The following is a 222644-nucleotide window of genomic DNA, read 5'->3' as shown; positions in this document are numbered from 1 at the left end:
GGCCGGTGCCGGACCGGCGTGCCGCCGCTTCGAGGAGCGGTTCGCCCAGGTCACCGGCACGGCACACGCGCTGACGACCGCGAACTGCGGCTCGGCGCTCTTCCTCGGGCTCCAGGTCCTCGGCGTCAAGCCCGGTGACGAGGTCATCGTCGGCGACTACACGTTCCCCGCGACCGGCCACGCCGTCGTCCAGGCGGGCGCGAAGCCGGTGTTCGCCGACATCCGCCCGGACGTCTTCAGCGCGGACCCGGCGCACGTCGAAGCCCTGGTCACGCCGAGGACGGTCGGCATCCTCGCGGTCGACGTCGCCGGCCAGCCCGGTGACTTCGACGAGTACCGGGCGATCGCCGACAAGCACGGCCTCTGGCTCTTCGAAGACGCCGCCTGCGCCGCGGGCGCGACGTACCGGACGCGCCCCGCCGGCAGCCTCGCCGACCTCGCCGCGTTCTCCTTCCACGGCCGCAAGGGCATCACCGCGGGGGAGGGCGGCGCGCTGGTCTCCGACCGCGAAGACCTCATCGCCCGCGCCCGCAAGCTGCACACCTACGGCATCGAGCCGGCCATCAGCCGCGAAGGCTCGGACACGCTGCCCATCCCGGAGTTCCACGAGCTCGGCTACAACTTCCGCCTCTCGGACGTCCAGGCCGCGATCATGAACGTCCAGCTCGACCGCCTCCCGGACCTCCTCGCCGCCCGCCGCTCGGTCGCCAAGCGCTACTACGAGGCCTTCGCGGACGTCGACGCGCTGACCGTGCCGGTCGAGCTGCCCGACCGCGAGCACCCGTGGCAGGCCTACCTGCTCACGGTCGCGCCCGAGGTCAGCCGCGACACGCTCGCCATGCGCGTCCGCGAACAGGGCGTCCAGTGCAACTTCGGCACCTACGCCTCGCACCTGCAGCCGATCTACGGGCCTCAGGCCCCGCTGCCCGTCTCCGCCGACGCCTTCGCGCGTCAGCTCGCCATCCCGATGCACGCCAACCTCACCGACGCCGAAGTCACCCGCGTCGCCGAGGTCGTGCGCGAAGCCGTGCAGTCCCTGTCCTGAAGCCGCCGACCGAGGAGAAATTGGTGTCCGACAAGAAGGTGCTCTTCACCGGGGGTGGCGGGTTCATCGCCGCGCACGTGATCCCGCTGCTGCTCGAAAGCGGCTACACGGTCCGGATCTTCGACAACATGACCCGCGGCGACCGCGCGCGCGTCAACGAGTTCGTCGCCACCGGCAAGGTCGAGCTGGTCGAGAAGGACGTCCGGTACGGCGGCGCGGTGCGCGAGGCGATGCGCGGCTGCACCCACGTCATCCACTTCGCGACGGTGTCGATCAACAAGTCGATCGCCGACCCGCACGAGTCGATCGACATCAACATGATCGGCAACAACAACGTCTTCGCGGCGGCCGCGGACGAGGGTGTCGAGCGGCTGGTGTTCGCCTCGACCGCGTCGGTCTACGGCGACCCGAAGCGGCTGCCGATGCACGAGGACGACGAGCTGCGCCCGCTCACGCCGTACTGCATCTCGAAGCGCGCCGGCGAGGACCTGCTCGGCTTCTACGAGCGCACCAAGGGCCTGTCCTGGAACGCGCTGCGGTTCTTCAACGTGTACGGCCCCGGCCAGAAGATCGAGGCCTACTACACGTCGGTGATCAACCACTTCATCCAGCGCCTGCGCAACGGCCAGCCGCCGATCATCGACGGCCGCGGCGACCAGTCGATGGACTTCGTGCACGTCACCGACCTGGCGCACGCCGTCGTCGCGGCGCTGGAGTCGGAGAAGGCGAACGTGCCGATCAACATCGGCACCGGCATCGACACGTCGATCGCGGCGCTGGCCAAGATCCTCATCGAGGCCGTCGGCGTCGACGTCGAGCCGCTGTTCAACGACCGTGACGTGCTGGTCTCGCGGCGGGCCGCCGACATCAGCCGGGCGCGGGACGTGCTGGGCTGGGAGCCGCGGATCACCGTCGAAGACGGCATGCGGGATTTGGTCAAGGAAACCGAGTGAGCACCTCCGCGGGGCCGGCCCGGGGGCGTGCGATGCGCATCGCGGTGGTGAACAACTTCTTCCCGCCGCGCGTGGGCGGCAGCGCGCACATGGCGGCTTCGCTGGCGGCCCAGTTCGTCGCGGCCGGGCACGAGGTCCTCGCCGTCACGGCCGCGTACGCCGAGGCCCCGGCCGAGGAGGAGCGCGACGGCTACCGCGTCGTGCGCCTCCCGGCGGTGAAGATGCCGCAGGTCGGCCTGTCGATCGACTTCGACATGAGCTTCGCGTCCCTGCGGCCCGGCAACTGGCGGCGGCTGTGGAAGCTGCTGGACGAGTTCAAGCCGGACGCGATCCACCTGCACGGCCAGTTCTTCGACCTGTCGTGGCTGGCCGGCATCTGGGCGCGGCGGCACGGCGTGCCGACGCTGCTGACCATCCACACGCTGCTGATCAGCGACAACAAGCTGTACGGCGGCGTGTTCCGCCTGCTCGACGCGGTGCTCGTGCGGCCCATCCTGGCGTACCTGAAGCCGCGGTACGTCATCCTCGACAAGCTGGGTGTCGACTACTGCGTCGACCGGTACGGCACGAGCGACGCGAACTCGGAGTACTTCCCGATCGCCGTCGACACCGGTCACTTCGCGAAGCCGGTGACGAAGGACGTCCGCGCGAAGCACGGCATCGGCGACGCGCCGCTGATCGTGTCGCTCGGCCACGTCATCCCGCTGCGCAACCGGCTGCCGCTGATCGAGGCGCTGCCGTCCATTTTGGACAAGCACCCCGGGGTGCGGGTGGTCGTCGTCGGCCACGTTTACCACGACGCGTTCCTGAAGCGGGCCGCCGAGCTGGGGGTGTCGGACGCGCTGGTCGTCACGGGCGCGGTCCCGAAGGAGGACGTCCCGGCGTACTTCGCGGCGGCGGACATCGTCACGCACGACCTCAACGGCGGCTGCGGCACGGCGTCCCTGGAGGCGATGCTGTCCGGCACGGCGACGATCGCGTCGGTCACCGAGGACAACTACCCGGGCATCGAGCTGCGCAACGGCGAGAACGTGCTGCTCGTGCGCCCGGACGACGCGGAAGCCGTGGCCCGCACGGTGATCGAGCTGCTGGACGACCCGCAGCGCCGCGCGCTGATCGCGCAGCGCGAGAGCGAGCTGGTGCGGTCGAACTTCGGCCTCGACGTCGTCGCGGAAGAGCACCTCAGGACCTTCGAGAAGCTGGTGTCGGAAGCCGATGTTCTTCGATGACGAGCGCAGCCACCGGCTGCGTCCGCAGATCCTGACCGAGCTCGTCTCGCAGTACATGAACGACGCCGAGCGAGCGGCCTTTTACGGCTTGCCGTCGACGTGCCGCGTACGCGAGCGCGTGAAGATCATCAGCCCCGAGAACCTGAAGATGGGCGACCACTGCTGGATCGGCGAGGGCGCGGCCCTCGACGCGAGCGGCGGCCTGGAGATCGGCGAGCACACCAGCATCGGGCTGAACACGCTGATCTTCACGCATTCGAGCTGGCTGGCGAACATGACGCTGCAGAACCACTCGGGCAGCGACCTGATCGAGCGCAAGCCGGTGAAAATCGGCAAGGGCTGCTTCATCGGCGGCCTGGTGGTGATCATGGCGGGCGTGACGATCGGCGACTTCGCGACGGTCCAGCCGAACTCGGTGGTGGCCAAGGACGTCCCGCCCCGGACCCTGGTGGCGGGCAACCCGGCGCGGGTGTTCCAGAGGTACGACGAGGAGTACATCCAGTCCGAAGTGGACCGGGTCCGCGCGGAGAACGCGCGTCGGCGGGAGATCGCGGAGTCACACGGGCAGGACACTTCGGGCTGGGGAGCCCCATCGGGCGACTACTCAGCGGAGTAGCGATACGGCAAGCTGGCGTGAGATGATGACGTCCAGTAACCGATGGTGGGGAGAAGGCGGATGAGTGTCATGGAGTGGCCTCACGACCTTCTGTCCTTCGACGACTGGATCAACCTGCCGGAAACTCCGGAGTACCAGGTCGAGGTGGTCGAAGGAGTTCTCCACGTGGCGCCGCGTCCGATGCTTTTCCACCAGCGAGTCGTCTACCGACTGACTTCTCTGATGGATGAGCAGCTGCCGGATGACTGGACCGCCCTGAACGAAGTCGAGATGGTCCTCTGCGAAGCACCGCTCACGGTCCGTGTCCCCGACGTGCTGGTGGCCCCCGATTCCCTGGTGGAAGCCAACCCGCCCCGGCTCGACGCCGGTGACGTCCGGTTGGCGGTCGAGGTGCTGTCCGAGGGCACCCGGCGCACCGATCAGGTCACCAAGTTCTCCGAGTACGCCGAGGCCGGCATCGAGCACTACTGGATCGTCGACCTCGACTCGCCGGTCAGCATGATCACCTACCGGCTCGTCGACGGGGACTACGAGAACTTCGGGGAGTTCTCCGGCGTCGCGGAACTCGAGTTCGCCGGTAGCCCGATCACCATCGACCTGAACGCCCTCACCACCCGGCGGGCCCAGCGGCCGGAGTAACTTTCGCCGCGTGACCGGGGAAGAAACGGCACGGCCTGACGACCGCCTGCCATCCGTGCTCCGCTTCGCGACCGAACTCGTGGCCTGGGTGGCCACGCCGTGGGCGCTGGCCGGCCGTTCGTGGCTGCTCGCCGTGCTGTCCGTGGTGGTGCTGATCGGCCTGCCGACCTGCTTCGCCACCCCGGGTGACAAGGCGAAGGTGATCGTCGCGGTGCCGGGCTGGGTGACGATCCTGCTGGTGGTGCTGCAGCTCGTGGCGGCGGTGGTCGGCTCGTGGTTCGCCTGGCCGGCGTGGGCGGCGGTCGTGGTGACGGTGCTGGCGGCCGCCACCGTGGTCACCGAGCGGCGGCGCTGGCGGTGGCTCGCCGGTCGCGGGGGAGTTGGATGACGGCGGCACCGGCGCCGGACGCCGGTACCGCCGTCGTGAAACCGCCCGATCCTCCGGCGGTGAAGTCCTACGCACGGAACCGCACGCAGGACTCTAGTACTTCGTGACCGAGCGCGAGATATCGGTTACGCAACGTTTCTATTAGCCGCAGCGGACGCTCGCAAGATCCGCGAAGCAACCTTCCGGCGCTTCGGCCGTCGCTGGGAACGACGGAACGAGGTGAGGCATGGCGCGGGGCGACGAAGAATTCGCGGAGTTCGTCCGCGCGTCGTCGGCTCGGCTCACCCACGCCGCGTACCTGCTCACCGGCGACCGCCACCAAGCGGAAGACGCCGCCCAGACCGCCTTCACCCGCACCTACGCGGCCTGGGCGCGCGTCCGGCACAAGGACGCCTACGGCTACGCCCGGACCGTCCTGGTGAACCACGTCATCGACGGCTGGCGGCGGCCGATCCGCGAGTACGCCACCGAGGCCCTGCCCGAACGGCCGGACGGCCTCGACGTCGACCGGGCCGTCACCCAGCGCGCCTGGCTCACCGCCGTGCTCAAGACGCTCACCGATCGCGAACGCGCCGTCGTCGTCCTCCGGCACTTCTTCGACCTGCCGGAAGCCGACGTGGCCCGTGAGCTCGGCGTTTCCCTGGGTACCGTGAAGAGCACGAACTCGCGGGCGCTGGCCAAGCTGCGGGTCGAGGCGGACGCGGAGGACACGCTGATCGGAGGGAGCGGGCGGTGAACGAGCTCGACGACTTCCGCGCCGCCCTCCGGCAGCCGCCCGAGGAGCCCTTCGCCGAGCCCGACCTGGCCAGGATCATGGCCGACGGGACGCGCCTCCGCCGTCGCCGCCGTCTGCTGACTGGCACCGCGGGGGTCGCCGCCGCGGCCGCCGTCGTGCTCGTCGTGGTGTTCGCCATTCAGCTGCGGCAGCCCGCGTCCGTGCCGGTCGCGCGGCCGCCGTCCCCGGCGCCGGCCGTGTCCACCACGTCCCCGGCGCCGCCCGCGGAGCAGCCGGTCGGCGACGTCGTCGGCACCGGGATCCGGACCCGCGAGGGTGAGCTCGTCCTCTACGCGCGGGCCGTCGACGCGCCGGAGCTGCCGGGTGTCCGCTTCGGCCTGGTGGCCGGCGTCCGGGTCGGGACCTCGCTGGAGTCACTGCTGGCGACGAACGAGGTCAAGGGCTCCGACCGGTCGTTCGGCTTCCACGCCACCGACGGCGGCGAGGTGATCGGCGACCAGGTCATCCCGGTCTTCGGCTACTTCGCCGGCCCGGCGGCGAGGATCACGACCACGGTGCACGGCCGGACCGTCGAGGCGCACCTGGCCAGGTGGTCCACGGACCCGAACGTGGTCATCTTCTGGTTCCACCCCGACTCCGTTCCCGACTCCGCCGTTTTGACGCCCCTGATCGCCTACGACGCCGACGGCAAGCGGCTCACCAAATAGGCGGTACCCGCCCACCCGATGCGGGCGTAAGACGGGCATCGTGACCTCTCGACGAGCGTTCCTCACCGCCTCGGCCGCGCTCGGCGTGGCGACGGCCGTCGGTACCCCGGCCGGTGCCGCCGGACTCGGCGACCGCGGTCCCGGCGTCCCGGTCCGGCCGCAGCGTCCCGGCGCGGAGCTGCGGGCCCTGCTCCGCCAGGTCGACGAACGGCGGATCGAAGCGACCGTGCGCCGGCTGGCCGCGTTCGGCACCCGGCACACGCTGTCCGCGCAGGACGATCCGGCCCGGGGCATCGGTGCCGCGCGCGACTGGCTCTTCGCGCAGTTCCAGCAGGTCGCGGCGGCGTCCGGGGGACGGCTGAGCGTCGAGCTCCAGTCCTACGTCCAGGCGCCCGCCGACCGGATCCCGGTGCCGACGACGATCACCAACGTCGTCGCGACGCTGCGCGGGTCCACCGATCCCGGCCGCGTGTACGTCGTCTCGGGGCACTACGACTCGCGCCGCAGCGACGTCATGGATTTCACCGGGGACGCGCCGGGCGCCGACGACGACGCTTCGGGCGTCGCGGTCGCCTTGGAGCTCGCGCGGGTGCTCTCGACCCGGCAGCCGGCCGCGACGATCGTCTTCGCCGCCGTCGCGGGCGAAGAGCAGGGCCTGTACGGCTCGCGGTACCTGGCGCAGCAGTTCAAGGCGGCCGGCACCGACGTCCAGGCGATGTTCACCGACGACATCGTCGGCTCGAGCCGCGCCGACGACGGCACGCGCGACCCGTTCACCATCCGCCTCTTCGCCGAAGGCGTTCCGACCGCGGAAACACCGGCCGAAGCGAGCCTGCGCCGCAGCATCGGCGGCGAGAACGACTCTCCGCCGCGGCAGCTGGCCCGGTTCGTGAAGTCCGTGGCGGAGAACGACGCGACCGGCATGACGGTCCGGGTCGTCTACCGCCGCGACCGCTACCTGCGCGGTGGCGACCACATCGGCTTCCTGGAACAGGGCTACCCGGCGGTGCGGTTCACCGAGCCGAACGAGGACTTCGCGCACCAGCACCAGGACGTCCGCGTCGAAGACGGCGTCCAGTACGGCGATCTGCCGGAGTTCTGCGACTTCCCGTTCATCGCGCGGGTCGCCCGGGTGAACGGCGCCGCGCTGTGGTCGCTCGCCACGGCACCGGGCACGCCGAAGGGCGTGAAGATCCGCACGGCGGCGCTGACGAACGACTCGGAACTGCTGTGGACCGCCACGCCGGGCGCGACGAGCTACGAGGTCCTCTGGCGCGAAACGACGGCCCCGGACTGGACGCACGCGATCGACGTCGGCCCGGCGCTGACGGCGAAGATCGACCTGTCCAAGGACAACGTCTTCTTCGGCGTCCGCGCGGTGGGCGCCGGCGGTCGCCGGAGCCCGGCCGCGTTCCCGGCGCCGGTGAGTTAGGCCGCGGCCTGCGTCAGGACCTGCTCGACGACGTGGTGCGACGGCAGGATCAGGTCGCGCTCGGTGCCGGCGTCGATCTTGCCCTCGAGGAGGTCGCAGAACCGGTCCAGCTGGGTCGCCAGCGGCTCCCGGGCCGTGACGAGCTCCGGGATCTCGATGACCGTCTGCTGCCGGTAGCCGAGGCCGTCCGGGGTGACGGAGTCGTGCGAGACGTGCCGGTAGATCGTGACGTCCCGGCGCAGCAGGTCGATCTCGATCAGCCGGTCGAGCTCCGACACCATCAGCGACCGGACCTTCCGCTGCCCCAGCCGCGAGGCCGAAACGGTGGCCAGGCCGGTCGGGAACGACAGCACCGTCTCGATGGTGTCCTCGGCGCCCTCGGCCGACTGCGGGTGGAAGTAGCCCGCGCCGGACGTCACGCGCGACGGCGTCGCGCCGCCGAAGAACTGGATCGCCAGGTCGACGTCGTGCACCAGCAGGTCCCACGCGACGCCGGTCTTGATCCGGGGCGCGTACGGGCCGTGGCGGCGGGCCATCAGGTGGATCGGCTCCTGCACCAGCGCCAGCGCGGTCATCACCGCCGGGTTGTAGCGCTCCAGCAGCCCGCACATCAGCGGGATGTCGTTCTTCGCCGACAGCGCGACGATTTCCTGGGACTTCTCGAAGCTGTTGCAGACCGGCTTCTCGACCAGCATCGGCTTGCCCTGGCGGAAGATCTCCTGCGCCAGGTCGTAGTGCACCTCGGTGGCCGAGGCGAGCACGACGGCGTCCACATCGGACAGTGAGCCGATCTCCGGCGTCCACTGCGTTTCGTACCGCTCGGCGACGGCCTTGCCCGCTTCCTCGCGCGGATCGATCACGCGGACCAGGTCGACGCGCTCGTTCCCGGCGAGCACGCGGGCGTGGAGGGAACCCATGTTCCCGGTACCGACAAGAGCGATCCGATGCGTCATGCGCCCAGTACCTCGCGAACGGTTTCGATGATGGTGTCCAGGTCGGACTCGGTCAGGTGCGGGTGCACCGGCAGCGACAGCGCCTGCTCGGCGACCGACTTCGCCACCGGGAAGTCCTCGACGCGCGCGCCCGGGATCAGGTCGTGACCCGCGTAGCAGTCGTAGTCGAAGACGATCTTGGGGTAGTAGATGCCGTTGCCGATGCCGCGCTCGGTCAGCGCCGCGGCGAGCTCGTCGCGCGAGAGGAACGCGTGCGGCCCGACCAGCACCGTGTACTGGTGCCACACGTGCTCGCGGCCCGGCAGCACCTGCGGGACGTCGAGGCCCGGCGTGCCCGCGAGACCCTCCGACAGGCGCTTCGCGTTCGCCTGGCGGGCGGCGGTCAGCTGGTCGAGCTTCGCCAGCTGCGGGATGCCCACGGCCGCGTGCAGGTCGGTCATCCGGTAGTTGTGGCCCGCGACCTCGTACTGGTAGCGGGCGCGCATGCCCTGGTTGCGCAGCACGCGCAGCTTGTCGGCCAGCGCGTCGTCGTCCGTGGTGATGACGCCGCCCTCGGCGGTGGTGATGTTCTTCGTCGCGTACAGCGAGAAGCAGCCGATGCCGAACGAGCCGGCCGGCTTGCCCTCGAACGACGCGCCGACGGCCTGCGCCGAGTCCTCGATCACCTGAAGGCCGCGCTCGGCGGCCAGGGGCGCGAGCTTGCCCATGTCCGCCGTCTGGCCGTAGAGGTGCACCGGCATGAGCACCTTCGTGCGGTCCGTCACGGCGGCCGCAGTGGTTTCTGGGTCGATCGCGAAGTCGTCTCGCCGGATGTCGGCGAACCGGACGGTCGCGCCGGCCTCGAGGATCGCGTTGAGCGTCGCGACGAAGGTGAACGGCGAGGTGATGACCTCGTCGCCCGGCTTCAGGTCCAGCACCTGCAGGGCCGCGACCAGCGCGGTGGTCCCGTTGTTGACGGCGATCGCGTGCTTCGTCCCGGAGACCGCCGCGAAGGCGTCTTCGAAGCGCTTGACCATCGGTCCCTGTGCGATGGCGCCGGAGCGCAGCACCTCGACGACGAGGTCCTCCGCGTCGCGGACGTCGACCACAGTGATGGGGATCATGGGCAGTCTCTCTCGGCAGGCGATTTCGGCGCGTCCGGTACAGTGAGCCGCCGGTTCTGCGCCCGGCCGCCCTGCAGCAACGCGGGCCACACGTTACCGGGCGCGGTAGCACGCCCAGTACCCAGCCGCCGACGAACGGACGACCACCCGTGGCCAACCGCATCCACCCGACCGCCGTCATCGGCGAAGGCGTCGAGCTCGGCGAGGACAACGTCATCGGCCCGTTCACGGTGATCGCCGGGCCCACGCGGATCGGCGACGGCAACTGGATCGGCCCGCACGTGACGATCGGCACGCCCGGCGAGGACCGTGGCCGCCCCCACCCGGCGGCTTGGGAAGACGCGCCCACCGGTGACCCCGATCACGACGGCCACGGCGTCGTCATCGGCAGCCGCAACCGCATCCGCGAGTACGTGAGTGTCCACCAAGGGACCTGGCGGACAACGACCGTCGGCAGCGACAGCTACTTCCTCCGCAACTCCCACATCGCGCACGACTGCCTGGTCGGCGACGGCGTCACGATCGCCTCGAACGCCGTCACGGGTGGCCACTGCCACATCTGGGACGGCGCGAACCTCGGCATGGGCGCGATCCTGCACCAGAAGGTCGTGATCGGACCCGGCGCGATGATCGGGATGGGCTCGGCGGTGCGGCGCGAGATCGGCGCGTTCACCATCGCCGTCGGCAACCCCGCCCGCGTCACCGGCGTCAACGTGGTGGGCCTGTCCCGCCGCGGTCTCGACGAGGAGACGATCGAGGCCCTCGGGCCGTGGCTGAAGGGCAAGGAAGGTCTCCCGGACGTCACGCTGCCCGGCGACCTCTCTACCTTGGTAAAGGCGTGGGACGCCCGCCCGCGCGAAGAGCACTAGGAGCTGTCAGATGTCGGAAGTCGCCCCCAAGCTGCGTGAGGTCTTCGTCGAGGCGCTGGACCTCGACGGCGGTGTGGACGTCGAGAACCTGAAGTACCGCGACATCGAGGCGTGGGACTCGGTCGGCCACATGGCGCTGGTCGCGGCCATCGAGGACGAGTTCGACGTCGAGTTCGACACCGACCAGGTCATCGACATGTCGAGCTTCAAGGTCGCCGTGGACATGGTCACCGAGCTCCAGTCGAAGAATGACTGATTTGTCCCTGTCCGGTCGCGTCGCGCTCGTCACCGGCGGGACGCGGGGGATCGGCCTGGCCACCGCCCGCGCTCTCGTCGAGGCGGGCGCCACGGTGGTGCTGACCGGCCGCGACGAGGCTCGCGCCAAGGAGGCGGCCGCGTCCGTGGGCGCGTCCGGGCTCGCGTTGGACGTCACCGACGCGAAGGCGGTGTCCTCGCTGGTCAGGGGCGTTGCCAAGGAGCACGGCAAGCTGGACATCGTGGTCGCGAACGCCGGGATCATGGAGGACGCGCTCCTCGGGATGATCAAGGAAGACGTGGTCGACACGACGCTGAGCACGAACGTCGCCGGCACGCTGCACACCGTCCAGGCCGCGGCCCGGGCGATGATGCGGAAGAAGTCCGGCTCGATCGTGGTGCTCGCCTCGATCGTCGGCGAGTACGGAAGTGCTGGTCAGACCGTGTACGCGGCGTCGAAGGCAGCGGTGGCCAACATCGCGAAGTCGGCGGCGAAGGAACTCGGCCGGTCCGGCATCCGCGTCAACGCGGTCGCGCCGGGCGTCATCGAGACCGATCTCACCGCCGGTCTGAGTGAGGACGCGAAGGCGGAGAACGCCGGCAAGACGCCGCTCGGGCGCCTGGGCCGGCCCGAAGAAGTGGCGAACGCGATCCGGTTCCTGGTGAGCGACGAAGCGTCGTTCATCACCGGCCAGGTGCTGGGGATCGACGGAGGCTTGGTGCTGTGACGCTGTTGGGTGCGGGAGCCCGGCTGGTCGATGTGGCCGGGGGCCGCACGCTGGCGGGCGCGGAACTGTCGGCCGAGGTCGGCCGCGCGATGGAGAAGCTGGCGGCGCTGCCCACGGGCGTCGTGTTCGCGCGGATGTCGGTCGACCTGGACAGCGTGCTGACCTACCTGGGCGCGTTCGAATCCGGCCGGGCGATCGCGCTGATCGACCCGGCGCTGGACGCGGACGTGCTGGCCGGGCTGGTCGCGCGGTTCCGGCCGGCGGCCGTGCTGTCGGCGTCCGGCGACGCCCCTGACGGGTACACCGGGCAGGGCGCCGACTGGGTCCGCTCGTCGGCCGACGGCGTCATCCCGCACCCCGACCTCGCCGTCCTGCTGCCGACCAGCGGGTCGACCGGCAACCCGAAGCTCGTGCGGCTCTCGCGCCAGGCGATCCTTTCGAACGCCGACGCCATCGCGCAGGTGCTGCACATCGACGCCGACGAAGTCGCTCCGACCTGCCTGCCGCTGCACTACAGCTACGGCCTGTCGGTGCTGAACTCGCACCTGGTGCGGGACGCGACCATCGTGATCGAGCCGTCCGGCGTGCTCGGCCGGGGCTTCTGGGACGCGGTGAACACCTACGGCGTCACGTCGCTTTCGGGTGTCCCGTACCACTACGAGATGCTGCGGCGGCTCAAGTTCGACCCCGCGAAGTACCCGACGCTGCGGACGTTGACGCAGGCCGGCGGGAAGCTGCGCGACGAGCTGATCGCCGAGTTCAACGACAAGATGCTCGCCGTCGGCGGCCGGATGTACGTCATGTACGGCCAGACCGAGGCGTCGCCGCGGATGACGACGGTGCCCGCCGAAAAGCTGGCCGAAAAGCTCGGTTCCGCCGGGCCGGCGCTGCCCGGGGGCAAGTTCGCGGTCCGCCGCGACGACGGCTCGGAGACCACGCACCCGAAAATTGTCGGTGAGGTCGTCTACCGTGGGCCCAACGTGATGATGGGCTATGCGGACGACGAGTCCGGACTGGCCAAGGGCGACGAATACGGTGGCGTGCTGGCCACCGGTGACCTCGGGTACCTCGACGAAGAGGGCTACCTGTTCATCACCGGCCGGCTCAAGCGCATCGGCAAGGTCTTCGGCAACCGCGTCAGCCTCGACGATCTCGAGCAGGCCGTGCGCACGGCGGCGGTCGGGATCGACGTGGTGGCCGCGGTGGCGGCCGGCGACAAGGTGGTGCTGTTCGCCGAGGGCGCCGACGCCGGCATCTGCAAGGACGCGTCGCGGGCGCTGTCCGAGCGGCTGCACCTGCACGTCAGCGGGTTCGACGTCCGCCCGATCGACACCGTGCCGCTGCTGGCCAGCGGCAAGATCGACTACCGGACCTTGGAGGGGCGGGTATGAGCGTGTTCACGCGGTCGCAGGCCGACCGGGAAGCCTTGCTGCTGCCCGAGCTCGTGTCACTGACGGCTCACCACCGGGCGAACTCCGAGGGCTACGACCGGATCCTGTCGTCGCTGGGGATCGCGCCGGACGCCGCCTTCGGCTCGATCGCCGACCTGCCGTGGCTGCCGGTGCGGATGTTCAAGACGCACGACCTCAAGTCGGTCCCGGACAGCGAGGTGTTCAAGACGCTGACGTCGTCGGGCACCACCGGTGCCGGCGCGTCGCGCATCTACCTGGACAAGGAGGCGGCGGGCGCGCAGACCAAGCAGCTCGGCGCGACTTTGCAGGAGGTCCTCGGCGGCGAGCGGCTGCCGATGCTGATGGTCGACACGATCGGCATCATCAAGAACCGCCGCTCGTTCTCCGCGCGCGGCGCGGGCGTGCTCGGCATGGCGAACTTCGGCCGCAAGCACACGTACGTGCTCGACGAGAACGACCAGCCGGACGTCGAGGCGGTCAAGAAGTTCCTGGCCGAATACGGCGACAAGCCCTTCCTCATCTTCGGCTTCACGTTCATGGTGTGGCTGTACCTGTACGAGGTCGCGCGGGACCACGGGCTCGACCTGTCGAACGGGATCCTGATCCACTCCGGTGGCTGGAAGAAGCTGATCGACCGCGCGGTGGACAACACCGAGTTCCGGCGGCGGTTCAAAGAGGACACCGGCCTGACCCGGATCCACAACTACTACGGGATGATCGAGCAGATCGGCACCGTGTTCCTCGAAGGCCCGTCCGGGAACTCGCTGTACTGCCCGGACTTCGCCGACGTCGTGATCCGCGACCCGGAGACGTGGGAAGAGCAGCCGGTCGGGAAGCCGGGCGTGATCGAGGTCGTCTCGACGCTGCCGCGGTCCTACCCCGGGCACGTGCTGCTCACCGAAGACCTCGGCGTCTACAACGGCGTCGACGACGGCGACTGGCCGGGCAAGCACTTCTCCGTGCTCGGGCGGCTGCCCAAGGCCGAGGCCCGCGGGTGCTCGGACACTTTCTCGGGAGCGGCGGCGTGACTTCCCTGACCCAGCGTTTCCCCGAGTCGGCGCCGGTCGAGGTCGGTGAGCTGGTCTCGCAGCTGCGCGATGAGCCGCCCGGTGGCCGGCTGCGCGTGGGCGACCCGCGGGTCGTCGAGTTCATCACCAAGTTCGCCCGCAAACTGCTGGCCCCCTCCACCGCGCGCCGGTTCCCGGAGCTCGCGTCGCTCGGTTTCTTCCTGCGCAAGGGGGAGATCGCCAAGGCTCTGTCCAGTCTGGACACTTCGGGGAACGCGCTGCGGTTCCCGCGCGGGCTGGTGTTCCACGTACCGCCGGCGAACGTCGACACGATCTTCGTCTACTCGTGGGCGCTGTCGGCGCTGGCGGGCAACCACAACGTCGTGCGGGTCTCCTCGCGTTCGGCCGGGGCGGCCGAGGCGGTGCTGGAGGCGCTGAACGCGGCGCTGTCCGAAGTGGACGCTTCGGTGGCGGAAGCCATCACGGCCACCCAGCGGATGGTGACCTACGACCGCAGCGACGAGGTGAGCGGCGCCCTGTCGCTGGCCGCCGACCTGCGTGTCATCTGGGGTGGCGACGGCTCGGTCGCGGCCCTGCGGAAGTACCCGCTCGCCCCGCACGCGCGGGACCTGACGTTCCCGGACCGCTCGTCCTTCGCCGTCGCGTCGGTGGCGGGGTGGCAGCGCGCGTCCGAAGCCGAGCGCCGCGCGGCCGCCGAGCGCTTCTACAACGACTCGTACTGGTTCGACCAGGCCGCCTGCTCGTCCCCGCGCGCGGTGTTCTGGGTCGGCGACGAAGCCGGCGCGCGCACCGCGGGCACCGAGTTCCGGACGCTGCTGGCGGCGGTGCTTTCGGCGAAAGAGCACGTCACCGAGCCGGCGATGGCGGTCCAGAAGCGCGTCTCGGCGTACGGCGCGGCGGTCGACGGCCTGGTCAAGGAGATCGAGTTCCAGGGCAACGGCCTGGCCACGCTCGAGCTGGCCGACCCGGCGGTGCTGCCGCGCGAGTGGCTCGGCGCCGGCACGTTCGCGAACGCCCGGGTGTCGTCTTTGTCCGACCTGGTGCCGATCGTCCTCCGCAAGGACCAGACGGTCAGCCAGTTCGGCTTCACGGCCGAGGAGCTGACGGCCTTCGCGCACGAGCTCGCGGGCCGCGGCGTCGACCGGATCGTGCCGTTCGGCTCCGCCCTGACCTTCTCGGCGGTGTGGGACGGTTACGATCTGCTCTCCGAGTTCAGCCGCCTGGTCACGGTCCAGGCCTGAGGAGAGCCGTCGATGACGACAGTTGAGGACCTGCCGGCTGCGGGCAAGCAGCCGAAGTCCACCCGGGCGAAGATCCTCGACGTCGTCCGGTGGGTGGCGATCCTGCTGGTCATCGGCTTCGCGGCGAAGCAGCTCGCGGCCAACTGGGGCGAGTTCTGGCACACGCTGCGGGACGTCGCCTGGGAGTCGTCGCTGCTGAGCCTGGTCGCCCTGGTCGCGGCGATCCTCGTGTCGACCTGGGGCTGGCAGATGATGGTCGACGACCTCGGCGAGCCCATCGGCTATGCCCGGGGCGCGCAGATCTGCCTGGTCGGCTCGCTCGGCAAGTACGTGCCGGGCTCGGTCTGGGCGTACCTGCTGCAGATGGAGCTGGGCCGCAAGGCGGGCCTGGCCCGCGCCCGCATCTTCACGGGTTCCCTGATCCAGCTCGGCGTGGGCGTGGTGTCGGCACTGGTGGTGTCGCTGCTGGCGGCGCCGGCGGTGTTCAGCAACAGCCCGCGCGCGTTGTGGCTGTTCGTGCTCATCCCGCTCGGCCTGGCGATGCTGCACCCGAAGATCCTCACCTGGGGCACTTCGCTGGTGCTGCGGATCCTCCGCCGCCCGCCGCTGGCCCACCCGCTGGGCTGGGCGGTGATCGGCAAGGTCTTCGGCGCCTCGACGGCGGCCTGGTGCCTGCAGGGCGTCCACCTGTGGCTGCTGGCCAACTCGGTCGGCACCCCGGGCCTCAGCGGCTTCGTGCTGTGCGTGGGCGCGATGGCCGTGGCGATGACGGTGGGCACGTTCGCGTTCATCCTCCCGAGCGGCGTCGGCGTCCGCGAGGTGGCCCAGGTCGCGGTCCTGACGGCCAGCGGCCTGACAGTCGGCCAGGCCACGGCCTTCGCCGTCGCCTCCCGGGTGATGTTCACGGTCGCCGACCTCCTGACGGCGGGCTTCGCAGCGGTCGCGGCCCGCACCGCCCGCCCCACATCCACCCCCGCCTGACCCAGCCTCCCCCGTGTCGTCCATCCAGGCACGCGTGTCGTCCGTCCGGGTACGCGAGTTGTCCCCCGGTTGTCCACAGGGCTTACGCACATGTGGACAACTCGTCTCTCAGGGCGTCAGCCGGTAGATCACCGCGTCCGGGTTGCGGTAGGCCTCCCTCAAGAACGGCTCACCCGCCAATCCCGTCAACCCCGGCTGATAAGGCCGGCCCGGGTCCGTGGACGGCTTTCCCAAAATGACCCAATGGACGTGCAACCGGCGCACCGCTGCCCGCACCGCCGGATCCGTCGAATAGTTCCGAAAGCGGTTCGCCAGCAACACCGCGTCCGAGGGTGGGGAAGTCTCGTCGAAATGCGCGGCGACCGTTCGAATTCCCGTCAAAGCGTAAGTCCACGCGGTTCCGTCGAACCGGTCGTTCACGGCCCACTCGCCGGGCGCGGCCAGTGAGCCGAGCGCCGCCATCGCCGTCTGCTCGCCGGGCGTCACGCGCAGCGTCGACGGGTCCGCCGCCCGGTAACCCAGGGACACCTGGTCCCCGTTCGACCGGACGTACAGCCCTCCCGAAAGCAGCACGAACGCCGGCAACACCAGCAAGGCGACCGCCGAGGGCCGGGACGGCAGCCGGTCGCGCAGCCAGGCCTGCGTCGAAGCCAAGCCGTGGGCCGCGAGGACCGACAGCGGTGCCGCGGCCATCGAGAAGAACCGGAACGGGTCGTCCCACCAGGGCCGGGACAGCGCCATCACGATCGGCGTGTTCGACGACGCCACCGCCATGTAGGCCAGGCCGGTCACCGCCGCCGTCAGGCCGATCCAGCGCAGGTCGCCCGCCCGCGCGAAGAAGACGATCCCCAGGAACAGTGCCACCGACAGCCACACCTGCGGGTGCGGCTCGAAGTGCTGGAACCCCAGCAACGCGCCCAACGCCGTCGACGCGCGGTACTCACTCGGCCAGCCGTAGTAGGGCAGCGCCAGCCCCAGCGCGCCGAACAGCTGCAGCCACGCCACCAGCAGCGACACTCCCGCGATCGGCAGCAGCGCCAGGACGTCCCGCCCGAGCCGTCGCCGGTTTCCGAGCCAGCGCTGGACCAGCATCGGCCCGGCGAACAGGATGCCGCCGAACAACGTCGACGAGTGGACGCACAGCAACCCCACCGCGGCCAGCACCAGCACCAGCCCGGTGTCCGGCGCGACCCGCTCCAGGTACCGCCGCAGCGCCACCGCGGCCAGCGGCGTCAGCGCCACACCCAGCGCGAACGGCAGCAACGGCCCCCGGCTCATCGACTCGTAGCCGCCCATCACCGGCGCCACCGCCGTCAGCGCCACCGCGCCCGCGAGCACCGCCCGGCCGCGGAACTCCCGCACCAGCGTCACCAGCGACAACGCCAGCAGCCCCGGGAGCAGCACGGTGTTCGCGTCGAGCGTCTCCGGGATCGACGCCCCGCCGAGCCGGTACGTCACCGCCGCCAGCAGGTGGTAGGCGTTGGGGTAGAACACCGGCGCCGCGTCGCCGTACCAGTTGACGTGGCCCGTGCCGAACAGGCTGCCGTCGCCGGTGTCGGCGATGTAGCGGACGGCGTTGCCGTGGTAGACCGCGTCGAAGCCCTGCGGCAGCGCCCCGATGCGGCCCATCCCGAGCAGCGCCGCCGAGAAGCCGGTGGCCGCCGCGAACAGCAGGCACGCCCCCACGGCCAGGTGCCCGCGACGCGCCCACAGCCCCGGCTCCGGCGGCGCGCGGCGCACCGTGCACTTCCGGGCACCGTAAGCGATCCCGGCGAACCCGGCGGTCGCGACGGCGTAGGTCAGCGGGGTGAACGAGAGCCCGGCCGCCGCGGCCCACGGGCCGGTCAGCCCGCCGACGGCGTAGCTCAGCAACGGTGCCATCCCGGCCAGGACCCAGCCGCGCAAACCCACGGCGAGACCGGTCAGGAGACCGGGCCCGGCGATGACGACAATGGCGATGCCTGCGGAGAGCACGGTGGAGACTAAGCCGGGAAAGACCGGACCGTCGCGTCGACGTGATACCCCGATCGGCGATTTCTCCCGACGTCACTTCAGCCGACTGAGGTGACACCCGAACGGGTTATTCTGGGCGGTGAATATTACTGATTGACTGGCGCCGGCGAAGTGATCCACCCCATTCGGGTCCGTGACCGGCCCACGGGAAACGCCTCGCCGCCGGTGATCGATAACCTGGCCGGGCGGGTGCGGTGACGAGGTGGAGGGGGCCGGGTGGTCTACGCGGTCGTGGTGGCGTGGCTGGTCGTCGCCGCGGTCGTGGTGCTGACCTGGCACCGGCTCGACGTCGATCGCGGCTGGCGCGCGTTCGTCCTCACCCTCACGCTCGGCCTGTCCCTGCTGCACCAGCTGCTGTTCGCGACCGTCACCGAGGACGCGCTCGTCACGTTCCGCTACGCGCAGAACATCGCCGACGGCAACGGCCCGGTCTTCAACCCCGGCGAACGCGTCGAGGGGTACACGAACTTCCTCTGGCTGGTGCTGGTCGCCCTCCCGCGCGCCGCGTTCGGGGCCGACATCCGCACCACGGCCGTCGTCTTCGGCGTCCTCGCCGCGCTCGGCTGCGTCCTCCTGGCCTGCTTCCTGGCCAACCGGATCGTCGTCGCGGCCACCCCGGACGGCGCCGGCCCGCGGCCCGCGATCGGGGTGGCCGCCGCGGTGCTCACCGCCGCCGCCGGCGGCCTCGCCGTCTACGGGGCGTCGGGGTCCGAAGTCCCGCTGTTCGTGCTGCTCGTCCTGGCCATCGGCTACGCGCTCGCCGCGCGCCGCCCGGTCGTCGCCGGGGTGCTCGTCGCGTTCGCCGTGATGACCAGCCCGGAAGGCCTGGTGGTCGCCGCGCTGGCCGGCCTGTGGCTCGCCGGCGCCGCGCTCAAGGGAAAGCACAGCTGGTGGGCGCCGGTCGGGTACCTGCTGGGCGCGCTCGTCTTCCTGATCCCGCGGCTGGCCTGGCGTGCGACGTTCTACCGGCACTTCCTCCCCGCGCCGCTGGCCGCGAAGTTCGGCGGGCCGCTCAGCGAGCACCTCGCCACCGGCTGGCCGTACCTGTCCGGGTTCGCCCTGGCGCACCAGGGCTTCCTGCTCCTCGGCCTCGTCGCCGCGGTCGCGCTGGTGCTGCGGCGCACGGACGCCCTCGAGGCCCGGGCGTTGCTCTGGCTGCTGCTGGTGACGGCGGCCGGGCTCGCCGCGGCGGCGGTGCTCATCGGTGGCGACCCCGGGCCGTCGTGGCGGCTGCTGGCCCCGGTGCCGCCGCTGCTCGCCGTCGCCGCCGCCGGAACGTACGGCGTGCTCACCGCGGACGTCGTGGCGAAGCCGTCGCCGCGGCTGGTCCCGGTCATCGCGTGCGGGCTGGCCGGCATCGCGGTCTTCGTCTCGGTGTTCAGCCCGGAGATGCTCGAGCGCGTGCGCAACTGGCACGCGCACGGCACCGAGCTCGCCGAGATCGGCGGCTGGCTCGGCGACTACCTGCCGCCCGGTTCGGTGGTCAGCGCCGCCGCGCCCGGCGCGCTCGCCGCCCACGGCGGGCAGCTGCTCATCATCGACGTCCTCGGCCGCACCGACGACCACATCGCCCGCGAAGGACGCCACGACGGCGGCGTCGCGACCGACTACGACTACGTCGTCAACGGCCGCCGCCCGACCGTCGCCGTGCCCGCCGACGGCGGCTACGACGACCGCCAGCACTGCGCGATCGACCCGGTGTACGCGGGCAAGTACGAGGTCGCGACCTTCCGCCGCGTCGGCACGCCGTACTGGGTGTCGGTGTACCCGCGGGCGGAACAGGCGACGTCACTGGTCGCCGACCTCGACAAGGGACCGGACTTCCGCTACGTACCCTGTCCTTCGTGAAGCTCGAGGCCCCCCACCGGCAGCTGGGCGCGGAGGCGCGGCTCGGGCTCGGGGTGTTCGGCGTGACGCTGGCCCTGTTCGTCGTGCGGTTCCTGGTGCCCCGCCCGATCGCGATGTCCAACAACGGCGACGGCGGCCGCGTGCTGTGCGGGGCCGGGATCACCTGGAACGGCCTGCCCGAGCCGTTCGTCCACCTCGCCTACACACCCGCGCCGGGCACACCGCCGTGCCGGCCGACGTACCTGCTGACGCAGAGCTGGCTCGCGGAACTGGCCGTCCGGATCGGACGGCTGATCGGCCTGCACGGCACGTTGAGCCTGGTCATCCTCGGCCTCCTGAGCAGCGTCATCGCCGCGGCGGCGGTCACGGCGATCGTGCTCGGCCTGCCGCACCCGCGCCGGATCCGGCTGTTCGTGGCGGCCGGGCTCGTGCTGGTCGTCGCGGACTCGGCGTTCTTCGGGTACTTCGCCGCGATCCTCGGCGAAGGCGCGGCCTTCCTCGGCCTGCTGCTCGCCGTCGGCGGCCTGCTCCTGACCGCGCGCGAGGGCCGGTGGAGCTACGCGGGCATGGCCGTGACGTTCGCGGGCGGGGTCCTGGCGGTCAACGCCAAGGTCCAGACGCTGACCATCCTGCCGATCCTCGCGCTGGCCATCCTGCTGGTCCGGCCGGGCGGGCTGCGCGGGGCCAAGCGGTGGGCGTCGGCGGCGCTGGTCATCGGCGCGATCGGCGCTGTCACGCTTTACGCGCAGCAGAGCGTCGAGCCCGCGCGAGCGCCCGACGGCACGTACACCGAGTTCCCCGGCGACGACTCCCGCGAGATCAACGTCTTCAACTCGATCTTCCTCAACATCGTCGACGGGAAGCACGACAGCCGGGCGGACCTGGCCGAGCTCGGGCTGCCGCCGTCGTTCGCGCAGTACGCGGGCAACGGCTGGTGGCACCCGCACCCGGCGACGATGGACCCGCAGTACCCGCGGTACCGCGACCGGATCAGCCGCCGGAACGTCGTGACGTACTTCGCCACCCACCCCGGCCGGACCCTCGAGGTGCTCGACCGCGCCGCCACCGACCAGCTCACGGCGCGGCCGGGCTACCTCGGCAGCTTCGACCAGAGCGCCGGGTTCCCGCCGCACGCGCAGGAGCACCGCGTACCGGTGGTGTCGTGGCTGACCGGCCTGATCGCCCCGCTCGGGCTGTTCGCACTGGGGCCGATCTGGCTGTTCCTGCTGGTCAGGGCCTGGTGCCACCGGCGGACCGCGCTCGGCGTCGCGGTGGCGTTCCTGTTCGCCGTCTCGGTGACGCAGTTCGGCACCGCGGCCCTCGGCGACGGCATCGAGGGCGTCAAGCACCAGTCCGTCGCGCTGTTCACGCTGCTGACCGCCCTCGTACTGTGTTCTTGCCCGCTGAACCGGGGGCAAGAACCTACGGTCCCGTAACCTGGCCGGATGGCTGACTTGGTTTACCCGCCCGTGATCGCGGCGGCCCGGACGATGTTCCGGGTACTCGACAACCGCATCCGGATCGAAGGTGCGGAGCACATCCCGCGCCGCGGCGGCGCGGTCATCGCGTGCAACCACATCAGCTACCTGGACTTCATCTTCTGCGGACTCGGCGCGCGCCCGGCCAAGCGGCTGACGCGGTTCATGGCGAAGAAGGAGATCTTCGACAACCGCATCGCCGGGCCGCTGATGCGCGGGATGCACCACATCTCCGTCGACCGCTCCGCCGGGTTGGCCTCCTACCGCGAGGCGCTCGCGAAGCTGCAGGCCGGCGAGGTCGTCGGGGTCTTCCCGGAGGCCACGATCAGCCGGTCGTTCACCGTCAAGGAGATCAAGTCGGGTGCGGTCCGGATGGCCGCGGCGGCCGGGGTCCCGGTGGTGCCGATGGCGCTGTGGGGCACCCAGCGGCTCTGGACGAAGGGCCGCCCGAAGGACCTGACCCAGCGGCACGTGCCGATTTCGATCCTCATCGGCGAGCCGATGCACCCGGCGAAGGGCGACGACTGGGACGTCGTCACGAAGGAGCTGCGCACCCGGATGAGCGCGCTGCTCGACCGCGCCCAGGCCGAATACCCGGACCAGCCCGCGTCCGACGAGGAACGCTGGTGGCTCCCCGCGCACCTGGGCGGCACGGCGCCGACCCCGGCCGAAGCGGCCGAGCTCGACCGGCACTGACATCCGGGGCGTCGCCCCCCGAGATGGTCAGAACCAGCGCTCGAGGACCTGCGCGACGCCGTCCTCGCCGGCCGGGCCGGTGACCTCGTCGGCCACCGCGAGCAGCTGCGGGTGCCCGTTCTGCATCGCGACGCCGTGGCCGGCCCAGCGCAGCATCTCGACGTCGTTGGGCATGTCGCCGAACGCGATGACCCGCCCCTGGTCGACGTTCAGCCGCTCGGCGACGTCGGCCAGGCCGGTCGCCTTGGTGATGCCGTGCGCGGAGACCTCCACCAGCCCGCCGGATGACGAATACGTCACGTCGACCTCCCGGTCGAACAGCGCGTTCACCGCGTCCGCCATCTCCTGCGACGACATCCCGCGGTGGCTGACCAGCAGCTTGATCGCGGGGTGCCCGAGGACCTCGGCGCGCGGCCCGGTGCGGCCTTCGCCGTCGCCCCACGGGTTGTGGTAGTCCGGCTCGATCACGAAGTTGCGCATGTCGTGGTCGACCGCGCCGATGCTGACGCGCTCGGTCGCCAGCCGGCAGCCGGGCAGCGCCCGGTCGAGCGCGTGCGCGATGTCGTGCAGCAGCGTGGGCTGGAGCAGGCCGTGCACCTCGACGATCTCTTCGCGGGCGCAGTCGTACAGGACGGCGCCGTTCGCGCACACGGCGTACCCGGTGAGCTCGAGCGGCTTCGCGATGGGGGCGATCCACCGCGGCGGCCGGCCGCTGGCCAGCACGAACGGCACACCCGCGTCGATCGCCCGGCGGACGGTGGCGATCGTGCGGGCGGTCAGGGATTCGGAGGGGCCGAGCAGGGTGCCGTCGACGTCGGACGCGATCAACTGGGGTCTCTCCACTCCGCCATTGTCCCTGACTCGTTCGGGTGGAGCCCCGCCCGTCCGTGCGACTGTCGGTGGTTACCGCTAGCGTCCGGCAGTGTGCGAGTAGGCATCGTCATTCTTCCGGAAGATCGTTGGTGGGCCGCCGAGCCGAAGTGGCGCGCCGCCGAGGAGTACGGCTTCGACCACGCGTGGACGTACGACCACCTGGGCTGGCGCAACCTGGTCGACGGGCCGTGGTTCTCCGCCGTCCCGACCCTGACCGCGGCGGCGATGGTGACGTCCCGGATCCGGCTCGGCACGTTCGTGGCGTCGCCGGTCGCCCGGCACCCCGTGCCGTTCATGCGCGAGCTCAACACCCTCGACGACATCTCGGACGGCCGGTTCGTCCTCGGCGTCGGCGCGGGCGTCGACCACCGCCACTACGACGGCATGGTCATCGGCACCCCGGAGCTGACACCCAAGCAGCGCGCGGACCGCTTCACCGAGTTCGTCGAGGCGCTCGACGGGCTGCTCATGACCGACAAGTTCGACTTCGACGGCGAGTACTACCGGGCGCGTGAGGCCCGCAACCTGCCCGGTCCCGTCCAGCGGCCGCGGCTGCCGTTCGTCGTCGCGGCGAACGGCCCGCGCACGATGACCCTCGCCGCGCGCTTCGGCGCGGGCTGGGTGACCACCGGCAAGGGTGGCGAGACCGCCGACGAGTGGTGGCGCGGGATCAAGGAGCTCACGGACCTGTTCGACCAGCGGCTGGACGCGGCGGGCCGCGAGCGGCCGAGCATCCAGCGGCACCTCAGCCTGGACGCGTCGCCGGTGTTTTCGCTGAGCAGCGTGGAGGCGTTCCGCGACGCGGTGGGCCGGGCGCGGGAGCTGGGCTTCACCGACGTCATCTCGCACTGGCCGCGGTCGTCGTCGCCGTACGAGGGCCGGGAAGCCGTGCTGGAGCAGGTGGCGAGCGACGTGCTGCCGGAGCTTCGCTAGTCCGAACGGGTGACTTCGGGGTGATCGGGAAACCGATTGCCGCCCCTGAGGCGTCGATACCTTGCAGACGACGAGATCACCCCGGGGGTGCGGGGGCCCTCGTGGCCGCGGAGGGGCGCCGCGGCCACGAGGGCGTTCTACTTCACGATCCGGTAGATGACCGCGCCCGGGTTCCGGTAGACGACTTCGAGGAAGTCCTGCCCGTCCAGGTGCTGCAGGCCGCGCGCGATGGGCGTGTCCCGGCGGATGGTGCCGCTGCCCACCAGCACGTAGTGGACGTTCAGGCGCTGAACGGCCGCGCGTGCCTCGGGGTCGCGGTCGTAGTCGGCGAAGTGCTGGGCCAGGTAGAGCGCGTCCGGCGGGGCCACGCCGCCGTCGTAGTGGCCGGCCACCGGGTGCACGCCGGTGAGGGCGTACATCCAGGCCGTGCCGTCGAGCCGGTCGTTGAGCACCTTCTGGCCGGCCGGGATGCCGAGCGTGCCGAGGTGCTCCATCGCGTCGATCTCGTCCTGGCTGACCGGCGGGACCACCTCGCCGGGCAGGCCGTTGTAGTAGAGCAGTGACACCGTCTTGGCGTTGGCCGCGCGGTAGAACCCGCCGGTCAGCACGCCCATGGCCACGACCAGCAGCACCGCCGTCGCCAGTCCGACGCGGCCGGTCAGCCACGGCCGCGCGCGCACCCACGCGCGCCCGCTCGCGAGCTTCGCCAGCCACCGCTGCGTCTCGCTCATGCCGTGCGCGGCGAGCAGGCACAGCGGGATCGACGCCAGCGCCATCAGCCGGAACCGGTCGTTCCACCAGGGCCGCGACAGGCTGATCACCCAGTCTTCGCCGCCGAAGCACGCGACGACGACGAACAGCGCGGACAGCCCGAGCGCCGAGAGCACCAGCCAGCGCATCCGCCGCAGCGCCACCAGCGTGCACACGCCGATCGCCAGGAACACCGTCAGCCAGATCTGCGGGACCGGCAGCACCTGCTTGAACGTCGCCAGCATGGCCAGCGCCTTCCACACCGGCATGTGCGAGCCCCAGGCGTGGTACGGGTACGAGCCGGAGGTGAAGCCGATCGCGCCGAGGATCATCGGCGCGCCCAGTAGCCCGGCGAAGACCATCACCGGCAGCATCCGCAGGACGTCGCCGCCGACCACCCGCCAGGCCCGCGTGCCCTCGGGGACGCCGTCGACGCGGCGGCCGCGCACCGCGCGGTACCACCGCTGCACCACCAGCGGGAACGCGAACAGGATCGCCCCGAACAGTGCACTCGAGTGCGCGGCCAGCAGGCCCGTCGCGCTCAGCGCGAGCACCGCGCCGGTGTCCACGCCCGGCCGCGCGAGGAACCGCTGCAGCGCGACCACCGCCAGCGGCGTCAGCACGATGCCGAGCGCGAAGGGCAGCAGCCCGCTCGACACCGACTCGTACGCCCCGGTCGTCGCCCCGCCCGCGACCAGCGCGGCGCTGCCGGCGAACACCGCGCGGCCGCCGAGCTGGCGCACCAGCGCGGCCATGGCCAGCGCGAACAGGCCCGCGATCGGCATCGTGACGGCGTTGAGCGTGACCGGGATCGACGTCCCGGACAGCTCGTAGACCAGGGCGCCGACCAGGTGGTAGGCGTTCGGGTAGAAGGAGCCCTGCGGGTACCAGTTGATGGTCCCCATGCCGGTCAGGGAGCCGTCGCCGGTCTCGGCGATGTAGCGGATGCCGTTCGCGTGGAACACGGTGTCCCAGCGCTGGAACACCGCGGTCGTCCCGCCGCGGCCGGAGACCACCACGGTGATCGACACGGCGACGGCGACCGCGACGCAGGCGCCGACGGCCAGGTGCGCCCGGCGCGTCCACGGCAGCCCCGGCTCCTCGCCGGGGGTGAGCCAGCCGCGCGCCGCCGCCAGGCGGCGCAGGCCGTAGAGCACGGCGGCGAGCAGCAGGGTGCACGCGGCGACGCTGAGCGAGCCGTACGGGACGTGCGCGATGGCCAGCCAGGGCCCGGCCAGGCCGGCGACGGCGTAGCTGAGCAGCGGCGCGAGGCCGGCCAGGGCCCAGCCGCGCAGGCCGGCGGCCCACCCGACGACCCCGCCGGGGACCGCCAGCACGGCCAGGTAGGTGGCCACCGCGCCGAAGTAGCTCCAGAAGTCCTCGGGTGCAGGCACTGCTTTCCAGGTGTGTCGTAGGCCGAAATGTGATAGTCGGGTGCGGGCCGGGTGACCGGCCCCCGTACCCTCGACGCCCGTGAGCGCGCACACGAACCCCGCCAAGATTACTGAAGACGATTTCGCAGGTTACGACCTCATCGTCGTCGGGTCCGGTTTCTTCGGCCTGACCGTCGCCGAACGGGCCGCGGCCGAGCTGGGCAAGAAGGTCCTCGTCCTCGAGCGACGCAGCCACATCGGCGGCAACGCGTACTCGGAGCCCGACCCGGAGACGGGCATCGAGGTGCACAAGTACGGGGCGCACCTGTTCCACACCTCGAACAAGCGCGTCTGGGAGTACGTGAACCGCTTCACCGAGTTCACGAACTACCAGCACCGCGTCTTCGCGCGGGTCAAGGACCAGGTCTACTCGTTCCCGATGAACCTGGCCCTGATCAACCAGTTCTTCGGCAAGTCGCACACGCCGGACGAAGCGCGCGAGCTCATCGCGAAGCAGTCCTCCGAGTTCGAGACCGCCAACGCGCAGAACCTCGAAGAGAAGGCGATCTCGCTGATCGGCCGCCCGCTCTACGAGGCGTTCATCAAGGGCTACACCGCGAAGCAGTGGGAGAACGACCCGAAGAACCTGGGCGAGAACATCATCACGCGCCTGCCGGTCCGCTACAACTTCGACAACCGGTACTTCAACGACACCTACGAGGGCCTGCCCGTCAACGGGTACACCGCGTGGCTCGAGAAGATGGCCGAGCACGAGAACATCGAGATCCGGCTGAACGTCGACTACTTCGACGTGCGCGAGCACATCCCGGCGGGCACCCCGACCGTCTACACCGGGCCGCTGGACCGCTACTTCGGCTACTCGGCCGGCAAGTTCACCTGGCGCACCGTCGACTTCGAGTCCGAGGTCGCGCCGACCGGCGACTTCCAGGGCACCTCGGTCGTCAACTACAACGACCAGGAAGTCCCCTACACCCGCATCATCGAGTTCCGGCACTTCCACCCGGAGCGGGACTACCCCAAGGACAAGACGGTCATCTTCCGCGAGTACTCGCGCTTCGCGGGCGAGGACGACGAGCCGTACTACCCGATCAACACGCCGGAGAACCGCGAGAAGCTCGAGGCCTACCGCGAGCTGGCCAAGGCCGAGGCGCGCGAGAAGAACGTGCTGTTCGGCGGCCGGCTGGGCACGTACAAGTACCTCGACATGCACATGGCCATCGGCTCGGCGCTGTCGGCGTTCGACAACAAGATCGCCCCGCACCTGACCGACGGCGCGCCGCTCGACGGGTCCCTCGATGCTTGAGAAGGGGCAGCCCACCGGAGAGGTGGCGGTCCTGGCCAAGGCGCAGGGCTTTCTGAAGAGTGAAGCTTCGGTGAAGGCTGCGCGCGGCATGTCGCACTTCGGCGAGCACAGTGCCGGGTGGTTCGCGCTTGGTCTGATCGGGGCTGCGGTCGACAAGAAGCGGCGCAAGGACTGGCTGGTCGCGTCGGCCGGTGTCGTGGGTGCGCACGCGGCGTCCATCGCGGTGAAACGCGTGGTCAGGCGGCCGCGACCGGACCACCCGAGCGTCGAGGTCCTGGTCGGCACGCCGAGCAAATTGAGCTTCCCGTCTTCGCACGCGACGTCCACGACGGCGGCGGCGGTGCTCTACTCCGGATTGACCGGGCGTAACCTGGTGCCCGCCCTGGTACCGCCGATGCTGGCCTCGAGGCTCGTGCTCGGCGTTCACTATCCGACAGACGTTCTGGCCGGTGCAGCTCTCGGGGGGCTCGTCGGCGGTCTGATACGACGGAAGCTGAAGAAGAACCCATGAGCGAGACGACCGAGCAGCGCAACAGCGACGAAACTGCCGTGACTCCTGAGGCTCCGGTGACCCCGGCGGCAGCGTCACGTGGCCCGTTGGGCCTGGTCGGCGGCGTCATCAAGACGGCGCGGCCGCGGCAGTGGGTGAAGAACGTCCTGGTCTTCGCGGCCCCGTTCTTCGCGTTCTCGAAGTCGACCGACCGCACCGGTCTCCTGATCGACGCGATCATCGCCTTCGTGGCCTTCTCGCTGGTGGCGAGCTCGGTCTACCTCATCAACGACGCCATCGACGTCGAGGCCGACCGCGCCCACCCGACCAAGCGCAACCGGCCGATCGCGGCCGGGATCGTGCCGGTTCCCGTCGCGTACGGGGCCGCGGTCGTGTTCTTCCTGGCCGGCCTCGGCGTGTCGTTCGCGGCGAGCTGGCAGCTCGCCGTGGTGCTGGGCGTCTACGAAGCCGTCCAGCTCGGCTACTGCTTCGGCCTCAAGCACCAGCCGGTGGTCGACCTGGCCATCGTCGGCTCGGGCTTCCTGATGCGCTCGATCGCCGGCGGTGTCGCGGGCGGCATCGCGCTTTCGCAGTGGTTCCTGCTGGTCACGGCGTTCGGTTCGCTGTTCATGGTGGCCGGCAAGCGCTACGCGGAGATCATGCTCTTCGAGCGCACCGGCGCGAAGATCCGCTCGTCACTGAAGAAGTACTCGGCCAGCTACCTGCGGTTCGTCTGGGCGACGTCGGCGGCGATCCTGATCATGTCGTACTGCCTGTGGGCGTTCGAGATCCGCCAGACCGAGCACAACTCGGTGTGGGCGCTCATCTCGATGGTCCCGTTCCTGGTGGCGGTGCTGCGCTACGCGGTCGACGTCGACGGCGGCATCGCGGGCGAGCCCGAGGAGATCGCGCTCAAGGACCGCATCCTGCAGGTGCTCGGCGCGACCTGGGTGATCACGCTGTTCCTGGCGTTCTACCTGTGACTCATTGCGGATCGACAGCTTCGCTACAGGTCACGCACAGCTGACCGGCGCACCCTGAGGTGGTGGGGGCGGGCACTGCGCCCGTCCCCGTGACCACAGGAGCGAGCATGAACGACCAGCCGCGCGAGGAGCAGACCTCCGCCGAGCCGCCACTTTCACGTGAAAGTGCCGCTTCCGAGCCGCCACTTTCACGTGAAAGTGGCGCGGCCGCGGCGGAGCCGGCTGTCCCCGGTGGCGCCCCGGCGGAACAGACCGCCGTCCACGGCCAGCAGCCGCCGCCTTCCCAGCCTGCCGCGGGGCCGCCCTACGGCAACTGGGGGCCGACCCAGACGGCCCCGCGGCCGGCCGGTGGGTTCCGGCGGTTCGTCGGCCACCGGGCCACCCAGCTGGTCGGCGTCGGCGTGCTCGGCATGCTCGTCGGTGCCGGCATCGTCGGCGGGATCGCCGCCGCGAGCCACCACGGCCCGCGCGACGGCCGTCCCGGCATCCACCGCCAGTACGAGGGCCCCAACCAGGGCTTCAACGGGCGCGGACCCGGTTTCGGCGGCCGCGGCAACGCCGGCCCCGGTACCGGCGACGGGATCTGATCCGCCACTGTGGCCTCGGCCACCCGTACCCCGCTCAGATCACAGAAGCATCACGGGCGGGGTACGGTGGCCCGGATGCGAAGCGCCTCCGCAGAACTTCCCCACGCCGCCCGCGCGCTGCCGGTGGCCGTCCCCGTCCCCCGCTCGTGGGCCCTGCCCGCAGGCGCCGCGGCCGCCTCCGCTCTGGTGTTCGCCCTGGTCAGCAGCCATCTCATCGATGACACCTACATCACGCTGTCCTACGCGAAGAACCTCGCCTTCCACGGCCACTGGGGCCTGATCGAGCAGGGGACGGCGAACACCGCGACGTCCCCGCTGAACGTCCTGGCCCTCGGCGCGGTCACGTTCGTCGTGCGCGACGCCGTGCTGGCCGCCGGCGTCGTGTTCGTCGCCGCGCAGGTGCTGCTCGTGCTGGGCCTGCGCCGCCTCGGCGAGCGCACCGGCCTGCCGGCGGCGTTCGCCCCGCTGACGTTCGCGTTGCTGCTGGTCAACCCGCTGCTGCTGTCCTCGATCGGGCTGGAGGTGGCGCTCGGCGCCACCGGCGTCGTGTGGACGCTGGTCCACGCCGGGGAGCGGCGGCCGGGGTGGCTGGGCGTGGTGATCGGGCTGCTCGCGCTCGTCCGGATCGACCTGCTGCTGATCGCCGCGGTGCTGTTCGCCGCCCGCCGCGAGTTCTGGACCGGGATCTGGCGGACGGCCTTCGCGGCGCTCGCCGTCACGCTGCCCTGGTTCGGGTTCAGCTGGGTGGTGCTCGGCTCGGCCGTGCCGGACACGCTCGTCATCAAGATCAGCCAGCAGTCGTGGGGACCGTTCAGCTTCGCCAACGGCCCGCTGCTGTACTGGCGCAACTTCCCGGCCGCGGCGACGCTGTCGTTCCTGCCGCTGCTGCTGGCGGCCCTGGCCGGCGCGGCCTGGCTCGTCCAGTACCGCCGCGGCTCCGACACGGCTCGCCGGCTGACGCCGTTCGCGGCGCTCGCCGTCGCGGGTGCCCTGCACTACCTCGCGTACAGCCGGCTGGGTGTGCCGCCGTACCACTGGTACTACGCGCCGAGCATCATCGGCGCGACGATCTTCCTCGCGGCCTGCGCGTCGGCGGTCCCGGCCCGGATGCGCCGAGCGACGTGGACACTGGCCGGCGCGGCCCTCGCGGCGAGCGCCGCGGTGTACGCGCTGCCGGGTCTGCCGCGCCAGTTCGCGCCGATCACCAGCAACCACGCCTCGACCATGGAGTACCGCGAGATCGGCCACGAGCTGGCGGCGCTCGCCCACGGCCGCAAAGTCGAGACGGCGGGCGAAGTCGGCGCACTGGCGTACGCGTGCGACTGCGAGCTGGTCGACGAGTTCTCCGACCGCGGCGCGGTCGACCCGGCCATCGCCGAGACGAAGCGCCTCAGCGGCGACCTGGGCCGGGCGTTGCTGGAGGCCAACTTCCACAACTTCGACCACAGCGTGGCCCCGGCCAGCCCGGACCTGGTCCTGGCGACCACCCGCCGCGCCCCGCCCCGGGCGGCGCTGGCGAGCTGGCACATCGACTCACCGTGGGTGGGCGGCCAGAACCTCTACCTGGTGCCGGCCCACGCCGCGGGGTGACGCTGAGCGCTTCAGGCCCGTGACAGCGCGCGTGGCACTTTCGTGGCCGCGAGCGCGTCGCGCAGGAACACGGCCGAGCCGTCCGCGAAGCCGAACCGGATCGACGGGGACGGCGGGAAGCTGGGCCCGCCGGGTACCGCGTCCAGCCGGGCGACCACCCGCGCGTCGAACTCCTCCGCCGTCGTGAACGGCCCGCCGGTGCCGCCGTCCAGGTGGCTCGTCGGGTAGACGACGGCGAGGCGCTGGTTCGTCCAGGTGAGCCGGGCGTGGCCGGCGCCGCCGGCGAAGTGGTCGGCCAGCCGGACGGCGACCTGGGCCGGGTCGTCGGCGGTGGCCCAGTAGCCCAGCGCCGGGTCGTCGGCCCAGTCCTCGTCCGGGACGGCGTTGGTGGGGAGCGGCCAGCGCGGTGGGCCGCCGGTCACCTTCGGCACCTCGCGCGCGGGCACGTACGGCGCGTGCCGGACGCCGCCGAGCCGCAGCCCGACGTGCGCGTGGTGGGGCGCGCACCCCAGCCGCAGCACCTCCCCGGGACGCAGCCAGTGCCCGCGGTACTCGCGCTCGATGATCTCGTCGACCTTCGTCGCCGTCCTGACCGCGAGGTCCGCCCCGGTCCGCTCCTCGAGGAAGTCGAAGGCGGAACCATCCACAAGGGACACCCGCAGCACCGGTTCGCGGCCGCGCTTCGCCCGGTCCACCCGCGCGATCCGCGGGCCGGGGAGCTCGGCCACCGGGGTGAACTCCCGCAGCCCGATCGGTTCGCCCTCGCGGTTCTCCCCGTAGGTCTTCGTGCGATCGGTGAGGATTCCGGCGACGTCCTTGCCGAACTTCGCGACGCCGCGGCCGAAGCCGACCGCCTTGCCCAGCAACGACTTTTCCGGCTCGGGCGCGGGTTCGGGCGGCGGCACCGGCGCGTCGAGCACCAGCAGCCGCGCCGGGGTCAGCACCCAGAGCCGCTGGATCGCGGCGCGCGGCGGGATCCCGCGCAGGAACTCGTGCGCCAGCACACCCGCGCGGTCGCCGAAGGCGATCACCTGCGGAGGCGGTGGCTTGCCGGAGCCACTGTCGTCCCCGCCCGCGATCGCCTCGAGGACGACGTCACCCGCGAATCCGGCCACGCCCGAACCCAGTTTGCGCAGCAGGCTCTTGTCCGGCTGCCCCTCCGGCGTCAGGCCGCGGACGTCGAACGCGAGAACCCGGCCGTACGCCGCCCACCGCGGCGGTTCGCCGGGGCGCAGGTACGGCCGGGCCTGGGTCGCCGCGCCGAGGGGGGCGGAGAGGTTCAGATCGGCAGCTTCCGGAAGATCGGCCGCGGCACGTGCCGCAGCGCCGACATCACCAGGCGGAACTGCGCGGGCGCCCACACCAGGTCCTTGCCCGCGCGGGCCGCGCCGACGGCGGTCTCGGCCACCTGCTCGGCCGTCTGCGCCAGCGGAGCGTCCTTCAGGCCCTCGGTCATCTTCGTCTTGACGTGGCCAGGGCGGACGACCGTCACCTTCACCCCGAACGGCGCGAGCGCCTCGCCGAGGCCCAGGTAGAAGCCGTCGAAACCGGCCTTCGTCGAGCCGTAGACGAAGTTGGACCGGCGGACGCGCTCGCCCGCCACCGACGACAGTGCGATCACCGTGCCGTGGCCCTGGGTCTTGAGCTTCTCCGACAGCGCGACGCCCACCGACACCGCCGCCGTGTAGTTCACGGTGGCCAGCTCGACGGCCTTGGCGTGGTCCTGCCAGACCTCTTCGGGGTCGCCGAGCAGGCCGAACGCCACGACCGCGACGTCGATGTCACCGGCCTCGAACGCCTTGTCCAGCACGCCGGGGTGCGACGCCGTGTCCTTGGCGTCGAAGTCCACGGTGGAGACCTCGGCGCCGCGGTCCTTCAGGCGCTGGGCGGCCGCGTCGAGCCGCGGCGACGGCCGGGCGGCCAGCACGACCCGCAGCGGCTTCTCGGCCAGGTACTTCTCGGCGATCGCCAGCGCGATGTCGGACGTGCCGCCGAGCAGGAGCAGGGACTGGGGGTTGCCCACCGCGTCGATCACAGTTCGAGCCTCCGGCTCATGTCAGAGGCGAAAACGCCTTCGGGGTCGATGGAAGCGCGCACCTTGCGCCATTCTTCGAGCCGCGGGTACATCTTCGCGAACGTCTCGGGCGAGGTGCGCGAGTCCTTCGCGGTGTACAGCCGCCCGCCCAGCGCCAGGACGTCTTCGTCGAGTTCCTGGCAGAACCGGCTCAGGCCGTCCTTGATCGGGAAGTCGACGCAAACCATCCAGCCCGGGTGCGGGAACGACAGCGGCGCCGCGTTGCCCTCGCCCATGCGCTTGAAGACGTTGAGGAAGGACACGTGCCCCGACTCGGCGATCTTCCGGACGATGTTCCGCAGCGGCTCGTGCGCGTTCAGCGGGGTCGAGAACTGGTACTGGAGGAAGCCCTTCGAGCCGTAGGCCCGGTTCCACTCGCCGAACATGTCGAGCGGGTGGTAGAAGGCCGTCAGGTTCTGGATGACGCCGCGGGCCGCCTTCGGCGTCTTGCGGTAGTACAGCTCGCCGATGGCCCCGAAGGTCAGCTTGTTGGCCAGGCCGTTCGGGAAGATGTCCGGCAGCGTCGCCAGCTGCGGGGCGTCGAACTTCAGCGGGTTCGCGCGCAGCTTCGGCGGCAGTTCGTCCAGCTTCGCGAGCGAGCCGCGGCCGAAGGCGGCGCGGCCGAGCTTCGAGCCGGTGGAGATCGTGTCGAACCACGCCGACGAGTACGTGTAGTTGTCGTCGGAGCCGTTGCTGACCAGCTCGAGCGTCTCGTCGAGGTTGTTCGTGCGCTCGTTGTCCGCGATGAAGTACGCGGTCTCGGTCTTCGTCATCCGGATCTTGGCCCGGACGATGATGCCGGTGAGGCCGATGCCGGCCACGGTCGCCCAGAACAGCTCGGCGTCCGGGCCCTCCGGGGTCAGCGTGCGGATCTGCCCGTCGGCGGTGATGAGGTCCATCGACACGACGTGGTTGCCGAAGCTGCCCGCGCTGTGGTGGTTCTTGCCGTGGATGTCGTTGGCGATCGCGCCGCCGATCGTCACCTGGCGCGTGCCGGGCAGCACCGGGACCCACAGGCCGTACGGCAGGGCCTCGCGCATCAGCTGGTCGAGGCTGACACCGGCGTCGAGGTCGACGAGCGCGGTGTCCGGGTCGATCGAGTGGATCCGGTTGAGCGCTGTCATATCGACGACGAGGCCGCCGGCGTTCTGCGCCGGGTCGCCGTAGGACCGGCCGAGGCCGCGGGCGATCACGCCGCGTTCACCGGCCTGGGCCACGGCGCGGGCGATCACCTCCACGTCGGCGGTGGTCAGCACGTCGGCGATGGTCGGTGCGGTCCGCGCCCAGCCCATGAGCGTGCGACGCTGTGTATTGGGTGCTTGGGTCACCCGACCAGGGTAGCCACGCCCAACCACGCCCGAGACGTGACCCTGAAGTGCTCATCTCTACACTTTGCGCATCAAGGCACAAGCGCCCGCGCGGGTGACCATGACTCAGGCAACGAGGTAATGCAGTGGTGGCGACCGATCCGCAAGCCGACATAGCGGCTGCTCAGTCCTCCCCGGGACTGCTGGGCCAGCTCATCCGCTTCGCCCTCATCGGGGGCTTCTGCGCCCTCGTCGACCTGGGCACCTACACGCTGCTGACCCAGGTGGCCGGGATGGCCACCTCACCGTGGGTCGACATCGCCCGCGCTATCTCTTTCATCGTGGGCACGACCACGGCGTTCTTCCTGAACCGGAAGTTCACCTTCGCCGGCGGGCGCCGCGACGGGAAGGCGCAGGTGGGCTCGTTCGTCCTGCTCTACACCGTGACGTTCTTCGTCGCCGTCGGGGTGAACCAGCTCATGCTGAACGTGCTGCCGGAGTCCCCGTGGCAGCACACCCTGTGCTGGGCCGTGTCGCAGGCCACCGCCACCGTGATCAATTTCGTGATGCTCAAGTGGGTCGTCTTCCGCGAGCCGTCGACTGAGGAGAACTGAGGAACCATGCCCGGTAAAACAGCCACCCCGGCGCCGACCACCGAAGCCGGCGCGGCCGCCGAGACGCGGTTCACCGAGCACACTCCGCAGGGCCGCCTGACGGCGCAGCGCGGGCTCTACGCCGGCCCGGCGCCGATCGTGAGCAAGGACCTGTACGCCGAGCTCGAGTGGGGCGCGGCCGTGCGGGAACGGGCGTCGATCTCCCTCGAGCCCGCCTCCAAGGTGTCGGGCAACACGTACTTCGGCCGGTTCCCGGCCAGCTACTGGCAGCGCTGGACGACGGTGACCGAGGTCTCGGTCGAGGCCGTCGTCACCGGCACCGGCCTGCTCTCCATGGGCGCCTCCGACGTCGAGGGCGAGCCCCGCGTGGTGGCCGCCGAGCAGGTCAAGGACGCCAAGCAGGCGAAGGTGTCGCTGACCGGCAAGCTCGACAAGTTCTACGACGGCGGCGCGCTCTGGCTCGACCTCGAGACCGAGGGCGGCCAGACGCTGCGCGTCGAGCAGGTCCGCTGGACGGTCGACGCTCCGGAGAAGATCCGCCCGACCGCGGTGACCATCTGCACCATGAACCGCGCCGACGACTGCCTGAAGAACCTCCAGGCCCTCGCCGCGGACGTCTCCTCGCTGGAGACCCTCGACGCCATCTACGTCGCCGACCAGGGCACCGACCTCGTCGAGTCGCGTGACGGCTTCGAGCAGGTCGCCAAGGACCTCGGCGACAAGCTGCACTACATCAAGCAGCCGAACCTCGGCGGCGCCGGCGGCTTCACCCGCGGCCTCTTCGAGGTCGCCGGGCACACCGCGACCGAGCACGCGAACGTCCTGTTCATGGACGACGACGTCCTGCTCGAGCCGGACCTGGTGATCCGGATGACGGCGTTCTCCAACCGCGCCGCCAACCCGATCATCGTCGGCGGCCAGATGCTCAACCTGTTCCACCCGAACCAGCTGCACGTCGGCGCCGAGTACGCGCGGCTCAACACGCTCGAGCCCGGCCAGCCGGTCGAGCACTCGCTGTCCACCGCCGACCTGCTCGGCGTGGACGAGGAGACCCTGAAGCCGAACCGCCAGGAGCGCCGCCTCGACGCCGGCTACAACGGCTGGTGGTCGTGCCTGATCCCCTACGAGGTCGTCCAGGCCACCGGCTACCCGCTGCCGTTCTTCTTCCAGTGGGACGACGCCGAGTACTCCTACCGGGCCCGCGCGCACGGCTTCCCGACCGTCACCCTGCCGGGCGCGGGCGTGTGGCACGCGGACTTCCACATGAAGGACTGGGACGAGTGGCACCGGTACTTCAACCTGCGCAACTCGATCATCACGGCGGCCCTGCACTCGCCGTTCAACCTGAACCTGCTTTCGCGGGTGCTGATCGCGCAGCTGGTCCGCTACCTGCTCGGCATGCAGTACGGCCTGTCGGCGACGCTGATCAAGGCCGTCGAGGACTTCCTGAAGGGCCCGGAGATCCTGCGTGACGGCGGGGTCGAGGCAATGAAGGAGATCCGCCGCATCCGCGACGACTACCCGGAGACCAAGCGCCACAAGGCGACCGACGTCCCGGGCATCGCGTCCAACGACATCGGCATCATCAACAGCGCGCCGCGGCCCAGCATGCAGCGCCTGGTGCTGATCAAGCGGGTCCTCGACCGGGTGCTCGGCCGCAGCCGCTTCGGGCTCGGCGCGGTGCCGATCGACGAGGCCAACTGGTGGCACATCGCCCTGTTCGACACGGCCGTCGTCACCGACGCCAGCCAGGAAGGCGTGCGCGTCCGCTCCTACGACCGGGTGAAGATGTTCGCGCTGGCCAAGCAGGGCGCGAAGGTCATCCAGCGGCTCCGCAAGGAAGGCGCGGCGGTGCAGGAGCAGTACAAGCGGGCCATGCCCGAGCTCACCTCGCGCGAGAACTGGAAGCGCCTGTACAAGCTCTGAGGTCCTCCGCGAAGGCCGTCTCACGCTCGTCGTGAGGCGGCCTTCGCGCGTCAGGAGTGCATGCCGAACACCGTGCTCTTCCGGGTGAGGTCGTCGATGTAGGCGGCGGCGACGTGCGCGAAGTTGACCGCGACCACCTTGTCGTCCTTGGTGGTCACCGTCTCGACGGCGCCGTCCTTGACGAGCTGGGCGAGCTTGTCCGCCAGCTTCCCGGATTCTTCATTGGTCAGCGCGAACAGCAGCGGTTCGCCGCCGGTGGCGAGGTGCAGGACGAGGGCGGGTTTCGGGTCAGCCATGCGTCCATCGGACCAGCGCCGATCTTCGCCGGGCAAGCGGGTTCGCTGAGGGCGCAGCTGTCCTTCGGGTGGCGGAGCCCCCGGCCCGGGGCAAAGCCCCGGATGTCACAGCTGTCGTTCGGGGGCTCCGGGTGGCGGAGCCCCCGGCCCGGGGCAAAGCCCCGGATGTCACAGCGGTGGACTACCGTTTTCGGCGAAGACCGGAAGCACCCCGGGGGGACGGAAACGATGCCTCACTCGTTCTCGCTGTCGCTGGCAGCGGTGGACATCCTGCTGGAACAGCTCGGTCTCGGCCGCGCGCCGACGCCGTTCGAGGTTCCGCACGTCGGCACCACCGTCGAGCAGCGCGCGATGATCCGCGACGCCGTCGTCCGCGACCTGACCGGCCGCGGGCTGTGGAGCCGCGGCCGCCTGGACCCGGACGCCGAGCTGGCGCTGGTCACGTTCGTCCGCGGCAGCGTGACCATCAGCGCGGCCGCCGAGCTGGGCGACCGCCACCTGTTCGCCCGCGTCGCGACCGACGGCCAGTTCGCGGTGCTCGCCCGCCAGGAGGAGAACCTGATCGTCTTCGAAGAGGTCCGCCCGACGGGCATCGTCCCGGCGATCGTCGACCTGCTCCCGCTGACCCCGGCGGCCCCCGGCCAGTCGGTGACGATCTCCCGGCCGGTCCAGCAGCCCCGCCACCAGCGCCGCGACGAGGCGTACGACCCGTTCGCCGGCGTCAGCGGCCCGCGTTCCCCCAGCGCCGGCGGCGGCCCGCAGGTCCGCATGATCGAGCGCGTGTTCCAGGAGCCGAAGAAGCGCGTCGGCCAGTTCACGGCCCAGACCCGCGGCGGCACGTTTCCCCCGCTGGCCTGGTTCGACACCCCGAACGGCCGCTGGCTGATGTCCTCCCGCGCGGCGGCGGACGGCCAGCGCTGGATCACCTACGCCCCGGCCGACAACGCCCGCTTGGCGCAGCAGCTGTACGCGCAGCTCGAAGGCCAGTTCTGACGGTCTGGAACCGGTAGCGCCCGCGGTGCGTCCGAAGTGAAGATCGGTGAACGGCGGTTGCGCTGGGTGCCCGGCTAGTAGACTTCCGGGTGCACACGCACGGGCGAGGCGATATCGGGGTGAACAGCGATGCAGATGGCTGACGGTGGGGGCGGCGGCTCGTTCACGGACATCCTCAACCCGTTGTCGTCCGGTGCCATGAGCGCCGCGGTGCAGGCTGCGAAGGCGCAGACCGACAAGCTGGTCGCCGCGGCCGCCAGCGGTGGCTTCAAGATCACGCCGGAGGGTGTCAAGCCGCTCCGGGACGCGCTGACCGGGCTGGTCAAGGACCTCGACGGCCTGGGGCACAAGGTGTACGCGCTCGACCAGGCACCCCAGCTCGGGAGTCACCCGTACGGGCAGACCGTCGCCTCGCACGACCAGAAGAGCGCCACCGAAGCCAGTGGATCGGCGCGGGCGGTGCTGAACCAGCTCCGGGAAGTGGCCACGCAGGCCGACCAGGCCCTGGCCAGGGCGGCCGGCCTCTACAGCGGGACCGAAAACGAAGCTTTTTCAGCGTTCAAGACCAAGCAGGCCTGAGGCAATGACGAAACTCCTCGTTCGCGTCGTCCTTCCGCTCGTCGCCGGCGGGGCGCTGCTGACCGGGTGCACCACCACCCAGGGCGGAACGGCCTCACCGGCGCAATCGCCGTCGGCCGGGTCGTCGCAGGCGCCGGAGAGTTCGGCCTCGGGCGGCGGCGGGACCCAGTCGATCACCGATCCCTGTTCCCTCCTCGAAACGAGCGATCTGAAGTCCTACGGGACGTTCGATCCGCCGGAGAACGGCAAGATCGGCACCGCCCGTTCGTGCACCTACCAGAAGCAGATCGCCTCGGCGAGCGACAAGTCGATGGTGATCGGGGCGAACGTCCGCGACGACGCCTCGATCGACCAGGTCAGGGACACCGGTCGCGGGGTGACCGACAAGGACGTCAACGGCCGGAAGGCGAAGGAATCGCCGGACGGGGCCGCACCCGGGTGCACGCTGGCTCTGGCGGTCGGCGATGCGTCCCGGGTGGACGTGGAAGTGACGGCGGTCGGCTCGTCGGACGAGGCCTGCCAGATCGCCGAGACGGTCGCGAAGGCCGCTGTCGAACCGCGGCTGCCGAAGGGATAGGGGAACCCACATGAGCACGCGACGAGGCCCGGCGCCGAAGACCGAGGACAAGACGCCCCAAGAGGTCCAGAACATGGCGCCCGCCGAGCGGGACGCCTACCTCCAGCAGAAGGCCGAAGAGGGCGTCGACCCCAGCAGCTGGCTGTTCGGACCGGTTCAGCAGTGGATCGCCCAGGCGCAGGCGAAGAACCAGTCCCAGCAGATGGGGGACAAGAACGTCAAGGAAGCCACGCAGGGGCGCGATGTCGAGTACGTCTCGGGGCTGCACGCACCGAACGCGGACTACAAGGGCACGGACCACACCCAGCTCGAGGCGTTCCTCCAGAGCAACCTCAACGTCGAGCAGGTTTCCGAGGTCTCGACCGCCTACCACCAGGTCCACCAGGTCTTCGACAAGTTCGCGCAGTCGATGAGCACCGCCGTGAACGCGTCCAAGGGCACCTGGGAAGGCACCGCCGCCGAGAACGCGCAGCAGTACTTCACCAGCCTGAGCAAGTGGTCCGACGCCAACTCCCAGAACGCCAAGCTGGCTTCGGAGACCATCTACGACCAGGGCCAGGCCGCCGCCACGGCGAAGAACTCCATGCCGGCTCCCATTCCCTTCAGCTGGACCGACGAGTTCAAGGGCTGGGCCACCTCGAACCCCTTCAACCTGCCCGACAACGTCGACAAGTCGCTGCAGAAGCAGAAGGACAGCCAGGCCGCGCACGACGAGGCCGCGAGCGTCATGGCGACGTACGACAAGAACCTCTACGAAGCCGCCTCCAAGCAGCCCGCCTTCGCGCCGCCGCCCAGCTTCAGCACCGGGGGCAGCTCCGGTGACCCCGACGGCACCGGGGACAAGAACGGCATCAACAACCCGTCCAGCGTGAACATGCCCGGCGGCAACTCGGGCACCACGCCCGGTGGCACCGCCCAGGGCTTCTCCTCCGGGCCGGTCCCCGGCCTGGGCGGGTCGGCCGCGCACGTCTCCGGGCCCGGTTCGACCACCGGCGCGGGGATCCTGCCCGCGGGCACCACCACGCCGTCCGGTTTCACGCCCGGCTCCGTCCCGGTGGCCTCGACGCAGAACCCGAACCAGCAGTTCGGGGGCATGCCGCCGATGAGCCCGATGCCGATGGGCGGGATGAACTTCGGCGGCGACGAGGCCTACAACTCCAAGATCGGCGGCGGTGGCGGCGGCCGCGGTGGCGGCGGGTTCGGCCCCGGCGGCTCGGGGGCCGGCAACGCGACGGGCGCGGGTGCCGCGTCGGGTGCGGCCCGGCCGGGCGGGATCGGTGCCGCCGAAGCCGCCGCGGGACGCGGGATGGGCGGCCTCGGTGCGGGTGCCGCCGGTCGCGGCGGGGGCATGGGGCCCGGCGGCGGTCTGGGCCGCGGCCAGAAGGGCGAGGGTGACGAGGACACCGAGCACTCGCGGCCGACGTACCTGGTCGAGGGGGACCCCGACGAGGTCTTCGGCACCGACATGCGCACCGCGCCGCCGGTCATCGGCGAATAAGGCGAACGAAGAAGGGGCCCCCGGCGGGGGCCCCTTCTCAGTAGCGGTAGAACTTCTCGGCGCGGCCTTGCCGCACCAGCTTCAGCCACTGCAGGAACGCCTTCGGGTCCCGCTTCACGCCCACGAAGTACAGTCCGAACCGGACGATCTCCAGCGCGCCGATCTTCCGCATCCCGGGCTGCGACAGCAGGTACCCGCGGTTGCGGTAGGTGTAGTACCGCTTGACCTCGTTCTCCGGGTCCTGCGCGTGGAACTTGCCGCCCAGCATGGGCTTGAACTCGTCCGAGCCGTCCGGGTGCAGGTACTTCGTCTTCAGCGACGTGCCGAACGGCAGCCCCGAGCGGACCAGCCGCCGGTGCAGCTCGACCTCGTCGCCGCGGAAGAACAGGCGCAGGTCCGGCACGCCGACGACGTCCAAAGTGGACGCCCGGAACAAGGCGCCGTTCATCAGGGACGCGATGCCGGGCAGGAAGTCCGCGCCCAGCTCCGATTGCGACCGCTTCCACGTCAGGCCGCGGCGCAGCGGGAACGCCAGCTTGTCCGGTGCCTCGATGTTGGACACCACCGGCGAAATCTCCGCCAGACCCCGCTTTTCGGCCTCCGCCAGCAGGATCGCGAGCACGTTCTCGTCGGCCGGGCGCCCGTCGTCGTCGGCCAGCCAGACCCAGTCCGCGCCCAGCGAAAGGGCGTGCAGCATGCCGAGCGCGAACCCGCCGGCGCCGCCGAGGTTCCGGTGCGACGGCAGGTACGTGTACGGCAGCGGATAGCTCTCGACGACTTCGCGCGCGGAGTCGTCCGGCCCGTTGTCCACCACCACCAGGTGGTCGACCGGCCGGGTCTGGGCCGCGATGACCTTCAGCGAGTCCGCGAGCAGCTCGCGCCGGTGCCGCGTGACGACCACGCCGACGACCGCGCCGTCGGGCAGCTGCCGCGTCTCGCCGGCCATCATTCCCCGCCGTTCGTCGTCGCCGCCGGCTCGATGCCGAAGCGCGCCAAAGTGTCCTCGCTCATGTTCTCGAAGGGGTCGCGCCCCTTGTACGACGTGAGGACGTCCCGCAACGAACCGCGTTGCTTGATGTGGCCTTCGTCCATCCACAGGGCGGAGTCGCACAGCTCGAACAGGAACTCGTCCGAGTGGCTGGCGAACACGAGGATGCCGGAGCGCTTGACGAGGTCCTTGAGCCGGTCGCGGGCCTTGTTGAGGAACGCCGCGTCGACCGCGCCGATGCCCTCGTCGAGGATGAGGATCTCGGGGTCGATCGACGTGACGACGCCCAGCGCCAGCCGCACGCGCATACCGGTCGAGTACGTCCGCAGCGGCATCTGCAGGTAGTCGCCGAGCTCGGTGAACTCGGCGATGTCGTCGACCCGCTTCTCCATCTCCTTGGCGGTCATGCCGAGGAAGAGGCCGCGGATGATGATGTTCTCGACGCCCGAGATCTCGGGGTCCATCCCGATGCCGAGGTCGAACACCGGCGCGATCTTGCCGTTGATCCGCGACGAGCCGCGAGTCGGCTCGTAGATCCCGGCGAGCAGACGCAGCAGCGTGGACTTGCCGGCGCCGTTGTGCCCGACCAGGCCGACGCGGTCGCCTTCGCGCAGGTTGAGCGTCACGTCGTGCAGGGCTTCGATGATCGGCACCTTGGTGTCGGTGCCGATCTTGCCGCCGACCTTGCCGAGGACCTTCTTCTTCATCGACCGCGTCTTCGCGTCGAAGATCGGGAAGTCGACGAACGCGTTGTGGACGTCAATGGAAACCATGTGTCACACCCAATAGGAGACGCGGGCACGGTAGTTGCGCATCGCGACCAGCGCGAGGACCCAACCGACGACGGTGATGGAGCCGACCACGATCCAGTTCTCCACCGAGAACTCCTGGCCCAGCAGCGGCGCGCGGACCACCTGCATGAAGTGGTAGAGCGGGTTCGCTTTGACGATCGGCAGGATCCAGGAGACGCCTTCCCGGGCCCCGCCGGTCATGAGCTGGTCGACCGGCCAGACGATCGGGGTGCCGTAGAACAGCAGCTGGATCAGCGAGTTGACGACCTGCGGGATGTCGCGGAAGCGCGTCGAGATGATGCCGAACAGCAGCGTCACCCAGCCGGCGTTCAGCGCCAGCACCAAGAAACCGGGGATCGCCAGCAGGATGGCCCAGTTGAGACCCGGGTGACAGATGTGGTCGGGCATGCACGTCCCGTCGCCCAGCAGCGAGTACTTCTTGCTGAGCGCGCCGAAGAAGATCACCAGGACGACCACGTAGACGATCATGTTGTGGGCCAGCATCAGCGTCTGCCGCCACACCGTGCGCAGCATGTACACGCTCAGCGGCGCCGGGAGCTGCTTGATCAGCCCCTCGTTCGTGATGAACGTCTCCATGCCCTCGGACAGGCAGCCGCTGATGAATCCCCAGATGATGAAGCCGGTGGAGATGTAGGGCAGGAACACCTCGACGGGGAGCTTGAACAGCTGCGAGTACAGCAGTCCGAGCCCGAGCGCGAGGACGGCCTGGCTGATCGTGATCCAGAAGGGCCCGATCACCGAGCGGCGGTAGCGCTGCTTGATGTCCTGCCAGCCGAGGTGACCCCACAGCTCGCGGGCGCGGAAACCGGCCTTGATGTCGGCGAAGGCTCGCGAGAACGTCTTGCTGTCCGACGTCGGTGGAGCCGGCGTCGCGACAGGTGACTCTGCGGCCTGAACCGTGCTGGTGGCATGCACGTGGACGAGGGTACCGATGGGGACCGCGGCGCCCTTGACAGGGCACTGGGGCGGGACGGGCCCGGCGGCCCACGGGATAAGGTCGGGGACGGACCGCAGCCACGCAGCGACCCGGAGGTCTCCATGTTCATGCTCGGCGAGCACCCGGTCGGTGCCGACCACCCCCCTCTCGTGATCGCGGAGATCGGGATCAACCACGAAGGCGATCCCAAGAAGGCGCACAAGATGGTCGACGACGCCGCGGACGCCGGCGTTCAGGTCGTCAAGATCCAGACCCACGTGGTCGACGACGAGATGATCCCGAACGACGTCGTGCCCGGCAACGCCGACGAGCCGATCTGGGACATGATGAACCGCGTCGCGCTCACGGCCGAGGACGAGCGCGAGATCAAGGCGCACGCCGAGGAGCGCGGGCTCGTCTTCCTGTCGACGCCGTTCTCCCGCGCCGCCGCGGACAGGCTGGCCGAGCTCGGCGTCGAGGGCTTCAAGATCGGCTCGGGGGAGTGCAACAACTACCCGCTGATCCGCCACGTCGCTTCGTTCGGCAAGCCGGTCATCCTGTCCACCGGGATGAACGACATCGCGTCCATCACCCCGGCGGTGGAGATCCTGCGGGCGGCCGGTGTCGGATTCGCGCTGCTGCACTGCACGTCGCTGTACCCGACGCCGCCGGAGCAGGTGCGCCTCGGCGCGCTCGCCGAGTTGCACGCCGCGTTCCCGGACGCCGAACTCGGGCTTTCCGACCACACGACCACGATCTACCCGTGCCTGGGCGCGGTCGCGCTCGGCGCTTCGGTGCTCGAACGGCACTTCACGTCCGACATGAGCTGGCCGGGGCCGGACATCCCGGTCTCGTCGACGCCCGCGGAGTTCAAGCAGCTCGTCGAGGGCTCGCGCCTGATCCACGCGGCCCGCGGCGGGTCCAAGCAGATCCTGGCCGAGGAGCAGCCGACGATCGACTTCGCCTACGCCTGCGTCGTCACCACCAAGGACGTCGCCGAGGGCGAGGAGCTGACCACCGACAACATCTGGGTCAAGCGCCCGGGCACCGGCGAGATCAAGGCCAAGGACTACGAGAGCCTGCTCGGCCGGGCCGTCACGCGGGCGCTGCCGGCGAACACGCAGGTGAGCTGGGCGGACCTTGGCTGAGACCGGGCGGCGTGAGGTCCTGTTCCTCACCGGGACCCGCGCCGACTTCGGGAAGCTCCGGGACGTCATGCTCGCCGTGCAGAAGAGCTCGGTGCTGTCCGCCCGCATCGTGGTCACCGGCATGCACATGCTCCGGAGCTACGGCTACACCGTGCGGGAGATCGAGCTGGCCGGGCTGGAACGGCTGCACCTGATCCCGAACCAGATCGAAGACGAGCCGATGGCGCTCGTGCTGGCCAACACCGTCCAGGCGCTGGCCCGGCTGGTGCACGAGGAGCAGCCGGCGGCGATCGTCGTGCACGGCGACCGGGTCGAGGCCCTCGCCGGCGCGATCGTCGGGTCGCTGGCGAACGTGCGGGTCGTGCACATCGAAGGCGGTGAGGTCAGCGGCACGATCGACGACGTGATCCGGCACTCACTGTCGAAGCACGCCCACGTGCACCTGGTCGCCAACGAGACGGCCCGGCGCCGGCTGCTGCAGCTCGGCGAGGAGGAGGACCGGATCTTCGTCGTCGGCAGTCCCGAGGTCGACGTCCTGACGTCGGCGCGGCTGCCCGACCTCGACGAGGTCCGCCGGCACTACGAGATCCCGTTCACCGACTACGGCCTGCTCGCCCTGCACCCGGTGACGACCGAGCGCGACCAGAACCGGCGCAACGCGGCGGCCGTCGTCGACGCCGTGCTCACCGAAGGCAACTGGGTCGTCATCGACCCGAACAACGACGAAGGCTGCCGCGAGATCCGGAGCGAACTCGACCGGCTCGAAGGTCCCCGGTTCGTCCGCCTGCCGTCGATGCGGTTCGAGTACTTCGTCACGTTGATGAAGAACGCGGCCGTCGTGCTGGGCAACTCGAGCGCCGGCGTGCGGGAGGCGCCCGTGCTGGGCACCCCCTCGGTCACCGTCGGCACCCGGCAGCGCAACCGGGCGATGGCGCCCAGCGTGCTGTCGGTCGATCCGACCGCGGAAGCCGTCACGGCCGGGATCGGCAAGGCCCGCGCGATGGGCCGGTGCGAGCCGCACACCGAGTTCGGCGAGCCGGGCGCGCACCGCCGGATCATCGACCTGCTCGAGGGCGAGGAGATCTGGCGGCCTTCGCTGTACAAGGCCTTCGTGGACCGTTAGCCGGCCGCGTGCTGCTCGGCCAGGACGAGGTCCGCGGCGGAGTCGATGTCGATCGCCCGCTCGACCGGCACGAACTGGGGCCGCACCTCGGGGATGAAGAACCGCTCGTGCCGGCGCAGGTCGCCGGCCCGGACGAGGTAGATGCCGCCGGTGGGCCGCAGCACGACGGGCAGCGTCTGCCGGGGCGCTTCGAGGTCGGCCCAGTCCCGGACCGGGGCGATGCCGCCGTCCGGCGTCTCCAGGCACACCTTCAGCGGGTGGTGGTCGGTCGAGCGGCACATCTGCACCACCGAGCCGGTGGGCCGGTCCGCGTGGATGTCGAGGCACTCGGCGATGTCCTCGGCCGTCCGCAGCGGCGAAGTGGGCTGGAGCAGCAGGACGAGCGTCGAATCGGGGACGCCGAGCGTGTCGATCGCGTGCGTGACCGCGGGCAGGGTCCGGCTCGTCGCGTCCGCGAGGTGGGCGGGCCGGGCGACGGTTCGGGCTCCTTCGGCCTCGGCCGCGGCGGCGATGTCGGCGTCGTCGGTGGTGACGACGACGTCGGCGATGCCGGCCGCGACGGCGGTGTACACGGTGTGCGCGACCAGCGGACGGCCCCGGAAGGGCGCTAGGTTCTTGCCCGGCAGCCCGACGGAGCCACCTCTCGCCGGGACGATGGCCAGCGCGGTCACGACAGGACCCCTTCCGGGTAACGACGGTGGTCTGTCGGCTATTGTCCGTCTGCTCGGCTGCCCGCTGACGGCGGCCCCGGACACCGTTGCCATGGGGGAGCGATGAATCGGACTCAGTTCGCGGGCGAAGCGTCCGAGCGGCTCGACGAAGGTGACACCGGCCGTATGCTCCGTGACCTCCTCACCGCCTACGCCCGCGGTCAGCGGGTCGAGACGATCGCGGTGGTCGGGAACGCGCCGATGGCCCCCGACGCCGAGCGCGCCGCGCTGATCGACGGCAGCGACCTCGTCTTCCGCATGACGACCTTCGCGCTGGACGAGCCGGACGCCGAGCCCGCCTACGGCCGCCGCACCGACGTCGTGGTGATCCACCGCGGGGTCATGGTTTCGCCGTACACGTTCGCCGACTACACCTCCCGCCTCTACCTGCTCGCCGAGCCGGGCCGGCTGTTCTGGGAACCCGAGACGCTGCCCGACTGGTGGCCCGCCGACCTGGGGTTCGTGCCGATTTCGAACCGGGAGTACGTGCTGCCGCTGTCGAAGCTCCTGGGGCTTTCGGCGGACGAGCACGTCTGGGCCACGACCGGCACCCTGGTGACGTACCTGTGCCGGCAGCTGTTCCCGGAGGCGCTGGTGCGCCTCACCGGCGTGTCGATCGTCGAACGGCCGGACCAGACCGACTTCGAGCACGCATGGGGCGACAAGGTCGGGGTGACGGCGGAACACCGGCTGCACGCGGAATCGAAGCTGCTGAGCACTTGGCGAGACTCCGGAAGGATCGAGATCATACAGTGAGTGACATTCGCGGAGTGGTGGTTCCCCGGGCGAAGGCGCTCGCCGGCGTGGCCTGGCGACCGGTGATGGCGCGGCTGCGGCCGCGGATCGAGCAGATCGCCACCGACCGGATGCAGCCCGAACTCGACCGGCTGCACGCGGACATCGCCGAGCTGCGCCGGGACGTCGAGCGAGCCACGAAGGAACTCGACGGCCACGTGAAGTGGCTCTACGACGAGCAGCGCCGCCTGGCGCCGCACCTCGCGGCCCTGGAAACGCGCATCGCCGCCTTCGAACGGCCGGGCTCGGCCGCCCCGTCCCCGGGGCGGCTCGAGTACGCGCCGGACGAGGCCGAAGAGGTCCGCGCCGAGCACGCCCGCATCCGCGCGCGGCTGGCCGCGATCTCCAAGTACGAAGAGCGCTTGGCCCGCCTGGAAGAGCACGTCGCGGAAAACCGCGAGGTGGCCGGCTGAGCCTCGTCGACACCGCGAGACCCGCCGTGTTCCGGCGGGTCCGTCCGGGGTGGCTGCTGCTCCTGGCCCCGCTGGCCCTGACGATCGCCTGGACCGGTCTCAACCACGACGTCCGGTTCGTTCTCGGCACGCTCCGCACGGCGGGTCGCGCGGGGTTCTCGCCGTCCGAGGTCTTCGTCCACCGGCCGCTGGCCTACCGGCTGGTGCTGGCGGCCGGCGACGCCGGGAGCACCCTGCCCGTGCCGGTCCGGGAGGCCGTCGTGCGGGTCCTGGCGCTGGTGGTCGTCCTGCTGGTGGCGCTGCTGCTGCGCGCGGGTCTGCGGCGGTACCGCCCGGCCGGCGAGGCGACCGCGGTGGCCGCGGCCACGGGTGTCGCGCTGGCCCTGGCGCCGAACTGGGACTTCCTGCAGCCGGAGTGGCTGGCCGCGGTGTTCGCGGCCGGCGGTGCGGGAGCCGCGTTGCGGATCTCCCGGCTGGTGCCCGCCGCCCTTGCCGGTGGGCTGCTCCTGGCGCTCGCGGTGCTGGTCAAGTACACGACGGCGCCGACCGCCGTGGTCGCGCTGGGTGTGGTCGCCGTCCTCGACCGGCGCCGCGCGGTGCTCACCGGCGTGCTCGGCGTGCTGGTCTGCCTCGGCCTGTTCGGGTTGTCGGTGCTGATCGAGCCGCGGGAGTGGCGGTGGCTCGGCGAGCTGTCCTTCCTCAACGGCGGAAGCCCGCTCAGCCGCGGCTGGGCGCTGAGCGACGCGCAGGCGCTCGCCGGGACCCTGCTGAACGAGGCGCTGGTGGTCCCGGCGGTGGCCCTGCTCCCGGTGAGCGTCGCCGTGCTGGCTCGGCTCGCGGAGGGACGGCGGGCCCGCCTGGCGTGGCTGCTGCTGCCCGCGGCCGCGGTGCTCGTCGTGCTCGCGGCCGTCGTGGTGCAGGGGCAGTGGTTCCAGTACCACCTGGCGGCGCTGGTGCCGTTCGCCGCGGCGCTCGCCGCGCTCGCCGTGGTGCGCTGGTCGGCCGAGCACGGCGGTCCGTCCCGGGCGCTGGTGCTGCCGGCGATCGCCCTCGGCATCGGGATGCCGCTCGTCTCGGCGGCGACAACGGAGTGGCGGCTGGCGCACGGGACGCCCGTCTACGCGGCGCTGGTGGTGCTGGTCGTCGCGAGCGTGCTGCTTGCGCTCAAGGACCGCGGCCGGACGTGGCCGGTGGCGGCGGTGCTCGGCGCGTCGGCGCTGTTGGCGGTGCCGGTGTGGCCGAGCGCGCCCTACTCGTTCGACGCGATCCACCCCGACTACACGAACTCCGAGCGGGTCGCGGCGGCCCACCTCGACGAGCGTCTCATCGCGCCGGTCCGGGACCGGATCGGCGCGGACACGCCCGTGGTGTTCCTGGCGTTCGGCGACATGGCGTACTTCTTCGGCAACCCGGCCGCCTGCCGGTACCCGGCGCCGGTGTTCGTGCAGCGCGGCACGTACCTCCCGGCCGTGCGCGGGCTGGCGAGCTACCGGGAGAACCTGGACTGCCTCGAGCGCACCGACGCCGGGTACCTGGTAGTGCAGCCGTCCTGGCTGGCACTGGACCGCCTGCCGGCCGACGTCGCCGCCGGCGTGCACAGCCGCTTCGACTGCGAACGTGCCCTGACGGCGGGCGAGCTGATCGTCTGTCCTCGGCGCTGAGTTGTCCACAGAGGTTGTCCACAGGCCCCCCGGTCTGTGGACAACCTGGCCGTCAGAGGTACTGGCCCGTCCCCGAAATGCCCGGCCCCGGCTCGTGCCCGTGCCCGGCCACGCCGGACGGGCCCACCGGCAGCCCCCGCCGCATCTGCTCCAGCTGGACGCGGGCCGCCATCTGCTGGGCGAACAGCGCCGTCTGGATTCCGCTGAACAGGCCCTCGAGCCAGCCCACCAGCTGGGCCTGGGCGATCCGCAGCTCGGCGTCCGACGGCGTCGAGTCGTCCGTGAACGGGCGCACCAGCCGCTCCAGCTCGTCCTGGAGCTCCGGGGCCAGCGCCTTCTCCAGCTCGCGGATCGACGTCTGGTGGATCTCGCGCACCCGGGTGCGGGACGCGTCGTCCAGCGGGGCCGCCCGGACCTCCTCCAGGAGCTGCTTGATCATCGTGCCGATGCGCATCACCTTCGCCGGCTCTTCGACGAGGTCGCCCACCGACTCGGGGTGCTCGGCGCCGGCGTCGGCGGAGGGCAGCTTGGTGGCTCCCACCGGCGTGCCGTCCGGTCCGACGACCACCACGTGGGGTGAAGATTCCTGGCCCGGGTCACCCGCTGTGAAGTTCGGCTCGGTCATGTGCTCCATCCTGGCTTGCGTTCGACACGCTCCGCGACACCCACGGGGTGTCCGTCTCCGAGCGTAGCGGCTCCGGGGGTTCCCGGTGGCTCTCCACCCAACCCCGGACGCACGGCGAAACCGCACGTCCGTACGGTGTCCCCATGGCGTTCGACGTCGCTCGTATCCGTGGGCTCTTTCCCGCGCTGGGTGACGGCTGGATTCACTTCGACGGCGCCGCCGGAATGCTGGTCCCGGAACAGGTCGCTTCGGCCGTTTCCACGGCGATGCGCGCCCCGGTGTCCGGGCCGGGCGGAGCGTTTCCGGCCTCACAACGCGCGGAAAGCATCGTGACCGCGGCCCGCCGGGCCGTGGCCGACCTGGTCGGGGCCGACCCGGCTGCCGTCGTGCTCGGGCCGAGCGCGCCGGTCATGCTGCGCCGGCTCGTCGACGCGCTCGCCGAGCGCTGGACCATCGGCGACGAAGTCGTCGTGTCCCGGCTCGACGAACAAGCGAACCTGGCGCCGTGGCAGCGCGCCGCCAAGCGCGTCGGTGCCGTCGTGCGGTGGGGCGAGATCGACATCGAGACCTGCGAGCTGCCCGCGTGGCAGTACGAGCAGCTCGTGTCGGCGCGCACCAAGGCCGTCGCCGTCACGCTCGCGTCCGGGTCCGTCGGCACCCGGCCCGACGTGCCGACCATCATCGAGTTCGCCAAGCGGGTCGGCGCGCTCGTCGTCGTCGACGCCACCTACGCCGCGCCCTTCCTGCCGCTCGACATCAACGCGCTGGGCGCCGACGTCATGGTCGTCTCCGCGCAGGCCTGGGGCGGCCCCTCGGTGGGCGCCCTCGTCTTCCGCGACCCCGAGCTCATCGAGCGGATCCCGTCGGCCTCGCTCGACCCGATGGCCCGCGGCGCCGCCCGCCTGGAGCTCGGCCCGCACGCCTACCCGCTGCTGGCCGGGCTGATCGCGTCGATCGACTACCTCTCGGGCCTCGACGACGCCGCCACCGGATCGCGCCGCGAGCGCCTGGTCACCTCGCTCGGCTCGGCGAAGTCCTACCACGCCGGGCTGCTCCAGCAGCTGTCCACGGAACTGCTGTCGCTGCGGCACATCATGGTCATCGGCAGCGCCATGCGCCGGATTCCCGCGCTCGCCTTCGCCGTGGCCGGCAAGAAGTCGCCCGAGGTCGCCGAGTACCTGGCGAAGCAGGGCTTGTGCGCTTTCGCCGACGACGGCACGAGCGGCGTCTTCGCGTCACTCGGCGTCGGAGAAGTGGGCGGTGCCGTGCGGATCGGGCTCGCCCACTACTCCAACGTCTTCGAGATCAACCAGCTCGTGCGGGTGCTCGAGGAACTGCGTTAAGACTTCGCGGCCAGCAGGACCTTGCCGAACACGCTGCCCTCTTCCAGGACGCGGTGCGCGGCCGGCGCCTCGGCCATCGGCACGACCTGGCCGACGATCGGCTTGACCAGCCCCTCCGCGACCAGCGGCCACAGCCGCTCGCGGACGTCGGCGACGATCTCCGCCTTCTGGTCCAGCGGCCGGAACCGCAGCCCCGCGGCGAACACCGAAGCCCGCTTGCCGAGCAGCGTGCCGACGTTCAGCTCGCCCTTGACCCCGCCCTGCATGCCGATGATCACCAGCCGGCCGTCCTGCCGCAGCGCGTCGACGTTGCGGCCCAGGTAGGACGCGCCCATGTTGTCGAGGATGACGTCCGCGCCGCCGGTCTCCGCGCGGAGCACCTCGACGAAGTCGTCCTGCTTGTAGTTGATCGTGATGTCGGCGCCGAGCTGGCGGCAGCTTTCGAGCCGGTCCGGTGAGCCCGCGGTGACGGCGACGGTGGCGCCCAGCGCCTTGCCGACCTGGATGGCGTGCGTGCCGATGCCGCCGGCCCCGCCGTGCACCAGCAGCACTTCGCCTTCGGTGAGCTTCGCGTGCATCACGACGTTCGCCCACACCGTGCAGGCCACCTCGGGCAGCGCCGCCGCGGTGAGCAGGTCGATCTCGCCCGGCACCGGCAGCAGCTGGCCCGCCGGGACGACGGCCTTCTCCGCGTAACCGCCGCCGGCCAGCAGAGCGCAGACCTCGTCGCCGACGTTCCAGCCCTCCACGCCTTCGCCGAGTTCCGCGATCGTGCCGGAGCATTCGAGACCAAGGGTTTCGCTCGCCCCGGGCGGCGGTGGGTAGTGGCCCTGGCGCTGCAGCAGATCGGCGCGGTTCACCGCGCTCGCCGCCACCTCCAGCAGCACTTCGCCGGGGCCGGGCCGCGGATCCGCGACCTCCGCCCACTCGAGAACGTCCGGGTCACCTGGTTCACGGATGGTGATCGCGTACATGTGTCGACTGTATACCGCGGCCAAAGGTCCCGCCGAAAGGCGCATTGACGGACTTCGCATAGCGAACAAAGGTGAGCAACCATGTCACTCTTCCGATCGAAACTCCTCCCGCCGGTGGCCATCGCCGCCGGCGCGACGCTGGTGCTCGGCTTGACCCCGGCCGCCGCCGCGAACACGGTCCCCGACGGTCCCGCCCTGGCGAAGCAGCTCGTCAAGAAGGTCGACGTCAACGGCGTCAACCGGCACCTGATCGCCCTCCAGCGCATCGCCGACACCAATGACGGCACGCGGGCGGCGAGCACCGAGGGCCACGCGAAGTCCGCCGAGTACATCGCGACGAAGCTCGAAGCGGCCGGTTTCCAGGTGACCCGCCAGCAGTTCCCCTTCACCTACTCGGAAACGCTGGCCGAGAAACTGACCGCGGGCGGCGCCGACGTCCCGATCATCGCCATGGAGTACACGACGTCGACGCCGGTCGGCGGCATCACCGCGCCGCTCGCCGTGGTCGCCGTCGACGACACCAGCGGCTGCGAGGCCACCGACTACACCGCGGACGTCGCGGGCAAGATCGCGCTGATCAAGCGCGGGGGCTGCTCGTTCGCGCAGAAGCAGCAGACGGCCGCCGCGGCGGGCGCGATCGGCGCGATCGTCTACAACAACACCGACGGTCCGGTGAACGGGACGCTGGGCGGCCCGGAGAACGCGAAGATCCCGACCGGGGGCGTGACGGCGGCCGCGGGGGCGCAGCTGGCCGCGCTCGGCGGGCAGAACGTGACGCTGGAGCTGCGCACCTTCCAGGAGGCGCGGACCAGCTACAACGTCATCGCCGAGACCAAGACCGGGCGCAAGGACAACGTCGTGATGCTGGGGGCGCACCTCGACAGCGTCCCGGCGGGCCCGGGCATCAACGACAACGGCACCGGCTCGGCGGCCCTGCTCGAGACGGCGCTGCAGCTGGGGAGCAGCCCGAAGGCCAACAACGCCGTCCGCTTCGGCTTCTGGAGCGCGGAGGAGTTCGGCCTGATCGGCTCCACCTACTACGTCGACCAGCTGAGCTTCGAGCAGCAGCTGGACATCGCGCTGTACCTGAACTTCGACATGATCGGCTCGCCGAACGCCGGCTACTTCGCCTACGACGGCGACAACTCCGACGGCGTCGGCGCGGGCGCGGGCCCGTACGGCTCGGCGCAGATCGAGAAGACCTTCGTCGACTTCATGCAGACCGCGAAGGGCGTGTCGGTCGAGGGCACCGACTTCACCGGCCGTTCGGACTACGGCGAGTTCATCGCCGTCGGCATCCCGGCGGGCGGGCTCGACACCGGCGCCGAGGTGCTGAAGACCCCGGCGCAGGCGGCGAAGTGGGGCGGCACGGCGGGCATCGCGTTCGACCCGTGCTACCACCAGGCGTGCGACAACCTCGGCAACATCGACCGGGTCGCGCTGGAGCGCAACTCCGACGGCGTCGCCTGGGCCCTCGGCGTCTACGCGACGAGCACCGAGAGCGTCAACGGCGTGAAGCCCGGCCAGGCCGCGGCGAAGTCGCTGACCGCGCAGAAGCGTTCCGCACAGCGGTCGTTCACGGCGCACGCCGTGTCCGGTGACCCGCACGCGCTCGCTTCCTGAGCACAGATCGAAGGGGCCGTCCCGCGGGACGGCCCCTTCGTCGTGCGCTTGGGGCTCAGCCCAGGTTGTTCGTGCCGAAGGTGTCGCAGCGGGCGGGCTCGCCGGTCTGGAAACCGGTGGTGAACCACTTCTTGCGCTGCGCCGACGTGCCGTGGGTGAACTTCGAGCGGTCGACCTGGCCGCCGCCGAGGTTCTCCTGGATGTAGTCGTCGCCGATGCGGGACGCGGTGTCCAGCGCGGAGTTGATGTCGTCCTGGGTGACGTCGGTGATCAGCGGCTTGCCGCTCTCGGTCGGTGTCGTCGAGGCGTGGTTGGCCCAGACACCCGCGTAGCAGTCGGCCTGCAGTTCCAGGCGCACCGAACCGGACGTCGGGCCGGTGCCGGTGCCCTTGCGGGACGTGCCGAGCAGGTTCTGGACGTGGTGGCCGTACTCGTGGGCGAGCACGTACGCCTCGGTGAAGAGCCCGCCTTGGGCGCCGAAGCGGGTCTTCAGCTCCTCGAAGAAGGAGAGGTCGATGTAGACCTCGGAGTCGGCCGGGCAGTAGAACGGGCCGGTGTCGGAGGTCGCGCTGCCGCAGCCGGTGCGCACGCCGCCGTTGAAGAAGTTGGTCGGCGCCTTCCGGTAGGTCGAGCCGGACCGCGCGAACTGCTGCGTCCAGTAGTCCTGGACGGAGTTGACGACCGCGACGATGGCGCAGTCGTGGTTCTTGTTGGCGTCCGCGCCGGTCTTGCACTCGCTGGACAACTTCGAGTTGTCGACCGCCTGGCCGGACCCCACGCCGCCGAGCCCGCCGCCCAGGCCGCTGCCGCTCGGGACGCTGACCCCGCCGAGCTGGGACAACACGAAGTAGATGATCAGTCCGACGACACCGAGCCCGCCGCCGCCGAGCGCCACGCGGCCGCCGATCCCGCCGCCGCCTCCACCGCTTCCGCGCAGGTCCTGGACTTCGGAAGCGTCCAAGCCGGCGTTGTCGTCGAATCTCACCGGTAAATCGTAACGAGCCTGGGTGCGTCCGTCGCGCTGACAGGCGCACCCAGGCTGGTACCGAGGTATGTCTTGGTCGAGCGGTTGGCCGCTTCCGGGGCCGGCGTTCAGGCACTGTCGTCACGGCTTCCGAGACCGCGACCGGAGCCAGGCCGGACCGACGCCGTATGCGTGATGCGCATGGAAGCCCGCTCTTGGCTGTTCACAGTCGCGGCCGACCCGGTCCTTGCCCGTTCCGGTCGCGGGGACGCAGCTGGCGGTCAACCGCGAGAATCACCCGCCACACAACCACCTGACCTCTCCTGGCGGAGAGCCGCGCCGTCTACCCTGACCGACCGTCCACCGACAAGCAGAATGCGCCTTTCCCGGCCGAGTCTCAACCTTTTCGTAACCCCACCTTCGGGCGATGTTGCGACGCGGTTTTCACCGGTCGACGGATCGGACTCGGACCGCGCGGTCCCCTGATCAACGTTCTACGCTGCCTTATGACCGAGGAGCGTCCTGTGCGGTGGTTGAACGCAGCCGAGATGGCGGCGTGGCGCTCCTACGTCGTGTCGACCCTCCTGCTGCGGCAGCGGCTCCACCGCGAGCTGACCGAGAGCCACGACGTCTCGCTGATCGACTACGAAGTGCTCGTCTGCCTGCAGCTGCAGGCCGACCGCCGGATGCGGATGTCGGAGCTGGCGTTCCGGATGGGCTCGACGAAGAGCCGGCTTTCGCACCAGGTGGCCAAGCTGGAGGAGGCGGGCCTGGTCCGGCGGGCGCGTGATCCGGAGGACAAGCGCGGCGTCATCACGGAACTGACCGACGAGGGCCTGGCGCTGCTGGAGAAGGCCGCGCCGACGCACGTGGAAGGTGTCCGCGAGCACCTCATCGACCTGCTGACACCCGAGGAGCAGACGACGATCGCCGCGGCGTTCGAGCGCGTGCAGGCCCACCTGCTGGAGGGCGAAAGCTGAGCCCGGGCGCGCGGGGCGCCCGGGCTCTCAGTGCGGTAGCGGTGGGATTCGAACCCACGGAGAGGTTGCCCCCTCGCATGTTTTCAAGACATGTTCCTTCGGCCGCTCGGACACGCTACCTCGCTCCACGAGCGTAGCCGACGGCTCGAGGCAACCCGGGCCGCGGCACCTGGATCCTCGCCGTCCCGGCGGCGGGGCCGCTGACCGGGCTCGCCGCCGGTTCCCCCGCTCAAGACCAGGTCAGCGTGAGCGCCGCGCCTTGCGCGCGGCCCGCTTCCGCGGCCGGTGTGCGCGTGGCCGGGTCGAGCGGGTTCTCGCCGATGGCCGCCCGTGACGCCTCGTCCGGCGTGATCAGCGTGACCTCCGCGCCCGCCGCGCGCAGGTCGTCCAGCACCGCCGGCAACGGCTTCTCCATCGGCAGCGGCGAGTCGACGCCCAGCGGCGCAACGACCGTCACGCGCTGGAAGCCCGTGGCGTAGTCGGCGTTCTCGGCCGAGCGGACGCCGCCGTCGACGTACCGGCGGCCCTCGATGGTCACCGGTGGCCAGACGCCGGGGACCGCGCAGCTCGCCGCCACCGCGTCGACCAGGGAGACACCGGACTCGCGGTCGAACCGCCGTGGATCGCCGGTTTCCGCGTCGACCGCCACGACCACCAGGCGCTGCGCCGGCCACTCGTGCACCGGCAGCCGGGCGGCGATCACCGCGCGACGGTCCGCCTCGGGCTTGGTTTCGGCCGCCAGCGCCAGCTTCCCGACGGCCCGCCGCACCGCGGCCGGGTCGGTCGCGCCGGTGACCGCGCCGCCGAAGTCGGCGGCGAACTTCTCGAAGTCGATCTCGGCCGGGATCTCCGGTGCCTGGCGCGCCGGGTCGGCCTGGCGCGCGTACAGCTCGTCCAGCGAAAGGCCGCTCGTCACCTGCGCGGCCACCACGGACCCCGCCGACGTCCCGACCAGCAGGTCCGCGCCCGTCAGGTCCTGGCCGTGTCCGGCCAAGCCCACCAGCAACCCCGTTGTCCACGCGACCCCGGCGACCCCGCCGCCACCCAGAACCAATGCCTGTCCGCCCATGCGCGCAGCCTAGCGACGGGGTCCGACGGTTTCCGGCCGCCGAGGTCGAAGCCACGCCCGGCCCGTGCGCCGGCTCAGGGCTGCCGCAACGCCTTCGCGGCGATCCGCGCCCGCACCTCGGGACGGCGCAGCGGCGGCACGGTCGCCGGCGGCTGGCGGCGCTCGGGCAGCTGCTCCAGCAGCCGGGCGGTGATTGCGGTGATTTCGGCGACCGCCGCCTCGAAGGGCTCGCGGGTGGCGTCCGACAGCGACTGGACGCCGGTGACCTTGCGGACGTACTGGCGGGCCGCGGCCTCGATCTCCTCGCCCGTCGCGGCCGGCTCGAGCCCTCGCAGGGTGGTGATGTTTCGGCACATGCCGCCCAGGGTACGTCGCTCCGGACCGTTCGATCACACGGTCGGGTAGCCGTCGTTGACGGCGGAACCGGGGCTGGGCAAGGTCGGGGAAGTGCCCCTCAGACCACGCCCGTTCCGCTCCGCCCGCCCCGAACCCGGCATCCTCGAAGAAGAACCCCCGGAAACCCCGATCCCGGAACAGGCCTGGCCCCGCGTGCGGGCCGACGAACTGGTCACCCTCGTCGCCCACGTCTTCGCCGCGCACGGCGTCCCCGAACCGCGCGCCCGCATCGCCGCCGAAGCACTCTGCCACGGCGATCTCACCGGCTCGCCGGAAACCGGGGTCGCCGAGCTGACCCGGGTGCACCTGCCGCTGCTGAAGAACGGGCTCGTCGTGCCGCACGCCGAGCCGCTGATGATCGCCGACCGCGGGGCCGCCGCGCTGATCGACTACCGGCGTGCGCTCGGGCTCTGGGCCGTCGGGGACGCCATGGACCGGGCGGTGGTGCGGGCCGGCCGCTTCGGCGTCGGGCTCGTCTCGCTGCGCGGGATCGGGCCGTTCGGCCGCGCCGGGCACCACGCCGCGCGGGCCCTCCCGCACGCCATGATCGGCCTGGTGCTGGCCGCCGGCGGGGAGCCCGGCCAGCCGGTGAACCCGCTGGGCATGGCGGCGCCCGGCGGTGCGTACCCCGAGTTCGTCTTCGACCTGGACCGCCCCGGCCCGGAAGCGGCCGGGCTGACGCTGCTGGTCGAGGTCCTCGCCGGGGTGCTCTCCGGCGTCGCCGACCACGAGCACGACACCGGGCTGCTGGTGCTGGCCATCGCGCCGACGACGCTGCGCAGCGCCGACGGCTTCTACCGCGCGGCGAGCGCGTTGTTCGGCAGCATGCTCGGCTGGGAAGGCGGCGCGCCGATCCGCTACCCGGGCTGGCGGGAGGCCCAGCACCTCGAGCAGTGCCGGGCACTGGGCGTGCCACTGGCCGGGCCGGTGCGCCGGGAGCTGGACACCCTCGCCCGGTCGCTCGGCCTGCCGCCGCTGAGCAGCGCGGGTTAGCGGACGAGGACGACCTTGCCGCGGTCGGGGCCCACCGCCACGACGTCGCCGTCGGTCAGCTGGCGGCCGCGGCGGGTCTCGACCTCGCCGTTGACCGTGACCTCTTCCGCGTCGATCAGGTCCTTGGCGTGGGAGCCGTCCTCGGCGAGGCCGGCCAGCTTGAGGAACTGGCCGAGGCGGATCGGCTCTCCGGTGATGGGTACGTCGACGGGCTCGCTCATGCCCCGCATCATGCCGCGTCAGGTGCGGGCGGTCGTCTGCCGGTAGAGCGCCAGGACGTCGGTGTCGAAGTAGCTCGAGTACGACGTGTCGGCGTCGTCGCCGCCGAACTCGAAGCCGCCGATGACCCCGATGACCGTGCCGAGCCGGGTTTCCGGGTTCTGCCCGGTGACCCACGGGCCGCCGCTGGTGCCGGTCGGGAAGCCCGCGCAGTCGACCCGCAGCTGGTAGGTGTCCTGCTTGCTGGTGGTGTTCCGGCAGACCGCGGGCGTCTCGGAGTCGTCGGGGTAACCGGTGAGCGTGATGGGCTGCTCGAACGCGGTGCCGGTGGCCAGCAGGTTCGCGCCGACCAGGCTCTCCAGGGACTTCGTGGTGCCCGCCTGGTGCGCGGTGGCGAAGCCGACGTCGAGGTCCGGGTCCGACGAGTCGCTCCAGCCCGGCGCGACGAGCTCGTCCGAGACCGTCCAGTAGCCGAAGGGCGCGATCCCGTCGTGGTAGCCGGGCGCGAAGGTGAGGCCGGTGAGGTAGCCGCCGCCTTCGCCGTTGTGGATGCAGTGGGCCGCGGTCAGCAGCACGTCGCCTCGCTCGCTGTGCACGACGCTGGCCGTGCAGAAGTGGCCCCCTTCGGCGAACAGCGGGCCGACCGCGGGGCTCGACACCGCTGGCAGGGCGGCCGGTGCCGCCTCGGCCGGGGTGGTTTCCGGCGTGGTCGCGTCCGCGAGCTGCGCCGGCCGGGCCGCGACGACCACGACGAAGGCCACGGCGAGCAGCACGATCGCGGCGAGGGTGAGCAGGACGGCCGGCCGCCGCACGATCATCGCCTCCCTCGCCTGGGTGCTCCCGACGAGACCACCTTAGGGCGACGCACCGGCACGATCAGCGCACCCACAGCAAGCTCACAGCCGCTAACATCGCCTACTCGGGAGTAACCACAGGTGTCGGAGGGCCGATGAAGCAGTTCGCGGACAAGGTCGTGGTGGTCACCGGAGCCGGCTCGGGCATCGGCCGCGCGCTCGCGTGCGAGTTCGCCCGGCGCGGGGCGAGGGTCGCGCTTTCCGACGTCGTCACCGCGAACGCCGAGGAGACGGCCGAGCTCGCCGGGGACGGCGCCCGCGCGTACACCTTGGACGTCGCCGACCGCAGTGCCGTCCTCGCGCACGCCGAAGAAGTCGCCGACGAGTTCGGCGCGGTCAACGTCGTCGTGAACAACGCGGGTGTGGCGCTCGGCGCGACCGTCGAGGAAATGACGTTCGAGGACTACGACTGGCTGATGGGCATCAACCTCGGCGGCGTCGTGAACGGCACCAAGGCGTTCCTGCCGCACCTGATCGCCTCCGGCGAGGGGCACGTCGTCAACATCTCCAGCGTCTTCGGCTTCGTCGGCGTGCCGACGCAGAGCGCCTACAACGCGGCGAAGTTCGCGGTTCGCGGATTCACCGAGGCACTGCGCGAAGAAATGCTGATCGCCCGGCACCCGGTCGCGGTGAGCTGCGTGCACCCCGGCGGCATCAAGACCAACATCGTCCGCAACTCCCGCAGCGCCGCCGAGGACCAGGAGAAGGCCGCGCGGGGCTTCGAGCGGATCGCCCGCACCACCCCGGAGAAGGCGGCGCAGACGATCCTGCGGGGGATCGAACGGAAGTCGGCGCGGATTCTCATCGGACCCGACGCCTACGTCATCGACGCCATTCCGCGCGTGCTCGGCTCGGCTTACCAGCGGCCGCTGGCCGCACTCGCGCGGCTCGGGCTGAAGCAGTCGTAAAGCCGACCTTCACTCAATGGAGTTGCGTTTCGGACAGCACCGTCCGAAATGGTCCAGAATTCGTGGGGTCCCCCAGCCCCGTCCCGGAGGTCCCCGATGCTTCGCACCGCACCGCGCAGTGCGACCCGTCCGTCCCGTGACCGCGCCGCGGTGGAACTGCTGGATCGCACCGGCATCGTCGCGGCGAGCCTGCCCCGGCGCCGCCGCACCGACGACGAGGTGGCCCGGGCGGAGGCGCCGATCTACACCCGGCCGCCGGTGTGCGACCAGGACCTGCGCCCGAAGTCGGTGGTGATCCGGCGCCGCGCCCGGATCTGGCTCGGCGGCGGGGCCGCGGTGCTGCTCGTCGCGGCCGGCTGGCTGGGTGGCGGGCTGTTCACCGGCGGCCTGTTCGCCCCGCCGGAACGTGACGTCGCCCAGCTCGACGCGCGCCCGGCGGTCGCCGCGGCCCCCGCGCCGGAGCCGCAGCCGGCCCCGCAGGCGCCGGTCGTCGTCACGCCCGCGCCGAAGACCGTGTACGTGCCGGTGCCCGCGAAGCCGGCCCCCCGGCAGCAGGCGCAGGCTCAGGCGCAGGCGAAACCGCAGCCGAAGAAGCCGGTGCCGGACGAGGAAGCCGAGGCGCGGGCCGACCTGCCGTCCCCGGGCGCGTCGTCGACCCCCAACCCGATCCAGGCCTGGGTCGAGGTCGCCGAGAGCATGGCGCAGCGCTACGGCGGCCGCTGAATCAGGCCCCTGACCAGCGGTACTCGTGTTCGGGACGGCCTGTGGCGCCGTAGCGCAGCCGCATCTGGACCGTCCCGGACTCGGCCAGCGCGGTGAGGTACCGCTGCGCCGTGGCCCGAGCCATGCCCAGCTCGCCCGCGACCTCGGCGGCCGACAACGGCCGCCCGGCACGCCGCAGCTGCTCCGAAACGAGCCGGGAGGTCGCCGTCGACTGGCCCTTCGGCGCGGTCGTGCGGTCCTGGTCGTGCAGCACGCGGTACGCGCGGTCGACGTCGTCCTGGGCCAGGGCCCGGTCTCCGGCGAGCAGGCCGCGGAAGCGCGCGTACGACGTCAGCCGTTCCGCGAGCTGGCGGGTGGTGAACGGCTTGATCAGGTAGTTCAGCGCACCGGCCCGGATCGCCGCGGCCACCGACGCGCTGTCGGTCGCCGCGGAGAGCACGATCGTGTCGGTCTGCAGCTCCGGGAGCACCGCGAGGCCGGACTCGTCGGGCAGGTAGACGTCGAGCAGGACCAGGTCGGGCGAAAGCTCCCGGACGCGGGCGCGGGCCTCGGCGGCGGTGTGCGCGGTGCCCACCACCGCGAAGCCCTCGACCTCCTCGACGAACCCGGCGTGCACCCCGGCGACCCGGAAGTCGTCGTCGACGATGAGCGTGCGGATCATCCGTCCTCCGTCAGCATTCCGGGCAGTTTGGCGACGAACAGGGCCCCGGTCTCGCCTTCGCCGGGGTCGGCCAGCCAGACGTCGCCGCCGCGGGCGCGGGCGGCCTGCCGGGCGAGCGCCAGGCCGAGGCCGTGGCCGGGCGCGATCTTCGTCGAAACGCCTTCGTCGAACAACGTCCGCCGCAGGTCCGCGGGTACGCCCGGCCCACTGTCCACAACGGACACGTGTAGCGTGGTGCCCTCGGCGAGCAGGCCGACCTCGACGGTCGCCGGCCGCCGCGGGCCCATCCGGGCGGCGTGCAGGGCGTTGTCGACGAGGTTGCCGATCACGGTGTTCGCGGCGATCGGGTCGGTCACCGCCGTGGGCACCCAGGTGTCTTCGGCGAGCTTGAGGGCGAGGCCCTTTTCCTGTGCCTGCTCGGTTTTCGCGACGAGCAGCGCCTGCAGGTACGGGTCGGCGACGGCGTCGCCCAGCTCGCTCGGGCGCGCCGACGTCGAGTCCGTCAGCGTCTGCAGGTACTCGACGGCCTCCGTGTGGTGGCCGAGCTGGAGCAGGCCGTACAGCGTGTGCAGCCGGTTGGCGAACTCGTGCCGCTGGGCGCGCAGGCCGTCGGACAGCGCGCGGATGCCGTCGAGCTCGCGGGTGAGCGTGTCGAGGTCGGTGCGGTCGCGGAAGGTGAGCACGGTGCCGATCGGGCGGTCGTCCAGGCGCACGGCCCGCGAGTTGATCACCAGCACGCGGTTCCCGGCGACCGCGAGGAGGTTGTCGACCGGCCGTCCTTCGGCGACGGCCTTGTGCACCCGCGGGCTGAGTTCGAGCTCGGACATCGCCGCGCCGAGCGGGAGTTCGGTGCCGAGCAGGCGTTCGGCCTCGTCGTTGCGGACCGAGACGCGGTTGTGCCCGTCGACGGCCAGCACGCCTTCGCCGATCCCGTGCAGAACCGCTTCGCGCTCGTAGAGCAGCTCGGTCAGTTCGTGCGGCTCGAGGCCGTGCGTGACGCGCCGCAGCCGCCGGTTCAGCAGCGCCGACGCGCCCGCGCCGAGCAGCAGCGCGCCGCCGGCGAACAGGAGCGTGATGGTCAGCAGGCGGTTGAAGTCACCCGTCGGATCGCCGACCTCGAACCCGACGCTGACCTCGCCGACCACGCGTTGTCCCTGCCAGATCGGGGTCTTGCTGCGGACGGACAGCCCGAGCGTGCCGCTCTGCACCGCGCTGACTTCGTCCTGCCCGGCGAGGGCGACCTCGGGGGAGGTGCTCACCTTCTGGCCGATCAGGCTCTCCGTCGGGTGGGCGAGCCGGATGCCCTTGTCGTCGGTGATCACGACGAAGAGGGCCTCGTTGGCCTTCGTCACGGCCAAGACCCGCTCTTCGAGGGGACCGCCCGGGAGCTTCGCGGCCGCGTTGGCGACGACGACCGGGTCCGCGGCGACGGACTTCGCGATGGCCAGCGCCCGGCGGCCGTACTGATCGGTGAGGGTGCGGGACAGCAGCACGCTGACCAGGGCGACCCCGATTCCCACGACCAAGGTGACCACGCCGATCTGCAGCAGCAGCACCTGCCTGCTGAACCGCATCCGCGGGAAGAGCGCCCACTTTGGCATGGCGGGGACCATACCCCCAGGTCACAGCAGTGCGCTAAATGAGCAAAACATTCAGAACGCACAGCTCGCGCGGAGAACGTCGACAAGCTTCACCTCGGCGACTCGCGTCCTTAACGTCCCTTCCCAACGTGAGCCCCACCACGTGACGAAGGAGTCACCTCCACCATGGTTCCCCCACTGATCGAACTCACCGGAGCCACCAAACGGTTCCCGAGCGGGTCCGGTTCCGTGCACACGGCCGTCCGCGATCTGACCATGACCGTCCAGCCCGGCGAGTTCGTCGCCGTCGTCGGCCCCACCGGCTGCGGCAAGTCGACGACGCTCTCGCTGGTCTCCGGCCTGCAGCCGCCGTCGGCCGGCCGGGTGCGGGTGAACGGCGCGGACGTGAAGTCCATTCCGGACGGGGTCGGCTACATGTTCCAGACCGACGCGGTGATGCCGTGGCGCTCGGTGCTGGAGAACGTCGCTTCCGGCCCGCGCTTCCGCGGGGTGCCGAAGGCCGAGGCCCGCGCGCAGGCCGTCGACTGGATCGCCCGCGTCGGGCTCGCCGGGTTCGAGAAGTACTACCCGCACCAGCTCTCCGGCGGCATGCGCAAGCGTGTGGCGCTGGCCCAGACGCTCGTCACCAAGCCGAAGATCCTGCTGATGGACGAGCCGTTCTCCGCGCTCGACGTCCAGACGCGGGCGCTGATGCAGGACGAGCTGCTGCGGCTGTGGTCCGGTTCGGGTGCCGCGGTGATCTTCGTGACGCACGACCTCGACGAAGCCATCGCGCTGGCGGACAAGGTCGTCGTGCTGACGACCGGGCCGGCCACCGTGAAGGACGTCTTCGAGATTCCCCTGGAACGGCCGCGGAAGGTGGAGGAGCTGCGGCTGACCGAGGAGTTCCGCAGGCTCTACGCCGACATCTGGGAATCACTGCGCAGCGAGGTCGACAAGGCCCGTGAGAAGGGAGCGAGCAATGTCGCTTGAGACCCCCGCGGCCCCGGCCGCTCCCTTGCCGGTCCTGGAGACCGAGCAGGACATCCTGGCCCGCGCGAAGCAGGCCACCGCGCGCCGCAAGCGCAACATCTGGCTGCTGCGCCTGGCGATCGTCGTCGTCTGGCTGGGCAGCTGGGAGCTGACCGCGACGTACTGGATCGACCCGTTCTTCTACTCGAAGCCGTCGAAGATCTGGGAACGGCTCGTCGAGTGGTTCAGCACCGGAACCGACTTCGGCTCGATCTGGTACCAGATCCTGGTGACCGTCGAGGAGGCCGCGATCGGCTTCGTCATCGGCGCCATCGCCGGTGTCGTGTTCGGCGTGATCCTCGGCCGCAGCAGCTACCTCGCGCAGGTGCTGGCGCCGTTCATCAAGGCCGCCAACGCCCTGCCGCGCATCGTGCTCGCCGCGCTGTTCGTCATCTGGTTCGGGCTCGGGCTGTCGTCGAAGGTCGCGACCGTCGTCGTACTCGTGTTCTTCGCGGTGTTCTTCAACGCCTTCACCGGCGCCCGCGAGGTGGACCGGAACCTGATCGACAACGCCCGCATCCTCGGCGCGACCCGCGGCCAGGTGCTCAAGTCGATCGTGCTGCCCAGCGCGACGTCGTGGATCCTATCGTCGCTGCACGTGGCGTTCGGCTTCGCGCTGATCGGCGCGGTCGTCGGCGAGTACACCGGCGCGAAGGCCGGCATGGGCTTCCTGATCGCCAACGCCCAGGGCACGTTCGACACCGCCGGGGTGTACGCCGGGATGCTGATCATCACCGTCGTCGCGCTGCTGGCCGAGTGGGGGATCAGCACGCTGGAAGGCAGGCTGCTGCGGTGGCGGCCGCCGTCGGCCTCCGAAGCCGCGATCAAGGCGGTCTGATATGCGTCTCAAGAGGACAGTCGGCGTGGTGGCCGCGCTCGCGGTCGCACTGGCCGGGGTCACCGCCTGCCGCGACTCGCGGGAGATCGCGCTCGGCACCACCGGGAAGCCGCACATCAAGATCATGGTCGGCGGCCTGTCGAAGGTGATCTACCTGCCCGGCCAGCTGGCCCAGCAGATCGGCGCGTACCAGCGGCAGGGCCTCGACGTCGAGCTCTTCGACCAGCCGTCCGGCGCGAACGCCGAGACGTCGCTGCTGGCCGGCGAGGTGCAGGCGGTGGTCGGGTTCTACGACCACACGATCGACCTGCAGGCCAAGGAACAGTGCATCGAAAGCGTGGTGCAGTTCGCGAACGTGCCGGGCGAGGCCGAGATGGTCGCGACGGCGAAGGCGGGCGAGGTCAGGTCCGGCGCGGACTTCAAGGGCCGCAACCTGGGCGTCACGTCGCTGGGTTCCTCGACGGACTTCCTGACGAAGGCCCTGGCCCTGCGCGGCGGCGTCACGTCGAAGGAATACACGCCGGTGAAGGTCGGGGCCGGGCAGACGTTCATCTCGGCGATGAACCAGGGCTCGATCGACGCCGGAATGACGACCGACCCGACGATCGCGCAGCTGACGAACACGGGCCAGGCGAAGGTGCTTTTCGACATGCGCACGGTCGAAGGCACGAAGGCCGCGTTGGGTGGTTTGTACCCGGCGAGCTCGCTGTACATGGGCTGCGAGATCGTCAAACGCTATCCGGACATCGTGCAGAAGCTGGCCAACGCGTACGTCGAGACCCTCAAGTGGATTTCTTCGCACACACCGGAACAGGTCGCCGCGATGATGCCGCCGTCGTTCGCGGGCGGGGACAAGGCGCTGTACGTGAAGTCGCTGCGGGACAGCCTGCCGATGTTCACCAAGGACGGCCGGATGGACCCGGCGGGCGCGCAGAACGTCCTCAAGGTGCTCGGCGAGTCGTCGAGCAACGTGAAGCCCAAGAAAGAAAAGATAGACCTGTCGAAGACGTACACGACCCAGTTCGTGGACGCCGCGCACGCGCAGGCTCAGCAATAGCCCCGCTCACCTGACCGGGCGGTAGGTGAGCGACATGGACCCGTAAAGGCCTCTTCCCCCGCGGAGGCCTTTACGGGTCTTCACCGAGACGGCTATTTGAGGCCGCCGACCGCCCAGGCGACCACCATCAGGGCGAGCACCAGCGAGATGGCCGCCTGCAGCATCATCGTCATCTTCGCCCAGATCCGCAGGGGCATGACGTCGGTGGGGCTGAAGGCGGCCGCGTTGGTGAACGAGAAGTACAGGTAGTCCAGATAGGACGGCTCCCAGTCGCGGTGCGCGAGGTCCGGGTCGGCCATCTGCGGGAACTGCAGGTCGGGGAACTCGGCCCGGCCCGCGGCCCGGCGGCCCGGTCCGCCGCGGTCGAACTCCCAGTACCACAGGGAGAAGACCACGACGTTCGTCCAGTAGACGACGCCGCCGGTGACGAGCACGGCGCCGGCCCGGTCGTCGATCGTGCCGGTGCCGATGCCGTAGACCAGGCTCGCCGCCGACCAGGCGTTCACCACGGTGACCAGGCCGACGATGAGCAGGGAGATGGTCCGCTCGACGGCGCTGACGTGCGTCATCCGTCCCGGGTTGACCAGCAGCAGCGCGACGACGAGCAGCACGGACACGGCGGGCAGCAGCCACCACGGGCGCAGCGCCATGTCGTCGGGCAGGGCGACCTGCAGGACGAGCGTCGCGACGACGACGCCCATCGCGGGCCAGCGGGTCTCCCCGGAAGTCCGCCGCCGCCACGCGGGAAGTGCCTCTTCAGTCACCGGCCCACGCTAACGACCCCGCGGGCACTTTCACGTGAAAGTGCCCCTCCCAGGGCGGCACTTTCACGTGAAAGTGCCGCGGAGGGTCAGCCGGCGGGGGCGGTGGTGACCTCGCCGGGGAGCTTGCGGGCCACGTCCGTGCGTGAGCGGGCACCGAGTTTGCGCAGGACCTTGGCCACGTGCTGTTCCACCGTTCGCGGGGAGAGGAACAGGCCGTCCGCGATCTCGCGGTTCGTGCGTCCCTCCGCGAGCATCCGCGCCACTTCGCGCTCCCGCGGCGACAGCTCACTGCCGTACCCCCGCCGTCCGCGTTGCGAAGGCGCCCAAGCGCCGTGCTCGCGCAGCTGGTGACGGCAGCGTCCGGCGTCGCGGGTCGCGCCGAGCTGCTCGTACGCCTCGGCCGCCGAAGTCAGCTCGTCGACGGCCGACCGGTTGCCCGCCGCCAGGCGGCACATCGACGCGCGTTCGCGCATGGCCGTCGCCGGGTAGGGCATCGGCAGGGCCGCGTAGCCGGACGCCGCTTCGTCGAACAACGTCGCCGCGGCCAGGTGCTTGCCGCGTGCCTCGAGCAGGACCGCGCGGCCGGCCACCAGCGCGGCCGCGGCCACCGGCGCGTCACGGCCCTCGATGCCGCGCGCGAACGCCTCGACCACGTTGTCGGCCTCCGGCCAGCGCCCGGCCCGCGCGTACGCCTGCGCCGCCGCCGGGACCAGCGCGGCCGCCCAGATCCAGACGCCCTTGCGCCCGGCCGCGGCCACCGCCGTGTCGGCCGCCGCGCAGGCGCCGTCGACGTCGTCGGTCGCCAGCAGCACCGAGATCAGCACCCCGGCGGCCGAGAGCACCACCGGGATCGGGCCGCGGTCCGGCGCGTGCACGCTCGCCGCCGTCAGGTGCCGTTGCGCGGCGGCGAACTCCCCGCGCACGGCCGCGAGGCCGCCGAGCACCAGCGAGGACTCCATGACGATCGGGCCGAGCTCCGGGTAGCTGTCCCGCAGCTGCTCGGCGGCTTCGGCGAGGCCGGTCCAGCGCCCGCGCACCCAGTCCAGCCGGACGCGGGTGCCCTGGATCAGGCCGATCGCGTACAGCGCGCCCGCGTCGGTCGCGCGCCGGACGCCCTCGGTCACCAGCCGCTCGGCGCGGTCGAGGTGCCCGGCCCACGACTGCCCGTCGGCCAGGTTGCACCACAGCCGGGCCAGCTGGACGCGCTCGGCGACCGTGCCGACGGTGTCCGACAGCGCTTCGAACTCCGTCCACGCCGAGCCGTCGCCGACGTGCGACGCCGCCGCGATGCGGTCGGCGGTCAGCGCGAGCCGCAGCTCGGGGTCGTCGAGCCGCTCGTAGACCTCGCCCGCGCGAGCCCGCCAGGCTTCGTGCCACGACAACGGCGTCAGCCCGTCGATCGGCTGGGCGAGCAGGGTGATCCCCCGGGCGGCGAGGTCCGGCCGGTCGGTCAGCTCGCCGACCGCGCGCTCGACCTCCAGGCGGCCCCGGCCGAGCCCGCCGATGGTCCGGACCAGCAGCATGCCGACGCTCAGCCGGATCGACCCGCGGACCGACGGCGGCAGCGTCACCTCTTCGAGGACGCGCTGCAGCGTGCCGAGCACCTCGGGGCGGAACCCGCGCAGCGCGACCTGGCTCAGCTTGCCCGCCACACGCCCGGTGTCGGCCTGCGACGGCCCGGGTTCGGCGAGCACCGACTGCAGGAGGTCGATCGCGCGGGACGTCTCGCCGCGGGTGATGGCCTCGTCGGCGGCCGCTTCCGCGTAGTGCCGCCACTGGTCGACGCGGCCGGCGGCGCGCGAGTGCCGGGCCAGCAGGGTGAGCGGCGGGGACGGCTGCGCGGCGAGCACGCGGATCGCCTGCGCGTGCAGCAAAGCGCGTTCGGGTCCGCTCACCGTGTCGTAGACCGCCTTGCGCGCCAGCGGGTGCCGGAAGCCGTACTTGCCGTCGCCGACTTCGCCGAGCACTCCGCCGGAGAGGGCGTCGAGCAACGCCGTGCGGAGAACGTCACCGGAGAGGCCGGCCAGCTCGCCGAGCACGGTGGCGTCGGCGCCGACGCCGAGCACCGCGGCCGCGCCGGCGAGCCGTACGGCGTGCTCGGGCAGCGCGGACAGCCGTTCGGTGACGGCTTCCCGCAGCAGCACCGGGACTTCGAGGTTCTCCAGCAGGCGGTCGGAAAGGACCTCGCCGACCGGGAGCCGTTCGGCCGCTTCCTTCAGCGCCCGCAGCGTTTCCTCGACGACGAACGGGATCCCGGCCGTGCATTCGTGCAGCTTCGCCGCGAAGTCGTCGGTCACCCGGGGCAGGTCGAGCAGGTCGGCGGCCAGCTCGCGCACCGCGGCGACATCGAGCGCGCCGAGCGCGACGCGGGCGGAATGGACCGCCGGGCCGGTCCGGAACGGGGCACCCCGCGTGTCGGTCCCCGACCGGTAGGTGGCGACCACCGCCAGCTCGGGCGGCATCGAGCCGGAGAGGAACCGCATGAGGTCGCGGGTGTCCTCGTCGGCCCACTGGAGGTCGTCGATGAGCAGGAGCGCCGGTCCGCAGGCTTGGAGGAGTTCCCGCACCGCGCGGAACACGCGATGGCGTTCGGCGACCGGGTCGGGGAGGGGTTCGGGCCGCTCGGGAAGCGCTTCCGCGAGTTCCGGCAGCAACGGCCGCAGCACGCCGGCGACCGGGCTGAGCGGGCCGAGCGGGGTGTCGCCCACGGCGCGAAGCGCTTCCAGGATGGGTCCGTAGGGAAAGGGTTCCCGCAACGGCTGGCAGGCGCCGGCGAGCACGCGACCGCCGTCGAACTCCTTGCGCCGTCCGATCTCCGCGAGCAGCCGGGTGCGGCCCATGCCGGCTTCACCCTCGATCAGGACCGCGGCCGGGCGCCTTCGGAGGACGGCGACGATGGCGTCGAGCTCGGTGTCGCGGCCGGTCAGCCGGGCGGGTCCCGACCGGACGGACACCGAGGTGGGGCGGGGGGTGGTCAGCCACATATGACCTCCTCGACGCACACCGGAGAACTGGTGCGCGGAGCCTAAGCAGCGCTGATCCGTCCGTAAACCTTTCACCGAATACGGGGCCGGTGCTGTCGTCACACGTCCGCCTACCGACCGTCACCGATTTGCTGCGGGAACCGGGGGGATCGGGTCACCCAGCGTGCGAATCGCGGGCCGATCGCGCGTTCGAGCGTCGCTTCACGCGTTCGAGTGGTGTGGACAACTACTGAAAGTAGTTCACGGAAACCCTACTTACGGACCTGTCCGACCGGGTGACGGCGGACGCTTGAGTCCGGCTGGAGCAGGGGATACGTCCGCGGTGAATGCGTATACCCATTCGCCGGGCGCCCGGATTGCACCGTAACGCCCCCTGCGGGGACGCTCACCCGGGGAGTACCACTGCGTGGCCGGTGTGGAGCCGCGCGTAACCACCTAGGGAGAAGCATGAAGATCGCGAGACTTCTCGGTGCCGCTGCCACCGCGGTCATGGCGACGGGCGCGCTGGCCGCGACCGCCGTCCCCGCGTCGGGCCAGGACCTGCTGAACCCCGACATGGTGCCCGCCATGCAGCGGGACCTCGGCCTGACCCACGACCAGGCGATCGCGCGGCTGAAGAGCGAGGACGTCGCGACCCGGGTCACCGAATCGCTGACCGCGGCGCTCGGCGACGCGTTCGGTGGCGCCACCTACAACGCCGCCACGGGCAAGGCGCACGTCACCACGACGAACGCCGCGCTGGCCGGCAAGATCCGCGAAGCGGGCGCCGAAGCGGAAGTCGTGCGGTTCAGCGCGCGCCAGCTCAATTCCACTGTGGACACCCTCAACGCGGCCGACAAGGCGGCGCCCGCCGCGATCACCGGCTGGGGCGTCGACGACGCCACCAACCGCGTCACCCTGGACGTGCTGCAGGGCCAGCGCGCCGCCGCGGACGCGTTCCTCGCCAAGTCCGGTGTGGACAAGTCCGTGGTGACGATCCGCGAAACCGCGGTGAAGCCCACCACCTACGCCAACATCCGCGGTGGCGACGCCTACTACATCGGCGGCTCGTCGCGCTGCTCGGTCGGCTTCGCGACCACGACCGGCTTCGTCACCGCCGGCCACTGCGGTGCGCTCACCGGCGGCGGCTCGCTGACCGGGTCGAACGGGGCGGCACTCGGCAGCTGGATCACCTACCGCTTCCCCGGTGTCGACTACGCGGCGGTCCGGACCAACAGCAGCTGGACCCCGGTCGCCCAGATGAACAACGGGACCGCGGTGCGCGGCCAGTCGAACGCCGCGACCGGCACGTCGGTCTGCAAGGCCGGCTCCACCACCGGCTGGACCTGCGGGACCATCGGCGCCAAGAACCAGAGCGTCCGCTACGCCGAGGGCACGGTCAACGGCATGACCGCGACCAACGTCCGCTCGGCCGCGGGTGACTCGGGCGGCGGCTTCATCGCCGGCAACTACGCGCAGGGCGTCCTGTCCGGCGGCAACACGTCCGTGACGTACTTCTACCCGATCGCCGGCGCGCTTTCCGGCACCGGCACCACCCTCAAGACCAGCTGATCCCGGTACGCGGAAGGGCGGGTTCCGGGCGCCTCCAGCGCGCCCGGAACCCGCCCTTCGTCCTCGCCGCGGGAAGGGGAGGTCTGCGGGTCAGACGTTGCTGATCTCCTCGATCAGCCCGTCGACGTCGAAGTGCGCGCTCTCCTCGCCGAGCGGCACCAGTTCGGTGGAGGCGTCCAGGAAGGTCCGGACGTCTTCGACTTCGAGTTCGAACGACGCATAGCCGTCCGGTGACTCGATTTCCAGGGTGAGGAAATCTTCGTCTTCGGAGAGGTCCGGGCGGATCCGGACGTCGCCGAGGCCGGCCGGCTCGTCGAGCCCGGCCACGAGCAGGTCACGCGCGAAGGTCCACTCGATCCACCGGCCGCGCTCGGTCCGGAAGGCCACGGTGACCGCGAAGGGTTCGTGGGCGTGGTAGGACAGGCGGGACAGGACGGGCGTGGTGCTCTCGTTCAGCAGCACGAACTGGCTCTGGTGTACGGCGTCGGTGTGCACGGCCCCTCCTGGAGTCTCGCGGTCGGTTCGCGCGGCGCGAACTCTCTTCGGCAAGGAGATGACCAGGGCCAACGGTCATGACGGAGAAGCTCTCACGTTCACTTGATCGGTTGCATCCGTCCATTGTGGTGTAACACCGGGCACATACCCCTTGCGTTCAGGCAGACACGGGTCGTGACGGTTCGCGCAGCGCGTCCGGCAGCTTGCGCCGGAGCACGAGCAGCGCGGGGACGGCGGACGCGCAGGTCAGGGCGAGGATGGCCCAGGTCAGCGCGTTGCTGACGCTGAGCAGGGTGGCCAGCAGGCCCGGTGCGAGCGCGAGGGGCAGCCCCCAGGACAGCTGGAAGATGGAGCTGGCCCGCCCTTCGGCCCCCGGCGGAGCGGCCGCGGCGGCCGCGGCGGTGGCGGTCGGGCCGAAGAGGGCTTCGGCGATCGAGAAGCCGAGACTGGTGAGCAGGATCAGCACGGTGGCCACCGGCAGCGAAACGGCCTGCAGCGGGATCAGCAGCGCGAAGCAGACCGCGAACAGAACGGCGGCCGCGATCAGCCCGGCGGTCCGGCTCCGCCCGGCGAGCAGGGCGACGATCGGCCGCTGCGCGGTGACGACGACCACGGTCCCGACGGTGATCGCGGTCCCGGCGATCCACTGTGGACCATGCAGCAGGTCCCGCACCACGAGCGGCAGCACGGAGAACTTGCTGGCGCTGGCGAGGGTGAACGCCATGTGGGTGACGCAGAACCCGGTGAACCCGCGATCCCCCACCACCGCCCGCCACCCGCCGGAGGGCACTTTCACGTGAAAGTGCCCCTTCCGGCCGGGGACGGCACTTTCACGTGAAAGTGCCGGGAGGAGGCGGATGAGGAGGGCGGCCACCGCGAAGCTCGCCGCGTTCACGTACGCCAGCAGGTGGAAGGCCCACGGGCTGGTGATCGTCGGCAGCACCGCCATCGCCGCCGCGCCGAGGCCCGCGCCCGCGAAGCGGCCGATCGTCTGGGTGGCGAGCACGCGATCGGTGTCGCTGCCCGAGGTGAGCCGGGCCACCATCGGCGCGTTGCACGTCCAGAACAGCCGGTCGCCGAAGCCGGCCACGGCCGATATCGCGATCACCGGCCAGCTCGTGTGCGCCAGCGGGTACGCCGCGAAGGCCGCGAGCCGGACCAGGTTGCCCGCGATGAGCAGGGCACGGGGGCCGAAGCGGTCCATCGCCGCCCCCGTCGCCGGGGCGGTCACGAGGGCCAGCAGGGCGCCGGTGCTCAGCGACGCGCCCGCGTCGACCAGGCCCATGCCCTGCCCGTGCACCAGGAACAACAGGGCGAACGGGACCCACAGCCCGCTGCCCAGCGCGTCGATCAGCGTCGCGACCAGAAAGATCCGAAGCATGCGTCCCCCCGGCGGGACAGCTTACGGGTCGAGCGGCAAGCTGAGGCCCACCTTCACGCGGTCCATCGCCACGCTCGTCGTGAAGTGCCGGACGTCCGGGTTGTCGAAGAACATCCGCCGGGTGAACGCCTCGAAGCCCGCCATGTCCGGGCACGTCACGATCAGCACGAAATCCGCCGTGCCGGTGACGTAGTAGCACTGCTGGACGGCGTCCTCGGCGAGGACCTGGCGGCGGAACCCCTCGAAGACGGCGAGGTTCTCCCGCTCCATCTCGACCGTCACCACGAACGTCATGCTCAGCCCGAGCGCCGCCGGCGACAGCACCGCCACCTCGCGCTCGATGACGCCGGCCTCGCGCAGCCGCTTGATCCGCCGCTGCACCGCCGCGGCGGAGAGGCCGACTTTCGCGCCGATCGTTTCGGCGATCGTGCGGGCGTCCGCCTGGAGGCAGGCGAGGATGGCGAGGTCCAGCTGGTCGAGGTCGGGTGTCCGCACTCCAGCAGGCTAACCGGCACCCCCGACAGTTCGCCGGGTTTCACCCCTCCGTGACGTCGCTCACTACTCCGTCCGAGGGCAAGATGAAACAACTTTTTCAGTGAGCTGGAACACAACTGGCCGGTCTACCAGGGGGTAGCCCATAGAAGTGGAAGACCAGCCGGTCGCTCCGCCAACCCGCCGGCGTGGGGAGGCTGTCCCGTGTCCGCACCTGCCGCCGTGCTGACCGGTCTCGGTTCCTGGTTGCCGGCGAAAGTCCTGGACAACCACGAAATCGCGACCCGGCTCGACACCTCGGACGAGTGGATCCGGACCCGCACCGGGATTCGCGAGCGCCGCGTCGCGGGCCCGGAAGAGTCCACTGTGGACCTCGCGGTCGGCGCGGGCCGCGAAGCGCTCGGGGGCACGTCCGCCGACGCCGTCGTCCTCGCCACCTCCACCCCGGACCAGCCCTGTCCGGCCAGCGCGCCGCAGGTCGCCGCCCGGCTCGGGCTCGGCACGGCCGCGGCCTTCGACGTCAACGCCGTCTGCAGCGGGTTCGTCTACGCCCTCGCCACCGCGGCCGGCTTCATCGCGGGCGGGCTGGCCGAGCGCGTCCTGGTGATCGGCGCCGACACCTTCACCACGCTCATCGACCCCGCCGACCGCACCACCGTGCCGATCTTCGGCGACGGCGCCGGTGCGGTCCTCCTGCGCGCGGGTGACGCCGGCGAGCCCGGCGCGTTCGGCCCGTTCGACCTGCACAGCGAGGGCGAGCACGCCGAACTGCTGTGGGTCGAGGCCGGCGGCGCCCGGAAACGGCTTTCGGAGCACCCGGCCGACCGCTTCCTCGCCATGCAGGGCACGGCCGTGTTCCGGCACGCCTGCGCGCGGATGGCGGAGTCGTCCCGCACCGTCCTGGACCGCGCGGGCTGGATGGTCGGCGACGTCGACCGCTTCGTCGGGCACCAGGCGAACATCCGGATCCTCCAGGCGACGGCGAAGCAGCTCGGCATGCCCGCCGACGCCGTGGTCGCCAACATCGACCGGGTCGGCAACACCAGCGCCGCGTCCATCCCGCTCGCCATGGCCGACGCCCGCGCCGACGGCACCCTCGTCCCGGGCCACCGCGTGCTGCTCAGCGCGTTCGGGGCCGGCCTGACCTGGGGTTCGACCGTGCTGCGCTGGCCGGATCTGGATCAGTCGTCCTGAGAGCCGGTCGTCCAGGTCGGCGTCGCTTCCTCGCGGCCGCGCAGCTCCAGCTCACCGTGCTTCTCCCAGCACGCGGCTTCGCTCGGCAGGGCCGCTGAGACGACCGCGTCGCTGGCGAGGACCCGCGACGGGACAGCCTTGGCGAGTTCCGTGAGCCGCGCGGCCTCGTTGACCGCGTCGCCGATCACGGTGTACTCGAGCCGGCTGCTGGAGCCGAGCTGCCCGGCGAACACCGGGCCGCTCGAGACGCCGATGCCGAGGTCGAGCTCGCCGGCCTCGCGGACCGCGTCCCGGATCGCCCGCGCCGCCGCCAGCGCGGCCGTCGGGGCGTCCGCGAGCCGCGTCGGCGCGCCGAAGATGCACAGCGCGGCGTCGCCCTGGAACTTGTTGACCAGCCCGCCGCGCGCGTTGACCGCGGAGACGACCGCGGCGAACAGCCGGTTCAGCTTCCCGACCAGTTCCTCCGGCGGGGTGCGGTAGGCCAGCGCGGTCGAGTCGACGACGTCGACGAACAACGCCGTGACCTCGCGGACGTCGCCCGAGAGGGACGCGCCGTACTCCAGCGCGTGCCGGGCGACGTCGGCGCCGACGTGCCTGCCGAACAGGTCCCGCATCCGCGCCTGCTCGCGCAGGCCGGCCGCCAGCTGGTTCACCGACGTCTGGAGGAGGCCGATTTCGCTGGAGTCGTCGACGTCCACGGTGACGTCGGTGTCGCCGCGCGCGATCTCGTCGAGCGCCACCCGCAGCCGGTGCAGCGGCGCCGCGACCGCCCTGGCCAGCAGCGCCGTGCCGAGCGCGCCGACACCGAGGCCGAGCACCGACAGCATGATCAGGCTGGCCGTGTGGTCGCCCGAGCCCGGTTCCGGCGGCACGGCGATCAGCAGCACGCCGACGAACGGGACGCCGCTGGCCAGCGCCCAGGTGACGACCAGCCGGGTCAGCACGGTGACCGGCAGGGAGCCGCGCGGCGGCAGGACGTCCAGTGCGATCGTCATCACCGGCCGCGCCACCCACTCGGCGGCGAGGTAGGTGAGCCCCACGGTGGTGAGCCCGCCGAGCCCGATCACGGTGGCCATGCCGACGGCGTCGCGGGCCGAGCCGAGCACGCCGGCGAGCACGGTGAGGACGATGGTGCCGATCAGCCAGAGCGTGCCGCTGACCACCGCCATGTCGACCGGCAGCCGCAGCGCGCGCCGCGCCTCGCTCTCCGACGGCGGGCGGCCGAGCACGAACCAGATGGCGGTGCGCCGCTGCAGCCACGCCGTCCACAACGTCCCGGCGAGCAGGGCCGCGGCGACGATGCCGGCCGCGGTCAGGCCGAGCACCCAGCCGCGGTCGCCGACGTCCCCCGGCAGGCCCTGCAGCACGAGCAGCAGGGCGACCACGCCGGACCCGGCGACGCTCGAGCCGATGCCCAGCCCGGCGAAGCCCAGGCTGGTGCGCAACACCACCCGGAAGTTCCCTACGGCGATCTTGCGCACGGTGGTGATCGTACGGCCGAAAATGCGTGGCTACCGCCGGTGCCCGCTGGTTACGGTGCGGATCATGGACCCCCTCTCCCCGGACGAGATCCGGGCCTCGTTCGTCAACTGCACCCGCGGCGAGGCCAAGGGCGTGACGCTGCCCGCCCGGCCCGAGGAGATCCCGTGGGAGCGGCGCGAGTTCCTCGGCTGGCGCGACCCGAAGGCGCCCGCGCGTGCCTACCTCGTGCTGCCCCACGGCGGTACGGTCGTCGGGCTCGCCCTGCGTGCGGCCGCGCCGCCGAAGTCACGTCTGCGCAGCAACACCTGCGGCTTCTGCACCACCACGCACGGGCTCGCCGACATCACGCTGTTCTCGGGCAAGCGCGCCGGGAAGTCCGGCCGTGACGGCAACACGCTGGGCATGTACGCCTGCGGCGACCTGGCGTGCAGCCAGTACGTCCGCGGCGAGCGGAAGCCGGATGTCCCCCAGCCGTACGAGACGCTCACCGTCGAGGAGCGCATCGCGCGGCTGGAGGAGAAGCTGCACAAGTTCGTCGCGCGGGTGCTGGAGCCGCGTTAGAAGCGGTACCGGACGATGTGCGCGGTCCGGGCCAGTGCCGGGAAGACCTTCAGCATCCGCAGCTGGAACCGGGTCATCGGGCCCATCTTGGCCAGCACGTCCGGGGTCGCCCAGTGTCCGGCGTCCAATGAGGACTCACACGTGAGGCCGTAGCGCTCGAGCTCCCGCGGGTCGTCGACGCCCCAGTACAGCGTCGCGCCCGCCTTGCGCACCGGCGCGTTGAGCTTCTGGATCTTGATGGCGGTCCGGTTGAACAGGTCGCAGATCAGCTCGCCCGAGCCGAACTTCGCGACCAGCCGGCGGATCAGCTCGGTGCCGGCCTCGGGCTTCAGGTACATCGTGAGGCCCTCGGCGACGATCAGCGCCGGCTGGTCCGACGGCACCCGGTCGAGCCACCCGAAGTCGGTCACCGACGAGCCGATGTGGGTGTGGTTCGGCGCGTGCTCGTAGAGCTTTTCGCGCAGCTCGACGACCTCGGGGTAGTCGACGTCGTACCAGTGGACGGTCTCCGGCGGCGCGAGGCGCTGGAAGCGGGTGTCCATGCCGCAGCCCAGGTGCAGCACGATGGCGTCCGGGTGGTCGCGCAGGTACTCGGCGGCCCAGTCGTCGATCGGCTTCGCCCGCAGGACGACCGAGACCGCCCGGTCGGGGGAGATGCCGATCTTGGTGAAGTCGTAGTCGATCCGGCGGACGGCGTCGTCGGCCGCCTTGTCGCCGAGGATCGGGTGCGCGCTGCGGTAGTCGAGGGCGCGGCCGTACAGGGTGGCGAGGTTGGTGGCTTTTTCTTCGGTGAAGCGGACCTTCTCCATCACGACCCCCAGAAGTTTCACAACCTCGTGAAAAGTCTAGCGCGTTTCGGGGTGGGCGGCGTAGTCGTGCGCGTAGGTCTTGGCGTCCACCAGGTGCTTGAGGGTCAGCTCGCGGGCGGCGGCGGGGTCGGACCGCCGGATGGCGTCGAGGATGGCGCGGTGGTCGGCGACGGCCTTGCGGATCTGCCCGGGCAGCCGCAGCGCCGCCCGCCGCTCCTCGCCGACCAGGGCGAGCACGGACCGCAGCAGCCCGGCGACGTCGTCGTTGCCGGCGTTCTGCGCGATCACCCGGTGGAACTCGGCGTCGGCGGCGATGACGTGCAGCATGTCCCCGGCTTCGGCGGCCCGCGCCATCTCGGCGACGTTGTCCTCGAGCCGGCTCACGGTTTTCGGGGTGGCGTGCCGGGCCAGCCGTTCGGCGAGGGTGGGCTCGACGGTCGCCCGCAGGTCGAACAGCTTCTCGACGAGCTGGTCGTGCTCGGTGAACCAGGTCCGCAAGGGCTGTTCCTGCTGCTCACGGACGTAGGTGCCGGAGCCGGCGCGGATCTGGACGTACCCGATGGAGGCGAGCACGCGCAGGGCCTGCCGCAGCGACCCCCGGCTGATGCCGAGCTCCTCGCACAGGACGCGCTCGGCGGGCAGCCGGGAGCCCGGCGGCAGGTCGCCGGCGTCGATCCGCGCCCGCAGCCGGTCGACGGTCGCGCTCCAGACCTGCTCGCTGTCCACCCGCTCATCCTGTCAGTTCGCGGAATTGTCGGGGGTGGCTGCCATGATCACCGGCATGGACATCCTGGGGGCTTGGGTGCACGGCTGGGCGGTCTCCCGGGCGACCGCGCCCCCGGTGGCCGAGCCCGACGGCTACCGGATCGACGTCGGCCTGCCCGGCCACCGGGTCCGCTACCTGCTGCGGACACCGGCGGCGGTGGCGGCGCGGGCCCGCACGGTGGCGGCGCCGGGAACGTGGCTCAAGACGTGCGGCTCGCGTCCCGAGGTGCTGGCGGGCCTGACTCCGGCGTGGACGCCGGGGGAGACGGAGTACCTGATGGCGTTCGAGGGGGCCATGCCGCCGGTCGCGGTGCCCGCGTCGTACTCGGTGGAGGTGGTGGGCGACGGACCGGTGTGGGAGGTGCGGGTGTCCTCCGGCGACGCTCCGGCGGCCCGGGGCCAGGTGGCGGTCGCTTCGGGGGTCGCGGTGTTCGACCGGATCGAGACCGAGCCGGAGCACCGGAGGCGAGGCCTCGGCCGCGTGGTGATGCACCGGCTGGCCGTCGCGGCCGGGGCGCAGTCGAGCGTGCTGCTGGCGTCGGAAGCCGGGCGTGGGCTGTACAGCGCGCTGGGCTGGCGGGTGGAGTCGGAGGTGGTGCCCGCACACGTGAGCTGAGTGTCTGGCCTGCCACATCTGTCCCGTGTACGTCGCGGGCGGGCGCCACGGTGCTTAGGCTCCGCACGTGATTGCTTCATGACGTGGTGGCACGCGCTGATCGTCGTGGTCGCCGGGGTCTGGGCGGGGACCATCAACGCCGTCGTCGGGTCGGGGACGCTCGTCACGTTCCCCGTGCTCGTGGCGCTGGGCTACCCGCCGGTGACGGCGACGACGTCCAACGCCATCGGTCTCGCGCCCGGCACGCTCAGCGGTGCGTGGGGGTACCGGCACGAGCTCAAGGGCTACTGGCCGCAGACGGCCAAGTTCGCCGTCGCGTCCTTCCTCGGGGCCATCGGTGGCACCATCCTGCTGCTTTCCCTGCCGAAGGACGCCTTCGAGGCCGTCGTGCCCGTGCTCGTCGGCCTGGCCGTGGTCCTCGTGATCATCCAGCCGAAGGTGTCGAAGTGGGTCGCCGAGCGGCGCGAACAGAACGGGACCGAGCACAAGCCCGGGCCGCTGCTGATGTTCTTCATCTTCCTCATCGGCATCTACGGCGGGTACTTCACCGCCGCGCAGGGCGTGATGCTGATGGCCGTGATGGGGATGCTGCTGTCCGAGCCGCTGCAGAAGCTCAACGGCGTCAAGAACGTCCTCGCCGCCGTCGTCAACCTCGTCGCCGGGGTCATCTACGCGTTCGTCGCGCCGATCAGCTGGGCCGTCGTGCTGTGGCTGGCCGTCGGCTCGCTCGCCGGCGGCTTCCTCGGCGCGAAGATCGGCCGGAAGCTGCCGCCGGCGGTGCTGCGCGGCGTCATCGTGGTGATCGGCGTCGCCGCCGTCATCCAGCTGGTGGTCAAGCAGTTCGCGAGCTGAAGTCGCGGGCCGCGGCCAGGAACAGGTCGTTCTCCTCGCGGGTTCCGATCGTCACGCGGACGCCGTCGCCGGCGAACGGGCGCACCACCAGCTTGCGGTCCAGCGCGTGCTCGGCGAACGGGACCGCCTGGTCACCGAGCGGCAGCCAGACGAAGTTCGCCTGCGTGTCCGGCACCCGGTAGCCCGCTTCGAGCAGCGCCTCACGGACCCGGCCGCGTTCGACGACGATGTCCTGGCAGCGGGCCAGGAGCTCGTCGGCCGCGTCGAGCGACGCGAGCGCGGCCACCTGGGCCAGCATGTTCACCGAGAAAGCCACGTACACCTGGCGAAGCGCGTCCGCGATCGGCTCGGGCGCGACCGCGTAACCGACGCGAAGGCCCGCGAGGCCGTACGCCTTCGAGAACGTGCGAAGCACCATGACGTTCGACCGGCTGCGCGTGTACTCGACGCCGTCGGGCACCTCGGGGTCGGTGACGAACTCCTTGTACGCCTCGTCCAGCACGACCAGCACGTGCTCGGGTACGGCGGCCAGGAACCGCTCCAGTTCCGTGCGGCGCACGGCCGTGCCGGTCGGGTTGTTCGGGTTGCAGACGAAGACCACGCGGGTCCGGTCGGTGATCGCCGCGAGCATCGCGTCGAGGTCGAGCTCCTGGCCCTCGGTGATCGGGACCTTCACCGAGACGGCGTTCGCGACCTGCGTCACGATCGGGTACGCCTCGAAGGACCGCCAGCCGAAGATGACCTCGTCGCCGGGCGCGCACACCGCCTGGATCGTCTGCTGGCACAGCGACACCGAGCCGCAGCCGATCGCGACGCGCTCCACCGGCACGTCCAGCTCGCGGGCCAGCCGCTCGCGCAGGGCCTGCGAGCCGGTGTCCGGGTAGCGGTTGACGCCGGCCGCGGCCTCGGCGATCGCCCGCGCGACGCTCGGCAGCGCACCGCCGGGCACCTCGTTGCTCGCCAGCTTGATCGCGCCTTCGATCGTCCGGCCGGGGATGTATTTCGGCAACGATTCGAGATCGGCACGCGGGGACACGGACGGCATCTTCGGCGCTCCTGGAAATCGACGGGACAACCCCGTCACCGTAGCTTTCCCGGCCGCCGCCCCGCGACTCCCTTCAGGCGGTTTCGGACCGGCGACCTGCGTCACCGGGCTTCCTCCCGTTCACCTCGAAGTGATTGAGTGAACGGATGACGTCGACCTCCACCGTGGAATACCCGCGCACCGACGGCCGCACCCTGCGCCTGACCTTTTCGGAACCCGAGGGCGCGCTGCGCGGCGGCCTGGTGGTGCTCCACGAGGCCGACGGCGTCACCGACGGCGTCCGGCTGCTGCTCGCCAGCCTCGCCACGGAGGGCTGGCTGACCGTCACCCCGCACCTGGAGAACGAGGAGCTGACCCAGCAGGACCTGCTCGACGCCACCGACCGCACCCTCGCCTGGCTGGTCGAGCGGGGCGTCCAGGCCGACCTGCTCGGCGTGATGGGCTTCGACCTCGGCGGCACCGCGGCCCTCGTCGTCGCCTCGCACCGCAAGCTCGGTGCGGCGGTGAGCGTCGGCGGGCAGCAGGCCGCCGAACTGCCCGCGCTGGTCGAGATCGCCGGGCGGCTCACCAGCCCGTGGCTCGGCATGTACGGCGACGCCGGCGACGAGGCGGGCGGCGCGGACGTCGAGCGCCTGCGCGATGCCGCGGCGTCGGCGAAGGTCGCCACGAACGTCGTCCACTACCCGGGCGCGAACCACCGCTTCGACGCCGACCCGGGCGCGGCCGCGGAGGCCTGGCAGCGCACGCTCAACTGGTTCGACGCGCACCTGCGGTAAGTGTGGGCGGGCACCACCGCCAACCCGGTTTCCGTGTCGGTTCGGACCACGGTGACTTCCGGATCCGAGGGATTAGGCTCGGGGCGTGACGCACACCGCCGACGCCCCCGAAGTGCTCTGGCGCCCCGAGCCGGGCCACGTTGCCGACACCAAGATCGAAGCCTTCCGCCGGTGGCTGCGCGCCGAGCGCGGCGTCGAGGTGGACGACTACCGCGCGCTGTGGGAGTTCTCCGTCGAGCGCGGCCCCGACTTCTGGGCGGCGGTCGCGGACTTCCTCGGCGTCCGCTGGCACGACCAGCCCGGCGAAGTGCTCTCGGGTGCGATGCCGGACGCCGTGTGGTTCGAGGGCGGCACGCTCAACTACGCCGAGCACGCGCTCACCCCCGGCGTCGCGGGCGCCGCGAAGGGCGACGACGAGACCGCGGTGATCTTCCACCGCGAAGACGGCTTCGCGAACCACCTGACGTACGGCGAGCTTCGCGCGCAGGTCGCCGCGGCCCGGGCCGCGTTCCTCGAACTCGGGGTCGGCAAGGGCGACCGGGTCGTCGCACTGGCGCCGAACTGCCCGCAGACGCTGGTGGCGTTCCTCGCCGCGGCGAGCATCGGCGCCGTCTGGTCGTCGTGCTCGCCGGACTTCGGCGTCCGCGCGGTCGCGGACCGCTTCGTGCAGATCGAGCCGAAGGTGCTCTTCGCGGTCAACGCCTACGCGTACAACGGCCGCCAGTTCGACATCCGGACCACGATCGCCGACCTCCAGGCGCAGCTGCCGTCGCTCGCCGCGACCGTGCTCGTCGAGTACGTCGGCGAGGGCCGGATGGACGGCGCTCTCGACTGGGACGGCCTGCTCGCGAAGCACGCGGGCGCCCCGCTGCTGTTCGAGCCGGTCGAGTTCGCGCACCCGCTGTGGGTGCTCTATTCGTCGGGCACCACCGGCCTGCCCAAGGGCATCGTGCACGGCCACGGCGGCATCACGCTCGAGCACCTCAAGGCGCTGGCCCTGCAGACCGACCTCGGGCCCGGCGACCGGTTCTTCTGGTTCAGCACCACCGGCTGGATGATGTGGAACTTCCTCATCAGCGGCCTGCTGGTCGGCACCACGATCGTGCTCTACGACGGCAGCCCGGGGTACCCGGACCTGAACGCGCTCTGGCACCTGGCCGAGCAGCACCGCGTCACCTACTTCGGCACGTCGGCGCCGTTCATCCAGAGCTGCCTCAAGGCCGGCATCAAGCCCGCCGCGCGCTACGACCTGACCGGGTTGCGCGCGCTGGGCTCCACCGGCGCGCCGCTCAGCGTCGAGGGCTTCCGGTGGATCGTGGACGAGGTCGGGACGGACGTCCAGATCTGCTCGGTCTCCGGCGGCACCGACCTGTGCGCGGCGTTCGTCGCGTCGGCGCCCGACGTGCCGGTCTGGCTCGGCGAGCTGTCCTGCCCGGCGCTCGGTGCCGCGGTCAACGCCTTCGACGAAGCCGGCCACGCCGTCGTCGAGGAGGTCGGCGAGCTGGTCATCACCAAGCCGATGCCGTCGATGCCGGTGTTCTTCTGGAACGACCCCGACGGCTCGCGGCTGCGCGAGGCGTACTTCGAGATGTACCCCGGGCTCTGGCGCCACGGCGACTGGATCCGCATCACGAACCGCGGCTCGGCGGTGATCTACGGCCGCAGCGACTCGACGCTCAACCGCGGCGGCGTCCGGATGGGCACGGCGGAGTTCTACCGGGTCGTCGAGGGCTACGACGAGATCGCGGACTCGCTGGTCGTGGACACCTCGGCGGCCGGGAACGAGGACGGCCAGCTGATCTGTTTCGTGGTGCTGGCCGGCGGTGTCGCGCTCGAAGACGTCGAGCCGCGCCTGCGCAAGGAGCTTCGTAGCGCCCTGTCACCGCGCCATGTACCCGATCGGTTCGTCGTGGTTTCCGAGATACCTCGTACCTTGAACGGTAAGAAGTGTGAGGTACCGGTGAAGAAGATCCTCGCCGGTGTGGCTCCCGACCGGGCCGTCAGCCGCGACGCGCTGGCCAACCCGGCGGCACTGGCGCCGTTCGTGGAGCTCGCCGGGGGGTGAATGGGGGAAGCATGATCGTCCGTGACGGGTTGCACGGGTGGTGACGGGGACACGCGCGCAGATCACCTGGAAGGTGGCGGGGGCCACCACCGTCGGGGTGATCACCTGGGTGACCCGGCTGGCGGGGCTGATGACCCTGGGCTCGATCCTGGTCCCGGCCGGGCGCCGCAGCCTGCGCGGGCACCTGGCCGAATGGCTGGAGCTGCCGCAGGAGGCGACGGTCGCGGCGGCCACCGTGGCGTTGGTCATGGGCGTGCTGCTGGTGCTGCTGGCCGCGGGGCTCCGGCGCCGGAAGCGCCGGGCCTGGCAGCTGGCCGTCGGCGCGACGGTCCTGCTCACGATGTCGCACCTCGGGCTGAAGCACGTCTTCGCCGCCGGTCTGGTGTCGGTGGTGCTGCTGGTGGGCCTGATCGCCAACCGGCGCTACTTCGTGGCGAAGCCGGACCCGGTGGTCGGGCGCTGGCGGGCGGTGCGCGTGTTCGTCCAGCTGGCGCTGGCCGGGTTCGTGATCAACGTCATCCTGCTGTCCGTGGCCCCGCGCGCGGCCCTGGAGCCGATGGGCTTCGGGGACCGGATCGCCGAGTCGGCGCTCGCGCTGGTCGGCGCCAGCGGGCCCGCGGTGTTCCACCAGATGTGGCTGGAGGACCTCACCGCCGCCGTCGGCCTGCTGTTCGGCCTCGCCGCGGTCCTGGTGTCGGCGTACTTCCTGCTGCGCTCGGCCGAGCCCGCGCCGCGGCTGACCGACGAGGAGGTCGCCCGGCTGCGCCGGCTGCTGGACGAGCACGGCGAGCGCGACTCGCTCGGGTACTTCGCGCTGCGGCGCGACAAGTTCGCGGTGTTCTCGAAGACGGGCAAGGCCGCGGTCACCTACCGCGTGATCGCCGGGGTGGCGCTCTGCTCGGCCGACCCACTGGGCGACCACGAGGCCTGGCCGGGCGCGATCGAGGAGTACCTGGAGGTCTGCCGCCGCGGCGGCTGGGTCCCGGCGGCGATGGGCGTCTCGGAGCTCGGCGCGACGGTCTGGGCCCGGTTCGGCCTGGAGGTCCTGGAGATCGGCGACGAGGCCGTCGTCGACGCCGCCGGGTTCACTTTGGACGGCCGCGTCATGCGCGGCGTCCGCCAGGCGGCGGCCCGCACCAAACGCGCGGGCTACAAGGTGCTGGTGCGCCGGGCGGAGGACCTGCGTCCCGGCGAGCTGGCCGAGCTGGAAACCCTGGCCGCCAACTGGCGCGGCACGGAGACCGAGCGCGGCTTCTCGATGGCGCTGGGCCGCATGGGCGACCCGGGATCGGTACTGGTGACGGCCGAGCAGGGCGGCCGCGTCCGCGGCGTGCTCCAGTTCGTGCCGTGGGGCGCGAAGGGCCTCTCGCTGGACGTCATGCGCCGCGACCGCACGGCCGACAACGGCGTCAACGAGCTGATGATCTCGGAGCTCCTCCTGGCGGCGGGCCGCCACGGCGTCGAGCACGTGTCCCTGAACTTCGCGGCCTTCCGCGCGCTGATGGAGCAGGGCCAGCGGATCGGCGCGGGCCCGGTCGCGAAGACGGCGGCGAAGGTGCTGCACTTCTTCTCGCGCTGGATCCAGATCGAGACGCTGTACCGGTTCAACGCGAAGTTCCGGCCGCGCTGGGTGCCTCGCTATCTGGTGTACCCCGGGGTGCGCGAACTGCCGCGGGTGGGCATCGCGACGTTCGAGGCCGAAGGACTCGGCGGCCGCTCTCCGCGCCTGCTCAGGCTGCTGCAGCGGGCGTAAGGGGGGTCCCGTTCCGGGGTGATCGGGGGGTGTGTAACCTATCTGAGCAGTGGTCGTTGGGCCCAGGAGGCTTCGCCTAGTCTGGTCTATGGCGCCGCACTGCTAATGCGGTTGGGGGTAACCCCCCCTCCCGGGTTCAAATCCCGGAGCCTCCGCTGGTACTCGGTTCGCCGGGTGCTAGGTTACAACTGAACACGCGCCCGTAGCTCAGCTGGATAGAGCATCTGACTACGGATCAGAAGGTCAGGGGTTCGAATCCCTTCGGGCGCACGTCTGGTTGAGACAGCAGTACAAGGAACCCCCTGGAGACAGGGGGTTCCTTGCTGTTTCGGCCCCTTCTGTGACGGCCGGCCGGTCAGAAGTTCTTCCTGGACACCGTCCACGGGTACTTCGACGCGAGTCCGGACGGGTCCAGGATGTAGGAGCGGGCCGTGGCGTTGCCGTTGAGGACCATGTCGAGGAACTGGACGACCGTGGTCATGCCGTCGGTCAGCTGGTTCCCGGTGATGAAGCCGACGTGCCCCGCCTGGGGGTGCACCGCCAGCACGGCGGGCACGGTGGCCAGGTCGTAGTTGGCCCGGGTGTTGTCGTAGGCGATGTCGGACGGACCGCCGGCCATGAACAACGTCGGTGCGTGGAGCCGGGCGAGCTCGGCTCGGGAGTAGCCGAAGGAGCCGTCGGCGAAGAAGCCGCTGTCCAGTGAGACCGTGGCGGAAACCCGGCTGTCCTGCCCGGCGACCAAGGCCTCGAGACCGCCGCAGGAGTGGCCCGCGGTGGCCACCTTCGTCAGGTCGAGCCGCTGCGACAGCGGTGCCCCGGACCGGTTCTGCTCCCGCTCCGCCCAGGTGATCGCGCCGGTCAGCAGGGACGGGATGGGGGAGCCGCTCGGCACGCCGTTGGCCGAGCCGTTCGCCGATCCGGTGTCCACCACGACGAAGCCCTTCGACGCGATGAACGTCAACGCGCGGGTGACCTCGCTGTTGTCCGTGTGCGCGCAGGCGCCGTTGCCGAACGCCAGCACCGGCATCGGCGCACCCACCGCCTGCGGGTTCGACGGCCGGAACACGGTGTACCGGTTGTCGCCGTACGCGGCCTCCCGGGTGACCGGGAAGTTGTTGTTCACCGCGGGTTCGCCGCCCGCCGGCGGGGTCGGCACCGAGCCGGTGCACGTGACGCCGTTCAGCGTGAACGCCGACGGGGTGGCCGGGTTGCTGCCGGACGTGGCGTTGAAGCCGAAGGTGGCTGTCCCGCCCGTGGTGACGACGCCGTTCCACGACGCGTTGGTCACCGACACCTGGGCGCCCGACTGCGTGTGGGTACCGTTCCACAGCTGGGTGATCCGCTCGTCTCCGGAGAACGCCCACGCCACCTGCCAGCCGTTCACCGGGCTGCCGAGGTTCGTCACCGTCACGGCGGCGCCGAACCCGCCCTGCCACTGGGAACCGATCGCGTAGTCGACCCGGCACCCGGCGGCGGCCTCCGCCGTGGCTGCCGCGGTGCCGGCCACGGCAGGCGCGGTCGTCACCGCGATGGCCGCCATGACGGCCGTGGTCCGCCGGACATTCGTTGCGCGCAAGATGATCTCCTCTTCGCCGAGGGTGGCCAACCGTCTTGGGAGCGCTCCCAGTCTGCGTTCGGACTCTGGACTCTTCGCCGTCCGCTCGTCAAGCAATGTGTCTTCTGATCCGCCGGTTTCACTCGGTTGGTCCAAGGAGTGCCTTCGGTTCCGGATCGCGACCCGCTCGGCTGCGGTGCGTAACCGGTCTGGACCAGTAGGGCGCCGTCATCACGGAGTGGTCTTGACCAATGGTCACGCTCCGTGGTGAGGCTTCCCTAATTGGTCTGGACCACGTAACGTTTGCGCAAACGGCGCAAAACACCGCCCTGGTCCCCGCCGGCGGTGTTGGTTTCCGCCGTCCCGCACCTGGCTCAAGGGAGAGCGATGTCCAGAAAGAGATGGCACCTCCTCGGTCTCTTCACCGCGGTCGGCGCGATCGCGGTCGGTCTCGTCACCGTGCCGGCGAGCGCCGCCGGCGGCGTCGGCGCCGCCTTCAGCAAGGGCTCCGACTGGGGTACCGGGTACGAAGGCAAGTACACGATCAACAACGGCTCGGGCTCGACGCTGCCGAGCTGGACCGTCGAGTTCGACCTGCCGTCCGGCGCGAAGATCGCGTCACTGTGGGACGGCAGCTACACCGCGTCCGGCCAGCACGTCACCGTCAAGAACACCTGGAACGGCAACGTCGGCAACGGGTCGAGCGCCAGCTTCGGCTTCAACGTCAGCTACTCCGGCACCTACTCGGCCCCCGCGAACTGCCGGCTGAACGGCGGTTCCTGCGACGCCGGCGGCAGCACCCCGACCACCACGCCGACCACCCCGACGCAGCCGACCACCACCCCCACGACGCCGACCACGCCCACCACGCCGACGACCACCACGCCGCCTCCGCCGGGCGGGCTGAAGAACGTCGGCTACTTCGTGCAGTGGGGCGTCTACGGCCGCAACTACCACGTCAAGAACATCGAGACGTCGGGCTCGGCGAGCAAGCTGACGCACATCAACTACGCGTTCGGCAACGTCAAGAACGGCCAGTGCACGGCGAACGACGACCCGTACGCCGACTACCAGAAGACCTACGACGCCGCGGGCAGCGTCGACGGCGTCGCCGACACCTGGGACCAGCCGGTGGCCGGCAACTTCAACCAGCTGCGCAAGCTGAAGAAGCTGCACCCGGGCCTCAAGGTGATCTGGTCGTTCGGCGGCTGGACCTACTCGGGCGGCTTCGGCCAGGCTTCGCAGAACGCGGCCGCGTTCGCGCAGTCCTGCTACAACCTGCTGAAGGACCCCCGCTGGGCGGACATCTGGGACGGCATCGACATCGACTGGGAGTACCCCAACTCCTGCGGCCTTTCCTGTGACACCAGCGGTGCCGCGGCCTACAAGAACCTGATGGGCGCGCTGCGGGCGAAGTTCGGCTCGTCGTTCCTGATCACCTCGGCGATCACCGCGGACGGCAGCAACGGCGGCAAGCTCGACGTCGCCGACTACGGCGGCGCCGCGCAGTACGTCGACTGGTACAACGTCATGACCTACGACTACTTCGGCGCCTGGGCGGCGCAGGGCCCGACGGCCCCGCACTCGCCGCTGACCAACTTCAACGGCATCCCGACGCCGGGCTTCTACTCCGACGCGGCGATCCAGAAGCTGAAGAGCAAGGGCGTTCCGGCGAGCAAGCTGCTGCTGGGCATCGGCTTCTACGGCCGCGGCTGGACCGGCGTCACGCAGGACGCGCCGGGCGGCACCGCGACCGGCCCCGCGCCGGGCACGTACGAGCAGGGCATCGAGGACTACAAGGTCCTCAAGAACACCTGCCCGTCGACCGGCACCTTCGCCGGCACCGCGTACGCCAAGTGCGGCAGCAACTGGTGGAGCTACGACACCCCGGCGACCATCGGCGGGAAGATGTCCTACGCCAAGCAGCAGGGTCTCGGCGGCGCCTTCTTCTGGGAGCTGACCGGTGACACCACCGGTGGCGAGCTCATCACCGCGATGAAGAACGGCCTGTCATGAGGCGCCGGTGGGTGCCCGCACTCGGGCTGGCGGCCGCGGCCGCCACGATCGGCGCGCTGTTCGTGATCGCCCCGGCCAACGCGGCCGGAGGTGTCTCGGCGACCTTCACGAAGGGCTCCGACTGGGGTACCGGGTACGAGGGCAAGTACACGATCAGCAACGGCTCGGGCTCGACGCTGCCGAGCTGGACGGTCGAGTTCGACCTGCCGTCCGGCGCGAAGATCGCGTCGCTGTGGGACGGCAGCTACACCGCGTCCGGCCAGCACGTCACGGTGAAGAACACGTGGAACGGCAACGTCGGCAACGGCGGTAGCGCGAGCTTCGGGTTCAACGTGGCGTACTCGGGTTCGTACGCCGCGCCGTCGAACTGCAAGCTGAACGGGGGTTCCTGCGACGCCGGGGGCACACCCGGCACGACCACGACGCCGCCTACGACGACCACCCCGCCGACGACGACCACGCCGCCCCCACCGGGTGGCCGCGGTGCGCCGTACCTGTACATGGGCTGGGGCAGCCCGCCGAACCCGCAGACGGTGATGAACGCGACCGGGATCAAGTGGTTCACCATGGCGTTCATCAACGCCTCCGGTGGCTGCAACCCGGCGTGGGACGGCAGCCGTCCGCTCACCGGCAGCGCGGACGCGAACGCGATCGCGCAGATCAAGGCGGCGGGCGGCCAGATCGTCCCGTCGTTCGGCGGCTGGAGCGGCAACAAGCTGGGCCCGAACTGCTCGACGCCGTCCGCGCTGGCCGGCGCCTACCAGCAGGTGATCAACGCCTACGGGCTGAAGGCGATCGACATCGACATCGAGAACTCCGACGAGTTCGAGAACGAGGCCGTGCAGGACCGCATCCTGGGCGCGCTGAAGATCGTCAAGCAGAACAACCCGGGCATCCAGACGATCCTGACGTTCGGCACGTCGACGACCGGCCCGAACTACTACGGCAACCGGCTCATCGACCAGTCGAAGGCCCTCGGCGCGAACGTGGACGTGTTCACGATCATGCCGTTCGACTTCGGCGGCGGCGCGAACATGTACAACAGCACGGTGAGCGCCGCGAACGGCCTGCGGGACAAGCTGAAGTCGACGTTCGGGTGGTCCGACGCCACGGCGTACGCCCACCTCGGCATCTCGGGCATGAACGGCCTGTCCGACCAGCAGGAGGTGACGGACCTGTCGACGTGGACCCAGATCACCAACTGGGCCAAGTCGAACAAGATCGCCCGCCTGGCGTTCTGGTCGGTCAACCGCGACCGCGGCTGCCCCGGCGGCGGCGTCCAGTCGACGTGCAGCGGCATCGCCCAGAACGACTGGGACTTCACGAAGGTGACAGCGGGCTTCTGACGCTGTCGTGAACGGCCTCCTTGCCGGCTCCCCGGGCCGGCAAGGAGGCCTTCGCGCGTCAAGGCACCCGGCCCTCGACGCGGAGGCGGGCGAGGATTTCGGCCACCGTCTCGTCCGGTGCCTGCTCCGACGTGTCGAGCCACAGGCCCAGCCGCGGCGTTCCCTCGCGCAGTTCCTTGTCCAGCAGCGTGATCGTCCAGCCGGCGGATGCGTCCTTCGCGCGGGCGCGCTCCCGTTCGGCGACCACGTCCGGCCGCGGCGCCAGGACCACGACGAACAGCGGCCGGTGGGTGATCAGGCCGACGATCTCCGCCAGGTGCTCGCCGAGGATCACGTCCTGCGCCACCACGGTGAAGCCCTCCCGGGCGTACTCGTCGCACACGACCGCGGTCAGGCGGTGCCGCAGCCGCAGCTGCCGCAGCGATTCCGCCGACGGCTCCGGCGCCATCTCCGCGCGGCCGCCGACCACCATGCGGCGGAAGACGTCCCCGCGGACGTGGACCGATCGCGGCAGCCGCTCGGCGAGCAACTGCGCGATCGTCGACTTCCCGGCCGCCTGGATGCCCGTGACGAGCACGACCGCCGGCTCGCTCAAAGCAGCTTCACCGCGTCACCGATCGCCTGGTCCAAAATAGACACCCCCAGCGAAATCTCCTCTTCGGACGCGGTCAGCGGCGGCGCGATCCGGAACACCCCGCCCATCCCGGGCAGCTGCACGATGTTCATGTGCAGCCCGAGCTCGAGGCACCGCTGCGTGACCCGGGCCCCCAGCTCGTCCGAACTCCGCTTGGTTTCCCGGTCCACCACCAGTTCCACCCCGGCCAGCAGGCCGCGGCCGCGGATGTCGCCGACGACCTCGTGGCGGGAAGCGATCTCCTCCAGGCCCCGGCGGAGCAAGGACCCCCGCGAGCGGGCCCGTTCGTCGAGGCGGTCGCGGGTCAGCACGTCCAGCACCGTGTTGCCGACCGCCGCCGGGAGCGGGTCCGACACGTGCGTCGTGAAGAACAGGAACCCGCGCTCGTGCGCCTCCTGCTCGATCTCGGCGCTCGTCAGCACCGCGGCCAGCGGCAGGCCCGCCCCGAGCGTCTTCGACAACGTCAGGATGTCCGGGACGACGCCGTCGCGCTCGAACGCGTACCAGTTCCCGGTGCGGCACAACCCCGTCTGGGCTTCGTCGAGGATCAGCAGCATCCCGCGTTCGCGGCACTTCCCCGCCAGTGCGGCGAAGTAGCCGGGTGGCGGCTCGATGATGCCGCCCGAACTGAGGATCGGCTCGACCAGGCAGGCGGCCAGGCTGCCGACGGACTGCGCGTCGATCATCTCGAACCCGAAGTCCAGCTGACGGCGCCAGTCCAGCGCGCCGGAGGCGTCGGTGAAGTCGGGCCGGTACGCGTTGGGGGCGGGGATGGCGAAGTTGCCGGGCGCGGCCGGGCCGTAGCCGCGGCGGCCCGCGCTGTAGGTCGCGCTCGCCGCCGCCTGCGTCATGCCGTGCCACGACCGCGCGAACGAGACGATCTCGTGCTTGCCCGTGACCAGCTTGGCCATCCGGACGGCCGCCTCGTTCGACTCGGCGCCGGTGGTCAGCAGCAGCGCCTTCTCCAGCGGCGCCGGCAGCGTCTCCGCCAGCCGCCGTGCCAGGTCGACGACCGGGCGGCTGAGCATGCCGCTGAACAGGTGGTCGAGCCGGCCCACCTGCCGCCGGACGGTCTCGACGATCTCCGGGTGGGCGTGCCCGAGGATGGCGCTCATCTGGCCGGACGTGAAGTCCAGGATCCGGCGGCCGTCCTCGGTGACGACGAAACTGCCTTCGGCGTGGTCGATGATCTCGCGGGTGAAGGCGCCGCCGTACCGCACGAGGTGCCGGTCGACGTCCGCCCAGAAGGATTCAGCCATGGCGTCGACGGTAAGTCGGCCGCGAGCGACACGTCCATCTCACGATTCCGGCTTCCGTGTTCGGTTTCGCCGAACAACAATGGCGGCATGCTGAACCCGTGGCGCCTGCGGCTGCTGAGTCGGCTCGACACCCTGGGCACGGTCCGCGCGGTGGCGCAGGACGCCAACCTGAGCGCGTCCAGCGTGTCGCAGCAGCTGGCCGTCCTCGAAGCCGAAACCCGCACCCAGCTGCTGGAACGCACCGGCCGCCGGATCCGGCTCACCCCGGCCGGGCTGATGCTGGCCCGCCGGGCGCGGGTGATCCTCGACCACATGGAGACGGTCGAGGCGGAGCTGCGCAGCCTCGGCGAGGAGCCGGCCGGCCTGGTCCGGCTCGGGGCGTTCCAGAGCGCGATCCACACCCTGGCGGTCCCGGCGGTGACCCGGCTGACGCACCCGGACCTCGAGGTTCAGCTGCTAGAGCTGGAGCCGCACGAAAGCATCCCGGCCCTGCGCGGCGGCGACGCCGACGTCATCATCACCACGACCGACTTCGTCGAGCTGCCGCTGGGCCCGGACCTCGACATCGTCCCCCTGGTCACGGACCCGATCGTGCTGGTGACGCCGCCGGACGCACCCCGCGGCCCCGCGGTCCTGTCGGCCTACGCGGACGCGCCGTGGGCGCTGGACATGCCGCAGTCGTACATGGCGAACCTGACGTTGCGCCTGTGCCGCGAGTCGGGCTTCGAACCGCGAGTGGTGTGCCGCTTCAGCAACTACCTGATGACGCTGCAGCACGTCGAGGCCGGCCTGTCGATCGCGCTGCTGCCCGGGCTGGCGGTCGACCGCCGGTACCGCGTGGCGACCAGGGAACTGTCGACCCCGGTGACCCGCACGATCGCGGCGGTGGTCCGCCGGGGGACGCCGTTGCGCGCGGGCGTGCACGTTGTCCTCGACGCACTGCGGCAGCCGCCGGAGCTCCCCGAGTGGGTCACACTTCGGTCTTCTCCTTGACCGGCAGTTCCGGGTGCGCGCCCCACGCCAGTTCGGTGACCGCCCGCACCGCGGCCGGGACGGCGGCCCGGACCTGGGTGGACAGTCCGATCCCGCCGTCCACGCACGCCGGTTCGCAGGACAGGACCAGGACACGGCCCGCGTCGCCGCCCAAGAGGCGGAGCAGGCGGATGACCGCGTCGCCGTGCAGGTCGTGGGTGTCGGTCGCCGACGTCAGCGTCAGCGTGCCCGGAGCGGCGCCGTGCGGGGTGGCGTCCAGGAGGATCGTCGTGTCGTAACCACCCATCAGGTCGTACGCCAGGTGGACCGTCGCGATCTCGTAGTCGGCTATCTGCACCCACGGCGGCAGACCGGCCCGGTCGAGGTCCCGGAGCACTTCGACGCCGAAGCCGTCATCGCCCAGGAAGACGTTGCCGATGCCCGCGACCAGGACTCGTGGCCTCATCCGTCCAGGCTAGAACTGTGAATTGCATCACACAAGACGCCTAGTGCTGGTGCTCCCGCTCGTCCTGCACGGTTTCCGCGCGGGCGAGCCAGAGTTCGGCCTCGTGGGCGGCCCCTCGCGCCCGCAGCATGCGCGCCAGGCTGAGCATTCCCTGGACGTCCCCGGTCTCGGCGGCCCGGCGGAACCACAGCTCGGCCGCCGCCAGGTCCTCGCGGTGCTCGGCGAGGTGGCCGAGGTTGGTGAGCGCGGGGATGCTGCCGTGCTCGGCGGCCTTGCGGTACCAGGCGGCGGCTTCGCCGTCGTCGCCGCGGTTGCGGGCCAGCACGCCGAGGTTGGTCATCGCCGCCGGGTCGCCGTGCTCGGCCGCTTCGAGGTAGCAGCGCTCGGCCTCTTCGAGGTCGCCGCGGCGGTGCAGCAGCAGCCCGAGCCGGGTGACCGCCTCGACGTGGCCGCCGCTCGCGCCCTGGCGGTACCACGATTCGGCGTCGGACGGGCGGCCGAGCCGCTCGGCCTGCCTGCCGAGCTGGCAGGTGGCCGCGAGGTCGCCGGCCTGCACGGCGGACCGCCACCAGCGGCCCGCCTCGGCCGCCTGGCCGCGGTCGCGCAGCACGATCCCCAGGTCGATCATCGCGCCGGTGAAGCCCGCCTCCGCGGCCTGCCGCAGCCACGACTCGGCCTCGTCGCCCTTCCCGTCTTCGCGCAGCAGACGGCCCAGCGCCGCCATCGAGGCCAGGTCGCCGGTCCGCGCGGCCTCGCCGTACCAGTGGCGGGCGTCTTCGCGCTTGCCGCGCCGCTCGTAGGACTTCGCGAGGTGCTGCATCCCGTGCGGCTCGCCGGCCAGCGCCGCCTCGTGGTACCAGCGCTCGGCCTCGTCGCGCGCACCGCGCTCGGCCAGGAGGTGGGCCAGCGCCGTCATCGAGACGCGGTCGCCGCCCATCGCGGCCTTGCGGTACCACGACTCGGCCTCGGGCAGCTCTCCGCGCTCGCGCATCGCCAGCCCCATCCGGGCCATGGCGACGACGTTGCCGCCCTCGGCGGCTTTGCGCTGGAAGAACTCGTCGAACTTCTTGAGCCGGCCGGGCATCGGCTGCTCCCTCCGGATGGGTCCTGCTCCGGTAGTCGCAGAAGATCGGCTCCGTGTGACAGCTCCGCCGTGGGTGGGCGAGGTCACATTCGCGCCAGGTCGTCGTGTCGGCGCGGTTGTCCCGCGCCGGCAGAGGTGACACTACGCCGCGCGCACGCGCAGGTGAGAGGAGAAATTCGTGGCGGCCCGACGCTTTCGGCTGAGCGTGACGCAGCGAACCCTGCTGGTAGTCGCGATCCTGGCCGTCGCGCTCCTCGGGTACTGGGCCACGAGAGGCGCGGGCGCCACCCTGCCGCCGTTTTCCTCGCCGTCGGCCTCTCCGGCGGCACCGGTGCCGGTCACCGCGGCCGACGCGCAGAAGCAGCTCGACGAACTGACCATCGCCGCGCGGACCTCGATGGACGGCTATTCCCGTGAGAAGTTCCCGCACTGGGACAGTCAAGGGTCCAATTGCGACACCCGCGAGGTCGTCCTCAAGCGCGACGGCAAGGACGTCAAGACCGACAAGGACTGCAAGCCGACGTCCGGTACCTGGACCAGCGTCTACGACGACGAGACCTGGACCAAGCCCACCGACCTCGACATCGACCACATGGTCCCGCTCGGCCAGGCGTGGGCGAGCGGCGCGAAGACGTGGACGACCCAGAAGCGCGAGCAGTTCGCCAACGACCTGACCCGGCCGCAGCTGTTCGCCGTCACCGACAACGTCAACCAGCAGAAGAGCGACAAGGCACCCGACCAGTGGAAGCCGCCGCTGGTGGCCTTCTGGTGCACCTACGCCACCGACTGGATCATCGTGAAGCACTACTACGGGCTGACGATCACGCAGGCCGAGAAAACCGCCTTGACCGACATGCTGCGCCGCTGCTGAGCTGGCCCGCGTGACGACTTTCGCGCTCATCCACGGCGGTGGCGGCAGCGGCTGGGACTTCCACCTGCTCGTGCCGGAGCTGGCGGCCCGCGGGCACGACGCGGTCGCCCCCAACCTGCCGATCACCGACCCCGCGGCCGGGCTGGCCGAGTTCACCGACACGGTGCTGGACGCGCTCGGCGGCCGCACCGACGTCGCCGTCGTCGGCCATTCGTACGGCGGGTTCACCGCGCCGCTGGTCGCGGCGAAGGTCCGGGCGCGGCTGCTGGTCTACCTGACCGGGATGATCCCGGCGCCGGGGGAGCAGCCGGGGCAGTGGTGGGGCAACACGGGCTTCGCAGCGCCGAAGGGCCTGACCGAGACCGAGCAGTTCTTCAACGGCGTCCCGCCGGCGCTCGCCGAGGCGTGCCAGGCGCACGGGCGCGAGCAGGCCAGCAAGGAGTGGGACGAGCCGTGGCCGCTGCCCACCCACCCCGACGTCCCGACCCGCGTGCTGCTCGCCCGGGACGACCGGTTCTTCGTCCCGGACTTCCAGCGACGGGTGGCGCGCGAGCGCCTCGGCATCGAGCCCGACGAGATCGACGGCCCGCACTGCGTGCCGCTCAGCCACCCGGGCCCCCTGGCCGACCGCCTGGTGAGCTACCTCTAGCGACCCGCACCGTCCGCAGGCCGCCCGAAGCGGCACTTTCACGTGAAAGTGCCGCTTCGGCGGTCACCAGCGGTCGAGGTGCAGGACCTCCTCGAGGGGCTGCCGGGCCGCCGGCCGGAAGGTGTCGCCCGTGTAGAACGCCGTCGGGATCAGCGCGGCCTGGTGCACGTTCTTCGGCAGCTCGAGCACCTCCGCCGCCTCCTGCTCGTACTTCAGGTGCAGCGTCGTCCACGCCGTGCCCAGCGTCACCGAACGGGCCGCCAGCATGTAGCTCCACACCGCCGGCAGCAGCGACGCCCACAGCCCCGCCTGGTTGCCCGACGGCAGTTCCGACGACGGCGTCTCCAGGCACGGGACCACGAGCACCGGGACGTCACCCATCCGGTCGGCCAGGTAGGCGACGCTGTCGCCGACCCGCTGCTGGACCGCGGCCCGTTCCGGGTCGTCCGCGAACAGCTTGCCCGCCGCGTTCGGGGAGCCCAGGTACTCGTGGCACGCCCGCCGGTAGATTTCGCCGAGCGCCGCCCGCCGGCCGGCGTCGGTGACGACCAGCCACTGCCACCGCTGCGTGTTCGACCCGCTCGGCGCCTGGAGCGCGACCTGCACGCAGTGCTTGACCAGGTCGAGCGGCACCGGGCGGTCGAGGTCGAGGCGCTTGCGGACGGTCCTGGTGGTGGTCAGGAGCTCTTCGGGCGTCATCATCGGCCCATCATGCCGGGCTCACCAGCGGTTGTGCACCAGCGGCCGGATCAGCTCGTCGTACGTCTCGCGCACGCCCGCCAGCGCCTCCGCGGACAACGGCGGCAGCGAGGCGGCCGCCGTGTTCGCCGAAGCCTGCGAAGCGTTCCGCGCGCCCGGGATGACCGTGCTGACGCCCGGCTGGTCGATGATCCAGCGCAGCGCGAACTGCGCCAGCGTCTGCCCGGGCGGCACCAGCCCGCGCAGCCGCTCGACGGCTTCCAGCCCGACCTCGTACGGCACGCCGGAGAACGTCTCGCCGACGTCGAAGGCGTCGCCGTGGCGGTTGTAGTTGCGGTGGTCGTTCTCGGCGAACGTCGTGCTCGCCGTGTAGCGCCCGGACAGCAGGCCGGACGCCAGCGGCACCCGCGCGATGATGCCGGCGCCCGCCTCCGCCGCCGTGGGCAGCACGCGCTCCAGCGGCTTGAGCCGCAGGCAGTTGAGGATGATCTGCACCGAAGCGACGTTCGGCCGCGCCAGCGCGGTCAGCGCCTCCTCGACGGTCTCGACGCTCACGCCGTACGCCTTGATGCGGCCTTCGCCGACCATCGCGTCGAGCGCGTCGTACACCGCGTCGGAGGAGTACACCGGCGTCGGCGGGCAGTGCAGCTGGACCAGGTCGAGCGTGTCGACACCGAGGTTGCGGCGCGACCGGTCGTTCCACTCGCGGAAGTTCGCGGCGACGTAGTTCTCCGGCACCTGCTCGACCCGGCGGCCCATCTTGGTCGCCACGAAGACGTCCCCGCGCTCGGCGAGGAACCGCCCGACCAGCCGCTCGCTGCGGCCGTCGCCGTAGACGTCGGCGGTGTCGAAGAAGGTGACACCGTTGTCGGCGGCCGCGTGCAGCACGGCCAGCGCGTCGTTCTCGTCGACCTCGCCCCAGTCCGCCCCGAGCTGCCAGCAACCGAGCCCGACGACGGACACTTCGCGGCCCAGGCGGGCGATCTTCCGGTTCTCCATAGCGCGATCCAAGCACACGACCGGCGCCTATGATTCGCCGTCATGGCCATGACTTCGGGTCCGGAGGGACTGGGGACCCGGATGCGGCACGTCCTCGAGACGCTCGACGGCGACGTCGCGCGGTTCCTGGCCGACATCGGGCTCGACGACTACCGGCCGCGGTACTCGCCGGTGGTGCGGGCGCTGCTCGCGCGGGGCCCGCTGGCCATCCGCGACCTCGCCGAGGAGATGCGGGTGACGCACTCGGCGGCCAGCCAGACCGTCGCGCAGATGAACCGGGCCGGGTTCGTGAGCCTGGCACCGGGCGCCGACGCCCGGCAGCGGATCGTCTCGCTCACCGCGAGAACGCGGGAGCTGCTGCCGCTGATCGAGGCGGAGTGGACGGCGACGACCGAAGCCACGGAGGCGCTGGAAGCCGAGCTGCCGTACTCGCTGCGCGCCCTGCTGGACGCGATCGAGGAAGCGCTGGAGCGCAAGCCGTTCCGGGAGCGGATCGGCGAGACCGCCGCCGCCAGGGAACTGAGCTGATCAGGCCTCCGGCAGCCGGAAGACCGCCCAGACGTACTTGCCGCCGGGGCAGCGTTCGAAGCCCCAGTCCAGCGACAGCGCCTGGACCAGGACGAGCCCGCGGCTGCGGGCCTCGGCCGGGGACGGCGCCCGCAGCTCGGGCAGCATCCGGCCGGTGTCGTGCACCCGCAGCGTCAGCCGCCCGTCGCCGTACTCCAGCTCCAGCCGCTGGGGCCGCTCGCCGTGCTCGAAGGCGTTCGTGACCAGCTCCGACGTCGCCAGCAGGACGTCCTCGAGCTGCCGTTCCGGCACGCCGAACCGCAGCAGGGCCGTCCGGACCTCGTGCCGGGCCAGCGCCGGGGCCGTGACGTCGGCCGGGAGGAGCACCCGCAGCGAGGTGGCCGCGGCTGTCCGTTGCGGCATTCTCGACGTCGTCATCCGGTCCCCCTCCCAGTGAGTTCCGTACCGCCCGCGAGGTACCCAGGCGGCTGAGCGGCTAATCAGGTGCCGTCGGCCAGCTCGGATTCGTCCAACCCGGACCGCAGCTTCTTCAGGGTCGCGGCCAGCAGCCGCGACACCTGCATCTGGGACACCCCGACGCGGCGGGCGATGTCCGACTGGCTCATCCCGGAGCCGAACCGCAGCGCGACGATCTTGCGCTCCCGCTCCGGCAGGCTCTCCAGCATCGGGCGCAGGGCTTCGCGCAGCTCGGCCTGGCCCAGCTCGGCGTCCGGGGCCCCGAAGCGGGTGTGGGCCGCGTTCTCCAGCAGGTGGTCCAGCGAAGTGCCGTAACGCCCTTGGCCGGCGCGGAGGCCCTCGTAGACGTCCTCGACGGGCACCCCGACCCGCGCGGCGATCTCACTCGGTTTCGGCGCGCGCGAGAGCTGCACGGTGAGCTCCTCGCGCGCGGCGGAGATGTTCGCGTTCAGCTCCTTGAGCCGCCGCGGCACCCGCACCGACCAGCTGTTGTCCCGGAAGTGGTGGCGCAGTTCCCCGGAGATGGTGGGCACGGCGAAGGCCAGGAAGTCCGTCCCCTGCGCGGGGTCGAACCGGTCGACGGCGTGGATGAGCCCGACCGTGGCGATCTGGATCAGGTCCTCCATCGCCTCGTCGCGGTTGCGGAACTTCCGGGCCAGGTTCCGCGCCAGTTCCAGGTGCGCGCGCACGAGGGTGTCGCGGATGCGTTCGCGCTCCGGCGCGTTCGGCGGCAGGGCAGCGAGTTGGGTGAACAGCGCGCCGACGTCGAGGTCGTTCCCGCTGCTCCCGGCGGGATCGCTCACGAGTCAGCCGCCTGGCTTTCCCGGACCAGGTCGACCCGGGACAGGTAGCGGCCGTTCTCCGGGGTGATCGTGCGCTCGGCCGTCGTCGCCAGCGCGGTCAGCAGCTGCCACGACAGGCCGGCGTCGTCCTCGTGGTCGGGGCTGGCGGCCAGCACCGACACCGAGACCTCGATGCGCGGCCCGCTCCAGGAGAAGACGCACGTCAGCCTGCCGTCCGAACTGGCGGGGAGCAGCAGCGAGCACGCCTCGTCCACCGCCATCCGGAGGTCCTCGACGGCGTCGAGATCGAAGTCCTGGCGCATGGCGATGTCCGCCACGATGGTCCGCAGCGTGGGTACGACGTGCGGGATCGCGGCCGTCCGCACCTCGATGACCTGCGCGCCTTCCGGGACGAGCGGGGCGTTGTCCTCCACGTTTGTTCCTTTCTCCGCACTCGCGCTGCCGGGGATCGGCGGTGTCTGCCACGCCCGGTCAGCGAGATGCCCGTGGTGTGAGCAAACCAAACCCGGGTTTGATCCGCTCCACCGGCGGGCATGTAGCTCCTCGACACGGGAGATCCTGGGAAAGGCGGGGACGACATGGCTGACGTGAGCCGGCTGCCCAACGTGGTTGCTGAAGAGTGGGAATGGCAGCTGCACGGCTCGTGCCGGGGTGCGGACAGCAGCCTTTTCTTCCACACGGACAACGAGCGGGGTTCGGCCCGGGAGCGGCGGGAAGCACGGGCGAAGGCGATCTGCCAGGCCTGCCCGGTGCTCGCCCAGTGCCGTCAGCACGCGATGACCGTCCAGGAGCCGTACGGCATCTGGGGCGGCCTCGGGGAGATCGAGCGGCGGCAGCTGTTCCTGCGGCAGCGCAGGGCGGCGCGGAAGGCCATGAGTGCGCACTGAGCAGCGCGCTGAGCAGGCAGGATTTGATCGTCGGTGAGCGGTACACGCGAAAGGACGGCGGCCGTGGCGGGCGCGGCCGCGTCCTGGGTTAGGGTTGGCCCCGGAGTTGCCTTGACCGTGCCCGGCGCGAGCTTTGGGAAGGCACGGTGACACGGTTGCCGCTTGAGACAACAGGCGCGTACCCGGCGCAGGAGCAGCGCCTGACGAGGAGAAACTGCATGCCCGCAGCCGACCAGAACGCCACCCCGCCCGGGTTCGGCATCACGCTGGACACCGACGCGACGGAGCCCCGGGTGGTGGTCACCGGCGAGCTCGACCTGCTGACCAGCCCGCAGCTGCAAGAAGCCCTCGCGGGGCTGATCGCGGACAAGCGCGCGCAGCGGGTCGTGGCCGATCTGACCGGGGTGACCTTCTTCGATTCCTCCGCGCTGAACGTGGTGCTCCGCGCACAACGCCAGGCCGGCGAGCAGGACGTCGAACTCGCGGTCGTCCCGAGCCCCGCGGTGAGCCGCGTGATCGAGCTCACCGGCGTGGCCGAACACCTGAGCGTGTCGGAAGACCCCCAAGCCTGACCGCCCGCTACGGTTCCGCGGACTGAATCCGGTTCGCGGACCCTGGGGGCGGCACGATGATGGGGCGGACGCATGCCCTGACCGGCTGGTGCGCGGGCTTGGCCCTGGCGCCCACGGTGGGGGCGGGCTCGGTGCACCAAGCGGTCGTCTTCGCGGCCACCACGGCGGGCTTCGCCCTGCTGCCCGACCTCGACCACCCCGGAGCGAGCGCCTCCCGCCTCCTCGGCTGGCTGACGGGCGCGTTGTCGTGGGTGCTCCGCCGCGTGTCGGCGGGGTTCTACGCCCTGACGAAGGGCCCGCGCGACGAGAAGGTCTCCGGCAAGCACCGCCACCTCTCCCACACGGTCCTGTTCGCGGCCGGCCTCGGCCTGCTGACGTCGTGGGGCACGGTCGAGGGCGGCCCGTGGGCCGTGGTCGGCGTGGTGGTCTTCGGGCTGATGCTGGCCGAAGGCGCACTGGGCGACTGGCTGCTGCCGGTGAGCGGCGCCGCGGTGGCCTGGTGGTTCTTCACGGCCCCACCCGATCGAGCGGGCGAACTGGCGGCCATCTCCGGCTGGCTCGGCATCGCGGTCGCGGCCGGGTGCGTCACCCACTGCCTGGGTGACGCGCTGACCGAGTCCGGCTGCCCGTTCCTGTTCCCGATCCCGATCGCCGGCGAGACGTGGTACGAAATCCGCCCGCCGCGCGCGCTGCGCTTCCGGACCGGCAAGAAGGTCGAGAAGCGGCTGATCTTCCCGGTGTTCGCGCTGCTCGGCGTGCTGCTGGTGCCGGGGGTGTGGGAGCACGCGGTGAGCACGTTCGAGCGGTTGTTCATCCCGCCGTCGAGCCAGCAGGCGACCACGCCCTGAGCCGCTCGGCGGCCGCGGCGGTGTCGGTGTAGTCGCGGGAGTGCGTGATCTGCCCGTTCCGGACGGTGAGCACCATGACGTAGGAGACGGCGAACGCCGTACCGCGGGCTTCCTGGTGCAGGTCGAACTCGGCCACCAGCACCGCGGGGTCCGCCGTCTCGTGGACCACGACGTTTTCGGCTCGGGTGATCCGCCGCGCGCCGGCGGCCGCGCGGAACCGGCGCCGGAGTTCTTCGCGGCCCTTCGTCACGCGGGGCACGCCCGGCAGGGCGAAGGGCAGTTCGAGGGTGACGTCCTCGGCGTAGAGGTCGGCGAGGTCGTCCCAGTGGTTCTCCACCGAGGCGGCGAGGAACCGGTCGAAGACCGCACGTGTGAGCTTCGAAGCCGCCGACACGTTCGGGTAGTCGCGGTACGAAGTGATCTCGCCGTCCGAGACCGTCAGGATCCCCACCGAGGAGGGGAACTCCGCCTCCGGGCCGGAGACCACCAGCTCCACCACGAAGCCCGAGTCCGTCAACGTGGTGGTGACCCGGGCACCCGTCAGGCCGGCGGCCCGTCCTCGGGCGCCGCCCTCGGTGAGCGCCGCCACCACCGCGTCGCGGCCTTCGATCCGCTGCCCCAGGAAAGGCACCTCGAACACCGCGTCGGCGGCGAAGAGGGAAGCGAACGGGGTGACGTCCAGCGTGGACAGCCCGTCGCGGACCAGGGCGGCTATCTCGGCCAGGGTGAGCGGCATCGGAATTCTCCTGGAAGACTGGGCGTTGAATCGGAACGGTGGGCCCGCTTAGGACGATACGGAGCGGTCGTTCCGGTTGTCAACGAGGAGATCTGATGGAGAAGATGCGCGCCGACGCGCGGCGCAACCGCGCCAAGGTGCTGGCCGCCGCCGAAGAGGCGTTCGCCCTCGACGGCCTCGCCGTGCCGCTCGACGACATCGCGCGGCTCGCCGGCGTCGGGGCGGGGACCGTCTACCGGCACTTCCCCAGCAAGGAAGCGCTGTTCCAGGCCGTCGTCCTCGAACGGATCCAGCAGTTCGCCGAAGAGGCCCGCGCGCTCGCCACCGCCGAGAACCCCGGCGAGGTCTTCGTCGACTACTTCGTCCGCGTCATCAAGCAGGCGTCGCTCAACCGGGCCATCTGCGACGCCCTCGCCGAATCCAGCGGGCACGCGTTCAAGGCCGGCGCCGGCGAGGAGTTCCGCGCCGCGTTGGGCGAGCTGCTCGCCCGCGCGCAGGCCGCGGGGGCCGTCCGCGCCGACATCGACGGCGACGACCTGCGGGCGCTCATCGTCGGCTGCCTCGCCGTCGAGCGGTACGCCCCGGGGAGCGCGCACCTGGTCCGGGTGGTCATCGACGGTCTGCGGGCGTCAGGTCACGCAGCTTCCGCAGCGGCGACCACACCATGATCGCCGCCGAAGCCAGGACGCCGGCCGCCGCGATGTGCAGCGTCGCCCGCATGCCGATCGGGCCGGCCAGCGCGCCGCCGAGCAGGCTGCCGAGCGGCACGACGCCGTACACCAGCGTCTGCGAGATGGCGTTGACCCGGCCCAGCAACTCCGGCGGCGTGACGGCTTGCTGGAAGCTCACGCCGAAGACGCTCAGCACGATCACGCTGTAGCTGGTGAAGAAGCCGGCGAGGACGAAGCAGGTGAGCGCCCAGCCTCGTCCGGTGAACGGGTAGAGCTGGTACGCCAGGCCGAACAGCACCGCCGCACCCCAGAGAGCACGCGCCTGGCCGATCCGTTCGCCGAGCCACCGCGCGGTGAACCCGCCGGTGACGGCGCCGGTCAGCGACGCGGTGCCGAGCACCCCGATCACCCACGGCGAGAGCCCGAGGTCGCGGGCGAGGAACACGATCACGATCGCCAGGTGGGCCGACTGGAAGAAACTCGACACGGCGCCGTGTGCGCTGATCGCCAGCAGGACGCGGTCGCCGCGGACCAGCCGCAGCCCTTCGCCGATCTCGCGCAGCAGCCGCCGCTCCCGCGGTGCGGGGCGCGTGTCCGGCGTCTCGATCCGGCGCAGCCAGAGCGCCGACCACAGGTAGCTGACGGCGTCGGCGGCCAGCGCGGCCGCGACGCCGAGCGCCTGGACGATCACCCCGGCGAGGCCGGGGCCCGCGACCGCCGCCATCGACCGGTTGGTCTGTAGCCGCGCATTGGCTTCCGGCAGCTGCGCGGGCGCTACCAGCCGCGGGACGTAGGTCTGGTGGGCGACGTCGAAGAAGACACTGAGCACGCCGACGGCGAGGACCACGGCGAGCAGCTGGGCCATGCCGAGCACGCCGAACAGCGCGGCGACCGGGACCGAGGCGATCAGCACGGCCCGCCCGGCGTCCGCGGCGATCAGCACCGGGCGGTGGCGGATCCGATCGCACCACACGCCGACCTGCAGGCCGAGCACGAGGTAGGGCAGCGCTTGCGCGGTCCGCAGCAGGGAGACCTCGAAGACCGGCGCGCCGAGCGCGGTGACCGCGAGCAACGGCACCGCCAGGACGTCGATCCGGCTGCCGACCTGACTCGCGAGGTCGGCGAGCCAGAGGCGCCGGAAGTCCGGGTTCCTCAATACCCCCATCGTTCCAGGCTGGCACATGCGCGTAGTCGACGCAAGAAAGTTGAGTCTCATTCGCTCCAGGCGCAATTCGGTAACACGACGTAAGATCAACGCGAGTCAGTCCTCGAACCTGCGCTGCGCGTGGCGAGGGGGTGCCCGGATGAGTGGCCGACCTACCTGGGGCTCCGCCGCGGTCACCGGGCTGGCGGGGTTCGCCACCGGGTTGCTGGTGGCCGCCGTGCTCGTGGCCGGCCGGTCGGGTCCGCGGCCCGCCGACGCCGTCATCCCGCCGACCAGGACCGTGTCCGCGGTGCCGGTCACGGTCACGACGTCCGCGCCGCCGTCCACGCTCACCTCCGTCGAGACGTCGCCGCCGACGACCACCACCAGCCTCGTCGAGGTGACCGTCCAGGCGACGACCTCGGTCACGCCGACCTCGGCGACCTCCCCGGTGCCGCTGACCTCGATCTGGCGCGACTGATCGGTGCAACCCCGGCGGCCGCCGTCGCCGTCTGGTCGGCATGCGGTACGTACTGGGGTTCGTGATGCTCGCCGCCGTGACGGCCGGTTGTGCCGGGCCGGAGGTCGCCTGCACGGCGATCGGCGTCCCCGTCGGCATCAGCCTGTCGATCCCGTCGCCGGACGGCGTCTCGCAAGCGACGCTCGAAGCCTGCTGGCGCGGCCGGTGCGTCACGCGCGAGGTCGGCCTGTACCCCGAAACGTCGGCCGGCGCGACGACCTGCACGGGCACCGGCCCGGACGGCTCGTGCGGCACGTCGATGGTCCCCACCGGCGGGCTCCACGGCTTCGCGGACCTCCCGGGCCTGCCCGCCGAACCGGTCGACGTGACCGTCCGGTTCGACGACGGGAAGCCGCACACCGTGGCGGTGACGCCGTCGTTCGCCGAGCCGAACGGGCCCGCCTGCGGGAAGGCGGGCCCGCAGGCGCAGCTCGTCGCCGGGCCCGGTCCGGCCACGAGCTGCGGGTGCGTTAACCGACGTCCCGGCGCTTCCAGCCGGCCAGCCCGGCGACCGCGGCGGCGACCGCGACCGCCAGGAGCCACCCCAGCGGCGTCGCCGTGAACTCCTGTCCGGGGATCTTCGGCGGGTGCTGGAACGGCGAGACGTCCAGCACCGCCTGCGGCAGGTCGAGCACCGGCCCGAACAGGCTCAGCAGCAGCGCCAGCGCCCCGACGCCCCACGCCGCGGCCGAAAAGCGCGGCAGCAGCCCGAAGATCGCCACCGCCAGCGCGACCACCACCCAGGCCGCGGGCAGCTGGACGAGCATCCCGGCGAGGGTGTCCGCGAGCGAGCCGCCGACGTCGCCGGTGCGCAGCCCGTTGGCCAGTCCCATGAACACCCCGCCGGACAGCAGCAGCACCGCCGTGCCGACGAAGGCGAACACCAGGTGGCTGCCCGCCCAGCGCAGCCGGCCGACGCTGGTCGCCAGCACCGGCTCGAGCCGGATCGCGGTCTCCTCGCCGCGCATCCGCAGCACCGCCTGGACGCCGTAGAGCGACGCGACCATGGCGAACATCCCGGCCATCGCGGCGAGGAACGCCTGCGTGAGCGCGTGGCTGCCGCCCAGCCGCGCCATGATCTGCTGCGCCTGCGGGCTCGAGCCGACCAGGCCGCCGATGCCGCTGGCGATCGAGCCGAACACCGCGCCGACCACCGCCGTGCCGATCACCCAGCCCAGCAGCGGGCCGCGGTGCAGCCGCCACGCGAGCGCGAACGGCGACCGCAGGCTCGCCGCCGCCCTCGCCGGTCCCGGCCGGGGCGGCAGGATGCCGACGCCGACGTCGCGGCGGGGCAGCAGCCGGTACCCGATGCCGCCGGCGACCAGGGCGAGCACGACCGGCAGCAGGAGGACCCACCAGCGTTCCCCGGCGAACGCCCGCACCTGCTGCACCCAGCCGATCGGCGACAGCCAGGACAGCCAGCGAGCGTCCACAGTGGAGTCCCCGGCGCCGCGGAGCAGGAACGCGGCGCCGACCACGGCCGTCCCGATGCCGTTGGCCGTCCGGGAGTACCCGGCCAGCTGGACGGCGACCGCCGCGACCCCGGTGAACACCAGCCCCACCAGGGCTTCCGCCGCGCCGAAGGCCAGCGAACCGGCCGCGGGCAGGCCGGCGCCGACCAGCGTGACGGCCTGGATCAGCCCGGTCAGCACGCTCGCGCCGCCCGCCACCAGCAGCGACGCCGTCAGCGCCGCGTACCGGCCGACCACCGCGGACGCGAGCAGCTCCGCGCGTCCGGTGTCCTCCTCGGCGCGGGTGTGCCGGGTGACCGTGAAGACGACCATCAGCCCGGTGAGCAGGGCCAGGAACCCGCACATGCGCCAGGCGATGAACCCGCCGGCCGTGGTCAGGTCGAACGGCGGTCCGTAGAGCAGCGCGTACGACGGGTTGGCGTTCGCGCCCGCCTGCAGGGCGAGCCGGTCGGCGACGGTCGGGTAGAACTGCGTGAACGTCCTGACCGAGCCGGCCGGGACCACGCTGAGCAGGACGATCCAGATCGGCAGGACCACGCGGTCGCGGCGCAGCGCGAGCCGGGTGAGGTGGGCGGTGCCGGCCAGTTCGTGGGCGGGCGCCACGACGGCCGGGCGTTCGAGCGTCGCGGTCATTTCGCGCTCGCTTCGGTCGTGTAGTGGCGCAGGAACAGCTCCTCGAGCGTCGGCGGCTGGCTGACCAGGCTTCGCACGCCGGCCTCGGTCAGCCGGCGCAGGGCGTCGTCGAGCGAGCGCGTCTCGACGTCGAAGCGCACGCGGTTGCCCTCGACCTTGAGGTCGTGGATGTGCGCGAGGCTCGCGAGCCCGTTCGGCGGGCCGGCGAGCTCGGCGGTGATCGACGTCCGGGTCAGGTGCCGCAGTTCGGCCAGCGTGCCGGACTCGACCGTGCGCCCGTTGCGGATGATGCTGACCTTGTCGCACAGCGCCTCGACCTCGGCGAGGATGTGGCTGGAGAGCAGCACGGTCCGGCCCTGCTCGCGTTCCTCCTGGATGGCGTACTGGAACGTCGCCTCCATCAGCGGGTCGAGGCCGGACGTCGGCTCGTCGAGGATCAGCAGGTCGACGCGGGACGCGAGCGCGGCGACGATGGCGACCTTCTGCCGGTTGCCCTTCGAGTAGGTGCGCCCCTTCTTCTTCGGGTCGAGGTCGAAGCGCTCGATCAGGTCGTCGCGGCGCTTCTCGTCGAGCCCGCCGCGCAAGCGCCCGAGCAGGTCGATGACCTCGCCGCCGGAGAGGTTGGGCCAGAGGTTGACGTCGCCGGGCACGTAGGCGAGGCGGCGGTGCAGGCTCGCGGCGTCCTTCCAGGGGTCGCCGCCGAGCAGCCGGACGTCCCCGGAGTCCGCGTGGAGCAGGCCGAGCAGGACCCGGACGGTGGTCGACTTCCCGGCGCCGTTGGGTCCGAGGAAGCCGTGCACCTCCCCGGCGGGCACCTGCAGGTCGAGGCCGTCGAGGGCCTTCGTCCGGCCGAACGACTTGTGCAGGTCGATGACCGAAATGGCGTTTTCCATGGTTCGGAAGCTACACTCGCTTCAAGAAGTTGTGAAGTTAAGAAAATGTCTGGATCTAGTGATCATGGGGGACGGGTACGGGAGGATGGGCCGATGACGACGCCTGACACGAAGCGAGATGAAGACGCCGTCCGCCGGTACGTCGAGAGCCTCGGGCTCGTGCTTTCGCAGATCGGCATGCAGCGCATGCCCGCGCGGGTGTTCGCCGCGCTGATGACCACCGACGAGGGCCGGCTGACCGCCGCCGACCTGGCCGCGCAGCTGCAGGTCAGCCCGGCCGCGGTGTCCGGCGCGGTGCGCTACCTCGAGCAGATCGGCCTGGTCGCCAAGGAGCGCGAGCCCGGCGAGCGCCGCGACCACTACCGCCTCTACGACGACCTCTGGTACGCCACGTTCCTCAAGCGCGACCGCATGATCATGATGTGGCGCGACGCGGCCGAGAACGGCGTCGACGCCCTCGGCGAGGACACGCCGTCGGGCAAGCGGCTCGCCGAGATGCGGGACTTCCTGTCGTTCATGCTCGAGGAGCTCACCGGCATGTACGAGCGCTGGCACAAGCTCCGCGAAGAGAAGAAGGCCTAACGCCCGGCTAGCGTCGAGCCATGGTGCTCCTCGCTCAGGCTCTCTACGTCAAGCGCAAGACCCCGCGGCTCCCCGGCGCGGCCGGCCCGGCCGAAGGGCTCGTCCCGGGTGACGGCGAACCCTTCCGGCTGGCCGTGCTCGGCGAATCCACAGTGGACGGCGTCGGCGCGGCGGACCACGAGGAAGCGCTCACCGGCTGCCTCGCCCGCGAGCTGGCCCGCGACGGCCGGGCGGTGCGCTGGCAGGCGGTGGGCCGGACCGGCGCCAACGCCCGGGTGGCCCGCGCCGAGCTCGTCCCGCTCCTGCGCCCGGCCGACCTGGTCGTGATCGCCCTCGGCGTCAACGACACCATCGAGCTCCGGACGGCCGCGGCCTACCGCCGTGACCTGCTGCGGCTGGTGCTCGACCTGCGACGGCGGCTGGGCCCGGCCGACGTCCTGCTGGCCGGGGTGCCGCCGATGTCCCGCTTCCCGGCCCTGCCGCGTCCCCTTCGTGACGTCCTTTCGGCCCGCTCCGCCGCCCTCGACAAGGCGGCCGCGACCCTCGGCCGCCTCCCCGGCGTCCGGCACCTGCCGATGGATCCGGCGCTGCTCGACCCGGCCGCGTTTGCGAGCGACCGCTTCCACCCCGGCCCGGCCGGCTACGCCCGCTGGGCCGCGACTTTGGCACACGCCGTGATCAGTTAGCCGCTCTGCGTCGATCTTCAAAAAAACTTCGCCGGATCCGGTATCTGGCGGTGCCCCCACTGCGTCCTGTGGAGCAGCCGAGCACGGAAGAACACGACAGGGGGTGTCGCGTTCGGGATGAACGCGGTGGCCGGGAGCCGAGGGGGCTGCCGGACACCGTCGGCCGGGTGCCCTTCGGGGGAGGGGACATCCGGCGGGGCCCGTTGGGGAGCGGGTCCTTGAGGGAGGGGAGTACCGGCCGGTGCGTGCCACGCGCGCCGGCCGGTACCTCACGGATTGGCCACTGACCGGTAGGGCACGACCGACGAAGTAAGTGACGTTGATGTATCCGAGATCCACCTGCACGCTCCTTCCCCCCGAAGGAACCGCGATACTGCCATTGCCGACTCGAAGACTCTTCCGAAGAGGGGCAGATACGGTGACCGACGTGCAAACCACAGAGGTAGATCCGCCTTGGGAGGGCCTGACCGGCGCCGAGCTGCACGCTGCGTGCATGCAGGCCGCCAGGGACGGTGACCGCCGGGCGATGGCCCGCCTCGTCGAAGAGCTGACCCCGCTCGTCTGGCACGTCGCCCGGGCCAACGGGCTCGACCGCTCGGTGGCCGAAGACGTCGTCCAGACCGTCTGGCTCGCCCTGTTCAGCCAGCTCGGCAAACTCCGCGACCCCAAGGCGCTGGCCGCCTGGCTGATCACCACCACCCGCCGCGAGGCCACCCACCCGTTCGGCCGTCGCATGCAGCCGGTGCCGCTGAGCGACGAGGTCGCCGAGGCCATGCCGAGCACCCAACCGGCACCCGAAGACGAAGCCGTCCGCGCCGACCGCGACCGCCGGGTCTGGCGCGCCTTCGTCCGGCTGCCCCACCGCTGTCAGGAACTGCTCCGGCTGACCGTGCTCGCGGGTCGCGCGGAGTACCAGCTCGTCGCCGAGGCGCTGCGCATGCCGCGTGGCAGTGTCGGCCCGACCAGGGGTCGCTGCCTCGACCAGATGCGCGATCTCCTCGCCAGTGAAGGGGGAAGCCGATGAACGACCTCGGGGCGCCGGGGGGCCAAGCCTCCTTCGGTGACGACGTGCTGCTGGCCGACATCGGCCGTTTCCTCGACGAACTGGACCCGCCGCCGGGTGACCTGGTGCAGCGGGTCCAGTTCGCGCTCGCCCTCGAAGACCTCGACGTCGAGGTCGCGCGGTGGGAGCGGCTGGACGACCTCGCCGGGGTCCGCGGTGGCGGCACCGGCACGATCACGTTCACCGTCAGCGACCTGACGGTGATGATCAACCTGACCAAGATGGGCAAGCTGCACCGCATCGACGGCTGGCTGGTGCCGGCCGGCCAGTACGGCGTCGAGGTGCGGGTCGCCGAGCACGGCACGTCGTCGACGACGGCGGACGAAGGCGGCCGGTTCGTGCTCGACAACGTGCCGCGCGGGACGACGCAGATCCTCGTGCACCTCGGTGACGTGTCGTGCCGCCGGACGGTCGTGACGCCGACGGTCGTGCTCTAACCGAGGAAGTCGGCCAGGGGGACGGGGGTCAGCCCGTCCTTCCTGGCCTGCTCCACGAACGCCGTGTAGTCCTCTTTGAACGTCTTCCGGAAGTGCATCAGCACGATGTCGCCGGGCTTGAGCTTGTCGCCGGACTGGAACTGGACGTGCCCGTCGTTGACCGCGGCCGTCCACAGCACCGACGCGCGCATCCCGCAGGCGGCCGCCGCGCGCAGGGTGTTCTGGTCGTAGTTGCCGAACGGCGGCCGGAACAGCGCCGGGCGGATGCCCAGGCCGCGCTGGAAGTCGTCGGCGTCGTTGCAGATCTCCTTGCGCTGGAACTCGTACGGCTTGCCCTTGAGGTTCGGGTGGTCGACCGTGTGGTCGCCGAGCGTCGCGCCGGTGGCGTCCAGGATCTGCTTGAAGTAGGCCTCGTGACCCTTGACGTACTTCTGGTTCAGGAACAGCACCGGGTGCGTGCCGTTCTCCTGCATCAGCTTCAGCGCGTCGGGGTCCTGCACGGCGCCGTCGTCCATGGTGAGGAAGACGTACGGCTTGTCGGTGGTGATCCGGCGGATGAGCGGGACCTGGCCGTTCTCGATCGGGGGCGCTTTCTGCTGGACCGTGCCGAACGGGTACGGACCGGACGTCTTCACGTCGGGGCTCACGCCCTGCGGCGCCGGGTTCGGCTGGCTGGTGCCGGACTCGCGCTCGTCCGGCGCGTGCGTCGAACAGGCTGTGAGCGCTAACACGGCCGCCGCCAACCCCGCCACCACTCGCTTCATCCCGCGTCCCCTCTCTCGGCGGTGATCGCGAAGACCACCCGAAAGAGTGACGTCGGGGAGGCGGGGGAAGTTGCGCCGGACGATCTTATGTGGCCCGGCGCACGCAGGTCAGCGCCCGGTTTCGGCCGCCTTGACCAGCTTGGCGGAGAACAGCCGGATCACCGTCCGGAGGGTGGCGGCCAGCACCGGCCCGGTGCCCTTGACCGGTTCGGTGAACGAGCCCGTCCACCGCAGGTGCGTGCCGCCCTCGGCCGTCGGCGTGAAGAGCACCTCGGCGCGGTAGTCCTTGAGCGGCTTGCCGCCGGCGAAGGTGTAGACGTGCTTGCGCCCGGGCTCGTACTCGACGGTTTCCTCGCGGATCAGCACCGGCCACAGGCCGACCTCGCGGACGGCGCCGACGCCGTCCGGCTCTTCGGCGCCCCGGCGCGCCCAGCGGGCCTGGACGATCAGTGGCTTTCCCCACTCCGCCCACCGCGGGCCGTCCGCCTCGAGCGCGAACAGCGCCTCCGGCGGCGCGGTGCTCGTGCGGTTGACCTCGTAGGAGTACTTGCGACCCACCGGTAACCTCCCGCGTTGTTGACAGGTTGATAATTAATCGTCTCCGGGAGCGTAGGTCAAGATGAGGGGGTGAGCACGCCGCGCCCCGACCTCGCCGCGCCGCACTGGCTGGTCCAGCTCCTGCGCAGCTCGCCGGTGCCGGTGCCGTGGAACATGGTCGCCCGGGCCGTGGCCGCGCTGGCCGTGCCGCTCGCGATCGCGTACGCGGCGGGGGACATCGGCGTCGGCGCGCTCATCTCGACCGGCGCCCTGCCCGCCGTGTTGTCCGAATCGGCCGGTCCCTACCGCTACCGCGCCCGGCGCCTCGGCGGGGCGACGCTCGCCGCGACCGCCGGCTACCTCGCCGGGCTGCTCACCGGCGGCACGCCGGCGCTGTCCGTGCCCGCGGTGGTCCTGGTCGCCGCGGTGTCCGCGGTGATCAGCGCGGCCGGCAGCAACGCCTCGGTCGCCGGGCTGCAGATGCTCGTCTTCTGCGTGCTCGCCACCGGCCAGCACGCGACCGGCGTCCGCGTCGAGATCCTCTTCGGCTGCTTCTGCCTCGGTGCCGCCTGGAGCCTGCTGGTCGCGCTCGTCACCTGGACGGTCCGCGCGACCAGCCCCGAACGCACCGCCGTCGCGCACGTCTACGTCGAGCTGGCCGCGATGCTGTCGGCGACCGACGAAGCCGTCTCGCGGGTGGCCCGCCACCGGCTGACCACGGCCATGAACACCGCCTACGACCAGCTGCTCACCGCGCGCTCCTGGCTGTCCGGCCGCGACGCCGCCTACCGGCACCTGCTCAACCTCCTTTCGGCGACGACACCCGCCGTCGAGGCGTCCGTGGCGATGGTCAACGCCGGCCGCCGCCCGGCCCGCGAGGTCATCGACCACTTCGTCGCGCTTTCGGCCGCGGTGCTGGCCGCCCAGCCGCTGCCGTCCCCACCGCCGGCGCCGCCCGGCGAACCGGATCCGATCGTCGCCGCGCTCTACGCGGGACTGGTCCGGATCGGCAAGGGCGACGACCGCAAGCGCCGGCAGCCGGCGCCGTGGCACCGCCGCCTGCGGGAGTGGGCGGCCTCGCTCGCGTCCGGCCCGCTGACCTGGATCGCCGCGCTGCGGCTGACGCTGTGCGTCGCCATCGCCGAAGCCGTCGGCCTGCTCGTGCCGCTGGAGCGGTCGTACTGGATCACGCTGACCGTCGGCATCGTGCTGAAGCCCGACTTCGGGTCCGTCTTCGGTCGCGCGGTGCTGCGCGGCATCGGCACGGTCATCGGCGTCGGGATCGGTGCGGCGGTGCTCGGGCTCGGCGCGAACGGCTGGGTCCTGGTGGCCCTGAGCGCGGTCTTCGCCGGCGGCATCGCGGTGGGGAAGGTGCGCAACTACGGCATCCAGAGCGCCTTCGTGACGCCGTTGATCATCCTGCAGATGGGGCTGGCCCACACCGGCGACGGGAGCGTGGTGCTGGCCCGGCTGGTGGACACCGTGCTGGGCTGCGTGATCGTGCTCGTCTTCGGCTACCTGCTGTGGCCGGGCAGCCGGCGCCCGCGGGTGGGCGGGCGGCTGGCCGACGGCCTGGACGCGGTCGCGAAGTACGTCTCGCACGCGCTGGTGGAGGCGTCGTCGGGGGAGGCGCGGCTGGCCCGGTCGCGCGCGCGGCGCGGCGCCTACCGGGCCCTGGCCGACCTGCGGACGGCGTTCCAGCAGGCCGTCGTGGAGCCGTCCGCGCACGGCCGCCAGGCGGTGGCGTGGTGGCCGGTGATCGCCGCGCAGGAGCGGGTCGCCGACGCCGTCACCGAGGTCGGCGTGACGATCGGGCGAGGGGTGCCGCCACCGGATCCGGCCGACGTCGAGCTGCTGACGGCCGCGTTGGGAGAGCTCGCGTCGGCCGTGCGGGAGCAGCGGGAGCCGCGGTCGGTGCCGCTGCCGGACGCGGAGCGGCTGTCCGGCGTGGTCGACCAGCTGGAGTCGGCGTTCGCCGCCGTCCGCGGCCCCGACCTGGCCGAACGCGCGCCCCTGGGCCTGGTCCGGCGGTTCCTGCCCCACCACCGGCGCACGTGAGGACCGTGCGGTTCAATGCACCCATGGGCATCGACTTCGAAGCGTTGAAGGGCAAGGCCGAAGAGGCCCTGCGCGAGCACAACGACAAGATCGAGGAAGGTCTGGACAAGGCCGCCGACTTCGCGAAGTCGAAGTTCGCCGGCCACGACAGCCAGATCGACACCGGCGTCGAGAAGGCGAAGGACTTCCTGAACAAGTTCGACGACACGCCGGACCGGTAACCCCTACTGGACTTCGCCGGTCGCGATCCCGTCCGCGAGGCCGGTGATCCGGCCGCCGCGTTCACCCAGTGCGATCAGGCCCTGCCGCGCGTCCGGCGCGGTCAGGCTGATCCGGACTCCGGCCCGTTCGACGTCGAGGCTGGCGGCAAGCGCTTGCGCGCCTTCGTATCCCGCGTTGATCGTGGCCGCGAGCCCGCCGGTGGAGGCGAGCGAACCGCGGGCGGCGCCGAGCCGGCCGAGCGCCTCGTCGACGATCGGCAGCAGCGCGTCCCGGTTGCCTTCGGTCATCGCGCGGACGAGCTGCGGGTTCGAGCCGGCGACACGCGTGCCGTCGCGGTAGGACCCGGCCGCGAGCGACATCGCCAGCGGGCCGCCCTCGGCGCCGATGGTGGCCAGGATCGCCGCCAGCAGGTGCGGCAGGTGCGAAATCCGGGCGACGGCCTCGTCGTGCGACTCCGCGGGCAGCGGGACGACGTGCGCGCCGACGTCCAGCACGAGCTTCGCCACCTCGGCCCACGCCTCGAGGTCGGTGTCCTCCTCGACGGCGACCACCCACGCGGCGCCCTGGAACAGCGCGGCGTCCCCGGCCAGCCAGCCGGAGTTCGACGTCCCGGCCATCGGGTGCCCGCCGACGTACCGCGTGTAGGGCACGCGACGGCGAACCGCGTCCAGTACCGGCGCTTTCACGCTGGTCACGTCGGTGAGCAGGCAGTGCGACGCGTGCTGGCTGACCAGCCGCAGCAGGTCTTCGACGGCCGGGAGCGGCACGGCGAGCACCACCATCGCGTCCTCGGCCGCGGCCCGGTGCAGGGCCGCTTCGACGTCCGTCGTGACGTCGTAGCCCGCTCTGCTCGCCGCGTCGGCGTCCACTTCGGAAACCGCGGCGCCCCACGCTGTGCGGCCGCTGGCGGCCGCCGCGCGCAGGAGTGACCCGCCGATCAGCCCGAGCCCGATCACGCATACGTCTCGCACGGGGCCCATCCTGCCAGTGCGGGACGCATCTGGGGCTATAGCGCGGCCGCGAGCCGCGTTCCCTGGTCGATCGCGCGCTTCGCGTCGAGTTCCGCGGCCACGTCGGCCCCGCCGATCAGGTGCACCGGCAGCCCGGCGGCCCGCAGTTCGTCGGCGAGGTCCCGCACCGGTTCCTGACCGGCGCAGACGACGACCGTGTCGACGTCGAGGAGCCGGGGCACGCCGTCGACGGTGATGTGCAGGCCGTCGTCGTCGATCCGCTCGTAGGTGACGCCGGGCAGCTGCTCGGCGCGCTTGGCCTTGAGCGCGGCCCGGTGCACCCAGCCCGACGTCTTGCCGAGCCCGGCTCCGATCCCGGACTTCTTGCGCTGCAACAGGAACACCTGCCGCGGCGACGGCTCGGGCCGCGGCGTGCCCAGCCCGCCCGCCGCCTGTTCCGGGTCGGTGACACCCCACTCCGCCAGCCACGCGTCCAGGTTCAGCGCGGGCGATCCGCGGTGCGTGAGAAACTCGCTGACGTCGACGCCGATGCCGCCGGCCCCGATCACCGCGACCCGCTCGCCGACCGGCTTGCCGTGCTTGACGACGTCGACGTAGGACAGCACCTTCGGGTGGTCGATCCCGGGCAGCGACGGCACGCGCGGCGCGACCCCGGTGGCCAGCACGACCTCGTCGAAGCCGGTCAGTTCGGCCGCGGACACGCGCTTTCCGAGGTGCAGCTTGACCCCGGTCACCTCGAGCCGCCGCCGGTAGTAGCGGATGGTCTCGGCGAACTCCTCCTTGCCGGGGATCTTCCGCGCGATGCCGAACTGGCCGCCGATCTCGTCGTCGGCTTCGAATAGTTCGACGCTGTGGCCGCGTTCGGCCAGCGCGGTCGCCGCGGACAGCCCGGCAGGCCCGGCTCCGACGACAGCGACGTGCTTCGACCGCCGCGCCGGCGCGAGGGTCAACGTCGTCTCGTGGCCGGCCCGCGGGTTGACCATGCAGGACACCAGCTTGCGCTTGAAGGCGTGGTCGAGGCAGGCCTGGTTGCACGCGATGCAGGTGTTGATCTCGTCCTCCCGGCCGCTCTCGGCCTTCCGGATCCACTCCGGGTCGGCGAGGAACGGCCGGGCCATCGACACGAGGTCGGCGTCGCCGCTGCTCAGCGCCTCTTCGGCGACCTGCGGCATGTTGATCCGGTTCGAGGTGACGACCGGGATGCCCACGTGCGGCCGGAGCTTCCCGGTCACCCAGGTGAACGCCGCGCGCGGCACCGACGTGACGATCGTGGGCACGCGGGCCTCGTGCCAGCCGATGCCGGTGTTGATGATCGTGGCGCCCGCGGCCTCGACCTCCTGGGCGAGCGCGACGACTTCCTCCCAGCGCTGGCCGCCCGGGACGAGGTCGAGCATGGAGAGCCGGTAGATGATGATGAAGTCGTCGCCCACCTTTTCCCGCGTGCGCTTGACGATCTCGACGGCGAACCGGCGCCGCTTCTCCGACGTGCCGCCCCAGGCGTCGGTGCGTTTGTTGGTGCGCTCGGCCAGGAACTGGTTGATCAGGTAGCCCTCGGAGCCCATGATCTCGACGCCGTCGTAGCCCGCTTCGCGCGCCAGAGCGGCGCAATCGGCGAAGGCACGGATCTGCTGACGCACGCCGTAACCGGTCAGTCCGCGCGGGCGGAACGGGTTGATCGGCGCCTTGATGCTCGACGCCGACACGCTCAGCGGGTGGTAGGCGTACCGGCCCGCGTGCAGCACCTGCAGCGCGATCTTGCCGCCGGCGTCGTGCACCGGCGCGGTGAGCTGCCGGTGCTGCCGCGCTTCGGCGGACGTCGTCAGCTTCGAGGCGAAGGGGAGCAGCCAGCCGGTGCGGTTCGGGGCGAATCCGCCGGTGACGATCAGCCCGACACCGCCGCGGGCGCGTTCGGCGTAGTACTCGGCCAGCTCGGGGAAGCGGGACGCCTTGTCTTCGAGGCCGGTGTGCATCGAGCCCATCAGGACGCGGTTGCGCAGCGTCGTGAAGCCGAGGTCGAGGGGGCTGAGCAGGTGCGGGTACGGGCTCATCGGGCGTCCTTGGGGTTGAGGGCCGTCTCCATGGCGCTGAGGACTTCGTCGAACCACTCGACCTGGCCCTCTTCGACGCGGATGCCGCCGCGCAGGACCAGGTACTGGTGCAGGTGTTGCCCGTCGAGGTTCGCCGGCGCGGGAAAGTCGCGCTTCTCGATCTGGCGGTAGACGTCGAGGCGTTCGGCGTGCTTGTCGCGGTGGCGGACGATCTCCTCGGCGACCTTCGCCGGGTCGCCGAAGGTGGCGCCACGGATCTTCACGGCCAGCTCGACCGGCCCGGCGCCCGGATCCGGCTCCGCGAGCCAGCGGACGAGTTCGGCGCGGCCGTCGTCGCTGACCGTGTAGACCTTCTTGTCCGGCCGCCCGGACTGCGCGACGACGTCGACGGTCACCCAGCCGGCTTCTTCCATCCGCTTCAGCACCCGGTAGATCTGCTGGTGGGTGGCGCTCCAGAAGAGCCCGATCGACTTCTCGAAGCGGCGCGTGAGCTCATAGCCCGAACCGGCGCGCTCGGACAGCGAAACGAGGATCGCGTGCTCCAGTACCATGCACCTAGTTTCATATGCACCCAGTTGCACGGCAAGGAGGCGTCCGCCACTTTCACGTGAAAGTGCCCACCTCCGGACGCCACTTTCACGTGAAAGTGGCGGGCCGGGTGGCGCAAAACGGGTCGACTTCGAGAGCGAAAAGACCAGGATGGGAGAAGTGCACCCGGTACTCGAACTGATCTCCGAACGGATGGCGGCGGGCAGCGTCCCGGGAGAACGCACCGACGGCAGGCGTCTCGCGCTCGCCATCGAGGGCGGCAGCAGCCGCGGCACCTACTCCAGCGGCATGGTCCTGGCCCTGGACGAACTTGGCGTGACACCGGCCTTCGACGCCGTCTACGGCTCGTCGGCCGGCGCGCTGAACGGCGCCTGGCTGCTCTGCGGCCGCTCCTCGACCGGCGTCCGGACGTGGTGGAACCCGGTGGTCATGCGCCGGATCATCAACCCGCTGCACACCCTGCGCGGCCGCGCGGTGATCGACCTCGAGTACCTCGTCCACCAGGTCTACTCGGTGCTGGAACCGATGGACTTCCCGGCGATCCTGGCCAACCCGGTCACCTTCCACCCGCTGGCCACCGACGCCGATACCGGCGAGTCCACCGACCTGCACCCGTTCCTGGCCGACGTCGACGCGATCAAGATCGCGCTCGCCGCGTCCTCGTGCATGCCGGTGCTGGCCGGGCCGCCGATCCCGATGGCCGGCCGCCGGTTCGTCGACGCCGGCGTGGCCGAGCCGATCCCGTACCGCACCGCGCTGGCCCAGGGCGCGACCGACGTCCTGGTGCTGCGCACCCGCCGCGCCGACGAACTGCCGGTGCGGCCGCCGCGGGTGCACGACGTCGTCGTGCCGCGGTTCCTGCGCCGCCAGGCACCCGGCGCCATCCCGGCCTGGCAGGACACCTACCGGCGGGACGTCGAGGACGAGGAGACCCTGGCGGCCGACCCGCGCATCCTGAGCGTCCGGCCCCCGGTGGGGGCGCCGGACGTGGCCGTGCTCGAGCGTGATCCCGAGGTGCTGCGCAAGGCCGTCGACCTGGGCAAAGGGGCCGTCCTCGACGTGCTGGACAGCCTGCGCGAAGCGTCTTAGGGCTTGCGCGCGACGCCGCCGATCACCCGCGACTCGGACGGCGATCCGGCGAACAGGGTGTGCTCGTCCGGGTGCCACGCCGGGGCGTAGACGAGCCCCGGCTCCAGCGGCGGCCAGCCGCCGAAGAAGCGTTCGAACTCGGCCATCGTCCGCAGGAAACCCGGGTTCGTCGTGGACTCGTAGTACTCGAGCAGGTCGAGCAGCGCCTGCCGCTCGTCCTCGTTCACCGGGTTCTCGTTGGTCATCTGCGACAGCACCAGCAGCGACCCGGGCGCGACCCGGGCGCGGTAGAACTCGAGCAGCTCGTCCGGGTTCTGCTCGTCCTTGACGAAGTGCATCACCGCGTTGATCACCAGCACGACCGGCTCGCGCACGTCGATGAGCTCCGACGCCTTCACCCGCTCCCAGAGGTCGTCGGGCTGCAGGAAGTCCGCGGCGATCGCGTGGTGGCGCCCGGGGTCGGCGGTGTCGGCCAGCAGCAGCGTCGAGTGCGCCAGCGCGATCGGCTCGTTGTCGATGTAGAGCACCCGCGTGTCCCGCTCGGGCCGCGTCTCGTCGGCGACCTCGTGCACGTTGCCCGCGGTCGGCAGGCCGGAGCCGACGTCGACGAACTGCCGCAGCCCGGCGCGCACGCACTCGCGGACCGCGCGGCCCAGGAACTGCCGGCTCGTCCGGCAGTACTCGCCGATGAGCGGCAGCCGGGCGCGGACCTTTTCGGCGAAGTCGCGGTCGATCGCGTAGTGGGTGTCGCCGCCGATGAAGTAGTCGTAGATCCGGGCGGCCGACGGCCGGTCGAGGCTGCTCGCGACGGCCTTGAGCGCGTCGTCGTGGTTGATCATGACTTCCCCCTCGCGGCCCATGCTGCCACGGGAACGATCACGCCGGCGAGCACGCGTCCCGATAGCGGTTGACCGACTCCGTCAACCGGTCCAGTTCGGCGCGCATCCGGGCGAGCCCGGCTTCGTCCATGCTCATCGCCGCGCCGATCACGTCCGGGATGCCCCGCGCCTTCTCGTGCAGCGCCTTCCCGGCGTCCGTCAGGCTGACGCGGACCGAGCGCTCGTCGTCGGCCTGGCGATTCCGGGCCACGAGGCCCGCGGTCTGCAGGCGCTTGAGCAACGGCGAGAGCGTGCCCGAATCGAGGTTCAACGCGGTGCCGAGCTCCTTGACCAGGCGGTGGTCCTGCTCCCAGAGCGCCAGCATGACCAGGTACTGGGGATAGGTCAGATCGAGGTCTTCCAGGACGACCCGGTACAGCGACGTCACCGCGCGCGACGCCGAGTACAGCCCGAAGCAGAGCTGGTCGTCCAGCCGCAGAGACGCCATGGCGTCCTCCTCTCTTCCGCCTTCGATGGTCCTCGGCAAGGCGTCGGGGAGCAACTCAAGTGCGCTGCATCTCATTGGGTTCCAATTAGTTGTGCACAACTGAGTTGCGAGCTACCTTCGTGATATCAGCTTCGAGTCCGAGGAGGACGACATGACCGCCAACCCGCACAACCTGGCCCTCGAACCGGCCGCGCAGGCGTTCGCGGAGGCCACCGACCAGCCGCCGTACCTGTTCCAGCTGCCGCCGGCGGAGGGTCGCAAGGCCGTCGACGGCGTCCAGGACGGCGAGGTGGCCATGGCCGCCGCCGAGATCGAGGTGCTGACCGTCCCGGGCGGCCCGAACGGGGACGTCGAGACGCGGATCGTCCGCCCCGCCGGTGTTTCCGGCCCGCTTCCGGTGATCGTCTACATCCACGGCGCCGGCTGGGTGTTCGGCGACTTCCACACCCACGAGCGGCTGGTGCGCGAACTGGCGGCCGGCGTCGGCGCCGCCGTCGTCTTCCCCGAGTACAGCCGTTCGCCCGAGGCGCGCTACCCGGTCGCCATCGAGGAGAACTACGCCGTGGCGAAGTGGGTCGCCCAGCACGGCGCCGAGAAGGGCCTCGACACCTCGCGCATCGCGATCGCCGGGGACTCCGTCGGCGGGAACATGACCGCGGCGCTGACCATCCTGGCCAAGCAGCGCGGCGACGTCACTTTCAAGCAGCAGGTGCTCTTCTACCCGGTCACCGACGCGAACTTCGACACCGAGTCGTACCACCGGTTCGCCGAGGGCTACTTCCTCGGCCGCGAAGGCATGAAGTGGTTCTGGGACCAGTACACGACCGATCCCGCCCAGCGCGCGGAGATCACGGCGTCGCCGCTGCGCGCGTCGCTCGACGAGCTCGCCGGGCTGCCGCCGGCCCTGGTGATCACCGGCGAAGCCGACGTGCTTCGCGACGAAGGTGAGGCGTACGCGGCGAAGCTGCGTCAGGCCGGTGTTCCCGTCACCGCCGTCCGGTACCAGGGGATCATCCACGACTTCGTGATGGTCAACGCGCTGCGCGAGACGCACGCCGCCGAGGCCGCGATCACCCAGGCCGTCACGGTGCTGTCGCGCGCGCTGGCGAAGTAGTTGAGAAAACGCTGAGTGCTCCGCACGTTGCGGCGCTATGAGGCAACTCACAGGTCCGCAACGTGCGAGCCGGGTCAAACGTGCTATATACGCGAGTCCCGGGGGTCCGGGTGCGCATTAGCTGCCCGCCCGGAAGGACCGTTCCCATGCACCTCAGCAGCATCCGGCTCGATTCGCCGATCACGATGAGCATCGTGGTCGCCGTGACGCTGCTCGCGATCATCGCCGTCCCGCTGTTCTGGGAGCGCTGGAAGCGGAAGCTGTTGTGGCGCACCGTCACCATTCTCGGCGCGGTCGTCTCGATCGTCGTCACCACCGGCCTGACCGGCAACCTGATCGGCGGCTTCTTCCCGACGGTCGGTTCGCTGCTCGGCACCGGCGTCTACGCGGCCGACAGCATCGACGCCGAGACGAGCGCGAACGGCGAGAACCTCGAGGTCGTCCGGGAAGTGGGCACGGCGCACGCCAAGGAGGGCAAGGGCACCGTCGTCCACATGAAGGTGACGGGCCGGCGCACCAAGCTCACCCGCGACGTGACGGTGTACCTCCCGCCGCAGTACTTCGACCCGGCCTACAAGAGCCTGAAGTTCCCGGCGATCGAGTGGATCCCGAACTACCCGTCCGGGCCCGAGGTCGTCACCGACGGGTACAAGCTCCCGGACCAGCTCGACGCGGCGATCGCCAAGCGCGCGCTGCCCCCGGTCGTGGTGATCATGCCGGACCCCACGGGCGTCCCGAAGATCGGCCACGACACCGAGTGCGTCGACGAGGTCAACGGCACCGCGAACGACACGTACCTGACCGCGGACCTGCGCGAGTGGGCCCTGCAGAAGCTCGGCGTCGCCGCGGACCGGAAGGCCTGGACCTTCGCCGGCTGGTCGTCCGGCGGGTACTGCGCGATGAACCTGGTGACCCGCCACCCGCAGTGGTACGGCCAGGCGGTCAGCGTCAGCGGTTACGACCGCGCGCAGATGGACGCCGAGACCGAGAACCTCTACAAGGGCCGCCAGGACGTCGACGACGCCAACAACGTCGGCATCACGGTCCGCCTCCACCCGTCCCCGGTGGACATCCTCGCCATCTGGGGCGAGAACGAGAAGTTCGAGAGCGCGGCGGCCGAGCTGATCCGCGGCGGCGTCCGGCCGCCGGTCCGCTTCCAGTCGTGGAAGGTCCCGGACGCGGGCCACAACATGAACACCTTCAAGTCGCAGATTCCCGAAATCCTCACCTGGATCGGCGCCCACACGACTCCGCCCGCCCCGGCGGGCCGTCAGGTCGAGACCACCGGCGGCGTGCAGCCGTGGCCGCTGCCCCGCTCGGGCGCGCCGGGCGCGCTGGCCGACGTCGACCAGTGACCTCGCTCAGCTCTCGTCCGAGCCGAGCAGCGCCGAGACGATCGTCGTGACCCGCCTCGACGCCGTCGGGTAGTCGACCTTGACGGGGTGCTCGGTCAGCACCACCACGATGTAGCGGCTGTCCTCGCCGAGGACGCCCGAGGTGTGCAGCATTCGCGTCGGGCCGCAGCACGACCAGCCCTGCTTCACCGCCCACGGCCGCCCGCCGGCGGCGTCCGGGATGCCGAAGTACTGCCGGAAGCCGTCGGACCCGCGTTCGGTCGCGTCCCGCAGCCCCTTCATGATCGCGCCGGACTTGCGGTCCAGCAGGTACCGGTAGATCTTCACGACGTCCGGCGCGGTGATGCGCGTGTCGCCCCAGCGGCCGGGATCCGCGGGCGCCCGGGTTCCGCTGAGGCCCAGCTTCGCGGCCCAGCGCGTGACGATCGACGGTCCGCCGTAGGCCGTCCAGAACCGGCTCGCGAGGTCGTCGTCGCTGCGGGCCAGCATCCGCTGGACGTCCGCCACGGGACCACCCTGTTCGAGCGTGGAAAGCGCTATCAGCAGTTTCACGAGCGACGCCGAGGTGTATCCGCGGTCGGCGTGCACGGAGTCGATCGCGGCGCCTCGCTGCCGGTCGAAGACGACGGCGCTGACCTTGCCGTCGCGCACGAGCTTGTCCAGCGCGGCGGCGTCCACCTCGACCGGATCCGCCGGCGCGGCCTTGGCCGCCGGCGTCTCCGTCTTGGGGGCCGGCGTCGGCGCCGGTGCCGGCGTCTCGGACGTCGTCGCCGGAGCGATCTCCGTGACCGCGATCGGCTGGGGCGCCGCGGCGGAGCTGTGCCCCGCCGTCACCACCACCGCGCCGATCGCCCCCAGGCACAGCCCCACCAGGAAGATGCCGCTCAGCTTGCGCATGCCCTGGATTGCCGGGAGAGCCGCGCGCTGTTCGCCCGGACGGGCCGGTTTGTGGGATAGGTCTCGAACAGGGCCCGAATCGCGAACACATCAGTGCCCAGCGGGCAAGCACCATCGTTTCGCCGACGGTGGTCGCGGGGTACTCCAGCCCGGTGACGATCGTCACCACCCGCTGGGAAGGACTGGAGTCATGGTTCACGCGAAAGGCGCACGCATCCGGGTCCGCGGCCTGCAACCGGCGCAGGTGCTGGCCGGACTGGCCGGGATCGCGTTCCTCGTCGTCGGCATCATCGGATTTTCACGGACCGGCTTCGGCAACTTCGCCGGCCACCACGACGCCGGGTTCTGGCGGTTCTCCGCCAACCCGCTGATGAGCCTGGTCCGCGTCGTGACCGGTGTGGTCGGCCTGCTGCTGGCGTTCGGCTCGGGCCGCGCGCGGACGTTCGGCTGGCTGCTGTTCATCGGTTACGGCCTGCTGTTCGTGTGGGGCCTGATGATCGACGGCCTCATTTCGACCAACCCGTTCGCCAACGCCGGCAACCCGATGGACCTCGAGCCCGCCGACACGTGGCTGCACCTCGGTGTCGCCGCGCTCGGCCTGCTGATCGCGGTCCTGCCGGCCCGCCGCACCATCCTGCTGCCCGAGGACGAGACGGCCGACGAGCCGACCGTGGCCGAGCAGCGCACCGACCGGCCGGTCGTCGACCGCACCGAAGACCGGGTGACCGATGAACCGCGTCGCCGGTCGTTCCTGCGCCGTGACCACAACGGGCGAGGCCCGGAGGTCACTCACGAAGAGCGTCCGCCGGGCCTCGCCCACTAGGAGGTTCGGGGTGGTTCAGTAGGTGGTGCCACCGGAACCGGAGTCGTTGGTCGCCGCACCGCTGCCGGCCGGAGCCTGCTGCTGGCCGGCAGCGGTCGCCGGGTTGCTGCCGACCTTGCACCCGGCGGGCTCGATGACGAACCAGGTGCCGTTCACGCCCTGACCGTTCGCGTCACCGGGCTTGGTGTCCTTCGAGAAGGTGTAGACGGGCCAGCCGCCGATGGTGACCTGCTCGGTGCCGTCCGCGCGCTTGACGCTGCCGAGGAGCTTCGAGTCGATGCCCTGCAGCTCGACCTTGCCGTTGGAGAGCACCGCGGGCCAGGTCTTGGCGCAGTCGCCGTTGCAGGTGGACGTCTTGGCCTTCTTGCTGTCCTTCTGGAACAGGTAGAGCGTCATGCCGTTCTGATCGACGATCGCGTCGCCGAGCCCATCGATCTTGCTGGCGCTGAGCTTGACGGCCCCGGCTTCGGACCCACCCGCGGCGGCCTGTCCGGCCTTCCCGCCCTTGGCGTTCGCCGCGTACCAGGCACCACCGACACCCTGGCCGGTCGCGTCGCCGGGCTTGGTGTCCTTGGCGTAGCGGTAGAGGGCCCACCCGCCGACGGTGATCTGCTCGGTCCCGTCGGAGCGCGTCACCTTCCCGACCATGTTCTTGTCGACGCCTTGCACTTGGACATCACCGGTGGCCAGCATCGGCGGCCACGCCTTGGCGCAGTCACCGTCGCAGTTCGACTTCGGCGGCTTCGCGGTGTCCTTGTCGAAGCGGTAGAGGGTCATACCGTTCTGGTCGGTGAGCACCTGCCCGACCTCGGCGACATCCGCGACGACCAGTTTGCTCTCGTTCGACGCCGGAGCAGCGTTCCCAACCTGGCCGTTGGCGGCCTGGCCGCCCCCGGTGCCACCGGCGGCCGCAGGAGCGACAACCGGCTGAGCAGTCTCGGCACCCGAGCAAGCGGTGAGCACTGCCAGCCCGGCTGCCGCCGCGGCGACGGAGACGGCGATGCGCGTGCGAAGCATGGAAGTTCTCCTTGTGTCCGTTGAGGTTCCTGCCGCTCGGTGCGGCTGCTTGATACCCACTACACGGACCCCCGGCGGAGGCGGTTCAAAGAATTTTCGCCGGGGTGGGGTGGGGGTGGTCCGGCGCCGGCTGGCTTGGCCGGGCTGCGCTGCGGCGGACGGGTTGGGTGTACGGCTGAGCTGCGAGCGCGCGGGCGTGCGCGTGCGGGTGCGTGCTCGCATCTGCCCGCCCGCCCGCGCCCGCTGGCACCTCACCGTCCGCGCCCGCTGGCACCTCACCGCTGGCGCCCGTCGGCGCCCGCGGCCGCACCCGCGTGCGGGGCCCGCGCCCGCTCGCGCCTGCCTGGCGCCTGCCGGCGCCCGCCGACCCGCGCCCGCTGGCGCCCGACCGCGCCCGCTCGCACCCCGCTGGTGCCCGTCCGCCCGCTCCCCTTGGCGCCTGCCCAGCGCCCGCCCGCGCACGCCCGCCTGCCGCGCCCGCTGCCGACGCCCGCCCGCCCGCGCCGGCGCCCGACTGGACCCTCGTGCCGCTGGCGCCCGTCGGCGCCCGCGGCCGCACCCGCGTGCGGGGCCCGCGCCCGCTCGCGCCAGCCTGGCGCCCGCCGGCGCCCGCGCTGCCGAGCTCGCTGGTCCGCTCTGGCAAGCCACGCCGCCAACTGGCCGCGCTCCGGCGCCCGACTGCACCCTCGTGCCGCTGGCGCCCGTCGGCGCCCGCGGCCGCACCCGCGTGCGGGGCCCGCGCCCGCTCGCGCCAGCCTGGCGCCCGCCGGCGCCCGCGCTGCCGAGCTCGCTGGTCCGCTCTGGCAAGCCACGCCGCCAACTGGCCGCGCTCCGGCGCCCGATCTGAGCACCACCCATCCCGGAGCGCACCAGCTCCCGGCCCTACTACTCCGGGGCAGCACCCGTCGCCGGCCCGTCGCCGAGGGCGCGGTCGACCAGCGCGGCCGCCGCGCCGGTGTAGCCCGCGGGGTCGAGCAGCTCGTCCAGCGCGGCTGCCGTCAGCACATCCGTGATGGCGGGCAGCTCGTCCAGGACGTCTCGAAGCGGCCGGTCCTCGCGCACCGCCCGCCCGGACGCCTCGCCCAGCAGCTCCTTGGCCCGCGCCTTGCCGAGCAGCGGCGCGAGCACGGCGGAGAGCCGCTCCGAGACGATCAGCCCGTGCGTCGACGCCAGGTTCGCCGCCATCCGCCCGGGCTCCGCGGTGAGCCCGCGCGCCAGCTCGGCGGCGGTGTGCGCGGCACCGCCGGTCAGCCGCAAGCACTCGCGAACCAGCTGCCACTCGGCGTGCCAGACCCCGGCCGACCGTTCGTCCTCGGCGAGCATCGACTGCGTGACCCCCGCGGCCAGCACGGGCACCTGCAGCGCGGCCGACCGGATCAGCGTCGCGAGCACCGGGTTCCGCTTGTGCGGCATCGCCGAGGAACCGCCCCGCCCATCAGCGGCCGGTTCGGCGACCTCGCCCAGCTCGGTCCGGCTGAGCGTCGCAACATCGACGGCCAGCTTCCCCAGCGCCCCGGCGGTGAACGCGAGCGCACCGACGAGGTCGGCCACCGGCGTCCGCAGCGAGTGCCACGGCAGCACCGGAGCGGCCAGCCCGGTCTCTTCGGCGAACGCGGCGGTCAGCTGTGCCGCGTAGTCGCCGGTCGCCGTGTCGGGAGCCGTGTGGTCGCGCCCGCCCCCGCCCCTGCTTGCCTCGCCGGACAGGCGCGCGTACTCGACGTACGCCGCCAGCGTCCCGGCCGCGCCGCCCAGCGACACCGGCAGCCCGCTGTCGAGCACGCGACGGACCCGGACGGCCGCGTCCAGCAGCAGCTGCCGCCAGCCCGCGGCCTTCAGCCCGAACGTCGTCGGCACCGCGTGCGCTGTCAGCGTGCGCGCGGCCATGGTCGTGTCCCGGTGCGCGCGGGCCAGCCCCGCCAGGGCCTCGGCCGTGGCGTCGAGGTCGGCGACGAGCGGCCGCAGCGTCCGGTCGGCGACCAGCATCATCGCCGTGTCGAAGATGTCCTGGCTGGTCGAGCCGCGGTGCACGTACTCGGCGGCGTCGGGCGCGACCTCGCCGACTGCCGAGGTCAGCGCCTTCACCAAGCCGACGACCGGGTTCGCGGTCGCCCGCGACCCCCGCGCCAGCTCGGCGACGTCGATCCGCGCGTTGCCCGCGGCCTTCGTGATGGCGGCCGCGGCCTCCGGCGGCACCGTCCCGAGCCGCGCCTGCGCTCTGGCGAGCGCCGCCTCGGCGTCGAGCATCGCGCGCAACCAGGCCTCGTCTCCGGTCGACGCTTCGGCCGGCGTACCGGCCCGCACCGGGGACAGGAGTCCGGAATCGGGGTCGACGGTCATGGCGTCAGCATCGCACGCGCCCCACCTCGGCGGCGGCCGCGCGGCCACGCCACCACGTCCGGCGTCCGGCTCGCCGGAGCTCTTTGGCGCGGTTCACCGCGGGGTCGGCGCGATGATCGCCGTCTTCATCCCGGTCGCCTTCTTCACGCACTGGGCCTACCCGTGCCGGGTTGTCGTTCCGTTCGTGGTCAACCTCCTCTCCGCGCCCGCCGCCGGACGGCAGCCGTCATTCGCCGGTCACACCGTCGATCCGCTCGCGGATCAGGTCGGCGTGGCCGATGTGGCGCGCGTACTCGCCGATCATCCGCAGCATCAGCCAGCGCAAGGTGAACGGTTCGCCGGTTCTGCGCCGGATGCCGGTCTGGTCCAGCGAGCTGGCCGCGACGATCTCGCGAGAGCGCGCGCATTCCTCGTGCCACAACGAGAATGCCTCGTCGACGTCGCCGTCCAGGTCGGTGAAGTCCTGCTCCGGGTCGTCGTCGGAGTAATAGAGGAGCGGGACGTCTTCGCCCGCGAACTGCATCCGGAACCACCATCGTTCGCAACCGGTGAGGTGCCGCAGCAGTCCGTGCAGGGTCAATGTGGACGGTGGTACCGAGAGTTCGGACAGCCGCGCCGGGTCCAGACCGGTGCATTTCAGCTCGAAGGTGCGCCGGAAGTACTCGAGGCTCTCGGTGAGCGCCTGGCGCTCGTCCGCGACCGGCGCCGGGTCGGTTCTGGGGCCGGTCAGGCGGGGCGGAGCCGCCACCGGGACGGTGTGTTCGGTCATGTGCGGAGCGTGCCACAGGGGTCCGACAATTTCGGCTCGCTCCGGTGATCGGTGACCGGGCAACTGGGCTGAAACCCCAGTTCAGGCACGGTTTGACCAACCCGGTAACGAATCTCCGGCGGCGGCGATCTGATCTTCGTCACCCTGCTGCGCACGCCAGTCTCACCGGTCGGAGCGGCACCCCTCGGTTCGGAACCAGGAGATCACGAATATGCAGCGAACCGGACGAAGAGCCGCCGTGCTGGCCGCGCTGGCGACCGCGGCCCTGTGCGCGACGCCAGCTGTCGCGTCCGCGGCCCCGCCCGCGAGCACGATCGACGTCAGCGCGACCACCGTGCGCGCGGGCGCCACGTTCACGGTCACAGAGCAGCTGACCAACCCGACGGACTTCACGGTCACGGGCGCGAAGGCGGCGCTCTACGTGAAGGAGAAGCCGATCGCCGATGTGGTGGACCTGGTCTCCTGCACCGGGGCGATCGCGCCGTGCGCGCCGTACCTCAGCAGCTTCCGTGGCGGCGTCGGCGACCTGGGCGCTGGCGAGAGCAGGACGGTGACGTTCACCCTGCGCGTCAAGGACGACGTCGCACCCGGCCAGTTCACGCTCCAGCACCAGTTCGCCGGCGACAACTACGCGTTCGGCGTCGAGGACGGCCCGGTCGTCACGATCGCCCCGCCGGACGAGGCCGACGTCAAGGTCACGCTGACCGCCACCCCGCGCGTCGGCCTGACCGCCCGGGTCGACTACGTGATCAAGGTGTCGAACACCGGCCCGGCCACCGCGACCGGCGTCCGCGTGACGGCCAATCCGGGCACGGGCCACACGATCGTCTCGACAACGGGCTGCACCCGCTCGGGCGCCACGCTCAACTGCGCGATCGGAACGCTGGCCCCGGGCGCATCGACCACGGCGAAGTTCACGTCGGAGGGTGGAGTGTTCGCATGGGGAGCGTTCACGGCAACGGCCCAGCGAGCGGCAAGCGCACCGGCCGACCCGGACGCGGCCAACGACAAGGCGTCGAAGAAGTGCACCGCCTACACGGGCCTGTTCGTCCAGTGCTGACGGCGTGACGCGCGGGGCCCGGCTCTCGGGCCCCGCGCTTCCGTCCACAGAGGATCACAACCCGACGGCGGTCGGCTCGCAGGTGTCCGTAACGTGCTGGTCCCGCTCGTCGAGCCCATCGCGCCGCGGCCAGCGAGGGACCGGTCTCGACCTTCGCCGGAGCGTCAGCCGGGACCCGGTGTGCGAGCCCCCGACCGGGACGTGGCTAAACTGGGGGCGCGGGCCGTTAGCTCAATTGGTAGAGCTGCGGACTTTTAATCCGTAGGTTCTGGGTTCGAGCCCCAGGCGGCCCACTCAAACTCCCTGGTCAGCGGCTTACCGGTCGCCACCGGTCAAGATCGGCTCCCCGGGTTATCCCCGGAATTGGGGTCGGACGGTTTATCCAAGAGCCCTTCGAGGGCCTGCGCCGTGATCGGGTCTACCGTCTTCCGGCCCAGGTAGGTGTCCTGCGTCATCGACACCCGTGAGTGGCCGAGGTGGTCCGCGATCAGCCGCGTCGGGACGCCCGCGTCGTCCAGGGCGGTTGCCGTGGTCTTGCGGAAGTTGTGCGACGTGAGCCAGAGGAAGTCGTCGGATCCCCGGATTTCGCGGAGCACCCGAAGGACGTTGTTCGGGTCTCGCAGGGTGCCGGTCGTGCTGGCGAAGATCGGGCTAGCGAGTGGCCGGCCATCCGCCTTCGCCTCAGCCCGGGTATCAACGAGGGCGACCCAGTGACGTGCACTCGCTACTTCATCCGGATGGGGAACCCGCCGCAACCGGTCACGAGCAGTCTGGCGTGGGAGCCGCTGGCCATCACCGGCGGAACGGACATCGAGCTGCCGCACGAGGGGCCGCATGCTGACAAGGGCATCGTCGACCGATTCTCGGCCATCGGACACGAGGTTAACCAGGTCGAAGAGCGTCTCGACATTCGCACGCCAACCGCTGAGGAAGCGAAGCTGCTGGACATTCCGGCGAACCGGCCGGTCGTGCAGATTACACAAACATTCCGCGTTGCTGATCGTTTTGGAGCAGAGGAAGACCTGGCCGTCGAAACCGCAGACATACTTTTTCCGGCTGACCGCTATGAACTCCGCTACGTCATGGAGATCCAATAAGTGGGACCATTGGCTTTAGAACGAGACTCCGAGGATGCCGCCTTCGTCGGTGTCGAAAACGGTCCGCCGTACCCCATTGATGTACCACTGCTGCTTCTGGATGTCATCGGGCACGTCATTGCTGTTCATGGCGCAAATATACTGTGCCCCCAAGTTTGTGACAATTTCATTGGCTAGAGTAAGTCCAGCCTCAACCTGTCGGGGGTCGACGCCATCAAAGACCGACGAATCATGAACAAGGAAGTTTGGATGTCTTGTCCAGCTTGGATTCTCGGCCAAAAGAGTGAGATCGAAGCATAACAGTTGCATTCGTGTGACGCCGGTACTTGAAACCCCTGATACCTTCAGGGAAAACTTATAACCCCACTCGTCTACTTCTGCGGAAAGAACTCCACTCTTTCCATATAGTCTCATCATCATCGAATCGAATCGGGCTGCTACTTGATCGAGATGGCCACGATTGGTCGCCAACTCATGGCCAGCATCCTGACGTTTTTGCGCCTTTCGAAGTCGTGAGTCTTCATCAGCGACTGCCAACTGCCTTGCGTTGTTGAGAGCGGCTTCGACCTCTGCGAGTCGTGAAGTTGCTTCGTTGAGCTCTTCGTTGAGGCTTTGCAGTTCTTCGAGGGCCCCGCCAGACTGTAGGACGGCCATTGAAGCATTGCGTTCTTCTGTTAGGCGCTGCATACGCTGTGAGCGATCGCGTTCGACCTGCGTCAACCGTTCAATCTCATCCTGTAGAAAGTTCCGGCGATTCGCAATTAGTTTTGCATGAAACGCCTCGACATCTTCCAGGCGTCTCATGGCAACGGACGTGAATGCCAGGCCCATCTCTTCGTAGATAACGCTGACGTCTTCAACTGCGGAAGTGTCGTCGTCGTCCTCTTCGAGGGATCCGCGGTACAAATCGAGAAGTCGTCGATCTACGAGGGATTCGTTCCTGAGTTCTCGCAGCTGCTCAGTCAATGCATCTGCTCGGTTGATTAGTTCGTCTGGGTCGTCGATCACTCGGAATCCGTCCAGGCGCGACCTGACTTCGTCTACAATCCGCTGGCGCTGGGTGCGCTCAAGCAGGAGGTCGGGCTCTTTCCGAAGAACTCCAGGGAGTAGCTGCTCGGAGGTTGCATACTGCAGCGCCTGAAAAGTATCAGACTCTTTATTGAGTTTCGCAAGGTCGCGCACTAGGCGCCAGTCCAAGCCCAAGAGGAACGCAACATGCGCGCGCCAACTCCAGGCGGGCTGCTGGGCTATTATCTTGAGTGGATCTTTGACTGCATCGATGCGAAAGATGTACGAAATTAAGGTCCGAGGGGAGATTCTGTAATTCGAGTCTTCTTGCTCAACGTCGAGTCCGAATAGTCCTAGGCCGAGCAGGAATTTCCAGTCGTTGACTGAAATAGTTCCGTTCTCGTCGAGGTACGTCTCAATGACAGGAGCAGAAATTTGGGAATACGTTGGGCTGACGCGAGATCCAGACTTGAGGGATCGAGTCACTGAAACTTGGTCGCCGAAGAGGTCGAGGGTGAGAGTAAACACCCAGTCGTCATCCGCGAGAGGGCGAAGCGAACTCGGTAGGTTCGACCCAAGGCAGTAGTTAATGATTTGGAGTATCGTCGTCTTGCCGCGAGCGTTTCTGCTGTGTTTCTCCGTGGCCTCAGGGGAACGTTCGGCCACAATGATGTTGAATCCTGGCTGAAAGATGATCTCTCGAAAGCTCGCCTTGTTGGAGCTAATCCTGCGCAGCAACTGGCACCACCTTCATTAGCACATCGCCGCGCAGGTCAATCATATTTAGTGCTGCCAGAATGTCGAGCATGAGTACGAATCGTCCGAATGGTTGGCGTGGGTACAGTTCACTTGCGATCGACCAAGCCCGCGCAACGGACGCTGCTTCTGGGAGTGCCCGGTTAAGCCTTGCCGCTTGAGCGACCAGGCTGTCCTTTACGGCCGTGTGGCGGTCAGGCAGCAGTCGGCTCATGCTCAAAGATCTCACAAGTCGAGAAGAGGTACGCGACAACGGCCAAAACTGCTGCCCGAACCTCGGGATTATCTACCGGCCCTGCGTTCTGCTGCGCCGTATAAACAATCGACGAGTACAGTTCGTCTCCGTGAAGTCCATCGGCGACTAGGCCGAAGTATTCTTGCTTGAAGCGTGCAGCGAGTTTCAAGCCGAAGTTTGGCTTGAAGGTGTCCATGGTGTGGATAAACTTCTTAACCTCTTCAACCTTAGCTAGGCCTAGGAGGATTTGTTCTCTCGTCGAATCACCTAGCTCATTTATTCGGATCTTGTCGTCCACTTCGAGTGGCATAACTATATCTTCATTGATGTCGTCGCACCCTAATTGCAGTGCTCGACATACGATCTCAAGATGGTCGAATCGGACTTGTCCCATGGCATACGCAGCGGCTCGTGCGATAGCTTGCTCGTGCTTGGCCTTCGCATCGCGCAAGAACTCAACGGTGTGATGATTTAACTGTGAGTCGATTCCGTCGTGGTGGGGGCCGCAGAGAAAGATCAAGTTTGCCGCTGAGCTGCGCTCTTTGCTGGTCATGTTCGGGTCGTACCGTGGTCCGCCTTCGCTAGCTGCACATATGTGCGCAACCTTGCCTACGGTCTTGTCCGAATCATCGGGATGCTCGGCTTCGAGGATCAGGCTGACGCCGCACTTCGGGTAGGCGCAGGCGTTGCCACTACGCAGCGCGAGAAGCTTCTCTTGGGCGCGAGGAACCTCATCCCGCGTCATGAAGCCCTCCCGTCCGTCGTCGGCTGCTCCGTAAGCCTAATGGCAGTCGCTGTCAAGCCGCAGTACCCAATGCGGGTATTCGCACTCAACGAGATACAGGCGTCATCTGCTGCCAAACTTGGCTCTATGGGATCAAGCGCGCCGCCGCAGGGCGGCGCGTCGGTCGCCTGACGTAGCTGCTCACCTCGGCGACCACGCCTATCCCCGGCACGGCCGGCTCCGCTCCGCTCTGCCGACCGGCCGGGCGGCGTGGCCGCCTTCGATGCAGCTGGGCAGCGCCGCCCACCGACGGCACGTTTGAGCCGTTCTGCCAACGTCGGGCCTCCCTCACCGGTGAGTCGTACACGTGCGGTCGCCGTCAGCCTGTACCGCGTTACGCCTGGTCGGCGGTAAGCACCACCCCGAAGCCTGATCGTGACAACGGCCGGTAACGCCGCGTCAAGGCGGGAGGGCGTGCCTTGACCCGACGTCACCGGCCGCGTGCTGGCTTCGTATCGGGATGGTGGGAGGGGAGTGGATGTTGTCAGGCGCGCATGTGAGCGGCTAGCGTTGCTCCGTTGGTGGGTTGAGCCCGGCGCTTAGCTGGGTCTCGGCGCTGCTCGCTGTCATGTTGATCCAAAACCTCGCTTCCACCCTCAACCTCGACAAGCTGATGAGGAAGGCGGTCAAGCGTATGAAGAAGATCACCAAGAAGTGCGTGGCCTTTGTGCCTGCTGCGGTGAAGCTGGGCATCTTGCACAACCTCATGGCAGCGTCGAGCTGAGCCCATCAGCCTCTGTCGAGCTTGATCATCTCCCCGGTTTTCCCCCGGGAAACGACGCAGAACGACGAGAATCAGCGACCGACCATGATCGTTCGGCGCGGACGTCCGTGCAGGTGAAGACCGGTATCGACAGATGACGAGAACTAGCCGCTGACCTGGGCTTATTCTCCGTAGGTTCTGGGTTCGAGCCCCAGGCGGCCCACTCAAACTCCCTGGTCAGCGGCTTACCGGTCGCAGCTGGAACAGTGCCCGCCACTCCGGTTCGGTGATCGTCTGGATCGTCAACAGCAGCAACGTGATCGGGTACCTGGCGTCTGGTCGGGAGGGACTCGGGCCGATCAGTTCCAAGGCCACTTTCGCCGTTAGGGTGGCGGGCATGGACGCGACGAGGTGGCTCATCGTTCTCCGGCACGCCAAGTCGGACTGGTCGGAGGGGCTTCCCGACCACGAACGACCTCTCGCACCTCGCGGCCTCCGTGACGCGCCGAGGCTCGGTCGGTGGCTCACCGAGGAGGGGCACATCCCCGAGTTCGTCGTCTGCTCCACCGCTCGCCGCACCCGGGAGACGTGGCGGCTCGTGAGTGAGGAACTTCCTTCGCCGCCGTCCGTCGAGTACGACGATGATCTCTACGGCGCCGACGTCCTCGAGCTGCTGAACGCTGCCCGCCGGGCGCCGTCCGGCGTCACCACGCTCGCGCTCGTCGGGCACGAGCCCGGGGTCAGCGACGTGACACTCCACCTCGCCGGGTACGGGGAAGAAACTCGCCAGGTTCAAACCAAGTTTCCGACCGGTGCGGCGGCCGTGCTCGCCACGAAGGATCCGTGGGACGCCCTTCGCTCCGCCCGGCTCGTCGCCTTCTTCCGGCCTCGCGACTTCACCGGCTGACTGTTCCGGCCGAGAAGGTCTGGACCAGGCATTGCCTCCACCGTGTTCACATGCGTACGCTCCATTCACTCACAGGTCTGATATTCATATTTGTGAATGGAGCGGACATGGTTTTCCGCCACACCGTCGTGGCCGCGCTCGCCGCCCTCGGCCTCGTCGCTACGTCGTTCGCCGCGCCGGCCGAGGCCGCGTCGCGACCCAGCGGTTGCACCGTCCCGGTCATCGGGCCGGTGTGTGCGCCGCAGACCGCCGTCCTCGACGGCAAGCAGCTGCTCCGCGCGAAGTTCGCCGCGCTCGTCGGCGAAAAGACGTCCCGCACCGCGCTCGGCAACCTGCTGGCCGCCGCCAAAACCGATCTCACGGCGGGGCCGTGGAGCGTCACGTCGAAAAAACAGGTCCCGCCCAGCGGGGACAAGCACGACTACCTCAGCCTGGCGCCCTACTGGTGGCCGACGACGCAGCCGACCGCGGAAAACCCGTGGGGCTGCCCGTTCGTGCAACGGGACGGCCAACGCAACCCGATCGTCGACGAGATCACCGACCACGCCTACCGCGGCCGGGCGTTCGCCGCGATCTACCGGCTCGCGCTCGCCTGGTACTACACCGGCGACGCGCGGTACGCCCAGCGTGCGGCGCTCGACCTGCGCACGTGGTTCCTCGACGAGGCCACGAAGATGAACCCGAACATGAACTTCGCCCAGGGCATCCCGTGCAAGGTGGACGGTCGCGGCATCGGCATCATCGAGTTTTCGTACACGCTGAGCCAGGTCGTCGACGCCACCGCGATCCTCGCCACCGGTGCGCCCGGCTGGACGAAGAGCGACGAGGCCGGCATGACCGGCTGGTACACGCAGTTCCTGGACTGGTTGCGCACCAGCAAGAACGGGACCGACGAAGCGAAGGCACAGAACAACCACGGCAGCTTCTACGACATGCTCGTCGCGGCGCTCGCCCTCGGTACCGGACAGCGTGACCTGGCAGCAGCCGTCGCTCGGGACGCCGGGCCGAATCGGATCGCCCCACAGATCGAGGCCGACGGCTTGCAGCCGCAGGAGACGAGCCGGACCCGCAGCTGGCACTACTCGACGTTCAACCTGGTCGCGCTGACCCGGCTGGCGCAGATCGGCGAGCACGTCGGCGTCGACCTGTGGCACTACACGGCACCGAGCGGCGCGACGTTGTTCGCCGCGGTCGACTTCCTGATCCCGAGCGCCACGCAGGGGCAGTCAGCGTGGCCGTACCCCGAGCTGGACTTCCGTCCGTACGCGGCGCTGGACGTCCTGCACGCGGCGGCCGACGCGGGTGACCGGGCGGCTCGGACGGCGCTGCCGCGCGTGCCGGTCGAGCCGGGCGGGGACCTCTATCCGGTGCGGCCGGCCGCGGAACAGCTCGACGACATTGCGACGTCCTGACAGCGAAAAGGGCCCGGCCTTCAGTGGCCGGGCCCTTTCCGGGTGGGATCAGACGCCTGCCACCTGCGAAATCCAGCTGCGATAACGCGTGATGTTGGTGTAGGCGGTGTTGTTGACCCGGTCGCTGGTCGACGCGACGCCGACCTGGCGGCCGGAGGCGAACATCGGGCCGCCGGAATCGCCGCCGGCGGTGATGCCGTTGACGCGGTTCGCGCACACGGCGACGCCGCCGGTGTAGTCGCTGCAGCCGATCGAGTTCACCCGCACGGTCGCGACCTTCAGGTACTGCGACTGGCAGTTGATCTCGGAGCCGCACTGGCTCGTCGCGCCCCAGCCGTAGACCGAGACGTTCTGGCCGACCGAGACGTCACCGATGCTGCCGAGTGGCGAGTAGGTGGCGTTCACCGAGGTGGTGAGCCGGACGATGGCCAGGTCGGCGGAGCCGGGGTAGCGCGTGATGGTGGAGCCGGTGGCCGTCGTGCCGCCGCTGGTCTGGTCCAGGCTGCCGATGCGGAACGTGTAGGTGCCGGAGCTGCTGACGCAGTGCTTGGCGGTGAGGATGTACTGCGGGGCGATGATGGTCGCGGTGCAGTTCTGCCGGCCGTTGACGAACAGCCGGGCCGCCCAGGGGCCGCTGGTGGCGTTGCTCCCGCCGATGATCGACGGCTGGGCCTGCGGGGTGCTGTCGGCGGCCGCCGGACCGCCGAGGCCGACGACGGCCAGTGCGGTGCTCGCGGCCAGCAGGACGAACTTGCCGAATTTCACGTTCACTCCTTTTCACGCGGGGGAGAACCACGTGGGGGAAAGCCGGTGGGGACCGAACTCGAATATTGTCCGAGTTTTCGATGAATGTCCGAAACCGACGAAAGTCGCCGGTCGAATCCTTATTTATTTCCCGGAGTGGGGTACGTGCAGTTCCCGTATTGTTCCTGGCTCGACCTGCGGACGGGACTCGAGGCGTGAGCAGCGCCTCGGGGGATGCCGTCGAGATCACCCACCGAATCGCAGAGGAGGCGCTGCCGTCCGGTGTTGCCCGCCTAAGTCAGCTCGCACGCAGCGACCGCCGGGGTGTTGTCGACTGCGCGGGATGACGCGCAGCGGTCAGGCGGCGACCTTCGCGGGAGCCGACTTCCGCAGCCAATACAGCCCGACGATCGGCAGCACCAGCGGGATGAACAGGTAGCCCTCGCCGTAGACGGACCAGACAGTCGGGTGCCGGAAGGCGGCCGCGTCGACGAGGCTCAGCGTGCCGATGGTCAGGACGCCGAGCAACTCGATCGAGCAGGCGACGAGGGCCACGCGCCACCAGCCGTCACCGCGCCGGGCCAGCGCGATCGTCGCGACGATGTAGACGACCGCGGCGAACGCCGAGAGCAGGTAGGCCAGCGGGGCTTCGTGGAACTTCGTGCCGATCTGGACGCCGGCGCGTGAGGTCGCGGCCAGTGCGAAGATTGCGTACACGGCGACGAGCACCCGTCCGGGGCCGCTGGCCGTCCTACGCTGTTGCTCCACTCCACACCTCGTTCAGTCGCAGCACCATCACCGGGATGGCCAGGCAGGCAATGCCGAGCACGGCGGTGCTCGAACGGCTCCGCTCGGCCAGCGCCCAGGCGGCGCCGACGGGCAACACGAGCAGACAGCCGATCAGGTAGGCCAGGTAGGTCGCCAGGCTGCCGGGCCGGTCGCCGCCGGCGAGTAGGACGATCCCGATCACCAGCTGAACGACCAGCAGCAGCTCGAGGACCGCGAGCGCGACCAGCAGCGGATTGTCCGGAAGCCGGTTCCGAGCCGACTGGACGAAGCTCCACAGCGCGACGACCGTGGCAGCCACGGCGACCGTCACGGCGAATCCGAAGATCACCCGTTCCTCCTTCCGGTCCGCCGGTCGTCAACTTACTCCGTGGTACCGGTGGGTCCGTTCGCCGAGGTGCGGCGGGCGTGGCGCGGGCCACCACCCTGTTCGTGTGCGGCCGGCGTCTCGCGACGTGAACGGCGCCTACTAGGAAAAATGATCACGGGGCAGGCTTGATGGCATTCTGCCAATTTGGCGGAATATTCGGCGCGGTCCTTGGATGGACCTGCGGGAATGCGGGAAAGATCTTCATGTTGCACCACTATGGTGTGGTGGTACGACTGGACAAAATTACCCTAGGTACATCTACTGGTGGGTAGACGCCCATTTTGCCTACCTCGGATAGCCCAGTTGAACCGCCGGGTTGGCGGATTGGCCCAGAGCTGTGCGGCGTGGGGGAATATTCTTCGCGCCGGGACTGTGTGACGTCCCGGGACTCGCACGGAGGGGTATCACGGATGGACCTGCGCTATGAAGCATTTTGCTTCGCTGACCCGCTGTTTTACGACGAACAGCGGGGAAACGGTGCGCCGGTCGAGGATTTCACCGCCGGGCTCCCCGCGCCGGGCACCGATTGGGTGACCGCTGATCGTGGACCGTGGCGCACACTGCGCCCTCGCGAGCACGTCCTTCCCGACCAGGGCTGGCAGATCCATGTTTCCGCCGGTATGGACAACGCGGGCAGGGTCCTCGCGGAGGTCTACCGGTGCTGTGGAGAGCACGGGATTGCCTACAAGCACCTCCGCTCGGTGCTCACCTTGCTCGCGCGGAATTCGAAATACGCATCCATCGACGGCGAGGTAGAGCTGGCGACGATTTACCCCGCCAACCACAGTGAACTAGAGCGAATACTTGCAGACTTGTCGTCGCGACTGGAGGGTGAACGCGGTCCGGAAATTCCGAGCTCCTTGCGGTACGGCGAGGGACCCCTCTACGTACGTTACGGCGGATTCGTCGAACAGTGGGTTGAACACGGCGGCAGTCGCGTTCCGGCAGTCCGCAAGCCGGACGGCCGACTGGTACCCGAGAAGCGCGAACCGACGTTCTCGGTGCCCGACTGGGTCAAGGTCCCGGCCTGTTTGCGAAGCAGCCTCGCCACGCACAAGGGAGAAACTCCGGCCCGGTTCCCCTACCGGATGGTGAGGCCACTGCAGGTCTCCAACGGTGGTGGCAGCTACGTGGCCGCCCCCAAAACGGACGGTGACCAGGTCGTCCTGACGGAAGCTCGCCCGTACGCGGGCCTCGACGACGCGCGGATCGACGCCGTCAAGCGGCTGCACCGAGAGCACGAAGTTCTCGGTCGGCTCGCCGGTCTCCCGGGTGTGCCGCGGGTCGTCGAGCGGTTCACCGTCTCGGAGCGCCACTACCTCGCCACGGAGTACATGCCGGGTACCTCGCTGGCTAGCTGGCTGACCCGGAACTACCCGCTGACCAGGCCGAACGCGACGGCCCCCGACCTCGCCGCCTACACGCGACGGGTGCTGGACATCCTCGCGAAGGTGAAAAAGACGATCGCCGAGGTCCACGCCCGCGGCGTCGTCGTGGGTGACCTGCACCCACTGAACATCGTGATCGACGAGGACCACGACGATCGGGTCTCGCTCACCGACTTCGGCACGGCGTTCGACGCCGGGTCCGCCGAGCGCCCGGCATCGGGCACGCCCGGCTTCCGGGCTCCCGCCGACCGCAGCGGTTTCGCGGTCGACGAGTACGCGCTCGCAGCGTTGCGCCTGTGGCTGTTCCTGCCGCTGTGGCCCCTGATCGAGCTGGCGCCGGCGAAGCTGCGCCGTATCGCCGACTTCGCCGAACGCCGGTTCGCGCTGCCCGAGGGATACGCAGATGCCGCAGTCGCGGTGCTGGCCCCGCGGGAAATGACCGCGGAGCCGGCACCGATCCACACCGACCCCGACCACGACAAGCCGGACTGGCCGATGGTCCGCAAGCAGATCGCCGTGGCGATCTTGGCCAGCGCCACTCCCTCGCGACAGGACCGGCTGTTTCCCGGGGACGTCGAGCAGTTTCACGTTGGCGGTGCGTGCTTCGGCGTCGGCGCCGCCGGCGTGCTGTACGCCCTCGACGTCGCCGGCGCCGGCCGCTTCCCTGAGCACGAACGCTGGCTGATCGACGTAATCCGTCGCGAGCCGCCCACCCGGCCCGGTTTCTACGACGGCAGCTCCGGCATCGCTTACGTGCTGGAGAACTTCGGATACCAGGACGAGGCAGGGAGGCTGCTGGCGTCGGCCGGGCGGCTCGTCGAGCAGACGACCGACCATTCGCTGGAGAGCGGCTTGGCCGGCATCGGGTTGACCATGCTGCACTTCGCGACGGTCCGCCAGGACAACGAGTTCGGGCGCCAGGCGCTGACCACGGCCGTTCGGCTGGCCGAGGCGCTCGAGACCGCCGCACCGCCGGGGAACGCGGCCCGCGCCGGCTTGCTGTCCGGCTGGGCCGGGCCGGCCCTGCTGTTCATCCGGCTCTTCGAGCGCACCGGCGAGCCGGCCTGGCTCTCCTTCGCTGACCAGGCGCTGTGCCGGGACCTCGAAGAATGCATCGAGGGCGACGACGGCTCGCTGCAGGTCCGCGACGGCGCCGGGCGCACGACGCCCTACGTCGGCGTCGGCAGCGCCGGGATCCTGCTGGTCGCCGAGCAACTCGCTCGGCACCGCCCGGAGGCGGAGGCCGGTGACAGCGTTCCCGCCCTGCGCGAGGCATGCCTCGGCGAGTTCGTCGCCCAGCCGGGTTTGCTCAACGGCCGGTGCGGGCTGGCGGTCGCGCTGGCGGCGAACCCGGACGCGGAACAGCCGAGCCGCACGGCGGCGATCGATCGGCACCTGCGGTGGCTGAGCTGGTACGCCGTGCCGTACAAGGGCGGTCTCGCGTTCCCGGGCAACCGGTTGCTGCGCCTCTCGATGGACGTCAAAACCGGGGGCGCGGGGGTCCTACTTTCTCTTGCTTCGCTGCTTGACGGCAAGGAGGTGCTGCCGTTCCTTGGCGGCATCCCCTCATCTGGGGCCACCGGTCGCTGACGCAACCGCCACGACGGCCGGTGCAGGCAGCCGGCCACCCAACACTGGGGGGTGGCTGCCTGCGGTAGTGGTGCGGACCGCCGGCGGGGCGCGTTCCGGCGACGGGCCGCGACCACTACCGGGCCGTGCGCGGGTGGGTTTCAGTCGTCGGCGGGGCGCCTTCCGGCGACGAACTCACGATCTCCACCCGGCCACATGGGGCGAGGCGGTGGCGCGTCCGCTCCCGGGGCGTCTGCCGGAGGCGGACGCGCGACCACCACTTTGGTCCACTTCTGTGCTCGGGTGCCGCGACCGTCGCAGGGACGCCTGCCGGTGACGGGCCCGGGACCACTCTTGAGCCGTCGGCTCACCACTCTGCCGCCGCAACCGGATCGACGCCTAGGCCGCCATCCGTGTTACTAGCCGATCCGGTGAGGAAACAGCTCGTCCACTGTGGACCGATCTCATGCGCTTTCCAGCTTATCGCCGTTGAGGGGGCAGGGAACCCCTCGACGCGAATCTGTGGACAACTTGCCGTTGTCCGGCCGCATGTGGACAACTCGGGGTCGATCGGCCGACTCTGTCGGTGCCGTGGTGCATGCTCGGAGGTGTCGGAGAACACGGCCCAGGGTCGACACCGTCGGGAAGGAGGTGACCACGTCGGCGGTGCGCGTCATCTGGGCTGAAGCGCCTCCAGTGCCTCGCGCAGCTTGCCGGAGACCGGTGTCGGCCGGCGGGACTCGCGGTCGACGAAGACGTGCACGAAGTGCCCTTCCGCGACCAGGGACTCGTCGGCCGCGTACATCCCGATCTCGTAGCGGACGCTGGACTTCCCCAGGTGCGCCACCCGCAATCCCACCCGCAGCGAACCAGGGAAGGAAACCGATGAGTGATACGCGCAGTGCGACTCGACGCACAGCCCGATCGCCGCCCCGGCTTCGATGTCGAGGCCGCCCTGCTCGATGAGCCACGTGTTGATCACGGTGTCCATCAAGGAGTAGTGGACGACGTTGTTGACGTGCCCGTAGACGTCGTTGTCCTTCCAGCGCAACGGGATCGTCTGCCAGTGCGGGTATCCGCTCACCACAGCGTCACCGACTCGCGCAGGATGCCCGATAGGTCGTCCGCGGACGCCTCGCGGGGTGCAGTTGCCAGCAGGCGTTGCTGCTTGAGCGTTCCCTCGACGAGGGAGTCCACATCGGACTCCGTGTAGCCGACGGCACCGATGCCGTCCGGGATGCCGATCCGGCGCATCAGGTCGACCAGGACCGCGGGCAGGTGGTCGGCGAAGTCGCCGGGCCACTCGAAGTCGGGGGCCAGGAGGCGGGCGACGCGCAGGTGGCGGTCCGGAGCCGCGTCGAAGGTGAAGCGGAACGCGGCTGGCGCCGTCAGGGAGACGGCCATGCCGTGCGGCACCATGGGTTCTTCGCCCGGGTAACCGTCCGGGTGGAAATCCCTGACCTGGCCGGCGATCGGGTAGGCGTTCGCGTGCGGGATGTGCACGCCGGCGTTGCCGAAGCCGAGCCCGGCGAACGTCGCGGCCAGGGCCATCGCCTCACGGGCCTTGAGGTCGGAACCGTCGCGCACGGCAGCCGGGAGGGCCCACGACAGCAGGCGCAGCGACTGCTCGGCGAACATGTCGGCCAAGGGGTTCGAGCCGCAGTACGGCACGCGCTGCTCCGGGCGCTTGCGCTCGAACTCGGTGTACGGCTTGGCGGTGTAGCTCTCCGCGGCGTGGCACAGGATGTCCATGCCGCTGGCGGCCGTCACCTCGGGCGGCTGGCTGACGGTGAGCCGGGGGTCGACGACGGCCAGGGTCGGGCGCAGCCGCAGGTGGCTGATCCCGCTCTTGACGCGCAGGGACAGCACGTCCAGGACGCAGACGGTGGTGCTCTCGGAGCCCGTGCCGGTGGTGGTGGGCACCGCGACCAGCGGCTTCAGCGGGTGGGCCGGTGCGCGGCCGCCGCCGACGGGGGCGTTGACGTAGTCCATCAGGTCGCCGTCGTTGCTCGTCAGGAGGTTGGCCGCCTTGGCGGTGTCGATGGCGGACCCGCCACCGATCGCGACAAAGGCGTCGTACGGACCCGTTCCGCGCGCGAAGTCAACCGCCTTCTGCATGCTGACATCGGTGGGCTCGACGTGTACGCCGTCGAAGATCTCGGTCTCGATGCCGTAGCCGGTGATGCCGTCGGCGATGCGGCGGGGCCAGCCGGTCGCGGCCACCTGGGGGTCCGTCACGACGAGCACGCGGTGCGCGCCGTACTGGGTCAGGTCGTAGCCGATCTCGTCGCTGGCGCCAGTGCCGAACTTCAGCGCCGGTGCACCATAAGTAAAAACAGTTTCATGTTCGGTCGCGGCCAAGTCGGTGGTCCTCGCTCCCTTGATCGGCTAGCGGTCGGTCAAAGCGGACATTCGGCCTATCCTTGTCCGGTTTCGGTGAAGATCACTTGACTGCACTGAACGGTGCCCGCTTAAGCTCTCCTCATTAGATACCAACTGGGAGCGACCGTCGCCCAGACGGCCGTGCGGATCCTGACCGAGGCGCGTGTCCGCCGCGTGTACGCGGTGGTCGGTGAGTCCTTCCTGGAACTGCTCGACGCCCTGCTGCGGGAGCGGGAGATCACGCTGGTCTCGGCGCGCCACGACGCGGGTGCGGCGTTCATGGCGGAGGCGGAGGGGAAGCTCACCGAACGTCCCGCCGTGCTGCTCGCCAGCCGGGGGCCGAGTGCGGCGAGCCTCGCCATCGGCGTCCAAACGGCCTACCAGGACGAGACTCCGATGGTCGTGCTGCTCGAGACGCCGGCGATCGAGCCGGTGCATTTGTCGTCGGGGGAACTGCCGACGTCGGACCTCACGGCCATGTTCGAGTCGATCGCCAAATCGACATTGCGGGTCACCGACCCGGACGGGCTGCCGGGGCTGCTCGCGCACGCGCTGACGACGTCGCAGGAAGGACGCCCGGGGCCGGTCGTGCTCGGCGTGCCCTGCGACGTCTGGGGGATGCCCTACGACGCGGCGAAGCCGATGGCGCGGGTGCGGCCGCCGGCGTCCGGAACGCTGGGCCGTTCGGCTGACGCCGTCGCGCAGCTGGTCGACGAGGCGAAGTACCCGGTCGTCATCGTCGGCGGGCGGGCGCGGTCGGCGCGGGACGAGCTGATCGCCGTCGCCGACGAGCTCGCGCTGCCCGTCTACAACGCCTTCCGGCGGCAGGACGCCTTCCCCGAAAACCATGCCCGCTACGCCGGTCACCTGGGGCTCGGCATCCCGGCGCGGCAGCTGGACGCCCTCGAACGGGCCGACCTGGTGCTCGCGCTTGGCACCCAGCTCGACGAGGTGACCACCCAGGCCTACCGCTACCCGACCGCCCAGCAGACGCTGGTCATGGTCGGGACCGGCATCGACGTCAGCCCGAAGCGGCGGGGACTCACCTTCCGCGTCGACTCCGAGGTCGAGCCGTTCCTGCGGGAGCTTCGGGAAGTGGCGTCGCCGCGGACGCGGCGGGCATCGGCAGCGAACGCGGCCGTCCACACCTTCATGACCCCGCCCGACACCAGCGGGAACACCCGGGTGCACCCCGTCGACGTCGTCCGCGCGCTGCGGAAGCTGGCGCCCGAGGACACCATCGTGACCAGCGATGCGGGCAACTTCGCGCAGTTCATGCACCGCTACTGGTGCTTCACGGCGCCACGCAGCCAGCTCGGGCCGAGCAACGCCGCGATGGGCTACGCCGTGCCGGCCGCCGTGGCGGCGAAGCTGGCCGAGCCGCGGCGGACCGTCGTGGCCATGGTCGGGGACGCCGGAACGCTCATGACCGGCCAGGAGATCGAGACGGCCGTCCGGTACCGGGCGCCGGTGATGGTGGTCGTCTTCCAGAACGGCGTGCACGGCGCGCTCGCGATGCACCAGGCCCGCACCTACGGCCGGCTGACCGGGGTCTCCATCCCGTTGACCGACTTCGCGTCGTGGGCGCGTGGGCTGGGCGCGGCGGGGTACACCGTGGACGATCGAGAAGAACTCGAGCCCATCATCGCCAGCGCGCTCGTGCGGCAGCGGCCGTGCGTCATCGACGTGCGCACGGATCCCGACGTCGTCACTCCGGACGTGCGGATCTCGGCCCTGCTCGCGCAGGCGCGTCCGCAACCTCCCGCCCAGTAACGATTTTGCTCGTTTCGTTCTGGAAGAAGCCGGGAATGTCGTGTGGTAGCAGGGCGTTGGCTCGGGTAACCTGACGGTGTTCCGGTGGTGGTTCGCCGCTGAACCTTCCCGGCCGGGTCCCGGCGGGAGACAACCGGTTTCTGTCGGTGCCGCCTGGCACCATCACGGTCATGACCCGCGCCGAAGCGGGCAGGGAACGAGGGGAGTTTCGACGTGACCGATCACCAACACGCACCCGACCAGCGGAAGTCCTCCGGCGTCGTACCGGTGCTGTTCAGCGCGAGCTCGGAAGCCCACGACGACGCGGTGGTGGCCGCCGACCGGGACGCCACCTGGCGTTCGCCGTTCGCCACCGAGGGGCTGCGCCCGGCGAGTGGCGAATAGCTCACCCCGCCCGGGGGAAGATGGCTTGTCCGTCTTGGTCCAGGTGTGCTTTACTACTAAAGGTCTCGATTTTTGTGTTCGTGTTGAGTCACGCTCGCAGAACTCAGCGGGCGTAGTGTCTCCTCGTCGAGGAAGCAAACCGCCCGGGTGACGACCTGGGACGCCGAAGTGGCTTCCTGTTTTTTAGTGGTACACATGGAGATTTTTTTATGACTCAGGGCACTGTGAAGTGGTTCAACTCCGAGAAGGGGTTCGGCTTCATCACCCCCGACAACGGTGGCGGCGACGTCTTCGTTCACTACAGCGAGATCCAGGGTAACGGCTTCAAGAGCCTGGACGAGAACGCTCGCGTCGAGTTCGAGATCGGCCAGGGCCAGAAGGGCCCGCAGGCCACGTCGGTCACCGTGATCTGACTTTGATCTTGGGTAAGGGCCGTCACCCGTTCGGGGTGGCGGCCCTTTTCCTATGCTCCGCACCATGATCGAGCACGGATACACCGTTTCCGGGATGAGCTGCGGCCACTGTGCCCAGTCGGTGACCGAAGAACTCACGGCGCTGCCCGGAGTGGCCGAAGTGGACGTCGACGTCGCGGCCGGCCGGGTGGTCGTGCGGGCCGAAACCGCGCTGGCCGAGGACGACGTCCGGGCCGCGGTCGCGGAAGCGGGCTTCACCTACGAGGGCGTCGCCGACCTGGTCCGATAGCCCGTCGCCTGGCCCTCGTCCCGGTTGGGTCTTCCCCGCCCGTGGCTCCCGCTTGGACAGTCCACTGGAGATCACTGGGTGAGACGCACGGTGTGAGCTGCGTCGCTCCGAGCCCGCGCCGCCGGTACTGCAACGCTCTGCAACCCTTCCGCTCCGCACGATCGCGGAGTCTCCTGGTCTCCGGGGTGAAAGAACAGGAGGCCAGGTGGGTGAAACGGTGGCGGGGATCGTGGCGAACCCCGCTTCGGGGCGGGACATCCGCCGGCTGGTCGCGCAGGCGTCGGTGTTCCCCACCGCAGAGAAGGCGAACATGGTCCAGCGGCTGCTGGCGGCGTTCGCCGTCACCGGGCTCGACCGCGCCCTCGTCTCGACCGATCTCGGCGGGATCTCCGCCTCGGTCCTGCGCGCGCTCGGCCGCGGTGACTCCGGGCCGAAGGTCGACTTCTGCGAGGACGACGCTCTCACCGGCACCGCGGCCGACACGACGAACGCGGTGCGCCGCATGGTCGAGGCCGGCGCCGGCGTCATCGTCGTCCTCGGCGGGGACGGCACCGCCCGGGTCGCCGCCGCGGCCTGCGAAGACGTGCCGCTCCTCGCCCTCTCCACCGGGACCAACAACGCCTTCCCGCAGATGCGGGAGGCGACCGTCGCCGGTCTGGCCGCCGGGCTGATCGCCACCGGGCAAATCGACCCCGACCTCGTCACGCACCGCGTCAGCCTGCTGGAAGTCGTCACGAAAGCGCGCCGGGAGATCGCGCTCGTCGACGTCTGCGTGTCGCTGAGCAGGCACATCGGCGCGCGGGCGCTGTGGGACCCGTCGTCGCTCACCGAGCTCTACTGCACCTTCGCCGAGCCGGACGGTATCGGCCTCTCGAGCGTTCCAGGGCAACTCTGTCCGAGCCCCCGGTCGAGCCCCGACGGTGTCGCGCTGCAGCTCGGGCCGGTCGGGGAGACGCCGTACGTCGTGCACGCGCCGATCGCGCCCGGGCTCGTCCGCCCGGTCGGCGTGCGCGGCTGGGGGCTCCTGCGGCCCGGCGTGCGCGTCGAGCTCGCCGCCGCGGGCGGCGTCATCGCGCTCGACGGCGAGCGGGAACTCGAGCTGAAGACCGGCGAGAGCGCGTTCGTCGAACTCAAGCCGGACGGGCCGTGGGTCGTCGACGTCCGGGCAGCGATGGCCGAGGCGGCGCGGAAAGGGCTCCTGCGCACGGACACCGAGCCGGGGAAGGAGCGCCGGAGATGACGGACGCCCTCCAGGGTGCGTACCGCGTGATGCGGACCATCCGTGCCGTCGAAGAGCAGGTCCGCGCGACCGGTGACGGTCGCAGCGAGGGCGCCGGCGAGGAAGCCCTGGCCGCGGGCGTCTGCCTCCACCTCGACAGCCGTGACGCCATCGCCGGCACCCACCGCCGTCCCGGGCAGCGCATCGCCAAGGGCGTCGACGTCAGGGCCGTCCTGGCCGAGATCCGGCACCACCGGCTGGTCGCGGCGGACCCGCTCGGCGGCGTCCCGCTGCTGATCTGCGGCGCCGCGATCGCCGCCAAGCAGCAGCACACCGGCGGCGTCGGAGTCGCCTTCCTCGGCGACGGCGCCGGGACGACGCTGGAGGCGCTGAACCTCGCGTCGGCCTGGCACCTCCCCGCCATCTTCGTCACCGAGGACGCCGGCTACGCCGATCGGGTGGCCGGGCTCGGCGTGCCGGGCGTCGTCGTTGACGGATCCGATTTCTTCGCCGTGCACGAGGCAGCCGGCGAAGCGGTCGGCCGGGCTCGCGACGGCGGTGGCCCGACGCTGATCGTGGCCGGGTTCCCCCGCGGCGGCGACTGCCTCCAGCGGTTCCGCAGCCGCGTCACGGACAGCGGTGAGCTGCGCGAACAGGTCCTCGACACGATCGACGCCGAGGTCGCCCGGCTCATCGAAGTCTCCGTGGCCGCTCCCGAACCGGCCTCGGACGACGGGGAAACCGACGTCTACGTCTCTTATTGACGCGGACAGACCGCGACGTGCGCCACCTACCGATCAGCCGGTCGAAAAGGCAGACTCCGAGGAGGCACAGCACAAGGAGCGGCGGTTGGGGCAGCGAGACCTCGAGGCAGCGTTGCCGGCCGGGACGGATCCCCGGCGGCACGCCCGTGTCCTCGCGCAGGTGCACGAAGCGGCCCTGAACGGCCGGGCACTGCCCAGCCCGCTGCGGCCGGTCATCGGCGCGTCCTGGCAACGGATGCGCCGCCTGGGCCTGGATCCGGACAGCCGGGCCGCCGCGCCCGTCCTGAACTTCGAACAGCTGGAGGCGCGCCGCCGCGCGAGCGGGCTGGCCGAGGCGCTGCCGGTGCTGCGCGGCGGCCTGATCAGCCTCGCCGAGCAGGCCGCGCACATCATGGTGATCGCCGACGCCGGGGGCGCCGTCCTCTGGCGGGACGGCAGTGCCGCGGTCCGCCGCCGCGCCGACGCGCTCGGGTTCGTCGAAGGCGTCGACTGGCAGGAGGAGTCCGTCGGCACCAACGCGATCGGCACCGCGCTCGTCGCGCGCAGCCCGATCCAGGTGTACTCCGCCGAGCACTACGTCCGGGCCCAGCACTCCTGGACGTGCGCGGCCGCCCCGCTGCACGACCCGCGCGACGGCAGGCTGCTCGGCGTCGTCGACCTCTCCGGGCCGGCCTCGACCGTGCACGCGACGACGTTGGCGCTGGTCGACGCCGTGACGCGGCTCGCGGAAGCCCACCTCCGCACCACCCACCACGCCGAGCTCGAACGGCTTCGCGGCTTCGCCGTCCCTGTCCTCGCGAAGGTCGGCGGACGGGCGATGGTGGCCGACGAACACGGCTGGGTCGCCGCGGCCGCCGGGCTCGCGCCGGTCGACCGGGTCGCGCTGCCCACCGGCCTGGGACCCGGGCGGACCTGGTTGCCCGCGTACGGCGGTTGCTCCGTCGAGCCGCTGCCCGGCGGCTGGCTGCTCCGCCTGACCGAGCACGACACGGCCCCGCCGACCCGCGTCGTGCTCGACGTCCGGTCGCCGCGCCGGCCCGAGCTCACCGTGGCCGGCGCGGCCGGCACCTGGACGCACCGGCTCAGCCCCCGCCACGCCGAAGTGCTGTACGTCCTGGCCAGCCACCGCGACGGCCGGTCGGCGTCCGAGCTTTCGGCCGACCTGTTCGGTGACGCCGGCCGGACGGTGACCGTCCGCGCCGAGATGTCCCGCCTGCGACGCCGCTTCGGCGGCATCCTCGGCGCGCAGCCGTACCGCTTCGCCGACGACGTCGAGGTGGTGGTCCGGCGGCCACCGGACTCCGAAGCCGTGCTCCCGCACTCGCTCGCCCCGGCCATCCGAGGCTGACTCCCCGGCGGCGGGGAATCATGGACGCCGTGCCGAACCGAGCCGGCTGGTGGTGCAGCTGCTCGGCAGGCTCTTCTTCGCAGCGACCCTGCTCACGCACGCGAGGCGGACCCGCGCGTCTGGACGGTCTACGCCACCGCCTGCCGGCCGGGTCTCCTCGGCGGACCTGCTGTCCGTCATCGCCCTCGGCGCGCTGGGCGTGCGGCTCGAGCTCGCCGAGGCGCTGCTGACCGAGCGGTCCGATGTGGACGGTGCGTCGCGCTCGGTCCGGCGGTCGCGACGGCAAGCACGCGCCGGGCGAAGCCATCCGGATGCGGCTGGGCCACGCACCCGGCGTCGTCCGGCTCGACGTCCGCAACACCCTTCCCGTCGTCACCCGGACAGGTGAAGCATTCGGCCGGCATGCGCGAGCCCTCCCCGGCAGCGCGCTGACGTCGGGCCCCCGAAGACGGCCACTAACGGGTGCCGGCGGAAGCCCGGACCTGATCACCGGTGTGCGCCAGAACACGTCCGGCCAGATCACGTGCTGATGACGGCGGGCGGTGCCGGTGGCTGCGCGTGCGGCGACTCGGCTACCTTCTGCGGGTACGGCTCACAGCGATCTTTTTTCGGGGGCTCCGGGTGGCCAGGCCCCCGGCCTGGGGCGAGGCCCCGGATGGCAGGGGGAGGAATTCGGGGATGACCAGCACCGCGACGGCCCCGGCGCCCGCGCCGGGACCCCCGCCGTCGCCACCGGACAACCGTGACCGCGCCGGGGGCCGCAACGGCCTGCTGGGGCTGCTCGAGCTGCCCGGACAAGGTGTCCGCGCGATCGTCCGGTCCGCCGCGACCACGCCCGGCCGGCTCACCGTGATCGCCGTCGGGCTGGTGCTGCTGGCCCTCGTCGCCGGGCTCGTCGCGACGCTGTCGGTGCAGGACCGCGACGACACGATCAGCGGCGTCATCGACCGCCGCGAGCCGCTCGCCGCCGCGTCGCAGCAGGTCTACCGCTCGCTTTCGGACGCGGACGCGACCGCCGCGAGCGCGTTCCTCTCCATCGGCACCGAGCCGCCCGAGCTGCGCCAGCGCTACGAGCGCGACATCGCCGAAGCCGGCGCCGCGCTCGCGAAGGCCGCGTCCGACGCCGCGGACGTCGCCAACGCCTCCGGCCCGGTCGACATGCTGAACCAGCAGCTGCCCGTCTACACCGGGCTCGTCGAGACGGCGCGGGCGAACAACCGCCTCGGCTACCCGGTCGGCGCGTCCTACCTGCGCGAGGCGTCGGAGCTGATGCGGGCGAAGATCCTGCCCGCCGCGCAGGACCTCTACCGGGTCGACACCGAGCGGCTCATCGAAGAGCAGGACAGCGCCACCGATTTCCCGTGGCTCGCCACGATCCTGATCGTGGCGTTGCTGGCCGCGCTGGTCGTCGCGCAGGTCTACCTGACCCGGCGCACCAACCGGCTGCTCAACGTCGGGCTCCTCGTCGCGACGGCCGCCGTCGTGGTGTCGCTGCTGTGGGGCGCGGTCGCGCTGGTCGTCCAGGGCAGCCTGGTCGGCAGCGGCCAGGACGACGGCTCGCACCGCGTCGACGTGCTCGTCCGCGCCCGGATCGCCGCGCTGCAGGCCCGCGCCGACGAAACGCTGACGCTGGTCGCCCGCGGCGACGGTGGCGCGTACGAACGGGACTTCAGCGCCAAGGCCGTCCAGCTGGTCGGCGAGGACGGCCAGGGTGGTCTCCTCGGCGAAGCCCGCGGCTTGATCAAGGACGGCGAAGGCGCCACGAAGATCGCCGACGCGTCCGCGGCCGCGACCGACTGGCTGAAGGCGCACCGGCAGGTGCGCGCCCAGGACGACGCCGGCGCGTACCAGGAAGCCGTCGACTCCGCCGTGCAGGAGGACGCGAAAGGCGGCTCGGCGCCGGCGTTTCGGCGGCTCGACGACAGCCTCCAGGCGGCGATCGACGTCGGCAGGCAGGACTTCCTCGACGACACCCACAACGGCGACCGCGCGCTGACCGCCCTCGCGCCCGGGTTGGCCGTGCTGGCCATCGTCGCCGCCGCGGGTGTCACCATGGGGATCCGGGAACGACTGAGGGAGTACCGGTGAACAGGCGGGGGAACACGGTCCGGGCGGGCGTGCTGGCGGTCGTCGCGCTGCTGGCGGCGTCCTGCGGCAGTCCCGGGAAACCGGTCGACCCGGCGCCGGTCAGCAACGCGGCCTGGCCGCAGCCCGCGCACGTCGGCGGCCCGGACGCGACGGCCGGCGGCGCCTCCGACACCAGCTGCAACCCGCTGGCCAGCCTTTCGCCGACCAGCACGACGGTCCCCGACAACTCGACGATGTCGGACATCCGCAAGCGCGGCAAGCTGATCGCCGGGGTCGACCAGACCACCTACCTGTTCGGGTTCCGCAACCCCACCTCGGGCAACCTCGAGGGCTTCGACATCGACATGGTCAACGCGGTCGCCAAGGCGATCTTCGGCTCGGCCGACGGCCACGTCCAGTTCCGCGCGATCCCGTCGTCGCAGCGCGAGGACGTCCTGAAGAAGCACCAGGTCGACATCGTGGTCCGGACCTACAGCATCACCTGCGCGCGCAAGAAGGACGTCGAGTTCTCCTCCGTGTACTACGTGGCGGGCCAGAAGATCCTGGTCCCGAAGGAGTCGAAGGCGCAGAAGCTGGCGGACCTGAGCGGCAAGCGGGTGTGCGCGACCAAGAAGTCGACGTCGCTGGCGAAGATCGCGACGGACCCGGCCAAGCCGGTGCCGATCTCGGTGGACAACTGGTCGGACTGCCTGGTGATGGTCCAGCAGGGCCAGGTCGACGCGGTGTCGACCGACGACACCATCCTCGCCGGGATGGCCGCGCAGGACTCGACGCTCGAGGTCCGCGGCGAGCCGCTGACGCAGGAGAACTACGGCATCGGCGTGCCGAAGGACCACGAAGACATGGTCCGCTACGTCAACGCGGTGCTCGACCAGATCCGCGGCAACGGCGTCTGGCAGGACAGCTACCGCCGCTGGGTGGAAGCGCGCCTCGGCCCGGCTTCGCCGCCGTCGCCCCAGTACCAGCAGTGAACGTCGCAGGACCAGTGGACGCAGCGCGACTAGGATCGATCTCCGCACGTCGCAGGGGATCCGGGAGGTAGCAGTGTCGGAGGAGCCGCGCCGTCCTCGGCACGCCGCGCCGGACGACGAGCCGCAGCAGGTGGCCGCGCCGAGCTGGCAGCCACCGCCACCGGTGCGGTGGGAGACGCCGGAGCCGTCGATCTCGGGCCGCCTCGACGAGGGCGAGTCCACCGGCGGCCAGGAAACCGTGATCCACGCCCCCGTGCAGCGCCCGCCGACGCCGCCGCGCGGCCAGCCGTCCGCGGCCCGTCCGCCGATCCCCGGTGCCGAAGACCCGACCCGCCCACCGGGCAGCATCGCCCCCGTCGCACCGCCCACGCAGGCGCTGCGCCCGGACCCCGACGCGCCGCAGCCGACGAGCGTCCTCGCGTCGCCGGCCCCGGAGACGCAGAGCATCCGGCCGCCGGTACCGCGGCCGGACACCGGCCCCGGCGCCCCGCTGCCGGACCCGGGCACCGAAAGCGTCCTGCCCGAGCGCACCAGCGAAGGACGGCACACCGGGACGGGCACCGGCGCCGGCACCGGGACCGGAACGGGGACCGGCGGCGGCTCGGGCTCCGGCGCGTTCCCCGGCACTTCGCGGCGGACGTCGTCGCGCACGTCCCGCTCGCGGCGCGGCCGCCTCGGCGCCGGGCTGGTCGATGTCCCACCGGTGCCCGCGCGCGATCCCGCGTCCGCCGTGCTGACGAACCCGGTGGTGTCGGAGGAGAAGCGGTTCTGCGGCAGCTGCAACGCGAAGGTCGGCCGCGGCAAGGACGGCCAACCCGGTTCGCCGGAAGGGAAGTGCGAGAACTGCGGCGCGCCGTTCTCGTTCCTCCCGAAGCTGCAGCCGAACGAGCTCGTCGGCGGTCAGTACGAAGTCCTCGGCGCGATCGCCTACGGCGGTCTCGGCTGGATCTACCTGGCGCAGGACCACAACGTCAGCGACCGCTGGGTCGTCCTCAAAGGACTGATCGACACCGGTGACGCGACGGCGATGGCGGCCGCGGCCAACGAACAGCGGTTCCTCGCCGAGGTCGAGCACCCCAACATCGTCAAGATCCACAACTTCGTGCAGCACCCGGACGCCCACAGCGGGACGACCACCGGCTACATCGTCATGGAGTACGTCGGCGGCCAGTCGCTGCGGCAGCTCGCGCTGGCGCACCACCGGGAAAGCCGCCGTCCGGAACCGCTGCCGATCGGCCAGGTCATCGCCTACGGGCTGGAAATCCTGCCCGCGCTGGGCTACCTGCACAGCCAGGGCCTGCTCTACTGCGACCTCAAGCCCGACAACGTCATCCAGACCAACGAACAGCTGAAGCTGATCGACCTCGGCGCGGTCCGCCGCACCGACGACTACGAGAGCCCGCTGTTCTTCACCACCGGCTACAGCGCGCCGGAACTGCCGACGCAGGGCGCGTCGGTGGCTTCGGACCTGTTCACCGTCGGGCGCACGCTCGCCGTGCTGAGCTTCGAGTTCACCGGCTACACCACCAAGTTCAAGACGACCCTGCCCGGCCCGGACGCGGTCCCGCTGTTCGCGCTGTTCGGTTCGTACTACCGGTTCCTGCGGCGCGCGACGCACGCCGACCCGGACCGCCGGTTCCTCTCCGCCGAGGAAATGGCCGACCAGCTCACCGGCGTGCTGCGCGAGATCATGGCCCTCGGCACCGGCAAGCCGCGGCCCGGCGCGTCCACGGTGTTCGGGCCGGAGAGCCGCACGTTCGGCGCGCAGCTGGTGGTGCCCGAGGCCGGCGCCAGCGTCCCGCTGCCCGGCGCCGACGAGGTCGTCGCCGGCCTGCCGATCCCGCAGGTGGACACCGACGACCCGGCGGCGGGCGTGCTCGCCACCACGATCGCCCTTGATCCGCGCGCGGCCATCGAAGCGCTGGCCGGCGCGCCGCGGGAGTCGATCGAGGTGCGGCTGCGGATCGTGCGCGCCCGGGTCGAGCTGGGCGAGTTCGCGGAGGCGCAACGGCAGCTGCAGGCCGCGCAGTACCTGGCGATCAAGAACGGCTTCCCGCACGACTGGCGGATCGACTGGTACCGCGGCCTGATCGAGCTGGCGGGCGGCCGTTCGCGGGTTGCGCACGTCGCGTTCGAAGCGGTGTATGACGACCTGCCGGGCGAGATCGCGCCGAAGCTCGCTCTCGGCGTCAGCGCCGAAGGCGTCGGCGACTACTTCGCCGCCGCGCGGTTCTACGAACTGGTCTGGCGCACCGACCGCACCTACGTCAGCGCCGCCTTCGGCCTCGCCCGCGTGTACCTGGCGCAGGGCGCGCGCAACAGCGCGGTCGAGGTGCTGGAGACGGTGCCACCGTCGTCGACCCACTACGTCGACGCGCAGGTCGCGGCGATCAAGATCAAGACGACGGCGACCAAGGCCAACGGCCGCGAAACCCCGGTCACCGAGCACGACCTGCTCGACGCGTCGGCCCGGCTCGAGCGGCTCCGCCTCGACGTCGAACGCCAGACGCGCCTGTCCGCCGGCGTGCTCGAAGCCGCGCACGAATGGCTCAAGCAGGGCAAGCCCACGCCGGGCGCGCGGGTCCTGGGGTGCCGGCTGGAGGAACGCGAGCTGCGGTTCGGCCTCGAGCGGTGCTACCGCGCGCTGGCCCGGCTGGCCGGCACGCTCGACGAGCGCATCAAGCTGGTCGACCGGGCCAACGCGATCCGCCCCCGCACCCTCACCTGAGCCCCGAAAGCGGCACTTTCACGTGAAAGTGCCGCTTCGGCGGTGGTGGTCAGGGGTTGATTTCCCAGTCGCGTTCGGCGCGCTCGCGCTGGTTCTTCTCGTGCTGCGCGGCCAGCTTCTCCAGCGCCTGCGGGTCGCCGTGGGTGCTGAAGTGCTCGAAGCCGACGACCACGAACAACGCCCGCGCGCTCACCGCGATCGGGCCGTCCTCGGCGTCGAGGCGGCCGTCCGCGCTGACGTAGATCTTGCGGCCCGCGATGCCGTCCAAACGAGCCTCGATGAACAGCGTCGAACCGACCGGCACCGGACGGCGGAAGTCCGTCTCGAGCTTGCCGGTCACCGCCGGGCGGCGCATCAGGTTGCCGACCGTCGAGCCGAGCGCCTCGTCGAACGCGCAGGCCAGCAGGCCGCCGTGGGCGAGGCCGGGCGCGCCCTGGTGGGCGGCGGTGACGGTGAACCGCGAGTGCACGACCTGGCCCTCGCCGACAGTCGAGCGCAGGTGCAGCCCGGCGTCGGCCTCGTCGCCGCAGCCGAAGCACTCGGTGAAGTGCACGCCGAGCTCGGTGCCCGGCTCCGGCGCCTTGGGGTGCGGGACCGCGGGCTCCACCGGCACCGGCGGCCAGGGTTGAGAAACACGACTCATGCGCTGACGTTAACCGGCGGGTAAACGGCCGCCGCGCGCGACCCGGGACGGCGGTGAGCCACCCCCATCTCTCAGTAGCCGGAAAGTTCCCCACCGTAGACAATCCCCGGCTCAGGCTGCCGACGTGGGAGAGCCGGTCGAGACTGGGGCGATGAGCTCGAACGGCCCCATGGGCACTGCACGGGAGGAGTCGTCGCCGGCATGAGCGAACCAGCAGCAACGACGGGCAATCCGTCAGTGGACGAGAGAACCGTCAAGCGGGCCGTCTGGGCGTCGGCCATGGGCAACGCCACCGAGTGGTACGACTACGGCGTCTTCACCTCGGGCGCGATCGCCGCCAGCATCGGCACCCTGTTCTTCCCCGGCGAAGGCAACGCGGTGCTGAAGTCGCTGGCGCTGCTCGCGGTCGGGTTCATCGTGCGGCCCTTCGGCGGAGCCTTCTTCGGGCCGCTCGGCGACAAGATCGGCCGCAAGCGCGTCCTCGCCATCACGATCCTGCTGATGTCCGGCTGCACGTTCCTGGTCGGCGTCCTGCCGACGTACGCCGGCAGCTACAGCATGGGCATCGCGGCCCCCATCGCGATCCTCCTGCTGCGGATCATCCAGGGCTTCTCCACCGGCGGCGAGTACGGCGGAGCGGCGACGTTCATCGCCGAGTACTCCCCGACGAAGCGCCGGGGCTTCTTCGGCAGCTTCCTCGAGCTCGGCACGCTGGGCGGGTACGTGCTCGGCAACCTCGTGGTGCTGTCCGTGACGCTCTCGCTGTCGCCCGAGCAGGTCGACGCCTGGGGCTGGCGGATCCCGTTCTTCGTCGCGCTGCCGCTCGGCCTGATCGGGCTCTACCTGCGGAACAAGCTCGAGGACACCCCCGAGTTCCGCCGGCTGGAAGCGCAGGGCGAGGCGCCGAAGAAGGCGCCGCTGAAGGAGATCTTCGTCCGCAACTGGCGGATGATCCTCAACCTGATCGGCATCGTGCTGCTGCTGAACGTCGCGGACTACCTGCTGCTGACCACGATGCCGACGTACTTCACGGACACGTTGAAGATCAACGACAACACGGCGACGCTGATCATCATCGCGGTCGAGGTCATCCAGATGGCGATCATCCTGCCGCTCGGGGCGCTGTCCGACCGGATCGGCAGGAAACCGCTGCTGCTCACCGCGGCCATCGGGTTCCTGGTGCTGAGCTGGCCGTCGCTCAAGCTCATGCAGTCCGGCAGCATCCTGTGGCTGTTCGTCGGCTTCCTGATCGTGGCGATCCTGCTGGTCTTCATCCTCGCCGTGATCGGCTCGACGTTCCCCGCGATGTTCCCCACCCGGGTGCGCTACGGCTCGTTCGCGATCGGCTACAACATCTCGACGTCGCTATTCGGCGGCACCGCCGGAGTCGTCGTGACGGCGCTGATCAAGAGCACCGGCAACGAGGACTGGCCGGCGTACTACCTGATGGCGGCGGCGCTGATCGCGATCGTCCCGATCATCAAGATCCCGGAGACGTCGCAGGTGCCGATGGACCAGATCGACACCGAGGACAGCGGCGGCAAGCCGGCCGCGGCGGCCGCTCAGCGCTGAGCGTCCGCCGGAAGAACGAGTGTGCCCCGTCCGGATCACCGGGCGGGGCACACCCGCGTCGCCGCTAGCTCCTGGCCGTCGGCGCTTCCGGCCGGGTCTGGACGGGAACCGAGCCGAGCGACGGGGTGGTCGTCCGCGCCGCGCCGGAAGTCCGCGGGCCCGCGGACGGCGCTTGCGGGACCGACGTCCGCTGCGGGCGGGGCCGGGTCGACCCCGGCTGCACCGACGGTTCCGCCGGCGCGATCGACGTCGGCGGGACTTCGAGCGTCGCGGGCGGCGGTGCCGGGGAAGTGGTGCCGATCGTGGACAGCCCGGGCCGGGCCGGCTGCACCGGTTCCGGGGGCCCGACGCGGTGGCCGGCCAGGAAACCGGCCACCGCGAGGACGACCGCCGTCGCGGCCGAGGTGCCCGCGACGGCGAAGCGCTTGCGTCGTCGCCGGACCCGGCCGCCGCGCTCGATCACATCGGTGGCTTCGAGGCGCATCGGCGGCTGCGGGCCGCCGGCCGCGCCGGTCAGGATCGCGCGGACGTCGTCTTCGGGGTCCATGTTCGTCACCTCCTCTCCGTCGGTGCGCTGAAGCTCAGCGCACCGTAGTGCGGGCCGAGCCGGTTGCGCAGCGTGGCCAGGCCGCGGGAGGCCTGGCTCTTCACCGTGCCGGTGCTGCAGCCGAGCGCCTTCGCCGTCTCCTCGACGCTCAGGTCCTCGAAGTACCGCAGCACCAGCACGGCGCGCTGCTTGGGGGCCAGCACGGCCAGCGCCTGCCGGACCAGTTCGTCCCGGCCGCTCGCCGCCGGTGCCGCCGGGAGCTCCGGCGGGGTGTCGGTGAGCCGCTCCCGTTTCCACCTGCTGCGCCGGTGCTCGGCGAGGAACGTGCGCAGGACGACCTTGCGCGCGTAGGCGTCCAGCGCGTCGTGCCGCGACAGCCTCGGCCAGGCGAGGTAGAGCTTGAGCAGCGCGGCCTGCGTGAGGTCCTCGGCCTGGTGCCAGTCCCCGCAGAGCAGGAAGGCGGTCGACCGCAGGCTGTGCGCGCGCTCACCGAAGTACCGGGCGAACTCGCCGTCCCACGGCGAGCCCGGCCCGGTCGACGGACGGGAGCGGGAGATCACCTGGTTACCGGGTCTCCCACACGGCCGGCAGGTGCAGGTCACCGGTCGGGCCGGCCGGGACGGCGCGGGGGACGCGCGGCACCTGACCCGTGCGAGCGGGCCGGGTCTCGCGCGGCGCGGGAGCCACGGTCGGGGCGCCGGGACGGAGGGAGGCCGGGGCGGGGGCCACGGTCGGCTCGCCCGGCCGGGGCAGCTGGGTCTGGGTCGGCGCGGCCGGCGCCTGCGCCTCCGAAGCCAGCGCGATGCCACCGGTCAGGGCGCCACCGGCGAGCACGAGCGCGCCGAGGGTCAGGGCGATGCGGATACGCAAGACAGCTCCTCATTCTCGCGGGCGCGGCAGGGGATCGCCGCGCCTCTGCCCGTAGTCATGCGGCGGGTGATCACCGGGGTTGCATCGGATTCCGCGGGTTCCGCGCGGAAAACACGAACGGCCGGGAAGCCCGCAGGGGACTTCCCGGCCGCCCGGTGTTCGACGGTGGTTCAGCGGGCGAGCGCCGACAGCTTCTGCCAGCTCGCCCAGTCGTAGGTCCAGTCGCTGTAGTCGCCGTCCTTGGCGCTCAGCGTCTGCGTGCTGCCGGTGATCTCGACCGGGTCGCCGGTCAGCGCGCCGTCGAAGTACTCCTTGGCCCGCGCCGGCGAAAGGTTCAGGCAGCCGTGGGAGATGTTCTTCTTGCCCTGGGCCCAGACCGACGCCGCGAGGCCGTGGATGAACTCGCCGTTGTTGGAGATCCGGACCGCCCACGGCACGTTGACGTCCGTGTAGTTGTACCGGGGGTTGCTCATCGAGTACGTCGCGTGCTTCGACATGACGACGTGCACGCCGCTGTGGGTGACGCGGCCCGGGTCGGAGTCGAGGCCGTAGCTGACGGGGTAGTCGGCGATCTGCTGGCCGTCGCGGATCACCTGCATCGTGTGCTGCGTGGTGTTGCCCTTGACGATCTGCGAGCGTCCGATGGCGAAGCTGGCCGACACGTCCTGCTTGCCGTACACGCCGTCACCGATCTTGACGCCGTAGATCTTGGCGTTGACCTTCACCTGCGTGTTGGGCTTGAAGTACTCCTTCGGCCGCCAGTGCACCGAGGCGTCGCCGGGCATCCAGGCCCACGCGCCCTCGGTCTTCGGCGTGGTCTCGACCGACAGCGCCTTCTCGACGGAGGCCTTGTCGGTGACGCGGCTCGGGAAGGTCAGCGCGATCGGCATCGCGATGCCGTACGTCTGGCCGTCACCGACGTTCAGGCTGGCCGACAGCTGGCGCTTCGGCTTGACCGTGGTGAACGCGCCCCCGATGGCCACGTTCTTGCCGTCGGAGCCCTGCGCCTGGCCGGACCAGGTGTAGGTCTTGCCGTAGCCGAGCTGCTCGGTGGTGCTCCAGCTCTTCTTGTCCGGCGACGTCTGCCCCTGGACCTGCTTGCCGTCCGGGTTGGTCAGCGTGACCGACATGATCGTGCCGTCGGCGACCTGGACGCCGACCGGTTCGCCGGGCGCGACGTCCTGGGCGCCGCCCGCCGGCGTCACCGTCAGTTTCGCGGGCTGCGCACTCGGTGCGGGCGAGCTGGTCGGGCCGCCCCCGCCGGTGCCGCTCGCCGACACCGTGGGTTCGCTGCTGCACGCCCCGAGCGCGAGCACGGCGACCAAGCCCAGTGCCACGGCAGCGCCCCGGCGCCGCGTGGAGATCCTCACCGTCACACCTATTCCCCTTTGCCCCTTTTGGTGCTTCCCCTCTTCGAGACGCCTCGCAGACCGTGTACGTTGAGCAACAATGGTGTGACGCGTGTCACAACGGTCGGCGATGGCTTTCACTAAGGGGGCACGGCCGACTCCGAGCCGTATCCGGGGATCACGGTGTCGCTGTGCTGCGCCAGACTAGCCGCCGGGGACGACAGAACCGGGCGCGAGCCCTACGACGTTCCGGTGACCTTGGTGCGCAGAGCGGGTTTTCGCCTCGATCACGGGGTTCAACTTTGGCCAGATCCCGGTAGTCTGCTCTCAGGCCGTCGTTTTGCGTGTTCGTGGCTTCACACTCGCGGAACTTCTGACGCGAGCCATGGAGCCGACCCGCTTCTGACTCGTCTCGTTGGAACCGCCCGGGACGGTCGGGGTGCCGCTTCGGTGGCATTCGAAGCGGATCTGTGTAACGAGGAGTACAGCGGTGGCGCAAGGCACTGTGAAGTGGTTCAACGCGGAGAAGGGCTTCGGCTTCATCGCGCAGGACGGCGGCGAAGGCGACGTGTTCGTTCACTACTCGGAGATCGAGGGCCGCGGTTTCCGCACCCTCGAGGAGAACCAGCGGGTGGAGTTCGAGGTCGGCCAGGGCCAGAAGGGTCCGCAGGCCCAGAAGGTCCGCGCGATCTGAGACGAGGCTGAAGAAGCCTCACAGGCCCTTTTGTGCGTCTCAAGGCCTGAGTGAAGGGCCCCCGGCAGCTTGCCGGGGGCCCTTTCTCATGGGGCTTGGGGTGGCGCGGGGGGTTCAGCGCCGTGCGACGGCCGGCGCGTCGAAGGCGTCGGCGGGGAAGTGGAACTCGTCGGTGAGGTCGCTGACTTCGCCGGAGCCGGCCTGCTGCCGCTGATCCTGCGCGGAGGCGGCCTGCCCTTCCCAGTTGAGCCGCTCGAGGATCCACTCCTGGGCGAGCGCCTGCGGCGAGATCTGCCGCTCGGCGGCGATGTCCTTGAGCTGCTGGCTGGCGACGAGGCTCATCCGCAGCTGGTAGACCTGAGCCTCACCGAACCGCTTGCCGGACCCGGTGCTCTCGAGGTCGTTCTCGGGCGCGAGCGCGGCGAGGTACGAGGTGAGCTCGGTGTCCTCGACGACACCGTCGTCCGCAGCCTTCGCGGCACCACGATGACGCCCGGAAGACGCAACGGCTTTCAGGTTCGTGCGGCTGCTCAAGCGGCCAAGGGAGGGAAGAGGCACGACGCCACGATAACGTTTGCATCTCGCCACACAAAACCACTGTGAGCTACAACACCCCAAGAACCCCACCCATTCAGCCCACCAACCACCCATTAAGCCCAACCCCCCACAACACAAAGCAACCCCCACCTAACCCACCGAGTCGATCACCCAAAGCAGAGACTCACCTCGCGCGGAACCCACCTCGCAAAGGCGGCCAGCTCACAGGAGGCCGGAACTCACCTCGCGAAGGTGGCCAGCCTTGCCGGGTTCCGAATCTCGCCTCGCGAAGGCAGCCAGGCTCACTAGGGCGCCGGACCTGACTCGCGAAGGCGACCAGACGCGCTAGCGCACCGGACCTCAACTCGCAAAGGCAGTCAGAGCCGCCAGGGACGCCGAACTTAACTCGCAAAGGCAACCAGACCGCCAGGGCGCCCAGCGCCCGAAGCGCCACGGAACCACGCTGGGAGCTGCACCAGAGGCACCGTGGGGGGTCCGGGGGGCTCGGCCCCCCGGGTCGGCACACCGAAATGCCGGTGCCCGTGCGAAGGGCGAAGCCCGAGCAGGGCACAGAAATGGAGGACCCCCGCGCCAGGGGGAGGAACGCGGGGGTCGGAGGGGATCTCCACAGGCGCTGACCGGGGGTGTGTCAGCTCTTCGATTGTTGCACGAGTTGGGTGGTTGGGCGAGTGGAGAGCGGGAAATTTCCCCGTGTGGTGTCACATGGGCGCGGGGGTGACGTTCGTTCGGGTGGGGTTCTTCTTCCGTCTTGCCGATTGCGCTGCGTTGAGCGGAGCGTGGGCTCAGGTTCACTCTCCGGGGGGCTGTGTGTGGTGGCCGGTGCTGGTTAGCCTCGCGGCCAAGTTGTTGTGAGCCGTGTGGAGGGGCTATGAGCGGGTCTGTTGAAGTGCGGCAGTTCCTCCTTCGGTACGAAGGTGCCGATGGGGGGAGTGCTCCGTTCGCGGGGGCGTTGCCGGCGCAGCGGAGTGGGGCGGCGGATGCGCAGCGGGTGTCGGATGATCAGGTCCGGCGGGCTCGGCTGGCGGTGGCGCATGGTGCGCTGGGGGTCGAGGACTGTGTTCAGTTGCTGGAGATGCTGGGTCTGAACCTGGATGAGGACGGGCAGGCGCCGGTTCAGCGCTGAGCGGGTGGGTCCGGCGTGGTGTGCCGGACCCTTCCGGTGATATTTCTGCTGGTTGTGCCGCTTTTCGGGAAGTAATTGCCAGGGTGTGGCCCACTGTTTGACGTCGGTTTCGTAACAGTGTTACGGTTGCGGTGTCGAAAGGGGCTGACGTGACGACGCTCGAGGGAACGGCGGGTCTGGCGCACCGGATCCGGCCGGTGGTGCAGGTGCTCGGCGGGAAGTTCATGACGTCGCCGGAGCTGGCCGCGGTGGAGGCGGAGGTGGGGCTGCCGCCGCGTTCGCTGTACGTGCGGGGGCGCTCGGCGGTGCTCGGGGACGTCCCGCCGAAGGTGGCCGCGGAGCTGTTCGGCATCTTCCCGCACTGGCTGTTCGAGTTCGTCCTCCCGCCGGCGACGGCCGCTCTCGACGCGCCCGCCGCGGTGCGCGCCTACGTGGAGTCATCGGCTCGGTGGTCGCGCGTCAGTCTTTCGGCCGTACCGGAGCCCGGCCGCGTGGCGGAGTTGCTGTTGCGCGTTGTCGACGCGGCGGACGCCAGTGGGCTGGCGCTCTTCGCGGGCTGGAAGAACGCCGAACGTCCCGCGGGCGACGTCGAGCGCCTCGGCTTCGCGCTGATGGTCTTCCGCGAGCTGCGCGGGGGCCTCCACTTCGCGGCCCTGCGGGCGGTGGGCCTGCCGGTGCCGGAGGCGGTGATCGCGGACCCGGAAGGTGGTCGCGCGCGCCTGCTGCGCACGGCGTGGTCCGAGGGCGCGGCCGACGAGCTGGTCGCGGCGGCGGAGCGCAAGCCGGACCTGCGCGACCGGTGGCAGCGCGCCGAGGCGCTGACCGACGAGCGGATCGGCGAACTGCTGGCGTCGGCGCTGACCGAGCCGGAGCTGGCGGAGCTTGATCGCCGCCTGGCGGAACTAGCGGTGTTTGTGCAGGTCTAAGCCTTGCCGAAGGCTTAAGGAACCCCCTGTGCAAAGCGGTGGCGGCGTGCCCTATGCTTGTAATCGCTCCCAGGGGAACCTGAGAGCGCGGTCGGTCGGTCACCCGAAACCGACCGGGCTCCCATCGTTCAGCGGCCTAGGACTCCGCCCTTTCAAGGCGGCAACGCGGGTTCGAATCCCGTTGGGAGTACGCAGTACGCAGTACCGTAGTAAAGCAAGACTGTAGTAACGCAAGGCCCTGTGGCGCAGTTGGTTAGCGCGTCGCCCTGTCACGGCGAAGGTCGCGGGTTCGAGTCCCGTCAGGGTCGCAAGATCGTTCGGCTCCTTGCCGGCGTTCCCGGCCAGGTAGCTCAGTTGGTACGAGCGTCCGCCTGAAAAGCGGAAGGTCGCCGGTTCGACCCCGGCCCTGGCCACCGTTCTGATCAGCCGAAACAGCCCCCACCGAACCCGGCGGGGGCTGTTTCGCGTGCGCCCCGAATCAACGCGCGTTAGGCCGAACGAGTGAACCGAGAACCTCCGTGTCCGGTCCGCGAAAGCCGCCCCGACCCACCGGCGAAAGGCAGCCCACCCGGGGCGCCACCCACACACGGGGAGCCGGACATGCGTTACCTCCTTACCCTCCACATGAACCCCACCCTCTGGGGCACCCTCACCGACGACCAGAAGAACGCCGTCTACGCCGGACACGGGGCCTTCATCGAGCTCATCACCGAGTCCGGTGAGATGGTCGAGACCAAGGCGCTCGCCGAACCCGGGGACACCAAGACCGTCCAGGTCAAAAACGGTGTTGCCCAGACCAAGAACGGCGGCTACGTCGAGTCCGAGGCCTTCCTCTGCGGCTACTACGTCGTCGACGTCGAGAGCGAAGCTCGGGCCGTCGAGCTCGCCGCCAAGATCCCGGATGCGCAGTACACCGCCGTCGAGGTGCGGAAGGTCGTGCACGAAGGTTGACCTCGATCGAACTCGAGGTTTCACCATGGATCCATGACCACTGAAGGGGAATGGGGCATCGACGCCGTCGACCTCGACGCCTACCTCGCGCGCGTCGGGCAGCCGCGGCGGGCGCCCTCCGAAGCCGCGCTGACCGAACTCATGCGGGCCCACGTCGCCGCCGTGCCGTTCGAGAACGTCGACGTCGTCCTCCAGCAGCACCAGGGGATTTCGCTCGACGTCGTCAGCGCGAAACTCGTCGGACGGCGGCGGGGCGGCTACTGCTACGAACAGAGTGGCCTCTTCGCCGCCGTCCTCGAGCGGCTCGGCTACACCGTGCACCGGCTCTCCGGGCGTGTGCAGCCGCGGCGGCCCGGGCCCTACACGCACATGACGCTCGTCGTCGACGTGGACGGCCGGCAGTTCCTCGCCGACGTCGGGTTCGGGGCCGGGATCGTCGAGCCGATGCCGCTCGTCGACGGCCAGGAAACCGACCAGGCCGGGTGGCTCCACCGCCTCCGGCACGAGAACGGCTGGTGGACGCTGCAGAAGGGCGACGAGGACATCCTCGAATTCCGCCTCAACGAAATGCACCCGATCGACTACGAGGTTTACCACCACTACACCTCAACGCACCCGAAGTCGCCGTTCACCGGGCGGCTGGTGATCATGCGGATCGAGCCGGGGATCAGCCGCAAGCTGCTCGGCCGGGAACTCACCGTCGAAAAGCCCGACGGCAGCAGCGAAACCACCACCATCGCCCCTGACGAGCTCGACGCCACCCTCAAGGACCTCGGCGTCGAGCTGACCGGGGACGAACTGGCCCGGCTGAAGCAGGTCTACTGACCGAACAGCTCGGCCGCCGGCACCGGGCGGCCGAGGTGGTAGCCCTGCGCCTGGTCGCAGCCGAGCGCGCGGAGCAGCTCCAGCTGCTCCGCCGACTCGACGCCTTCGGCGATCACCGTCAGGTCCACCGCGTGGGCCATCGCGATGATGCTCGTGACGATCGCCTCCGCGTCGCGTGACTCGGCGATCCCGGTGATGAACGAGCGGTCGATCTTCAGCGTGTCCAGGGTCAGCCGGCGCAGCTGGGCGAGCGACGAATACCCGGTGCCGAAGTCGTCGATCGCCAGCAGCACGCCTAGTGATCGCAGGGACGCCAGCACCTCGGCGGCCGCTTCCTGGTCGCGCATCAACGCGCTTTCGGTGACCTCCAGGCACAGCGCGGCCGCGGGCAGCCCGGTCTCCGCCAGCGCGTCCTGGACCGCGGTGACCAGGTGCGGGTCGTCGAGCTGGCGGGTGGAGAGGTTGACCTTCAGCGTCAGGTCCAGGCCCCGCGCGCGCCACGCGGCGAGTTCGCGGGTCGTCGCGCGCAGCATCTCCTTGCCGATCACGTTGATCAGGTCGCTCTCCTCGGCGAGCGGGATGAACTCCGCCGGCGAGATCGCGCCCTGGCGGGGGTGCGTCCACCGCATCAGCGCCTCGACCGCGACCATCTCGCCGGTCCGCAGGTCGACGACCGGCTGGTACGCGGGCCACAGCTGGCCGTCGTGGACGGCGTCGCGCAGGTCCTGCTCCATCCGCAGCCGCCGCTGCACCCACTCGCGCAGGCTGACGTCGAAGAAGTGGTGGCGGCCCCGGCCGAGCGCCTTCGCCTGGTACATCGCGACATCCGCGTCGCGCAGCAGGTCTTCGGCGCTGCGGCGGTCGTCGCGGCCGACGAGCACGACGCCGATGCTCGCGTCGAGGTGCAGCTGCCTGCCCAGGACGCCGATCGGCTCGGCCAGCACGGCCCGCAGGTGCTCGGCCAGGGCGCGGACCTCGCCCGGATCGGTGACCTCGGCGGTGACGACGACGAACTCGTCGCCGCCCAGCCGCCCGACCAGGTCGTCGCGACCCGAGCCGCGGCGCAGGCGCTCCCCGACGATCCGCAGCACCTGGTCGCCGACCGGGTGCCCCAGCGAGTCGTTGATGACCTTGAACTTGTCCAGGTCGAGGAACAGCACGGTGACCGCGCCCCGCTCGCGGACGTCGAGCCTGCCGAGCACCAAGGTCCGGTTCGCCAGCCGGGTCAGCGGGTCGTGGGTGGCGTCGTGCGCGAGCTGCGCGCTGATCGCGCGGGTCTCGGTGATGTCGGTGAACGACGTGACCACGGCCATCGCCGCCGGGTCGTCCGAGGCGAGCAGCCGCGAGGTCAGCGACACCCAGACGTCGCGGCCGTCCGGCCGGCGCAGGCGGACGACCAGGCCGTTGTGCGTGACGCCGGTCCGCCGCGTCCGCACCGACGGCATCTCGTCCGGCGGGATCCACTGCCCGGACTCGGTGAACAGCGTCAACGTGTGGCACGGGACGCCGATCAGGTCGGCTTCGGCGACGCCGAGGATCCGGCAGGCCGCCGGGTTCGCCGCTTCGATGAGCCCGCCGGCGCCCATCACGAGCACGCCTTCGTCGAGGGACGCGACCACCGTCCGGTAGTTCTGCTCGGCCCGCCGCCGCGCCGTTTCGTCGGCGCAGACGAGCACGTAGCCGTCGTTCATCTCGGCGGCCGAGACGCGGACGGCCAGCGGCGCGCCGTCCCGCCGCCGGTGCACCGCCTCCGCGACGCCGCCGCCGCGCCGGATGGCCGGCAGGTCGAGCGGGGCGCCGACGAGCTCGCTCGCGCGCCGCCCGACGGCCTCGGCCGCGGTCCAGCCGTACACCGTCTCGGCGGCCGGGTTCCAGCTGGTCACGACGCCTTCGCCGGTGGTCGCGATCAGCGCGTCGCTGACGTGCGACACCAGCGCGGCCTGGTAGCGGAGGGCGTCGGCGGCCGCCTTCTTCGCCGTGATGTCGCGCATGACGACCTGGTACGCGGCCTCCCCGCCGAGGCGCACCAGCACCGTCTCGACGGCGAACTTGCTGCCGTCCAGCCGGGACATCAGCGCTTCGACGGGCTCACTGGCCTGCCCCGGCTCGGTCAGCCGGGCGAGGGTCTCGACCACCGCGGGCCGCGAGTCCTCGGCGACGAAGTCGGTGAACCGGCGGCCGACGACCTCGTCGGCGGAGCGCGCGGCGAAACTTTCGAGGGCCGCGCGGTTGGCGTAGGTGAGCACGCCGTGCTCGTGCACGCAGATCGCGTCCGGACTCAGCTCGACCAGCTGGGCGAGCGAGTCGGCCTGCATGTGCGTCCGTCCCCCGTGAAGTCGGCGTGTGGCCCGTCGATTACACCACCGACTCCGGTCCCTGCCTACCCGGCGGAATCCGGGCTCGGCCTGCGGATGCGCTCCCGCAGCCACGGCCCGCAGACCAGCAGCCCGAAGTGCGCGGCGAACGCGTGCCCGAGCAGCGTGACGACCGAGCCGAGGCTGCCCGGGTCGTCGCTCAGCCAGATCACCGCGATGAACGCCTCCGTCGCGGCCAGCGCGAGCAGGCGCACGTAGCCGGGCGCGAGGAACACCAGCGCGCCGGCGGTGGTGAAGAAGCCGTAGCTGACCCCGAGGTCGAGCCAGTGTCCGGCCGAGTGCGGCAGCACGTGCGCGCTGATCAAGGCCATCACCGGCAGCTCGGTGACGAGCGTGGCCACGACGTGGCCGGCGAAGAACACCAGCGCCGCGCGGCGGGCCCCGAACCGGCGTTCCAGCGGCGCGACGGCGACCGCGAAGATCAGCGCGTAGGCGAACCAGCTCTCGCCGGACAGCCAGATCGCGCTGGTCAGCAGCGAGGTGAGCGGCCGGCGCCCCAGGTTGTGGGCGTCGGTGCTGGACAGCTCGAGCAGCCGGGTCGTCACCGCCGGGTCGGCGAACTCGAGCAGCAGCGTCGTGCCGAGCAGGACGATCAGGTAACCGAAGGTGAACGGGGTCGTCTTCGGGTTGGGGACGTACCGGAGCAACGACCACCGGCGGGCGACCGTGACGGGCCGGTCGGCTCTCAGCAGCATGGGCCGAGCTTCGGTGGTCATGCTGCGAGTATCACGAGCGTCAGCTTAGAAAACGCTGTGGATGTCACTCACCGTCAGATCTTGCATTACGTGACGAATTTTTGCCGTTGCTTCACCCGTTCGGGGTCTTTTTACGGTAAGAATACGGCCACGATGTCGGCCGAAAGGCCTTTCGGGAAGGTCTGCCGGGGTGAACGACGAGGTATCGGTCGCCGAGCTGCTCGTGCGCGAGGGCTGGGGCGACCGTCCGGGACCCGGCCAGTCGCGGTGGCGGGTGGTCGCGGTGATGCTCGCCGTCATCGTGGGCTGCGGCGCCGCCGCGACCCTGGTCGCCTTCGGCGGCAAGGAACGCCAGGACGCCTCCCCGGTCGACCAGATCCAGGTCATCCCCTTCCCGCAGCGCACCACCGGGCTGGGCGGCGCCGACCAGGCCACGGACTCGCCGCCCGACGGCGGGATCGGCGGCGGCACCGGCGGCGACGTCGTCACGGCGTCGAACGAGCACCGCGGCACCGTCACCGAGGTGCCGGGCCGCGACCCGGCCACCACCGAAAGCACCGGCACCGGAACGGCGAACCCCACCACCACGGCGTCGGGTTCCGAACCTCCGGCCACCGGCAGCGCGACGACGACACCGCCGAGAAACCCGCCGTCGGCCAGCGGTCGCCCGCCGACCCAGACCACCACGCCGCGATCCGAGCCGTCCTGCGTCCTGGTGATCATCTGCTGGTGAGCTCGTCCGCGAGGTCGCTGAAGTCCGAGGTGTTCCAGCGCTCCGGGCGCATCACGAGCGCGATGTTGCGCCCGTGGGCTTCGTCGGTCGCGTCGGTGTACGCCTCGCTCACCCCCGGCGGCAGGTAGCGGGCGGCCATCTCGTGCCGCTCCGCCTTCGTCATCGGCCACGAATCCACCACCGGGCCCTCGACCGAGACGTACTTGTAGACGCCGTCCTGCTGCTGGACGCAGAGCGCGAACCGGCAGGCCGCCTCGATCAGCCGGGCTTTCCGCGACCCGGGTGACGTCATCACGACGACGTCACCACCCGGCTCGTAGCGGTACCAGATCGGCGTGGTCAGCGGCGCCCGCCCGGGCTCGGCCGCGACGCTGAGCACGCCGACCTGCGGCTCGGCGAGGAACGCTTCGCGCTCTTCCTTGGTCATCTTGCGAGCCATCCCGGTCTCCTTAAAGCCAATCGCTTTGACTTAAGGCTAGCCGGGGGCCGACCACAAAAGCAAACAGTTTCGCTTTAGGATGAGCGCATGACCCGACCCGGCGGCCGCAGCGCCCGTGTCCGCGACGCGGTGCACGACGCCGTCGTCGAGTTGCTCGCCGCCGGCGAAATCGACGCGGCGATCCCGAAGATCGCCGAGCGGGCGGGCGTCAACCCGACGAGCATCTACCGGCGCTGGGGCAGCCGCGAAGCGCTCCTGCTCGACGCGGCGGTGACGCGCCTGCGGTCGACGTCACCGATTCCGGACACCGGCTCGCTGCGCGGCGACCTGCTCGGCTGGGCCGAGGGCGTCGAACACGCGATGCGCGACCGGCACGGCCAGATCCTGCTCCGCGCCCTGGTCGCGACGATGGGCCCGGCCGAGCAGCCGGTGGAGTACCTGCGCGCCCGCGGGGAGGACCTGCAGGCCGCCCTCGACCGGGCCGAGGGGCGCGGCGAGCCGGTGCCGACGGTGGACGAGGTGCTCGACTTCGTCCTGGCCCCGCTCTACCTGCGCGTGCTGTTCCGGCGTCCGATCGGACCGGGGACGGCGGCCGGGCTCGTCGACCGGTTGTTCACGGCGCTTCGAGCAGGTCCGGCTCCGCGCGCCGGCCGAGGTGGTTGAACAGCAGGTTCAGCGCGAACGCCAGCACCGCCGCCACCGTGATCGAGCTGCCGCAGATCGTCTGCAGCCACGCCGGGAAGTGCTTGAAGATGTCCGGTGCGAACGCCGGCAGGAGGCCGACGCCGAGGGCCACCGCGACGATGAACGTGTTGTGGTTGCCCGAGAACTCGACCGTCCGGAGGTTCTGGGCGCCGACCGCGGCGACCATCGCGAACATCACCACCGCGACCCCGCCGATCACCGGCTCCGGGATGGCCGCGATGAACGCGCCGATCTTCGGCACCAGGCCCATCAGCACCAGGATCCCGCCCGTCACCGCGACGACCCAGCGGCTGCGCACGCCGGTCATCCGCACCAGGCCGACGTTCTGCGCGAACGCCGTGTCCGGGAAGGAGTTCATCACCCCGCCGAGCACGGCCGAGACGCCGTCGGTGGCCAGGCCGCGCGCGAGGTCGGCGTCGGTCGGCGGGCGCCCGGTGATCTCGCCGACCGCGATCATGTCGGCGGTCGACTCGGTGAACGTCACCAGCATGACCACGCACATCGACAGGATGGCCGCGACCGGGAACGCCGGGGCGCCGAAGTGGAACGGCGACGCCAGCCCGAACCAGCCGGCCGCGCCCAGCCCGTCCCAGTGCACCAGGCCCATCGGGATCGCCACGACCAGCCCGATGGCCAGCGCGAGCAGCGGCCCGATCTGGTTGGCGAACCCGCGCAGCACGCGGGTGAAGAGCACGAGCAGCGCGAGCACGCCGAACGCCAGCCCGATGTGGGACGGCGCCGCGTAGTCCGGGGACGCCGGGTCGTGGCCGGCGATCATCGCCGCGCCCGGGCCGAGCAGTGAGACGCCGATGACCAGCAGCAGCGTCCCGGTGACCAGTGGCGGGAAGAACCGGATCAGCTTCGCGAACGGCTTCGCGATGAGCAGCCCGAACACGCCCGAGGCGAGCATCGCGCCGTAGACGGCGGGCAGGCCGTACTGGGACGCGATCAGGATCATCGGGTTGACGACGGTGAACGTCGCGCCCGCCACCACCGGCAGCCGGATGCCCAGCAGCTTCCCGATGCCGACCGCCTGTACCAGCGTCGCGATGCCCGCGACCAGCAGATCGGCGTTGACCAGCAGCCCGATCGTCGCCGGGTCGAGCTTGAGCGCGCTGCCGACGATCAGCGGCACCGCGACCGAACCGGCGTACATGATCGACATGTGCTGGAGGCCGAGCAGCGCGAGCCGTCCCGCGGGCAGTACCTCGTCGACCGGGTGTTTCGCCATGATCACGCCCCTTTCCCGGGGCACAGCCAACGCGGTGCCGGTGACGGTGGCAAGTCCCGGACGTGATCATCGTGTTTCGGGGGGCGGCGCGAAGGCCGGGAATGTGTGACCATCGGTGCATGACTTCGGGTGGCATTTCCCAGGTGGGCCCGCCGTTTCGCGCCGATCACGTGGGGAGCCTGCTGCGGCCCCCGGTGCTGCGCGACGCGCGACGGCGGCATGAAAGCGGTGAGATCGGCGCGGAGCAGCTCCGCGCGGTCGAGGACGACGCGATCCGCGACGTGATCAAGATGCAGAAGGCCGCCGGGCTGAGCTCGGCGACCGACGGCGAGTTCCGGCGCGCTTCCTGGCACATGGACTTCATCTACGCGCTCGGCGGCATCTCGAAGAGCGACCAGCGGCTGCACGTCAAGTTCCACAACCTGGCGGGCGATCTCGAGTTCAGCCCGCCGGGGCTGCAGGTCGACGGCAAGGTGCGGCTCGACGAGCCGATCTTCGCCGACCACTTCGGGTTCCTGCAGTCCCATGTGGACCCGGGCGTGACGCCGAAGCTGACCATCCCGTCGCCGAGCATGGTCTACTACCGCGGCGGCCGGGCCGCGGTCAGCGAGAGCGTCTACCCGGACCTCGAGGAGTTCTTCGCCGACCTCAGCGCGGCCTACCGGCAGCAGGTCAGCGCGATGGCCGGCCTCGGCTGCCGGTACCTGCAGCTCGACGACACGAGCCTCGCCTACCTGAACGACCCGGCGCAGCGCGAGCTCGTCGCGCGGATGGGCGGCGACCCGGACACCCAGCACCTGCGCAACATCGCGACGATGAACGCGGCGCTCGAAGGCCGTCCGGACGGCCTGACCGTGACAACCCACCTGTGCCGCGGCAACTTCCGCTCGTCGTGGGCCGCGGAGGGCAGCTACGAGTTCGTCGCGGAGGCGCTGTTCGGCGAACTCGCCGTCGACGGGTTCTTCCTGGAGTACGACGACGAACGGTCCGGCGGGTTCGAGCCGCTGCGGTTCGTGCCGAAGGACAAGAAGGTGGTGCTCGGCCTGGTCACGACCAAGCGGCCGGAGCTGGAGGACCCGGACGTGCTGGTGCGGCGGATCGAAGAGGCTTCGCGCTATGTCGACATCGACCGCCTGTGCCTGTCCCCGCAGTGCGGCTTTTCCTCGACGGAGGAAGGCAACGACCTCACCCCGGACGATCAGCTGCGCAAGCTGGAGCTGATCGTCGCCACGGCCGACCGCGTCTGGGGCGGCCACTGATGATCACCTGCGTCGTCGACTACGTCATCGACCCCGCGAAGCTGCCGGACTTCGAGCGCTTCGCCGCGGCGTGGATGCGCCTGGTGCAGCGCGAAGGCGGCATCCACCACGGGTATTTCCTGCCGTCGGAGGGGGCGAGCGACGAAGCCCGGGCGCTGTTCAGCTTCGAGAGCCTGGCGGCGTACGAGCGCTACCGGACGCTGTTCGGCGTGGACCCGGACTTCGTCGAAGCGGACAAGATCCGCGAGGAGAGCGGGTGCGTGCTCCGGTACCGGCGCACGTTCATGCGCCCGCTGCTCCCGGATGACGAGATCTGACGAGATCTGACGTGGGGCGCCCCGGGACGCGTTCCCCGGGGCGCCCCACCGGATCAGCCGCAGTTGCCCCAGGTGTAGCGCCCGCCGGACGCGAGGTTCGAACCGCGCCCGACGAAGCCGTCGTACTGGACGCACAGGTTGTTCGCCGAGGCCTTGACGGCCGCGTAGTACGCGTACTGGCCGTCGTCGTCCTGCCAGTCCCCGCCCTGCACCTTGATCCCGGCGTCGACGTAGGTCTTCGTGCCGATGTCGACCGACTTGATGGTGGCGACGCAGTTGGCGTGCGCCGAGTTGTACATCAGGTAGACGTCGCCCCACTTGGCCGTGCCGTAGCGCACCTCGCGGTGGCCGTCGGACGCGAGCGACCACGACCCGCCGAAGTCGTTGGCGCACGCCTCCGCCGGGGTGTACGGGTTGGCCGTGACCGATGCCGATGCCAACGGCGCCGCGAGCGTGGCCGCGCCGAGTGCGGCCGCCACCGAGACGCCCAGTTCCGCCCAAAGTTTCACGATGTCTCCCCTCGTTGTGCCGCCCCTGGCGGGCAGCACGGTGTACACGCCGGGACCGCGCCCGTGGTTTAGCCGGCGGGTTGCGGCTTTTCTGCCGGGTGCGAAAACTGACCTCATGCGACACAGCGCGCAGCGGCCGCCGTCGGTGGTGGATCGCGTCCTCGACCTGCTGGGCGCCTTCACCGCCGAACGGCCGCGGCTCACGCTGTCCGAGCTCAGCCGCCGCGCCGGGCTGCCGCTGTCGACCACGCACCGGCTCGCCGGCGAGCTCGTGCGGCGCGGGGCCCTCGTGCGGGACGAAACCGGTGCCTTCCGCGTCGGCCTGTGGCTGTGGGAAGTCGCGTCGCTCGCACCGCACGGTGCCGAGCTGCGCGAGAGCGCCATGCCGTTCCTCGAAGACCTCTACGAGGCCACGCACCAGAACGTGCAGCTCGCCGTGCTCGACAAGACCGAGGTCGTCTTCGTCGAGCGGATCTCCGGCCGGGGAGCCGTCAACGTCCTCACGCGCGTCGGCGGGCGGCTGCCCGCGCACGCGACCGGCGTCGGCCAGGTGCTCCTCGCGCACGCCCCCGCCGAGGCCCAGGAGGAAGTCCTCGCCGGTCCGCTCAAGACGTTCACGCCCAAGACGATCGGCTCGCCCACGCGGCTGCGGCGGGTCCTCGCCGACGTGCGCCGGGACGGCTACGCCATCAGCGACGGCCAGATCGAACTCATCGCCCTGTCGGTGGCCGCCCCCGTCCGTGACGCCGCGGACGACGTCGTGGCCGCCATCTCCGTGGTCGTCCCGGCGGCGGGGACCGACCCGCGCACGCTGGTCCCGGCCGTGCGGGCCGCCGCCCGGGGGATCTCCCGGGTGCTGGGCGCGCCGCGGCCGTCGGGGGAACCACGCCTCGACTGACCGGACCCGGTGTGGTCGGATGAGGTCGAGGGCTGCCGGATGGGGTGAGGAGAAGGAATGACCACCGTGCTCGTCGTCGGTGCCGGTCAGAGCGGGTTCCAGGCCGTGGCTTCGCTGCGCGACCGGGGCTTCGACGGCCGGGTCGTGCTGGTCGGGGACGAGCCGGGCGTGCCGTACCAGCGGCCGCCGCTGTCGAAGGCCTACCTGGCCGGGACAGCCGGGCTCGAGCAGCTGCACCTGCGCGGTGCGGACTTCTTCGCGGAGAAGGACATCGAGCTGGTCGAAGCCCGCGTGGGAAGCATCGACCGCGCGGCGCGGAAGATCCAGCTCGAGGACGGCCGCGAACTGGGCTACGACTTCCTCGTCCTGGCCACCGGCGCCCGCAACCGGACGCTGCCCGTGCCCGGCGCGGACCTGCCGGGCGTGCTGACCCTGCGCACCCGCGACGACGCCGACCGGCTGCGGGAGTCCCTCAGCCGAGCCGAAAACGTCGTCGTGGCCGGCGGCGGCTTCATCGGGCTGGAGTTCGCGTCGCACGCCGGCCGCCCGGTGACGATCGTCGAGGCGCAGGACCGTCTGCTCAACCGCGTCGCGACGCCGGAGATCTCCGCCTACTTCGCCGACCTGCACCGCAACGCCGGGCACACCGTGCTGCTCGGCCAGGGCGTCGCGGCGCTGCACGGCGACGAGCACGTCCGCGAGGTCGAGCTGACCGACGGCACCCGGCTGCCGGCCGACCTGGTCGTCGTCGCCGTCGGGGTGGTGCCCGATACCGCGCTCGCCGAGGCCGCCGGGCTGCCGGTGCGCAACGGCGTCGTCGTCGACGCGCACCTGCGGACGGCGGACGAGCACATCTTCGCCATCGGCGACTGCGCCAACTTCCCGTGCGTGCAGGCCGGGGCCGAGACCCGGCTGGAGTCCGTGCAGAACGCCGTCGACCAGGCCCGTTGCGTGGCCGGGGCGATCACCGGCACCGCCGAACCGTACGGCAGCCTGCCCTGGTTCTGGACCGACCAGGCGGGCGCCAAGCTGCAGATCGCCGGGCTCCTCGCCGGCGCCGACCGGACGGTGGTCGCGGGCGATCCGGCCGAAGGCAAGTTCTCCGTGCTGTCCTTCCGCGACGACGTCCTCATCGCCGTCGAGTCGGTGAACCGGCCCGCCGACCACATCGCCGCGCGCCGCTTGTTCGCCGCGGAGCCGAAGCCCGCGTACGCCGACCTCGAAGCCAGCGCGTTCGACCTCAAGGCGCACCTGAAGGCGCGAGCGGCGTGAGGCGCACGCCGGAGGGGAGATCGTCAACTCGCGGTTGACGATACGAGATCGTCAACCTACAGTTGACGGCATGACCCTGCCGACCAACATCAAGCTCGACGACCTGATCCACGCGATCAAGGCCAACAACGACAAGGACGCCCTGGCTCAGCTGACCGACGCGGTCTACGTGGGTCAGCACCTCGGCGAGGTGGCCGACCACCTGATCGGCCACTTCGTCGACCAGGCCCGGCGGTCCGGGGCGTCCTGGACTGACATCGGCGCCAGCATGGGCGTCACGAAACAGGCGGCCCAGAAGCGGTTCGTGCCCAAGGTCGACCCGGGCGGCGACCCGTCCGGGACGATCGAGCGCGTCTACGGCCGCTACACCGACCGCGCGCGGCACGTCGTCGTCGAGGCGCAGAAGGCGGCCGCCGAGCACGCCAGCCCGGAGATCGACACCGTGCACATCGTGCTGGGCCTGCTGACCGAGCCCGCGGCACTGGCGGCCGGGGCGATCCTGGCGCAGGGCGTGCAGCTCGACGCCGTCCGCGAAGCCGCCGAGGCGCGGCTGCCCGAGCCGGTCGACCCGGCGCCGAACGTGGTCCCGTTCTCCGCCGCCGCGAAGAAGACCCTCGAGCTGACCATGCGCGAAGGCCTGCGGCTGGGGCACAACTACATCGGCACCGAGCACCTGCTGCTGGCGCTGCTGGAACAGGGCGAAGGCGCCGGCTTCGAGGTGCTCGACGGCCTCGGTGTCAAGAAGGACAAAGCCGAGGCGAAGATCGTGGAGGTGCTGGCGGAGCTGCTCGCCGCGCGGGGGCAGTGAGACTCCTGCTGGCTGCCGCGCTTCTCGCGCTGCTGCTGGTGACGCTGCTCTGACCGGGCGGGACCAGGGGGTCTTCCCGGTCAGAGCAACGGCTCATCAGGCGTCGGACTCCGGGCGGCCGTCGGCGGCCCAGGCCGTGTGGAACGAGCCTTCGCGGTCCACGCGGCGGTAGGTGTGGGCGCCGAAGAAGTCCCGCTGGCCCTGCACCAAGGCCGCCGGGAGGCGGTCGGCGCGGAGGCCGTCGTAGTAGGCCAGTGCCGTCGAGAAGCCCGGGGTGGGGATGCCGAGCTTGACGGCCGTCGAGATCACCGAACGCCACGAGTCCTGTGCGTCCTCGACCGCCTTGCGGAAGCCACCGGACGTCAGCAACGTCGGCAACGAAGGCTCGTCGGCGTAGGCCGCGGTGATGTCGTTGAGGAACTTGGCGCGGATGATGCAGCCGCCGCGCCAGATCGAGGCGACCTTGCCGAGGTCGATGTCCCAGCCGTACTCGGTCGCGCCCGCCTGGATCTGGTTGAAGCCCTGCGCGTACGCGACGACCTTCGACGCGTACAGCGCCTGCTCGACGTCGTCGGCGAAGCGTTCCAGCGACGAGCCAGACAGCGGCGCCGCCGAAGGACCGCCGAGCCCGCGGGCCGCCGCGCGCAGCGACTTGGACCCGGACAGCGAACGCGCGAAGACGGCTTCGGCGATGCCCGAGATCGGGACACCCAGGTCGAGGCCGATCTGCACGGTCCAGCGGCCGGTGCCCTTCTGCTCGGCGGCGTCCTCCACGACGTCGACGAACGGCTTGCCGGACGAGGCGTCGACGTGCGCGAGCACCTCGGCGGTGATTTCGATCAGGTAGGAGTCGAGCCGCCCGGTGTTCCACGTGCGGAACACGTCGGCGATCTCGGCGGGCGCGTAGCCACCCGCGTGCCGCAGCAGGTCGAACGACTCCGCGATCAGCTGCATGTCGGCGTACTCGATGCCGTTGTGCACCATCTTGACGAAGTGGCCGGCGCCGTCCGCGCCGATGTGCGTGCAGCACGGCTCGCCGTCGACCTTCGCCGAGATGTCCTCGAACAGCGGGCCGAGCGACTCGTACGACTCCTTCGAGCCGCCGGGCATGATGCTCGGCCCGTGCAGCGCGCCCTCCTCGCCGCCGGAGACGCCGCTGCCGACGAAGTGCAGCCCCCGCTCGCGCAGGGCCTTCTCGCGGCGGCGCGTGTCGGCGAAGTGCGCGTTGCCGGCGTCGATGATCACGTCGCCCTCTTCGAGCAGCGGCGCGAACTCCTCGATGACGGCGTCCGTCGGGCCGCCCGCCTTGACCATGATCACGACCTGCCGCGGCCGCTCCAGCGCGTTCACGAACTCCTGGGCGGAGTACGCCGGGATGAAGTCGCCCTCGTCGCCGAACTGCTCCACCAGCGCGCGGGTCCGCTCCTCGGACCGGTTGTGCAGGGCCACCGTGTGCCCGTGCCGGGCCAGGTTGCGGGCCAGGTTGCGGCCCATGACCGCCAGGCCGGTGACCCCGATGCTCGCCTTCTTGCTCATCCGCTTCCTTCCGAAGAACTCTCTCGATTCACCCTAGGCCACAGTGCGGCGCAGCCGCTCCGTTGAGGGCGGTGGTGGGGGCATGGATGGATAGTCCGATCGACGCCTCAAGGGAGGGCACGGAGGAGCAGCTCACCTAGTTCAGGAGAAGCAGCGGATCGGACCCTTGTTGAAGGCGAGCATGTCGGTGATGGCCGCGACCAGGTCGATGTCGGCGCCCCACTCGGCGCCGTCCAGCTCGGCGTACGCCCGGTGCAGGTTGCCCGGCAGCCGCTCCTGCTCGGTCAGCTCCGAGAACTCGCCGAGGTCGGTCTCCTTCGCCAGCTCCAGCGGCGACAGCCCGGCGGCCTTCCCGCGCTCGGCCGTCTTCTGGACGAAGGCGAGGTATTCGTCCACTTTGTCCACGACGTCCAGTCCACACGGGCCGCCGTGCCCGGGCAGGATCACCTCGGGAGACAGCTCGCGGATGACGTCGAGGCCCTTGCGCCACCCGGCCACCGAACCCATCAGCGCGAACGGGCTGCCGCCGTGGAACACCAGGTCGCCGGCGTAGAGGACGCGCTGCGCTGGCAGCCAGACGAGGACGTCGTTGGTCGTGTGGGCCGCGTGGCCGGGGTGGATGAGCTGGATCTCGACGTCGCCGGCGTACAGGGTGAGCCGGTCGTCGAACACGATCTCCGGCGGCCGCGACCGCAGCTCGCCCCAGTCGTTGCCGACGAAGATGCCCTCGAAGGTCTGGATGCCCTCGGCCGCCATCAGCTCGCGCGTCTTGCGGTGGCCGACCACGGCCGCGCTCGTCACGAGGTAGTTGCCGTTGGTGTGGTCACCGTGGTGGTGGGTGTTCACCAGGGTCGTCACCGGGCTCCCGGTGGTCGCTTCGACCGCCGTGAGCAGCGCGCGCGTGCGGCGCTCGCTCGAGCAGGTGTCGATCAGCACGGTGTGGTCGCCGGCGTCGACGAACCCGCAGTTGTTGATGTACCAGGAGCCGTCCGGCTGGACGTAGCCGTGGACCTGGTCGGCCAGCCGGGTGACGGCGGCGGCGGAGGGGGAACGATCGGTCACGGGGCCACTATGCCCCAGAGCGGGCTCCGCCGGTTGGCCGAATAATTCGGAATTTCGCTGGTCCAGGCGAGTGATACCCCAGGTGACTGGCATTCTGCGACGTTTCCTGGAACGCTGCGCGATGTCATCATCGAGATCCGCAAGGTGAAGCACTAACCTGGGTGGGTTCGATAGTTCGCGCGCGACGGCGACCGGGAGGCCGCCGTCGCTTGGTAGTGGTCCGGGAGAGCAGGGCGATGGCCAGCACCGTCACCTCGCGCCGGAAGCAGCTCGGGAACGAGCTCCGGCATGCCCGCACCGCGGCGCGGATGACACAGCAGCAGGTCGCCGAGGTCCTCGGCTGCACCCAGGGCAAGGTCAACAAGATCGAGTCCGGTGCCGTCGGGGTGAAGCTCGGGGATGTGCGATCGATGCTGAACGCGTTCGGGATCAACGGCGAAGAGGCCGACACGCTGATGAACCTGGCGCGGGCCGCCGCCGGGCAGCGCGGCCACTGGTCCGGCTACCGCTCGGTGGTGCCGCACTGGTTCCGCACCTTCACCGACCTGGAACCCGCGGCCGCGGAGATCCTCACCTGGCACGGTGAGCGCATCCCGGGTCCGCTGCAGTCCGAGCACTACATGCTCAAGCAGTTCACCGAGGCCGGCGCGACGGACGTGACGTCGCTGGTCCGCAACCGCCTCGACCGCAAGGCGGTGTTCGAGCAGCAGCAGCCGCCGTACTACCGCTTCATCATCAGCGAAGGCGCGCTGCGCCGCGCACCGGGCGGGTACGCGCCCGCGGTGATGCTCGACCAGGTCGAGCACCTGCTCTCGCTCGAGAAGCACCCGCGGGTCTACGTGCACGTACTGCCGTTCGGCGCCCGGCTGGCCGCGGTGCCCAACGACTTCACGATCATGCGGTTCCCGGACCGCACGCGGGACTTCGTCTACATCGAGCACTCCGCCGGCGGGCTCTACCTCGACGACGTCAAGGACTTCAACATCTTCGTCGACTCGTGGGACAGGCTGCGCGGAGCCGCGCTGGAACGCCAGGAGACCCGGCAGTTCCTCAAGGAGCTCGCGGAGGGTTACCGCGCCCAGATGCAGCAGCTCCAATAGGGCGAATGGCGGCCTCAGGTGTCCCGGGCCGTGAACAACTTTCGGTAGAGTCCCTCTGTTGCGCTCGAAACCACCGGAAGTGCCCGCCCGAAGGGGACATCGTGGACCCCGACTTCCTCCCCGACGTCATCGACCTCGACCGGCCGAACATCGCGCGCATCTACGACTGGGCCCTCGGCGGCACCGCGAACTGGGCCATCGACCGGCAGTACGGCGAACAGGCGCTGAAGGTGTTCCCGCTGGCGAAGACCCTGGCGCGCGCCAACCGCGAGTTCCTCGGCCGGGCCGTGCGCCACTGCCTCGCCGAGGGCATCACGCAGTTCCTCGACCTCGGCTCCGGCATCCCGACCGCGGGCAACGTGCACGAGGTCGCCGACGACTACGCCGACGACAGCCGGTGCGTCTACGTCGACAACGAGCCGGTGGCCGTCGCGCACGGCCGGATGCTGCTCGACGAGTCGGGCGACCCCGAGCGCCACGCCGTGCTGCACGCGGACCTGCGGGACGCCGGCGAGGTCTGGGAAGCCGCGCTGGCCACCGGCGTGCTCGACCCGGACCGGCCGATCTGCCTGCTGACCGTGGCGGTGCTGCACTTCCTGACGGACGTCACCGGCGTCCGCGAAGCCATTCGCGACTACCGGACGCTGCTGGCACCCGGGTCGGCGTATGTGCTTTCGCACGCGACCGAATCCGGCGTCGAAGGCGAAGAGCTGGAGCAGATCCGGAAGCTCGTGAAGCTGTCCGAACGGTCGAGCTCCCCGGCGGTTTCCCGGTCCCTCGACGAGATCGCCGCGTTCTTCGGTACCTTCGACGTCATCGAGCCCGGGATCGTGCCTGTGGGAGAGTGGCGCCCCGAGCCCGGCGCCGCCACGGTCCCCCTCGCGAGCGTGGTCGGCGGTGTCGGCCGCAAGCCTGGAGGACGCAATGACGACGCAGGACCCCGAAGCCCCTGAAGGCGTGGACCTGGACCGGCCGAACGCGGCCCGCATCTACGACTGGTTCCTCGGCGGCGACGCCAACTGGGCCATCGACCGCCAGTTCGGCGAGCAGGCGGTCAAAACCTTCCCGATGATCAAGACCGTCGCGCGCGCCGGCCGCGACTTCCTCGGCCGCGGCGTGCGGTACCTGGCGCGCAACGGCATCGACCAGTTCCTCGACCTCGGCTCCGGCGTCCCGACGGTCGGCAACGTCCACGAGGTCGCGACGGACGTCAACCCGGACGCCCGGTGCGTGTACGTCGACAACGAGCCGGTCGCGGTGGCCCACTCCCAGATCCTGCTGGAGCAGGAGGGCGTCGCGGGGCGGCACGCGGTGCTGCAGGGCGACCTGCGCGACCCGGCCGACATCTGGAAGCGCGCGCTCGACACCGGCGTCCTCGACCCGAACCGCCCGATCGCCCTGATCATGGTCGGCGTCCTGTACTTCCTCGGCGCCGACGAGCCGGTGGCCCAGACCATCCGGAAGTACCTGTCGCTGCTGCCGTCCGGCTCCTACTTCCTGTCCTCGCACCTGACGGACGACGGCCTGGAGAACATGGCCGACGCGGACAGCCGCGAGACGATCATGAAGCAGTACAACAGGTCGAGCACGCCGCTGACCCTGCGCAGCCGGGCCGAGTTCACGTCGTTCTTCGACGGGCTGGAGCTCGTCGAGCCCGGCATCGTCTACCTGCCCGAGTGGCACCCCGAGGAAATCGAGTCCCGGGCCACGAAGAAGCTCGCCAACGACCCGGCGTTCGTCGGCCACCTCTGCGGCCTGGGCCGCAAGCCTTGACGGCGGCCGCCTACGACGCGATCGCGGACCAGTACGCGGAATTCGCCGCCGAGGTCTGGGACAAGCACCCGCTGGAGCGGGCGCTGTGGACGGCCTTCGCGGATTCCGTGCGCGGCCGCGGCCCGGTCGCCGACCTGGGCTGCGGCCCCGGCCACCTGACCGCGCACCTGCGGTCGCTGGGGCTCGACGCGTTCGGCGTCGACCTGTCCCCGGCGATGGTCTCGCTCGCCCGGGCCGCCCATCCGGACCTGCGGTTCGAAGTGGGCTCGATGGCGGCACTGGAGCTGCCGGAGGCGTCGCTCGCCGGGATCCTGTCGTGGTACTCGGTGATCCACACGCCGCCGGCTGAGGTGCCCGGGTATTTCGCCGAATTCGCCCGAACGTTGGCGTCCGGTGGTCACGTTCTGTTGGGTTGCTTCGAATCCCAGGGCGCTCCGCTGACGTCGTTCGACCACAAGGTCACGACGGCCTACTGCTGGCCGCTGGACGAACTCGCGGGGATCGCGGCCGCGGCGGGCCTCGCCGAGGTGGGCCGGATGTACCGCGAGCCGGGCGCGGGCGAGCGGCCGCTGCGGCACGGCAGCCTGCTGCTCCGGAAACCGTAGCCACGAACGGCGAGAGCCCCGGTTCCGTCAGGGAACCGGGGCTCTGTTGTGGTGGTGCGGCAGTCGGTTCAGGCGCGCGAGCCGATGTGGCCGCGCATCAGCGGGGCCAGGTCGATCGCGGCTTCGAGCGGGCGGGTGGTCCGGACCCCGTCGGCGTGGCGCCGCAGCGGGAGGTCCTGGTCCGTCGCCCACGTCGTGGTCTTGCGCAGCGGCGCCTGGATCAGGCTGAAGCCGAAGCGGTTCCGCAGCTCGGTCCCGATGCCGCGGCGGCCACGGTGGTCTTCGTCCTCCCGGCGGAAGAGCGAGTTCACCCGGACGGCCATACGTCTACACCCCCAGCTCTCGTCGCGGTGCGTCGGCGTCTCGCGAGGAAAACGCTTCCGCATCCCTGGTCCGGACCAGCCTGGTCACGGCGAGCGCGCCGGGTGGCGCACTGTCCTCGACGATCACGCTGTTCCTCCCCCATGAGGTCCTGCGGTGGCTTGGCTTGGTTGGTTGCGGCACGGGGTTTTCCACGCTCGGCCCGCGACGACGACCGCCCGCCGCGAGCAGGCAGTCATTCACCGACACCAGCGCCCCGGCCGATGCGATTAATCCTACTCCTGGAATAATCTTCATGTCGAGGCCGTACCCTGTTGATCACCCGCTTGGCCCTGTGGCTTGCTCCATTGAGACACTGAGTAGCCGGAGGCGGGTGTCTTCGACCAGGTCCGACCGCGCCCCCCATCGATCCTCGGAGGTACGACCCATGGCGGATTATCCGTCGTTCGCGGATTACGATCCGAACACGGCCGTGACCCTGTTCGAAGAGGCCGCCTGGGAGAAGTCGTTCGCCAGCGAGCCCAACGGCGGCAGCTGCGTCGAGGTCAACCTGGGCCGTGACGGCCTGATCGGCGTCCGCGACACCAAGCTCGCGACCAGCCCCGTCTTCGTGTTCGACACCGCCGAGTGGGAAGCGTTCCTGATCGCCGTCAAGGCCGGCCAGTTCGACCTGCCCGCCTGAACCCGGTCCCGTGCCGGTGATCATGATCACCGGCACGCGCCCGGCTGTGCCCGAACCGTGCCCCGGAACGCCAATGGCGAAGGCCCCCTTCCCCGTCCTCTGCGGTGAAGGAGGCCTTCGCGGCCACCGGAATACGTCCGGAGCCTTGATGTGAGCCGAATCTCACCCGGTTGCCGGAAGCTCCCCGCCGCGCAACCGGCCGCGCGTCCGGCGCCAGGCCACCACGACGAGCACCACCAGCCCGATCAGCGGCAGTGTGCTGATCGCCCAGCTCAGCCCCATCGGCGGCCCCGGCTGCTCCAGCACCGGCAGCGCGCGCAGCTCGCCGGTGCCCGCGCCGGCGGGGCCGTTGACCGCGAAGCGCAGCGTCCAGTCGCCCGGCCGGGGCAGCGAGCGGACGTCGAGCCCCCACACCTCGCGTTTGCGCGGGTGCCGCACGAGCGGCTGCTTGCGGTTCGGCCCGCCTTCCGGGTTGACCATGGTGAGCGTGCCGGACTTGCCTTCGATCCCGCCGTCGGGGATGAAGGTGAAGTCCAGTGACTGCATGGCTTTCAGCGGCCAGGTGCTGAACCCGACGGTCAGCCCGTACGGCCCGGCCTGCACCCGCTCGGTGTGCACGATGTTGACCGGCTCGTAGGCGTTCGCCGTCCCCGCGGTGGTGACCAGCAGCCCGGCGACCGCGGCCAGGGCGAGCAAACTCTTACGCATCAGCGGTTTCCCCCTTCTTCGCGGGCGCCAGCAGGCAGAGCATCCCGCCGAACCGCCACCCGGCGAACCCGCCGAGCAGTCCCAGCGCCGCGCTGAGCAAGGCGGTCGTCGTCAGGTACCAGGCCGGCGGCACGTGCGCGCCGGTGTAGAGCAGGACCCCTTGGAGCGGCAGGCTCAGCCCGAGCAGCAGCCCGGCGATCCCGCCGGCGACCACGGACACCCGGCCCGCGCGCCACCCCCGGCGGCGTCCGGCGAGGTACACCAGCTCCATCAGCGCGGCCACCGGCAGCAGGGCCATCGGCGTCAGCGACGGCATCGCCGGCACCCCGGAAACGGCGTCCCGCAGCGGCAGGCCGACCATGTCGGCGTAGGCCTGCGCCGCCCACGGCGAGAACCACCAGAAGACCGCCTGCAGGGCCGCGACCAGCGCCGCGGTGCCGACGGCTCCGCCCGGACGGCGGAAGAACCCGGCGCCGACCGCGACCAGCAGCACGGCCATCATCGACGTCCCGATCGCGATGGCGTCGGCGTAGTCGTCCGGCACCTGCTTCAGCCCGAGCGCCAGCACCGGCGCGAACGTCAGCAGCACGGTCAGCGACGCCAGCGTGCCGAGCCGGCCCCAGCGGTGTTCCCGCGCCGCGGCGAACACCGCGGTCGTGCCGATGAGCGACACCGTGACCGACAGCAGCAGCCCGATGTGCGGCGGCGAGTCGATGACCGCGTCGAAGCCGTAGAGCCCGTGCCACCACTGGTCCCACAGCCCGTACAGCAGGAACGTCGCCGCGCCGACGCCGGAGACCAGGTAGCCCAGCGGGGCCGCGAAGGTGCGGCCGAAGACGTTGACCACGCGCCCGCCGATCCGCGGGTCGACCGGCCGTCCCGCGCGCCGGGCCGCCGTCGTCAGCAGCACGACGGCGAGGCTCGCCAGGCCGACGACCGCGCTGCCCGCGTACAGGAACAGGTGCGGCAGCGTGAAGAACGTGTCCGGCCCGACGTCGTCGTGCCACTGGATGTCCCAGGTGAGCCCGACCAGTGACAGCAGCGACCCGCCGAGCACGACGTTCGCCGGCAGCGATCCCGTCCGCGCCTGTTTCGCCACCGACGTGGTGCGCACGCCGGATGCGGTGAGATCCATACCCCCTCCTTCTACTTGACCAGCAACGGAAAGACGACCTGCGCCGGCCCGCCGGGGCCGCGCAGCGAAACGGTGATCTCCCACTGCCCGGACATCGGCAGCGCGACGTCCGCGGCGCGGAAGCGGCCGGGCCCGTCCGGCCCGGCGGGCACCGGCGCGAGCGCGTGCCCCATCTGCGCCATGACCGGCGCGACCGTGACGGCTTCGGGGGCGGGTCCGGTCACCGCCACCGCGAAGGTGTTGCCGCCGATCCGGGGCTGCTCCGCGGAGAACTGGACGGTGTAAGGACCCGAAACCGCTTGCTGCATGGTGGCTTTCGCGTCACCACCGCCCCAGAGCAGCCAGCCGGCGCCCGCCGCCACGACCAGGACGACGACGGCGATCAGCACCGTCGGGCGCTTCACCGGCCGGCTCCGGTTGCCGGGATGTCGACCACCGCGGGGACGGTGAGCACGTGGTAGCCGCGTTCGGCCTGCAGCCAGATCCGGTACCGGCCGGGCTCGGCGAAGGTGTAGGTGAAGCTGACGTCCGGGCCGTACGCGGCGACCGTCTCATCGGGACGGTCGAGTTGCCCGGCGACCGGCGGGACCATGGCGTGGACGTGCGCCCAGGTCGGTGCCTTCGCGGCGCCTTCGCCGGCGGCCCCGGTGAACGGCCCGGTGATGATCAGGTGGCCGAGCATGCCCAGCCACGGCTGGAGGTCCTGGGCGGGGAAGCGCGCGGTGACGGTGGCCGGCGTGCCCGGGGTGACCGTGAGCTCGACCGGGGTGCCGTCGACCGTCCGCGGGCCCGGCCCGGGCGGCTCGGGTGCCGGGGCCGCGGTGCCGTGGACGTCCACAGTGGACCGCACCAGCTGGACCCCGCCGCCGCGCCGGGCGAGTTCCGCGGCGACGGCGTACGTGCCGGCTTCGGGATCGGCGAGGCGGACGCGGTAGCCGCCGGGGCCGACGCGCACCGGGTGCAGGTGGCTCAGCCGTCCGGACGGCGAGACCAGCACCAGGTGCACGAGGGCGTTGTCGTGCACCAGCAGGTCGTCCACCGGGCGGCCGGTGGCGCCGTCGGTGAGCCGCAGCTCGAGTTCGCCTCGCCCGGCTTCGACGGCGAGGTTCACCGGTGGCCGCGAGTAATCCACTGTGGACAACCGCGCGTTCGCGTAGGGGTCGGTCACGTTGTCGAACGTCGGATCCAGCTGGCTGCCGGGCGCGGGCGGCGGGGGAGTGCTCGCCGACAGCAGCGCACCGGTGACGGCGACGGCGATCGCGGCGACCACGCCGGCGCCCGGGATGAGCGCGTACGCGGTCCGTCTGGCCCACGCCCCGACGATCAGGGCGATGAGCAGGAAGGCGCCCGCGGCGACGAAGCCGCCGTACGTGGCCTTCTCCCATGGCGGAACCACCCGCGCGGGCACGATGAACGGGATCGTGGCCGGCGGTCCGGCGCCGTCGCTCAGCGAAAGCACCCACGGCCCCGGTTTGCCGACCTGGAGGTTCCCCGCGTAGACGCCGGGGGTGGCGCCGAGGACGACGTCGGCGCGCGAACTCGGGACGCCGTCGGCCGCGACGGCCAGGTGCAGCGTGCCGGGCGCGCTGCCCTGGTGCGTCACGACGTCGACGCGCAGCGGCGACGGTGTCGTGTCGACGCGGCGGATGATCACGGTCAGTTCGCGCGCGCCGAGCGTCTGGGCGACCTGGATGTCGGCGCCGCCCGGTGCGCCGTCGGCGTGCGCGGTCCCGCCGCCGGCCAGGATCCCCAGTGTGGCCAGCAGCATCAGCAGTACGGCTTTCGGTTTGCTCCCCATCGTGCGCCGAACCTAACCGGTGCGGCCGGTGGCGGGCGTCACGGCGCCGAGGGAACTCCGGTCCCCAGCGTGGGGGACCGGAGGCCCCGGAGTTCTCAGGGACCGAGGAATCTCCGCAGGTGGGCGACGACCTCGCCGGGTTGTTCCTCGGGGAGGAAGTGGCCGCACTCGGCGAGGGCTTCGCCGGTGACGTCGTTCGCGTACTCCCGCCAGATGTCGAGGGTGGGGAGCGTGCCGAGCAGGCCGTTCGCGCCCCAGAGGGCGAGCACGGGCTGGGTGAGGCGCTTGCCGGCGTCGAAGTCGGCGTCGTCGAGTCCGGCGTCGTCGGGGAAGGAGGCGCGGTAGTCGTCGAAGCCGGCCCGGAGCGCCCCGGGCTGGGAGAAGGCGCGGACGTACTCGGCCTGCGCGTCGGCGTCGAGGGCGTGGCGCTGGTAGGTCCAGCGTTCGAAGAAGTAGCCGAGGTAGCCGGCGATGTTCTGGCCGGCCAGCAGTTCCGGCAGGTCGGGCTGGAGGTGGAAGAGCCAGTGCCAGTACGCCTTCACGGTGCCGGCGTCGAGGCGCTGCCACATCGCGCGGGTCGGGGCGATGTCGAGGACGGCCAGGCGTTCGACCTGGTCCGGGCGGTCGAGGGCCCAGCGGTGGGCGACGCGGCCGCCGCGGTCGTGCCCGGCGACGGCGACCTTCGCAAAACCCAGGTGCTCGGCGAGCGCGGCGACGTCGGCGGCCATCGTGCGCTTGTCGTAGCCGGACCGCGGTTTGTCGGTGCGGCCGTAGCCGCGCAGGTCGGGAGCGATCACGGTGTGCGTCTCGGCGAGCGGGGCCAGGACCCGGTGCCAGCAGTGCGACGTCTGCGGCCAGCCGTGCAGCAGGAACAGCGGCGGGCCGTCGCCCGCGCGGAGGTAGTGCATGCGGATGCCGTTCACGGTCGCCGTCTCTTCTAACCGGTTCATAGGGTTAGACGGTAGCGCTGCTTCTAACTCTCTTCAAGGGTTAGAATGCGCGGCATGGAATGGGTCTTCGACGGCGGACGGCCGTGCCTCGACCTCGTCAACACGATGCGCAGCCGGCACGAAGAGGGCGTGGAGCTGCTGACGGGCCCCGACGCGCTGGCCGAGTGGCTGTCCCGGGCGGGGCTGACGACGGGCCCGGTCCCGGTGACGGCGGGCAACGTGCTGGCGGCGAAGGCGCTGCGGGAGGCGATCGACCGGGTGCTGCTGCCGTCCGAGGAGCCGTCGGAGATGGACGTGGAGCTGGTCAACAACGCGGCGGCGTCGGCCCCGGCCCCGCCGCCGCGGCTCGCGCTGGTGGACGGCGCCCTGCGGCGCGAGGTCCCGGCCCCGAAGGACCCGGTGGCGGCGGCGTTCGCGATCTTGGCGGCGGACGCGATCGACCTGGCGACCAGCGACGCGGAGGTCCGCATCTGCGCGGCGGACGACTGCGGCCAGCGCTTCTGCGACGCCTCACCGCGCCGCAACCGCCAGTGGTGCTCGATGTCCCGCTGCGGCAACCGCGCCAAGGCCCGGGCCCACTACGCCCGCACTGGTCCACAGGCAAAGCGAGATGTGGAGCGTCCCGCCTAGGGGAGGCCGTAGCCAGGCTGACGGCACGTTTCGTGAAGCAACTCCAGGAATAGCTCAAGTTAAGCTCGGTGCATGGCGGTCGATGAGCTCGCGGCTTCGTTGCTGTACCAGGTGACGGCCCTGGCCGGAGAGGTGGCCGGCCGGATGCACGACGGCTTGGCGCGGCTGGAGCTCACCGGGCCGACGGCGAATCTGCTGTGGGTCCTCGACCCGGACGCCGAGCCGCAACCGCTGCGCAAGCTGGCCGTCCTGCTGCGGTGCGACCCCTCCAACATCAGCTTGCTCAGCGCGCAGCTGGAGGAACGCGGGCTCGCCGAGCGGCGTCCGCATCCCCGGGACGGGCGCGTCCGGACGCTGGTGCTGACCGCCGAAGGCCGGAATGTGCGCGAGCTGCTCCTCGCCGTCGTCGCCCGGAATTCGCCCTTCGCGCACCTCGATGACGACGAACAGCTGCTCCTGCAGTCCCTGCTCGCCAAGGCGCTCACCGAGCGGTAGCAGGGACAACACAACTCGTTGAGCATTTCCTTGAGATTCTCATGTAATCTTCGGGCGTGACCACTGACGCAGGCGCGAGACGGGTACGGCTGACCTCCACGGGAGGTCCTGAGGTGCTCCGGGTGGAGGCCATGCCGGTGCCAGAACCCGGCCCTGGGCAGATCCTGATCACCACGGAGGCCGCGGGAGTGGCGTTCCACGACATCTCGACCCGCCAGGGCCTCACCCCCGGCGCCCTCCCGGAGGTCCAGGGGTTCGACGTGGTCGGGCACGTCGCGCGGGTGGGCCCCGGCGTCGGGGAATTCACCGTCGGCCAGCGCGTCGGCGCTCTGATCGGCGCCGGCGGGTACGCGACGCACGTGCTGGCGCCGGCGTCGCGGACCACCCCGCTCCCCGAGGGACCTCCCGCCGGACACCTCGACGCGCTGATGCTCAACTACCTCACGGCCTGGCAGATGTTCCACCGGGTGGCCAGGCCGGCGCCCGGCGAGGCCGTGCTGGTGCTCGGGGCGGCCGGCGGAGTGGGATCGGCGTTGTCCCAGATCGCCAGGGCGGCGGGGGTCGAGGTCTACGGCACCTCCAGCCCGGGCAGGCGCGGCCGGGTCGAGGCGGCCGGCGGCACCTGGGTCGCGGACCAGGCCGCCGTGCCCGTGCCCGTCGCGGCCACGTTCGACCCGGTGGGCGGCCCTTCGCTGGCGCGCTCCCGGCGTGCCACGAAACCGTCGGGTGTGGTCGTGTCGTACGGGTTCAGCTTCGCCACCGGAGCCGGCTACTCCAAAGCCGGCGCGATGGCGCGCACCGTCGGCGCCCTGCTGCGGGCGAAGCTCACGCCAGGCCCCCGCGTGGTCGTGCACACCGTGGCGCGCGCGGTCGACAAGGATCCCGCCGGGTTCCGGGCCGACATCGCGGCACTGGTCGGGCAGCTGGCAGCCGGCGCCATCAAGCCCGAGGTCGTCACCCTGCCGCTGGAGCAGGCCGCCGAAGCCCACCGCCGCCTGGAGAACCGCGAGGTCGAGGGCAAACTGGTCCTGGTTCCGTGACCCCAACCCGCGACGGCCCTTCAGGCGCGGGGTGGCGCTGAACCGGGGCCGTCGCCGCGGATCAGCGCGCGGTACACCCGCGGGTGCGCGCGGAACCAGACGTTCAGCTTCCCGATCCACCGCATGTGCGCGGTCCGCAGCCCCGGCGGCATCGGCGTGGCGAGCAGGCGCAGGCCGGAAGCGAACCGGTCGAACCTCCGCTGGTCCCGGTCCGTCCACTGGAGACCGAGGCGCTCGCGGAACGCCGGTGGCAGCGTGGCCCGGATCAGGAACATCTGGATCCGCGCGTGCCACCGCCACCACGAACCGGGCAGCCACCGCACCGGCTTCCGCACCGTCCGGATCGTCTCGAAGAGCTCGGCGATCGCCTCGTTCGCCGAGAACCCCGCCACCATCGAGTCGTAGTACCGCTCGAAAGCCGCCCAGTCCGGCGGCAAGTCCTGGGAGCGCACGCCCAGCATCCGCCCGACGTCGCACATCTGGGCGTAGTACTCAAAAAGCTCCGATGTGGACAGTTGCCGCCCGAAGAACCGCTGTGCGTCAACCGGAACCTTCACCAGCGTCGCGTGCACCCACGCATACGCCGCAGGATCCAGTGCGCTGTAGCGCCGTCCGTCCGCGACGCCGGTGAACGTGCGGTGCAACGCCCGCAGCCGCTCGGCTTCCGCGCGGGCGCCGGCCTCGCCGCCGTAGACGTAGATCGACAGCGACGCGCCCGTCCGCATCAGCCGTGTCCAGGGATCGGCCGTGTAGTCCGAATGATCGCGCACGCCCGCCGCGACGACCGGGTGCGCCACCTGCAGCACCAGCACCTGCCCGGCCAGCAGCCCGTCGCGGAAGTCGCCGAAGTACTTCCACGCCGCCGTGCCGCGGACGATCGGGCGGGCCATCAGGCGCCGCGGACCAGCATCATCAGCGGCTCGGCCACCGGCGTGTCCGTCGCGCCGGTGGCCAGGCGCCGCAGCTGCAACCCCGCGATCAGCGCCACCACCGGCCCGGCCAGCCGCGCCGGATCGGGCACCCCCAGCGCGCTGAGGATCGTTACCGCCAATTCGTCGTACGCCGCGAAGCAGCGCGAAGAGGCTTCGTGCAGCTCAGGATCGCGAGCGGACTGCAGGTACAGCTCGTGCGCGCCCAGCTCGTCCGCGCCGAAGGGCAGCTGCGCGATGACGTGCTCGACGACCGAAGCCGCTTGCTCGACACTCAGTCCCGCCGAGCGGTAGCCGTCGACGATCGCGCCGAGCTTCGCCGTCTCCTCCTCGGCGAACAGCAGCATCGCCTCGCGCAGCAACGCCGTCTGGCTCGGGAAGTGGTAGGTCAGCGTGCCGAGCGAGACGCCGGCGGCGGCGACGATCCGGCGGTTCGTGAGCCCGCCGACCCCGTGTTCGCCGACGACGGTCAGCGCGCCGCGCAGGATGGCTTCCCGGGTGCTCACCAGCTTGCCGCGGGATGCCGGTCCGGCCACCGTTCGACCTCTTCCAGTTGCGCGGCAAGCGAAATCAGCCGCTCCTCGGCGTGCGACGGGCCGAGCAGCTGCGCGCCGAGCGGCAGCCCGTCCGCCGTCTGCCCGGCCGGGACGTTGACCGCCGGCCACCCCAGCACGTTCCACGGCCAAGCGTACGGGCAGGCGGCGATCATGGCCTGGTCGGTCTCCCAGCTGGACAGCCCGTCGAACGTCCCGATCGGCGGCGGCGGAGTCGCCGTGGTCGGGGTCAGCAGGACGTCGACGCGGCCGAACACCGAGCCGATCCGCCGGTGCAGACCCGGCTCGAGGGCGCGGGCCAGCCGCAGCGCGGGGCCGGCCAGCAGGCGGCCGTGGCCGGCGTTGCCGCGCGTGCGCGGGTCGAGCCCGGCCCGGTCGGGCACCCGCAGCGTCCAGTCGCGGACGCCGGCGAGCGAACGCGGCAGGAACGTCAGCCCGATCAGGCGATAGTCCGGTTCGACCTCGACGATCTCGTGCCCCAGCCCGGCGAAGGACTCGGCGAGCCGCCGCACCGCGGTTTCGACGACCGGGTCGAGCCGGGTCCTGGTGGCGGTGAACGGGATCCGCGTGGACAGCCCGATCCGCAGTTTCCCGGGCTCGCGCACGGCGGCCGTGCGGAACACGCCGGGCGTGCCCGCGGCGGCGTCGAGCAGCAGGGCGGCGTCTTCGACCGTGCGGGCCAGCGGGCCGAGCACGGTGAGGCCGTGGAACAGCTCGTCGCCGGTGGGGATCCGGCCGCGCTGGGTCTTGACGCCGACGAGCCCGGTCCACGCGGCCGGGATGCGCACCGAGCCGGCGCCGTCGGACCCGAGCGCGGCCGCGACGACCCCCGACGCCACCGCGGCCGCGCTCCCGCCCGAAGAACCCCCGGGGGTGTGGCCGGGGTGCCACGGGTTGCGCGTCACGCCGAAGGCGGGGCCCTCGGTGAACGGCCACTGGCCCAGCTCGGGGGTGTTCGTCTTGCCGATGATCACCGCTCCGGCTTCGCGCAGCAGCGCGACGGCGGGCGCGTCGGCGGTCGCGCACGGGAAGTCGCCGGAGCAGCCGAAGGCGGTGGGCACGCCGGTGAGGTCGACGTCGTCCTTGATCGCGATCGGCACGCCGAGCAGGGGAGCGCGGTCGCCGGCGTGCAGGCGCCGGTCGGCTTCGGCGGCTTCGGCGAGCGCATCGTCGTCGCGCAGGTGCTTGAAGGCGTTGAGCGTGGATTGGCTCGCGTGCGCGCGCCCGAGCGCGGCCGCGATGAGCTCGGCGGAGGTGACCTCACCCGCGGCGAGCTGCGCGGCCTGGGCGGCGAGGCCCGTGAAGTCGAGGCTCAGAGCGGTCATGGCGGCCCCCGAGGTTCTCGTTCGTTCGAACGAACGTTACCGGATACCGGCGGTCTCCGGCCAGCGCCGATGAGTTTTCGCCGCCCCGGCCGTCTACCTTCCCGACCACTACGTGAGGAGAAACCATGGCCACGGTGCACGCGGGGATGAGCATGTCGCTGGACGGCTTCGTCGCCGACCGCCACGGCGGCACGGCCCGGCTGTCCGACCCCGCCGCGTCGCGCGGCAGCGACTGGATGACCGACCTGATCCGGGAGACGGGCGCGGTCGTCCTCGGCCGCCGGTCGTTCGAGATGTCCGAGGACCCCGACTGGTACGCCGGCAGCTACGAGTTCCAGGTCCCCATCTTCGTCGTCACGCACACTCCGCCGGCCGTGCCGCCCGCCCAGAACGACAACCTGACCTTCACCTTCGTGACCGACGGCATCGCTTCGGCGATCACGCAGGCGAGGGCGGCCGCGGGGGAGCGGGCGGTCAAGGTGATCGGCGCGAGCGTGGTCCGCCAGGCCGTGCGGGCCCGGCTGGCCGACGAACTGCACGTCCTGCTCGCTCCGGTGCTGCTGGGTGCCGGGCTGCCGTTGTTCGGCGATCCCGCTCTCGACGGCGTCACGCTCCGGCGGCTCGGCGTGCGCGAGGTCGGGCCGGTCACCGAACTCCGCTTCGCGGTGCTTAACCCCCTATAGTGGTTAGAAAGCCGAGCCTGGAGGGCCGATGACGTTCGACTTCGCCGGATTCCCCGACGCCGCGCTGGCCGCGGTCCCTCGTGTCGACCTCGGCGGGTGGCCGACGCCGCTGCACCAGGCTCCCCGGCTCGGCGAAGCCCTCGGCCTGCGGAACCTCTGGCTCAAGCGCGACGACGTGCACCCGCTCGGCGCCGGCGGCAACAAGCTCCGCAAACTGGAGTACCACCTCGGCGCCGCCCGGGCCGCCGGCGCCGACACCGTGATCACCTTCGGCGCGCTCCAGACCAACCACGGACGGCAGACCGCCGCCGCGTGCGCGAAGCTCGGCCTGCGCTGCGAACTCGTGCTGACCGCCAAGGTCCCGCGCGACGGCGAGGCCTACGAACGCGGCGGCAACCTCCCCCTCGACCGGCTCTTCGGCGCGACCGTCCACGTCTGCGCCGACGGCGAGGAAACCGGCCGCACCTACGACCGCCTGGTCGCCGAAGCCGCCGCCGACGGCCGGAAGGTCGCCACCATCCCGGTCGGCGGCTCCAACGACCTCGGCGCGCTCGGCTACGTCCGCGCGACCCACGAACTGGCGAAGCAGCTGGAAGAACGCGGCATCGAGCGGGCCCACCTGGTCGTCCCGCACGCCAGCGGCGGCACCGCGGCCGGGGTGGCGCTGGCCGCCGGGCTCCTCGGCGGTCTCGGCGTCGGCATCGCCTGCGTCAGCCACCCGCTCGCCGAGGCCACGGACAACCTCCGCGACCTCGTCGACGGCGCGGCCAAGCTCCTCGGCGTCGAACCGCCGTCGCTCGCGCACACGAGGATGGGCGACTCGACGCTCGGCCCCGGCTACGGCATCCCGACCGACGCCGTCTGGGACGCGTTACGGCTTTTCGGCCGCACCGAGGGCGTCGTGCTCGATCCGGTCTACACCGGCAAAGTGGCCGCCGCGCTGGTCGAATGGGCCGGCCACTTCGCCCCGGACGACCACGTGGTGTTCCTGCACACCGGCGGCATGCCCGGCCTGTACGGCTACGCGCCCGAATTCGCGGACGCCGTGGAAAGCTGACTCCAGCCGGGTCGCCAGCCACAGCAGCGTCAGCAGCAGCACGACGTCGGCGAGCAGCAGCACCCGCTGCATCACCCCGATCGGGAAGGCCTCGGACACCTCGGGGAACGGGGCGACGCCGGCCTCGCTGAGCCGCACGAACACGAAGCTCAGGGCGAACAGCGCGAACGCCCCCGCGGTGAGCCGGATCGCCCGGACCATCGCGGCGCGTTCCGGGTGGCCCCGCAGCGGTTCCAGCATCGAGATCGCCGCGCCCGGCAGGCTGCAGAACGCGACCAGGCACGAGTAGAGGTGGATCTCGCCGCTGACCGGGTCCGGCGCCTCGGGGTAGCTCGCCGGGAAGATCGCGGCCGTGGCCAGCCCGAGCGCCCACAACGCGAGCAGCAGCCGGGTCGTCCGCGACAGCGGCACGCCGGCGACCTGCAGCGCGCCGAGCACCGCGAGCGACCCGACGGCCAGCGAGAGCACGCTCGCCGCGAGCATCCCTTCGCCGCGGTCGGTCACCGTGTAGCTCGACAGCGTGTCGTACACCGGGTTGCGCGAGCTGATCACGTGCAGCACCACGGCCGTGAACAGCCCCCACCCGATCGCGCCCAGCGCGACCAGCCGCCACGGTCTCGTCCGCTTCCCCGCTTCTGTCCCCATGCGTCCAGCGTCGCCGGAAACGCGATCGCCGTGATCAGGGAAGACCCTGAATAACCCCCGATTCGAACTCGACGAGGACGAGCGCCTGGTCGTCGTGCCGCTTCGGCCGGGGCCAGCGCTCGCCGTCCGGATCCTGCTTCTCGGCGGCGCGGACGGCGGCCAGCACGGCGTCGGGCCCGTCGGCGCGGGTGATCGCGAGGACCTCGCGCCAGTCGAAGAGCTCGTACTGGTCGACGCCGATGGAGACACCGTCGCTGGCGAGCAGCACGGCGTCGACGTCGGCTCGCCGCCAGCCGCGCCGCACCGCGTGCGCGGCGGCGCCCGGGTCGGCTTCGGCGACCCAGAAACCGTCGTGGGCGTTGCGCCGGCGGCGGACGTCGGCACCGGTCTGGAGCATCCCGCGCCTGCGCAGCCGGGCCAGCCGGTCGTCCGAGACGACGTCGACGCCGAAGCCGCCGAAGCCGACCACCGGGCTGTCGGCCAGCACGAGCGCGTCGACGCGGTCGTCGAGCCACCGCACGGCCGCGACCGTGCTCGACGGCGAGCGCTGCGGCCGCAGGTCGTGCTCCGCGGTGACGGCGGCGATCGCGCTGGTCAGGACCTCGGTCAGGTCGGCTTCGGGGGCCGCGTGAAGGTCTTCGGCGAGGCGCCGGGCCAGCCGTTCGGCGTACCAGCCGCCCGGGGGTTGCGAGGGATCCGACGAGGTGGCGCCGTCGAGGACGAGCACCGCGTTGTCCAGCACGACGACGTGGTCTTCGGTGGGGCGTGGGTGGCCGTCGGCGCCCACCCCGGCCCGCTCGGCGATCACGATCTCGGGCATCACCCGACTCTACGTCGCTCGTGCGGGGGCTTCGCGTTGAGCGTGTCGCCTTCGAACGGGGGCCGAGGTCACTTGGTGGCGCGGCGGGCGTACGCCGCGATGGAGATGGCGAGCACCATCGCGCCCAGTGCCGCCATCCAGCCGGATCCGGCCCAGAGCCCCAGCACCGCGCCGACGAAGTAGAAGGCGGCGAGGAACAACGTGAGTGCCACGGCGAACACGCGTACCTGCCTCTTGGCGGCACGACGCCGCTGCTCGTCGTCCGGCGCCCGCTCCCGCATCACCGAGTACCTCCGTTTTGGCCGCTTCGCACGCACACACTCCAGGTTTACCCCCCAGCCGGACCCAGGCGTCGCCGGCATGTCAACTCGAGTTGACAGCCGGGTGATGTCAACGTAGGTTGACAGGCATGACGGAAGCGACGGATTTGGCCGCCCGGGCGGGTGACCGCGATCCCCGGGTGGGGCTGCGCGCGGTCGCCGCGCTCCGGCGGCTGCTGGAACAACTGGAGGCCGTGCAGGTCCGCAGTGCGCGGGTGCAGGGCTGGTCGTGGCAGGAAATCGCCGCCGAGCTGGGGGTCAGCCGGCAGGCCGTGCACAAGAAGTACGGGAGGCACTGATGTTCGAGAGGTTCACGGCCGACGCGCGGATGGCGGTCGTCGAGGCGCAGATCGTGGCGCGGGAGTCCGGCTCGGTGGAGATCGGGCCGGCCCACCTGCTCGCCGGACTGGTCAAGGCCCGCGTCGAGGTGCTCGCCGAGCTGGGCGTGTCCACCGACGACATCGCGGCCGAACTGGCCCGCACCCGCCGCCGCGGCGGCGTGAGCGACGCCGACGCCGAGGCGCTCACCGAGTTCGGCATCGACGTCGAGCAGATCGTCGAACGCGTCGAGCAGACGCACGGCGAGGGGGCGCTGGCCGGACGGCTCGGTCCGGCCAAGCGCGGGCACATCCCCTTCACCGCCCAGTCGAAGAAGACCCTGGAGCTGAGCCTGAGGGAAGCCGTCCGGCTGGGCGACAAGCACCTCGGCCAGGAGCACATCCTGCTGGCGCTGGCCCAGCAGCGCGGCACCGACGACGTCCTCGCCCGGCGCGGCGCGGACTACCGGACGCTGCGCCGGGCCGTGCAGCAGCGCAAGGCCGGTTAGTGCACGGCCTGCTGCTCGTCGCGCTGCGGTTCGCGCCACACGACCAGCGGCAGCAGCGCCTGGGTGAGCGGGCCGATGGCCAGCGCGTACACCACGGTGCCCACCCCGACCGTCCCGCCGAGCAGGAAGCCGACGGCCACCACGGTGACCTCGATGCCGGTGCGCACCAGCCGGACCGACCAGCCGGTGCGCCCGGCGAGCCCGGTCATCAGGCCGTCGCGGGGGCCGGGGCCCAGCCGGGCGCCGACGTAGGTGGCGGTCGCGACGCCGTTGAGCGCGATGCCGCCGGCCAGCAGCGTGATCTGCCACCCCAGCTCGTGCTGGTCCGGGAGGAACGCGCGGACGACGTCGACCACGACCGAGATGACCACGACGTTCGCGATGGTGCCGATGCCGGGCCGCTGGCGCAGCGGGATCCACAGCACCAGCACGGCGACCGAAATGAGGCCGGTGACCGTGCCGAACGTCAGGCCGGTGTGCTTCATCACGCCTTCGGCCAGCACGCTCCACGGCTCGAGGCCGAGCCCGGCGCGGGTGACGAGGGCGACGCTGGCGCCGTAGAGGGCGAGGCCGGCCAGGAGCTGGACGCTGCGGCGGACGGGGTCACGGGTGATCCGGACGGGCCGGAGATCGATCTGAGCCACGACCTCACTATCGCCGCGAAGTGGCCTTGTAAACCATAGCCAATTCCAGGATATTGGCCTTATGGAAGCCGTGCTCCCAGTAGGTGGACGCATTTCGGGGCCCCGATTGGCTGTCATGCTGGGCTCGTGGCGCCAAGGCGGCTCCCGGCAGGGGGCCGCCGATCTGGCCGCCGCCGTCGAACTGCAGGTGCTGGACGGCCAGCTTCCGCTCGGCACCCGGTTGCCCGCCGAGCGTGAGCTGGCCGACGCGCTCGACGTCAGCCGGACGCTGATCGGCGCGGCGCTGGACCGGCTGCGGGAGAACGGTATCGTCGCGAGCCGCCGCGGCGCGGGATCGTGGATCGCCGCGCCCGGACGGCGCCGCCGGGGTCCGCTCGCGCCGGTGGGCGACGGCTCGATCGACTTCACCCACGCGTCTTCACCCGCGATCGCGGGCATGGCCGCGGCGGTGGACGCGGCCCGTGGCCGGCTCGCCGACCACCTGGGTGACCACGGCTACCAGGAACGCGGCCTGCCCGGCCTGCGGGAGCGGATCGCGCGGCGGTACACCGAACGCGGGCTGCCGACCACGCCCGCGCAGATCATGGTCACCAACGGCGCGCACCACGCGTTCGTGCTGGTCCTGCGGATGCTGACCGGGCCGGGCGACCGGGTGCTGGTCGAGCAGCCGACGTACCCGAACGCCCTGGAGGCGATCCGCGCCGCGCACGCGATCCCGGTGCCGGTGGCGCTCGACCCGAGCGGCGCGCGCGGCTGGGACATCGCCGGCGTCGACGCGGCGCTGCGCCAGGCGGCCCCGCGGTTCGCCTACCTCGTCGTCGACTTCCAGAACCCGACCGGCCTGCGCCTGGACGCCGAAGGCCGCTCCCGGCTCGGCACCGTGCTGGCCCGCGCCCGGACGCCGGTCGTGGTGGACGAGACGCTCGTTGAGCTGGACCTGGGGGACGACCCCCGGCACGGGCCGCCGCCGCTGGCCGCGTTCGCCGGCGACCTGGCCATCTGCGTCGGCTCGGCGTCGAAGACGCACTGGGGCGGGCTGCGGCTCGGCTGGATCCGCGCGTCGGAGGACCTGCTCGGCCGGCTGGTCTCGGCGCGCTACGCGGTCGACCTCGGGTCCCCGGTGTTCGAACAGCTCGTGCTGACCGAGCTCATGGCCGACGAAACCGTGCTGGACCGGCGGCGCGAAGAGCTGCGCGGCTACCGCGACGCGCTGGCCGGGGCGGTGCACCGGTACCTGCCGGACTGGACGTTCACGCTGCCGGAGGGCGGCCTGTCGCTGTGGTGCCGCATGCCGGAGCCGGTGAGCTCGCGCCTGGCGGTGGCGGCGGCGAGCCACGGCGTCCAGGTGGCGCCGGGCTCGCGCTTCGGCGTCCACGGCGGGCTGGAGCGCTGGATCCGGCTGCCGTTTTCGCTGCCGCCGGACCGGATCGACGAAGCGGTCCGGCGGCTGAGCGCCGCCGAAGCGTCCGTTCGCGGCACCCCGGCTTCCTTGGACGCGCCCATCGCATGAACGAACCGGTGCGCCGGATGCGAGCCCGCTCCCAGGGATGGGCGGCGTTCATGTGCATCCGGCGCACCGGTTCGTGTTCCACACACCCGCTCACGGACGTGACCCCGTTCGCGGGTGCCGCGGCTTCCCGGCACAGCCCCTCGACATGCCGGGAAGCCGGCGGCTCAGGTGCGCTCGCGGTACTGCGAGTCCTCGCTCGGCGCGGTGAGCAAGGGCTCCCGGAGCGCGCCAGGTGTGGGTCCCGGCGCCGCGGGGGCAGCGCGGCGCCGGGACCGGGATCCGACCCGGCCGGGCGCGGTCGGCCGGTCGGAAAGAAGGTGGGTTCGCATGGGTTTCGCCCCTGGGGTACGTCGGACGCGCTCCGGCGTCACGAGACGTGAAGAAGCCACGGATTTTCTGCTGGAGCAGGGGAAACGTCACGCCTCAACGGCGTCGCGGTGTGCGGTACCTGTCGTGATTCGGGCGCACTTGTCCCCGGCTGCCCGGTCGCGGGTCAGTCGGGGGAGGTGGTGGGCAGGGCGGCTTCCCGCCCCGCGCCGTCGACTTCGTGGTCGCGGCTGGTGCCGATCAGCTTGAGCTGCGTGGTGGTGACGTCGTCGGTGTGGACGGCGAACGCGTGGCGGGCGCCGCCGGGGCCGTCGTGGCCCGGGGCCGCGGTGGGGGCCGGCGCGCTGGGGGCGGTGGTGCCGCCGGGCAGGCCTGGCGGGGCATCGCCGCCACCGCCGGTGGCGTGGGTGCCGGAGTCGCGCGGCTGCTCGTGGACCGACGGCAGCGACGGCGCGGACCGGACGACGACGAAGTGCGGCAGGGCGACCCGGGAGGTCTGCGGCGCGGCCGTGACGGGCACCGCGGCCGGGACGGTTTCGAGGACCACGGCCGGCACCTCGGTGGCGACGGCCGTCACGCCGGGCACGACGGTCGCGGTGACGCCGCCGGAGTTCGAGCTGCCGCCGAACACCGGGTCGAGGAGGTCGTCGAGGGGCAGCAGCACGGGCGCGCCGGGGCTGCCCGCGGGCGGCTGGGTGAGCGGCGCGAGCACGGTGTGCGAGAGCGTGTCCGTGACGGCGCCGACGGTGTTCGTGACGGTGGTGAGCGTCCCGCCGACGACGTCGAGGACGCTGCCGACGAGGCCGCCGAGCAGGCCGCCGCCGGACGAAGTGGCCTTGAGAGGCGCTTCGGAGGTGTCCTTTGTGGTCGTTCCGGTGACGGCTCCGAGCGTGCTGCCGACGAGGCCGCCGAGCAGGTTGCCGCTGGACGAGGTGGCCTTGGCCGGCGGCTCTTCGGCGGAGACGCTCTCCGTGGCGGTGGCCTTGGTGGCGGGCTCTTCCGTGGCGGAGATCTCCGGAGAGGTGGCTGCGTCTTCGGTGGCGGAGGTCTCCGGTGCGGAGGTCGCGTCTTCGGTCGCCGAGCTGTCTGGAGCGGTGGCCGTGGGCTTCTCGGCGGCGGAGGTCTCCGGAGAGGTGGCTGCGTCTTCGGTCGCCGAGGTGTCCGGCGCGGAGGTCGCGGGCTTTTCGGCGGGCGAGCTGTCCGGCGTGGTGGCTGCGGCGTCTTCCGTGGCCGAGGTGTCCACCGCGGTGGCCGTCGGCTCCGCGGTGGAAGAGCCTTCCGAAGCCGCGGACTCCCCGGTGGGCGAGCTGTCCTTTGTGGTCTCGGTCGCGTCGGCGTCGGCGCTGTCGATCCTCGGCCGCACCGAGCAGGTGCCCGCGTCCGTCTCGTGGTGGCTCTTGCGGTGCCCGGCGGGCCAGAGCGGCTTCGCGGCATGGTCCACGGCGACATGGTCCACAGTGGAGACCACGGGCGCTTCGGGGCACGCCGGCCGGTCGGCCGCCGACGCGGTGCCGGACAGCGCGGCGCCGAGCAGCCAGCCCGCGAAGGTCAGGCCGCCGGCGACCAGGATCTTGGCGGCGGGGCGCTGCAGCGACGCCGTCCACGGGCGCGGCACGCGTACGCGCGCGTGCGAGGCGCCGAGCTCACCGCGGGCGGGCGCAGGCCGGACGTGAGCGTCGCGGCGCGCGTTCGCCGTGCTGCTCACCGCCACCACCACCGTCCGCGCCTGAGGCTTCCGCGATTTCCGCTCGAGCCCGTTCCTGCTGGGGTCTTCCTCCGGCCAGGTCGCAGTTCCCCCGAGGCTGCACTCGTTCTAGCACCGGTCGGAAGTCTTTCATCTCTCCCGCGTTCGATCCAGCCCGCCAGGCCCGGCAGCCCGCCCGCTCAAGGTATCTGCGGCCGACAAGTTGATCACTCTCAGTGCCGTTCGGGTGCTCCGTTACCACCATTCGGACGAGTTCTGCAATTTGCACATTTTGCGGTTGACCTGATGTTTCCCGGCCCAGGAAGCGCTTTGTGTCGGAGCGGCTCCGCTCGGTGCGCACCCGGCGGTTTCGGGCAAGTGCCCGGAATTCGGCCCGGGATGGGGGACGGCGACTGGGCCGAACGGGTTCCGCGCGCCGCTTCGCTTGCCCTGCGCCGAAACCGCGGGACACGTACCGGTCCGGGATCCGGCTGCGGTCCGTGATCACGACGAGGTCGCCCGACGCCCCTCCGGCGCGTCCGGCGCGGCGGAAGCTCGCGAGGGGGAGCGCCGCGCCGCGGGCCTTGCCGAGAGCGCCGCGGCCGTCGCGCACAGCTGCCCTCGCCGTCGCGGAGAGTGACAACTCGGATTGGCAAGTGGTGGACGCGCGGCGCGACCCGGCCGGCCGCCGGTACGTCGGCGGGCCGGAGCCCCGCCCGCTGTGCCGCGCGGGAAGGGCGGGAAACCGTCTACTCAGCCGGACCGCAGTGATCAGACCAGTTTGCGCAATCGGGTGATGGCCTCGTCGATGACCTCGTTGCGCTTGCAGAACGCGAAACGCAGCAGGTGTTTCCACTCGTCCGGGTGATCGGTGAACACCTTCACCGGCACCGCGGCGACCCCCACCCGGCCCGGCAGCTCCCAGGCCAGATCGGCGGCGTCGGTGAAGCCGAGCGGCCGCACGTCGACGCAGACGAAGTACGTGCCCGCCGTCGGCCGCACGGCGAACCCGGCGTCCGCGAGCCCGGCCGATAGCCGGTCGCGCTTCTCCTGCAACGACTCGCGCAGGCCGTCGACCCAGGGCAGCTCGTGGTCCAGCGCGTGCGCGACGGCCGGCTGCAGCGGCCCGCCCGAGACGAAGGTGATGAACTGCTTCGCCGCCTTCACCGCCGCGACGAGCTCCGGCGTCGAGCAGACCCAGCCGATCTTCCAGCCGGTGCAGTTGAACGTCTTGCCCGCGCTCGAGATGCTCACCGTCCGCGGCCGCATGCCGGGCAGCGTGACCAGCGGAACGTGCTCCGCGTCGTCGAAGACCAGGTGCTCGTAGACCTCGTCGCAGACCGCGATGAGGTCGTGTTCGACGCACAGCGTGGCGAGCGCCTCCAGCTCGGCGCGGGTGAACACGGTGCCGGTCGGGTTGTGCGGCGAGTTCACCAGGATCGCCCTGGTCCGCGGCGTGACGGCGGCGCGCAGCCCGTCGACGTCGAGGCCGAACCGGCCGTCCGGGCCTTCGACCAGCCCGACGACCCGGCGCTCGGCGCCCGCCATCGCGACCGCGGCGGCGTAGGAGTCGTAGTACGGCTCGATGACGATGACCTCGTCACCGGGCTCGGTCAGGGCCAGCAACGCCGCCGCGATGGCCTCGGTGGCGCCCGCCGTGACCAGGATCTCGGTGTCCGGGTCGTACTCGGTGCCGTAGCGCAGCCGGTGCCGCGCGATCGCGGCCCGCAGCTCGGGCCGCCCGGGCCCCGGCGGGTACTGGTTCGCCCCGCCGAACAGGGCGTTCTTCGCCGCTTCGAGCATTCCGTCCGGGCCGTCGGTGTCCGGGAAGCCCTGGCCGAGGTTGACGGCGTCGTGCTTGACGGCCAGCGCGGTCATCTCGGCGAAGATGGTCGAGGTGAACGGCCGGAGGCGGGGGACGAGAGCAGGTTCGCGCACGATCAGCCATCCTCACGGACAATGGTGATGTGGAGCAACTGACCCCCGCGAAGGTGACGCCCGCCGACCCACCGGGCGGCGCGGCCGGTGAAGAGGAAAAGCGGCGCGCGCTGCGCAAGATGAAGCTGGTCGCGCTGTCGTTCCTGCTCGGCGCCACGCTCGTGTTCCTGCTGACCAGCTGGGCGCAGGCGAGCGGCTGGCCGGGCTGGGTCGGGTACGTGCGCGCCGCGGCCGAGGCCGGCATGGTCGGCGCGCTGGCCGACTGGTTCGCCGTCACGGCCCTGTTCCGGCACCCCCTGCGGCTGAAGATCCCGCACACGGCGATCATCCCGAACAAGAAGGACGCGCTGGGCAGCAGCCTCGGCGACTTCGTCGGGTCGAACTTCCTGTCCGAGGAGGTCGTGCGCGACAAGCTCAAGCGCGTCGAGATCGCCCGTCGGCTCGGCGGCTGGCTCGCGGAGCCGGACAACGCCGAGCGCGTGACGTCGGAGCTGGCCACGGCCGTCCGGGCGGCCGTGAAGGTGCTCCGCGACGAGGACATCCAGGCGATCATGGAGCAGGCCGTCGCGCGCCGGATCATCGACAAGCCGTGGGGCCCGCCGCTGGGCAAGATCCTGCAGGGCGTGTTCGCCGACGGCGCCCACCACAAGCTCGTGGACCTGATGTGCGACCGCGCCTACGAGTGGGTGCGCGACAACCACACCACGATGCTGCGTGTGGTGTCGGACCGGGCGCCGAGCTGGTCGCCGAAGTTCGTCGACGAGATGCTCGCGGACAAGGTCTACGGCGAGGTGCTGTCCTTCGTGTGGGCGGTGAAGACCGACGTCAACCACCCGATGCGGCTCGCGCTGGACAAGTTCCTCGGCGAGTTCGCCCAGGACCTGCAGACGAACCCGGACGTGATGGCCCGCGCCGAGCAGGTCAAGGGCCAGATCGTGCACCACGAGGAGGTCCAGCGGCTGATCGGCTCGGCGTGGAGCACGGCGAAAGAGATGCTGCTGACCGCGGCCGAGGACCCGTCGAGCGAGCTGCGCCGGCGCGTCCGGCTCGGGCTCACCTCGCTCGGGCAGCGGCTGATCACCGACGACCAGCTGCGCGCGAAGGCCGACGGCTGGGTCGAGGGGGCCGCGGCGTACCTCGTGAAGAACTACTCACGGGAGATCACCACGATCATCACCGACACGGTCGAGCGGTGGGACGCCGAGGAGACCTCTCGCAAGATCGAGCTCCAGGTGGGCCGCGACCTGCAGTTCATCCGGATCAACGGCACGGTGGTGGGCGCGCTCGCCGGGCTGGTCATCTACGCCGTCGCGGAGCTGCTGTTCTGACAGCCGTTGCATATACCACAGCCGAGAGACCCTTAAACCAGTTGTCCACAGGAAGCTGAGTTATCCCCCGGGTTATCCACAGCTTTTCACGGTGATGGCCTAACGGCTGTCCACAACGTGTGGGGGCCGGGCGGTCCAGGGCGTGGATATGTGGTGCTTCGTCCCCAAGTTGTCCACAACCGTTCGAGGGTCCGCCGCTCGGATGAGGGCGGCTTCAGCCGGCGGCGGCGCGGGCGCGCCAGCCCCGCGCCTTCTCGCGGTTGCCGCAGACGCGCATCGAGCACCAGGTGCGCGAACGGTTGCGCGACTCGTCGTAGAACGCCCACAGGCAGGTGTCGGCGGGGCAGATCTTCAGCCGGATCCACTCGCCGCGGACGACCAGCCGCGCGCAGGCCGCGAACACCGCGCCCACGACGTCGTCCGCGACCAGCGTCGGCCCCTCGGCGGTCAGGGAGATCCGGGTGCCGACGTCGACGCTGCCACCCGGCAGCCGCGGGTCGCCGATCGCCGCGCGCAGGGCGTCCCGCGCGGCGCGGGCCTCGCCGGCCGGATTGGCCGCCAGCGCGTGCGCGGCCGCCCACTCGCGCCACTGCCCGGGATCTTCCAGCAGGTCAGTGCCTTCTTCGACGTTGACCGTGTTGAGGAACTCCACCACGAAGGACGCGTCGGTGTGCACTTACCGAGTGTACGGCGGCCGGCGGTTGCCCCCGGGTGCGCTAACCCACATAATCCTTTTACTGGTTACTCAAGATCGAAGGGAGCGACGATGAGTGCGGTACCGACCCTGGGTGTGGTGGCCCTCGACTGCCCCGACCCCGTGGCGCTGGCCGAGTTCTACCGCGCGGTGCTCGAGTGGGAGGCGCCCGAAGTGACCGAAGACGGGCACTGGGCGACGCTGGCCAACCCCGCGGGTGGCGCGGGCATCGCGTTCCAGCGAGTGCCCGACTACCGCCCGCCGGCCTGGCCGTCCGCGGAGAAGCCGCAGCAGATGCACCTGGACCTGAACGTCACGGACATGGAAGCGGCCCACGAGCGCGTGCTGGGGCTGGGGGCGAAGCTGCTCGACGACAACCCGAAGACGTTCCGCGTCTACGCCGATCCGGTCGGGCACCCGTTCTGCCTCTGCGCCTGCTGACGCGTTTTTGCGTAGGCTCTGCGGTGTGATTTGTCCGAAGTGTCAGAACCAGATGCGGACCGTCGACAAGAACGGCATCCACATCGACCAGTGCGAAGGCTGCCGCGGGATCTTCCTGGACCGCGGCGAGCTCGAGGCGATCGTCGGTGCGGAGAGCTCGTTCTACGGCCAGCAGCCGCCGCCGTACCAGGGAGGCCCGGCGCCGACGGCGCACTACGGCCGTCCCGACTCGCCGCGCCCGTACCGCGGCGGCTACCCGGACTCGCCCAAGGGCTACCGCGGGGGCTACGCCGACTCGCCGCGGCCGCACCGGGGGTACTCGGATTCGCCGCGCCCGTACGGCCACGGCCACCGCAAGCGCAGCTTCCTCGAGAACCTCTTCGACTGAGGTGGGGCTCGACCTGCGGATCTGCCCGGCCTGCGGAGACCGGGCCGATCGCCCGGTCGTCGCGGGCGCGGTCGTCACGTGCGCGAAGTGCGGGCACGAGTGGCCGTTCCGGAAGCTGCCGCTGTTCGCGCTGACCGGCCCGAGCGGCGCCGGCAAGTCGACGATGGGGCCGCTGCTGGCCGACCGCTTCGGCGGCGACGTCGTCGTGCTGGACCAGGACATCCTCTGGATCCGTGCCCTGCACGACGACACCGCCGAGTTCCGCGCGATCTGGCTGCGGATGGCGGCGATGCTGCACCAGAACGGCCGTCCGGTCGTGCTGTGCGGCACGGTGGCGCCGCCGGAGTTCGAGCCGCTGCCGGAGCGCGCGTTCTTCAGCGACATCCACTACCTGGCGCTGGTGGGCTCGCCATCGTCGCTGCGCGCCCGGCTGCGCGCGCGCCCGGCGTGGCGGGAATGGGACGAGCAGCGGATCGACGAGATGCTGGAGTTCAACGACTGGCTGCGGAAGTCGGCGCCCGAGCTGGGTGTCGACCTGTTCGACACCACGGACGTCACCCGGGAGGCGACGGCCGACCACGTGGAGAAGTGGATCCGCGCCCGCCTCCCCTGACCCGGCGGGGCACTTTCACGTGAAAGTGCCCCCGGCGGTCAGGCCAGCGGCCAGGTGCGGCCGTCCGGGGAGTCGAGCCAGAACTCCTGCCGGTCGCCGGTCACCGTCACGCCGAACCGGTCGCGGTCCGGTTTCCCCAGCTCACACCACTCGACGAAGGCCGCCTCGGCGAGCTCCCACAGGGCCCGCGGGCCGCCCTGGGCGACCTCGTCCGCGCCGCCGCGCTTGCGGTGGCGGACCCACGAGCCGTCCGGGTGGACCAGCGCGACGCCCGGTGCTTCGTCGCCGCCTTCGCGCACCGGGCGGACCCCGGGTAACGCCAGCCCGGCGAAGAATTCGAACTGGCGGCGGGGCTGGAGCACGGCCGACATCGGCAGCCGCGTCTGCTCCCAGTCGCCGCGCGACGGCATCGGCAGCGGGCCAGTCTCCGGGAGCCGGTGCGCGCGCAGCGGCATGAACCGGCCGTCACGCGCGAGGACGCGGCCCTGCGCGGTGCCGTCTTCGCCGGCGACGAGCCGGACCAGCCCGGCGCCGATCGGGCGGTTCAGCGTCGTCACGATCAGCCCGCCCGGCGCGGTCTGCGCCAGCCAGGCCGGCGGGATCGACGTCACCGAAGCGGTGCACAGCACCCGGTCGAACAACGTGCCTTCCGGAAAGCCCTGCGCGCCGTCGCCCACCGCGCACGCCGGGCGGTACCCCGCGGCGGCCAGCCGCTCGCGCGCCGTCGCGACGATCGCCGGGTCGATGTCCACTGTGGACACCCGGCCGGCGCCGCAGCGGTGGCTCAGCAGCGCGGCGTTGTACCCGGTGCCGGTGCCGATCTCGAGCACGCACTGCCCGTCGCGCACCCGCAGCTCTTCGAGCATGATCGCCATGATCGACGGCATGCTCGACGAGCTCGTCGGCGTCCCCGGCACCGGGCCGGTGCGCCGGGCGAGCTCCCAGCGGCCGGGGTCGTCGTCGAGCTGCGTCACCAGCACGTCGCGGGAGTAGGCGGTTTCCAGCCAGCCCGAGTCGCCGCGCTCGACCGCCGCCCACAGCCCGCCCGCCGGTACGAAGAACCGCGGCAGGAAGACGTGCCGGGGCACGGTGCGGAAGGCGGCGATCCACTCCGGCGCGTGCAGGACGTCCTCGTCGAGGAGGTGCTCGACGAGGCGTCGCCGCAGCCGGGCCGAGCGCGTCATGGGACCACGGTAGCGGTGCGCGTCACACCCGATGGTTGCAAGCAGAGTGCTTGCAATAGCTAGCACTCGCGCGTACCGTCGAAGGTGTCGCGAGGAGGTGACCGGATGGCAGATACCGGTGGGACGTCAGGATCCGGCAGTCCCATGGAGAAGGTCGCGGACATCGCTTCCGACATCGGCGAGTACATCCGCCAGCAGCGCAACACCGCGAAGATCTCGTTGCGCCAGCTGTCGAAGCTCGCCGGCGTGTCCAACCCGTACCTGAGCCAGATCGAGCGCGGGGTGCGCAAGCCCAGCGCGGAGATCCTGCAGCAGATCGCCAAGGGCCTGCGCATTTCGGCGGAAGCGCTGTACGTGCAGGCCGGGATCCTCGACCTGCCGACGGGCGGGCCGGTGGGCGACGCGATCCGCGCCGACGCCGAGCTGACCGAACGCCAGAAACAGGTCCTGCTCGACGTCTACGAGTCCTTCCGCCGGGAGAACGCCGCGGCACGGCCGGCCGCCGCTCCCGCCACGGAGACCGCAGGCACCGCAGGAACCACAGACACCGCAGACACCGCTCCAGCCGCGAACACCAAGGAGTCAGCATGACCACCCCGAAGACCACCGAAGACGTCAAGAAGGCCGTCACCACCGCCCTCGACCAGGTCCGCACCCCGCTGCTCGCCGCGCTCGGCGCCGGCAACCTGGCGACCCACGCCGTCACCGACGCCGTGGCGAAGGCCAAGGAGAACGTGACCAAGAGCGGCGAGGTCGCCCGCAAGAACCTGCAGGAGCTGCCGACCGACGTCGAGAGCCTCCGCGGGAAGCTGGACCCGGCCGAGCTGCGCAAGGTCATCGACGAGTACACCGAGGCCGCGCTCAAGCTGTACAACAAGCTGGCCGAGTCGGGCGAGCAGGCGTGGGACAAGATCGCCGGGCAGCCGCAGGTCAAGAAGGCCATCGAGCAGCTCGAGGAGGCCCTCGTCACCGCGCAGGGGCAGGCCGAGGTCGTCACCACCGAGGTCCGCGAGCGCGTCGACGGCGTGCTGGCCAAGGTGACCAAGCGCACCCGCTCGGCCGGCGAGAAGACGGCCCGCAAGGTGACCGAGGTCGCCGGCGACACGGCCGACGCCATCGAGGAGCTGGGTGACGACGTCGCCCACGAGACCCGCTCGGCGAGCCGCCGGGTCGCGAACAAGACGGCCCCGAAGACGGCCGCCCCGGCCCGTCGCACGACCACGTCGAGCACCACCGGTGCCGCCGCCAAGAAGCCGGCCGCGCCGAAGACCGACAAGTGACATCGCCGTGAACACCCGGCCCCCGTCACCGGACCTCCGGTGGCGGGGCCGGGGTCGTTCGGGCGGTTTGCCGTAAGCTGTCGATGTGCTAGTCGCCATCTGGATCCTCAATGTCATCCACTGGGGCAGCGCGCTGGTCGGGCTCTTCGCCTTCGTGCACGCGCTGCTCCAGCGTGCCGACGCCTACTCCGCGGCCGACCGCAAGACCAAGCCCATCTGGATGCTGATCACGGGCGGCGCGACGCTCGCCATGGTGCTGTTCCCGGTGATGGGCCCCGGGATGATCTTCTACGTGCCCGCCATGGCCGCGACCCTGGTCTACATCGTGGACGTCCGCCCGAAGCTGATCGAGGTCCAGCGCGGCGGCTCCAGCTGGTAGCTACCCTGGCGAGGTGACCTGGACCATCGCCGGGAGCCTCACCGTCGTTCCCGCCCCCACGCGTACTGACCTGCTCGCCGAGCCCGTGGCCAAGGCCCTGGCCGCGCTCGCCGACCCGGACGCCGTCGGCGTCGCGGAGATCGACCCGTCGCTCGCCGACACCGCCGCCTTCTGCGAGGCCTACGGCTCGCCGCTCGAGGCGTCCGCGAACTGCGTCGTCGTCGCCGGCAAGCGCGCGGGCGAGGTCCGCTTCGCGGCCGCGCTCGTGCTCGCGACCACCCGCGCCGACGTCAACGGCGTCATCAAGCGCCGCCTCGACGTCCGGAAGGCGTCGTTCGCGCCGATGGACGAAGCCGTCTCGCTGACCGGGATGGAGTACGGCGGCATCACGCCGGTCGGCCTGCCCGCCGAATGGCCCATCCTGCTCGACCGCCGCGTCGCCGACGCACCCGAGCTCGTCATCGGCAGCGGGATCCGCGGCAGCAAGCTGCTGATCTCCGGCGCCGCGCTGGCCGCCCTGCCCGGCGCCGAGGTCGTCGAGGACCTCGCGCGGTGACGTCCGTCTGGCTCCGGTACCTGACCGGCGCCGACATCGACACGCTCGGTGTCACGGACGCCGACATCGTCGGCGCGGTCGAGGACGTGCTCGCCGACCACGGCCGCGGCCAGGTCGTCTTCGAGCCGCGTACACACCTCGTGCCGGACAACGGCGGCAAGGGTCACTTCAACATCCTTCGCGGCCACCTGTCCGCGAAGCAGGTCAGCGGCGTGAAGGTCGTCGGTGACTTCGTGGGGAACTTCGAACGGGGCCTCCCTTCGGAAATGGCGTTGATCCTGCTGCTGGACCCGGACACCGGCATGCCGCGGGCCATCGTCGACGGCACGATGGTCACCGAGGCCCGCACCGGCGCGATGACCGCCGTCGGCGCGAAGTACCTGGCCCGCCCGGATGCACGGGTGCTCGGGCACATCGGCGCCCGCGGTACCGCCTGGTGGAACGTCGTGCTGCTGGACTCCTTGTTCGACTTCGCCGAGATCCGCGTGACCAGCAAGCGCCCGGAGTCCCGCGAGGACTTCGGCCGCCGGCTGTCCGAGCGGCTCGGCAAGGACGTCCGCGTCTGCGCCACGGCCGAGGAGACCCTGGACGGCGCGGACATCCAGGTGGAGGCCTCCCGGCTGGTCGAACCCGAGGCGCTGGTGCGCCGCGAATTCCTCCGGCCGGGCACCTTCCTGGTGCCCTACGGCACGATCAGCGCGCTCGAGCTCACGCTGCTCGACGACATCGACAAGGTCGTCGTCGACGACTGGCGCGAATCGCGGTCCGGTAACCCGCGGTTCGGCGCCCTGCGCCCGCAGCTCAACGCCGGCCTCCTCACCGAGGACAACGTCCACGCCGAGATCGGCGACATCGTGGCGGGCGGCAAACCCGGCCGCGAGCACGACGCCGAACGGATCCTGTTCTGGCACCGCGGACTGTCCACAACGGACGTTGCCGTGGCGAACATGATCCTCGCCCGTGCCGAGGCTTCCGGCGTCGGCACCATGTTGCCCTACCGATGATCGTCTCCGACAGCGAGTTCGCTGACAGTGAACGGTTGGTTCTGGACAAACCGCTGGTAGAAGCCCTGAAGCGGCGCCGGGAAGAGGTCTTGACGGCCCTGGCGCAGCGGGACAAGCCGGTCTACGGGGTCACCACGGGGATGGGCCGGCTCGCGGGTGTCGCGCTGGACTCCGGGCAACAGGCCGAACACCAGCGGAACCTGCTGATCGGCCGGGCCGTCGGCGGGCCGCCGTGGTTGCCGCCCGAAGACGTCCGCGCGCTGCTCGTCGTCCGGCTGCGCGACTTCCTGCGGCCGTGGTCGGGGGTGAGCGCCGAGCTGGTGCAGTTCCTGGTGGACCGGGTGAACGACGGCTTCACACCCGCTGTCCCGCGTTCCGGGCTCGGCAGCTCGGGCGAGATCATCGCGCTCTCCCACGCGTTCCAGACGTTCCTGGGCATCGGCACGGTCTTGGAGGACGGCGTCGAAGTGCCGGCCGCTTCGGCGCTTGCCACCCGGGGAGCCACGCCTTATGTGCTCGGGCCGAAAGAAGGTGCTTCGCTGCTTCAGGGTTCTCCGCTGGCGATGATGCACGCTGCGCGGGGTTGGACCGAAACCCGGCAGCTCGTCGGCCTGCAGACGCTCACCGCGGCGATGGCGATCGACGTGCTCGGCGCGCCCCGCGAGGTGTTTTCCCCGGTCATGGCGGGCAGCGACGACCATCTGCGGCGGGTGCTGCACGAGCTGACCGGCCTGGTGGGCACCGGCCCGGTGCGGCCCGGCGTGGTGCAGGCCCCGCTTTCGGTGCGGGTCGTGCCGCGGGCGCTGGCGCACGCCTCCCGCGTCAACGGCGACTTGCACGACACCCGCCGGCGCTGGGACACGATGCCGGGCGATTCGCCGTCCTTCGTCGACGGCTCGTTCGTGCCGGGGACGGCGTACCACGCGGTGGACCTGGGACTGCGGATGGACGCGGTGACGGCCGCGCTGGTGCACCTCGGCGAGATTTCGGTGCAGCGGACGCATCGGGTGCTGGACGAGCGGTTCAGCGGGCTGCCACCGCAGCTCACGGCCGACCCGGGACCGAGGGCGGGTCTGACGCCGTTGCACAAGCGAGCGGCCGGCGAACTGCACGCCCTGCGCCGGCTCGCGGCACCGGCCACTCTCGGCGCGATCGACACCTCGGCCGGCCAGGAGGACGTGCAAGCGTTCGCCCCGGCGGCGGGCGAGCAGCTGCGCGCGGCGGCGGCGCACCTTTTCGCGATCACGGCTTGCGAGCTGATCACGGTGTCCCAGGCGCGGTACCTGGCCGGCGGGGACGGTGTGCCGGGACTTCGCGCGGGTTACCGATGGGTGCGGTCGGTGGTGCCGCCGCTGGACGAAGACCGCGCGCTCGGGCCGGAAGTCGAGCGCCTGATTGCCGCTTGCCGGGCGGCTTTCTTCGAAGACTTGGCGACGCTTACCTGAATCTGTGCCGGGCGTTTTCCGCGCCGGCCCGCGGGGGCGCCCCCCGTCTCGACACTATCGCGCGGCGCCGACGATTTCGGAACTGCGGCGGGGAAATGCCCGAAGTTGTCCACAGAGCTGCCCGGATGCGGACAAACGCCGTCTTGACCCGATCGCGTGCGCCGAAGATTTCGTTGCTACAGCAGAGAAATCAGGCTCTGAAAGGAAACCTCGCAGAGTTGTCCACAGACTTACCCAGATGTGGACAACCGGCTGCCGGAGGCCCTCGAAACGGACGTCCGGCGCGGGCGGCGCGCTACGTTCGTCATTGAGCGCCCTCCGGGGACGCGGGCCCCGGGAAAGGAGGGATACGACGGCGGGTTCGCGTGAAGGTGAGGGTGCGGGCATAGGGGCGGAAGCCCAGACCGCGATACAGAGGGAGGGCACCTGCGGACTTCGGATGATTGAGCACCGGATACACGACGGCTTCGCGAGCGCCGGCGTGGTGGGCCGCGCGCAGCGCGGCGAGGCACACCGCGCGGGCGAGCCCCGTCCGACGGAACTCCGGCAAGGTTCCGACGGGCTCCAGCTCGCCGACGGCATTGCGCTCGTCGAGCCAGATCAGGCACTGGGCGGCGAACCGGCCGTCGGGTGCTTCGGCGACCCAGTCCAGTTCGGCCCGGTACGGCCAGGCGGCCATGACGGTCCGGTAGCTCGGTCCGGTCACCCTCGACGGGTGCCAGACCGCGCGGTGGAGAGCCACCCGCCGGTCCAGGTCGTCCGGGCCGACCGGGCGGAGCGTGAACCCGGCGGGCACCACCGGCTCGGGCAGATCGACGAGGAGGCGAGACATATACGACTGGAAAACCGGATTCTCCTGCGGCGCGTAACCGCACCGCTCCAGAGCGGCGGCCACGTGCTTCTCGGCGTCGAGCACGGTGACCGCGAGCTCGGCCGCGGAGGCGGTGTCTGCGAACCAGGCGAGCACCTCGGACGCGAGCTCGGGGCGCGCCGGATCCACGAGCAGCATCAGTTCACCGGGTAGCGAAATCCAGCCCCACGCGACGATTTCGCCGTCTGCTTCCCACAGCGCGGTCGGCCACTCGGCTTCGCGGCCGGCGTGCTGGAACCGCCCCCACGCGAGATCGCCGACGTGCAGCGAACTCGCCTTCGACCAGATTCGCTGGGCCAGGCTCTGCATGGCACGGAGGTCGGCCGGGCCGGTGTAGCCGCGGCGCGTGACGGCGGGCATGGGCAGAATCGTGCTGTGCCGCGCCGGCCTTCGCCAAGCGGTTTTACCGTGGAGGTGGGTGTGGACGCCGGACTGCTCGGGCGGGCGGCCGCGATGTTCGCGGTGACGAACGTCGACGATCTGGTGCTGCTGGCGGTGTTCTTCGGCCAGGCGGCCGGACGGCGGGGTGCGCTCAAGGTCGTGACGGGGCAGTTCCTGGGCTTCGCGGCGATCTTGGCCGTGTCGGTCGCGGGTGCGCTCGGGGCCGGCCTGCTGCCCGCGGGCGCAGTGCGCTGGCTGGGCGTGCTGCCGGTGCTGCTGGGCATCCGCGCGGCCTGGCGGGCGTGGAAACAGGACGACGACGAGCCGCCGCCGGCGGCCGGCGTGCTCGGGATCGCGGCCGTGTGCTTCGCCAACGGTGGTGACAACGTCGGCGTGTACGTTCCCGCGTTCGCCGCGACCGGGCCCGCGGGCCTGGTGGGCTACGTGGTGGTGTTCCTGGTGGGCGTGGCCGTTTGGTGCGCGGCGGGCCGGTTCCTGGCGACCCGGCCGGGTGTCGCCCGGGTCCTTGCCCGGTGGGGCCACGTGGTGCTGCCGGCGGTGCTGATCGCGCTGGGCGTGCTGATCCTGGTCGGCGCGTTCTGACCGCGTTCGGGGCGGCCGGACGGCGGTGACGTTCGCCGGTGTGCGCGAGGTTGCTCCGCTGTGGTGTATCCGACGTCGGATCAGCCGGTTGCCGGGGTCAGGCGTGGGGTGATCATGAAACTGAGAACCAGAGTTCTTGCCATCGTCACGTTCACGCTGTCCGCGGTCCTGGCCGTGGCCGCGCCGGCCCCGGCGGCCCCGGCGGCCACCGGCCCGCAGACCGTGGAACTCGCCGCGCCGGCCGGGAGCGGGCTGCCCGCCTACGTCGCCGTCATCAAACCCGTCACCGCCGAACGGCTGGGCAACAGCTGGCACGAAGGATGCCCCGTCGGTCCCGACCAGTTGCGGCTGGTCAACCTGAGCTTCCTCGGCTTCGACGGCGCCGTGCACCGGGGCGAACTGGTCGTCCACGCCGACCGGGCAACCGAAGTCGCCCGCGTCTTCGCCGACCTCTACTTCGGGCGGTTCCCCATCGAACGGATGGAAACCGTCGAAAAATACAACTCCGACGACGACGCCTCCATGGCCGCGAACAACACCTCCGCCTTCAACTGCCGGGCCATCACCGGCGGAACCGCCTGGTCCAACCACTCCTACGGCCGCGCCATCGACGTCAACACCGTGCAGAACCCGTACATCTCCGGCAGCGGCACCGTCTACCCGCCCAACGGCGCCCCCTACGCCGACCGGACCCAGAACTCGCCCGGCATGATCCACACCGGCGACGTCGCCGAGCAGGCCTTCACCACCCGCGGCTGGACCTGGGGCGGCTCCTGGGACACCCCGATCGACTACCAGCACTTCGAAAAGCCCTGACGCAACGAGCCACCCAAGCTTGCCCGGGATCGCCGCCGGATCGGTGGGCGGCGGTCCTGTGTGGACTCAGTCGCGGCGGGCGTTCTGCAGGGCGAGGCCGCGGGGTGTCGCCGCGCGGGTGATCAAGGCGAACGCGCCGTCGCACAGCAGGGCCAGGACCACCGCGGCCAGGCCGCCCGCGAAGATCGCTCCGTAACCCTGGGCGCCGACCGCGAAGCCGTCGACTATGTAGCGGCCGAGGCCGCCGCCGTCGTTGACGATGGCTCCGATCGCCACCGTGGCGATCAGCTGGAGGAACGCCACCCGGGCGCCCGCCAGGATCACCGGGGACGCCAAGGGGAGCTCGAGGCGCAGCATGATCTGCCACTCGCGGAACCCCGTTCCGCGGGCGGCGTCGACCGTCTCCTGCTCCAGCGTCACCACGCCCGCGTACGTGTTCGTGAACAACGGGGGCATCGCCAGCGCGACCAGGGCCAGCAGCAACGGCCAGAACGTCGTGTCCAGCTCCCAGCGGCTGGCCAGGAACCAGAACAGGATGATGAGCCCGAAACTGGGGATCGCCCGGCCGATGTTCACCGCGCTGCTCGCGAGGAACGCGCCGCGGCGGTAGTGGGCCAGCCACAGCGCCGCCGGGATGGTCAGCAGCGCCGCGATCGCCAGTGCGAGGAGGGAAAACCTGAGGTGCTCCAGCGTGCGGTACGGGACGCCGGCCTTGTCGGTCCAGCTCCAGCGGTTCGGCTCCGCGAGCCACGCGTTCAGCTGGTCGAGGAAGCTCATCGCGCCCGCACCTTCCGCGACCAGGGCGCCAGCACGCGCTCGCCGAGCCAGAGGACGAGATCGACCACCACCGCCAGGACGACCGACAGGCCCACGCCGACGATGATCATCGTCGGGTTGGGGATCGGCGTCTGGATGCCCCCGCGGATGAAGTAACCCAGGCCGCCGAGGCCGAGCATCGAGGTGACCGTCACCAGGCCGATCGTCGTCACCGCCGCGACCCGCAGGCCGGCGATCACCACCGGCAGGGCGAGGGGCAGCTCGATCTGCCAGAGCAGCCTGCCGCGCGTGTACCCCATGCCGACCGCGGCCTCGCGGACCTCGTTCGGCACCTGGTCGACGCCGGTGACGATGTTGCGGACCAGGATCAGCAGCGTGTACGTCGCGAGCGGGATCATCGCGGACACGAACGTCAGCCCGAAGAACGGCACCAGCACCGCGAACGCGCCCAGGCTCGGGATCACGTACAACGCGCCCGTCGTGCCGAGGATCACCGGGTACGACCAGCGGTACCGCAGCGAGACCACGGCGAGCCCGATCGACACCACCAGGCCGATGCCGAGCGCGGCGCCGGTCAGCGAGATGTGCTCGACGAGGCGCTGGACGATGGCGTCGGCGTTGCGGTCCACCCACTTCCACTGGAAGAGCGGGGGCCCGCTGTCGGCGGCCAGCGGCGTCACCGTGGTCACGTGCACCGGGCGACCCTACCCCGATCGGGCGGCAAAATTCCGCAGGCTGGGAATTCCGCGGTCTTTCTCCCACGATGTGGATTCCTGTCGGGGGTCGGAGCTAGGGTCCCTTGCGTCTGTTCGAGTGACGAGGGAGTGGGATTCGTGCGCTGGTTCCGGAACGCGTCCGTGGTGGCGGTGGCCGTCGCGGCGACGCTCGGTTTGGCCGCCTGTGGCGGCAGCGACAGCGGTGACAAGCCCGCCGCGCAGGGCAAGGGTGGCGCGCCGATCGTCGTCGCGTCCTTCAACTTCACCGACAGCCAGATCCTCGCCGAGATCTACGCGCAGGCGCTGGAAGCCAAGGGCTACCCGGTGACCCGCAAGCTGAACCTCGGCTCGCGGGAGCTGATCTACCCGTCGCTGAAGTCCGGTGAGCTGCAGTTCATCCCGGAGTACCAGGGGGCCGCGATCACCACCGGCTTCGGCAAGGAGGCCGGCAAGACCGCACAGGAGGAGCACGAGCAGCTGGCGAAGCTGTTCGAGCCCAGCGGCGTCGCGCTGCTGAACTTCGCGGCCGCCGAGGACAAGAACACCTACATCATCAAGTCCGACCTGGCCAAGGAAAAGGGCATCGCGTCGATCAGCGACCTGAAGAAGCTCGACAAGGTCGTCATGGCCGGCCCGCCGGAGTGCGAGAAGCGCCTTCCGTGCTTCAAGGGCTTCAAGGACGTCTACCAGCTGACCAACATCAGCTTCCAGACCATCCAGGAAGCCGGTCCGCGCGTCCAGCAGCTGAAGTCCGGGGCCGTCACGGTCATCCCGGTCGACTCGGTCAGCCCGCTGACCGGTGACCCGGCCTACACGGTGCTCAAGGATGACCAGAACATCGTGCCGACCGAAAACGTCGTGCCCGCGGTGAACAAGAAGGTGCTCGACGAGCGCGGCGCCGACTTCGCCAACGCCGTGAACGCGGTCAGCGCGAAGCTGACGACCGACGTCATGCGGGACCTCAACAAGCGCGTCGACTCCGACGGCGAACGAGCCGAGGACGTCGCGAAGGACTGGCTGGGCCAGGCCGGGCTCTGAGCTACGCGGTCCCGCTGACGACCCACGCCCGGGCCGTCAGCGGGATCGAGCCGTCCGGGTTCGCGGGCAGGCGGCCGCGCAGCAGCTCGCGGATCCGGTCGCGGTCCGCTTCCGGCAGCGTGGCCAGGTACGACGGCGCCGGGCCCTGCGCGCCGAGGAACGGCTGCCAGTAGTCGTCGAAGTCCGCGAACACCGTCGGGATCGTGATCTCGCCGACGGACACCGCGGAGAAGCCCGCGTCGGTCCACAACCGGCCGAGCGGCTCGGGGTGGCACAGCGGGAACCGGCGGCCCTCGTCGAGCTCGGCGGCCGCCGCGGGGTCGAACTCGGCGGCCGCGTCCCAGAAGCGGCGGATCAGCTCCATGCCCTCGGCGAGGTCCCACAGGTAGGCGGCGGCCCGCCCGCCGGGGACGGTCACCCGCGCGATCTCCGCCGCCGCGCGGGCCGGCTCGGGGACGAAGTTCAGGACCAGGCCGGACACCACCACGTCGAACCGGGCGTCCGGGAACGGCAGCGAACGCGCATCGGCGAGCGTGAACGTCACCCGCGGATCGGTCACGGCCGCCCGAGCCGTCTTCAGGAACCCCTCGGACGGGTCGGCGCCGACGACTTCGGCGGGGTCGGCCGCCGCCAGCACCGCCGAGGTCAGCGCGCCCGTGCCGCAGCCGACGTCGAGCCAGCGCCGGCTCGCCGGGGCGCCGAGCCGCCGGACGAACGTCTCCGCGATCCGGCGGCTCCACCGTCCGATGTAGGCCTCGTAAGCGTCGCCTGACTGCCACATGCCCCGAGTACAGCACAGGAACCGCTGCTCAGCCCCCGGTCAGCGCTCCGGTCGCGTCCTGTCCCGCCGACGTCGCGCGGCGCAGGAACCCGGCGATCAGGGCCAGCTCGTGCTCGCTGTAACCAGCGCAGAGCTCGTCCATCGCGGTGTTCATCCCCGCGTAGAGCCGGAACAGCTCCCCGGTGCGGCCGCGGACCGCGCGCACCGCCACCGAACGCCGGTCGGCCGCCTCGGGATCGCGTTCCCGGACGATCCAGCCGCCCTTCTGCAGCCGGTCGAGGATGCCGGTCATCGTCGCCGGGTGCAGCCCGGCCCGGCGGGCCAGCGCGCTCGGGCTGAGCGGGCCGTGCCGGGCGATCAGCTCCAGGCAGTCCAGGTCGACGTCCTTGAGCGCCAGCTGGGCGCTGACCTGGTGGTTCAGCAGCGCGAGCTGGTTGCGCAGCTCCCGCAGCGCGTCCTTCACCGCCACGGTCGACCGGCGGTGCCCTCCCGAACCCATGCCAGGCAGCCTAACCGCCCGTCGGCGGTGCGCGGCGCAGTGGAATCGTGGACCCTGATCTGTACGCCGGAGAAGGAGTGAAATGGGAAAGGTCACGGCCACCGCGGAGCGCACCATCGACGCCCCGGCCGACAAGGTCCGCGCGCTCGTCGCCGACTACGCCGAGACGCGGCCGAAGCTGCTCACCGAGCACTACCGCGACTACCAGGTGACCGAGGGCGGCGTCGGCGCCGGGACCAAGGCCGGCTGGAAGCTGCAGGCGACCTCCAAGCGCGTGCGCGACGTCAAGGCGACGGTCACCGAGCCGCGGCCGGGGACGCTCGTCGAGACCGACGCCAACTCGAGCATGGTCACCACGTGGACGGTCACTGGGGTGGGTGACCGCAGCTTGGTGAAGATCGAGACCACGTGGGACGGTGCGGGTGGTATCGGTGGCTTCTTCGAGAAGACCTTCGCGCCCGGCGGGCTGAAGAAGATCTACGACGGCGTGCTCGGGAAGCTCGCCGAGATCGTGTAGCTCGTCACAATCGGAATCTGCGCCCCGGTTAGCCGGTTACACCAGGGGGAATCCGGGGCGTATGCCCCGCTTCGACCATTGGAGGAGATCCGACGATGAGCACGGCGACCGAAATCCGGCTGGCCTCGCGTCCGGAAGGCGTTCCGACGCACGACAACTTCGAGATCGTCGACACCGAGGTGCCGACGGCGGGTGACGGCCAGATCCTGGTGCGCAACCTGATCATGAGCGTCGACCCGGCGATGCGCGGCCGCATGCGGGACGTCAAGTCCTACGCGCCGCCGTTCAAGGTCGGCGAGGTCATGTCCGGAGGCGCGGTCGGCGAGGTCGTCGAGTCCCACGTGGACGACGTCAAGCCCGGCGACCACGTGCTGCACCAGGCGGGCTGGCGCACGCACGCCGTGCTCGACGCGGGCCGGTACGTCAAGGTCGACGGCGCCGCCGCGCCCCTGTCGACGTACCTGGGCGTGCTCGGCATGCCGGGCCTGACCGCGTACGCGGGCCTCCTGGAGTCGGCCGAGTTCAAGGCGGGCGACACCGTGTTCGTCTCCGGCGCGGCCGGTGCGGTCGGCTCGCTGGTCGGGCAGCTCGCGAAGCTGAAGGGCGCCAAGCGCGTCATCGGCTCGGCGGGTTCGGCGGAGAAGGTCCGCCACCTGGTCGACGACCTCGGCTTCGACGCGGCCTTCAACTACAAGGACGGCCCGGTCGCCGAGCAGCTGCACGAGGCGGCCCCCGAGGGCATCGACGTCTACTTCGACAACGTCGGCGGCGAGCACCTCGAGGCGGCGATCGACGCCATCACCCTGCACGGCCGGATCGCCATCTGCGGGATGATCTCCCAGTACAACGCGACCGAGCCGACGCCGGCGCCGCGCAACCTCGCGCAGGTCATCGCCAAGCGGCTCACCATCCGCGGCCTGCTGGTGATCGACCACTGGCACCTGCAGCAGCAGTTCGTCACCGAGGTCGCGCCGCTGGTGAACTCCGGCGAGATCAAGTACTCGGAGACCTTCGTCGACGGCATCCGCAACGCGCCGGAAGCCTTCCTCGGCCTGCTGTCGGGCGCCAACACCGGCAAGATGCTGGTCCGGATCGCGGACTAGAGGAGCTCGGCCAGCTCCGGCAGGGTCGACGCGCTGTAGGTGGGCGCGGGCGAGCCGGGCAGCGGGTGGACCCCGGGACGGGTGAGCAACGCCGTCTCGAGCCCCGCCGCCTGGGCGCCCGCGACGTCCCAGTCGTGCGCCGCGACCATCACCGCGCGCTCGCCGGGGTAGGCGGCCACGACCTGCCGGTAC

General features: G+C 71.1%; 230 protein-coding genes, 7 tRNA genes and 2 pseudogenes (1 of these 239 running past the window's edge). 138 read left to right on the top strand and 101 right to left on the bottom strand.

Annotation, left to right across the window (positions count from 1 at the left end; genetic code table 11):
* From DV20_RS39485 to DV20_RS39445, 9 genes are all read left to right on the top strand, one after another.
* On the top strand, positions 1–1045 hold the 3' portion of the coding sequence (locus DV20_RS39485; RefSeq protein ID WP_043788656.1) for a DegT/DnrJ/EryC1/StrS family aminotransferase. Its footprint begins 89 nt before the window's first position; 1045 of the gene's 1134 nt are visible here — the last part of the coding sequence; its start codon lies off the left edge, out of view; it ends in the stop codon at positions 1043–1045.
* Between the two features lie 23 nt (positions 1046–1068).
* Positions 1069–1998 carry an NAD-dependent epimerase/dehydratase family protein gene (locus DV20_RS39480; protein ID WP_043788655.1) on the top strand — a complete coding sequence of 310 codons (930 nt, stop codon included), beginning with the start codon at positions 1069–1071 and terminating at the stop codon, positions 1996–1998.
* Positions 1999–2030: 32 nt separating this feature from the next.
* On the top strand, positions 2031–3227 hold the full coding sequence (locus DV20_RS39475; protein ID WP_043788838.1) for a glycosyltransferase family 4 protein: 1197 nt from the start codon (positions 2031–2033) through the stop codon (positions 3225–3227).
* Positions 3214–3843: an acyltransferase gene (locus tag DV20_RS39470; RefSeq protein ID WP_043788654.1), complete on the top strand. Its 630-nt coding sequence runs from the start codon at positions 3214–3216 to the stop codon at positions 3841–3843. The genes DV20_RS39475 and DV20_RS39470 overlap by 14 nt, the downstream gene beginning before the upstream one ends.
* Positions 3844–3885: 42 nt before the next feature.
* The gene (locus DV20_RS39465) at positions 3886–4482 is read left to right on the top strand and encodes a Uma2 family endonuclease (RefSeq protein WP_326938526.1); all 597 of its coding nucleotides are present in this window, start codon (positions 3886–3888) and stop codon (positions 4480–4482) included.
* A gap of 10 nt (positions 4483–4492) precedes the next feature.
* A complete protein-coding gene (locus tag DV20_RS39460; protein ID WP_043788651.1) occupies positions 4493–4870 on the top strand; it encodes a hypothetical protein in 378 nt (125 codons plus the stop codon).
* Between the two features lie 226 nt (positions 4871–5096).
* Positions 5097–5606, top strand: coding sequence for a SigE family RNA polymerase sigma factor (locus DV20_RS39455; protein WP_043788650.1), 510 nt, complete (start codon positions 5097–5099; stop codon positions 5604–5606).
* Complete coding sequence (locus tag DV20_RS39450) at positions 5603–6313, top strand: hypothetical protein (RefSeq protein WP_043788648.1); 711 nt, start codon at positions 5603–5605, stop codon at positions 6311–6313. The genes DV20_RS39455 and DV20_RS39450 overlap by 4 nt, the downstream gene beginning before the upstream one ends.
* A gap of 40 nt (positions 6314–6353) precedes the next feature.
* On the top strand, positions 6354–7745 hold the full coding sequence (locus tag DV20_RS39445; protein WP_051736317.1) for a M20/M25/M40 family metallo-hydrolase: 1392 nt from the start codon (positions 6354–6356) through the stop codon (positions 7743–7745).
* On the opposite strand, the gene DV20_RS39440 is transcribed toward DV20_RS39445, so the two are convergent.
* Positions 7742–8698, bottom strand: a complete 957-nt coding sequence (locus DV20_RS39440; protein WP_043788645.1) for a Gfo/Idh/MocA family protein — start codon at positions 8696–8698, stop codon at positions 7742–7744. The two genes, DV20_RS39445 and DV20_RS39440, sit on opposite strands and share 4 nt — an antisense overlap.
* The gene (locus tag DV20_RS39435; protein ID WP_043788644.1) at positions 8695–9801 is read right to left on the bottom strand and encodes a DegT/DnrJ/EryC1/StrS family aminotransferase; all 1107 of its coding nucleotides are present in this window, start codon (positions 9799–9801) and stop codon (positions 8695–8697) included. Before DV20_RS39435 ends, DV20_RS39440 begins: the two co-directional genes overlap by 4 nt.
* Before the next feature lie 149 nt (positions 9802–9950).
* Here DV20_RS39435 and DV20_RS39430 point away from each other — a divergent pair, with 149 nt between their 5' ends.
* Genes DV20_RS39430 through DV20_RS39400 form a run of 7 tightly spaced genes read left to right on the top strand, consistent with a single transcriptional unit; the run spans position 9951 to position 16315 of the window.
* Entirely contained in the window at positions 9951–10670 is a 720-nt protein-coding gene (locus tag DV20_RS39430; RefSeq protein ID WP_043788643.1) for an acyl-ACP--UDP-N-acetylglucosamine O-acyltransferase family protein, read from the top strand.
* 10 nt (positions 10671–10680) lie between these two features.
* On the top strand, positions 10681–10926 hold the full coding sequence (locus tag DV20_RS39425) for an acyl carrier protein (RefSeq protein WP_003096467.1): 246 nt from the start codon (positions 10681–10683) through the stop codon (positions 10924–10926).
* Positions 10919–11653 (top strand): SDR family NAD(P)-dependent oxidoreductase, encoded by a 735-nt coding sequence (locus DV20_RS39420; protein ID WP_043788642.1) that lies wholly within the window; start codon positions 10919–10921, stop codon positions 11651–11653. The genes DV20_RS39425 and DV20_RS39420 overlap by 8 nt, the downstream gene beginning before the upstream one ends.
* Positions 11650–13044, top strand: coding sequence for an AMP-binding protein (locus tag DV20_RS39415; protein ID WP_043788641.1), 1395 nt, complete (start codon positions 11650–11652; stop codon positions 13042–13044). Before DV20_RS39420 ends, DV20_RS39415 begins: the two co-directional genes overlap by 4 nt.
* A complete protein-coding gene (locus tag DV20_RS39410; RefSeq protein WP_043788640.1) occupies positions 13041–14093 on the top strand; it encodes a LuxE/PaaK family acyltransferase in 1053 nt (350 codons plus the stop codon). Before DV20_RS39415 ends, DV20_RS39410 begins: the two co-directional genes overlap by 4 nt.
* Positions 14090–15334 carry an acyl-CoA reductase gene (locus DV20_RS39405; protein WP_043788638.1) on the top strand — a complete coding sequence of 415 codons (1245 nt, stop codon included), beginning with the start codon at positions 14090–14092 and terminating at the stop codon, positions 15332–15334. Before DV20_RS39410 ends, DV20_RS39405 begins: the two co-directional genes overlap by 4 nt.
* Before the next feature lie 12 nt (positions 15335–15346).
* Positions 15347–16315 (top strand): lysylphosphatidylglycerol synthase transmembrane domain-containing protein, encoded by a 969-nt coding sequence (locus DV20_RS39400; protein WP_043788637.1) that lies wholly within the window; start codon positions 15347–15349, stop codon positions 16313–16315.
* A gap of 108 nt (positions 16316–16423) precedes the next feature.
* Here the strand turns inward: DV20_RS39400 and DV20_RS46030 are convergent, their stop codons facing one another.
* Positions 16424–18289 carry a DUF6541 family protein gene (locus tag DV20_RS46030; protein ID WP_167344425.1) on the bottom strand — a complete coding sequence of 622 codons (1866 nt, stop codon included), beginning with the start codon at positions 18287–18289 and terminating at the stop codon, positions 16424–16426.
* 255 nt (positions 18290–18544) lie between these two features.
* Here DV20_RS46030 and DV20_RS39385 point away from each other — a divergent pair, with 255 nt between their 5' ends.
* Genes DV20_RS39385 through DV20_RS39375 form a run of 3 tightly spaced genes read left to right on the top strand, consistent with a single transcriptional unit; the run spans position 18545 to position 22350 of the window.
* Positions 18545–20176 (top strand): DUF2339 domain-containing protein, encoded by a 1632-nt coding sequence (locus DV20_RS39385; RefSeq protein WP_043788635.1) that lies wholly within the window; start codon positions 18545–18547, stop codon positions 20174–20176.
* Positions 20173–21612 (top strand): glycan biosynthesis hexose transferase WsfD, encoded by a 1440-nt coding sequence (wsfD, locus tag DV20_RS39380; protein WP_043788633.1) that lies wholly within the window; start codon positions 20173–20175, stop codon positions 21610–21612. The genes DV20_RS39385 and wsfD overlap by 4 nt, the downstream gene beginning before the upstream one ends.
* Before the next feature lie 9 nt (positions 21613–21621).
* Complete coding sequence (locus tag DV20_RS39375; protein ID WP_043788632.1) at positions 21622–22350, top strand: lysophospholipid acyltransferase family protein; 729 nt, start codon at positions 21622–21624, stop codon at positions 22348–22350.
* A gap of 27 nt (positions 22351–22377) precedes the next feature.
* Here the strand turns inward: DV20_RS39375 and DV20_RS39370 are convergent, their stop codons facing one another.
* On the bottom strand, positions 22378–23178 hold the full coding sequence (locus tag DV20_RS39370; protein WP_043788631.1) for a Cof-type HAD-IIB family hydrolase: 801 nt from the start codon (positions 23176–23178) through the stop codon (positions 22378–22380).
* Positions 23179–23274: 96 nt separating this feature from the next.
* Between DV20_RS39370 and DV20_RS39365 the strand changes: the two genes are divergently transcribed.
* The gene (locus DV20_RS39365) at positions 23275–24156 is read left to right on the top strand and encodes an LLM class flavin-dependent oxidoreductase (RefSeq protein WP_043788630.1); all 882 of its coding nucleotides are present in this window, start codon (positions 23275–23277) and stop codon (positions 24154–24156) included.
* Positions 24157–24293: 137 nt separating this feature from the next.
* On the opposite strand, the gene DV20_RS39360 is transcribed toward DV20_RS39365, so the two are convergent.
* Positions 24294–26300 carry a DUF6541 family protein gene (locus tag DV20_RS39360; RefSeq protein WP_043788629.1) on the bottom strand — a complete coding sequence of 669 codons (2007 nt, stop codon included), beginning with the start codon at positions 26298–26300 and terminating at the stop codon, positions 24294–24296.
* 79 nt (positions 26301–26379) lie between these two features.
* Between DV20_RS39360 and glf the strand changes: the two genes are divergently transcribed.
* The 5 genes from glf to DV20_RS39335 all read left to right on the top strand — a co-directional run bounded on the left by glf (position 26380) and on the right by DV20_RS39335 (position 31253).
* Positions 26380–27603: a UDP-galactopyranose mutase gene (glf, locus tag DV20_RS39355; protein ID WP_043788628.1), complete on the top strand. Its 1224-nt coding sequence runs from the start codon at positions 26380–26382 to the stop codon at positions 27601–27603.
* Positions 27596–28114, top strand: coding sequence for a phosphatase PAP2 family protein (locus DV20_RS39350; RefSeq protein WP_043788627.1), 519 nt, complete (start codon positions 27596–27598; stop codon positions 28112–28114). The genes glf and DV20_RS39350 overlap by 8 nt, the downstream gene beginning before the upstream one ends.
* On the top strand, positions 28111–29076 hold the full coding sequence (locus DV20_RS39345; RefSeq protein ID WP_043788626.1) for a decaprenyl-phosphate phosphoribosyltransferase: 966 nt from the start codon (positions 28111–28113) through the stop codon (positions 29074–29076). Before DV20_RS39350 ends, DV20_RS39345 begins: the two co-directional genes overlap by 4 nt.
* Before the next feature lie 107 nt (positions 29077–29183).
* Positions 29184–29663, top strand: coding sequence for a hypothetical protein (locus DV20_RS39340; RefSeq protein WP_043788624.1), 480 nt, complete (start codon positions 29184–29186; stop codon positions 29661–29663).
* 75 nt (positions 29664–29738) lie between these two features.
* Entirely contained in the window at positions 29739–31253 is a 1515-nt protein-coding gene (locus DV20_RS39335) for a hypothetical protein (protein WP_043788623.1), read from the top strand.
* 11 nt (positions 31254–31264) lie between these two features.
* On the opposite strand, the gene DV20_RS46875 is transcribed toward DV20_RS39335, so the two are convergent.
* From DV20_RS46875 to DV20_RS39315, 3 genes are read right to left on the bottom strand one after another with little or no spacing between them, the layout of a single operon-like run.
* Positions 31265–32614 (bottom strand): hypothetical protein, encoded by a 1350-nt coding sequence (locus DV20_RS46875; protein WP_235191132.1) that lies wholly within the window; start codon positions 32612–32614, stop codon positions 31265–31267.
* Positions 32533–33288 carry a decaprenylphospho-beta-D-erythro-pentofuranosid-2-ulose 2-reductase gene (locus DV20_RS39320; protein ID WP_043788621.1) on the bottom strand — a complete coding sequence of 252 codons (756 nt, stop codon included), beginning with the start codon at positions 33286–33288 and terminating at the stop codon, positions 32533–32535. The genes DV20_RS46875 and DV20_RS39320 overlap by 82 nt, the downstream gene beginning before the upstream one ends.
* Positions 33285–34619: an FAD-binding oxidoreductase gene (locus DV20_RS39315; RefSeq protein WP_200876597.1), complete on the bottom strand. Its 1335-nt coding sequence runs from the start codon at positions 34617–34619 to the stop codon at positions 33285–33287. Before DV20_RS39315 ends, DV20_RS39320 begins: the two co-directional genes overlap by 4 nt.
* A 161-nt stretch (positions 34620–34780) precedes the next feature.
* Here DV20_RS39315 and DV20_RS39310 point away from each other — a divergent pair, with 161 nt between their 5' ends.
* Entirely contained in the window at positions 34781–35248 is a 468-nt protein-coding gene (locus tag DV20_RS39310) for a GtrA family protein (protein ID WP_043788619.1), read from the top strand.
* Between the two features lie 6 nt (positions 35249–35254).
* On the top strand, positions 35255–37174 hold the full coding sequence (locus DV20_RS39305) for a glycosyltransferase (RefSeq protein WP_043788618.1): 1920 nt from the start codon (positions 35255–35257) through the stop codon (positions 37172–37174).
* A gap of 50 nt (positions 37175–37224) precedes the next feature.
* Here DV20_RS39305 and DV20_RS39300 read toward each other — a convergent pair whose 3' ends face one another.
* Positions 37225–37470 (bottom strand): hypothetical protein, encoded by a 246-nt coding sequence (locus tag DV20_RS39300; RefSeq protein ID WP_043788617.1) that lies wholly within the window; start codon positions 37468–37470, stop codon positions 37225–37227.
* A 228-nt stretch (positions 37471–37698) separates the two neighbouring features.
* Between DV20_RS39300 and DV20_RS39295 the strand changes: the two genes are divergently transcribed.
* From DV20_RS39295 to DV20_RS39280, 4 genes are all read left to right on the top strand, one after another.
* Positions 37699–38463, top strand: coding sequence for an ESX secretion-associated protein EspG (locus DV20_RS39295; RefSeq protein ID WP_043788616.1), 765 nt, complete (start codon positions 37699–37701; stop codon positions 38461–38463).
* A gap of 129 nt (positions 38464–38592) precedes the next feature.
* Positions 38593–39042 (top strand): hypothetical protein, encoded by a 450-nt coding sequence (locus tag DV20_RS39290; RefSeq protein WP_043788615.1) that lies wholly within the window; start codon positions 38593–38595, stop codon positions 39040–39042.
* A gap of 4 nt (positions 39043–39046) precedes the next feature.
* Positions 39047–39619 carry a DUF3558 family protein gene (locus DV20_RS43505; RefSeq protein ID WP_043788613.1) on the top strand — a complete coding sequence of 191 codons (573 nt, stop codon included), beginning with the start codon at positions 39047–39049 and terminating at the stop codon, positions 39617–39619.
* 10 nt (positions 39620–39629) lie between these two features.
* Positions 39630–41117, top strand: coding sequence for a hypothetical protein (locus tag DV20_RS39280; RefSeq protein ID WP_043788612.1), 1488 nt, complete (start codon positions 39630–39632; stop codon positions 41115–41117).
* 37 nt (positions 41118–41154) lie between these two features.
* Here the strand turns inward: DV20_RS39280 and glfT1 are convergent, their stop codons facing one another.
* Genes glfT1 through wzm form a run of 3 tightly spaced genes read right to left on the bottom strand, consistent with a single transcriptional unit; the run spans position 41155 to position 43832 of the window.
* Entirely contained in the window at positions 41155–42063 is a 909-nt protein-coding gene (gene glfT1, locus DV20_RS39275; RefSeq protein ID WP_043788611.1) for a galactofuranosyltransferase GlfT1, read from the bottom strand.
* The gene (gene wzt, locus DV20_RS39270) at positions 42063–42878 is read right to left on the bottom strand and encodes a galactan export ABC transporter ATP-binding subunit Wzt/RfbE (RefSeq protein WP_043788610.1); all 816 of its coding nucleotides are present in this window, start codon (positions 42876–42878) and stop codon (positions 42063–42065) included. The genes glfT1 and wzt overlap by 1 nt, the downstream gene beginning before the upstream one ends.
* 3 nt (positions 42879–42881) lie before the next feature.
* A complete protein-coding gene (gene wzm / locus DV20_RS39265; RefSeq protein ID WP_043788609.1) occupies positions 42882–43832 on the bottom strand; it encodes a galactan export ABC transporter permease subunit Wzm/RfbD in 951 nt (316 codons plus the stop codon).
* 123 nt (positions 43833–43955) lie between these two features.
* Between wzm and DV20_RS39260 the strand changes: the two genes are divergently transcribed.
* Positions 43956–44981: an N-acetylneuraminate synthase family protein gene (locus DV20_RS39260; protein WP_043788608.1), complete on the top strand. Its 1026-nt coding sequence runs from the start codon at positions 43956–43958 to the stop codon at positions 44979–44981.
* Entirely contained in the window at positions 44974–46104 is a 1131-nt protein-coding gene (gene neuC / locus DV20_RS39255; RefSeq protein WP_043788607.1) for a UDP-N-acetylglucosamine 2-epimerase, read from the top strand. The genes DV20_RS39260 and neuC overlap by 8 nt, the downstream gene beginning before the upstream one ends.
* Here neuC and DV20_RS39250 read toward each other — a convergent pair.
* Positions 46101–46775: an acylneuraminate cytidylyltransferase family protein gene (locus DV20_RS39250; RefSeq protein WP_043788606.1), complete on the bottom strand. Its 675-nt coding sequence runs from the start codon at positions 46773–46775 to the stop codon at positions 46101–46103. The two genes, neuC and DV20_RS39250, sit on opposite strands and share 4 nt — an antisense overlap.
* A 165-nt stretch (positions 46776–46940) precedes the next feature.
* Between DV20_RS39250 and DV20_RS39245 the strand changes: the two genes are divergently transcribed.
* Genes DV20_RS39245 through DV20_RS39235 form a run of 3 tightly spaced genes read left to right on the top strand, consistent with a single transcriptional unit; the run spans position 46941 to position 49683 of the window.
* Positions 46941–47570: a hypothetical protein gene (locus tag DV20_RS39245; RefSeq protein ID WP_043788832.1), complete on the top strand. Its 630-nt coding sequence runs from the start codon at positions 46941–46943 to the stop codon at positions 47568–47570.
* A gap of 14 nt (positions 47571–47584) precedes the next feature.
* A complete protein-coding gene (locus DV20_RS39240; protein ID WP_043788605.1) occupies positions 47585–48022 on the top strand; it encodes a hypothetical protein in 438 nt (145 codons plus the stop codon).
* A 26-nt stretch (positions 48023–48048) separates the two neighbouring features.
* Positions 48049–49683, top strand: a complete 1635-nt coding sequence (locus tag DV20_RS39235) for a hypothetical protein (protein ID WP_043788604.1) — start codon at positions 48049–48051, stop codon at positions 49681–49683.
* A gap of 52 nt (positions 49684–49735) precedes the next feature.
* On the opposite strand, the gene DV20_RS39230 is transcribed toward DV20_RS39235, so the two are convergent.
* A complete protein-coding gene (locus DV20_RS39230) occupies positions 49736–50317 on the bottom strand; it encodes a bacterial proteasome activator family protein (protein ID WP_043788603.1) in 582 nt (193 codons plus the stop codon).
* Positions 50318–50451: 134 nt separating this feature from the next.
* Here DV20_RS39230 and DV20_RS39225 point away from each other — a divergent pair, with 134 nt between their 5' ends.
* Positions 50452–51651: a cysteine desulfurase-like protein gene (locus tag DV20_RS39225; protein WP_043788601.1), complete on the top strand. Its 1200-nt coding sequence runs from the start codon at positions 50452–50454 to the stop codon at positions 51649–51651.
* Here the strand turns inward: DV20_RS39225 and DV20_RS39220 are convergent.
* Positions 51648–52625, bottom strand: coding sequence for an NAD(P)H-quinone oxidoreductase (locus tag DV20_RS39220; protein WP_043788600.1), 978 nt, complete (start codon positions 52623–52625; stop codon positions 51648–51650). The genes DV20_RS39225 and DV20_RS39220 overlap by 4 nt on opposite strands.
* Before the next feature lie 81 nt (positions 52626–52706).
* Here DV20_RS39220 and DV20_RS39215 point away from each other — a divergent pair, with 81 nt between their 5' ends.
* Positions 52707–54248: a M28 family metallopeptidase gene (locus DV20_RS39215; protein WP_200876594.1), complete on the top strand. Its 1542-nt coding sequence runs from the start codon at positions 52707–52709 to the stop codon at positions 54246–54248.
* A gap of 55 nt (positions 54249–54303) precedes the next feature.
* On the opposite strand, the gene ypfJ is transcribed toward DV20_RS39215, so the two are convergent.
* Positions 54304–55233: a KPN_02809 family neutral zinc metallopeptidase gene (gene ypfJ, locus DV20_RS39210; RefSeq protein ID WP_043788598.1), complete on the bottom strand. Its 930-nt coding sequence runs from the start codon at positions 55231–55233 to the stop codon at positions 54304–54306.
* Between the two features lie 503 nt (positions 55234–55736).
* Between ypfJ and DV20_RS39205 the strand changes: the two genes are divergently transcribed.
* Entirely contained in the window at positions 55737–56192 is a 456-nt protein-coding gene (locus DV20_RS39205) for a MarR family winged helix-turn-helix transcriptional regulator (RefSeq protein ID WP_043788597.1), read from the top strand.
* Positions 56193–56225: 33 nt separating this feature from the next.
* On the opposite strand, the gene DV20_RS39200 is transcribed toward DV20_RS39205, so the two are convergent.
* The 3 genes from DV20_RS39200 to DV20_RS39190 all read right to left on the bottom strand — a co-directional run bounded on the left by DV20_RS39200 (position 56226) and on the right by DV20_RS39190 (position 57617).
* A tRNA-Ser gene (locus DV20_RS39200) sits at positions 56226–56312 on the bottom strand.
* Between the two features lie 109 nt (positions 56313–56421).
* Complete coding sequence (locus tag DV20_RS39195; protein WP_051736316.1) at positions 56422–57261, bottom strand: patatin-like phospholipase family protein; 840 nt, start codon at positions 57259–57261, stop codon at positions 56422–56424.
* A 74-nt stretch (positions 57262–57335) separates the two neighbouring features.
* The gene (locus DV20_RS39190; RefSeq protein WP_043788595.1) at positions 57336–57617 is read right to left on the bottom strand and encodes a DUF2277 domain-containing protein; all 282 of its coding nucleotides are present in this window, start codon (positions 57615–57617) and stop codon (positions 57336–57338) included.
* Positions 57618–57708: 91 nt separating this feature from the next.
* Between DV20_RS39190 and DV20_RS39185 the strand changes: the two genes are divergently transcribed.
* Positions 57709–58650 carry an Ldh family oxidoreductase gene (locus tag DV20_RS39185; protein WP_235191131.1) on the top strand — a complete coding sequence of 314 codons (942 nt, stop codon included), beginning with the start codon at positions 57709–57711 and terminating at the stop codon, positions 58648–58650.
* Here DV20_RS39185 and DV20_RS39180 read toward each other — a convergent pair.
* Entirely contained in the window at positions 58647–58871 is a 225-nt protein-coding gene (locus tag DV20_RS39180) for an RNA-binding S4 domain-containing protein (RefSeq protein WP_043788593.1), read from the bottom strand. The genes DV20_RS39185 and DV20_RS39180 overlap by 4 nt on opposite strands.
* A gap of 18 nt (positions 58872–58889) precedes the next feature.
* Positions 58890–59687: a trypsin-like serine peptidase gene (locus DV20_RS39175; RefSeq protein ID WP_043788591.1), complete on the bottom strand. Its 798-nt coding sequence runs from the start codon at positions 59685–59687 to the stop codon at positions 58890–58892.
* Positions 59688–59818: 131 nt separating this feature from the next.
* Between DV20_RS39175 and DV20_RS39170 the strand changes: the two genes are divergently transcribed.
* Positions 59819–60631: an SDR family NAD(P)-dependent oxidoreductase gene (locus DV20_RS39170; RefSeq protein WP_043788590.1), complete on the top strand. Its 813-nt coding sequence runs from the start codon at positions 59819–59821 to the stop codon at positions 60629–60631.
* Positions 60632–60781: 150 nt separating this feature from the next.
* Positions 60782–61354, top strand: coding sequence for a hypothetical protein (locus DV20_RS39165; RefSeq protein ID WP_235191130.1), 573 nt, complete (start codon positions 60782–60784; stop codon positions 61352–61354).
* Position 61355: 1 nt separating this feature from the next.
* On the opposite strand, the gene DV20_RS39160 is transcribed toward DV20_RS39165, so the two are convergent.
* Entirely contained in the window at positions 61356–62015 is a 660-nt protein-coding gene (locus DV20_RS39160; RefSeq protein WP_043788588.1) for a response regulator, read from the bottom strand.
* On the bottom strand, positions 62012–63589 hold the full coding sequence (locus tag DV20_RS39155; protein WP_043788586.1) for a sensor histidine kinase: 1578 nt from the start codon (positions 63587–63589) through the stop codon (positions 62012–62014). Before DV20_RS39155 ends, DV20_RS39160 begins: the two co-directional genes overlap by 4 nt.
* Positions 63590–63781: 192 nt before the next feature.
* Here DV20_RS39155 and DV20_RS39150 point away from each other — a divergent pair, with 192 nt between their 5' ends.
* Genes DV20_RS39150 through DV20_RS39140 form a run of 3 tightly spaced genes read left to right on the top strand, consistent with a single transcriptional unit; the run spans position 63782 to position 66522 of the window.
* Positions 63782–64588, top strand: coding sequence for an ABC transporter ATP-binding protein (locus DV20_RS39150; RefSeq protein ID WP_043788584.1), 807 nt, complete (start codon positions 63782–63784; stop codon positions 64586–64588).
* Entirely contained in the window at positions 64578–65465 is an 888-nt protein-coding gene (locus DV20_RS39145; protein ID WP_043788583.1) for an ABC transporter permease, read from the top strand. The genes DV20_RS39150 and DV20_RS39145 overlap by 11 nt, the downstream gene beginning before the upstream one ends.
* Before the next feature lies 1 nt (position 65466).
* The gene (locus tag DV20_RS39140; protein WP_200876592.1) at positions 65467–66522 is read left to right on the top strand and encodes an ABC transporter substrate-binding protein; all 1056 of its coding nucleotides are present in this window, start codon (positions 65467–65469) and stop codon (positions 66520–66522) included.
* Positions 66523–66614: 92 nt separating this feature from the next.
* Here DV20_RS39140 and DV20_RS39135 read toward each other — a convergent pair whose 3' ends face one another.
* Both DV20_RS39135 and DV20_RS39130 read right to left on the bottom strand, forming a co-directional pair.
* Complete coding sequence (locus tag DV20_RS39135) at positions 66615–67223, bottom strand: hypothetical protein (RefSeq protein ID WP_043788580.1); 609 nt, start codon at positions 67221–67223, stop codon at positions 66615–66617.
* Between the two features lie 149 nt (positions 67224–67372).
* The gene (locus DV20_RS39130; protein ID WP_043788579.1) at positions 67373–70270 is read right to left on the bottom strand and encodes an ATP-binding protein; all 2898 of its coding nucleotides are present in this window, start codon (positions 70268–70270) and stop codon (positions 67373–67375) included.
* 447 nt (positions 70271–70717) lie between these two features.
* Here DV20_RS39130 and DV20_RS39125 point away from each other — a divergent pair, with 447 nt between their 5' ends.
* On the top strand, positions 70718–71821 hold the full coding sequence (locus DV20_RS39125) for a S1 family peptidase (protein WP_043788577.1): 1104 nt from the start codon (positions 70718–70720) through the stop codon (positions 71819–71821).
* A 90-nt stretch (positions 71822–71911) separates the two neighbouring features.
* Here DV20_RS39125 and DV20_RS39120 read toward each other — a convergent pair whose 3' ends face one another.
* From DV20_RS39120 to DV20_RS39110, 3 genes are all read right to left on the bottom strand, one after another.
* A complete protein-coding gene (locus tag DV20_RS39120) occupies positions 71912–72316 on the bottom strand; it encodes an SsgA family sporulation/cell division regulator (protein WP_043788576.1) in 405 nt (134 codons plus the stop codon).
* A gap of 157 nt (positions 72317–72473) precedes the next feature.
* Positions 72474–73697 carry an MFS transporter gene (locus DV20_RS39115; RefSeq protein ID WP_043788575.1) on the bottom strand — a complete coding sequence of 408 codons (1224 nt, stop codon included), beginning with the start codon at positions 73695–73697 and terminating at the stop codon, positions 72474–72476.
* 21 nt (positions 73698–73718) lie between these two features.
* Complete coding sequence (locus DV20_RS39110) at positions 73719–74192, bottom strand: Lrp/AsnC family transcriptional regulator (RefSeq protein ID WP_043788574.1); 474 nt, start codon at positions 74190–74192, stop codon at positions 73719–73721.
* Between the two features lie 201 nt (positions 74193–74393).
* Between DV20_RS39110 and DV20_RS39105 the strand changes: the two genes are divergently transcribed.
* Entirely contained in the window at positions 74394–75383 is a 990-nt protein-coding gene (locus DV20_RS39105) for a beta-ketoacyl-ACP synthase III (RefSeq protein ID WP_043788572.1), read from the top strand.
* Here DV20_RS39105 and DV20_RS39100 read toward each other — a convergent pair.
* Positions 75371–76864, bottom strand: a complete 1494-nt coding sequence (locus DV20_RS39100; RefSeq protein WP_043788570.1) for an adenylate/guanylate cyclase domain-containing protein — start codon at positions 76862–76864, stop codon at positions 75371–75373. The two genes, DV20_RS39105 and DV20_RS39100, sit on opposite strands and share 13 nt — an antisense overlap.
* A 64-nt stretch (positions 76865–76928) precedes the next feature.
* Between DV20_RS39100 and DV20_RS39095 the strand changes: the two genes are divergently transcribed.
* Positions 76929–77426, top strand: a complete 498-nt coding sequence (locus DV20_RS39095) for an FBP domain-containing protein (protein WP_043788827.1) — start codon at positions 76929–76931, stop codon at positions 77424–77426.
* Here DV20_RS39095 and DV20_RS39090 read toward each other — a convergent pair.
* Together DV20_RS39090 and DV20_RS39085 are read right to left on the bottom strand one after the other, a co-directional pair.
* The gene (locus DV20_RS39090; protein ID WP_235191127.1) at positions 77423–78256 is read right to left on the bottom strand and encodes a class I SAM-dependent methyltransferase; all 834 of its coding nucleotides are present in this window, start codon (positions 78254–78256) and stop codon (positions 77423–77425) included. The two genes, DV20_RS39095 and DV20_RS39090, sit on opposite strands and share 4 nt — an antisense overlap.
* A gap of 15 nt (positions 78257–78271) precedes the next feature.
* Entirely contained in the window at positions 78272–78961 is a 690-nt protein-coding gene (locus tag DV20_RS39085) for a FadR/GntR family transcriptional regulator (protein ID WP_043788566.1), read from the bottom strand.
* A 43-nt stretch (positions 78962–79004) separates the two neighbouring features.
* On the opposite strand from DV20_RS39085, the gene DV20_RS39080 reads away from it, so the two are divergent.
* On the top strand, positions 79005–79616 hold the full coding sequence (locus tag DV20_RS39080) for a GNAT family N-acetyltransferase (protein WP_043788565.1): 612 nt from the start codon (positions 79005–79007) through the stop codon (positions 79614–79616).
* Positions 79617–79694: 78 nt separating this feature from the next.
* On the top strand, positions 79695–80468 hold the full coding sequence (locus DV20_RS39075) for a sulfite exporter TauE/SafE family protein (protein WP_043788563.1): 774 nt from the start codon (positions 79695–79697) through the stop codon (positions 80466–80468).
* Here the strand turns inward: DV20_RS39075 and hisC are convergent.
* The gene (gene hisC / locus DV20_RS39070) at positions 80449–81513 is read right to left on the bottom strand and encodes a histidinol-phosphate transaminase (RefSeq protein WP_043788562.1); all 1065 of its coding nucleotides are present in this window, start codon (positions 81511–81513) and stop codon (positions 80449–80451) included. The genes DV20_RS39075 and hisC overlap by 20 nt on opposite strands.
* Positions 81514–81659: 146 nt before the next feature.
* Between hisC and DV20_RS39065 the strand changes: the two genes are divergently transcribed.
* From DV20_RS39065 to DV20_RS39045, 5 genes are all read left to right on the top strand, one after another.
* Positions 81660–82289 (top strand): dienelactone hydrolase family protein, encoded by a 630-nt coding sequence (locus tag DV20_RS39065; RefSeq protein ID WP_043788561.1) that lies wholly within the window; start codon positions 81660–81662, stop codon positions 82287–82289.
* An 85-nt stretch (positions 82290–82374) separates the two neighbouring features.
* Positions 82375–84354: an acetoacetate--CoA ligase gene (locus tag DV20_RS39060; protein WP_043788560.1), complete on the top strand. Its 1980-nt coding sequence runs from the start codon at positions 82375–82377 to the stop codon at positions 84352–84354.
* Between the two features lie 37 nt (positions 84355–84391).
* Positions 84392–86107, top strand: a complete 1716-nt coding sequence (locus DV20_RS39055; RefSeq protein ID WP_043788559.1) for a phosphatidylglycerol lysyltransferase domain-containing protein — start codon at positions 84392–84394, stop codon at positions 86105–86107.
* A gap of 65 nt (positions 86108–86172) precedes the next feature.
* Positions 86173–86262: transfer RNA gene (locus tag DV20_RS39050), tRNA-Ser, on the top strand.
* A gap of 41 nt (positions 86263–86303) precedes the next feature.
* A tRNA-Arg gene (locus DV20_RS39045) sits at positions 86304–86377 on the top strand.
* 85 nt (positions 86378–86462) lie between these two features.
* On the opposite strand, the gene DV20_RS43355 is transcribed toward DV20_RS39045, so the two are convergent.
* Positions 86463–87683 (bottom strand): cellulose binding domain-containing protein, encoded by a 1221-nt coding sequence (locus DV20_RS43355; protein ID WP_200876591.1) that lies wholly within the window; start codon positions 87681–87683, stop codon positions 86463–86465.
* A 366-nt stretch (positions 87684–88049) separates the two neighbouring features.
* Between DV20_RS43355 and DV20_RS39035 the strand changes: the two genes are divergently transcribed.
* Together DV20_RS39035 and DV20_RS39030 are read left to right on the top strand one after the other, a co-directional pair.
* Positions 88050–89678 (top strand): glycosyl hydrolase family 18 protein, encoded by a 1629-nt coding sequence (locus DV20_RS39035; protein ID WP_043788558.1) that lies wholly within the window; start codon positions 88050–88052, stop codon positions 89676–89678.
* Positions 89675–91024, top strand: coding sequence for a cellulose binding domain-containing protein (locus DV20_RS39030; protein WP_043788557.1), 1350 nt, complete (start codon positions 89675–89677; stop codon positions 91022–91024). The genes DV20_RS39035 and DV20_RS39030 overlap by 4 nt, the downstream gene beginning before the upstream one ends.
* 58 nt (positions 91025–91082) lie before the next feature.
* Here the strand turns inward: DV20_RS39030 and DV20_RS39025 are convergent, their stop codons facing one another.
* Together DV20_RS39025 and DV20_RS39020 are read right to left on the bottom strand one after the other, a co-directional pair.
* Complete coding sequence (locus DV20_RS39025) at positions 91083–91619, bottom strand: AAA family ATPase (protein WP_043788556.1); 537 nt, start codon at positions 91617–91619, stop codon at positions 91083–91085.
* Positions 91616–92917, bottom strand: coding sequence for an aspartate aminotransferase family protein (locus DV20_RS39020; protein WP_043788554.1), 1302 nt, complete (start codon positions 92915–92917; stop codon positions 91616–91618). The genes DV20_RS39025 and DV20_RS39020 overlap by 4 nt, the downstream gene beginning before the upstream one ends.
* An 87-nt stretch (positions 92918–93004) precedes the next feature.
* Here DV20_RS39020 and DV20_RS39015 point away from each other — a divergent pair, with 87 nt between their 5' ends.
* Positions 93005–93910 (top strand): LysR family transcriptional regulator, encoded by a 906-nt coding sequence (locus DV20_RS39015; protein ID WP_043788553.1) that lies wholly within the window; start codon positions 93005–93007, stop codon positions 93908–93910.
* Here the strand turns inward: DV20_RS39015 and DV20_RS39010 are convergent.
* Positions 93888–94355 carry a hydrogenase maturation protease gene (locus tag DV20_RS39010; RefSeq protein ID WP_043788551.1) on the bottom strand — a complete coding sequence of 156 codons (468 nt, stop codon included), beginning with the start codon at positions 94353–94355 and terminating at the stop codon, positions 93888–93890. The genes DV20_RS39015 and DV20_RS39010 overlap by 23 nt on opposite strands.
* 40 nt (positions 94356–94395) lie before the next feature.
* Positions 94396–95439, bottom strand: a complete 1044-nt coding sequence (locus DV20_RS39005; RefSeq protein ID WP_043788549.1) for a tetratricopeptide repeat protein — start codon at positions 95437–95439, stop codon at positions 94396–94398.
* Positions 95440–95617: 178 nt separating this feature from the next.
* Between DV20_RS39005 and DV20_RS39000 the strand changes: the two genes are divergently transcribed.
* Both DV20_RS39000 and DV20_RS38995 read left to right on the top strand, forming a co-directional pair.
* Positions 95618–96310 carry an HNH endonuclease family protein gene (locus DV20_RS39000; protein WP_043788547.1) on the top strand — a complete coding sequence of 231 codons (693 nt, stop codon included), beginning with the start codon at positions 95618–95620 and terminating at the stop codon, positions 96308–96310.
* Between the two features lie 10 nt (positions 96311–96320).
* Positions 96321–96959, top strand: coding sequence for an alpha/beta fold hydrolase (locus tag DV20_RS38995; RefSeq protein ID WP_043788546.1), 639 nt, complete (start codon positions 96321–96323; stop codon positions 96957–96959).
* A gap of 63 nt (positions 96960–97022) precedes the next feature.
* Here the strand turns inward: DV20_RS38995 and DV20_RS38990 are convergent, their stop codons facing one another.
* Complete coding sequence (locus DV20_RS38990; RefSeq protein ID WP_043788544.1) at positions 97023–97661, bottom strand: nitroreductase family protein; 639 nt, start codon at positions 97659–97661, stop codon at positions 97023–97025.
* Positions 97662–97679: 18 nt separating this feature from the next.
* The gene (locus DV20_RS38985) at positions 97680–98657 is read right to left on the bottom strand and encodes an aldo/keto reductase (RefSeq protein WP_043788543.1); all 978 of its coding nucleotides are present in this window, start codon (positions 98655–98657) and stop codon (positions 97680–97682) included.
* 48 nt (positions 98658–98705) lie between these two features.
* Between DV20_RS38985 and DV20_RS38980 the strand changes: the two genes are divergently transcribed.
* Entirely contained in the window at positions 98706–99185 is a 480-nt protein-coding gene (locus tag DV20_RS38980; RefSeq protein WP_407638376.1) for a MarR family winged helix-turn-helix transcriptional regulator, read from the top strand.
* Here the strand turns inward: DV20_RS38980 and DV20_RS38975 are convergent, their stop codons facing one another.
* The 3 genes from DV20_RS38975 to DV20_RS38965 all read right to left on the bottom strand — a co-directional run bounded on the left by DV20_RS38975 (position 99186) and on the right by DV20_RS38965 (position 100857).
* A complete protein-coding gene (locus DV20_RS38975; RefSeq protein ID WP_043788540.1) occupies positions 99186–99602 on the bottom strand; it encodes an ATP-binding protein in 417 nt (138 codons plus the stop codon). It abuts the gene before it with no gap.
* Between the two features lie 62 nt (positions 99603–99664).
* Positions 99665–100444, bottom strand: coding sequence for a SigB/SigF/SigG family RNA polymerase sigma factor (locus DV20_RS38970; RefSeq protein WP_043788539.1), 780 nt, complete (start codon positions 100442–100444; stop codon positions 99665–99667).
* The gene (locus tag DV20_RS38965) at positions 100441–100857 is read right to left on the bottom strand and encodes an ATP-binding protein (protein WP_043788537.1); all 417 of its coding nucleotides are present in this window, start codon (positions 100855–100857) and stop codon (positions 100441–100443) included. The genes DV20_RS38970 and DV20_RS38965 overlap by 4 nt, the downstream gene beginning before the upstream one ends.
* A gap of 165 nt (positions 100858–101022) precedes the next feature.
* On the opposite strand from DV20_RS38965, the gene DV20_RS38960 reads away from it, so the two are divergent.
* From DV20_RS38960 to DV20_RS38950, 3 genes are all read left to right on the top strand, one after another.
* A complete protein-coding gene (locus DV20_RS38960) occupies positions 101023–101331 on the top strand; it encodes a WhiB family transcriptional regulator (RefSeq protein WP_043788536.1) in 309 nt (102 codons plus the stop codon).
* Between the two features lie 218 nt (positions 101332–101549).
* The gene (locus DV20_RS38955; RefSeq protein WP_003078104.1) at positions 101550–101903 is read left to right on the top strand and encodes an STAS domain-containing protein; all 354 of its coding nucleotides are present in this window, start codon (positions 101550–101552) and stop codon (positions 101901–101903) included.
* 59 nt (positions 101904–101962) lie between these two features.
* Positions 101963–102751, top strand: coding sequence for a metal-dependent hydrolase (locus DV20_RS38950; protein ID WP_043788535.1), 789 nt, complete (start codon positions 101963–101965; stop codon positions 102749–102751).
* Here DV20_RS38950 and DV20_RS38945 read toward each other — a convergent pair.
* The gene (locus tag DV20_RS38945) at positions 102714–103487 is read right to left on the bottom strand and encodes a nuclear transport factor 2 family protein (protein ID WP_043788534.1); all 774 of its coding nucleotides are present in this window, start codon (positions 103485–103487) and stop codon (positions 102714–102716) included. The two genes, DV20_RS38950 and DV20_RS38945, sit on opposite strands and share 38 nt — an antisense overlap.
* Before the next feature lie 95 nt (positions 103488–103582).
* Here DV20_RS38945 and DV20_RS38940 point away from each other — a divergent pair, with 95 nt between their 5' ends.
* Positions 103583–104155 (top strand): TetR/AcrR family transcriptional regulator, encoded by a 573-nt coding sequence (locus tag DV20_RS38940; RefSeq protein WP_043788533.1) that lies wholly within the window; start codon positions 103583–103585, stop codon positions 104153–104155.
* Here the strand turns inward: DV20_RS38940 and DV20_RS38935 are convergent.
* Positions 104097–105323, bottom strand: coding sequence for an MFS transporter (locus DV20_RS38935; protein WP_043788531.1), 1227 nt, complete (start codon positions 105321–105323; stop codon positions 104097–104099). The two genes, DV20_RS38940 and DV20_RS38935, sit on opposite strands and share 59 nt — an antisense overlap.
* Positions 105324–105462: 139 nt before the next feature.
* Here DV20_RS38935 and DV20_RS46295 point away from each other — a divergent pair, with 139 nt between their 5' ends.
* Positions 105463–105783 carry a hypothetical protein gene (locus tag DV20_RS46295; protein WP_200876590.1) on the top strand — a complete coding sequence of 107 codons (321 nt, stop codon included), beginning with the start codon at positions 105463–105465 and terminating at the stop codon, positions 105781–105783.
* A gap of 40 nt (positions 105784–105823) precedes the next feature.
* A complete protein-coding gene (locus DV20_RS38925) occupies positions 105824–106384 on the top strand; it encodes a hypothetical protein (RefSeq protein ID WP_235191126.1) in 561 nt (186 codons plus the stop codon).
* Here DV20_RS38925 and DV20_RS38920 read toward each other — a convergent pair.
* Positions 106293–107927, bottom strand: a complete 1635-nt coding sequence (locus DV20_RS38920) for an ABC transporter permease (RefSeq protein ID WP_051736314.1) — start codon at positions 107925–107927, stop codon at positions 106293–106295. The genes DV20_RS38925 and DV20_RS38920 overlap by 92 nt on opposite strands.
* Entirely contained in the window at positions 107924–108820 is an 897-nt protein-coding gene (locus tag DV20_RS38915; protein WP_043788527.1) for an ABC transporter ATP-binding protein, read from the bottom strand. The genes DV20_RS38920 and DV20_RS38915 overlap by 4 nt, the downstream gene beginning before the upstream one ends.
* Before the next feature lie 93 nt (positions 108821–108913).
* Here DV20_RS38915 and DV20_RS38910 point away from each other — a divergent pair, with 93 nt between their 5' ends.
* From DV20_RS38910 to DV20_RS38895, 4 genes are all read left to right on the top strand, one after another.
* A complete protein-coding gene (locus DV20_RS38910) occupies positions 108914–109402 on the top strand; it encodes a GbsR/MarR family transcriptional regulator (protein WP_043788526.1) in 489 nt (162 codons plus the stop codon).
* Between the two features lie 20 nt (positions 109403–109422).
* Positions 109423–110088 carry an SGNH/GDSL hydrolase family protein gene (locus tag DV20_RS38905; RefSeq protein WP_043788524.1) on the top strand — a complete coding sequence of 222 codons (666 nt, stop codon included), beginning with the start codon at positions 109423–109425 and terminating at the stop codon, positions 110086–110088.
* Between the two features lie 418 nt (positions 110089–110506).
* Positions 110507–111112, top strand: a complete 606-nt coding sequence (locus tag DV20_RS38900; RefSeq protein WP_043788522.1) for an RNA polymerase sigma factor — start codon at positions 110507–110509, stop codon at positions 111110–111112.
* Complete coding sequence (locus DV20_RS38895) at positions 111109–111588, top strand: hypothetical protein (RefSeq protein WP_013222254.1); 480 nt, start codon at positions 111109–111111, stop codon at positions 111586–111588. Before DV20_RS38900 ends, DV20_RS38895 begins: the two co-directional genes overlap by 4 nt.
* Here the strand turns inward: DV20_RS38895 and DV20_RS38890 are convergent.
* Both DV20_RS38890 and DV20_RS38885 read right to left on the bottom strand, forming a co-directional pair.
* Positions 111585–112352: a polysaccharide deacetylase family protein gene (locus DV20_RS38890; RefSeq protein ID WP_043788519.1), complete on the bottom strand. Its 768-nt coding sequence runs from the start codon at positions 112350–112352 to the stop codon at positions 111585–111587. The genes DV20_RS38895 and DV20_RS38890 overlap by 4 nt on opposite strands.
* 108 nt (positions 112353–112460) lie before the next feature.
* The gene (locus tag DV20_RS38885) at positions 112461–112910 is read right to left on the bottom strand and encodes an SRPBCC family protein (RefSeq protein ID WP_043788518.1); all 450 of its coding nucleotides are present in this window, start codon (positions 112908–112910) and stop codon (positions 112461–112463) included.
* 69 nt (positions 112911–112979) lie between these two features.
* On the opposite strand from DV20_RS38885, the gene DV20_RS38880 reads away from it, so the two are divergent.
* Positions 112980–114947 carry an FUSC family protein gene (locus DV20_RS38880; protein ID WP_043788516.1) on the top strand — a complete coding sequence of 656 codons (1968 nt, stop codon included), beginning with the start codon at positions 112980–112982 and terminating at the stop codon, positions 114945–114947.
* A gap of 23 nt (positions 114948–114970) precedes the next feature.
* The gene (locus DV20_RS38875; RefSeq protein WP_043788515.1) at positions 114971–115168 is read left to right on the top strand and encodes an antitoxin; all 198 of its coding nucleotides are present in this window, start codon (positions 114971–114973) and stop codon (positions 115166–115168) included.
* A gap of 3 nt (positions 115169–115171) precedes the next feature.
* On the opposite strand, the gene DV20_RS38870 is transcribed toward DV20_RS38875, so the two are convergent.
* The 3 genes from DV20_RS38870 to DV20_RS38860 are packed head-to-tail and all read right to left on the bottom strand — an operon-like array spanning position 115172 to position 118739.
* Positions 115172–116125 carry a prephenate dehydrogenase gene (locus DV20_RS38870; RefSeq protein ID WP_043788512.1) on the bottom strand — a complete coding sequence of 318 codons (954 nt, stop codon included), beginning with the start codon at positions 116123–116125 and terminating at the stop codon, positions 115172–115174.
* A 50-nt stretch (positions 116126–116175) separates the two neighbouring features.
* Positions 116176–118188 carry an NADPH-dependent 2,4-dienoyl-CoA reductase gene (locus tag DV20_RS38865; protein WP_043788510.1) on the bottom strand — a complete coding sequence of 671 codons (2013 nt, stop codon included), beginning with the start codon at positions 118186–118188 and terminating at the stop codon, positions 116176–116178.
* The gene (locus DV20_RS38860; RefSeq protein ID WP_043788509.1) at positions 118185–118739 is read right to left on the bottom strand and encodes a PadR family transcriptional regulator; all 555 of its coding nucleotides are present in this window, start codon (positions 118737–118739) and stop codon (positions 118185–118187) included. The genes DV20_RS38865 and DV20_RS38860 overlap by 4 nt, the downstream gene beginning before the upstream one ends.
* A 148-nt stretch (positions 118740–118887) precedes the next feature.
* Here DV20_RS38860 and DV20_RS38855 point away from each other — a divergent pair, with 148 nt between their 5' ends.
* Positions 118888–119826: a patatin-like phospholipase family protein gene (locus DV20_RS38855; RefSeq protein WP_235191125.1), complete on the top strand. Its 939-nt coding sequence runs from the start codon at positions 118888–118890 to the stop codon at positions 119824–119826.
* Here the strand turns inward: DV20_RS38855 and DV20_RS38850 are convergent.
* Both DV20_RS38850 and DV20_RS38845 read right to left on the bottom strand, forming a co-directional pair.
* Positions 119823–120665 (bottom strand): SAM-dependent methyltransferase, encoded by an 843-nt coding sequence (locus DV20_RS38850; RefSeq protein WP_043788507.1) that lies wholly within the window; start codon positions 120663–120665, stop codon positions 119823–119825. The genes DV20_RS38855 and DV20_RS38850 overlap by 4 nt on opposite strands.
* Positions 120666–120702: 37 nt before the next feature.
* Positions 120703–121152: a MarR family winged helix-turn-helix transcriptional regulator gene (locus DV20_RS38845; protein WP_043788506.1), complete on the bottom strand. Its 450-nt coding sequence runs from the start codon at positions 121150–121152 to the stop codon at positions 120703–120705.
* Positions 121153–121303: 151 nt separating this feature from the next.
* Between DV20_RS38845 and DV20_RS38840 the strand changes: the two genes are divergently transcribed.
* Complete coding sequence (locus tag DV20_RS38840) at positions 121304–122266, top strand: alpha/beta hydrolase (protein WP_043788505.1); 963 nt, start codon at positions 121304–121306, stop codon at positions 122264–122266.
* Positions 122267–122412: 146 nt separating this feature from the next.
* Complete coding sequence (locus DV20_RS38835) at positions 122413–123621, top strand: alpha/beta hydrolase (RefSeq protein WP_043788503.1); 1209 nt, start codon at positions 122413–122415, stop codon at positions 123619–123621.
* Between the two features lie 6 nt (positions 123622–123627).
* Here the strand turns inward: DV20_RS38835 and DV20_RS38830 are convergent, their stop codons facing one another.
* Positions 123628–124518 (bottom strand): serine hydrolase family protein, encoded by an 891-nt coding sequence (locus tag DV20_RS38830; protein ID WP_043788502.1) that lies wholly within the window; start codon positions 124516–124518, stop codon positions 123628–123630.
* Between the two features lie 190 nt (positions 124519–124708).
* Between DV20_RS38830 and DV20_RS38825 the strand changes: the two genes are divergently transcribed.
* On the top strand, positions 124709–125341 hold the full coding sequence (locus tag DV20_RS38825; protein WP_043788501.1) for a DUF4383 domain-containing protein: 633 nt from the start codon (positions 124709–124711) through the stop codon (positions 125339–125341).
* Positions 125342–125356: 15 nt separating this feature from the next.
* On the opposite strand, the gene DV20_RS38820 is transcribed toward DV20_RS38825, so the two are convergent.
* The 3 genes from DV20_RS38820 to DV20_RS38810 all read right to left on the bottom strand — a co-directional run bounded on the left by DV20_RS38820 (position 125357) and on the right by DV20_RS38810 (position 129464).
* Complete coding sequence (locus tag DV20_RS38820) at positions 125357–126358, bottom strand: SCO0930 family lipoprotein (protein WP_043788500.1); 1002 nt, start codon at positions 126356–126358, stop codon at positions 125357–125359.
* An 885-nt stretch (positions 126359–127243) separates the two neighbouring features.
* A complete protein-coding gene (locus tag DV20_RS38815; protein WP_043788499.1) occupies positions 127244–128695 on the bottom strand; it encodes a nitrosuccinate lyase in 1452 nt (483 codons plus the stop codon).
* A 226-nt stretch (positions 128696–128921) separates the two neighbouring features.
* A complete protein-coding gene (locus tag DV20_RS38810) occupies positions 128922–129464 on the bottom strand; it encodes a DinB family protein (protein ID WP_043788498.1) in 543 nt (180 codons plus the stop codon).
* A 211-nt stretch (positions 129465–129675) separates the two neighbouring features.
* Between DV20_RS38810 and DV20_RS38805 the strand changes: the two genes are divergently transcribed.
* Both DV20_RS38805 and DV20_RS38800 read left to right on the top strand, forming a co-directional pair.
* The gene (locus DV20_RS38805; protein ID WP_200876589.1) at positions 129676–130524 is read left to right on the top strand and encodes a COG1361 family protein; all 849 of its coding nucleotides are present in this window, start codon (positions 129676–129678) and stop codon (positions 130522–130524) included.
* A 220-nt stretch (positions 130525–130744) separates the two neighbouring features.
* Positions 130745–130817, top strand: a tRNA-Lys gene (locus tag DV20_RS38800).
* A gap of 39 nt (positions 130818–130856) precedes the next feature.
* Here the strand turns inward: DV20_RS38800 and DV20_RS47105 are convergent.
* The gene (locus DV20_RS47105) at positions 130857–131360 is read right to left on the bottom strand and encodes a tyrosine-type recombinase/integrase (protein ID WP_084093885.1); all 504 of its coding nucleotides are present in this window, start codon (positions 131358–131360) and stop codon (positions 130857–130859) included.
* Here DV20_RS47105 and DV20_RS44505 point away from each other — a divergent pair.
* Positions 131262–131621: a UTRA domain-containing protein gene (locus DV20_RS44505; RefSeq protein ID WP_084093884.1), complete on the top strand. Its 360-nt coding sequence runs from the start codon at positions 131262–131264 to the stop codon at positions 131619–131621. The genes DV20_RS47105 and DV20_RS44505 overlap by 99 nt on opposite strands.
* 15 nt (positions 131622–131636) lie before the next feature.
* Here the strand turns inward: DV20_RS44505 and DV20_RS45275 are convergent, their stop codons facing one another.
* Positions 131637–133367, bottom strand: coding sequence for a DUF2326 domain-containing protein (locus tag DV20_RS45275; protein ID WP_152603814.1), 1731 nt, complete (start codon positions 133365–133367; stop codon positions 131637–131639).
* 212 nt (positions 133368–133579) lie between these two features.
* Positions 133580–134365 (bottom strand): ABC-three component system protein, encoded by a 786-nt coding sequence (locus DV20_RS45270; protein WP_152603813.1) that lies wholly within the window; start codon positions 134363–134365, stop codon positions 133580–133582.
* 565 nt (positions 134366–134930) lie between these two features.
* On the opposite strand from DV20_RS45270, the gene DV20_RS38780 reads away from it, so the two are divergent.
* From DV20_RS38780 to DV20_RS38770, 3 genes are all read left to right on the top strand, one after another.
* Positions 134931–135128: a hypothetical protein gene (locus DV20_RS38780; protein WP_043788494.1), complete on the top strand. Its 198-nt coding sequence runs from the start codon at positions 134931–134933 to the stop codon at positions 135126–135128.
* Between the two features lie 265 nt (positions 135129–135393).
* The gene (locus tag DV20_RS38775) at positions 135394–136014 is read left to right on the top strand and encodes a SixA phosphatase family protein (protein WP_235191123.1); all 621 of its coding nucleotides are present in this window, start codon (positions 135394–135396) and stop codon (positions 136012–136014) included.
* Positions 136015–136121: 107 nt separating this feature from the next.
* Entirely contained in the window at positions 136122–137426 is a 1305-nt protein-coding gene (locus DV20_RS38770) for an alginate lyase family protein (protein ID WP_043788492.1), read from the top strand.
* Positions 137427–137474: 48 nt separating this feature from the next.
* Here the strand turns inward: DV20_RS38770 and DV20_RS38765 are convergent, their stop codons facing one another.
* The 3 genes from DV20_RS38765 to DV20_RS38755 all read right to left on the bottom strand — a co-directional run bounded on the left by DV20_RS38765 (position 137475) and on the right by DV20_RS38755 (position 139287).
* Positions 137475–138191: a S1 family peptidase gene (locus DV20_RS38765; RefSeq protein WP_043788816.1), complete on the bottom strand. Its 717-nt coding sequence runs from the start codon at positions 138189–138191 to the stop codon at positions 137475–137477.
* Positions 138192–138527: 336 nt separating this feature from the next.
* Positions 138528–138899: a hypothetical protein gene (locus DV20_RS38760; protein ID WP_043788491.1), complete on the bottom strand. Its 372-nt coding sequence runs from the start codon at positions 138897–138899 to the stop codon at positions 138528–138530.
* Between the two features lie 22 nt (positions 138900–138921).
* Complete coding sequence (locus DV20_RS38755; RefSeq protein WP_043788490.1) at positions 138922–139287, bottom strand: hypothetical protein; 366 nt, start codon at positions 139285–139287, stop codon at positions 138922–138924.
* A gap of 449 nt (positions 139288–139736) precedes the next feature.
* Between DV20_RS38755 and lanKC the strand changes: the two genes are divergently transcribed.
* Complete coding sequence (gene lanKC, locus DV20_RS38750; RefSeq protein WP_043788488.1) at positions 139737–142304, top strand: class III lanthionine synthetase LanKC; 2568 nt, start codon at positions 139737–139739, stop codon at positions 142302–142304.
* 652 nt (positions 142305–142956) lie between these two features.
* On the opposite strand, the gene DV20_RS38745 is transcribed toward lanKC, so the two are convergent.
* Entirely contained in the window at positions 142957–143370 is a 414-nt protein-coding gene (locus tag DV20_RS38745) for an acyl-CoA thioesterase (RefSeq protein ID WP_043788487.1), read from the bottom strand.
* On the bottom strand, positions 143364–144644 hold the full coding sequence (locus DV20_RS38740) for a hydroxyacid-oxoacid transhydrogenase (RefSeq protein ID WP_084093882.1): 1281 nt from the start codon (positions 144642–144644) through the stop codon (positions 143364–143366). The genes DV20_RS38745 and DV20_RS38740 overlap by 7 nt, the downstream gene beginning before the upstream one ends.
* 135 nt (positions 144645–144779) lie before the next feature.
* Here DV20_RS38740 and DV20_RS38735 point away from each other — a divergent pair, with 135 nt between their 5' ends.
* The 10 genes from DV20_RS38735 (at position 144780) to DV20_RS38695 (ending at position 156642) form a co-directional block, all read left to right on the top strand.
* Positions 144780–146438 carry a thiamine pyrophosphate-binding protein gene (locus tag DV20_RS38735; RefSeq protein ID WP_084093881.1) on the top strand — a complete coding sequence of 553 codons (1659 nt, stop codon included), beginning with the start codon at positions 144780–144782 and terminating at the stop codon, positions 146436–146438.
* A gap of 213 nt (positions 146439–146651) precedes the next feature.
* Complete coding sequence (locus DV20_RS46025; protein WP_167344424.1) at positions 146652–146822, top strand: hypothetical protein; 171 nt, start codon at positions 146652–146654, stop codon at positions 146820–146822.
* 209 nt (positions 146823–147031) lie between these two features.
* Positions 147032–147235, top strand: coding sequence for a cold-shock protein (locus tag DV20_RS38730; RefSeq protein ID WP_043788484.1), 204 nt, complete (start codon positions 147032–147034; stop codon positions 147233–147235).
* A gap of 64 nt (positions 147236–147299) precedes the next feature.
* A complete protein-coding gene (locus DV20_RS38725) occupies positions 147300–147524 on the top strand; it encodes a heavy-metal-associated domain-containing protein (RefSeq protein WP_043788814.1) in 225 nt (74 codons plus the stop codon).
* A 205-nt stretch (positions 147525–147729) separates the two neighbouring features.
* Entirely contained in the window at positions 147730–148764 is a 1035-nt protein-coding gene (locus DV20_RS38720; protein WP_043788483.1) for an ATP-NAD kinase family protein, read from the top strand.
* Positions 148761–149507, top strand: a complete 747-nt coding sequence (locus DV20_RS38715) for a thiamine pyrophosphate-dependent enzyme (RefSeq protein WP_043788482.1) — start codon at positions 148761–148763, stop codon at positions 149505–149507. Before DV20_RS38720 ends, DV20_RS38715 begins: the two co-directional genes overlap by 4 nt.
* Before the next feature lie 85 nt (positions 149508–149592).
* Positions 149593–150855, top strand: a complete 1263-nt coding sequence (locus tag DV20_RS38710) for a helix-turn-helix domain-containing protein (protein WP_043788481.1) — start codon at positions 149593–149595, stop codon at positions 150853–150855.
* Positions 150856–151533: 678 nt separating this feature from the next.
* Positions 151534–152943 carry a hypothetical protein gene (locus tag DV20_RS38705; protein ID WP_043788480.1) on the top strand — a complete coding sequence of 470 codons (1410 nt, stop codon included), beginning with the start codon at positions 151534–151536 and terminating at the stop codon, positions 152941–152943.
* Between the two features lie 29 nt (positions 152944–152972).
* The gene (locus tag DV20_RS38700; protein WP_043788812.1) at positions 152973–153914 is read left to right on the top strand and encodes a glutamate ABC transporter substrate-binding protein; all 942 of its coding nucleotides are present in this window, start codon (positions 152973–152975) and stop codon (positions 153912–153914) included.
* Positions 153915–153987: 73 nt separating this feature from the next.
* On the top strand, positions 153988–156642 hold the full coding sequence (locus DV20_RS38695; RefSeq protein ID WP_043788479.1) for a serine/threonine-protein kinase: 2655 nt from the start codon (positions 153988–153990) through the stop codon (positions 156640–156642).
* Positions 156643–156691: 49 nt separating this feature from the next.
* On the opposite strand, the gene DV20_RS38690 is transcribed toward DV20_RS38695, so the two are convergent.
* Positions 156692–157285, bottom strand: a complete 594-nt coding sequence (locus DV20_RS38690) for a PaaI family thioesterase (protein WP_043788478.1) — start codon at positions 157283–157285, stop codon at positions 156692–156694.
* 237 nt (positions 157286–157522) lie between these two features.
* On the opposite strand from DV20_RS38690, the gene DV20_RS38685 reads away from it, so the two are divergent.
* Positions 157523–158857, top strand: coding sequence for an MFS transporter (locus tag DV20_RS38685; protein WP_043788477.1), 1335 nt, complete (start codon positions 157523–157525; stop codon positions 158855–158857).
* 64 nt (positions 158858–158921) lie between these two features.
* On the opposite strand, the gene DV20_RS38680 is transcribed toward DV20_RS38685, so the two are convergent.
* From DV20_RS38680 to DV20_RS38665, 4 genes are all read right to left on the bottom strand, one after another.
* Positions 158922–159404: a hypothetical protein gene (locus DV20_RS38680; protein WP_152603812.1), complete on the bottom strand. Its 483-nt coding sequence runs from the start codon at positions 159402–159404 to the stop codon at positions 158922–158924.
* 5 nt (positions 159405–159409) lie between these two features.
* Positions 159410–159964, bottom strand: coding sequence for a SigE family RNA polymerase sigma factor (locus tag DV20_RS38675; RefSeq protein ID WP_043788476.1), 555 nt, complete (start codon positions 159962–159964; stop codon positions 159410–159412).
* A gap of 4 nt (positions 159965–159968) precedes the next feature.
* A complete protein-coding gene (locus DV20_RS38670; RefSeq protein WP_043788475.1) occupies positions 159969–160274 on the bottom strand; it encodes a hypothetical protein in 306 nt (101 codons plus the stop codon).
* A 170-nt stretch (positions 160275–160444) separates the two neighbouring features.
* A complete protein-coding gene (locus tag DV20_RS38665; protein ID WP_084093902.1) occupies positions 160445–161644 on the bottom strand; it encodes a L,D-transpeptidase in 1200 nt (399 codons plus the stop codon).
* Between the two features lie 469 nt (positions 161645–162113).
* On the opposite strand from DV20_RS38665, the gene DV20_RS38660 reads away from it, so the two are divergent.
* Positions 162114–162317, top strand: coding sequence for a cold-shock protein (locus tag DV20_RS38660; RefSeq protein ID WP_003097368.1), 204 nt, complete (start codon positions 162114–162116; stop codon positions 162315–162317).
* A 114-nt stretch (positions 162318–162431) separates the two neighbouring features.
* Here the strand turns inward: DV20_RS38660 and DV20_RS38655 are convergent, their stop codons facing one another.
* Positions 162432–162875 carry a hypothetical protein gene (locus DV20_RS38655; protein ID WP_043788472.1) on the bottom strand — a complete coding sequence of 148 codons (444 nt, stop codon included), beginning with the start codon at positions 162873–162875 and terminating at the stop codon, positions 162432–162434.
* A gap of 868 nt (positions 162876–163743) precedes the next feature.
* Between DV20_RS38655 and DV20_RS38650 the strand changes: the two genes are divergently transcribed.
* The 7 genes from DV20_RS38650 to DV20_RS38620 all read left to right on the top strand — a co-directional run bounded on the left by DV20_RS38650 (position 163744) and on the right by DV20_RS38620 (position 166700).
* Positions 163744–163998 carry a hypothetical protein gene (locus tag DV20_RS38650; RefSeq protein WP_003097372.1) on the top strand — a complete coding sequence of 85 codons (255 nt, stop codon included), beginning with the start codon at positions 163744–163746 and terminating at the stop codon, positions 163996–163998.
* A gap of 149 nt (positions 163999–164147) precedes the next feature.
* On the top strand, positions 164148–164924 hold the full coding sequence (locus DV20_RS38645; RefSeq protein ID WP_043788469.1) for an SCO6745 family protein: 777 nt from the start codon (positions 164148–164150) through the stop codon (positions 164922–164924).
* Between the two features lie 117 nt (positions 164925–165041).
* Positions 165042–165114: transfer RNA gene (locus DV20_RS38640), tRNA-Glu, on the top strand.
* A gap of 44 nt (positions 165115–165158) precedes the next feature.
* Positions 165159–165232, top strand: a tRNA-Asp gene (locus DV20_RS38635).
* 31 nt (positions 165233–165263) lie between these two features.
* A tRNA-Phe gene (locus DV20_RS38630) sits at positions 165264–165337 on the top strand.
* 187 nt (positions 165338–165524) lie between these two features.
* The gene (locus DV20_RS38625) at positions 165525–165875 is read left to right on the top strand and encodes a YciI family protein (RefSeq protein WP_043788467.1); all 351 of its coding nucleotides are present in this window, start codon (positions 165525–165527) and stop codon (positions 165873–165875) included.
* Between the two features lie 33 nt (positions 165876–165908).
* A complete protein-coding gene (locus DV20_RS38620) occupies positions 165909–166700 on the top strand; it encodes an arylamine N-acetyltransferase family protein (RefSeq protein ID WP_043788465.1) in 792 nt (263 codons plus the stop codon).
* Here DV20_RS38620 and DV20_RS38615 read toward each other — a convergent pair.
* Positions 166694–169015: a sensor domain-containing protein gene (locus tag DV20_RS38615; RefSeq protein ID WP_043788463.1), complete on the bottom strand. Its 2322-nt coding sequence runs from the start codon at positions 169013–169015 to the stop codon at positions 166694–166696. The genes DV20_RS38620 and DV20_RS38615 overlap by 7 nt on opposite strands.
* Before the next feature lie 65 nt (positions 169016–169080).
* Positions 169081–169791 (bottom strand): rhomboid-like protein, encoded by a 711-nt coding sequence (locus DV20_RS38610; RefSeq protein ID WP_235191121.1) that lies wholly within the window; start codon positions 169789–169791, stop codon positions 169081–169083.
* 169 nt (positions 169792–169960) lie between these two features.
* Here DV20_RS38610 and DV20_RS38605 point away from each other — a divergent pair, with 169 nt between their 5' ends.
* Positions 169961–170503, top strand: coding sequence for a hypothetical protein (locus DV20_RS38605; protein ID WP_043788459.1), 543 nt, complete (start codon positions 169961–169963; stop codon positions 170501–170503).
* Here DV20_RS38605 and DV20_RS38600 read toward each other — a convergent pair.
* Positions 170490–170942 carry a pyridoxamine 5'-phosphate oxidase family protein gene (locus DV20_RS38600; protein WP_043788458.1) on the bottom strand — a complete coding sequence of 151 codons (453 nt, stop codon included), beginning with the start codon at positions 170940–170942 and terminating at the stop codon, positions 170490–170492. The genes DV20_RS38605 and DV20_RS38600 overlap by 14 nt on opposite strands.
* Before the next feature lie 87 nt (positions 170943–171029).
* On the opposite strand from DV20_RS38600, the gene DV20_RS38595 reads away from it, so the two are divergent.
* A complete protein-coding gene (locus tag DV20_RS38595; protein WP_043788457.1) occupies positions 171030–171605 on the top strand; it encodes a TetR/AcrR family transcriptional regulator in 576 nt (191 codons plus the stop codon).
* Here the strand turns inward: DV20_RS38595 and DV20_RS38590 are convergent.
* Positions 171556–172878 (bottom strand): nucleobase:cation symporter-2 family protein, encoded by a 1323-nt coding sequence (locus tag DV20_RS38590; protein WP_043788810.1) that lies wholly within the window; start codon positions 172876–172878, stop codon positions 171556–171558. The genes DV20_RS38595 and DV20_RS38590 overlap by 50 nt on opposite strands.
* Before the next feature lie 119 nt (positions 172879–172997).
* Here DV20_RS38590 and DV20_RS38585 point away from each other — a divergent pair, with 119 nt between their 5' ends.
* Positions 172998–174137 carry a 5-methyltetrahydropteroyltriglutamate--homocysteine S-methyltransferase gene (locus DV20_RS38585; protein WP_235191120.1) on the top strand — a complete coding sequence of 380 codons (1140 nt, stop codon included), beginning with the start codon at positions 172998–173000 and terminating at the stop codon, positions 174135–174137.
* The gene (locus tag DV20_RS38580) at positions 174137–174454 is read left to right on the top strand and encodes an NIPSNAP family protein (RefSeq protein ID WP_043788455.1); all 318 of its coding nucleotides are present in this window, start codon (positions 174137–174139) and stop codon (positions 174452–174454) included. Before DV20_RS38585 ends, DV20_RS38580 begins: the two co-directional genes overlap by 1 nt.
* 53 nt (positions 174455–174507) lie before the next feature.
* Here DV20_RS38580 and DV20_RS38575 read toward each other — a convergent pair whose 3' ends face one another.
* Positions 174508–174963, bottom strand: coding sequence for a hypothetical protein (locus DV20_RS38575; RefSeq protein WP_043788453.1), 456 nt, complete (start codon positions 174961–174963; stop codon positions 174508–174510).
* Between the two features lie 115 nt (positions 174964–175078).
* On the opposite strand from DV20_RS38575, the gene DV20_RS38570 reads away from it, so the two are divergent.
* The 3 genes from DV20_RS38570 to DV20_RS38560 all read left to right on the top strand — a co-directional run bounded on the left by DV20_RS38570 (position 175079) and on the right by DV20_RS38560 (position 177941).
* On the top strand, positions 175079–175861 hold the full coding sequence (locus DV20_RS38570) for an IclR family transcriptional regulator (RefSeq protein WP_043788451.1): 783 nt from the start codon (positions 175079–175081) through the stop codon (positions 175859–175861).
* 57 nt (positions 175862–175918) lie between these two features.
* A complete protein-coding gene (locus tag DV20_RS38565) occupies positions 175919–177133 on the top strand; it encodes an NAD(P)/FAD-dependent oxidoreductase (RefSeq protein ID WP_043788449.1) in 1215 nt (404 codons plus the stop codon).
* 70 nt (positions 177134–177203) lie between these two features.
* Positions 177204–177941 (top strand): Clp protease N-terminal domain-containing protein, encoded by a 738-nt coding sequence (locus tag DV20_RS38560; protein WP_043788447.1) that lies wholly within the window; start codon positions 177204–177206, stop codon positions 177939–177941.
* A 96-nt stretch (positions 177942–178037) separates the two neighbouring features.
* Here the strand turns inward: DV20_RS38560 and gndA are convergent, their stop codons facing one another.
* Both gndA and DV20_RS38550 read right to left on the bottom strand, forming a co-directional pair.
* Positions 178038–179477: an NADP-dependent phosphogluconate dehydrogenase gene (gene gndA, locus DV20_RS38555; protein WP_043788446.1), complete on the bottom strand. Its 1440-nt coding sequence runs from the start codon at positions 179475–179477 to the stop codon at positions 178038–178040.
* Positions 179478–179618: 141 nt separating this feature from the next.
* Positions 179619–180539, bottom strand: coding sequence for an MBL fold metallo-hydrolase (locus DV20_RS38550; RefSeq protein ID WP_043788444.1), 921 nt, complete (start codon positions 180537–180539; stop codon positions 179619–179621).
* Between the two features lie 236 nt (positions 180540–180775).
* Here DV20_RS38550 and DV20_RS38545 point away from each other — a divergent pair, with 236 nt between their 5' ends.
* From DV20_RS38545 to DV20_RS38530, 4 genes are all read left to right on the top strand, one after another.
* A complete protein-coding gene (locus tag DV20_RS38545) occupies positions 180776–181639 on the top strand; it encodes a helix-turn-helix domain-containing protein (protein ID WP_013222333.1) in 864 nt (287 codons plus the stop codon).
* A 101-nt stretch (positions 181640–181740) separates the two neighbouring features.
* A complete protein-coding gene (locus DV20_RS38540) occupies positions 181741–182592 on the top strand; it encodes an SAM-dependent methyltransferase (protein WP_043788443.1) in 852 nt (283 codons plus the stop codon).
* Complete coding sequence (locus DV20_RS38535; RefSeq protein WP_043788442.1) at positions 182564–183412, top strand: SAM-dependent methyltransferase; 849 nt, start codon at positions 182564–182566, stop codon at positions 183410–183412. The genes DV20_RS38540 and DV20_RS38535 overlap by 29 nt, the downstream gene beginning before the upstream one ends.
* Positions 183409–184017 carry a class I SAM-dependent methyltransferase gene (locus DV20_RS38530; protein ID WP_043788441.1) on the top strand — a complete coding sequence of 203 codons (609 nt, stop codon included), beginning with the start codon at positions 183409–183411 and terminating at the stop codon, positions 184015–184017. The genes DV20_RS38535 and DV20_RS38530 overlap by 4 nt, the downstream gene beginning before the upstream one ends.
* 68 nt (positions 184018–184085) lie before the next feature.
* Here the strand turns inward: DV20_RS38530 and DV20_RS38525 are convergent, their stop codons facing one another.
* Positions 184086–184340 (bottom strand): hypothetical protein, encoded by a 255-nt coding sequence (locus DV20_RS38525; RefSeq protein ID WP_043788439.1) that lies wholly within the window; start codon positions 184338–184340, stop codon positions 184086–184088.
* Positions 184341–184765: 425 nt separating this feature from the next.
* Here DV20_RS38525 and DV20_RS38520 point away from each other — a divergent pair, with 425 nt between their 5' ends.
* Positions 184766–185020: a DUF397 domain-containing protein gene (locus DV20_RS38520; protein WP_043788437.1), complete on the top strand. Its 255-nt coding sequence runs from the start codon at positions 184766–184768 to the stop codon at positions 185018–185020.
* Positions 185021–185182: 162 nt separating this feature from the next.
* Here DV20_RS38520 and DV20_RS38515 read toward each other — a convergent pair whose 3' ends face one another.
* The 5 genes from DV20_RS38515 to DV20_RS38495 all read right to left on the bottom strand — a co-directional run bounded on the left by DV20_RS38515 (position 185183) and on the right by DV20_RS38495 (position 189611).
* Complete coding sequence (locus DV20_RS38515) at positions 185183–185728, bottom strand: hypothetical protein (protein WP_043788436.1); 546 nt, start codon at positions 185726–185728, stop codon at positions 185183–185185.
* Positions 185721–186863, bottom strand: a complete 1143-nt coding sequence (locus tag DV20_RS38510; protein ID WP_043788435.1) for a hypothetical protein — start codon at positions 186861–186863, stop codon at positions 185721–185723. Before DV20_RS38510 ends, DV20_RS38515 begins: the two co-directional genes overlap by 8 nt.
* Before the next feature lie 11 nt (positions 186864–186874).
* Positions 186875–187267, bottom strand: a complete 393-nt coding sequence (locus DV20_RS38505) for a FixH family protein (RefSeq protein WP_043788433.1) — start codon at positions 187265–187267, stop codon at positions 186875–186877.
* Complete coding sequence (locus DV20_RS38500; protein WP_200876588.1) at positions 187264–188661, bottom strand: hypothetical protein; 1398 nt, start codon at positions 188659–188661, stop codon at positions 187264–187266. Before DV20_RS38500 ends, DV20_RS38505 begins: the two co-directional genes overlap by 4 nt.
* A 95-nt stretch (positions 188662–188756) precedes the next feature.
* Positions 188757–189611: an alpha/beta fold hydrolase gene (locus DV20_RS38495; RefSeq protein WP_043788431.1), complete on the bottom strand. Its 855-nt coding sequence runs from the start codon at positions 189609–189611 to the stop codon at positions 188757–188759.
* A 54-nt stretch (positions 189612–189665) separates the two neighbouring features.
* Between DV20_RS38495 and DV20_RS38490 the strand changes: the two genes are divergently transcribed.
* From DV20_RS38490 to DV20_RS38480, 3 genes are all read left to right on the top strand, one after another.
* Entirely contained in the window at positions 189666–190241 is a 576-nt protein-coding gene (locus tag DV20_RS38490; protein WP_200876587.1) for a CGNR zinc finger domain-containing protein, read from the top strand.
* Between the two features lie 72 nt (positions 190242–190313).
* The gene (locus tag DV20_RS38485) at positions 190314–190736 is read left to right on the top strand and encodes a MarR family winged helix-turn-helix transcriptional regulator (RefSeq protein WP_051736312.1); all 423 of its coding nucleotides are present in this window, start codon (positions 190314–190316) and stop codon (positions 190734–190736) included.
* A gap of 131 nt (positions 190737–190867) precedes the next feature.
* Complete coding sequence (locus DV20_RS38480; protein ID WP_152603811.1) at positions 190868–191776, top strand: zinc-binding dehydrogenase; 909 nt, start codon at positions 190868–190870, stop codon at positions 191774–191776.
* A 20-nt stretch (positions 191777–191796) separates the two neighbouring features.
* Here DV20_RS38480 and DV20_RS38475 read toward each other — a convergent pair whose 3' ends face one another.
* The 3 genes from DV20_RS38475 to DV20_RS38465 are packed head-to-tail and all read right to left on the bottom strand — an operon-like array spanning position 191797 to position 194584.
* Complete coding sequence (locus DV20_RS38475) at positions 191797–192666, bottom strand: oxygenase MpaB family protein (RefSeq protein ID WP_043788429.1); 870 nt, start codon at positions 192664–192666, stop codon at positions 191797–191799.
* Entirely contained in the window at positions 192666–193241 is a 576-nt protein-coding gene (locus DV20_RS38470; RefSeq protein ID WP_043788427.1) for a TetR/AcrR family transcriptional regulator, read from the bottom strand. The genes DV20_RS38475 and DV20_RS38470 overlap by 1 nt, the downstream gene beginning before the upstream one ends.
* Positions 193208–194584, bottom strand: a complete 1377-nt coding sequence (locus DV20_RS38465) for an amidase (protein ID WP_043788425.1) — start codon at positions 194582–194584, stop codon at positions 193208–193210. The genes DV20_RS38470 and DV20_RS38465 overlap by 34 nt, the downstream gene beginning before the upstream one ends.
* Positions 194585–194709: 125 nt before the next feature.
* On the opposite strand from DV20_RS38465, the gene DV20_RS38460 reads away from it, so the two are divergent.
* Both DV20_RS38460 and DV20_RS38455 read left to right on the top strand, forming a co-directional pair.
* Complete coding sequence (locus tag DV20_RS38460) at positions 194710–195267, top strand: dihydrofolate reductase family protein (RefSeq protein WP_043788423.1); 558 nt, start codon at positions 194710–194712, stop codon at positions 195265–195267.
* A 28-nt stretch (positions 195268–195295) separates the two neighbouring features.
* Entirely contained in the window at positions 195296–196324 is a 1029-nt protein-coding gene (locus tag DV20_RS38455) for a D-cysteine desulfhydrase family protein (protein WP_043788422.1), read from the top strand.
* A gap of 78 nt (positions 196325–196402) precedes the next feature.
* Here the strand turns inward: DV20_RS38455 and DV20_RS44495 are convergent.
* The 3 genes and pseudogenes from DV20_RS44495 to DV20_RS38440 all read right to left on the bottom strand — a co-directional run.
* Positions 196403–196969 (bottom strand): annotated as a pseudogene (locus tag DV20_RS44495) (DUF998 domain-containing protein); the annotation flags it as partial.
* A 34-nt stretch (positions 196970–197003) separates the two neighbouring features.
* Positions 197004–197789 (bottom strand): protein phosphatase 2C domain-containing protein, encoded by a 786-nt coding sequence (locus DV20_RS38445; protein ID WP_043788420.1) that lies wholly within the window; start codon positions 197787–197789, stop codon positions 197004–197006.
* 68 nt (positions 197790–197857) lie between these two features.
* Positions 197858–198070 (bottom strand): hypothetical protein, encoded by a 213-nt coding sequence (locus tag DV20_RS38440; RefSeq protein ID WP_043788419.1) that lies wholly within the window; start codon positions 198068–198070, stop codon positions 197858–197860.
* Between the two features lie 128 nt (positions 198071–198198).
* On the opposite strand from DV20_RS38440, the gene DV20_RS38435 reads away from it, so the two are divergent.
* Together DV20_RS38435 and DV20_RS38430 are read left to right on the top strand one after the other, a co-directional pair.
* Positions 198199–198408, top strand: coding sequence for a sigma factor-like helix-turn-helix DNA-binding protein (locus DV20_RS38435; protein ID WP_014154112.1), 210 nt, complete (start codon positions 198199–198201; stop codon positions 198406–198408).
* Positions 198408–198935, top strand: a complete 528-nt coding sequence (locus DV20_RS38430) for a Clp protease N-terminal domain-containing protein (RefSeq protein WP_043788417.1) — start codon at positions 198408–198410, stop codon at positions 198933–198935. Before DV20_RS38435 ends, DV20_RS38430 begins: the two co-directional genes overlap by 1 nt.
* On the opposite strand, the gene yczE is transcribed toward DV20_RS38430, so the two are convergent.
* The gene (yczE, locus tag DV20_RS38425; protein ID WP_043788416.1) at positions 198932–199579 is read right to left on the bottom strand and encodes a membrane protein YczE; all 648 of its coding nucleotides are present in this window, start codon (positions 199577–199579) and stop codon (positions 198932–198934) included. The two genes, DV20_RS38430 and yczE, sit on opposite strands and share 4 nt — an antisense overlap.
* Before the next feature lie 61 nt (positions 199580–199640).
* Here yczE and yczR point away from each other — a divergent pair, with 61 nt between their 5' ends.
* Positions 199641–201089 (top strand): MocR-like transcription factor YczR, encoded by a 1449-nt coding sequence (gene yczR / locus DV20_RS38420; RefSeq protein WP_051736310.1) that lies wholly within the window; start codon positions 199641–199643, stop codon positions 201087–201089.
* A gap of 493 nt (positions 201090–201582) precedes the next feature.
* Here yczR and DV20_RS44490 read toward each other — a convergent pair whose 3' ends face one another.
* Complete coding sequence (locus DV20_RS44490; protein ID WP_235191119.1) at positions 201583–203121, bottom strand: hypothetical protein; 1539 nt, start codon at positions 203119–203121, stop codon at positions 201583–201585.
* A 750-nt stretch (positions 203122–203871) separates the two neighbouring features.
* Positions 203872–205038 carry a pyridoxal phosphate-dependent aminotransferase gene (locus tag DV20_RS38410; protein ID WP_043788413.1) on the bottom strand — a complete coding sequence of 389 codons (1167 nt, stop codon included), beginning with the start codon at positions 205036–205038 and terminating at the stop codon, positions 203872–203874.
* A gap of 29 nt (positions 205039–205067) precedes the next feature.
* Here DV20_RS38410 and DV20_RS38405 point away from each other — a divergent pair, with 29 nt between their 5' ends.
* Positions 205068–206366: a DUF445 domain-containing protein gene (locus tag DV20_RS38405; protein ID WP_043788412.1), complete on the top strand. Its 1299-nt coding sequence runs from the start codon at positions 205068–205070 to the stop codon at positions 206364–206366.
* A gap of 214 nt (positions 206367–206580) precedes the next feature.
* Here DV20_RS38405 and DV20_RS38400 read toward each other — a convergent pair whose 3' ends face one another.
* A complete protein-coding gene (locus DV20_RS38400; RefSeq protein ID WP_043788411.1) occupies positions 206581–207042 on the bottom strand; it encodes a CGNR zinc finger domain-containing protein in 462 nt (153 codons plus the stop codon).
* A gap of 90 nt (positions 207043–207132) precedes the next feature.
* Here DV20_RS38400 and DV20_RS38395 point away from each other — a divergent pair, with 90 nt between their 5' ends.
* From DV20_RS38395 to DV20_RS38385, 3 genes are read left to right on the top strand one after another with little or no spacing between them, the layout of a single operon-like run.
* A complete protein-coding gene (locus DV20_RS38395) occupies positions 207133–207501 on the top strand; it encodes a VOC family protein (RefSeq protein WP_043788410.1) in 369 nt (122 codons plus the stop codon).
* 7 nt (positions 207502–207508) lie between these two features.
* Entirely contained in the window at positions 207509–207889 is a 381-nt protein-coding gene (locus DV20_RS38390; RefSeq protein WP_084093878.1) for a TFIIB-type zinc ribbon-containing protein, read from the top strand.
* Position 207890: 1 nt separating this feature from the next.
* Complete coding sequence (locus DV20_RS38385; RefSeq protein WP_043788406.1) at positions 207891–208502, top strand: AAA family ATPase; 612 nt, start codon at positions 207891–207893, stop codon at positions 208500–208502.
* A gap of 38 nt (positions 208503–208540) precedes the next feature.
* On the opposite strand, the gene DV20_RS38380 is transcribed toward DV20_RS38385, so the two are convergent.
* Entirely contained in the window at positions 208541–209686 is a 1146-nt protein-coding gene (locus DV20_RS38380; protein WP_043788404.1) for a methyltransferase domain-containing protein, read from the bottom strand.
* A gap of 144 nt (positions 209687–209830) precedes the next feature.
* On the opposite strand from DV20_RS38380, the gene DV20_RS38375 reads away from it, so the two are divergent.
* The 6 genes from DV20_RS38375 to DV20_RS38350 all read left to right on the top strand — a co-directional run bounded on the left by DV20_RS38375 (position 209831) and on the right by DV20_RS38350 (position 214350).
* Positions 209831–210277: a helix-turn-helix domain-containing protein gene (locus tag DV20_RS38375; protein ID WP_043788403.1), complete on the top strand. Its 447-nt coding sequence runs from the start codon at positions 209831–209833 to the stop codon at positions 210275–210277.
* Positions 210274–210966, top strand: a complete 693-nt coding sequence (locus DV20_RS38370; RefSeq protein ID WP_043788401.1) for a hypothetical protein — start codon at positions 210274–210276, stop codon at positions 210964–210966. The genes DV20_RS38375 and DV20_RS38370 overlap by 4 nt, the downstream gene beginning before the upstream one ends.
* An 85-nt stretch (positions 210967–211051) precedes the next feature.
* The gene (locus DV20_RS38365) at positions 211052–211345 is read left to right on the top strand and encodes a DUF2516 family protein (RefSeq protein WP_043788398.1); all 294 of its coding nucleotides are present in this window, start codon (positions 211052–211054) and stop codon (positions 211343–211345) included.
* A 13-nt stretch (positions 211346–211358) separates the two neighbouring features.
* Positions 211359–211901 (top strand): YbaK/EbsC family protein, encoded by a 543-nt coding sequence (locus DV20_RS38360; RefSeq protein ID WP_043788396.1) that lies wholly within the window; start codon positions 211359–211361, stop codon positions 211899–211901.
* Positions 211898–212905, top strand: coding sequence for an ornithine cyclodeaminase family protein (locus DV20_RS38355; protein WP_043788394.1), 1008 nt, complete (start codon positions 211898–211900; stop codon positions 212903–212905). The genes DV20_RS38360 and DV20_RS38355 overlap by 4 nt, the downstream gene beginning before the upstream one ends.
* Positions 212902–214350 (top strand): aromatic amino acid lyase, encoded by a 1449-nt coding sequence (locus tag DV20_RS38350; protein ID WP_043788393.1) that lies wholly within the window; start codon positions 212902–212904, stop codon positions 214348–214350. The genes DV20_RS38355 and DV20_RS38350 overlap by 4 nt, the downstream gene beginning before the upstream one ends.
* Positions 214351–214654: 304 nt before the next feature.
* On the opposite strand, the gene DV20_RS45260 is transcribed toward DV20_RS38350, so the two are convergent.
* Positions 214655–215581, bottom strand: coding sequence for a GNAT family N-acetyltransferase (locus tag DV20_RS45260; RefSeq protein WP_043788391.1), 927 nt, complete (start codon positions 215579–215581; stop codon positions 214655–214657).
* A gap of 60 nt (positions 215582–215641) precedes the next feature.
* Between DV20_RS45260 and DV20_RS38340 the strand changes: the two genes are divergently transcribed.
* Positions 215642–216205 (top strand): cadmium resistance transporter, encoded by a 564-nt coding sequence (locus tag DV20_RS38340; RefSeq protein ID WP_043788390.1) that lies wholly within the window; start codon positions 215642–215644, stop codon positions 216203–216205.
* Positions 216206–216319: 114 nt separating this feature from the next.
* Positions 216320–217021, top strand: coding sequence for a M15 family metallopeptidase (locus DV20_RS38335; RefSeq protein WP_043788389.1), 702 nt, complete (start codon positions 216320–216322; stop codon positions 217019–217021).
* 66 nt (positions 217022–217087) lie between these two features.
* Here the strand turns inward: DV20_RS38335 and DV20_RS38330 are convergent, their stop codons facing one another.
* Positions 217088–217798, bottom strand: a complete 711-nt coding sequence (locus DV20_RS38330) for an ABC transporter permease (protein WP_043788388.1) — start codon at positions 217796–217798, stop codon at positions 217088–217090.
* The gene (locus DV20_RS38325) at positions 217795–218493 is read right to left on the bottom strand and encodes an ABC transporter permease (protein WP_043788386.1); all 699 of its coding nucleotides are present in this window, start codon (positions 218491–218493) and stop codon (positions 217795–217797) included. Before DV20_RS38325 ends, DV20_RS38330 begins: the two co-directional genes overlap by 4 nt.
* Positions 218494–218631: 138 nt before the next feature.
* Between DV20_RS38325 and DV20_RS38320 the strand changes: the two genes are divergently transcribed.
* Complete coding sequence (locus tag DV20_RS38320) at positions 218632–219552, top strand: ABC transporter substrate-binding protein (RefSeq protein ID WP_043788805.1); 921 nt, start codon at positions 218632–218634, stop codon at positions 219550–219552.
* A gap of 1 nt (position 219553) precedes the next feature.
* Here DV20_RS38320 and DV20_RS38315 read toward each other — a convergent pair whose 3' ends face one another.
* Both DV20_RS38315 and DV20_RS38310 read right to left on the bottom strand, forming a co-directional pair.
* Positions 219554–220333: a class I SAM-dependent methyltransferase gene (locus DV20_RS38315; RefSeq protein ID WP_043788385.1), complete on the bottom strand. Its 780-nt coding sequence runs from the start codon at positions 220331–220333 to the stop codon at positions 219554–219556.
* A gap of 28 nt (positions 220334–220361) precedes the next feature.
* On the bottom strand, positions 220362–220832 hold the full coding sequence (locus DV20_RS38310; protein WP_043788384.1) for a MarR family transcriptional regulator: 471 nt from the start codon (positions 220830–220832) through the stop codon (positions 220362–220364).
* 82 nt (positions 220833–220914) lie between these two features.
* Between DV20_RS38310 and DV20_RS38305 the strand changes: the two genes are divergently transcribed.
* Both DV20_RS38305 and DV20_RS38300 read left to right on the top strand, forming a co-directional pair.
* A complete protein-coding gene (locus DV20_RS38305) occupies positions 220915–221349 on the top strand; it encodes an SRPBCC family protein (protein WP_043788383.1) in 435 nt (144 codons plus the stop codon).
* Positions 221350–221444: 95 nt separating this feature from the next.
* On the top strand, positions 221445–222452 hold the full coding sequence (locus DV20_RS38300) for an NADP-dependent oxidoreductase (protein WP_043788381.1): 1008 nt from the start codon (positions 221445–221447) through the stop codon (positions 222450–222452).
* Here DV20_RS38300 and DV20_RS38295 read toward each other — a convergent pair.
* Positions 222449–222644: pseudogene (locus DV20_RS38295) on the bottom strand (haloacid dehalogenase); the annotation flags it as partial. The gene DV20_RS38300 and the pseudogene DV20_RS38295 overlap by 4 nt on opposite strands.

Origin of the sequence: Amycolatopsis rifamycinica (genome assembly GCF_000695625.1) — a bacterium.
In the GTDB taxonomy this organism is placed as follows: Bacteria; Actinomycetota; Actinomycetes; order Mycobacteriales; family Pseudonocardiaceae; genus Amycolatopsis; species Amycolatopsis rifamycinica.
The sequence above is the reverse complement of the archived record's forward strand: the minus strand, read 5'-3'. Positions and strand labels throughout refer to the sequence as shown.

Bases quoted from the DNA above. Each gene is read 5' to 3' on its own strand.
- DV20_RS39475 (WP_043788838.1), top strand. From the start codon at position 2,031: ATGCGCATCGCGGTGGTGAACAACTTCTTCCCGCCGCGCGTGGGCGGC.
- DV20_RS39470 (WP_043788654.1), top strand. From the start codon at position 3,214: ATGTTCTTCGATGACGAGCGCAGCCACCGGCTGCGTCCGCAGATCCTG.
- DV20_RS39465 (WP_326938526.1), top strand. From the start codon at position 3,886: ATGGTGGGGAGAAGGCGGATGAGTGTCATGGAGTGGCCTCACGACCTT.
- DV20_RS39455 (WP_043788650.1), top strand. From the start codon at position 5,097: ATGGCGCGGGGCGACGAAGAATTCGCGGAGTTCGTCCGCGCGTCGTCG.
- DV20_RS39440 (WP_043788645.1), bottom strand. From the start codon at position 8,698: ATGACGCATCGGATCGCTCTTGTCGGTACCGGGAACATGGGTTCCCTC.
- DV20_RS39435 (WP_043788644.1), bottom strand. From the start codon at position 9,801: ATGATCCCCATCACTGTGGTCGACGTCCGCGACGCGGAGGACCTCGTC.
- DV20_RS39425 (WP_003096467.1), top strand. From the start codon at position 10,681: ATGTCGGAAGTCGCCCCCAAGCTGCGTGAGGTCTTCGTCGAGGCGCTG.
- DV20_RS39420 (WP_043788642.1), top strand. From the start codon at position 10,919: ATGACTGATTTGTCCCTGTCCGGTCGCGTCGCGCTCGTCACCGGCGGG.
- DV20_RS39410 (WP_043788640.1), top strand. From the start codon at position 13,041: ATGAGCGTGTTCACGCGGTCGCAGGCCGACCGGGAAGCCTTGCTGCTG.
- DV20_RS39400 (WP_043788637.1), top strand. From the start codon at position 15,347: ATGACGACAGTTGAGGACCTGCCGGCTGCGGGCAAGCAGCCGAAGTCC.
- DV20_RS39375 (WP_043788632.1), top strand. From the start codon at position 21,622: ATGGCTGACTTGGTTTACCCGCCCGTGATCGCGGCGGCCCGGACGATG.
- DV20_RS39350 (WP_043788627.1), top strand. From the start codon at position 27,596: ATGCTTGAGAAGGGGCAGCCCACCGGAGAGGTGGCGGTCCTGGCCAAG.
- DV20_RS39345 (WP_043788626.1), top strand. From the start codon at position 28,111: ATGAGCGAGACGACCGAGCAGCGCAACAGCGACGAAACTGCCGTGACT.
- DV20_RS39340 (WP_043788624.1), top strand. From the start codon at position 29,184: ATGAACGACCAGCCGCGCGAGGAGCAGACCTCCGCCGAGCCGCCACTT.
- DV20_RS39335 (WP_043788623.1), top strand. From the start codon at position 29,739: ATGCGAAGCGCCTCCGCAGAACTTCCCCACGCCGCCCGCGCGCTGCCG.
- DV20_RS39315 (WP_200876597.1), bottom strand. From the start codon at position 34,619: ATGGGCTGGGCGCGGACCGCACCGACCATCGCCGACGTGCTGACCACC.
- DV20_RS39305 (WP_043788618.1), top strand. From the start codon at position 35,255: ATGCCCGGTAAAACAGCCACCCCGGCGCCGACCACCGAAGCCGGCGCG.
- DV20_RS39300 (WP_043788617.1), bottom strand. From the start codon at position 37,470: ATGGCTGACCCGAAACCCGCCCTCGTCCTGCACCTCGCCACCGGCGGC.
- DV20_RS39295 (WP_043788616.1), top strand. From the start codon at position 37,699: ATGCCTCACTCGTTCTCGCTGTCGCTGGCAGCGGTGGACATCCTGCTG.
- DV20_RS39290 (WP_043788615.1), top strand. From the start codon at position 38,593: ATGCAGATGGCTGACGGTGGGGGCGGCGGCTCGTTCACGGACATCCTC.
- DV20_RS43505 (WP_043788613.1), top strand. From the start codon at position 39,047: ATGACGAAACTCCTCGTTCGCGTCGTCCTTCCGCTCGTCGCCGGCGGG.
- DV20_RS39280 (WP_043788612.1), top strand. From the start codon at position 39,630: ATGAGCACGCGACGAGGCCCGGCGCCGAAGACCGAGGACAAGACGCCC.
- glfT1 (WP_043788611.1), bottom strand. From the start codon at position 42,063: ATGGCCGGCGAGACGCGGCAGCTGCCCGACGGCGCGGTCGTCGGCGTG.
- wzt (WP_043788610.1), bottom strand. From the start codon at position 42,878: ATGGTTTCCATTGACGTCCACAACGCGTTCGTCGACTTCCCGATCTTC.
- DV20_RS39260 (WP_043788608.1), top strand. From the start codon at position 43,956: ATGTTCATGCTCGGCGAGCACCCGGTCGGTGCCGACCACCCCCCTCTC.
- DV20_RS39245 (WP_043788832.1), top strand. From the start codon at position 46,941: ATGCTCCGTGACCTCCTCACCGCCTACGCCCGCGGTCAGCGGGTCGAG.
- DV20_RS39230 (WP_043788603.1), bottom strand. From the start codon at position 50,317: ATGGAGCACATGACCGAGCCGAACTTCACAGCGGGTGACCCGGGCCAG.
- DV20_RS39225 (WP_043788601.1), top strand. From the start codon at position 50,452: ATGGCGTTCGACGTCGCTCGTATCCGTGGGCTCTTTCCCGCGCTGGGT.
- DV20_RS39220 (WP_043788600.1), bottom strand. From the start codon at position 52,625: ATGTACGCGATCACCATCCGTGAACCAGGTGACCCGGACGTTCTCGAG.
- DV20_RS39215 (WP_200876594.1), top strand. From the start codon at position 52,707: ATGTCACTCTTCCGATCGAAACTCCTCCCGCCGGTGGCCATCGCCGCC.
- DV20_RS39195 (WP_051736316.1), bottom strand. From the start codon at position 57,261: ATGGGCGGACAGGCATTGGTTCTGGGTGGCGGCGGGGTCGCCGGGGTC.
- DV20_RS39190 (WP_043788595.1), bottom strand. From the start codon at position 57,617: ATGTGCCGAAACATCACCACCCTGCGAGGGCTCGAGCCGGCCGCGACG.
- DV20_RS39180 (WP_043788593.1), bottom strand. From the start codon at position 58,871: ATGAGCGAGCCCGTCGACGTACCCATCACCGGAGAGCCGATCCGCCTC.
- DV20_RS39175 (WP_043788591.1), bottom strand. From the start codon at position 59,687: ATGATCGTGCGGCGGCCGGCCGTCCTGCTCACCCTCGCCGCGATCGTG.
- DV20_RS39170 (WP_043788590.1), top strand. From the start codon at position 59,819: ATGAAGCAGTTCGCGGACAAGGTCGTGGTGGTCACCGGAGCCGGCTCG.
- DV20_RS39160 (WP_043788588.1), bottom strand. From the start codon at position 62,015: ATGATCCGCACGCTCATCGTCGACGACGACTTCCGGGTCGCCGGGGTG.
- DV20_RS39155 (WP_043788586.1), bottom strand. From the start codon at position 63,589: ATGCGGTTCAGCAGGCAGGTGCTGCTGCTGCAGATCGGCGTGGTCACC.
- DV20_RS39150 (WP_043788584.1), top strand. From the start codon at position 63,782: ATGGTTCCCCCACTGATCGAACTCACCGGAGCCACCAAACGGTTCCCG.
- DV20_RS39145 (WP_043788583.1), top strand. From the start codon at position 64,578: ATGTCGCTTGAGACCCCCGCGGCCCCGGCCGCTCCCTTGCCGGTCCTG.
- DV20_RS39140 (WP_200876592.1), top strand. From the start codon at position 65,467: ATGCGTCTCAAGAGGACAGTCGGCGTGGTGGCCGCGCTCGCGGTCGCA.
- DV20_RS39135 (WP_043788580.1), bottom strand. From the start codon at position 67,223: ATGGGCGTCGTCGTCGCGACGCTCGTCCTGCAGGTCGCCCTGCCCGAC.
- DV20_RS39130 (WP_043788579.1), bottom strand. From the start codon at position 70,270: ATGTGGCTGACCACCCCCCGCCCCACCTCGGTGTCCGTCCGGTCGGGA.
- DV20_RS39125 (WP_043788577.1), top strand. From the start codon at position 70,718: ATGAAGATCGCGAGACTTCTCGGTGCCGCTGCCACCGCGGTCATGGCG.
- DV20_RS39115 (WP_043788575.1), bottom strand. From the start codon at position 73,697: ATGCTTCGGATCTTTCTGGTCGCGACGCTGATCGACGCGCTGGGCAGC.
- DV20_RS39095 (WP_043788827.1), top strand. From the start codon at position 76,929: ATGGACCCCCTCTCCCCGGACGAGATCCGGGCCTCGTTCGTCAACTGC.
- DV20_RS39080 (WP_043788565.1), top strand. From the start codon at position 79,005: ATGATCACCGGCATGGACATCCTGGGGGCTTGGGTGCACGGCTGGGCG.
- DV20_RS39075 (WP_043788563.1), top strand. From the start codon at position 79,695: ATGACGTGGTGGCACGCGCTGATCGTCGTGGTCGCCGGGGTCTGGGCG.
- hisC (WP_043788562.1), bottom strand. From the start codon at position 81,513: ATGCCGTCCGTGTCCCCGCGTGCCGATCTCGAATCGTTGCCGAAATAC.
- DV20_RS39065 (WP_043788561.1), top strand. From the start codon at position 81,660: ATGACGTCGACCTCCACCGTGGAATACCCGCGCACCGACGGCCGCACC.
- DV20_RS39035 (WP_043788558.1), top strand. From the start codon at position 88,050: ATGTCCAGAAAGAGATGGCACCTCCTCGGTCTCTTCACCGCGGTCGGC.
- DV20_RS39030 (WP_043788557.1), top strand. From the start codon at position 89,675: ATGAGGCGCCGGTGGGTGCCCGCACTCGGGCTGGCGGCCGCGGCCGCC.
- DV20_RS39020 (WP_043788554.1), bottom strand. From the start codon at position 92,917: ATGGCTGAATCCTTCTGGGCGGACGTCGACCGGCACCTCGTGCGGTAC.
- DV20_RS39015 (WP_043788553.1), top strand. From the start codon at position 93,005: ATGCTGAACCCGTGGCGCCTGCGGCTGCTGAGTCGGCTCGACACCCTG.
- DV20_RS39010 (WP_043788551.1), bottom strand. From the start codon at position 94,355: ATGAGGCCACGAGTCCTGGTCGCGGGCATCGGCAACGTCTTCCTGGGC.
- DV20_RS39005 (WP_043788549.1), bottom strand. From the start codon at position 95,439: ATGCCCGGCCGGCTCAAGAAGTTCGACGAGTTCTTCCAGCGCAAAGCC.
- DV20_RS38990 (WP_043788544.1), bottom strand. From the start codon at position 97,661: ATGATGACGCCCGAAGAGCTCCTGACCACCACCAGGACCGTCCGCAAG.
- DV20_RS38985 (WP_043788543.1), bottom strand. From the start codon at position 98,657: ATGGAGAACCGGAAGATCGCCCGCCTGGGCCGCGAAGTGTCCGTCGTC.
- DV20_RS38980 (WP_407638376.1), top strand. From the start codon at position 98,706: ATGACTTCGGGTCCGGAGGGACTGGGGACCCGGATGCGGCACGTCCTC.
- DV20_RS38975 (WP_043788540.1), bottom strand. From the start codon at position 99,602: ATGACGACGTCGAGAATGCCGCAACGGACAGCCGCGGCCACCTCGCTG.
- DV20_RS38960 (WP_043788536.1), top strand. From the start codon at position 101,023: ATGGCTGACGTGAGCCGGCTGCCCAACGTGGTTGCTGAAGAGTGGGAA.
- DV20_RS38955 (WP_003078104.1), top strand. From the start codon at position 101,550: ATGCCCGCAGCCGACCAGAACGCCACCCCGCCCGGGTTCGGCATCACG.
- DV20_RS38950 (WP_043788535.1), top strand. From the start codon at position 101,963: ATGGGGCGGACGCATGCCCTGACCGGCTGGTGCGCGGGCTTGGCCCTG.
- DV20_RS38945 (WP_043788534.1), bottom strand. From the start codon at position 103,487: ATGCCGCTCACCCTGGCCGAGATAGCCGCCCTGGTCCGCGACGGGCTG.
- DV20_RS38940 (WP_043788533.1), top strand. From the start codon at position 103,583: ATGGAGAAGATGCGCGCCGACGCGCGGCGCAACCGCGCCAAGGTGCTG.
- DV20_RS38935 (WP_043788531.1), bottom strand. From the start codon at position 105,323: ATGGGGGTATTGAGGAACCCGGACTTCCGGCGCCTCTGGCTCGCCGAC.
- DV20_RS46295 (WP_200876590.1), top strand. From the start codon at position 105,463: ATGAGTGGCCGACCTACCTGGGGCTCCGCCGCGGTCACCGGGCTGGCG.
- DV20_RS38925 (WP_235191126.1), top strand. From the start codon at position 105,824: ATGCGGTACGTACTGGGGTTCGTGATGCTCGCCGCCGTGACGGCCGGT.
- DV20_RS38920 (WP_051736314.1), bottom strand. From the start codon at position 107,927: ATGACCGCGACGCTCGAACGCCCGGCCGTCGTGGCGCCCGCCCACGAA.
- DV20_RS38915 (WP_043788527.1), bottom strand. From the start codon at position 108,820: ATGGAAAACGCCATTTCGGTCATCGACCTGCACAAGTCGTTCGGCCGG.
- DV20_RS38910 (WP_043788526.1), top strand. From the start codon at position 108,914: ATGACGACGCCTGACACGAAGCGAGATGAAGACGCCGTCCGCCGGTAC.
- DV20_RS38905 (WP_043788524.1), top strand. From the start codon at position 109,423: ATGGTGCTCCTCGCTCAGGCTCTCTACGTCAAGCGCAAGACCCCGCGG.
- DV20_RS38895 (WP_013222254.1), top strand. From the start codon at position 111,109: ATGAACGACCTCGGGGCGCCGGGGGGCCAAGCCTCCTTCGGTGACGAC.
- DV20_RS38890 (WP_043788519.1), bottom strand. From the start codon at position 112,352: ATGAAGCGAGTGGTGGCGGGGTTGGCGGCGGCCGTGTTAGCGCTCACA.
- DV20_RS38875 (WP_043788515.1), top strand. From the start codon at position 114,971: ATGGGCATCGACTTCGAAGCGTTGAAGGGCAAGGCCGAAGAGGCCCTG.
- DV20_RS38865 (WP_043788510.1), bottom strand. From the start codon at position 118,188: ATGAGCCCGTACCCGCACCTGCTCAGCCCCCTCGACCTCGGCTTCACG.
- DV20_RS38860 (WP_043788509.1), bottom strand. From the start codon at position 118,739: ATGGTACTGGAGCACGCGATCCTCGTTTCGCTGTCCGAGCGCGCCGGT.
- DV20_RS38855 (WP_235191125.1), top strand. From the start codon at position 118,888: ATGGGAGAAGTGCACCCGGTACTCGAACTGATCTCCGAACGGATGGCG.
- DV20_RS38850 (WP_043788507.1), bottom strand. From the start codon at position 120,665: ATGATCAACCACGACGACGCGCTCAAGGCCGTCGCGAGCAGCCTCGAC.
- DV20_RS38845 (WP_043788506.1), bottom strand. From the start codon at position 121,152: ATGGCGTCTCTGCGGCTGGACGACCAGCTCTGCTTCGGGCTGTACTCG.
- DV20_RS38840 (WP_043788505.1), top strand. From the start codon at position 121,304: ATGACCGCCAACCCGCACAACCTGGCCCTCGAACCGGCCGCGCAGGCG.
- DV20_RS38835 (WP_043788503.1), top strand. From the start codon at position 122,413: ATGCACCTCAGCAGCATCCGGCTCGATTCGCCGATCACGATGAGCATC.
- DV20_RS38830 (WP_043788502.1), bottom strand. From the start codon at position 124,518: ATGCGCAAGCTGAGCGGCATCTTCCTGGTGGGGCTGTGCCTGGGGGCG.
- DV20_RS38825 (WP_043788501.1), top strand. From the start codon at position 124,709: ATGGTTCACGCGAAAGGCGCACGCATCCGGGTCCGCGGCCTGCAACCG.
- DV20_RS38820 (WP_043788500.1), bottom strand. From the start codon at position 126,358: ATGCTTCGCACGCGCATCGCCGTCTCCGTCGCCGCGGCGGCAGCCGGG.
- DV20_RS38815 (WP_043788499.1), bottom strand. From the start codon at position 128,695: ATGACCGTCGACCCCGATTCCGGACTCCTGTCCCCGGTGCGGGCCGGT.
- DV20_RS38810 (WP_043788498.1), bottom strand. From the start codon at position 129,464: ATGACCGAACACACCGTCCCGGTGGCGGCTCCGCCCCGCCTGACCGGC.
- DV20_RS38805 (WP_200876589.1), top strand. From the start codon at position 129,676: ATGCAGCGAACCGGACGAAGAGCCGCCGTGCTGGCCGCGCTGGCGACC.
- DV20_RS44505 (WP_084093884.1), top strand. From the start codon at position 131,262: ATGGGGAACCCGCCGCAACCGGTCACGAGCAGTCTGGCGTGGGAGCCG.
- DV20_RS47105 (WP_084093885.1), bottom strand. From the start codon at position 131,360: ATGCGGCCCCTCGTGCGGCAGCTCGATGTCCGTTCCGCCGGTGATGGC.
- DV20_RS45270 (WP_152603813.1), bottom strand. From the start codon at position 134,365: ATGACGCGGGATGAGGTTCCTCGCGCCCAAGAGAAGCTTCTCGCGCTG.
- DV20_RS38770 (WP_043788492.1), top strand. From the start codon at position 136,122: ATGGTTTTCCGCCACACCGTCGTGGCCGCGCTCGCCGCCCTCGGCCTC.
- lanKC (WP_043788488.1), top strand. From the start codon at position 139,737: ATGGACCTGCGCTATGAAGCATTTTGCTTCGCTGACCCGCTGTTTTAC.
- DV20_RS38730 (WP_043788484.1), top strand. From the start codon at position 147,032: ATGACTCAGGGCACTGTGAAGTGGTTCAACTCCGAGAAGGGGTTCGGC.
- DV20_RS38725 (WP_043788814.1), top strand. From the start codon at position 147,300: ATGATCGAGCACGGATACACCGTTTCCGGGATGAGCTGCGGCCACTGT.
- DV20_RS38715 (WP_043788482.1), top strand. From the start codon at position 148,761: ATGACGGACGCCCTCCAGGGTGCGTACCGCGTGATGCGGACCATCCGT.
- DV20_RS38705 (WP_043788480.1), top strand. From the start codon at position 151,534: ATGACCAGCACCGCGACGGCCCCGGCGCCCGCGCCGGGACCCCCGCCG.
- DV20_RS38690 (WP_043788478.1), bottom strand. From the start codon at position 157,285: ATGAGTCGTGTTTCTCAACCCTGGCCGCCGGTGCCGGTGGAGCCCGCG.
- DV20_RS38680 (WP_152603812.1), bottom strand. From the start codon at position 159,404: ATGGACCCCGAAGACGACGTCCGCGCGATCCTGACCGGCGCGGCCGGC.
- DV20_RS38650 (WP_003097372.1), top strand. From the start codon at position 163,744: ATGAGCGGGTCTGTTGAAGTGCGGCAGTTCCTCCTTCGGTACGAAGGT.
- DV20_RS38625 (WP_043788467.1), top strand. From the start codon at position 165,525: ATGCGTTACCTCCTTACCCTCCACATGAACCCCACCCTCTGGGGCACC.
- DV20_RS38620 (WP_043788465.1), top strand. From the start codon at position 165,909: ATGACCACTGAAGGGGAATGGGGCATCGACGCCGTCGACCTCGACGCC.
- DV20_RS38615 (WP_043788463.1), bottom strand. From the start codon at position 169,015: ATGCAGGCCGACTCGCTCGCCCAGCTGGTCGAGCTGAGTCCGGACGCG.
- DV20_RS38610 (WP_235191121.1), bottom strand. From the start codon at position 169,791: ATGACCACCGAAGCTCGGCCCATGCTGCTGAGAGCCGACCGGCCCGTC.
- DV20_RS38600 (WP_043788458.1), bottom strand. From the start codon at position 170,942: ATGGCTCGCAAGATGACCAAGGAAGAGCGCGAAGCGTTCCTCGCCGAG.
- DV20_RS38595 (WP_043788457.1), top strand. From the start codon at position 171,030: ATGACCCGACCCGGCGGCCGCAGCGCCCGTGTCCGCGACGCGGTGCAC.
- DV20_RS38590 (WP_043788810.1), bottom strand. From the start codon at position 172,878: ATGGCGAAACACCCGGTCGACGAGGTACTGCCCGCGGGACGGCTCGCG.
- DV20_RS38585 (WP_235191120.1), top strand. From the start codon at position 172,998: ATGACTTCGGGTGGCATTTCCCAGGTGGGCCCGCCGTTTCGCGCCGAT.
- DV20_RS38580 (WP_043788455.1), top strand. From the start codon at position 174,137: ATGATCACCTGCGTCGTCGACTACGTCATCGACCCCGCGAAGCTGCCG.
- DV20_RS38570 (WP_043788451.1), top strand. From the start codon at position 175,079: ATGCGACACAGCGCGCAGCGGCCGCCGTCGGTGGTGGATCGCGTCCTC.
- DV20_RS38565 (WP_043788449.1), top strand. From the start codon at position 175,919: ATGACCACCGTGCTCGTCGTCGGTGCCGGTCAGAGCGGGTTCCAGGCC.
- DV20_RS38560 (WP_043788447.1), top strand. From the start codon at position 177,204: ATGACCCTGCCGACCAACATCAAGCTCGACGACCTGATCCACGCGATC.
- gndA (WP_043788446.1), bottom strand. From the start codon at position 179,477: ATGAGCAAGAAGGCGAGCATCGGGGTCACCGGCCTGGCGGTCATGGGC.
- DV20_RS38545 (WP_013222333.1), top strand. From the start codon at position 180,776: ATGGCCAGCACCGTCACCTCGCGCCGGAAGCAGCTCGGGAACGAGCTC.
- DV20_RS38535 (WP_043788442.1), top strand. From the start codon at position 182,564: ATGACGACGCAGGACCCCGAAGCCCCTGAAGGCGTGGACCTGGACCGG.
- DV20_RS38525 (WP_043788439.1), bottom strand. From the start codon at position 184,340: ATGGCCGTCCGGGTGAACTCGCTCTTCCGCCGGGAGGACGAAGACCAC.
- DV20_RS38520 (WP_043788437.1), top strand. From the start codon at position 184,766: ATGGCGGATTATCCGTCGTTCGCGGATTACGATCCGAACACGGCCGTG.
- DV20_RS38515 (WP_043788436.1), bottom strand. From the start codon at position 185,728: ATGCGTAAGAGTTTGCTCGCCCTGGCCGCGGTCGCCGGGCTGCTGGTC.
- DV20_RS38510 (WP_043788435.1), bottom strand. From the start codon at position 186,863: ATGGATCTCACCGCATCCGGCGTGCGCACCACGTCGGTGGCGAAACAG.
- DV20_RS38500 (WP_200876588.1), bottom strand. From the start codon at position 188,661: ATGGGGAGCAAACCGAAAGCCGTACTGCTGATGCTGCTGGCCACACTG.
- DV20_RS38495 (WP_043788431.1), bottom strand. From the start codon at position 189,611: ATGAACCGGTTAGAAGAGACGGCGACCGTGAACGGCATCCGCATGCAC.
- DV20_RS38490 (WP_200876587.1), top strand. From the start codon at position 189,666: ATGGAATGGGTCTTCGACGGCGGACGGCCGTGCCTCGACCTCGTCAAC.
- DV20_RS38485 (WP_051736312.1), top strand. From the start codon at position 190,314: ATGGCGGTCGATGAGCTCGCGGCTTCGTTGCTGTACCAGGTGACGGCC.
- DV20_RS38480 (WP_152603811.1), top strand. From the start codon at position 190,868: ATGCCGGTGCCAGAACCCGGCCCTGGGCAGATCCTGATCACCACGGAG.
- DV20_RS38475 (WP_043788429.1), bottom strand. From the start codon at position 192,666: ATGGCCCGCCCGATCGTCCGCGGCACGGCGGCGTGGAAGTACTTCGGC.
- DV20_RS38465 (WP_043788425.1), bottom strand. From the start codon at position 194,584: ATGACCGCTCTGAGCCTCGACTTCACGGGCCTCGCCGCCCAGGCCGCG.
- DV20_RS38460 (WP_043788423.1), top strand. From the start codon at position 194,710: ATGGCCACGGTGCACGCGGGGATGAGCATGTCGCTGGACGGCTTCGTC.
- DV20_RS38455 (WP_043788422.1), top strand. From the start codon at position 195,296: ATGACGTTCGACTTCGCCGGATTCCCCGACGCCGCGCTGGCCGCGGTC.
- DV20_RS38445 (WP_043788420.1), bottom strand. From the start codon at position 197,789: ATGCCCGAGATCGTGATCGCCGAGCGGGCCGGGGTGGGCGCCGACGGC.
- DV20_RS38440 (WP_043788419.1), bottom strand. From the start codon at position 198,070: ATGCGGGAGCGGGCGCCGGACGACGAGCAGCGGCGTCGTGCCGCCAAG.
- DV20_RS38435 (WP_014154112.1), top strand. From the start codon at position 198,199: ATGACGGAAGCGACGGATTTGGCCGCCCGGGCGGGTGACCGCGATCCC.
- DV20_RS38430 (WP_043788417.1), top strand. From the start codon at position 198,408: ATGTTCGAGAGGTTCACGGCCGACGCGCGGATGGCGGTCGTCGAGGCG.
- yczR (WP_051736310.1), top strand. From the start codon at position 199,641: ATGGAAGCCGTGCTCCCAGTAGGTGGACGCATTTCGGGGCCCCGATTG.
- DV20_RS38395 (WP_043788410.1), top strand. From the start codon at position 207,133: ATGAGTGCGGTACCGACCCTGGGTGTGGTGGCCCTCGACTGCCCCGAC.
- DV20_RS38380 (WP_043788404.1), bottom strand. From the start codon at position 209,686: ATGACGCGCTCGGCCCGGCTGCGGCGACGCCTCGTCGAGCACCTCCTC.
- DV20_RS38375 (WP_043788403.1), top strand. From the start codon at position 209,831: ATGGAGAAGGTCGCGGACATCGCTTCCGACATCGGCGAGTACATCCGC.
- DV20_RS38370 (WP_043788401.1), top strand. From the start codon at position 210,274: ATGACCACCCCGAAGACCACCGAAGACGTCAAGAAGGCCGTCACCACC.
- DV20_RS38350 (WP_043788393.1), top strand. From the start codon at position 212,902: ATGATCGTCTCCGACAGCGAGTTCGCTGACAGTGAACGGTTGGTTCTG.
- DV20_RS45260 (WP_043788391.1), bottom strand. From the start codon at position 215,581: ATGCCCGCCGTCACGCGCCGCGGCTACACCGGCCCGGCCGACCTCCGT.
- DV20_RS38335 (WP_043788389.1), top strand. From the start codon at position 216,320: ATGAAACTGAGAACCAGAGTTCTTGCCATCGTCACGTTCACGCTGTCC.
- DV20_RS38330 (WP_043788388.1), bottom strand. From the start codon at position 217,798: ATGAGCTTCCTCGACCAGCTGAACGCGTGGCTCGCGGAGCCGAACCGC.
- DV20_RS38315 (WP_043788385.1), bottom strand. From the start codon at position 220,333: ATGTGGCAGTCAGGCGACGCTTACGAGGCCTACATCGGACGGTGGAGC.
- DV20_RS38310 (WP_043788384.1), bottom strand. From the start codon at position 220,832: ATGGGTTCGGGAGGGCACCGCCGGTCGACCGTGGCGGTGAAGGACGCG.
- DV20_RS38305 (WP_043788383.1), top strand. From the start codon at position 220,915: ATGGGAAAGGTCACGGCCACCGCGGAGCGCACCATCGACGCCCCGGCC.
- DV20_RS38300 (WP_043788381.1), top strand. From the start codon at position 221,445: ATGAGCACGGCGACCGAAATCCGGCTGGCCTCGCGTCCGGAAGGCGTT.